Below are 227,688 nucleotides of genomic sequence, written 5' to 3'. Positions count from 1 at the left end.
CTTGCGGAATGGGCCAACGGCAATCGCGCCTTCATCGAGGACATTCACAATGAGGTGAAGACGCGCGGCCCGATCCCGGCGTCCGACATCGAAGGCCACAAGGGCAAGGGCGGCTGGTGGGGCTGGAGCGACGCCAAGGCGGCCTTCGAATGGCTGTTCTGGGCTGGCCTCATCACCACCCATTCGCGGCGCGGCTTCGAGCGCTACTACGACCTGCCCGAGCGGGTCCTGCCGAAATCCGTCCTCGACCTGCCGGTGCCATCGGCGCGCGACGCCCATCGCGAACTGCTCGCCATGTCCGCCCGCGCCCATGGCGTCGCCACCTATGCCTGCCTGCGCGACTATTTCCGCCTCGCCCCCGAGGAGACGAAGACGGCCCTGGACGAACTGGTCGAGGACGGCACGCTCAAGCCGGTGCGCGTCGAAGGCTGGAACAAGCCCGCCTTCCTGCACAAGGACGCGCGCACGCCGCGCCGCATCGAAGCGCGCACTTTGCTCGCCCCCTTCGATCCCGTCGTCTTCGAGCGCGCCCGCGCGGAGGCGCTGTTCGGCTTCCGCTACCGCATCGAGATCTACACGCCGGCCGAGAAGCGCCAGTACGGCTATTACGTGCTGCCCTTCCTGCTCGGCGACCGGATCGTTGCCCGCGTCGACCTGCGCGCCGACCGTCCGGCAAGCGTGCTGCGTGTCCACGCCGCCTACGCGGAAGAGGCCGCGCCCGCCGATACGGCTGCCCACCTGTTCGAGGAGTTGCTGCGCATGCAAGGCTGGCTGGCCCTCGAACGGCTGGACATCACGCCTGCCGGCGATCTTGGCCCGGCATTGCTGGATCTGGCCCGACAACCCGTCGCCAAAAGGGCCTGACTGTTGTCATCGGGCGCCTGAACCTGTACGCGCTGCGTTTGCCCGCCGGCACATTGTGCCGCCACCATTCCGATCCACATAGATCGCGATGCAGGACGACAGACCAGAGCAGCGCTGGCTTTCAGGATTTGCCTTGCCCGTTTCGGCCGGGCTGCATCTCGTCATCCTCGCATTGCTGATTTTCGGACTGCCGCACTCCCTCCTGAAGCCGGAAAAGGACCAGTCGGTCAGCGTCGATCTCGTTCCCCCGCCCGAACAGCCCCCCAAGCCCAAGACGGAGCCTCCCGCACCGAGGCCGGATGCCGAAAAGCCACCTGAAAAGAAAGCCGAACCGCCGCCGCCTCCCGCAAAGGAAACGCCGGCATCTCCAAGCCCGGTCCCCAGCTTCAATCCTGTCGTCCAATACGGCGAAAAGGACAGCGGTCCCAAAAAATCACTCGAAGGAAACAGCGCCGAGCAAGAAGCGAAGCCTTCGGATACGCAACAACTGCCGGACGAGCAGACCGAGGCCGAAAAGGAAGACACAGAGGCCGACGACTCGGAATCCGAGCTTGCACTGCCGGATGCGGCCGCAACGCCGACCGCGAGGCCAACGGAGACGGCGCGACCGAAAGAGACCGCCAAAAAGCCGGGCGCCCCAAAGCTCAGGCAGGCGAAAAAGCTGTTCTCGCCGTCGGCGACCGGCAATGCATTGGCGACGACCGCGATAGGCGGTCTGCCGCGCAGCGCGCGGGGAGCCACGCTGTGCGTGTCGGAACTGCGCGAGCAGTTACTGCGCAACGTCCCGCCTTACTTTGCCGACCTCCTGCCGTCCTCCCGGCTGGAATCCGGCAACGTGATCAACGTTCCGGGCGTGGCCTTCCGCGCCAACGGCCAATGGCGGGACCTGAGCTACCGTTGCGAGGTCGACGCCGACGCGACGAAGGTGGTGTCCTTCGCCTTCCGGATCGGAGAACCGATCCCGCCCGGCGAATGGCAGCGGCGCGGCCTGCCCTCGCGATGAGAGCCGTCCACGCCGATGAAGCCGACATTGACAGTCAGCTTGCCCACGGCCTAAATCCGCATCGGATGGTCTTCTTCCCCAACAGGAAGAAGCTAAGAGGGAATGCGGTGCGGGATCGCAAGGTTCCAAAGCCGCGGCTGTCCCCGCAACTGTGAGCGACGAGCCCGCGCCGAAAGCCACTGGAATTGTCCGGGAAGGCGGCAAGGGCGGCGACCCGCGAGCCAGGAGACCTGCCGTCCGAATGCAGAATCCGACCGTCCGGCGGGTGTCCCGGACAAGGAGCCCGATTTGGATCGCGACGGCATCTTCCCGGCTGAACCGGCGGACCCTGTGTCCGAAAGCGAGCGCGACGCCCCCGTGCTAGGCAGCGTCACCATCCTCGTCTGCGCGACCTGCCGCGACGAAACCGGTTCCGACGCCCATCCGCGCGCCGGCAGTCTTCTGGCGCAGGATGCACGGCGTGCCGCAAGCAACGACGCCATAAGCGTGCGCACCGTCGAATGCCTCGGCAACTGCAAGCGCCGGCTGTCGGCCGCGCTGCTGCGCGACGGTTGCTGGAGCTACGTCTTCGGCGACCTCGCGCCCGACAGCGGCGCCGATCTCGTCGCCGGCGCCCGGCTTTTCTCGACATCCACGGACGGTCTGATCCCCTGGCGCGGCCGCCCCGATTCGCTCAAGCGCGGTCTCGTCGCGCGCATTCCTCCCCTTGCTTTCACGAAGGACGTCCCATGACCGCTACCGCCGCCCGCGTTCCCTGCACTGTCGTTACCGGCTTCCTCGGCGCCGGCAAGACGACGCTGATCCGCCACCTGCTCGAAACCGCCAAGGGCAAGCGGCTGGCGCTGATCGTCAACGAGTTCGGCGATGTCGGCGTCGACGGCGAAATCCTGAAAGGCTGCGGCATCGACACCTGCCCGGAGGAAAACATCGTCGAACTGTCCAACGGTTGTATCTGCTGCACCGTCGCCGACGACTTCGTCCCGGCATTGGACCAGATTCTCGCGCGCACACCGAAGGTCGACCATATCCTCATCGAAACGTCCGGCCTCGCTTTGCCCAAGCCGCTGGTGCAGGCCTTCCAGTGGCCCAGCGTGAAGAGCCGCGTCACCGTCGACGGCGTCGTCGCCGTGGTCGACGGCCCGGCGCTCGCCGCCGGCCAGGTCGCCTCCGACATGGAGGCGCTGGCCGCCCAGCGCGCCGCCGACGACAGCCTCGACCACGACGACCCGGTGGAGGAAGTGTTCGAGGATCAGGTCGCCTGCGCCGATCTCATCATCCTGTCCAAGAGCGACCTGATGGACGGTACGGCATCCGCCAAGGCCAACGCCATCCTGGGCGACCATGTGAAGCCGGCGGTGAAAATCGTGCCGACTTCGCAGGGCAAGGTCGATCCCTCGGTGCTGCTCGGCCTCGCGCTGGCGGTCGAGGACGACATCGAGAACCGCAAGAGCCATCACGACGGGCTGGGCGACCACGAGCACGACGACTTCGACACCTTCGTGGTCGAAATCCCCTCGATCGTCGACCCGGACGAGTTGGCAAAGCGTGTCGCGGCGGCCGCCGAAGCCGAGAACGTGCTGCGCCTGAAGGGTTTCGTCGACGTCGCCGGCAAGCCGATGCGGCTTCTGGTGCAGGCCGTCGGCCCGCGCGTCAACCACTACTACGACCGCGCCTGGGCGCCCAGCGAGGACAGACGCTCGCGGCTGGTGGTCATCGGGTTGAAGGGCCTGAACCAACCGGCCATCGAGAAGATACTGGTGGGGTGATGGCGGCAGCCCCCCTCTCCGTCTTGCTTCGCAAGCCACCTCTCCCCCGTTCCGGGGGCGAGGAACTTGGCGGCTTTCCTCGCCCCCGCAGCGCGGGGGAGAGGTGTCGAGGCGAAGCCGAGACGGAGAGGGGCCGACGCCCTTCCGACAAAATGGTCAGGCGCTCATGCACATCCTGACTACCACCTCGGCCTCGCTCGACGATATTGCCGAACCGGTCGATCTGCGCCAGCAGCCGGCCGACATGGTGGCGCTGTCCTTCACCGACAGCGACCTTTCGGGGTTGGCGGCAGCATGGAAGGAGGACGCCAATGCCCTGCCCTCGATGCGGCTGACGGCATTACGCGACCTGCGCCATCCGATGTCGGTCGATCTCTGGCTGGACAGCGTGGCGGCGCACGCGAAAATCATCCTCGTGCGCATCCTCGGCGGCTACGACTGGTGGCGCTACGGCTGCGACCGGCTGGCCGCACTGGCGCGGGAGAAAGGCATCAGGCTCGCCCTGCTTCCCGGCGAGGACCGTGACGCCGACGCCCGCCTCGCCGAAGCTTCCACCTTGCCGGCCGACGAACTCGCCGGCCTCCTCGGCTATTTCCGGCAAGGCGGCCCCGACAACATGCGCGCACTGGTGCGCCGCATGGCGGCGCTCGCCGGACAGGATATCGAGACGAGTCCACCCGTGGAGGTGCCGAAGGCCGGATACTACGAGCCGGGCGAGGGCGTGCTTCCCCTCCCCTTTGAGGGGGTAAGAGCCCGGTTCGCCGAAGGCGAATTGAAAGCTCCAGCGGAGCTTTCAAAGGGCTCGAACGCCCGAGGCCATAGCCGAGGGCTGGATGTGCCGAGCGGAGCGAGGCGGGAGGGGTCGCCTGCCATAGGGCGAGGGCTTTCGTTTACTCGCCCCTCGGCAGTTCTCAGGACCCCCTCCGCCGCCTTCGGCGGCACCTCCCCCTCAAGGGGGGAGGAAAACCCCACCGTCCCCATCCTGTTCTATCGCTCGATGCTTCTGGCAGCGGACGCCGCCCCCGTCGACGCATTGACCCACGCCCTGCGCCACAAGGGCATGGCGCCAGTGCCCATCTTCGTCTCCAGCCTGAAGGACCCCGCCTCGCTCGCTTTCGTAGAGGCCGCGTTCGCCGAACTGAAGCCCTCGGCCATAGTCACCGCTACGGCTTTCGCTTCCGGTGCAGAACCCGGCGCCGAAACACTGTTCGACCGCGCCGGCGTGCCGGTCTTCCAGGTCATCGTCGCCACAACCAAGCGCGAGGCTTGGCAGACCAACCAGCGCGGCCTCGCCCCCGCCGACCTCGCCATGCACGTCGTCCTGCCGGAACTGGACGGCCGCATCCTCGCCGGTGCGATTTCCTTCAAGGCCGAGGGCGAGGCCGACCCCGCACTCGGCTTCCGCGCCGTCGCCAACCGAGCCGAACCCGACCGCGTCGAACAGGTCGCCGGCCGCATCGCCGCCTTCCTGCGCCTGCAGCGCACGCCGCGCGAGGATCGCCGCGTCGCCGTCCTGATCCCGGACTATCCCAGTGCGCCCGGCCGTACCGGCTATGCCGTCGGGTTGGACGTGCCCGCTTCCGTGCTCGCCATGCTGCACGACCTGAAGGAGGCCGGCTATGCCGTTGAAGGGATTCCGGAATCGCCGCGCGACCTGCTGGATTTTCTGGAGCGGGGCGAGGAGGGCATGGATATTGCCGACTATGCCGCCCATTTCAGCGATTTGCCTGCCGCCGCACGCGAATCCGTCGAGCAGGCCTGGGGTAATATCGACGCTTTGTGCGGCCCCTCATCCGCTGCCGGACCTTCTCCCCGTCGGGAACGGGGAGAAGGAGGAAACTCCAATGCCGGCGCCCCCCTCTCCCCGTCATTACGGGGAGAGGGTAAGGGTGAGGGGCAATCGCACTTCCCCTTCCGCGCCGCCCCTTTCGGCAACATCACCGTAGCCCTTGCCCCCGACCGTGGCCGCTCGCAGGACCGCCGTGCCGACTACCACGACCCGACGCTTCCTCCCAGGCACGAACTGGTCGCCTTCGGCCTGTGGCTCCGGAAAAAGCTCGACGTTCACGCCATCGTCCATGTCGGCGCCCACGGCACACTGGAATGGCTGCCCGGCAAGACCGTAGCACTCGGCCAAAGCTGTTTTCCGGAAATCGTCACCGGGTCCCTGCCGGTCATCTATCCCTTCATCGTCTCCAATCCGGGCGAGGCCGCCCAGGCCAAGCGCCGCATCAGTGCCGTCACCCTCGGCCACCTGCCGCCGCCATTGGCGAGCGCTGGCTTGGACGAGAACCAGCAGAGGCTGGAGCGGCTGGTCGACGAATATGCACAGGCCGACGGCCTCGACCGCCGCCGCCGCGACAGGCTGGCGAAATTGATCGTCGAGACGGCGCAGGCCACCGGCCTGTCCGCCGAGGCCGGCGTGGCGAGAACAGACGCGCCCGACGAAGCCTTGCGCCGCATCGACGCCTGGCTGTGCGATCTGAAGGATTTCGCCATCAAGGACGGGCTGCACGTCTACGGCCGTCAGGGTGACGGCGAATCTGACCCGCTACGCCTCGCCAGCGCCGCCGGCGAAAAGCAAAACCTGCTCGCCGCGCTCGACGGAAAACACATTCCCGCTGGACCGTCCGGCGCGCCCGCGCGCGGCCGTAGCGACGTGCTACCTACAGGCCGCAACCTCTTCACCGCCGATCCGCGTACCATGCCGACGCCCACAGCCTTCGACCTCGGCAGGGCCGCCGCAGACGAGATCGTCACCTCATACCTGCAATCCCACGGCGACTGGCCGCGCGCGCTGGTCATCGATCTGTGGGGCTCGGCCTCGCTGCGCACCGGCGGCGAGGAAATCGCGCAGGGGCTGGCGCTGATGGGTTGCCGGCCGCAGTGGGATGCCGCCACCGGCCGCGTCACCGGCATCGAGGTGCTGCCGCCGGCAGCCCTCGGGCGCCCGCGCATCGATGTCACCTGGCGCATTTCCGGCCTGTTCCGCGACATGTTTCCGACCCAGATCGCACTGATCGACGCAGCCGCCCGCGCCGTCGCCGAACGCGACGAGGACGATTCGGAAAACCCGCTGGCCGCCGCGCGCCGCGCCACCGGCAAAGTCGAACCGCGCATCTTCGGCTCGTCCCCCGGCACCTACGGCGCCGGGCTGGAAAGCCTGCTTGCCGGTGGAAACTGGGACCAACGCGAAGACCTCGGCCGCGCCTATCTCGACGCCGCCTCGCACGCCTATGGCGGCAGCGAGGGTGAAGGAACAGCGGCGCCCGACGCCTTTGCCGGCCGCATCGCCGAGGCCGACCTGCTCGTTCACAGCGGCGACGATCCCGGCCGTGATATCCTCGAAGGGTCGGCCGACGTCGCCTTCATCGGGGGTTTTTCGGCTGCGGTCGCAGCCCTCGGCGGCAAGGCCGATGTCATCGTGCTCGACACCACCGACCCGCTAAAGCCGAAGCCGCGCTCGGTGGCCGAAGCGGTCGGCCGGGTGGTGCGGGCACGCGCCGTCAACAAGCGCTTCATCGACGGCCAGATGCGGCACGGCCCGCGCGGCGCCGCCGAATTCGCCGAGACGGTGGACCGGCTGGTCGGCTTTGCCGAGACGACCCACGCCATTCCGGGCGCTCTCATCGAGGCCATCCACGACGCCTATATCGGCGACGAACAGGTCCGTGATTTCCTGCTGAGGGAAAACCCGGCGGCCGCCAAGGTCATCGCCGAACGGTTCCTGTCGGCGCGACGGCGCGGCCTGTGGCATCCGCTGCGCAATTCGATAGACGACGATCTCGCCTCGCTGATCGCGGAGGCTGAAACCGCGCAGTCGGCGGAATCACCCCCACCCCTAACCCCTCCCCTCAAGGGGGAGGGGGACTTGGCAGGCGGCAGCTTCCCCTCCCCCTTGCGGGGGTCCGAAGGACGGGCGAGACCCATGGCTCGCCCCGGCAAGGTTAGGGGTGGGGGTCCTCAAGAAGAGTCTTCTTCCGCAGTCTCGACTGCCAACTCCTCCGAGGCTGCCGAATGACCGGCCTTGCGCAAAGGCGCGGCGCCTGTCCTGCGCTGTCCGCACCCATGCAGACGGGCGACGGCCTGCTGGTGCGCCTCAATCCGGTCGCGGCTGGTCTTCCCACCGCTGCTTTGATCGGGCTTTGCGAATCCGCTGCCCGCCACGGCAACGGCATCATGGAAATTACCCAGCGCGGCTCGATCCAGATTCGCGGGTTGACGTCGGAAAGCGCCAGCCTGCTGGCCGACGACGTGAATGCGCTGGGCATTTCCGTGCGCACCGGCGTGCCGGTCGAGACCAGCCCGCTGGCAGGCATCGATCCGGATGAAACCGCCGATCCGCACCCGCTGGCGGAAGCGATCCGTACTGCCGTGGAAAGCGCGGGCCTGCCGCGCCGGCTCGGCCCCAAGATTTCCGTGGTCGTCGATGGCGGCGGCCGCATCGGCATGGGCGCGCTTCTGGCCGATATACGGCTGACGGCCGTTCGGCGTGAGCAGGAAACATATTGGCATCTGGCCGTCGGCGGCACCGCCGATACAGCAAGGCCAGTCGGCCTGTTTGCCAAGGCGGATGCCGTCGCAACGACCCTCGAAACGCTCGAAGCCATTGCGGCCCTTGGGCGCGAGGGGCGTGGAAGGAATATCGTCGCCGGGCATACCCCCACCCCTAACCCCTCCCCGCAAGGGGGAGGAGAATCCCACGACAGCCAAGCTGCCCCGGATGGCCGAAACGATGGCGCAGACCTGTCCCCCTCCCCCTTGTTGGGAGGGGTGGCGCGACTGCCGCCGCTCGACTCCGCCTCTCCCCTGGGCACCGTCCTCCTCGCCAATGCCACCCACGCCCTCGGCATCGCTCTGCCCTTCGGCTCGATGCCTGCGGAAACGCTTGCGGCACTGGCACGAGCCGCCGCCGATCTCGGCGCGACCGAAATTCGCGCCGCACCCGGCCGCATGCTGCTCCTGCTCAGCCTCACCGCCGAAGCCGCCGCAACCCTTCAAGCCAAGGCCGCCGCACTCGACTTCGTCACCGACGCCGCCGATCCGCGCCTCTTCATCGCCGCCTGTCCCGGTGCTCCGGCCTGCACTTCGGCGCACATGGGGACGCGTCCGCTGGCCGGGCAGATTGCGCAGCAGGACGCCGACCTGCTCGACGGCTCTTTCACGCTGCACGTCTCCGGCTGCGCCAAGGGCTGCGCCCATCCCGGCACAGCGGCCCTGACGCTCGTCGGCGGCGAGAACGGCGCCGGACTTGTCGTCAACGGAACGGCGAAAACCCTTCCGGCCGGCTACGCCTCACGCTATGACGCCGCGCGCGGCATCGGCCGGCTGGCAGCGCTGGTCGATACCGGGCGTCGCCCGGACGAGACCGCCGCCGCCTGCCTCGCCCGTCTCGGCGCGGCGGCAATCGCAACCGACTTCGCTGAAGGATGACATGACCGCCTACGACTATATCCGCGACGGCAATGCGATCTACGAGCGCTCCTTCGCCATCATCCGCGCCGAGGCCGACATCGCGCGCTTTTCCGAAACCGAGGCCGACGTCGCCATCCGCATGATCCATGCCTGCGGGCAGGTCGAAGCGGCGAAGAATTTCGCCTTCTCGCCCGATTTCGTCGTAGCGGCACGTGCAGCCCTCGCCGCCGGCGCGCCGATCTTCTGCGACGCGGAGATGGTGGCGCATGGCGTCACCCGCGCGCGCCTGCCGGCCGGCAACGAGGTGATCTGCACGCTGCGCGACCCGCGCACCGCCGAAATCGCCAAGGCGATCGGCAACACCCGCTCCGCCGCGGCGATCGACCTGTGGGGCGAGCGCATGAAGGGCGCGGTCGTCGCCATCGGCAACGCGCCGACCGCTTTGTTCTACCTCCTGGAAAAACTGCGCGACGGCGCACCCAAGCCTGCCGCCATCATCGGCATGCCCGTCGGCTTCGTCGGCGCCGCCGAATCCAAGGATGCGCTGGCAGAGAATTCCTACGGCGTGCCATGGGCCATCGTGCGCGGCCGCCTCGGCGGCTCGGCCATGACCGCAGCCGCCCTCAATTCACTGGCGAGGCCGGGTCTGTGAGCGCGCTGCCTGCATCCGGCCGCCTGATCGGCGTCGGCACCGGCCCCGGCGATCCCGAATTGCTGACACTGAAGGCGGTGCGCGCGCTCGGCGACGCCGACGTCGTCGCCCATTTCGCCAAGCGCAACGCCAACGGCAACGCCCGCGCCATCGTCGCGGCCCACATGAAGCCCGGCATGACGGAACTGCCGCTGCATTATCCGGTCACCACCGAGATCGCCAAGGACCACGCCGACTACAAGGCCCAGATCCTCGCCTTCTACGAGGCGTCGGCTGCGAAGGTCGCCGCGCATCTGGAAGCCGGCCGCACCGTGGCGGTACTTTCGGAAGGCGACCCGCTGTTCTACGGCTCCTACATGCACCTGCATGTGCGCCTCGCCCATCGTTTCCCAACCGAAGTGATCCCCGGCGTCACCGCCATGTCGGGCTGCTGGTCGACCACCGGACAGCCGATCGTGCAGGGGGACGACGTGCTCACCGTCCTGCCCGGCACCATGCCGGAAGCCGAGCTGACCCGCCGGCTTGAAGACACCGACGCCGCCGTCATCATGAAGGTCGGCCGCAACCTGCCGAAAATCCGGCGTGCGCTGGCCGCTACGGCCAAGCTCGAACGCGCCGTCTATGTCGAGCGCGGCACCATGGCGAACGGCGCCTCCACACGGCTTGCCGACAAGGCCGACGACAACGCGCCCTATTTCTCCATCGTGCTGGTCGCAGGTTGGCTCGACCGGCCCGGCTCCGCGTCGGCCTCGGGAGCGGTGCTGTGAGCGGCCGGCTGACCGTCATCGGCCTCGGCCCCGGCAGCGCCGAGCAGGTCACGCCGGAAGCGAGCCGCGCCGTCGCCGAGGCGGCATTCTTCTATGGCTACAAGCCCTATGTCGACCGGCTCGATCTCGGCGCCCACCAGACCCGCATAGCCTCCGACAACCGCGAGGAACTGGCGCGCGCCAAGGAAGCACTGGAAAAGGCAGCCGAGGGTCACAGCGTCGCCGTCGTCTCCGGCGGCGATCCGGGCGTCTTCGCCATGGCCGCCGCCGTCTGCGAGGCGATCGAGGCCGGGCCGGTAGAGTGGCGCGCCATCGAACTCGGCATCGTACCCGGCGTCACCGCCATGCTGGCGGTCGCCGCCCGCGCCGGCGCGCCGCTCGGCCACGATTTCTGCGCCATCTCGCTGTCGGACAATCTCAAGCCCTGGGATCTGATAGAGCTTCGCCTGCTGGCCGCCGCCGGCGCCGGCTTCGTCATCGCCCTCTATAACCCGATCTCAAAGGCGCGCCCCTGGCAACTCGGCCGCGCCTTCGAATGCCTGGCCGCCGTGTTGCCCGGCACCACGCCGGTGATCTTCGGCCGCGCCGCAGGGCGCCCGGACGAGCGCATAGAGGTACTGCCGCTGGCGCTTGCCGATCCCGGCAAGGCCGACATGGCCACCTGCGTCATCATCGGCTCGCCCGAAACCCGCATCATCAAGCGCGACGGCCGCTCGACGCTGGTCTACACGCCGCGTTCTGCCACAGGTCCGAGCATATGAGTGGCCATGGAAACCAGATCATGGACCGTCGGCGCCGAAGGCACGTCGGGCAAGCGCGGCCGGCGCACCATGACGATCTCGATGCCGAGCGCCCGCGCGGCGGCGATCTTGCCGTAGGTGGCCGCCCCGCCGCTGTTCTTGGACACCACCGCATCGATGCCGTTTCGCTCCAGCAACGCCAGTTCGTCCGCCGTCTCGAATGGCCCGCGTGCCAAGATGTATTGGGCATCCGGCACAGCGAGCGGCGGGGCGACCGGATCAACGGAGCGGACCAGATAGTGATGCTGCGGCGCCGCTTCGAAAGCGTTGACCTCCTGCCGACCGAGGGTAAGGAATACATGGCGCGGCACGGCGCCCAGCGCGGTCACGGCGGCCGGCACGTCGTCGACCTCGCTCCAGCGATCGCCCTCGACACGCTCCCAGCCGGGCCGGCGCAGCGCCACTATGGTCACGCCCGCCTCGCCGGCCGCACGCGCGGCGTTGGTGGATATTTGCGCAGCATAGGGATGCGTAGCGTCGACCAGCAGGCCGATGGCGTTTTCTTTCAAGTAAGCCGCCAGCCCTTCGGCCCCGCCGAATCCTCCGACCCGCACCGGCACGCCCTGCCCGACGGGATTTTCGGTGCGCCCGGCCAGAGAAAGCACCACCGCGCAATCGCCGCGCGCGGCGAGCGCTGCCGCGATCTGCCGCGCTTCGGCCGTTCCGCCGAGGATGAGGATTTTGTGGGTCATTTGTCGCCACCATTTTGCGCTGAAAGAGCCCCTCACCCTTACCCTCTCCCCGTAAGGACGGGGAGAGGGGATCACCAGCGTCGCCGCTTGTCTCTTCTCCCCGTAACTCACGGGGAGAAGATGCCGGCAGGCAGATGAGGGGCAGCGCCAATGTCCCAAAATATCCAGCCCAATATCCACTGGCTCACCGTCGTCGGCATCGGCGAGGACGGTACCGCAGGGCTCGGCGAGAACGCCAGGCAGGCGATAGCCTCGGCCGAAATCGTCTTCGGCGGCGCGCGCCATCTGGCACTTTCGGCAAACATCATCACCGGCGAGGCGCGGCCTTGGCCGGTTCCCTTCGACAGCAGCATGCGCGACGTGCTTGCCATACGCGGCAAAAAGGTCTGCGTGCTCGCCTCGGGCGATCCTTTTTTCCATGGCGTCGGCGTCACGCTTGCACGGCTTGTGCCCCCGAACGAAATGCGGACCATCCCCGCGCCGTCGTCCCTTTCGCTCGCCGCCTCCCGCCTCGGCTGGACCTTGCAGGACATAGAAACGGTTTCGCTGCACGGCCGTCCCATCGATCTGATCCGCCCTCTGCTGCATGCGAAGGCGCGCATTCTGGCGCTGACCTCCGACGGCAAGGCGCCGGCGGAAATCGCCGACCTTCTCTCTACGCTCTGCTTCGGCCCCTCGCGGCTCACCGTGCTGGAGGCGCTGGGCGGACCCGACGAGCGCGTCCGGACCGCCCGCGCCGATGCCTTCGGCCTCGAAAACATCAATCCGCTCAACGTCCTGGCCATCGAAGTTGAATCCAGCCCGCAGGCCCGTGTCATCCCGCTGGCTGGCGGCAGAGCCGACGACCTGTTCCAGCACGACGGCCAGATCACCAAGCGCGAAGTTCGCGCCGTCACCCTTTCGGCGCTGGCGCCCCGGCAGGGCGAGCTCTTGTGGGACATTGGCGCCGGCTCCGGCTCCATCGCCATCGAATGGCTGCTGGCGCATCCCTCGCTCAAAGCCATCGCCATCGAGGCCGATCCGGAGCGCGCCGCCCGTATCCGCCGCAACGCTTTCGCCTTCGGCGTGCCCCACCTCCAGGTGGCCGAGGGGAAGGCGCCGGAAACCCTTACCGGCCTGCCGGCACCGTCCGTCGTCTTCATCGGCGGCGGCGGCACAGACGAAGGCGTACTCGACGCGACGGTCGCCGCCCTGCCCTCGCACGGCCGGCTGGTCGCCAACGCCGTGACGCTCGAAATGGAAGCGCTGCTCATCGCGACCCAGGCGAGGCTCGGCGGCGATCTGACGCGCATCGCCGTCTCGCGTGCGGGCGCCGTCGGCTCGATGCAGGCATGGCGCCCGGCCCTGCCGGTTACGCAATGGAGCTGGACGAAACCATGATGGTCGCGGGCATAGGCTGCCGCAAGGGCGTCGATCAGGGACAGGTTCTGGCTGCCGTGGAAGCGGCGCTCGCCACCCACGGCCTGTCCGCAGCGGCCCTGTCCGCGCTGGCGACGGCACATTTCAAGCATGCCGAGGATGCAATCGCCGCCACCGGAAAGACGTTGAAACTGCCTCTGCTTCTGGTCGACGACGCCGCCCTGCGCGCCGTTTCGCTGCGCGCGCTGACCCGCTCCGTGCCGTCGTTGCAGGCGACCGGCACGCCCTCCATCTCCGAAACGGCGGCGCTTGCCGCCGCCGGACAGCACGCGACACTGCTCGGCCCGCGCATCGCCGTCGGCCCCGTCACCTGCGCCATCGCCGTTGCGGGAGACGTCGCATGACCGTGCATTTCATCGGCGCCGGACCGGGCGCGGCAGACCTCATCACGCTGCGCGGCGCGCGGCTGCTTTCCGAATGCCCCGTGTGCCTCTATGCGGGCTCCATCGTCGCACCGGATCTGTTGTCCCATTGCGGGCCGACTACCCGGCTGGTCGACACCGCGCCGCTGTCGCTGGACGAGATCGAGGCCGAATACGTCGCCGCCCACGCTGCCGGACAGGACGTGGCGCGGCTGCATTCGGGCGACCTTTCGGTGTGGAGCGCCGTGGCGGAACAGATCCGCAGGCTGGAGAAGCACGGCATCCCCTACACGCTGACCCCCGGCGTGCCTTCCTTCGCCGCCGCTGCTGCCGCACTGCGGCGCGAACTGACCATCCCCGAACTGGCGCAAAGCCTCGTTCTCACGCGCGTTTCCGGCCGCGCCTCGAAGATGCCGCCGGGCGAGACTCTCGCCAATTTCGGTCGCACCGGTGCCACGCTCGCCATCCACCTCGCCATCCATGCGCTGGAGCAGGTGGTGGAGGAGTTGACGCCGCATTACGGCGGTGACTGCCCCGTCGCGATCGTCTTCCGCGCCTCGTGGCCGGAGGAGCGCATCATTCGCGGAACGCTGGCAACGATCGCGAAACAATTTGCGAGCGAACCGGTGGAGCGCAGCGCCATCATTTTCGTCGGCCCCTCGTTGGCGGCGGAAGAGTTCACCGAAAGCGCGCTCTACGACGCCACTTACCAGCGCCGCTTCAGGGGGCGGGCATGACCCTTTCCGACACCGCCGCCAAACTCGTCGCCCACAAGCCGCGCCTCGAAGCCGGCCATGTCTGGCTGGCGGGCGCCGGGCCGGGCGATCCCGGCCTGCTGACGCTGGAGGTGCTGGCGGCGCTCGCGCAAGCCGACGCGCTGGTGCACGACGCGCTGGTCTCGGACGAAATCGTCGCGGTCGCCGCTCAGGCGGAGAAATTCTTCGTCGGCAAGCGCGGCGGCCGCCTGTCGATCCCGCAGGCCGACATCAACGGCTTGCTGGTCAGGCTGGCCAAGGAAGGCCGCAAGGTGGTGCGGCTGAAAGGCGGCCACCCGACCGTCTTCGCGCGCGGCGGCGAGGAGGCGGCCGCACTGGTCGAGCACGGCATTCCCTATCGCATCCTGCCCGGCGTCACATCGGCCTTCGGCGGGCTGGCTTCCGCCGGCATTCCGGTGACGATGCGCGGCGTCAACGGCGCGGTGATCCTCGCCACCGGTTTCGCCGCCGTCTCCGACGACCGGCCGGACTGGAAGGCTCTGGCCCGCACTGGCCACCCCATCGTCATCTATATGGGCCTGACGCATCTGGCCGAGACGGTGGCGGACCTTAGAGCCGGCGGCCTGGGCGACGACACGCCGGCGGCACTGATCGAGAACGCAACACTGCCGGAACAGCGCACCGTCGTTGCCACACTTGGGACGCTGACGGAAACCGCGGCGCGCGAAAACATCGTCTCACCGTCGCTCATCGTCGTCGGCGGCATCGTCGCGCTCCGCGACCGGATCAGGAGCCCGCAGTGACCGCCCGCGCGATCCTGGTCGCCGCGCCGCGCTCCGGCTCCGGCAAGACCAGCGTCACCATCGGCCTGCTCAGGGCTCTCGCCCGGCGCGGCGTGCGCGTGCGCGGCGCCAAGTCCGGGCCGGACTACATCGACCCCGGCTTCCACGAGGCGGCAACCGGCCTGCCCGGCGTCAACCTCGATTCCTGGGCGATGGCCCCTTCCCTGCTCAATGCGCTGGCCAAAGACGCCTCCGCCGACGCCGAGGTCATCATCGCCGAAAGCGCCATGGGCCTGTTTGACGGCATTCCGGCCGGACCGGGCCGCACCGGTTCCGGCGCCGATCTCGCCAGGCTTTACGGCATTCCGTCCCTTTTGGTGCTCGACGTGTCGGGCCAGTCGACCACGGCCGCCGCCGTCGCCAAGGGTTTTGCCACCTACGATCCGGCGGTGCGCATCGCCGGTGTCGTGCTGAACCGGCTGGGCAGCGAACGCCACCGGCGGCTCTGCGCCGAGGCGGTCGAAGCGCTCGGCCTGCCGGTGGTCGGCGCCATCCAGCGCAACCCCGACATCATCATGCCCGAGCGCCATCTCGGCCTGGTGCAGGCCTCCGAACATACAGGCCTCAATACCTTCATCGACAAGATGGCCGACATGGTGGAAAAATCGGTCGACCTTGAGGCGGTGATGGCGCTTGCCGAGCCGCTCGCGCCGCAGGCCGGCAACTTCGCCGCAGCCCTGCCGCCGCCCGGCCAACGCATCGCGCTGGCGCAGGATACCGCCTTCACCTTCGTCTATCCGCACGTCGCCGCTCGCTGGCGCGCCGCCGGCGCCGAGATCGTGCCCTTCTCACCGCTCGCCGACGAGGCGCCGCCGGCCGATTGCGACACCTGCTGGCTGCCGGGCGGCTATCCGGAACTGCATGCCGGCAGGCTCGCCGCCGCCGAAAATTTTCGCGACGGCATGGCGGCCTTCGCACGGCAGAAGCCGGTCCACGGCGAGTGCGGCGGCTTCATGGTTCTCGGCGAGGCACTGGAAGATGCTGACGGAACCACGCACCGCATGCTCGGCCTGCTCGGCCATTCCACCTCCTTCGCCAGGCGCAAGATGAACCTCGGCTACCGGCAGGCGCATTTGCTGGCCGATTGCCCGCTGGGACCGGCCGGCACGCGCGTGCGCGGCCACGAATTCCACTACGCCCGCATCACCGAGCCCGGCAACGACGCGCCGCTGGCCGACATGGCCGATGGCGAAGGCCGCCCGCTCGGCCCCGCCGGCGCCCGGCGCGGTCACGTCAGCGGTACCTTCTTCCATGCGATAGCGCGGGACGAAGCGGGATGAGCAACGGAAACAGGCCGATCCTCCGCGATATCGCGCTCTGCCTCGTCTTCTTCACGCGGCTGCCGTTGCCGGTCTTCGATTTCCGCGACCGAAAACTCGCGGACGCCATCTGGGCGGCACCTTTGGCCGGCCTTGCCGTTGCCATGATCGGCACCCTCACCTGCGCGATCGCCGTTTGGCTCGGCCTTGCCGCCGGCCCGGCCGCCGCGCTGGCACTGGCCGCCATGGTGCTCGCCACCGGCGCGCTGCATGAGGACGGCCTCTCAGACGTCGCCGACGGTTTTGGCGGCGGCCGGAACCGGGAGCGCAAGCTGGAGATCATGCGCGACAGCCGCATCGGCGCTTATGGCGCGGCGGCGCTTGCGCTGTCGCTGCTCGTCCGCTGGAGCGCTCTTGCTGAAATCCGTGACGGCTGGTCCGTGCTGGCCGCACTTGTGGCCGCGCATGGCGCCTCGCGCGGCCTGCTCGGCGCCTTCATGCATATCCTGCCGCCGGCGCGCAACGACGGCCTGTCGGCAGGAGCCGGCAGCGTTTCGCGGCAGACGGCCATGGCCGGAACGGTGCTCGGCGCCCTTGCCCTGCTACCGCTGGGATTGGATGGTTTTGTCACGGCGGCGATCCTGCTCGGCCTCGTCTTCGTCGCCTTCGCCGCGCTTTGTCGGCGCCAGATCGGGGGGCAGACCGGCGATACGGCCGGCGCGCTCCAGCAACTGGCCGAGATTGTCGTGCTTCTCACCGCATCCGTCGCCCTATCCTGATTCATTTCCGGAGAACTTCCGCCCATGCCATTCAAATCGCTCGAAGAGTTGCGTGCCGCCTGCCATGACCTGCCGGCCGGCGACGACGATGCAGCGGCCGCCGTCGCCGCGCGCCAGAACACACTGACCAAGCCGCAGGGCAGCCTCGGCCGGCTGGAGGCGACCGCCGCCTGGCTGGCGCGCTGGCAGGGCCGCGCCATGCCGAAGCTGGACCGGACAAAAATTTTCGTCTTCGCCGGCAACCACGGCGTCACCGCCAAGGGCGTCTCGGCCTTCCCCGCCGAGGTGACGGTGCAGATGGTGGCGAACTTTTCCCACGGCGGCGCCGCCATCAACCAGTTGGCGCGCGTCGCAGGCGCCGAACTGGAGGTGATCGCGCTCGACCTAGACCATCCGACCGGCGATTTCACCGAAACCGCCGCAATGGACGAGGCTGCCTTCCTCGCCGCCGTATCGACCGGCTACGACGCGGTGGGCGAGGACATCGACCTCGTCTGCTTCGGCGAAATGGGTATCGGCAACACCACGCCGGCAGCGGCGATCTCGGCCGCCCTGTTCGGCGGCGGCGCCGAGAAATGGACCGGGCGCGGCACCGGCGTCGACGATCAGGGCCTGAGGCGCAAGGTGGAGGTGATCGAGGCAGGGCTGGCGCGCCATGCCGCAGCGCTGTCCGATCCGCTGGCGATCGCAGCATGCCTCGGCGGGCGCGAACTGGCGGCGATCCTCGGCGGCGTGCTGGCCGCGCGCCACCGCAACGTGCCGGTGCTGCTGGACGGCTTCGTCTGCACGGCGGCGGCGGCTCCGCTGGGGCGGCTTCATCCGCAGGGCCTCGCCCACACAATCGCGGCGCACGTCTCGGCCGAGGCCGGTCATCGCAGCCTGCTGGAAGCGCTCGGCCTGCCGCCGCTGCTCGATCTCGGCATGCGGCTCGGCGAAGGCTCGGGCGCGGCCGTTGCCGTCAACATCGTGCGCGCCGCGCTCGAATGCCACGCGCGCATGGCGAGCTTCGCCGAGGCGGGCGTCTCCGACAAATAGATTCCGGCACGCTTCAACCGAACCGGTCCAGCCGCTCGTCACCCGGCGGCACCGGCGCATCGGAGCGGACATTTTTCCGTTTCCGCCTTCCCGGCTTCAAGGCCGCCTTGAGGTGGGACGGCGACAGCAACTCGCCCGTCACCGTTGCCAGCCTCCAGGCGGCGAACCACAGCCAGCCGCCCGCCAGCCGGGCCAGCCGCCGCTTCAGGTCTCCGGGCTCATGCCGCCCGTCTGCATCGAGTTGAAACATCCGCATCTCGCTTTCACCCGCCATGCGAAGACGAGCAAGGAGCGCGCCAACGGGGCGACTTGCGGCCACTCTCCAGCCGGGATTCGCCCCCGATGGCTAACCAAAGGTAAAGAGCGTCCCTCGCGTTGCTTGCGAACCCGTTGGCCGACATTCCAATGAGGACAGCTTTCGGCCCGGTCGCCGCTTTGGCCACGCCGTCCTTCGCCGGCAGCGCGCGGTATGAGGAGCGGCAGCCCCGCAGGATCGGCACATTTGCGCCGGCGACGATCTCGGCGAATGGCTGTTCGCGGCCCCATTGCTACGACCGGCAGACGATCATCACCAGGGCAGGCGCCAGCGCCTGCCATCGCTTCGGCCATGACGGGAACGCCGGTCAACGACCACCCTTCTCGTTTTCCAGACGGGTATCACAGGATTTGTCGGCGAAATGCCGGCACAGGACTGGACACGGTGAAAAGTGACGGCTATATGCCCGCCCAAGCTGGTTTTACCGGCCGTGTGGGTGTGTAGCTCAGTTGGTAGAGCAGCTGACTCTTAATCAGCGGGTCCACAGTTCGATCCTGTGCACACCCACCATTTTCTTCCGCCGATCAATCTCTTGAGCTCGCAAGCTCATGCTCTGGGTGTTCGGCGTAGGTCGCCGTGCCGCCTCTAGGCAAGCAGGACGCCCTCCGTCACCTTGATCGCCTGCCCACCGATGCGCGCGGCGGCGAGCTTGCCGCTTTCGACATCCAGTTCCAGCCTGATTCGCGATGGTCGTCCCATCTCCAGCCCCTGCTCGATCCACAGGCGCGACAGGCCGTCTCCCGGCCGGTCGAAGTGCATGATCGCGCCGGCGAAGGCGGCGGCGGCCGAGCCGGTCGCTGGGTCCTCGTAGGATGGAGTTCCCGGCACGATCATGCGCACGTGGAAGGCATTGTCGCGCCGCACCGTCTCGCGGCAGTAGACATAGGGGCTGGCGAAGGCCCACTCGCTCTTCTTCGGCGCCAGTTCCGACCAGGCCTGGTTGTCGAGCCGCACCTTGGCCGCCGCGCCGAGGTCCTTCACCGGAATGGTCACATAGGGTACGCCTGCCGACCAGAACGAGACGCGGTGGTTCTCGAAGCCGATCTCGTGCGGGCCAAGTCCCAGGGCCGCGCCGATCGCCTCGGGATCCGCCGCCAGGTCCAGCCGCTCCGGCAGCTTTGCCAGGTCGAACTCGGCGAAGGTGGCGCCCTGCCCGCCTCTGACCGCACAGCGCACCGGACCGATGTTTTCCTCCAGCACGAAGAGGCCGTCGCTCGCCTCGCCACTCGCTTCCGCCAGCGCGACGGCCGTGCCGACCGTCGGGTGACCGGCGAAGGGCATTTCGTAGTCCGGCGTGAAGATGCGGACGCGCGCCCGGTGCTTGGGGTTTTCCGGCGGTAGCACGAACACCGATTCGGACAGGTTGAACTCGCGCGCGATGCTTTGCATGGCGGCGAGGTCGAGGCCTTCGCAGTCGAGCACGATGGCCAGCGGATTGCCCGCCAGCCGCTCGGCTGTGAAGACGTCGTAGACGCAATATCTGCGGCCCTGCACGGCTGTATTTCCCTTCGTTTCGGCCCGGGGGACTGCTGCCCCAATCCCGACATGAGCGAAAATTAATTTGAATTTCGAACCATAAGGCCCGATGTGGTCAGCTATAGGGACGTCACAGGCATCATAGGGGTCCGCCGTGGACCAGATTGTCAATCTGCCAGAGGCGCAATCCGCCGAGGCAATAGAGACGGCCCTCGGGCGCGACGCAAAAGGCAAGCGCAAGCATCGCCGCCGCTGGCTGTGGCGCGGCCTGCTGGCGCTGGTCGTCGTCGCGGCCGGGCTTATCTTCTACCAGTGGTATGCCGGTTCCGCGCCCAAGGTCAGCTACACCACCCAGCCCGCCACGCTGTCGGACCTGACCGTCGAGGTCGCCGCCACCGGCACCTTGCAGCCCCTCACCCAGGTCGACATCTCCAGCGAGCTTTCCGGCGTCGTGCGCTCTGTCGCCGTGGACGAGAACCAGCAGGTCAGGCAGGGCGACGTGCTGGCCAGGCTCGACACCTCCAAGCTGGAGGCGCAGATCGAGCGCGCCAAGGCCTCCGCCAAGGCGGCTTCCGCCAGCGTCGAGACCGCGCAGGTCACGCTGAAGGAGAACGAGCAGGCACTTGTCCGTGCCAGCGAACTTGCGAAGAAAGGCATGGCGACGCAGCAGGCGCTGGACGCAGCCACCGCCGAGCGCGACCGCGCCAAGGCGGCCCTCGACAGCGCCGAAGCCAATCTCGCCATCGCCAATGCCGACTTGAAACTGCAGCAGGCGGACCTTGCCAAGAGCACCATCTATGCGCCGATCGACGGTATCGTGCTCACCCGCTCGGTCGATCCGGGCCAGACCGTCGCCTCCTCGCTGCAGGCGCCGGTGCTGTTCGTCATCGCCGCCGACCTGAGGAAGATGGAGTTGAAGGCCGCCATCGACGAGGCCGACATCGGCGCGGTCAAGGCTGGGCAGAACGCCCGCTTTACCGTCGATGCCTTCCCGGACCGGCCCTTCAACGCTGCAATCCGCGACATCTCCTATGCCTCCGTCACCACCGACGGCGTCGTCACCTATGACGCCAGGCTGGACGTCGACAACGGCGAACTGCTGCTGCGGCCCGGCATGACGGCGACGGTTTCCGTCGTCACCAAGCAGGCCAAGGGCGCGCTCACCGTCCCGTCCTCGGCCTTCCGCTACCGGCCGGCGGAGACGCGCGAGCGCGGCTTCAGCCTGCTGTCGATGTTCACCGGCCGCGGCGGGCGCGGCGGTCGCTGGCGCGACCGCCAGCAGGACAAGCCGGCCGAAGGGCTGCGCACGCTTTACGTGCTGGAAGACGGCCAGCCGCGCCGCGTCGACGTCAAGGTCGGCGCCACCGACGGCGACGTCACCGAGGTGCTCTCCGGCCTGAAGGAGGGCGACAAGGTCATCACCGCATCCCGGCAGGGAAGCTGAATCATGGCGCCACTCATCACCTTCGACCGGGTCTGGAAGACCTATGGCCAGGGCGAAGCCAGGGTGCACGCCCTGGCCGGCGTCGACCTCGCCATCCGCCAGGGCGAGTTCGTCGCCATCATGGGGCCGTCCGGCTCCGGCAAATCGACGTCGATGAACATCATCGGCTGTCTCGACACCCCGACGGCCGGCACCTACCGGTTCAAGGGCGTCGATGCCGGCCGCCTCGACCGCAACCGCCGCGCCCTCCTGCGCAATCTCTACATCGGCTTCGTCTTCCAGGGCTACAACCTGCTGGCGCGCACGACGGCGGCTGAGAACGTCGAACTGCCGCTGATCTATCGCGGCGTGGCGGCAGCCGAGCGGCGGGAACTGGCGATGCGCGCCCTGGCCGAGGTCGGCCTGACCGGCCGCGAGCATCACACTCCGGCCGAGCTGTCCGGCGGCCAGCAGCAGCGCGTCGCGATTGCCCGCGCCATCGTCAGCCGCCCTACTCTGCTGGTCGCCGACGAGCCCACCGGCAACCTCGACACCGCCCGCACGCACGAGATCATGGACCTCATCACCCGGCTCAATCGCGAGTTCGGGCTGACCATCGTCATGGTCACGCACGAGGCGGATGTGGCCGCCTATGCCCAGCGCACCATCCGCTTCCTCGACGGTCATGTGGCATCGGACGCGATGAATGCGGAGATGGCGCAATGATCTGGGAAACCGTCCGCCTCGCGCTCCGGTCGGTGCGGCGCAACGCGTTGCGCTCCTTCCTCACCCTGCTCGGCATCGTCATCGGCGTCGCCGCCGTCATCGCCATGCTGACCATCGGTGCCGGCACCACCGAGAAGGTGAAGGCCGACATCTCCAAGCTCGGCTCCAACCTGCTGGTCGTGCGCGCCGGCCATGCGGCGGGCCGCGGCGGCCCCGACCAGACCATCCGCCCGTTGCAGGACAAGGACCTCGCAGCGCTCCGCGCGCATCTGGAAGGCGCCCGCGCCATCTCGCCGGCGGCGCAGAAACAGGTGCGCGTCATCTACGGCACCGAGAACATCACCGCCGGCGTCACCGGCACCGACAGCGCCTTCCTCGACGCGCGCGACTGGACGCTCGCTTCGGGCCGCGCCTTCTCCGATTCGGAGGTGCGCTCGGGTGCCGGCGTCTGCCTGATCGGCGAGACGGTGCGCCAGCAGTTCTTCGGCGCCGGCGATCCCGACGGCGAGATCATCCGCGTCAACCGCTCGTCCTGCAAGGTGATCGGCCTCCTGGCGCCGAAGGGCTATACCGGCTTCGGCCAGGACCAGGACAACGTCGTGCTGATGCCGCTCGCCGCCTTCCAGCGCCGCATCGCCGGCAACCGCGACATCGACAACATCTATGTCGCCGCCGACGACCGCACGCCCACCAGCGAGCTTCTGCCGCGCGTGCAGGACATTTTGCGCGACGCCCGCCGCGTGCCGCAGGACAAGGACGACGACTTCGACATCCGCGACATGACGCAGATCGCCGACACCATGACCTCGGCGACCTCGACCATGACCGGCATGCTCTCGGCTGTCGCGGCCGTGTCGCTGCTGGTCGGCGGCATCGGCATCATGAACATCATGCTGGTGTCGGTGACGGAGCGCACGCGCGAGATCGGCATCAGGCTGGCCATCGGCGCGCACGAGAAGCACATCCTCGTGCAGTTTCTCGTCGAGGCGACGGTGCTGTCGCTGCTCGGCGGCATCATCGGCATCCTGATCGGGCTTTCGCTGGCCGGCATCGCCTCGCTGACGCTTGCCATACCGTTCGCGCCAAGCCCGGCAGTCATCCTGCTCGCCGTCGGCTTCTCGGCGCTGATCGGCATGGTGTTCGGCTTCTTCCCGGCGCTGCGCGGCGCCCGCCTCGATCCCATCGACGCGTTGAGGCACGAATAGGGCACGAACGGGCAGCCGCCGTCAGTGGCGCTGCTGGCTGAAATGCCACTCGATCAGCGGCGGCATGTGCGGCAACAGGTCGTCCGGCTGGTCGGCGGCGCTATGGATGACGACGGGGCCGGAAATCTCCGGATCCGTCTCGGCGGCGACGAAGGCGTTCACCCGGCTGACGATCTCATTGGCCGAAAGCGGCATCCAGTAGCGGCGGAAGATGACCGTCCCGCGCTCCGTCGACAGCACGTAGGCGAGCACGCCGCGTTCGGCGACGGCGAGATCGAGGCCGGTCTCCTCCTTCACCTCGCGGCGCATGTTGTAGTCGATATCGACGACGCCGTTGCGGAAATCGTTCGGCTCGAAGGAGCCGGCGGCGAAATAGATACGGCCCGCATTGACCGTATGCGGCGCCATGCGGATCGCAACCAGAGCATTGTCGGAAGAGACGAGCATGGCATGCGCATAGAAATGGCCGGTGCCGGGCACGTCGCGATGGCGGCGCCAGTAGAGGAACGTCGCATAGCGCGCCGCATGGCAGTGGCCGGTAAGCCGCCCGTCCTCATAGGACATTTCGGACACCAGCACGACCGTGCCGTTGAACAGCCGCGGATTGGAGGCGATCTCCCGTTCCCAGTTGGCGGCGATCTCGGCCTTGTGGCTGATTTCCAGCGGATGCGGCTCCGGATCGAGCCTCACGTCGATGACCTCGACGGGCAGGACGACATCGCGGGGCAGGTCGACGCTCATGGTTGCTCCTCAAACCAGATCGAGTGACACGGCGACCGGACAGTGGTCGGACGCCTTGGGCCGGTCCCAGCCGGCACGGGGGAAGCGTTCCACCTCCTGCCCGGCCGGAAACGGCGTGCGGAAGGGCTGGCCGTTGCGCACGATATCGGGCACGGCCGTACCGTTACGCTTGGCCAGCGCCGGCGAAAGCAGGATGTAGTCGAGCTGACAAAGGTGGCGTTCCTGCGGCCCGCGCGTGTGATAAAGCGTCCAGCGGTCCATTTCGGGCCGCCGCTCCACCACGTTCTCGCAAAAGCCGTCCGCGGTGAGCACGTCGAGGCAGGATTGCGTCTCGCTCACCGGCTCGAAGCGATAACCGGCATAGACGTCGCCGGTAATCACCAGCCGCTCGCGATAATCGTTGAAGTCGCCGCAGATCGCCCAGCGTTTGGACGCGGCGTGATCCTTGCCGAACCGCTCCTCGATGATGCGCCGCACCGCCTTCGCCTCGGCGATGCGCAGCGGCATCGTCGCCTGGCGCCCGTCGAGGCCGTTGCGCGGCGAGCCCATCGACTTGAAATGCACCAGGTAGAGCGTCAAAGGCGCGCCGCCGACCTTCAGGTCCACCTCCAGGCAGTCCCGGCGGAAGATGCGCTCAGACGGCTCATGGCCGAACGACGCCAGCTCCGGCGTGTGCAGGCCGAACTCCTCGAAAGTCACGTAGGCGTGGCTCGTCATGCGCACGAATTCGATCGGCTGGCCGTGCGCGGTTTCCTCGCGCATCATCAACGCCACGTCGATGCCGCGCGTATCATTGCCGGTGGAGGTGTATTTCTGCCGATAGCCCTCGCCGATCATCTTGAACAGGTAGCCGTATTCGAAGGCTTTCAGCGCCTCGACGTTATCGACCTCCTGCAGGCAGATGATGTCGGCGCGGGTCGCGGCGATCGCCAGCGCCGTCAGCTGGCGCGTATCGTCGGAATGGGCGATGACACGCGCCTGCTCCAGCAGCCGGTATTCAGCCTCGGTGCGGATGTCGAACAGCGCCAGCGTGCGGTCCTCGTGCAACTGGTTGCGGAAACCGGAAAAATCGAACCTGTTCATCAGGTTTTCGACGTTGAAGGTGGCAAGGCGCAAGGACATGGAAGCGACCTTTGCCCGCAACCGCCCGCCAAGACAAGAGCCAGCGTCAACATGGTTGACGCAACCTTTCCATTCATGGCGCGTTCATCTGTCCGGCGCCAAAGTGTGTAAAGGGACAGCGCGTGGGGCCACAGCTTTTGGAGTGTAGGATGAAAACGCTCTTTTCTCGTTCGCTTGCCTATGGACTGGTCGCCTTCGGCCTGATCGCCGGCGCCGCCACGCCCCTGCAAGCCGGACCGTTGCCGTCGCCGCAGCTTCAGGCTCCTGCGACGGCAAATACGATAACGCAGATAAACGATAGCTCGTATGGCGGCGGCACCAGCGGAGACATGCGGTGGCGCTGGCGCAACAATCGCCATTGGCGCGGAGACGACGGCTGGCATCAGAACCGCCACTGGCGCGGCGATTGGCAGCGCCCGCGCTGGCGCAATGACGATTGGCGCTGGCGGCGCCATCATCGCCGCGAATATTACGGCCTGGGCGGCTTCGGCCTCGGTCTTGGACTGGGGCTCGCCGCCCCGCGCTACTACGACAACTATTACGTGGCGCCGCGGCGTGTCTATCGCGGCCTGTCGCCGGCGCATGTCAGGTGGTGCTCCGCCCGCTACCGGACCTATCGCGCCTGGGACAACACTTACGTTCCGCGCGTCGGCTACCGCGCGGTCTGCCGCTCGCCGTTCGGCTGAGCGAGCGACAGGCGACACCGCCCGGCGGTGTCGCCTTTTTTCACGTCATTGGGCTCACACGAATTCCACGCCGACCAGCGTCGGCGTGCGCCAGCGCACGCGCGCCGGTCGCGCCCGGTCGCTGCCGTTGAGCGTCAGTTCGAAAATCGCCGGCACGGCGGACGTCTCGCCGAACACGAGCAGCGCGCCCGATTCCGATTCGTTGCGCGCGACGCACTCGAGCGCCCCGTAGCCCCGGTTGAAGGACAGTTTCGCGCCCTTCAGCACGCGCCGGCGCTGCGCCGCGCGGCGTTCGGCGAAAACCTTGCCGTCCAGCCCAATCGATTTTCGAGTGATCGCATCCATCGTTCCGCTCCTGTGGCCGATGCGATCGCCAAGCCAGAAACGTGCCAGCCCGCCTGTTCCGCAATGGCACAGGCGGGCTGGTGGGCGCGCACAACTTTCCCGACACCGTGAGGGCGACGACGGCGGAAGTCCGAAGCCAATTCGCCCCGCCGAGTCATATGGCGCGGATTTCGAGAACCGGAGCGGAGCGTACATAAAAGTACGTGAGCACCGGAAGCGCGGAAAGCCGCGTCAGATGGCCGGCGAGGTGAGTTGGAACGGGCTTCCTAGTTCTTGGCCTTGTCGACCAGCTTGTTCTTCGAGATCCAAGGCATCATGGCGCGCAGCTTGGCGCCGACTTCCTCGATCTGGTGGGCGTCGTTGTTGCGGCGGATGCCCTTGAAGCGCGACAGGCCGGCCCGGTATTCCTGCATCCACTCGGAGGTGAACTTGCCGGTCTGGATGTCCTTCAGCACGCGCTTCATCTCGGCCTTGGTGTCGGCGGTGATGATGCGCGGACCCGACACGTACTCGCCCCACTCGGCGGTGTTCGAGATCGAGTAGTTCATGTTGGCGATGCCACCCTCGTAGATCAGGTCGACGATCAGCTTCACCTCGTGCAGGCACTCGAAATAGGCCATTTCGGGTGCATAGCCGGCTTCCACCAGCGTCTCGAAACCGGCGCGGATCAGCTCGACCAGGCCGCCGCACAGCACGACCTGCTCGCCGAACAGGTCGGTCTCGCACTCTTCCTTGAAGTTCGTCTCGATGACGCCCGAACGGCCGCCGCCGACGCCGCAGGCATAGGACAACGCCAGATCGTGCGCGTTGCCCGACGCGTCGTGGTTGACGGCGACCAGGCACGGCACGCCGCCGCCCTTCTGGTATTCGCCGCGCACCGTGTGGCCGGGGCCCTTCGGCGCGATCATGACGACGTCGACCGTGTCCTTCGGCTCGATCAGTCCGAAATGCACGTTGAGGCCGTGGGCGAAGGCGATCGCCGCGCCGTCACGGATGTTGGGGGCGATTTCGTTCTTGTAGATGTCGGCCTGAAGCTCGTCGGGCGTTGCCATCATCATCAGGTCCGCCCACTTGGCGAGGTCCGCCACCGACATGACCTTGAGGCCGTCGGCCTCGACCTTCTTGGCGGTCGCCGAACCCGGCTTGAGGCCGATGGCCACTTCCTTGACGCCGGAATCCTTCAGGTTGAGCGCATGCGCCCGCCCCTGGGAGCCGTAGCCGACGATGCCGACCTTCTTGCCCTTGATGAGATTGAGATCGGCGTCGCGATCGTAATAGACACGCATTGTCTTTTCCTTCCCGTGTTTAGAAACGCAATCCTATTGCTCTTTCCTTGCCCCGTAGAGGGCGAGAAACTGTCTGGTGGCGCGCGCCGCGTCCTCGGCGATGGCCGCTTCCGTCAGGCCCGGCCAATCGCCGAGCAGCAGGCGGATCTGGACGTCGCGCCCGACCAGCCCGAAAAAGGTGCGGAACGCCGTCTCGGCGTCCTCGAAGGCGAGGTGGCCGGCCTTCTTGCCGGCATCGAGCACCGGCTTCAGCCGCTTGGCCAACGCGAAACGGCCGTTTTCCAGCACGATGGCGCCGAGATTGTCCTTGCCCGAGCCGGCGTGGCTGACGGCGACGCGGTTCAGCGCGATGGAGGTGTCGCTGGCGATCACCTTCAGCCAGTCGCGCGCATAGCCTTCAAGGCTCTCGGCCAGCGAGGCCAGGTCGACCTTGCCGGGATCGACCGGCACGACCCGCACCTTCGAGGCCTGCCACTGGACCGTAGCGGTCAACAGCCCGTCGCGGTCGCCGAACCACTTGTAGAGCGTTTCCTTCGAGCAGCTCGCGCGCCGCGCAACGCCCGCCATGGTCAGGTTGTCGCCCTCCTCGACCATCAGGCGCAAAGCGGCGTCCAGCACGTCGCGCTGGCGCGCCGTCCAGTCTTCGCTCGCCTTGGCCTCGCCTGCCTTGGGCTCGCCCGTTTTCGCTTCGTTCATCAAGCGCCGATCCGCCTTCCGACACCCGGTTCCGCCGAACAGACTAGGATAAGTCATCCGGCAAGGAACGTACCGTACGTTACGGTTCGGCTTATTGCCCAGACGGCCCGCCGACGCAAGAGGGAATCGACCGCCAGTCCGCTTCCGTCAGGCCGATCGGCCCGAACGGATCGACGATCGTTCCCGCCACCATCGCCGCCAGCACCTGGGGCGCGGGAAAGATCTTCGCCGCCGTTGCCACCAGCCGGTCGCGGATGAAGGGCAGAACCACCGAATCCGACTGGTAGAACGGCGTGAACGCCCGCGACAGCGCCTGGAAGGCGCGCACATGCAGCCGCCGCGAGCGGACATAGCGGGCAAGCGCCGCCTCGATATCGGGGTTGTGGCCAGAGCATGCGCAAGGGCGGCCGCATCGAGCAGCGCCATGTTGGCGCCCTGCCCGAGCTGCGGGCTGGTCGAATGTGCGGCATCGCCGATCACCGCCAGCCGCCGTCCCGCCGGCAACGCCAGCGTATGATGGCCGTAGCGCGCCAGCGTCAACTGATCGAAGGACCCAATCTGGTCGAGATAGGCCCGGCAGTCCGGCCACAGGCCGGCCACCCTCGCCTTCCAGGCATCGAGCCCCGCCGCCCTCACGTTCTCGGCGTCGTCCGGCTTCAGGCTCCAGAAGAACGCCGCCATCGGCGGCGCCTGCGGGGCTGGCCGGCCGATGGGCAGCACGCCGATCATCACGCTAGCGCGGTCATAGCGCTGGGTGAGCGCATGCGCGTGAAAACCTTCGCCGCGCCAGTCGAGCGAGGCCCAGAACGCCCCGTAGGCCAGCGGCACCGGCTCGCAAGGCCGGATCGCGTGCCGCTTGAGTTTCGAGCGCGCGCCGCTGGCGTCGACGACAAGGTCGAACGGTCCGAGCCTCCGCCCGTCGCGGCAAAGCAGCGTCGGCCGCGCGCCGGCTTCCAGCCCGTCCAGTTCGACGCCCGTCTCGATGGCGATCCCTTCCCTCAGAACCGCCTCGTGCAGCACCGAGAAAAGGGCGGCGCGATGCACCGCCAGACCGAAACGACCGCCACGGAGCGCATCGTAGCGCACGTCGAGCACCGTGCGTCCCGTCGCGGCGTCCGCACCGTAGAGCCGGTCGATGCGGCTGCCCAGCGCAGCGATGGCGTCAAGCAGCCCGTCCGTGCAGCACCGACAGCCCGGTCGGTTGCAGGATCAGCCCCGAACCGACCGGCGCGGGCCTGTCGAAACGCTCGAACAGCGTGACGCGATGGCCGGCACGCTTCAGGAAAAGCGCTGCCGCAAGGCCCGCCGACCCAGCTCCGGCGATCGCAATGTCCAGTCCTGCCCGCAATCCCGTCCCCGCACAATGCCTCGACAACATTCCCCAAGCATCGAGATCAAATCAAGGATGGTGCGGGCGCAATTCGTCGCGGAAGCCGGCGGCGCGCAGGCGCCGAAACAACGCATTCGAGGCAACGAAGGCCTCCCGAAGAGCCATTCGACGCTCAACACCGCCAACGTTCGGACAGCAACCCGTCTGGACACGGCTTACGGCCGGGTGCCGCAGACACCCGGCCGCCCCGCCTGCCCGTCTACTTCACCACGATGGCGACGCTTCCGGACTGGTACATGTGGCCTTCCGTGCCGGACGCGATGCCCGTGCCGTTCACGGCGCGGGTCGGCACGCGCTTGCCGCAATCGCGGCTGACGCGGCTCGACAGACCACCGTCGGAGTATTTTACGACAGAGGACTTCGGCAGCCTGCTCTCGATGGCGGCGAAGCTCGGCGCCGACGCACCGCAGCCGTTGGCGCGATAGGCAGTGATGTGCCTCGTTTGGCCGACCTGCATCTCGACCGTCTTGTCGGCATTGCCCGGCGTGACGCAGCCCGCCAACAGCAACGCGGCCGCACCGGCGGCAGCAGCAAAAACCAGTGAATTTCGCATCTGGGAAGCCCCTCTCCTGAGCCTAAAACGCCGATCGTCGCCACGGCTCGTTCAGCGACGTCCCTTTCGACGTGCCAAATCCGCCCGCATCGCCAAACAGAAAAGTCGGGCAATCGACGGAAAAACCGGAAAAACGGGGATCAAGTTGATTGCTATCTCCATGAATCCATTTTCTATTCTACGGTGAACGATACGGGGTACTTGAGGCGTGCTGGAACAGGATTGGGACCGGTTCGAGCGGTGGCATCGGTTGCTTGACGAACTCTGCAACCGCCGCGGACATATCGACAACGCCTTGCTGGCAAGCCAGCTCTGCCGCCGCCAGGGCAGGAACGGGCAGGACGAATTCAATGCCGCCGGCAAGAGCCTGCGCAACTGGCGCCTCGGCCGTCACGTCCCGCTGCGCCGCAATTTCATGCTGCTGTCCGAACTGCTTGACGTTCCGGCTGACCCGGAGCTCAGCCGGCACTGGAACCGTCTCTACGCCACCGCGCGCGGTCACGTTCCGCTGGAAGACAGCGAAGGGCCAGCCGTGGACCCGACCGCTCCTTTGCCGGCACGAAGCGCGCGCGGCCGACTGGTATGGGCGGCAGCCGCGCTTGTCGCGGTGCTCGTCGCCGCCGGCTTGCGCTGGCTTATGGTCGATCCGCACAAGGACCTGCCGATGATAGGGTATCAGGCCCGCGTGGACATGCTGGTCGGCGAAACCCGATTGATCCACGGCGATCGCGGGAACTGCGACGGAACGATGGTGCCCGGCTGGAACAAGACGGCGCCGCGGGTGCCGGAAAGTCGCCTCGGCAGCTTTTCCGATGGCGGGCTGGCCCGCAAGATGAGCAATTTCTGCAATGCGGTGGTGCCTGTGCGGGCCGTCAAGTTCACTGCCAGGGAGCCGGGTGCCGAAGAGGTGATGCTGCTGGAAGACTTCATGAAAATCGTCGTGCGCGACTATCAGGGCAGCAGGCTCGAATAACGATAACGGGGGAAGCCATGGAGGACGGCAACTGGCGGCACTACGCTCACTGGCACCAACTGTTCGACGAATTGTGCAACGGTGCGGGCTACTACGACACGGCGGCGCTCGCTTCCGCCTATTGTGCGCTGACGGCCAGCAAAGGCGAACGCCAGTTCGACACGGCCGTCCGCAATCTCAACAACTGGCGCTCCGGCCGGCACCTTCCTCGCACGAAGAACCTGCGGCTGTTGGCACGGCTGCTGAAGGTGAGCGAAAACCCCGACCTGCAACGGCACTGGAACACGCTCTACAAGCAAGCCGGCGAGATCGAGCCAGCAGAAACCGCAGGCGGGCTGCCGTCAGTCGTGGTTCCCCGCGCGATTGACACGGACCATGACATGGCAAGGCGCGTGGCGCGGGGTCCCGTCCTGCCGTGGCAACCCTACCCGTCCGCACCGGCGCGCAAACGCTTTTCAGCGCTCGAAATGGCGGCGGGCGGCGCGGCCATGCTCATTGTCGGGGCAGTCGTCGGCTCATTGGTCACCGCCTCCGGCTGGCGTCCCTGGGCAGGGCCGGCCGACAATGCGCCCATCGTTCCCTTCAAGCCGAAGGTGACGATGAAGGTGGGCGAGACGCGGCCGATCTATGCCGAGCGCGGCGACTGCGGAAAGCTGCCGCGCGAATGGCTGCTTGTCGAAGCCGACCTGCCTGACGTGCGAACGGGCACGTTCTCGGACGGAGGGCTGGCGCGCCGCCACAGCAAGTTCTGCCAGGGGCTCACGCCGGCCCGCGCCATCGTCTTCACCGCGACGCAAACCGGCGTCGAGGAGTTCGAGATACAGGGCGACTTCTTCCAGATGACGGTGACGGAATAACGCCCGCCGTCAGATTGCCACCTGGGTGCCGATCTCGACCACCCGCCCGGTCGGAATCTGGAAATATTCGGTGGCGTCGGCGGCGGTGCGGGCAAGGCCGATGAACAGCTTGTCCTGCCACAGCGGCATGCCCGAATTGGGCGAGGTCTTGAGCGAGCGCCGCGACAGGAAGAACGACGTCGTCATGATGTCGAACTTCCAGCCCTGCTTGCGGCAGATTGCCAGCGCGCGCGGAATGTTGGGCTGCTCCATATAGCCGAAGGTCAGCTTCACGCGCATGAACAGGTCGTTGATGACCTCCATTTTGACCCGCTCGCTGTCCGGCACCGTCGGCTGCGGCGCGGTGACCACCGACAGGATGACGTTCTGCTCGTGCAGCACCTTGTAGTGCTTGAGGCTGTGCATCAGCGCCGTCGGCGCGCTCAGCGGATCGCTGGTCAGGAAGATCGCCGTGCCGGCCACCACCTGCGGCTTCTTCTTCAAAAGGTTGGCGGCGAGGAAATCGAGCGGCACCTCGTTGCGGCGCGTCTTTTCGAACAGGTAGCGGCTGCCGCGGATCCAGGTCCACATGACGAGGCCCATCAGGCAGGCGACGCTGATCGACACCCAGCCGCCTTCGAAGAACTTGACCACGTTGGCGCTGAAGAAGCCGGCGTCGATGACGCCGAACAGCACGGCGAGCGCCAGCGCGCCGGCGAGTTGCCATTTCCACAGCCAGCGCATGACGACGAACAAAAGCACCGTCGTCATCAGCATTTCGCCGGTGACCGAGATGCCGTAGGCCGAGGCCAGCGAGCTGGACGAGCCGAAGCCGACCACCAGAAGCATGACCGCGAGCGCGAGCAGCAGGTTGACGCGCGGCATGTAGATCTGGCCCGACTGCATTTCGGAGGTGTGCTGCACCTCGATGCGCGGCAGAAGGTTGAGCTGCACCGCCTGCCGGGTCAGCGAGAAGGCGCCGGAAATCACCGCCTGGCTGGCGATGACGGTGGCGGCGGTGGCCAGCGCCACCATCGGCACCAGCGCCCATTCCGGCATCATCTGGAAGAACGGGTTGTGCGGCTTGCCGCCATGCGAGATGACAAAGGCGCCCTGCCCGAAATAGCACAGGAGCAGGCAGGGAAAGACGATCCAGAACCAGGCGAGCACGATGGGCCGGCGGCCGAAATGGCCGAGATCGACATAAAGCGCTTCGGCGCCCGTCACCGCCAGGAACACCGCGCCCACCGTGACGAACGCGCCGGTGGGCGTCGTCGCCAGGTAGTAGAGCGCATAATAGGGATTGATCGCCAGGAGCACGGACGGATCGTCCAGAAGGTGAACCAGCCCGGTCGCACCGAGCGACAGGAACCAGACGGCCATGATCGGCCCGAAGACCACCGCCACCCGGCCCGAGCCGAAGCGCTGCACGGCGAACAGCATCGCCAGGATGACCAGCGTGATGGGCACGACGTAGGGGGTGAAGGCCGGCGTCACCACTTCGAGGCCCTCGACCGCCGACAGCACCGAAACCGCCGGCGTGATGATCGAATCGCCGAAGAACAGCGAAGCGCCGCACAGGCCGATTGCGAGGATGTATTTCGAACCTTTCGGATACGCGCTGCGCGCCAGCGCCATCAGGGACAGCGTGCCGCCCTCACCCTTGTTGTCGGCCCGGATGACGAAGGCGACGTATTTGATGGTGACGATGATCGTCAGCGCCCAGACGATCAGCGACAGCACGCCGAGCACGTCCGACCGCGACACCGCCTCGCCGGAGGCGTGCAGGGCTTCGCGGAAGGCGTAGATCGGGCTGGTGCCGATGTCACCGTAGACCACCCCCAGCGCGCCGAGCATGAGCACCTTCGTGCCGTGCTGCTCGACTTCGGGCTGGCTCGTCTGTTGATCGGCTTCCGCCTCACCATCCTTGTCGGCAAGGGCCATCGACGATACTCCGTTTAGGCGCGCGGTGCTCTACGCTTGCTGCAACGCAATATCAAGTACCGCTGCGTCAGGCCACCCCGGAGCGGCCGATCCGCACTACCAGCCACAGGCTTTGAGATAGCGACCGACCGTACCGGCCATGCCGTGCTCCAGCGCATCCGCCGTCAGGCCGTGGCCGATCGAGACCTCGGCAAGGTCGGGAATGCGCCGCATCAGCGCCGGCAGGTTGGCGACGGTCAGATCATGGCCGGCGTTTACGCCGAGCCCTGCCGCACGCGCCGCCTCGGCCGTTTTCTCCAATCTTTCCAGTTCCCTGCCGGCCTTTGCGGAATCGGAATGGCAACTACCGTAGGGCCCTGTATAGAGTTCGATGCGATCCGCGCCGGTGTCGCGCGCAGCTTTCACCGCCGTGGGATCGGGATCGGCGAACAGCGAAACCCGGAACCCTCCCTTCTTCAGGCGCTTGACGATCGGCGTGAGGAACGCCGCCTGCGCGGCAAAGTTCCAGCCGTGGTCTGACGTGGCCTGCGCCGGGTCGTCGGGCACCAGCGTCACCTGCTCGGGCTGGTGCTTCTCCACCAGTTGCAGGAAATCCTCGCCCGGATAGCCCTCGATGTTGAATTCGGCCCGGGGAAATTCGTCGTCGATCAATGCGCGAATTTCCGGCAGGTCGGAAAAGCGGATATGCCGCTGGTCGGGGCGCGGATGCACGGTCAGCCCGTGCGCGCCGGCGGCGAGCGCGATGCGGCCGAGCCCCGTAACGCTCGGCCACGGCAGGTCGCGGCGGTTGCGCAGCATGGCGACGGCGTTGAGGTTGACGGAGAGCTTGGCGGGCACGGCTGGCCTCCCGATACGGTGTGCGCGGCATCTATACTGCCTTTGCCGGGAACAGACAGCTGATTTGTGTGTTCCAGATCGGTCAGCGGCCGAACGAAAGGACCGTCCGTGAACTTTCTCGAAGATGTGCCGGTCGTGCGCCGGATCGACACGAACCGCGACGACCTGTTCGCCGTAGAGCTTGTCGGTCACGTCCGCGCGCCCGATGTCGAAAACCTGTTCGGCCTGTTCGAGGCGGCCTGCGCGCAGCATTCCCGGATCGACGTGCTGGTGCGCCTTGTCGACCATGACGGCGTCGACTGGGCCGATATCGCGGCCGATACGCTCAAGCAGGGCAGCGCCGAGGCGGCGAACCATGTCGGCCGTTGCGCCTTAATCGGAGAATCAAGCTGGAGCAACCGGATGCAAGGCTGGCTCGCCGCCCCCTCGACCGTCGAAATCCGCCACTTCCCGGCCACCGGCGAGGCCGACGCCTGGGCATGGCTCGACGCGCACGAAAAGCCGGCGGACGTATAGCGCGAATGTGACAGGAAGGCACGAGCGCTTCAGCGCACCACCGTCAGCCGTTCCGCCGCTCTTGTGATCGCGGTGTAGAGCCAGCGCTGGCGCGTATCCTTGAAGGCGAAGCTTTCGTCGAACAGCACCACCTCGTTCCATTGCGAACCCTGTGCCTTATGCACGGTCAGCGCATAGCCATAGTCGAAGTCGTCGAAGCGCTTCTTCTGCTGCCAGGGCACTTCCTCGTCCGGATTCTCGAAAGCGGCCTTGAGCAGCTTGATCTTGGCGACGCCCCGGTCCGGATCGTCCTCTTCCGGCGAGACGAGCAGGTTGATGCCGGGCTTCACCGTCTCGCGGGAAGAAGTCATCACCTTCCACAGCGAGCCGTTGAGCAGGCCCTTGGCTGGATCGTTGCGCAGGCACACCAGCTTGTCGCCGGCCTGCGGGTAGTCGGCGGAAAAACCCTTCAGTTCGCGCAGACGCTGGTTGTAGCGCCGCCGCGTCCGGTTGGTGCCGACCAGCACCTGGTCGGCCCGCAGGACAAGATCCTGGTTGACGTCCTCGCGGCCAATGACCTGCGCGGTACCATAGTCGCCGCGCATGAACTCTCGCCCCTCGCGCACGTCGAGCGCCAACCGGATGATCGGATTGTCGCGCGCCTGGCGGTGGATTTCGGTCAACAGGTAGTCCGGCTCGTGCTCTGTGAAGAAGCCGCCGCCCGAGATCGGCGGCAGCTGCGCCGGATCGCCCAGCACCAGGATCGGCGTGCCGAAGCTCAGCAGGTCTCGCCCAAGCTGCTCGTCCACCATCGAGCATTCGTCGATGACGACCAGCGCCGCGCGGCTGATGGGGCTCTGGCGGTTGAGCGAGAAGGTCGGATTGATCGAGGTCTTGCCGGTCGTCTCGTCCTCGACTGCCTCCTCGCCGCGCGGCCGGTAGATCAGCGAATGGATGGTGCGGGCGTTGAGCGCGCCCTTGGAACGCAGCACCTGTGCCGCCTTGCCGGTGAAGGCGGCGAACTGCACCTGGCCGTCGACATGTTCGGCGAAGTGACGCGCCAGCGTCGTCTTGCCGGTGCCGGCATAGCCGAACAGGCGAAAGACCTGCGGCCGCCCCTCCTTCAGCCAGCGTCCGACCGCCTTGAGCGCTTCATCCTGTTGCGGGGAAAAATCCATGGAACCGTGAGATCGGATTCGGTCGGCGAAGGCAAGATAGAAGCGAAACACCGCGTCGACTCAGGGAATAGACCCAAGCGACACAGGTAGAACATATAGAGAACAATAAGGTGCCGGCAACCAGAGTCAACGGCCGCCGGCATGGTTTGCCTATTTCTGTTTGTTCTTCTCGATGAACGCCTTGAACGCCTTGCCGAAGGCCACCAGGAATTCTTCGGTGCTGTCGTTGGTGATCTGCCCGGTCCCGTCGAACAGGCTGCCGGTGTTGCCGACATAGGCTTCCGGCTGCGCCATTACCGGCATGTTGAGGAAGGCGAGCGACTGGCGCAGGTGATGGTTGGCGCCGAAGCCGCCGATGGCGCCGATGGAGGTCGAGATGACCGCCGCCGGCTTGCCCATCAGCGCGCCCTGCCCGTAGGGTCGCGAGGCGACGTCGAGCGCGTTCTTCAGCACGCCCGGAACCGAACGGTTGTATTCGGCGGTCACGAACAGCACCGCGTCGGCTGCCTTGATGCGGTCGCGGAGCGCGGTCCAGTCGGAAGGCGGATTGGCCTCCAGGTCCTGGTTGAAATAGGAAACGCCGCCGATATCGAGAAAGTCGAACGTCAGGTCCGGCGTCAGCTTGGCGATGGCGTTCGCCACCTTTCGGCTGAAGGATTCCTTGCGCAGGCTGCCGACGAGAACGGCTACTGTGGTCATGAAACGAACTCCTTGCTTGGGGGATGAAGGGGCTGGACGAAATTCAGAGGGAATGCCGCTTTTCCGGCAAGCCGGCGTCCGGATCGTTCTCCAGCAGGATCGGCTTGCCGTGCGGCGTCGCGTGCGCGGCGCGCTGCCAGGCGGCCGCAAGCGTATCGACATCGGATGGTAGGGCGGCCCCCTTCGCCGCGAGCAGCTTTTCCAGCGCCGTCAGCCACCGTTCGTAATAGTCGTGCCCGTCGGCAGCCGCGTCCGGACGCTTCACTTCCGCCGACAGCGCCTCGGCCCACTCGCCCCATGAAAACAGCCCGGCTTCGTGCAGCGATACCGTCATGGCGAAGGCCTGCGCCTGCCACGGCTCGGCGAAGGCGGGCTCGTCCATCCCCGGTGCCAGCGGCAGGCCGCCGTGCTTACGCGCGCTCAAGATAGCTCTCCCACGCATCGATGGAGACGGTCAGCGTCGGGTCCGCCCCCTCGCCCCACACCTCGCTTCCGTCGAAGACGACGGTGTAAAGCCGCTCAGGGTTCTCCCCCCTTCCATGCGCATTGCTGTCGGGAAGGACGAAGCCGTCATGCACCGCCTCGACCGTACCGATCTTCCCGCGCGCGTAGCGCGGCAGGCGCGTGTGGCCGGTCGGATTGAAATTCTTGGTGCGAACCCGTTCCCCCGCCCGGAAACGCGCCGGCGCGGCGAGCGGCCGGTCGCACGGCCCGCCTTTCGCAAGCACGGCCGGCACGTCGGCCGCCTTCAGCACGCGCTTCGGGGTGGCGGCATCGTCGACGGCTTCCCCGGCGGCGAGATCGGCTTCGCTGAGGAAACCATGGCGCGTCAGCAGCACCTCCAGCGCTCTGGTCCATATCTCGTAATAGGTCGCCGCATAATAGACCGCCGGATGCAGCGATTCGCGCGCGTGCCGGCTCTCGTCCAGGTTCCATGCGCCGAAGGCGCCGGCGGCCAGCGTCACGCCGAGCGCACGCTTTTCCCAGTCCGCGTGAAAGAGCGGCTCCTCCTTTTCGGGCGCGACAGGGCCGAACCCCATCTGGCCGCCGAGGTCCTGCGGTCCGTTCATGTCGGCACCTTGGCTGGCATGCTGGCAAGGCCGGTGCCGATCATGGAATCGCGCGTCACCAGATCGGCAAGCGCCTCCTCGTCCAGCCCCTGGCTGCCTTCGGGCCGCATCGGCACCACCAGATAGCGCAACTCGGCCGTCGAATCCCAGACGCGGACCTTCGTCGCGGCCGGCAGCGTCAACCCGAATTCCTCCAGCACGCCGCGCGGATCGATGACAGCGCGCGAGCGATAGGGGGGCGCCTTGTACCAGACCGGCGGCAAACCGAGCACCGACCACGGATAACAGGAACACAGGGTGCAGACGACGAGGTTATGCGTCTCGGGCGTGTTGAACACCGCCTGCATGTGCTCGCCCTGCCGGCCGGTGAATCCCAGCGAGGCAATCGCCGTCGTTGCGTCGCGCCTCAGCCACTCGGCATAACCGGTGTCGCTCCACGCCTTCGCCACCACTTTCGCGCCATTCCGTGGCCCGACCTTGGTCTCGTAGGTCTCGACGATGGCGTCGATCGCCGCCGGATCGATCAGGCCCTTTTGCGTCAGGATCGTTTCCAGTGCCCGCACGCGTGCGGCCATGGGATCGAGATGGTTGTCGTGATGATGGTCGTCGTGATCGTGGCTCATAAGGCCAAGCTATGGCGGTGAAGGCGCCGCTTCAAGCGCCAACACTCAGCGCAGCATCGGCCACAGCGTCGCCGCCAGCAGGATGCCCATGGCGATGTTGAACCATTTCAGCCGCACCGGATCGGACAGGAAGCCGCGCAGCGCCATGCCGAAGCCGGCCCAGGTCGAGACGCTGGGCAGGTTGACGACACCGAAAATCAGCCCGATCAGCAGGATCGACAGGAATGGCGTCGCCGGATTGGAATAGACCGCCATGGCGGTCACAGCCATCACCCATGCCTTCGGATTCACCCATTGAAAGGCGGCGGCCTCGAGAAAAGTCATCGGCCGCGTCCGCGCCTCGCCGCCGTCGTCGAACGACCGCGCCATGGCGATCTTCCAAGACAGATACAGGAGATAGACGCCGCCGGCGACCTTCAGCGCCGTGTGCAGGACCGGAAACGCGGTCAGCACGGCCCCCAGTCCCAGCCCAACAGCCATGAGCAAAACCACGAAGCCAATGCCGATGCCCAGCATGTGCGGGATCGTGCGGGTGAAGCCGAAGTTCACGCCTGAGGTCAAAAGCATGAGATTGTTCGGCCCCGGCGTGATCGAGGTCACGAAGGCATAGGCCAACAGGGCGAGCAGCGTGTCGGTGGACATTCGCCTATCCGGAAGAGGTTGGATTGTTTTTCCCGGCCGGAAGCCGGCTTGGCGGCGGGCTTTCTACATGCCCTGAGAGCCGCGATTCATCGCCGCCACGCCGGTGCGGCAGATCTCGATCAGGCCGAGAGGGCGCATGATGGCGATGAACTGGTCGATCTTGGAGCTCTTGCCTGTGATCTGGAAGATGAAGTGCTCGGTGTTGGCGTCCACCACATGGGCGCGGAAGGCGTCGGCAAGCCGGAGCGCCTCGACGCGGTGGTCGCCGGTGCCGGCGACCTTCACCAGCGCAAGCTCGCGCTCCAGCGGCCGCTCCTGGCCAAGTTCGTGCGCCCTGACGGTCAGGTCGACCACCCGGTGCACCGGCACGATGCGCTCGAGCTGGTGCTTGATCTGCTCCAGCACATGCGGCGTGCCGCGCGTCACGATGGTGATGCGCGACAGCTTCTGCTCGTGCTCCGTCTCGGAGACGGTAAGGCTCTCGATGTTATAGCCTCGACCGGAGAACAGGCCGATGACGCGCGCCAGCACGCCCGGCTCGTTGTCGACCAGCACGGAGAGCGTATGCGTTTCCGGCTTCTCCGTTTCCTTGGCGATGAAATAGGCCGAACCGGTGGGCTGCTGATGGGCGTTCATTGTTTTCTTTCAAGTTCCTTGCCGTGTTTCGGGATTGGGGGGCGTCGGACCGGTGGTACTGAGGTTGCCCGCTTCGCCTTGCGAATAAACGGATCGTCAAACGTGTAGAAAACCTCGCATCCATCAGAGGAATGCAGATGGAGCGCGTCGGCAAAGTCGAGCCCGCGCCTGCAAGATGCCACCGCGTTCTCGACGGTATTGTCATCCTGGATGGTGATAGAGGTCACCCCCAGGACACGCTCGAAAGCGTCGCATATTTGGTCACGCTTGAAACCGAAGTTGCTGCGTAGCACCCATTCACTTTCAAGCATCACGCTCACCGGAACGAACACCTGCCCGTCGGCAAACACTCGGCGGGCGAGAGCAACATGCTTGCTTCCGTCGTCGACGAGAAACCGCACAAAGATGTTTGTATCAACTGCGCGCGGCATTCCATTTCCGCCTGGCTTCTTCCTCTATCGCGCGTTCCATATCCTTAAGCGTCACCGGAGGACCTTCATATTTGAGGAATCCGGCAGCCTCGTCGAGCGTATAGGTGTTGCGCGTTTTCTTCGGCGATGGCCTGAGAAGGATGACATCGCCGGCGCTCTCGACCTCAACTTCCGAGCCGGCATCAAGACCGTACGCATCTCGCACTGCCTTCGGCAGAACCAGTTGCCCCTTGCTTGAAATCTTTGCCCGCACATTCATTGTCGCGCTCCTGGTAAGACGAAGTAAGACATATACGCCTTACCGCGCCTTACTTCAAATCACACCAGCTCCCGGCCCTTGGCATCGATGGCGTTGGCCACCGCCTCGTCGGTCGCCTCGTCGGGCAGGAGCATCTCGTTGTGCGCCTTGCCGGACGGGATCATCGGGAAGCAGTTGGCGAGGTTCGCCACGCGGCAGTCGAACAGAACGGGCTTCTTCACCGCAATCATCTCCTTGATCGCGTCGTCGAGCTCGTCCGGCTTCTCGCAGCGGATGCCGTGGCCGCCATAGGCCTCCGCCAGCTTGACGAAGTCCGGCATCGCTTCGGTGTAGGAATGCGACAGCCGGTTGCCGTGCAGCAGTTGCTGCCACTGGCGCACCATGCCCATGTACTGGTTGTTGAGGATGAAGATCTTGATCGGCGCGCCGTACTGCACCGCGGCCGACATCTCCTGCATGGTCATCTGCACCGAGGCGTCGCCGGCGATGTCGATGACCAGCGCGTTCGGATGGGCGATCTGCGCTCCGAGCGCCGCCGGCAGGCCGTAGCCCATCGTGCCGAGGCCGCCGGAGGTCATCCAGCGGTTCGGCTTGTCGAAATGGAAGTGCTGCGCCGCCCACATCTGATGCTGGCCGACCTCGGTGGTGATGTAGGTATCGTGGTCCTTCGTCAGCGCGAACAGCCGCTGGATGGCATATTGCGGCATGATGACGTCGGGGTTCGGCTTGTAGGCGAACGAGTCGCGCGCGCGCCACTTGGCGATCTGCTCCCACCACGGATAGAGCGCCTTCTTGTCGGCCTTGGCGGTCGCCCGCCACAGCCGCACCATGTCCTCCAGCACATGGCCGACATCGCCCAAAATGCCGATATCGACGCGCACGTTCTTGTTGATCGAGGACGGGTCGATGTCGATGTGGATCTTCTTCGAATTCGGCGAGAAGGCGTCCAGCCGGCCGGTGATGCGGTCGTCGAAACGCGCGCCGATGCACACCATCACGTCGCAGTCGTGCATGGCCATGTTGGCTTCGTAGGCGCCGTGCATGCCGAGCATGCCGAGCCAGTTCTTGCCGGAAGCCGGATAGGCGCCCAGCCCCATCAGCGTCGAGGTGATGGGAAAGCCGGAGAGTTCGACTAGTTCGCGCAGCAGATGGCAGGCCTCCGGCCCGGAATTGACGACGCCGCCGCCGGAATAGATGACCGGCTTCTTCGCGCCGGCCATCAGTTCGACCGCCGCCTTGATCTTGTCGAGGTCGCCCTGGACCTTGGGCTGGTAGCTGGTGCGCGGCGCCGTCTGCGGCGGCTCGTAGAGGCCGGTGGCGAACTGCACGTCCTTCGGAATGTCGACCACGACCGGGCCGGGCCGGCCGGTGGTGGCGACGTGGAAAGCTTCATGAATGGTGCGGGCGAGATCGTTGACGTCCTGAACCAGCCAATTGTGCTTGGTGCAGGGCCGCGTGATGCCGACCGTGTCGCACTCCTGGAAAGCGTCGGAGCCGATCAGGGACGTCGGCACCTGGCCGGTCAGGCAGACCAGAGGGATGGAATCCATCAGCGCGTCCTGCAGCGGCGTCACCGCATTGGTGGCGCCGGGGCCGGAGGTGACCAGCATGACGCCGGCCTTACCGGTCGAGCGCGCATAGCCTTCAGCCGCATGGCCGGCGCCCTGCTCGTGGCGCACAAGGATGTGCTTGACGTCGTCCTGCTGGAAAAGCTCGTCGTAGATCGGCAACACGGCGCCGCCCGGATAGCCGAAAATGTGCTCGACGCCGTTGTCCTTCAGCGCCTGCACCACCATCTCGGCGCCCGTCATCTCGCGCCGCTCGCTTTGTCCGTTGCTCATCGATCCGTTCCGTCTTCTGTCGCTTTTCCAAGCGTTTGGTGGTCGTTTAGTCCTGTTTCGGGCAATAAAAAAGGCCCCCGGAGGGAGCCTGTGTGTCGCGCATGGGGTGCTGTCGCCCGGCGGTTACACCGCCTTGCCCACGCGCCTTCCTACGAGAATGAGTGCCGTCTTCATGGGCGCGGACAATAAGGGCGCGGATACCCCCGCGTCAATGGCCGATTTTCGTTTCTGCGAAAACCGGGCCTGTAACGCGTGAAAGCGCCGAAAATCCGGCCCGATCCAACTAACCCATTGAAAACAGGCCTAACTTTTTGGGGGCGTGACGCCGCGATTTTTGCCCCGATACTGCTTGGCGCCGATCGGTCGAGGAGCCGATCGCCGATCAAGCCAAGACAACCGGGAGGAACTGATGCTCGACAAGGCGCCGAACAAGAAACTCTCCGATCTGCTCGACACGTTCGGCGCAGCCCTTGCCGCCGGCGACATCGACAAGGCGGTCGCCTGCTTCCAGGACGATTGCTACTGGCGCGATCTGGTGACCTTCACCTGGAACCTGAAGACGATGGAGGGCAAGGACCAGGTTCGCGCCATGCTGGAAAGCCAGATCGCCGGGACGAAACCTTCGCATTGGCGCATCGCCGAGGGCGAGGACGCCACCGAAAGCGACGGCCTCGTCGAAGGCTGGATCAGCTTCGAGACGCAGGTGGCGCGCGGCTTCGGCCACATCCGGCTGAAGAACGGCAAGATCTGGACACTGCTCACCACCATGGCCGAGCTGAAGGGCTACGAGGAGAAATCCGGCTTCACCCGCCCGCTCGGCGCCAAGCACGGCCACGGCAAGGACCGCAAGAGCTGGAGAGAGGAGCGCGAGGACGAAGTCGCCGAACTCGGTTTCTCCAGGCAGCCCTACGCGCTCATCATCGGCGGCGGCCAGGGCGGCATCGCGCTCGGCGCGCGGCTGAGGCAACTCGGTGTACCGACAATCATCATCGAGAAGAACGAGCGGCCCGGCGATTCCTGGCGCAAGCGCTACAAGTCGCTCTGCCTGCACGATCCGGTCTGGTACGACCACCTGCCCTATATCGACTTCCCGAAGAACTGGCCGGTCTTCGCGCCGAAGGACAAGATCGGCGACTGGCTGGAAATGTACACCAAGGTGATGGAGCTGAACTACTGGTCCTCCACCACCGCCAAATCCGCGAAATACGACGAGAAGGCCGGCGAATGGACCGTCGTCGTCGAGCGTGACGGCAAGGAAATCACCTTGAAGCCGAAGCAGCTGGTGCTGGCCACCGGCATGTCCGGGAAGGCGAACTGGCCCAAATACAAGGGACAGGACATCTTCAAGGGCGAGCAGCAGCATTCCTCGACCCATCCCGGCCCGGAGAACTATCGCGGCAAGAAGGTCGTCGTCATCGGCTCCAACAACTCCGCCCACGACATTTGCGCGGCCCTCTGGGAAGGCGGCGCCGACGTCACAATGGTGCAGCGCTCGTCCACTCACATCGTGCGCTCCAACACGCTGATGGATATCGGCCTCGGCGCCCTCTATTCCGAGCAGGCCGTGCAGAACGGCATGACGACGCGCAAGGCGGACCTGATTTTCGCCTCCCTGCCCTACAGGATCATGCACGAGTTCCAGATCCCGCTCTACGAGCAGATGCGCGAGCGCGACAAGGACTTCTACGACGCGCTCGAAAAAGTCGGCTTCATGCACGACTGGGGCGACGACGGCTCGGGCCTGTTCATGAAGTACCTGCGGCGCGGTTCGGGCTACTACATCGACGTCGGCGCCTGCGACCTCGTCATCGACGGTTCGATCAAGCTCAAGACCGGCAAGGGCGCGGCGGTGCAGGAACTGACCGAAACCGGCGTGAAATTCGTCGACGGCACCGAACTGCCGGCCGATCTCGTCGTCTACGCCACCGGCTACGGCTCGATGAACGGCTGGGCCGCCGACCTGATCTCGCAGGAAGTCGCCGACAAGGTAGGCAAGGTGTGGGGCCTCGGCTCGAACACCACCAAGGACCCCGGCCCGTGGGAAGGCGAGCAGCGCAACATGTGGAAGCCGACGCAGCAGCCCGCGCTCTGGTTCCACGGCGGCAACCTGCACCAGTCCAGGCACTATTCGCAGTACCTTTCACTGCAATTGAAGGCCCGGCAGGAAGGCATCGCGACGCCGGTCTACGGCCTGCAGGAAGTCCACCACAAGGCCTAGCGGCTCGCGTCTCCGAGGCGGCGTGGCGTCGCCTCGGGCCGTTTGCATCGCATTTTCCTTATCGCGTTAACGGCATCTGAACCACGCCGCCACACGCGGGCTTAACCCCGTGCGGTCTACAGTCGGATCGGTGGGGTAAGGGAAAATACGGTCCATGTTCGTCGAACGTGAAGCTTCCGGCGGCGAGACGACATCGCAGGAACGGCGCGATGCCGGCCAGAGCGACAAGCGCATCCTCGGCAACGTCGTGCGCTGTGACGGCGCGCGCGCCACGATCGCCGCCTTCGCCGACGACGCCGAAGGCGCGGTGACGGCTCAGTGGAAAGTGGGCCGCATGATCTCCATCAACCTCGGCTCCACCCGCACCGTCGGACTGGTCTACGCCATCGGCAAGTCGGACCTGGCCTGGAACGCCGAAAGCCAGAACCCGATCGAGGTGTCGGTCGAACTCATCGGCGAGGTGCGCGACGCGACCGAACCGGGCGGCAAGCCGGTGTTCGACCGCGGCATCACCAACTATCCCCATATCGGCGCCATCGCCCACTATATCCGCAACCGCGATCTTCAGGCCGTCTACGATCTCGCCGGCCGGCGTTCCATCACCGTCGGCTCGCTGTCGCAGGATGAAGCGGTCGACGCCAACATCGCCATCGACGACACGCTGGCGCGCCATTTCGCCGTCGTCGGCACCACCGGTGTCGGCAAGTCGACCGCCGTCTCGCTGCTGTTGCGCAAGACGCTCGCCGCGCGGCCGGACCTGAGGGTCCTGATCCTCGATCCGCACAACGAGTTCGCCGCCTCCCTGTCCGAACACTGCGTCAGGGTGGATACCGCAAGCCTCGACCTGCCGTTCTGGCTGTTCAGGCTGGAAGAATTCACCGAGGTGCTTTTCCGCGGCCGTGAGGCCGTGCCGGAGGAAGTCGATCTCCTGCGCGACCTCATCCCGGTGGCCAAGAACCTCTATCGCAATCCCAATGCCGGCATGTTCCTCAAGCGCGGCGTCGATGCGCTGACTGCCGACACGCCGGTGCCTTACCGGATTGCCGACCTCGTCCGACAGATCGACGAGCGTATCGGCATGCTCGAAAGCAAGAACGACCGCCCCGCGCTCAAGGCGCTCAAGACGCGCATAGAGCAGGCGTCCGCCGATCCGCGCTACCGCTTCATGTTCAATTCGAGGCTGATCGAGGACACCATCCACGAAACGATCGGTAACATCTTCCGCGTGCCGCATCACGGCCGCCCCGTCACCTGCTTCGAGATGGCGGGCATGCCCTCCGAGGTGGTCAATTCCGTCTGCTCGGTGCTGGCGCGGCTCGCCTTCGACCTGGCGCTGTGGAGCAGCGGGCGGCTGAAACTCCTGCTGCTTTGCGAGGAAGCGCATCGCTATATGCCGGCCGACAGCAAGCTGGGTTTCGCTCCCACACGCCATGCGCTCTCGCGCATTGCCAAGGAAGGCCGCAAATACGGCTGCTATCTCGGCATCGTCACCCAGCGCCCCGGCGAACTCGACCCGACGATCCTGTCGCAATGCTCTACGGTCTTCGCCATGCGGCTGGCCAACGAGCAGGACCAGGCCATCATCCGCTCGGCCATCGCCGACTCGTCCGCCTCGACCCTGTCCTTCCTCTCCTCGATGGGCCAGCGCGAAGCGATCGCCTTCGGCGAGGGCGTCGCCACCACCATGCGGCTGAAGTTCGAGAAGCTCGACCCCGCCCTGATCCCCGGATCAGTGAAATATGCTGGCGACGTTCCGGCCGATCCGTCTGGCGGCGACGTCGATCTGGCGGCGATCGTCGGCCGCTTGCGCAATGCGCCGAAGCCGCAGCCGGCCACCACCTTCACCGAGATGGCCGACACCGACCGCCAGGCCGGCGATCCCGGCTATCGTAAGCCGGCCGCGCCGGGCATCCAGCCGAGCGACGACTTCGACCTGCGCTACGGCCTGAAGCCCGCCACCTTCGGCATGCGCCCGCAGAACGAATAACGGTAGTCCGCAACCCTCCTTCTCCCCGTTCACGGGGAGAAGGTGCCCGAAGGGCGGATGAGGGGCAGAGCCGACCTCGACAAGCAGGCGCCGCCCCTCACCTGCCTGCCGGCATCCTCTCCCCGCAGGCGGGGCGAGGAAAGAAGCTTCAACGGGATTTCAGGCGCTGATGCGGTTGCGGCCCTGCCGCTTGGCCTCATAGAGATGACGGTCGGCGCGGCGGTAGAATTCGTCGGCCGTTTCCTTGCGATTCCATACGGCGAGCCCGACGCTGGCGGTGACAGCCAGTCGTACATTGCCCGAGAGCACCGCCATGCCGGCGATCGCCTTGCGGATGCGCTCGGCGAACCTTGCCAGTTGCTCGGCATCCATGTTGGGTGCCACCACGGCGAACTCCTCGCCGCCCAGCCGCGCCACCACGTCGTGATAGCGCGTCATGTCCATGAGGCACCGGGCCACCGCCTTGAGCACCTCGTCGCCGATGTCATGGCCATGCGTGTCGTTGATCTGCTTGAAATGATCGAGGTCGAGGATCATCAGGCCCATCGGCTTGCCGATGCGGCGGAACTCCTCGAGGTATTCCTTCAGCGCATCGTCGAAATAACGGCGGTTCTGCATGCCCGTCAGGCCGTCGGTCAGCGCGGCCTGCTCCAGCGTCTCCGAACGCGCCGAGAGCGATTCGGTCATGACGCGCAGCTTCGCCTCCTCCTTCACCTGCCGGCGGATCAGCGGATAGATGAAGAAGACGCCGAAGAAAAACGCTGTGGCGATCAGCACGCCGATCGCGAACAGCAGCTTCGAAAGATAGGCGATGTCGGTGTCATGCGACGGCCCGAAGTCGCCCGCCGCGGTCTGCATGAAGTCGAAAGCATGCAGCGTCACCAGGCCGGCGGCCAGGATCACGAAGATGAACACGAAGAAGGCCGACTCGGCCTGGTGGAAACGCATCTGCCGCCCGCGAGAAGGAATGCCAAGCCCTTATGACACCAAGGGGCTTACGAGGTCCTTAATTCCGGCAACTTGAACGCGAAATTTTCCCAAAGCGCAACATGCAGCCGGTTGTATCCACAGCGACGCGTCAGATCGTGGTTTCCATATCGTCACCGGGCCTGAGGCGCCGCCACTCGCTGCCGAGCTGATGCCGGAACCAGGTCGCCTGCCGCTTGGCATATTGCCGCGTGGCGATCTTGGCGCGCTCGATCGCAGCCGCAGCGCTCATTGTGCCGGCCAATGCCGCCTGGAGCTCGCGCACGCCGATCGCCTTCATAGCCGGCAGCGCCGGGTCGAGGCCGAGTGCCGCCAGTTGGCGTACCTCCTCCAGCGCTCCGCCGGCGATCATCGCGTCGAAGCGCCGTTCGATCCGGCCGGCAAGTGCCGCGCGATCCGGCTCGATGACGAGGAAACGGGCGCTGGCGCGGTCGATCAGCGGCGCCGCGCTATCCTTCTGCCACGCCAGGATGGAACGGCCCGACGCCTCCAGCACTTCCAGCGCGCGCACGATACGCTGTCCGTCGGAGGCCCTGAGCTGCCGCGCCGCGTCGGCGTCCAGCCGCAACAGGATTTCATGGAGGGCCGGCGCCCCGCGCTCGTTCATCTCGCGGCGCCAATGCTGCCGGATCGCCGCTGGAATATCCGGCATCTGCGGTATGCCTTCGGCTAGGGCGCGAAAATAAAGGCCCGTGCCGCCGACGAAGATCGCCCGCCGCCCGGCGAGCCGGTCCTCCTCGATCAGGCCAGTCACATCGCGCAGCCACGCGCCGGTGGAATAGGCTATAGAAGGGTGCACATGGCCGTAAAGCAGATGCGGCGCGCGCGACAATTCCGCTCGCCCCGGCCGTGCCGTCAGCACGTCGAGGATCGCGTAACCCTGCATGGAATCGGTGTTGACGATGACGCCGCCGGTCCGTTCGGCCAGATCGAGCGCCAGCGCCGACTTGCCGCTGGCGGTCGGGCCCGCTATCAGGATCGCGTCTTTCACGCGGCCTTTGCCGGCCTGCCCCACCGGATCGTCCATGCCGCTCGTCGCCACGCTCATTGTCCATCCTTCACGCCCGGCGCTCGATGCCGGCCTTGCGAATATGGCGGCGGCCACCGTCGGCGCAAGAGCGATGCGCTGGCTGGACGAAGGCATCGCCTGCGATCTCGAGCTCCCCGCCGGCATCGATGCCGCCTCGGCCACCGCCGCGCTGCGGAAAGCGCTTGCCGGCTCGCCGGTGGACGTCGTCGTCCAACACCAGGAGAATCGGCGCAAGAAGATCCTCATTGCCGACATGGATTCGACCATGATAGACCAGGAGTGCATCGACGAACTGGCGGACGAGGTCGGCCTGAAGGAGCACGTCGCCGCCATCACTGCCCGCTCGATGAACGGCGAGATCGCCTTCGAACCCGCCCTACGGGAACGTGTCGCGTTGCTGAAAGGCCTCGATGCGACGGTGATCGAGCGCATCATCGCAAAGCGCCTGACGCTGGCTTCCGGCGGCGCGGCGTTGGTCGCCACCATGCGCGCCAACGGCGCCTATACCGCGCTCGTCTCGGGAGGTTTCGATGTCTTCACCCGTCGCATCGCCGCCATGCTGGGCTTCCATGAGAACCGCGCCAACCATCTGCTCGAGGCTGACGGGCGCCTTGCCGGCGAAGTCTCCGAGCCGATCCTCGGCCGCGACGCCAAGGCCGCGGCGCTCAGGGAGATCGCCGCACGGCTCGGCCTGACGCCGGCGGATGCCATTGCCGTCGGCGACGGCGCCAACGATCTCGACATGCTGCGGCTGGCCGGCACCGGCGTCGCGCTCCACGCCAAGCCGGCGGTGGCCGCCGAGGCGAAGGTGCGCATCGACCATGCTGACCTGACGGCGCTGCTCTACCTGCAAGGCTACGCTCGCGAGGATTTCGCTACATGAAGCCGATCCGCACGGAACGCCTGATCCTGCGCAACTGGCGCGACGACGACCGGCCGCTGTTCCACCGCATCAACAGCGACGAGCGGGTGATGGAGTTCTTCCCCTTCCGCCGCAGCCGCGCCGAGGCCGACGCCAAGCTCGACGCATTCCGCGCCGAGATCGAGCACGACGGCTTCGGCTGGACCGCCGCCGAGGTTGCGCAGACCGGCGAGTGCATCGGTTTCGTCGGATTGCATAGCGCGGAGAACAAGCCGGCGCCCGCCACAGGCGCGGTCGAGATCGGCTGGCGCCTGGCGCCGGAATATTGGGGCAAGGGCTACGTCAGCGAGGCCGCCCGCGCCTGGCTCGCCTTCGGCTTCGAGACGCTGAACCTCGACGAGATCGTCTCCTTCGCGGTCTGGAACAACACCCGCTCGACCGCCGTCATGGAGCGCATCGGCATGCGCCGCGATCCCGCGCGCGACTTCGACCATCCGGGCGTGCCGGACAGCCACCCGCATCTCAAGCGGCATATCTTTTACGCAATATCCCGTGATGACTGGTTTCAATCGCTGAAACAGAACCCGCCGCTTTCGTGATTCAGCCGGTCCGGATACCGCCATGGCCAACCCGATACCCGTTTTCGTCATCAATCTCGACAGGTCGCCGGACCGGCTGCGCGCCATTCGCGAAAATGCAGGAAAATACGGCATCGAACTGACCCGGATCCCGGCGGTCGACGGCGCCAAGCTGCCTCCCGACCAGCCCCTGCCCGTCGACGGGAAGACGTTCGAACGCATACACGGCAAGCGTATCCTGCCGGCCGAGATCGGCTGTTATCTCAGTCATCTCAACGTGCTGGAGACGATTGCGAAGGGCGACGCGCCCCATGCGGTGATCGTCGAGGACGATGTCGGTTTCAACGCCGACTTCGTTCCCTTCCTGGAGAGATTGCGCACCTTCGAAGGCTGGGATGCGGTGAAGCTGGTCAACCATCGGACGCGCGGCTTCGTCGCGCACGCGCGGATCGATGATTCCGTCCGCATAGGCCGCTGCGCGCACGGGCCGTGCGGAAGTTCGGCTGCCTATGTGGTGACGAAGGCCGGCGCTGCGCGCCTGCTTGAGGCGTTGAGCCCGATGTGCCTGCCATATGACGTCGCCCTGGAAAGAGGTTGGGCCGGCAAGGGCTATGCGATATTCTCCACCGACAAGGCCCAGGTCGCCCTCGGTCCCGCCGAAGCAAGCACGATCGCGGCGACGGCCGGCGTCTACAAAAAAGCCGCCTTTCCGGCGCACAGGCGGATAGGGACGCTGATCTTCCGGATTAGCGATTATCTTCGGCGTATAGTCTTCGCACTCCAGCGGAAAGATCTTCATCACATCCAATGAACGTAACCAGGAACTTTCTTCTTCGGCGTCGTATCGACCACTGGGTCTTGTTCGGCGGCGCCGTGGCTCAGGCTGTTCGCAACGGTTTCTCCGCCCTGGCGACCTTTGCGTTCTCCTGCATCGGTTTCTACCTGTGGGCAGGACGGCACAGATCGGTCCGCCCTCTGTGTAGCCCCTATCACTGGCTTGCGCTTTGCTACGTCGCCTGGTCCTGCGGCCTGATCCTGCTGCGCAGCGAACATCCGCTCCACGATCGGCAAATGAGCTATTCGCTGCTTTGCGGTTTCTTTGCCTTTTGCGGAGCCGGGATGGTGCTGATCGCCGACCCTTTGCGAAGCTTCGTGCTCGGATCACGGGTGGGAGTCGTCGTCGCCTTCGCCATCGGCTTGGGCTATGCGCTCTTCGAGCCGATAAGGCAGGGGATGGGCGGGAACGAAGCCGTCTTCGCCTTCACGGCGGCCATATCGACGCTCACCGCCGCCATTCCCCTCAAGGCGCCGCCACGCTGGGCGCCGAACGGCCCCTACTATCTGATAGCAGGCTCCCTTGCCGTTCTGTTTTCTGAAACCAGGGCGGTCTTCGTTCCCTTGCTGCTTGCCGCATTCGTCGAAATCGGATGGACGTTCCTGACCCGTCCGGGACGCTTCAAGTCTATAGCGCTGCTGGCGACGGCCGCAGGAATAGCCGTTCTGGTGGTGGCCATGCCCGTGATGAGAGATAGTCTGTACGCCCGTCTCTATCCGCTAATCGACTACACGCTGCCTGACCAGGCGACCGCCGACCAGAATGTCCTTTCGCAATCCGACATGGTCAGGGCCTACCTCTGGAGCGGAGCGGTAAAGGTCATCGCCGCACATCCGATTGTCGGGGTCGGGTCCGAAGCGAAGATGCGGGAGATCATAGCGGCACAACCATCACCCGCGGAACGGCCGATTCTGGAAGCCTTCATCCACACCCACAATGCCGTCCTGGACGAATTGCTGAACGATGGCGCCGTCGGGCTGATCATCATGATCGGCCTGTTCGGGTCGATCGCGAAGTATCTTTGGGCGGGTTGCGCAAACAACGCGGAAAGAAGGAACCTTCTCTACTTCCTCCTGATCTCCCTATCCTACGGGATGTTTCACAACCCGCTTCTGCATGAAATGACGATCGCGACGATCTTCCTCTACCTTGGCGTGTTGCATGCCACTGCCGCGCGACGGCGCCGCAGACGGCGAATTGGCCTTCCGGTTTCAACGGCCGAAACCTCACCCCTGCCGGCATAGGCCACACGGTTCCCGTTTCCACGCCAACGTGAAGCGCGCCGACCGGAACCGTTATTCCCCGGTCCGGTCGACGGTGAGGCTCAATCCATCCGGATCGTCACGAAGCGCAGCTCGCCGGTCTTCGACGCCAGCATCAGCAGCGCGTTCTTGCGGCCCTGCTCCTTGAGCGCGCCGATGCGGTCCATGACATCCTTCGGCGTCTTGACCGATTCCTGCGCGATCTCGGTGATGACCTCGCCAGGCTGGATGCCGCGTTCGGCGGCCGCCGAATCCTTGGCAACGTCGGTGACGACGACGCCGGAGATATCGGGCGCGATGCCGAACTTGCTGCGCGCATCGTCGTTCAGTTCGCCGATCGTCATGCCGAGCACGGAAGCGGTGGCGACCTCGGCGCCGTTGTCGCTGCCATTGTCCTCGCCGGCCGCGCCCTCCTCGCTGCCGGCCAGCTTCTCGCCGTCCTCGAGGCGGCCGAGCGTGACCTGAACGGTCATTTCCTTGCCCTTGCGCACCAGCTCCACGTCGACGGCCTTGCCGACGGGGCTTTCGGCCACCACGCGCGGCAGATCGCGCATCTCGTCGATCTCCTTGCCGTCGAATTTGGTGATGACGTCGCCCGGCTGGATCTGGCCGTTGTCGACCGGCCCGCCTTTGATGATGCCGGCCACCAGCGCGCCCTTGGCTTCCTTCATGCCGAGGCTTTCGGCGATGTCGTCGGTCACCGGCTGGATGCGCACGCCGAGCCAGCCGCGCCGCGTCTCGCCATACTGGCGAAGCTGGTCGACCACGCCGACGGCAAGCTGCGAGGGGATCGAGAAGCCGATGCCGATCGAACCGCCCGAGGGCGAGATGATGGCAGTGTTGATGCCGATGACCTCGCCGTTCATGTTGAACAGCGGCCCGCCGGAATTGCCGCGATTGATGGCGGCGTCCGTCTGGATGAAGTCGTCATACGGCCCGGAATTGATGTCGCGGTTGCGGGCCGAGATGATGCCGACGGTGACCGTGCCGCCGAGGCCGAACGGGTTGCCGATCGCCATCACCCAGTCGCCGATGCGCATCGTGTTGGAATCGCCGAACTTCACCGCCGTCAGCTTGTGGCCCTTGGGATCGACCTTGAGCACGGCGATGTCGGTCTTGGTGTCGGTGCCGACCAGCGTCGCCTTCAGCGTCACGCCGTCGGAGAAATTGACCTCGATATCGTCGGCGTCGGCAATGACGTGGTTGTTGGTCACCACGATGCCCTGCTCGGCGTCGATGACGAAGCCGGAGCCGAGCGATTGAACCTTCTGGCTGCCGCCGTCGTTGTCGCCGCCGCGCTTGTTGAAGAAGTCGTCGAAGAAATCCTGGAAGGGCGAGCCTTCGGGAAGCTGCGGCATCGGCACCGCACCCGGCCCCTCGGTGCCCTTCACCGTCTGCGAGGTGGAGATGTTGACCACCGCGCCGAGCAGCTTCTGGGCGAGATCGGCGACCGAGGCCGGCCCGTTGGTCGGCGGCGTCGCCTGGGCGAAGACGGGTGCGACGCTGGTTGCGAGCATTGCCGCGGTCGCGGCCGCGACGACGGTGCGCCTCGCTGCGCGCACAAGGGTTTTGTTCGTCATCGCAGGCCTCCCGGCAGTTTCGAGAAAAGATTCGCTACGCCCAAGATGGCGCGTTGCGTCATGTTGGCAAGAAATGCGGCGCGTTTGCGGCTGCAAGGTCGACGCACCGACAAAATGCAGCCGTATCCGGCCTCATCCGCGCACCAGCCAGACGATGCCGACGCCGACGGCGACCGCAACCAAGCCGGCGACCCGCAGCGCGCCTTCCGGCATCGCCAGAACCTCGCTGGCGAGCTTGCGGGCGAGATTGGGAAAGCCGCCATAGACGACGCCCTCGATGACGAGAACGAGGCCCATGGCGGCCCAGAAATCCTGCACCGGGTCTATTGTCCGGTGGCAGGTTGGGCAGGCGCCAGCGTGGCTGCGCCCGGCTTGGAGCCGGCGGCTGCGGTGCCCTGCGAATCGCGGAAGAAGCGGAAGAACTCCGAATTCGGCGACAAAAGCATCGTCGTGCCGGTGTTGTCGAGCGCCGTGCCATAGGCGCTCATCGAGCGGTAGAACTCGAAGAAGCCCGGATCGCGGTTATAGGCGTTGGCATAGGTGGCGCTGCGCTGGGCATCGCCCTCGCCGCGCAGGATCTCGGCTTCCTTCTGCGCCTCGGCGACGATCTCGATGACCTCGCGGTCGGCGCGCGCGCGGATACGCTGGGCCGCCTCGTTGCCGCGTGCCCTCAGCCTTTCGGCCTCAGCCAGACGCTCCGCCTTCATGCGGTCGTAGGTCTGCTGCGAGACCTCGGCCGTGAGATCGGTACGGCGGATGCGCACGTCGTCGATCTCGAGGCCCAGCGAAGCGGCGTCGGGCCTGAGCTGGTCGCGCACCTCGCGCATCATGTCTGCGCGTTCTTCCGAAAGGGCGGCCTCGAAGCCGCGCAGGCCGTAGACCCGGCGCAGCGCCGCGTCGAGACGCGTCTTCAACCGCTGCTCGCCCAGTTCGATCGAGCCGGACACGGCGGAGCGGAAGACGCGCGGATCGGAAACGCGATAGGCGATGAAAGCGTCGACCTCGTAGAACTTGCCGCCCGAGACCTGGACGCGGATGTTGTCGAGGTCGAAGCGCATCACGCGCTTCTCGATCATCTGCACGTTGTCCGCCTCGAACATGGAAAACGGCAGCTTGAAATAGATGCCGGGCTCGGTCTTGACGTCGACGATCTCGCCGAAACGCAGCACTATGGCCTGCTGGCGGGCGTTGACGACGAAGATCGACGAATAGGCGAGGAACAGCACGATCGCCACAAGGACGGCGATAAAGGGCAGACGGTTGGCCATCACGGCGTCCCTCCGGCGTTCGCATTCGGTGCCTTCGGCGCCACTTCGGGCAGCGGCAGATAGGGCAGCACGCCCTGCGTGTTGCCTTCGCCGAGGATAACCTTGTTGGAATCCTTCAGGACCTTCTCCATCGTCTCGAGATAAATGCGCTTGCGGGTCACGTCCGGCGCCTTGGCATATTCGTCGTAGACCGAGATGAAGCGCTGCGCCTCACCCTCGGCTTCCTGCACGACGCGGTTCTTGTAGGCGGCCGCCTCTTCGCGCACCTGCGCGGCTTGGCCGCGGGCGGCACCCAGCTTCTGGTTGGAATACTGGTTCGCCTGCTCGACGAACTTGTCCTCGTCCTGCTCGGCGCGCTGCACTTCGTCGAAGGCATCGGCCACTTCGCGCGGGGGGGCCGCGTCCTCGATGGAGACGGCGTTGATGTTCAGGCCCGCCTTGTAGCCGTCCAGCGTGGTCTGGATGATCTGGCGCACCGATTCGGCAATGCCTTCACGGTCGTCGCGGAAGATGTCCTGTGCCGGACGCCGGCCGACGGCCTCGCGCATGGCGCTCTCGGCCACCTGCCTCAGCATGCCGTCGGGATCGGAAACGTCGAACAGATACTGTTTCGGGTCGGACACCTGGTAGGCGACGGAGAACTGCACGTTGACGATGTTCTGGTCGCCCGACAGCATCAGGCCGGACGTGCCGGACGAGCGCGCGGCGTCGCCGATGTTGACCAGCTGTTCGGAAATCTTGGCGGTTTCGACCCTGTCGATCGGCCACCAGTGGAAGTGCAGGCCAGGCTCCGAAAGCTCGGCCTTGGGCTTGCCGAAGCGCAGTTCCACCGCCACTTCGTCCGGCTGCACCGTATAGATCGCCTTGAACGCCCACAGCGCCAGAAGCACCAGCACGATCAGGCCGATCAGCGCCGGCGAGGCGCCGCCGCCACCCGGAAGCGCCTGGCGCAGCCGGTCCTGTCCGCGTCGGATGATGTCTTCAAGATCGGGCGGTGTTCCCTGCGGTCCGTTCGGTCCGCGCGGCCCCTGACCCCATGGCCCCTGATTGTTGCCGCCGCCACCCCACGGGCCGCCGCCTCCGCTCTTGTCGTTCCAGGGCATGATGTCCTTTCGCTGGGTTCCCTCTGGGCGCCGGGACGCAACGCCCCGGAACACAACTCCACTGTCCTTCTATAGGGACGCCGCCACGCGCTTTCAACGTGAAGCCTGCCGCTTCGAACCGTTTGAAATGCCGCACCCTGCCGATTGCTGCGGACTGCGGGGCGCTCAGGCGGGTTTCCGCCTGCGTTCGTAGACGACATGGCGCGTCGGATGGCTGTCCTTTTCGCCGGCCGGCACGTCCTCGGCGCTGACGATGCGCCAGGTCTCTGGATCGATCGGCGGGAAGCGCGTATCGCCGTCGACCGCCGCCTTCACATGGGTGATGGAGAGCCGGTCGGCCAGGGGCAGCGCCTGCGCATAAATCTCGCCGCCGCCGATGACGCAGATCTCGTCGACGCCGGCCATGCAGCGCCCCCTCGCCCGCGCCAGCGTCAGCGCATCCGGCAGCGAATGCACCACCTCCGCACCCTCCGCCCGATAGGCGGGATCGCGCGTCACGATGATGTTGAGGCGGCCCGGCAACGGCCGCTTGGGGAAACTTTCCCAGGTCTTGCGGCCCATGACGATCGGCCGGCCCATCGTCTCGGCCTTGAAGCGCTTGAGATCGGTCGAAAGCCGCCACGGCAGGCCGCCGTCACGGCCGATGACGCCGTTCTCGGCGATAGCGACATGAATCACGACGTCCATCAGCCGCCCTTCCCGCTATCCAGATCCTGCGGCCGGTCGAGGAACAGGATATCGATGTCGCGTTCGGGGTCGAAGTCCTTCGCCGTCATCTGAAAGGTCGTCGGGCCGGTCTTCTTCACGCCCTTGCCGCAGAAGGAAACGAGGCTGGCCGGATAGCCCTTGTCCACCGTCAGCTTGAACTTGCCGATGGTGCCGCCGGCCCAGTTACCGCCAGTCGTGAGAATATAGGCCAGCCGGCTCTCGTAACGCGGCGAATTGCCTTCGGGACCGGGTGCGGCCATGGCCTTGCGCACCGCCTTTTCGAAATCGGCATCCATGCAATAGCGCTTCTTGTAGGCGTCGTATTCGCCGTCGAACTTGCCGTCGCCATAGAAGTTCAGCCCGACGGTGCCGCCGAGGCTCGGCTTGTAGCGGTGCGAAACGCGTACCGGCTTGCCCGCCGGGAAGGTGGCGCGCCACCAATAAGTCGACCGCAATTGCCAGTACGGCCGGCGCACCGTCTTCCAGCCCGAACCGTCGTCGAACTCGTCGAGGACGATAATGCCGCGCGCAAGCCAGTCGTCGGCGATAGACTGCGGCAGCTTCGCCAGCGCATCGCTCACGGCATCCCCGAACGGATAGAACGGCACCTTCTGCGCCTTCAGGTCGGCGCTGACGTCGAGGCCGGCGGCGAACGCCCGCTGCTCCAGTTGCGGCGTCAGCGGCTTGCCGTCCATCGTCGCCTCGAAATCGAGGAAATTGTCTCTGTCGTCGGGGATGGAGGGAACCTCGTTCGGGTTGCCCTCGATGTCCGGCATCGGGAAAGCGACGATGGTGTCGATGGCCTTGTCGGTGCCGTTGCGGAACACGTAGTCCACCGTCACCCTGTCGCGCGACAGGAAAAGATCCTCGCTCTCCATGGAAATGGAATCGGAGCGCGCCAGCACAAGGCCGCCCGTTCCCAATTCAGCCACCGAATCGTTGGCCAGCGCCGGTGTGCCCGTCACCACGATCGCCGCCACAGTCAGGAATCTGCGCATCACACCCCTCATGCCGTCAAACCTACCTGCTTGGCTGCCCTTCGCAAGCCTTGTCGGCCAAGTGCGGCGGCATCAAGTCCGCCCACTGGACACTTTCGCCGCCTTCGGGCAGGACAACGCCATGCGAAAAATCCTCGTCGTCGGCATCGGCGCCGGCAATCCCGAGCACCTGACCGTCCAGGCCGTCAACGCGCTGAACCGCGCGGACGTGCTGTTCATCCCCGACAAGGGCGAGCGGAAAAGCGAACTGGCCGAACTCAGGCGCGAAATCTGCGACCGCTTCGTCACCAACCCGGCATCGCGCCGGGTCGAGTTCGCCGTGCCGGTGCGCGCCAGGCCGACCGGTTCCTATCGCCAGACGGTCGACGACTGGCACGCCGCGATCGCCGAAATCTACGAGCGGCTGATCCTGGGCGAGATCGGCGAGGACGGCTGCGGCGCCTTCCTGATCTGGGGCGATCCCTCCCTCTACGACAGCGCGCTGCGTATCCTCGAGCGCGTCACGCGGCGCGGCAACGTCGAGTTCGCGCTGGAGGTCATCCCCGGCATCACCGCCATCCAGGCGCTCGCGGCGGGTCATAAAATGGCGCTGAACCGCATCGGCGATCCGTTCCTCGTCACCACCGGGCGGCGGCTGACCGAGGACGGCATGCCGGACAATGCCGGCACGGCCATCGTGCTGCTCGATGGCCAGCAGGCATTCCTGTCCGTCGCCGACAAGAGTGCCACGATCCACTGGGGTGCCTATCTCGGCACGCCGGACGAGATTCTCCTGTCCGGCCGGCTGGGCGACGTGGAGGAAGAGATCGTGCGGACGAGGGAAGAGGCGCGCTGGCGCCATGGCTGGATCATGGATACGTATCTCTTGAGGAAAGCCGGCAACTAATTTCCACCCACCGCGCCACCCCTCACCTGGCTGCCGCCATCCTCTCCCCGTAAACGGGGAGAGGGGTCTTGGCCGCAACGTCTCGCTATTCGCGAAACGCTGGCGATTAGCGAAACCAGCAGAGCGCGCACCTCGCCCCGTTTACGGGGAGAGGATGGCGGCAGCCAGGTGAGGGGCTGCGCGGTGGGTGGAAATTAGCCAGCAGCTCCGCTGACCTTCACCCCGCCTCGATCTCCGCCTGCAACGCCTCCATATGCGCCGCGGCCGCGGATGCGGCCGCCCGCTCTATCGCCCTGTAGCGGCTGACGACGGCGAGCCCCACCGGCGTTAGCTGCGCGCCGCCGCCCTTACGGCCGCCGGTCTGGGCGGCCACCAGCGGCTTGCCGAACACCCGGTTCATGTCCTCGACCAGATCCCAGGCATGCTTGTAGGACATCTCCATGCCGCGTGCCGCGGCCGAGATCGAGCCGAAGGCGGCGATCTGCTCCAGAAGCTCGATCTTGCCGGGACCGATGCGGCCGTCCGGGTCGAGATTGATGCGCAGGCTCAGCGACGGCATGACGGTCTCCTCGCCTCAGCATAGCGGCCTTCACCGACAGCCGCTATTCCAAATCCGCATAACGCACGACGGCCGCTCATGCATCGATCTCCACACGCAAGCCCGCCGCGGTGTTGGCACGGTCGAAGCTCAGCGTCTTGACCACGGCGAACACCTCCCGCCCCGGTTCCAGCCCCAGCGCCTGTCTTGACTGGCGGGTAATGCGCGAAACGATCGTCGCACCATTGCAATCCATGCGCACGTCCACCGAAGCGTCATCCTCCGGCTCGATCGAAACGACGCGTCCCGCCAGCACGTTGAGCGCCGACAGCCCGTGCGGCCGCTCGGTGGCGATCATCACGTCGCGGGCGCGGATGCGCACCCGGACCGGCGCACCGACGGCAAGGTCGAGGCGCGGCACCCGGATCTCGCCGGCCGCCGAGGCCAGCACCGTCATGGCGAATTCCGCGTCATGACGCGCCACGACCGTCTCCAGCAGCGCGCCGCCCTCGCCGCGTTCCTCGTCGGGCAAAAGGTCGAGCCGTTGCAGGATCGCCGCCGCCGGGCCTGCCGCCGTGACCTTGCCGGCGGAAAGCACGACGACCTCGCTCGCCAGCCGCGCCACCTCGGCGACGGAATGGCTGACATAGACGATGGGAATCTTCGTCTCGTCGCGCAGCCGCTCGATATAGGGCATGATCTCGGCCTTGCGCGCCTCGTCCAGCGAGGCCAGCGGCTCGTCCATCAGGAGCAGCCTCGGGCTGGCGAGCAGCGCCCGGCCGATCGCCACGCGCTGCTTCTCGCCGCCGGAAAGGCCGGAGGGGCGGCGGTCCAGCAGGGCGCCGATGCCCAGCAGGTCCACCACCGCGTCCATCCCGGCATAGCGTTCCGCCGCCGGCGTGAAGAAGCGGCCATAGCGCAAGTTCGCCGAAACGCTCATATGCGGGAACAGCCGCGCATCCTGGAACACCAGGCCGACGCGCCGCTTGTGCCTCGGCACGAAGAGACGCCTTTCGGTGTCGACCAGCACGCGCCCGTCCACCGCCACGCGCCCGCGCTCGGGCCTCGCCAGCCCGGCGATGATGTTGATGAGCGAGGATTTCCCCGAGCCGGACGGGCCGAACAGCGCCGTCAGCCGCCCGGCGCTCTCGAAGCGGGTTTCGAGCATGAAATTGCCCTGCCGGCGGGCGATGTCGATGGCGAGCGTCATGTCAGTTCCAGCCTGCGGCCGACGCGCCGTGCCAGCACTTCCGACACCACCAGTGCCGCCATGGAGATGATGATGGAGATCAGGGTCAGCCTCAGCGCCCCCTCGTCGCCGCCCGGCACCTGCGTGAAGGTGTAGATCGCCGACGGCAGCGTCTGCGTTTCGCCCGGAATGTTGGAGACGAAGGTAATGGTGGCGCCGAACTCGCCCATCGCCTTGGCGAAGGACAGGATCATGCCGGCGATGATGCCGGGCAGGATCAGCGGCAGGGTGACGGTGGCGAACACCCATCCGACACTGGCGCCGAGCGTGCCGGCCGCCGCTTCAAGCCTGCGGTCCACCGCCTCGATGGACAGGCGGATGGCGCGAACCATCAGCGGAAAGCCCATCACCGCGCAGGCAAGTGCGGCACCCGTCCAGCGGAAGGAAAAGACGATGCCGAAATGCTCGGCGAGAAACGCGCCGGCCGGCCCGCGCTTTCCGAAAGCCAGCAGCAGCAGATAGCCGGTGACGACCGGCGGCAGCACCAGCGGCAGGTGGACGACGCCGTTGAGCAGCGTCTTGCCCCAGAACCGGCCCCGCGCCAGAAGCAGTGCGATCAGGATGCCCGGCGGCAGGCTCGCCAGCATCGCCACCGTCGCCACCTTGATCGACAACCTGACCGCGTTCCATTCGTCGGGAGTAAGGTCGGTCAGCCAGTTCATGCGCGGTCCGGAAATTGGTCAGGGCGGCTGCATACCACATCCCCGCTCCGGCTTGCTTGGCAAACCACCTCTCCCCTGTCGAACGGGGGAGAGGTGCCGAGCAGAGCGAGGCGGAGTGGGGGTCGAATTCACACGCCATCGTCCCAACAGCCCGGCCTCGCCGCCTCAGTTGCTCGGGGCGAGCACGGTAAAGCCCTGCCCCTTGAAGATCTCGGCCGCCTTGGCGGATTGCAGACACTTCAGGAATGCCGGCGTCTCGGCGTCCTTGGAATCGGTCGTCTGCGCCACAGGATAGACGATCGGCTTGTGCGAATCCTCGGGGAAGGTGCCGATCACCTTGACGCCGGGCTCGGCCACAGCGTCTGTGGCATAAACGATGCCTGCCGCCGCCTCGCCGGTCGCCACCAGCTTCAATGCCGCGCGCACGTTCTCCGCCTGCGCCAGCTTGCCCTCGACGGCGCCCCACATGCCGAGCTTTTCCAGCGCTTCCTTGCCGTACTTGCCGGCCGGCACCGATTTCACCTCGCCTATGGCGAGCCTGCCGTCGCCGAGCAGGCCGGCGAGGTCGAAGCCCTTCTCAAGCTTGGCCTCGGCCGTCGAATCCTTCGGCGCCACCAGCACGATGGCGTTGCCGAGCAGCTTCACCTCCGTGTCCGGCCTCACCAGCTTCTTGTCGGAGAGGTACTTCATCCAGTCGAGGTCGGCCGAGACGAAGACGTCGGCCGGCGCGCCGGCCTCGATCTGCTTGGCCAGGGCCGAGCTTGCCGCGTAGGAGATCGCCGCCGCCTCGCCGACTTCCGGCTCGCACGCCGCGTTCACCGCATCGAGCGCGTTCTTCATGCTGGCGGCCGCGAAGACCGTCACCTTGCTGTCGTCCGCGCGCGCGGCCGACAGGCCCGCCGCCAGCGCCATCGCCACGCCGCCGGCTAGCAGACCCGCCACCGAAACCCTGCTCACGTTCATCGAACCTCTCCCTGCCAATTGAAGGCCATGCAGCCGAAAATCTCCAAGGCGATATATTCACATGAACATAACAATGAAAAGCCTCCTTGCCGTTTTCTACGCCAAAAGCGTTGAACTGGCCAGCCGGAACGCCATACGATCGATCCCGCTGGAAAGAACGAATCCTCGGGAGATCGACTGTGAAGATCAGCGCGCGCAACACGCTCAAGGGCAGGATCGTCGAGATCACCAAGGGCGCCACCACCTCGCATGTCAGGATCGACATCGGCGGCGCCACCGTCACCGCCTCGATCACCAACGAGGCGGTGGACGAACTGCAGCTCGCCGTCGGCAGGCAAGCCTATGCAGTCATCAAGGTATCGGACGTGATGGTGGGGGTGGAGTGAAGGGCAATCCTTCGTTCACGACAGGGCGCTTCACCGGCGCAATCCCCCTATCCGTCGCGCTACGCGCGCCACCTCTTCCCCCGTTCCGGGTGCAGAGGATAGGCCGGTCGCAAGGCTTGGCTCTCATCCTCTCCCCTCACGAAGTGGGAGAGGTGGCGCGCCCGCAGGGCGCGACGGAGAGGGGGCAGTGCCACTGGGGCGAGCCCTCTAAACCGCGATCGGCGCCTTGATCGAGGCGTCGGCGACGTAGTTGTCCAGCCTGAAATCCTCGAAGCGGAAGGAAAACAGGTCCTTCACGTCCGGGTTGATCCACAGCGTCGGCAGTTGCTTCGGCGTGCGCTGAAGCTGCTCGCGCGCCTGCGCAAAGTGGTTCGAATAGAGGTGCGCGTCGCCCAGCGTGTGGACGAAGTCGCCCGCCTTCAGCCCCGTCACCTGCGCGATCATCATGGTGAGCAGCGCATAGGAAGCGATGTTGAAGGGCACGCCGAGGAAGATGTCGGCCGAGCGCTGGTAGAGCTGGCAGGAAAGCCGCCCGTCGGCGACGTAGAACTGGAACAGGCAGTGGCACGGCGGCAGCGCCATCTCGTCCACCTCAGCCGGGTTCCAGGCCGAGACGATCAGCCGCCGCGATTGAGGATTCTGCCGTATCTCATTCAGAAGATTCGCGATCTGGTCGATGGTGCCGCCATGCCCGTCGGGCCAGCTGCGCCATTGCTTGCCGTAGACCGGGCCAAGTTCGCCCTTCTCGTCCGCCCACTCGTCCCAGATGGTGACGCCGTGGTCGTTGAGATACTTGATGTTGGTGTCGCCGGCGAGGAACCAGAGCAGTTCGTGGATGATCGACTTCAAGTGCAGCTTCTTGGTGGTCAGCACCGGGAAGCCGCGGCCGAGATCGAAGCGCATCTGGTGGCCGAACACCGAGCGCGTACCCGTGCCGGTGCGATCGCCACGGTCGGTGCCGTAGTCGAGCACATGCTGGAGAAGATCGAGATACTGGCGCAACAGGCGGCTCCGATTCGGGATCGGCCCATTATAGCGCAACAACGACCGACTGCCCATCGAAGGCAGCCGTAGACCTAGCGATACCCGCTATCCACAGGCGGGCCAGCCGCTCAGCCATTATCCCGGCCGCGGCCGCGGCGAGGGCCGGGATAATGTCTGATTTTTAGGACCCGGCTCTCTCAGAGAGTGCCGAGCTTGCCCAGTTCCTTGGCGACCAGATAGTAGAAGGTCACGCGGCCCTTGGAGTTGTCGCCGGCCATCGCCTTGGCGACCTTGGCAACGGCGGCTTCCGCCTTGGCGGCGTCGACGCCGAGCTTCTTCACGCCCCAGTTGTCGCGCACGCGGTCGAGTTCCTTCTGGTCGGTCGCCGAAACCAGCGAGGAGTCGCGGTTCCTCAGCGCGATGCCCAGGTGCTTGACGATCTTGTCCACCACGGCGGCGTCGGCGCCGGCATCGTATTTCTTCACGTCTGCGAGATAGTCGGCCATCGGAAACTTCCCCTCGTCGGAGCCATGTTGACTGCCGGAGACCGGCCGGCGGCTCAGAGCCGGAACGGAATCTCCACACGGGCGGAGATTCCGGCGAGAGCGCGCGCGAGTCAACCCTGCGTGGCATTTTTGCCATGCGCCGCCACCGCCGCCTTTGCGGCCTTCCCTTTTGCCCGGCCGGTCCCTATATTCGGTGTGTCGGCTCGTCCGACTATGGCGATAAACAGGCGATGCAATAAACCGTTCGGACCCGGGGGCGGTACCCGGCGCCTCCACCAAAAGCCGCCGCTTCATTCGGCGGCTTCTGCTGGGGGCGAAACAGGATCGACGAAGGTGTAAAGATCGTTCTTTTGCCCGGCATTGTACCACCGTTATCGGGCTAAACTTATAGTTGCCAACGACAACTATGCGGAAGCTCGTCTCGCTGCGTAATGCGGCGCGAACGCTTCAAATCAAGTCCTAGCGGTTCGCACTTCTAGGCGGGGTCCGGAGGCACCTGGCAACAGAAGCCTCCACTTCTCTCCCCTCCCGATCGCTCTCGCCGCAACGCGTCACTAACCTGTGGCGCGAGTTTCATCGCAATGAAGGTCTTTGACATGGATTCCGACCGCTTCTTCGTGCTCACCGGCGGGCCGGGCGCCGGCAAGACGACGCTGGTCGAGGCCCTGCGCGCCAGGGGATTCGCCGCCACCGAGGAGGCCGGACGGGGCGTCATCCGCGAGGAGATGGAGACCGGCGGCGATGCCCTGCCCTGGATCGACCGCCAGCGTTTCGCCGAGCGCATGTTCGAATGGGAATTGTCCTCCTACCGGCAGGCGGAACGGGAAGCCGGCGCCGTCTTCTTCGACCGCGGCCTGCCGGACACGCTCGGCTACCTCACCCTCGAAGGCCTGCCCGTGCCGCCCTGGATGGAAGAAGAGGCATGGCGGCTGCGCTACCATGCCCGCGTCTTCGCCGCCCCGCCGTGGAAGGAAATCTATGGCGTGGACGAGGAACGACGGCAAAGCTGGCAGGTCGCCGTGCGTACCTATGAGGTCATGGTTCGCACCTATACGGACTTCGGCTACGACCTTGTCGAACTGCCCCGTGCTGCGGTCGAACAAAGGCTCGCCTTCGTGCTGAAGGAAGCCGGACTGGCCGAATGAGAACAGATAAGGGAATAGGGGAATAGGGCAGTAAGGCAGTAGGAAAGAGAGAACGGCTTCTTCTCCCTTATTGCCTTATTGCCTTACTCCCCTATTCCCTTACTCCGCCGGCACTTCAGCCGGCCGGCGCGTGCTGCCCAGCGTCAAGTGCGCCAGCGTGAAGGAAATCACCGCGCACAGCGCGATGGCGGCCACCATCGGCAGCGGCGTGCCGTCGGCGAACACGCCCGCCACCGCCATCGCCACCGCGCCGATGCCGAGCTGCAGGGTGCCGAGCAGCGCCGACGCCGTACCGGCGATCTCGCCATGCTCGTCCATCGCCAGCACCGAAGTGGAGGGGATGACGAGGCCGACGAAGCCGTAGCCGAAGAACAGCAGCGTCGCCAGCACGCCGAGGCTGTCGAAGCCCGACGCCATCAGCGCGAACAACAGCACCATCACGCTGGCATAGCCGGTCACCGCATAGCGCACGACCCGGCTGAGTCCGAAGCGGTCGGCGAGCTTGCCGGTCAGCTGCGACATGGCGAAGAACGACACCGCGTTGATCGAGAAGAACAGGCTGTAGACGCGCGGCGTCAGCCCGTAATGGTCGATCAGCAGGAACGACGAGTTCGACAGGTAGACGAAGAAGGACGAGATCGCGAACGAACCGATCGCCGTCAGGCCGAGGAAATAGCGGTCGCGCAGCAGGAAGCGGTAGGCCCGGAGCGCCTCGCCGAACGAACTGCCGATGCGCTCCTCCGGCGGCCGCGTTTCCTTGAGCGAGGTCGCCAGAAGCACGACGGCGACCAGCACCGCCACCGTCACCGCCCAGAACACGCCGCGCCAGCCGAAGCTCTCGCTGATGAAGGAGCCCGTCAGCGGCGCCAGGATCGGCGACACCGAGAAAACCAGCATCAAGAGCGACATCAGCTTGGCCGCCTCGTTGCCGGTATAGAGGTCGCGCACGATGGCGCGCGGCACCACCAGCCCGGCGGTCGCGCCGATGCCTTGCAGGAAGCGGAACGCCACCAGCCATTCAATCGTCGGCGCCAGCGCGGCGCCCACGCTGCCGACCAGAAACAGCGCTAGCCCGACATAGAGCGGCCCCTTGCGGCCGTAGATGTCGGCGATCGGGCCGACGGCGAGCTGGCCGATGCCCATGGAGATAAAGAAGGCGAGCAGGCTCATCTGCACGCCCACCGGCCCGGCATGCAGGTCGCTGCCGATCGAGGGCATCGCCGGCAGGTACATGTCGATGGCGAACGGGCCGATGGCGGAAAGCAGGCCGAGGACGACCGCGAGGCCGAAAAATCTGGAATTCATGACGATGCTCTTTCGAATCCGGTTCGTCGCCGCATGCTGTTCCACACGACACGATCAAGGACGCTTCAACCGGCAAGGCGCCGACTCTTCGACGCTGCCCTTGTTACTCCAAAAAATTAGACATCCTTGTCCAAATTGTCAAACAGGTTTATATGGATTTCATGACGACAGCTATCGTTCCTGACACGCTCCCGCCACCCGTTTCGCTCCCGCGCGGCCACGAGGCCAAGCGCGCTTCCATCCTCGACGCGGCCGGCTCCGTCTTCTGCCGCGAGGGTTTTGCCGGCGCCAACATCGACCTGATCGCGGCCGAGGCCGGCGTCTCGCGCCAGACCGTCTACAACCACCATGGCGACAAGCAGACGCTGTTCCAGGCGGTGGTGCGCGACCTGACGGAACGCTCCAATGCCGGCGTCTTCGCCACGCTCGCCACTTTCCCCGACCAGCCGAAGGACATCGAGGCCGATCTCATCGCCTTCTGCATGCGGCTGAACCGCAACTGCGTGTGCAACCGCGAGGGCAAGTTCCTGCGCAAGCTGATGCAGGCCGAGAGTGAGCGCTATCCGGAGCTGTTTTCCGAATGGCGCGACCATGGCCCGGCGAAGACCTGGTCGGCGCTGGCCGCACGGCTGGCCCGGCTGGCGCATGCCGGCTATCTCGACATCGACGATCCCGACGTCGCCGCCCGCCAATTCCTGGCGCTGGCCAATGCCGACCTGCACATGACCTTCCTGCTCGGCGGCACGCCGAGCGAGGCGGAGGTGCTTTCCTCCGCCACCAACGGCATGCGCGCCTTCCTGCGCGCCTACGGCACGGCGCGTTGCGTGGCCGAAAAGCCGCAGCCGGCCGCCGTCTGACACACTTTCTTCGTCATTCCCCTCGTCGTCGCGCGCCGGCTTTCCATATTCGGTTTACGCAGCCGCCAAGCTTGATTACAGCTAGACTGACGATTCAAGGGAAGCCCGGCGCCACATGGCAGACGACCACATCCGCTATGACATTCTCGCCCAGGAGGCCCTGCGCGGCGTCATGCGCAAGGTGCTGGCGGAGGTCGCGCGCACCGGCCTGCCCGGCAACCATCATTTCTTCATCACTTTCCTGACCGGCGCGCCCGGCGTGCGCGTCTCCAGCCGCCTGCGCGAGCGCTATCCCGAGCAGATGACCATCGTCATCCAGTTCCAGTATTGGGATCTGAAGGTCACCGACACCGGCTTCGAGGTCGGCCTGTCCTTCTCCGACGTGCCGGAGAAGCTGGAAGTGCCCTTCTCGGCCGTGCGCGGTTTCTACGATCCGTCGGTCAACTTCGAACTGGAATTCGACGTCCGCACCGAAGGCGAGGCCGAGGGCGAGCCTGCCGCCGAGCCGGTGGCGCTGGTGCCGGAAAAGAAGGCCGAGCCGAAGAAGAAGCAGGCCGAGAAGCAAAAGCCCGCCGCCGAGTCCGAGCCCGCCGCCGGCAAGGGCGCCGACGTCGTCTCCCTCGACGCCTTCCGCAAGAAGTAGCGGCCGGAGCCATGGCCGAGATCGTCAATCTTCGCCAGGCCCGCAAGCAGAAAGCGCGGGCGGATAAGGAACGCACGGCCGCCGGGAACCGCGCCGCTTACGGCCGCACGAAGGACGAGCGTGAGCGGCAGCGCCGCCTCGACGAGCAGGCCGGCCGCTTCATCGACGGCCATCTCCGCGAGCCGGCGCCGGACGAGACGTGAGCCGCGTCGAGAAGCGCTCGGTCAGCATCCGCGGCCACCGCACCAGCTATTCGCTGGAAAAACCCTTCCACGACGAACTCTCGGCAATCGCCGCCGCCCGCTCCCTGCCGCTCGCCGCGCTCATTGCCGAAATCGACCAGAACCGCTCGCGCGAGACGAACCTGTCTTCGGCGCTGCGGCTGTATGTGCTGGAGTGGGTGAAGGGGCGGGGAAGCGCCGGCGCCCCCTGAGCTTACCTCATAGCTTTGCGCCAATTACCCCTCTCCGTCGCGCTTCGCGCGCCACCTCTCCCCTAAAAGGGGCGAGGAACCGAAACCCGCAACCGCCGCATTTTGAAAAGGGAAGGCCATCAAAAAGTCGAAAGCGGTGACTCGGCAGAACTTGGGTTCCTCGCCCCTTTGGGGTTGAGTAACGGTCCGCGCAGCGGACGAAAAGTCAATTGCTTGGCTTTTCGAGTGACGAACGTGGCGCGCGAAGCGCGACGGAGAGGGATGCGCCAGCGGTGCAGCCGTTTGGCGCTGTAAAGCCAGGCCCTCCCTATTGCAGCGTGTCGAAGAAATCTTCCATCGTCGACGGCGACAGCCGGACCGGAGGCGGCCTGGCCTGCTGCGGCGCTGGCCGCGTCTGCGGCAGCGGAGCCTGCTCGATCTGCTCCAGCTGCTGTTCTCTCGCCTTGCGCTCGGCATCCTGACGCGCCTTTTCCGCCTCGGCGGCGCGCTTCGCCGCATCGGCCTTTGCCTTGGCCTCGGCTTGCGCCCTTGCTTCGGCCTCGGCCTGTGCCCTGGCGGCGGCCTCCGCTTCCGCCTGTGCCTTTGCTTCCGCGGCCGCCTGCGCCTCGGCCTTGGCCGCTTCTTCCTGCCTCAGCCGTTCTTCTTCCTGCCTCTGCCGCTCAGCCTCGGCGGCGCGGGCGCGTGCATCCTCAAGGGCGGCGTAGTAGCGCACCTCGCGCCTGAGCCGCTGCTTTTCCAAAAGTGCCGCCTGCATCGCCTCGACGCGCCGCTGCTCCGTCTCCAGCGCCCGCTGGGTGAGGAACTGCGCCAGCGGCTGGCTGTCGAAGCGCCGTACGGTGGCCCCGAACGATCCCTCGACGGTGAAGTTCACGGCCGGCTCCGAGCCGACAAGGTCCTCGTCGCCGGGCTTGTAGGCGACGGTGCCTCTGGCAGAGACCGTGCCGGCGCCGAGATCGGCCGACAGGTCGGCCGTCAGCGTCGACGCCGGACTGGCGAGCGTGACCGGCGGCGCCCGCACGATCCCCGCCGCGACGGTGAAGGCGAGATCGGCCTGCCCCGCGGCGAAGCTGCCGCTGCCGGTAATGCGCGGCGCGAAGCCCGCCACCTTGCCGGCGTCGATGTCGCGGCCGATCCGGTCCGCCTCGGCGAGGAAGGCCGGCAAGGCATCCGGGTTGAGGTTGGCGACGGTCAGGCCGGCCAGCAAAGCGGTGCCGGAACCCGCCAGCGCCGAAATCATCGCGTCGACCGACTTGCCGCTGCTCGACAGCGCGGCCGAAAAGGTGCCGGAGCCGCCAAGCCCCGTATCCGGCAGCGCCTTGGCGAGATCGGCGCCCGCCAGTTCCATCTGGCCATTGAACAGGCCGGTGCCGCCATTGTTCCTGAGGTCGAACAGGCCCGTCAGCGTGCCGCCGAACAGCTTGGCCTTCAGGTCCGACACGCCGAGCCCGTCCGGGGAAAGCCTGAGCGACAGCGAGGCGTCGTAGGCGGTCGCCAGCGGCCCGGCCACGACCGAGCCGGCCGAAAGGTCCAGATCCGCGCTGAAGGGCGCGACAGAGCGCTCGGCGAAGGCCGTCGATGGCCAGCCGGCATCTGCACTGGCGAAAGCCGCGTCGCCGAACAGCATGGCGGCCAGCGTGCCGAAATCCAGTTCGTCCAGCGCCAGCGCGCCGGTCAGGTGCGGCTGCCCGTCCTTCATCTCGACATTAACGTCGCCCGACACCGCCGCCTCGTTGACGGCGCCGTCGAGGCCCGACAGCACCAGCAACCCGCTTGCATAGTCGGCGTCGGCCGACAGCGAGGCGGCCGTGCCGGTGCCCATGCCCGGCAGGCCGAAACCGGTCGTCATCAGCCAGGGCTCGATGTCGGCCGCGTCGATCGCCGCCTTGCCCTTGGCCGAAAGCCCTTCGGCCGTCTCCGAGACGGTGCCGTCGAAGGTCGCCTTGAAATCGGCGCCGGTCAGGTTGAGCGCCGTCTCAAGCCCGCCGGCCAGCGTGCCCTTGGCCGAAAGGTCGGTGCTCGCCTCCCCGACCATGCCGAGCGGCAGCGCCGGCAGGCCGTAGAGCGCCAGAAGCGCCGTGCCGTCGCCGTTGCGGGCGCTGAAGGTCGCCGTCAGCGGCGCGTCGAGCGGCCTGTCGGCCGCCCCCTGCCCCGACAGCGAAGCCGAAAAAGCCGAGCCGCCGGCCGTGCCCTTGGCCGACAGTGCCACGCCGGTCGTGCCGTCGCCGTTTTCGGCCGCACTCGCCACGAGATCGACCTGCGCGTCCGAGAAAAGGCCCGGATAGGCCTTCGCCCGCGCCGAAAGTCCCGCCAGCAGCGTATTGTCGGGATAGCGCGCGGCTGCCACGTCAAGCAGCGGCGCCAGATCCACCGCCACCACCGAGGCGTCGAGGTCGCCGGTCGGGCTGTCGGGAAAATCCTTGATGCGTCCCGTCGCGCTGATTTCGGCGCCCGCCAGCCCGCCAACCGACAGCCGGTCGATCTCCAGCGTGCCGGCCCGAAGCCTGAGTGCGGTGTCGACCGTATCGGCGCTGAGGCCGGCGACGCTCACCGGCCCGGCCTTGACCGCAATGTCGAGGTCGCGGTCGGAAAAGCGGTTGGCGCCCTTGTCGGAAACGAACAGCGAGGCGAAGGCGGCCAGTCCGCCGACGTCCAGTTCCCCGCCTTCCAGCTTCATGGCGACGGAGGGGCGCTGGCCGTCCGGCTCGGCCGCCTCGACGCTGCCGTGGAACTTCGCCTTGCCGAGGATCAGTTCGAGATCGGAAAACGCCTGCCGCGCATCGGTCAGGTCGACATTCGCCTTGAAACCGGCGGCCGGCAGGCGGCGGATCGCCTCGTCGACGTCCTTCGACAGCCAGGCAGCGAAGCCGGACGGCTGCGCGATCGCCAGCAGCAGCGAGCCGGTGAAGCCGAGATGGTCCCGCGTGGCGAGCAGCCCCTGCGCTTCGAGCGTCGCGCGGCCGGGCAGCGTGGCCGACAGCGACTTTACCGACCAGCCCTCGGCGGCGGGCTCGGCCGACAGGGCGACGTCGCGGATCGTCGTGTCGCCGGCGACGACGGCCGGCAATTTCACCTCGACGGTGCCCGGAATGGCCGGCTTCGGCAGGGCGGCAAGGGCCGTCTCCAGCGCCGCGACGCGCCGCGCGAGCGTCAGCCCGCCGCCGGACTTGTCACCCCCCTGCTCGCCGGCCACCGCCTCGTCGAACTGCACCTGCGCACCGCTCGCCTCGATGGCGAAGCGCGGCTGTTGCCCGAGATCGATAGAGGCCTTGCCATCGGCGGTGTAAGGATTGTCGGCAGGCCCCGTCTCGAAGCGGAACTCGTTGACGGCAAGCTGGCGATGGTCGAGCCGGAAGGTGCCGTCGAGCCGGTACGCCGGCTCGGCCTTGCCGGCGCTCACCTTCACCGCTTCGCCGTCACTGCCGCGCAAGGTGGCGCTGTTACGGTCCTCGCCGGCGATGCGCAGGCGGCCCTCGTAGCTCAGGGCGCCCTTGTCGATGCCGGCGGTGCCGTCCGTCTCGATGGCGAGCGGATAGGCATCCGGGTCGAGCTTGAGCCGCAGGCCGATCCTGCCGTCCGGGCCGGCCTTGCCGGTCGAAGCGGCGAGCCGCGTGCGCAAGCCGTCCAGCCTCAGCGCCCCGTCGAGACGCCACGGACCGGCCAGCGACTTGGCCGACAGCGTGGCGTCGATTTCGGAAAGCACGTGGCTGCGGCCGCCGGCGGCATGCGCCAACACGATTTCGCCGTCGCTTACCGTCAGTTTCTCGATCGACACCTGGGCGGGATCGAAGGGCGACGACGGCCGGACCGCCCAGTCAACCGTGCCGTCGGCGGCCACCCCGATCACCGCCTTCGGCCGCACCAGCCGCATGTCGAAGATCAAAACCTCGCCGCGCATGAACGGCGCGAGCTCGGCATCCATGGAGAATGTCTCGACGGTCATCGCCGGCTGGCCGCCGGGACCGCCGGCGACGGAAACGTCGGAGAAGGTCACCGAGGGGAAAGGCAGCAGCCGGGCGCTGGCAGCGCCGTGCACGGTGACCTTGCGGCCGAGGACGACGCTAGCCTCGCGCTCGAAATCGGCCTTGTAGTTCGTCCAGTCGACGAACGGCGGCACCACCAGCGCCGCAAGCAGCACCAGCACGACGAAACCGCCGACAATGACGAACAGGCGAGAAAGCATAAGCCCCTGTCGATCCGTTTAGATCGTCTTGCACCCGGTCGGACGCATAAAGGACGATCTGACACTTTGAATGAGCATCGGAACAAGCCGGAAAGCGGATTCCGCCTTCGGTCCGATGCTCTGGTTGCGGCACTCTACCTGCATCGCCGTGTCGATAAAGAGGCAAATGGCCATGCCGGCGATGCGCCGCGCCGTGGCCTACCTCGTTTGGCTAAACTACCGCCGACAGGGGCGATCGTGGTACAATTTCCGGTCGGGATCATGTCCCGGCGAGAACCCAGGGAGGGTCAGATGGCGTCCGCGAACTGGAGACTGGAAGGTGAGTGGATAAAGAACTGCAATTGCGCTTTCGGTTGCCCCTGTGACTTCAATGCAAGGCCGACCCAAGGCTATTGCCAGGGCCTTGTGGCGATGCATATCACGAAAGGCCACTTCAACGAGACGAAACTGGACGGATTGTGCTTCGCCGTGACCGTTCATTTCCCCGGCGCCCTGCATGAAGGCAACGGACAGGCGCAGCCCATTCTCGACGAGCGCGCGAGTCCGCAGCAGCGCGAGGCGCTGGGTGCGATCCTGTCCGGCGAGAATTCGGACGAAGGCACGCTTTTCAACATCTTCAGCCTGATCGTCACCACGATGCACGATCCCGTCGTGGCGCCGTTCGAATTCCGCTTCGACAAGAAGGGCCGCACCGCGCACCTCGTCATTCCCGGTGTGTTGGAAACCGACGTCGAGCCGATCAGGAACCCGGTGACAGGCGCACCGCACAGCATCCAGGTGGTCATGCCCGAAGGCTTCGAGCACAGGGGTGCGGAGGTCGCGTCCGCCGACATCCGCAGCCTCGGCGCGATCAAGTTCCAGACCAAGGCGACGCACAGCTCGCTCGCCCATGTCGTCCAGACGCCGCAAGGCGTGGCGGCCTGACGGTCCAGGCCGATGAGCCTGCTAGCCAATCTGCACCGGCATGACCGGTCGATCGTCGTTGCTCTCCTGCTCGGCGTGACGCTGGTCTGCTGGCTTTATCTTCTGGTCGGGGTCGAGATGCCGATGCCCGAAATGGCCGGCATGGCGATGCCGATGGCAACGCCCGGCTGGACCGTCGGCCACTTTTTCCTGATGCTCGTCATGTGGTCGGCGATGATGGCGGCGATGATGCTGCCGAGCGCGGTGCCGATGCTATTGTTCTACGATGCCGTCGCGCAGAAGCGCGGCGGCCCCGCCATCGGCCTGACCCTGCTGTTCGCGCTCGGCTATCTCGTGGTCTGGTTTTGCTTCAGCCTCGGTGCCGTCATCCTGCAATACGCCCTCGACCAGGCCACGTTGCTGTCGCCGTCGATACGCACCACCAGCGCCGTGCTTGCGGGCATCATCCTGATCGCCGCAGGCCTCTATCAATGGACCCCGCTGAAACAGGCATGCCTGCGCCGCTGCCGCTCGCCGCTGGATTTCGTCATGACCGAGTGGCGCAGCGGCAGTCGCGGCGCCCTGTCAATGGGCCTTCGCCACGGCGTATTCTGCCTCGGCTGCTGCTGGATGCTGATGCTGCTGCTGTTTGTCGGCGGGGTGATGAATTTCGCCTGGATTGCCGGCATCGCCCTCTTCATCCTGGTCGAAAAGCTGGTCCCGGCCGGCCATTGGGTCGGCAAGGCCGCCGGCCTGGTCCTGATCGGCTGGGGCGGCTGGGTGCTTGCTTCCCTCACCCCGATGACCTGAGCGCCGAACGATTAGATCGTTTCATCGTTTCATGGAAACCGTGAAACGATCTATCTCATTGTTTTAGCCGCATTTGTGCGACGCCAGACGATTCCGTCTGGCTGCAAAATGCTCAGGCCGGCAGCGTCTTTCCCGGATTGAGGATGCCGAGCGGGTCGAGCGCCTGCTTGATCTGTCGCATGACATCGACGCCGTGGCCATGCTCGGCACGCATAAAGCCGGCCTTGCCCTGGCCGATGCCGTGCTCGCCGGTGCAGGTGCCGTCCATGCGGATAGCGCGCTCGTTGAGCCGGGCCACGAACGTCTCCACCTTGGCGATCTCCGCCGGATCGTCGGGGTCCATCAGGCACAGCGTGTGGAAATTGCCGTCGCCCGCATGGCCGACGATCGGCGCGATCAGGCCCATTTCCGCGATGTCGGCCTCCGTCTCGGCCACGCATTCGGCCAGCCGCGAGATCGGCACGCACACGTCCGTCGAAAGTCCCTTGGCGCCGGGGCGCAGCGTCAGCGAAGCCCAGTAGGCGTCGTGGCGCGCTTTCCAGAGCTTGCTGCGCTCCTCCGCCACGCTGGTCCACAGGAACGGCCCGCCGCCGTTCTCCTCGGCGATCATGCCGAAGGTCTCAGCCTGTTCGGCCACGCCCGCGTCCGAGCCGTGGAACTCGACGAAAAGGCACGGGCTCTCGGGAAAATCGAGCTTGGAATAGGTCTTCATCGCCCGCATCTGCAGGGCGTTGACCAGTTCGATGCGCGCCACCGGGATACCCATCTGGATGGTGGCGATCACCGCCTGCGAGGCAGCCTCCAGCGTCGGGAACGGGCAGACCCCGCCCGAGATCGCCTGCGGGATGCCCTGCAGGCGCAGCGTCAGCGCGGTGATGATGCCGAGCGTGCCTTCGGACCCGACGATCAGGCGCGTGAGATCGTAGCCGGCAGCGCTTTTCTTCGCCCGCTTGCCGGTCGTCACCGCCTCGCCGTCGGCCATTACCGCGGTCAGCGACAGCACCGCCTCGCGCATCGTGCCGTAGCGCACCGCGTTGGTGCCGGAAGCCCGCGTCGCCGCCATGCCACCGAGCGAGGCGTTGGCGCCCGGATCGATGGGAAAAAAGAGGCCGGTGTCGCGCAGATACGTGTTCAGCTCCTCGCGCGTCACGCCCGGCTCCACCGTGCAGTCGAGGTCTTCGGCATTGACGGCAAGGATGCGGTTCATGCGGCTGGTATCGACCGAGATGCCGCCGCCCGGCGCGTTGACATGGCCTTCCAGCGAGGACCCGACGCCGAAGGCGATCACCGGCACGCGATGCGCCGCACAGGCGCGCACGATCTCCTGCACCTCCGCCGTCGATTCGGGAAAGGCGACGCCGTCCGGCGGCTGGGTGGGAAGATAGGTGGTGGTGTGGGCGTGCTGCTCGCGGATCGCCTGCCCGGTCTGGAAGCGCTCGCCAAAGCGCTGCTTGAGGATGCCGAGCACGGCGGCGATGCCTTCCTCGTTGCGTTCCACCGGCCGAAGGTCGCTCAGCGCCATTGATTCCTCCGCGAATGGGCCAGCGTGGCCCTTGTCGCCGTCCTATAGCTGGGTAGTCTCACCGGCCGCACCTGTCCAGCAAGACCTGAAAGGTATCCATGTCCATACCCGCGCCCTTCCTGTCCAGCCCCATGACGATCGAGAAGGACTGGATCGACTATAACGGCCACCTCAACATGGCCTACTACAACGTGCTGTTCGACCGCTGCTCGGACGAGGCGTTCGAGGCGATGGGGCTCGGGCCGAATTATGCGAAGGAGCGGCGGCTGACCATCTACACGGCGGAAGTGCATGTCTGCTACGTGCAGGAAATCCATCTCGACCATCGCTTGTCGGTGTCCTTCCAGCTCATCGACCATGACGACAAGCGGCTGCGCTTCTACCAGGAGATCCGCCATGCCGAGGAAGGCTGGCTGGCCGCCACCTCCGAGCAGCTTGCGCTGCATGTCGACATGGCCGGACCCAAGGTCGCCCCCTTCCCGCCCGATATCCTCGCCAGGGTCGAGGCGATGCGCACCGCTCATGCCGGCCTGCCGATGCCCGAGCGCGCCGGCCGCGCCATCGGCATTCGCCGCAAGAGTAGCTGATAAGCCGCACCGTTAACCTTAATTGCCCGTAAACGGGCAAAGCCTGTGGGTTGGCCCAATTGGCAGGTTGATCGAATCGGCGCTTGCCTGAAAAACGGATGAGGGCTGCGGCGCTTAAACGATTGGCAGGGCAAGCGAGCCGGTTTGGAATGACCACGCGGATCGACATCGAGGCGACATCGGACAGGCTGGCGGCCGACGAGCGCATCAGCGACTACGAGTTCTGGCGTTCGCTGAAGAACCTCAACAACGAGATTTTCGAGATCGCCAACAGCAATGAGCCCATCCCCTTCGAGATGGTCCGCTGGCGCGCCATCCTCAAGCAGGCCCGCTCCAAGCGCGGCCGCGTTTAGACGGCGGCCGGCGCCGAAAACGATTCAGAAAACGTAGGACAGCGTCGACGCGACCGCCATGATCGCCGCGACGCCGACCAGCACGGCATAGGTCCGCGGCAGGTCGAACAGCATCATGTGCCCGGCGATCCAGGCCGCGAAGCCGGACCCGAGCGCGAACAGGAAGCCGTTGCGGTCGCCGACAACCAGGTTCGCAGCCATCAGCCCGCCGACGATGAGCGCGCCGAAAACGATGATGACGGCAATGGCTGCCTTGTCGAAATTGTCGTCCATTCTTCAATCCCTGCGGTCCGCATCGATGTACGCACCATCCCGTCCCCGGATGTCGAGGCCGTCCGGCGCGCCGCCCGACAGACTTAATCCCTCACGCTGGACGGGCAAGGCCAAACCGGGGATGTGAACGACAAGATTCTCGCAAGTGTGGATTTCGGGAAACGCTTCCGCCCGGAATCCCGCCTTGCCATCCTACTCCTCCCGCAGGGCCGCCGCCAGCGGCGAGCGCGGCTTGACCGGCGAGGACTGGATGATGGCCGTGTTGGTCATGGCGAAGCGAATGATGCGGTCGATCACCTGTTCCAGTTCGGCCATCGAGGCCACATGCACCAGCGCGATGAAGCAATCCTCGCCGGTGACGCGATCGCATTGGGCGATATGCGGCAGGGCGCGGATGATGTCGGCGACGCGGACCAATTCGCCCGGAACCGGCCGGATGCGCAGCCAGGCCGACAGCGGCAGGCCGAGCGCCTTGGCATCGAGGCGCGTTTCATAGGCCTGGATCACGCCGTTCTCCTGCAGGCGGCGCAGGCGCTCGGCCACGCTCGGCGCCGAAAGCCCGACGAAGCGCGCCAGCTCGGCGATAGTGGCGCGGGCATCCCCTTCGAGCCGACGCAGCAGCCTGACGTCCGTGGCGTCCAGGTCGCTGTTTTCATTTCGCAGGAAAGACAAGATAAAAGCCTTTCTTAAGATGGAAAATAGCCGACTTCATCAGGGAAAATCCATCCAACGCGAGTAGCGAGCCTGCGATACTGCGCCGATGGAAAAAACCGCGCAAGCCCCGGCGCCATCGCCACAGGGCGCCCTCCCCATCGTGGCGGCCGCCGCCATCCCGCCGCATGCCTGGTTCGCCGTCAGCGCCGTGTTCCACTATCTCGGGCCGGCTTTCGCGGTGCTGTTGTTCGACCAGGTGGGTGTGCTCGGCATGGCGTGGCTGCGCATCGCCACGGCGGCTCTGGTCTTTGCGCCGCTCGCCCGCCCGTGGCGCATCTTCGCGCGCGCCGACCGGCAGACCCTTCACCTGCTTCTCGCCTTCGGCGCCTGCCTGGCGGTGATGAACTGCAGCTTCTACCTGGCGCTCGAACGCCTGCCCATTTCGCTCGTCGCGGCCATCGAGTTCGTCGGCACTGTCGCCGTCGCGCTGGCGGGCCTGCGGAGCCTCCGCAACCTCGCCTCCCTCGGCATGGCCGTCGCCGGCGCGCTGCTCCTGATCGACGTCCGCTGGTCGAGCGATCCCGTGGGCCTTGCCTGGGCGTTCCTGAACGGGGCGTTTTTCGTCGCCTATGTCGTGATCGGCCATCGTGTGTCGCGCACAACAGCCGGCGGCATCGCCGGTCTCGGCGCGGCCATGGCCGTCGCCTTCGCGGTGGTGCTGCCGATCGGCCTGCGCGATGCGCTGCCGGCCTTCGGCTCGCCGCAACTGCTGTTGGCCGCCGCCGGCGTCGGCATCTGCTCCTCGGTCATCCCCTACATCTGCGACCAGTTCGCGATGAGCCGCCTGCCCCGCGCCAGCTTCGCGCTGATGCTGTCGCTGTTGCCGCTGACGGCCACGCTGATCGGCGCACTGGTGCTGCGGCAGATTCCGGGCGTCTGCGACCTCGCCGGCATCGCGCTGGTAATGGCGGGCGTCGCCCTCCATCGCTCGGCGAACCGTTGACCGGCCCCGAAAGTCAGCGCATTCAAGGCGCTCTCGGCATTTCCGGACTCTTTCTCTCAAGGCTGGCCGCCCTGTTCAGGCGAGCTTCTCCTTCAGGAAAGCGATGGTGCGCCCCCAGGCAAGATCGGCGGCCGCCTTGTCGTAGCGGGCGGCGGAGGTGTCGTTGTTGAAGGCATGGTTGACGCCGTCATAGACGTAGACCGTGTATTGTTTGTGGTTCGCGTCCAGCGCCTTCCTGTAGGCCTCGATGCCGGCATTGATGCGCTCGTCCAATCCCGCATAGTGCAAGAGCAGCGGCGCGTGGATCTTCGCAATCGCCGCCTCGTCCTTCGGCTGGGCGCCGTAATAGGCGACCCCGGCGTCGAGGTCGGCCGCGTTGACGGCCAGCATGTTGACCTGCCCGCCGCCCCAGCAGAAGCCGATCGCGCCGACCTTGCCGTTGCCGCCCTCGATCGTCTTCAGGTAGGCGACGGTGGCGACGCCGTCGGCGATCGGCTGGGCCGGATCGAGCCCGGAGATCATCTCGCGCGCCTTGTCTTCGTTCGCCGGCGTGCCGCCTTCGGAAGACAGGAGGTCCGGCGCCAGGGCGATGAAACCTTCCAGCGCCACCCGCCGGGCCACGTCGCGGATGTGCTCGTTGAGGCCGCGGTTCTCGTGGATGACGATGACCGCGCCGAGCTTGCCGGAGCTTTCTGCCGGACGCACCAGATAGCCCTTTATCTCGCCCTTGCCGCCCTTGAAGGTGGCGTCCTCGCCCTTGATGCGCTTGTCGTCAGCCGCCACCTGGGCCGCACTGGCGGAATTGGCCGCCAGCAGCGGCGCGATCGCGGCGGCGGCGGCGCCCGAGCCGGCAAGCCTGGTCAGCCTGTCCATGAAGCCGCGCCGGTCGAGCGTCAGGTGGGTGTATTCGTCATAGGCGTCGATCATCGCCTGGGTGATCAGCGGCTTGTCCATGCGCATCCTCCTTCGCCAAAGGAGGAAGGATAGGCGCCGGGCGCCGCCCTTCCAATCACGACGAAGTGAATGGCGTCGCCGCCGTTGCAGGCCGACGTTCAAGCCATGCTATAAGCCCGCGATCAGGGCGTTCGGCCGGCTGCGCCAGAGAGGAACGATCATGGACGTGCAGGACATCATCTACACCATCTCCAACAAGGTCGACATCGACCCGACGACCATGGAGAAGGTGGTCGGAACCATCCTGTCCGTGCTCCAGCACGAAATGGAGGGCACCAGCGCCGAAGCGCTGTTCGACAAGCTGCCCGGCTCGCTGCAATTGGCTGAGAAATACGACGTCATGGCCGCGGGCGCCACTTCCGGCGGTGGCGGCGGCGGCCTGCTCGGCTCGCTCACCTCGGCGCTCGGCGGCGCGCTGGGCGAGAAGACAGGCGCGCTGGTCAACGGCTTTTCGCAGCTCCAGGCATCCGGCCTGTCGCTCGACGAAATCCAGAAGGCCGGCATGGAACTCATCGAGCAGGCGAGGAAAGCCGCCGGCCCCAAGGCGGTCGACCAGGCGCTGGCGCAGGTGCCGAGCCTGAAGAGCCAGTTGGGACTGTAGCGGCGAAGAATCTGTCCGTAGGGCGAGACAAGGCTTTCGACCCGAAGCGGACCCCAGAGAAAGGGCGAAGAATTGCCCTTGACTTAGAGTGTGCTCTAAGAAGTAGTCCTCTTGCATCGTGATGAGAAGCAGGTGCGATGAAGATTGGCGAGCTGGCGAGGCGTTCGGGTTTGTCGACCCATACGATCCGCTATTACGAGCAGATCGGGCTGCTGCCCTATGCCGATCGCAATCAATCCAGGCACCGCGACTACGATGCATCGATCCTCGTCTGGATCGAGTTTCTCGACCGACTGAAGACGACCGGAATGCCGATCCGTGACATGCTGCGCTATGCGGCCTTGCGCGCAGAGGGAGCCGGTACGGAAGCGGCGCGTCGGGAATTGTTGGTAGCCCACCGCGAGCACGTACGCGCTCACGTGGCCGAACTCAACGCCTGCCTTCTCGTCCTCGATGCCAAGATCGACGGCTATGTCGATACCGAGAAGAGGACCGAGATATATGACGCAGCATTCCATCGACACCAACGAGAGCCGGCTGGAGCGCGGAAAGCGCGCGCTGGCTGAAATCGACGGCCAGGCGGGGCAGAACGTGATTGCCGCGCTGGCCGATATCGCCCCCGACTTCGCGACCTATGTGTTCGAATTTCCGTTTGGCGACATCTACACCCGGGCGGGCCTCGGCCTGCGCGAGCGGGAGATCGCGACGATCGCGGCGCTGGCGGCATTGGGCAACGCGACACCGCAACTCAAGGTCCATATCGAGGCCGGCCTGAATGTCGGGCTCGACGAGAAGGAAGTCGTCGAAATCCTCATCCAGATGGCAGTCTATGCCGGCTTTCCTGCCGCGCTGAACGGCCTGTTTGCCGCGAAGGAAGTGTTCCAGGCCCGCAAATCCGCCGCGTAGCTTCGGGCCTCTATGGGAAGCCGCGCCGGGACCTGTTTCCACCCCGGCGTGGCGCGCTTCAGGCGTCCCCTACTTCCCTAGCGTCCACGCCATCACGTAGTCGCCGGCCTTGGTGCCGACCGAGCCGTGGCCGCCGGCGACGATCAGCACGAACTGCCGCCCGTCCTGCGTCGTATAGGTCATCGGCGTCGCCTGCCCGCCCGCCGGCAGCCGCGCCCGCCACAGCTGCCGGCCTGTGGTCAGGTCGTAGGCGCGCAGGTAGTCGTCGACGGCCGCGCCCAGGAAGACGACGCCGCCGGCCGTGATCATCGGCCCGCCGATGCCGGGCACGCCGACCTTGAAGGGCAGCGGCAGCGGCGTCATGTCCATCACCGTGCCGTTGCGGTGCTTGTAGACGACCTTGCCGGTCTTCAAATCAGCCCCTGCGACATAGCCCCATGGCGGGGCCTGGCAAGGAATGCCGAGCGGCGACAGGAACGGCCCCATGATGACCGCGTAGGGAGCGCCCTCGTTGCGGTTCAGCCCCTGCTCCGAGCCGCGCCCCTCGTCGTCCGGTGGCGGCACCTGGTCGCGCGGGACCAGCTGCGACTTGAAGGCGAGATAGGTCGGCATGCCGAACATGACCTGGCGCACCGGATCGACCGCCACGCCGCCCCAGTTGAAGGTGCCGAAATTGCCGGGATAGACCAGCGTGCCCTGCAAGGAAGGCGGCGTGTAGCGGCCCTCGTAGCGCAGTCCGCGGAACTCGATGCGGCAGGCGAGCTGGTCGAACATGGTGATGCCCCACATGTTCGCGCCCGTCAGCGGTTTCGGGTTGAAGGAGAGCGCCGATTCCGGTTGCGTCGGCGCGGCGTGATCCTCCGGGATCGTCCCGCCCGGCGCGGGCACTTCCTTCACCGGCACGATCGGCTCGCCGGTCTCACGGTTCAGCACGTAAATGTCGCCCTGCTTGGTCGGCCCGACCAGCGCCGGCACCACGCCACTGTCGGTGGTGATATCGACCAGCGACGGCTGCGCCGGCACATCCATGTCCCATAGGTCGTGGTGCACCGTCTGGCGCACCCAGCGCAGCTTGCCGGTGTTCAAATCCAGCGCGACGATGGAGGAGGAAAACTTCTCGACATTCTCGCTGCGGCCCATGCCGAGTTGGTCCGGCGTCTGGTTGCCGAGTGGGATGTAGACCAGCCCGAGCTTCTCGTCGGCGCTCGCCGTCGACCACATGTTGGGCGAGTTGTGGGTGTATTCCTGCCCCGCCGGCAGCGGCGCCGTCTCGTCCGGATTGCCGGAATCCCAGTTCCAGACAAGCTGGCCCGTCTCGACGTTGAAGGCGCGAATGACACCGGACGGCTCCTGCGTTGAATAGTTGTCGTTGACCGCGCCGCCGACGATGATCTTGCCGCCGGCGATCAGCGGCGCCGAGGTCGAATAGTAATAGCCCGCCTTCGGATAGGGCATGTTGGCCATCAGGTTCAGCGTGCCGTTCTCCGCGAAGCTTTCGCACACCTGCCCGTTCGCGGCATCCAGCGCGATCAGCCGCGCATCCGAGGTCGGCAGATAGACGCGCTCGGCGCAGGGCTGGCCGGCGGCGACCTTGGCGTCATGGTAATAGGCGACGCCGCGACAGGTCTGGTGCTGGCGCGCCGCCTCCATGCCGACCTTGGCGTCGAAGCGCCACTTCTCCTTGCCCGTGGCGGCGTCGAGCGCGATGGCCAGGTTGTGCGGCGTGCAGAGGTAAAGCGTGTCGCCCACCTTCAGCGGCGTCACCTGATAGGTCGTCTCCGTCACGTCGTCGGGCCGGCGCAGGTCTCCGGTGCGGTAGGTCCATGCCGGCTCCAGCTTGGCGACATTGTCCACGGTGATCTGGTTCAGCGGCGAATAGCGCTGGCCGAACTGGGTGCGGCCGTAGAAATGCCATTCGCCGGGCGGTGCGTCACCGCCGAGGTTCGGCGCTTCAGCCACCTTCTCGACCGGCAGCGAACCGGCAAGGTCGTAGGGATCGTCCGACATCGAATAGCCGGCCACGGCGATGGAGGCGAGCACGGCGAAGATCAGCGGCGCGCGGCCGTCGCGGCCGGTGAGCCTGCCGCGCACCCACGGCGTCAAAAGCCATAGGCCGACCAGCACGATGACGCCGCCGCGCGGCCCGAGCGACCACCAGTCGAAACCCGCTTCCCAGATCGCCCAGACGATGGTGGCGATGATGATGCCGGCATAGAGCCAGAGCGCCGTCGTGCTGCGCCGCCACACCAGAAACGCGGTGACGAGGAAGGCGAGGCCGGCGATCAGATAGTACCAGCTTCCGCCCAGCGCGATCAGCCAGCCGCCGCCGATGCCGAGATAAAGTCCGATGAGAGCGAGGATGAGGGTGGTGAAGAGGATGGCCAAGACAAGCCTCCTTTGCTGCGGATGCGGCGGTGCGGATGGGCTATCAATGCCCGCCCGCTGTTTCCGTTCCTGTCCGGCGCAGCTTTTTCCCCTCGGCCGGCGCTGTCAAGCGTGGCGCCGCCCTCCGCTCACCGTGCCGTCAGAAGCAGGCTGTTGGGCACCTTCCACAGGCCGGTCACCTCCAGGCCGATGCCGCCGGCCAGAACCGAGATCTGGCTGGACGGCCCGCCGTCGAGATTGATCGCCCGCTCGCAACCGAGGCCGCCGCCGGCGTCGGGCGAAGACAGCATCTCGCCCACCTCGTAGAGGCTCAGGCCCCCGGACACCTGTACGATCACCGGTCGTCCGTCGCCCTGGATGCAGACGACGCTGCGGTTCTGGCGGTCGAAATTGTTGCGGTAGATGCCGTTCCTGCCACCCGGATCGACCACCAGCGGCCCGGTCTGCACCGCCGCCTCGAAACGCTCGTCCGGCCGGTACTGGGAGGCCGGCATGATGCCGAGCTTGCCGTCGCGGCGGTAGAGAATGCCGGTCAGCGGGTTCTTCGCCTTGGCGGCGTCGAAGGCGTTGATCTCGCGCCCGCCGACGACCAGCATGCCGACCGGCGAAAGCCGCGATTCCATGTCGAGGTCGAAGAAACTGGCGTTGATGGCGAGCAGCGCGCCGGTTCGCTCGCGCAGTTCCCCCACCGTCTCACCATGCACAGTGGAGGCTCTCGCCACGTCGAAGGCGACGGACGCTTCGTCGAAGCGCCAGGCAAGCACGGTAACGCCATAGTCCTCGGCCTCGATGCGGCGGAATTCGAGGCCGGGCGAAAGCACACTCCACGGCGCATTCGCGCCGGCCGCGCGCAGCGCCGGCACCGGGTCGCCCATCTGCTGCTCGTCGAACAGGTTGAGCGAGGGATAGTCTGCGTCGATGGCCGCCGCCTCCTTCAGGTAGCCGTCCACCTCGTCGGCGCCGGCACCCAGCCGCGCCGCGATCTGGCCGCGCGCGGCATAGGCGGAGGCGAAATCCGGGTCGGTCTCGATCGCCTTGTCGAGCAGTGCGGCCGCATCCTCGAATTGCCGGCGCGACGCCTTCTGCCGCGCCGCGAGGAAGAAGGCGTAGGCCTCGCCCACCTCGGTCGGCCGGTTGGCCGAATGCAGCGGTTCCAGCGTCCTCAGCGACACGTCGAGCATGTACTGCACGATCTGCGGCAGGAATTTGTAGTTGTGTACGTAGAAGGCGCGCTCGCCGCCGAAGCTGGCGGTCGAAACCGTCTTGCCGTCGCGCCCGGTCAGGTCGATATCCACCTGCACGCTGTCGCCGAAAGCCGTCACCTTCGTGTGCAGGCGGTGCGTGGGCGGCCGTGCCGGCTCGCGACCGGTCAGTTCACTGGACACGTAGAGCCTGTTGTTGACGTAGTATTCGACGAGGTTGCGTGCCAGCTTGTCGGCGATCAGGCCCGCTTCGGGATTGTCGCGCGCCACCTGCACCGGCTCGATGCGCAGTTCCGGCACGTCCTCCGCCACCGCAGGTTCGAGCGGCGAAAGTCCAACGGGCGCGGCGACCTCGGCCGGTCCCTCCTGCGAAGCGAAGCTGACGGGAAAGACGAAGTCGCCGCGGTCCAGCCCAACGACGTTGGAGGTCGAATAGATCGGGTTCTGCCGCCCGCCGGTCTTGCGGCTGATCTCCTCGGCGAGATAGGCGCCGAGCCGCGAGCCGGTCAGGTAGCCGTCGGAGCTTAGCGCCCGGCGATCCTTGCCGGTCAGCGCCGCGATGAAGGCCTGGCGGAAGCTGCCGTCGTCCAGCGCCACTTCGCCGGCACTTCCCGAAGCGATGAACTGGCGCGCAAGCTGCGTCGTCGCCTTGGAAACGGCCGCCGGCACGCTGGCGCGGCTGGCATTGAAGACGGAACCGGAAAAGCAGGAATCGAAGACGGCGATGACGTGCCTCGCCTTCACCTCGTTCATATAGCGCCCGAAAGCGGCAAGCGGCATGGCGGATGCCTGAAAGGCCGCCTCACTGGCCGGCGTCTCGCCCGGCAGCGGCGCATCCTTCGGCACCAGATAGCCCTCGCCGCCGATCGTGTGGCCGTGGCCGGCGAACCAGATCAGGAGCCGCGCGTCGGGATCGGCGCCCTTGCCGTAGATGAAGGCCTTGATGGTGCGCTCCAGTTCCGCCTCGCCGAGGTCGAGCTTCAGATCGACGTCGTCGAAGCCGCTCGCCTTCAGCGCCGCCGCCACCTGCCGCGCGTCCTCGGCCGCCATGCCGAGCGGCTTCCAGCCATGGTCGTAGCCGTCGATACCGATGACCAGCGCATGCGAGGCCGAGAACGGCTTGCCGGGCGCCGGCGCCGGCACCAGCGTGCGCACGCCACGCGTCTCGGCATGCGCCACTGCCGACGCGGCGAAAAGAAGGATCGTCACGAACCAGCGGAGCATTCTTGGCGCCAGTGTTGCCCTGGAGTGGGTATTGCCCGGAGTCGGACCGGCAACCTATCGCGAGACGGCGAGCCAAGGCAATCGGCGCGGTCGCGGATCAAAATCCCGTCAGGGGGTATGATCCCGTATGACGGCCGGCTAGAATGAAGCCGATGCGGCTTTGCGTGACTTTGACGGCGTTGGAATTCCTGCTGGTGGCGATCGCCGCCGGCATGTGGCCGTCATGGGCTCTGGCCTCGTCCCTGCCCGCGCCGCACCCGGACGTCACGGTCGAGGCATCGGCTGCCGCCATCGGCAAGCTCGCTTTCAAGCCCTGCTACAGCGCCGTGAGGACAGCCAGCGTGTCCTGCTTTCCGCAGCTTGGACTGCCGCAGGCCGCCGCGACCCGCACGCCCGCCGGCCGGCATTGCGTCGAGGCGACGGAGGCCTATGCCATGAAGGTCGCCGCATGCGAGGCCGAGTTCAGGCCACCCCGGTCCGCCGGTTTCGCCTGAATTTCAATACCGCGAAGCGAACAGCCGCTGCGCGCCCCCTTTCCCATCAGGGCGGCCATGCCGCTCCAGAGGTCATCACCATGCACAACGAAATCCCGATCGGCCGCCGGCGCTTCCTGCTCGGCGCCTCCACCCTGGCGGCAGGCGTCCTGCTGCTGCAAGCCGGCCCTGCCCTGTCGCAGGAAGACCTGACGCCGCAGCAGGTCCTCAACGATCCCGACATGCCCTCCATCGGCCTCAAGAATGCCGACATCACAATCGCGGAGTTCATGGACTACAACTGCCCCTACTGCCGCAAGAGCCATCCGGAACTGAAGAAGCTCTTGAAAAGCGACGGCAAGGTCCGCATCGTTTACAAGGACTGGCCTGTCTTCGGCCCGGTTTCCGAATATGCCGCGCGCATGGCGCTCGCGGCCAAATGGCAGGCCGGCTATGAAGCCGCGCACGATGCGCTGATGACGTCCCCCCGGCGCTTTCAGCGCGACAGGCAAGTGCGCGCCGCGCTGCAAAAGGCAGGCCTCGACATGGCGCAGCTCGACAGGGACGCCAAGGCGCACAAGGCCGACATCGACAGGCTCCTGGCACGCACCAGCCTGCAAGCCGAGACGATCGGCCTGCAAGGCACGCCGTCATGGCTGGTGGAATCCTTCATCGTCTTCGGCGGCCTAGACCACGAGCAACTGACTGAAGCCGTGGCGGAAGCGCGCCGCAGGAAGAAAGAAGGCGCCGCCGGCAAATAGGCCGCCCGGTTCGCACCGGGGCTGCCGCGCCGGCCCGCGCGGCAGCCCCGGCATTCAGCCGAGAACGACCGGAACCGAATTCAGGCATTGCCGCTTGCGACGGAACAAAACGGCGACAACACTGGCCTTTCGGGGGCGAATCACTACATTCGGGGTCAAATGCCAGGCTTTCCCGACGATATGCCCTTCTTCGACGAGGACGACGCGCCACACGGCGTGCCCTCGCGCCCGGCCGCGCCTGCCGCCGGAGCCTCCAGTGGCGGTTCGGGCATCGCCGCGCGCGCCATGGCCGCCCGACAGGGCAGCGGCAGCGCGCCCGACTATCTCAGCGGCCTGAACCCCGAGCAGCGGTTGGCGGTGGAGACGACCGAAGGCCCGGTTCTGGTGCTGGCCGGCGCCGGCACCGGCAAGACGCGCGTGCTCACCACCCGCATCGCCCACATCCTCGCGACCGGCAGAGCGTGGCCGAGCCAGATCCTCGCCGTCACCTTCACCAACAAGGCCGCGCGCGAGATGAAGAGCCGCATCGGCCACCTCGTCGGCGAGGCGATCGAGGGCATGCCGTGGCTCGGCACCTTCCACTCGATCGGCGTGAAGCTCCTGCGCCGCCATGCCGAGCTCGCCGGCCTGCGCTCCGACTTCACCATCCTCGACACCGACGACGTCACCCGCCTGATCCGCCAGCTGATCCAGGCCGAGGGGCTGGACGACAAGCGCTGGGCGCCGCGCACCTTCGCCCAGATGATCGACGGCTGGAAGAACAAGGGCCTCGGCCCGGCCGAAATCCCCGAAGGCGACGCCCGCGCCTTCGCCAACGGCAAGGGCCGCGAACTCTACGCCGCCTACCAGGAGCGGCTGAAGACGCTGAACGCCTGCGACTTCGGCGACCTGCTCCTGCACCCCATCCGCATCTTCCGCCAGCATCACGACGTGCTGGCCGAATATCATAAAAAATTCAAATACATACTGGTGGACGAATACCAGGACACCAACACCGCCCAATATATGTGGCTGCGCCTGCTGGCGCAGCGGCCGAAAACATCGAGCGCCGTGCAAGCGGCCGAAGGCCGAGCGCGCGACCGCGCGCCGGGCGACTTTTCGCCCGCCCCCGCAGCCGTGACGCGCAGCGAAGCGGAGCGCACAAACCAGGAAACTGCCCAGCCGCCGCAGGCGGCGGAACGGCCCGCGAGCGAAAACAAACCCACGCAGCAGATAAATATCTGCTGCGTGGGTGACGACGACCAGTCCATCTACGGTTGGCGCGGGGCGGAGGTGGACAACATCCTGCGCTTCGAGAAGGATTTTCCCGGCGCCACCGTCATCCGCCTCGAGCGCAACTACCGCTCGACAGCCCATATCCTCGGTGCTGCCTCCCACCTCATTGCCCACAACGAGGGACGGCTGGGCAAGACGCTGTTCACCGACCGGCCCGACGCCGACGACGCCAAGGTCAACGTCCACGCCGCCTGGGATTCCGACGAGGAAGCGCGCGCCGTCGGCGAGGAGATCGAATCCCTTCAGCGCAAGGGCCATGCGCTCAACGACATGGCGATCCTCGTGCGCGCGTCCTTCCAGATGCGCTCCTTCGAGGACCGTTTCATCGAGATCGGCCTGAACTACCGCGTCATCGGCGGCCCGCGCTTCTACGAGCGGCAGGAAATTCGCGACGCGCTGGCCTACCTGCGCGTCGTCGCGCAAGGCGCCGACGACCTCGCCTTCGAGCGCATCGTCAACGTGCCGAAGCGCGGCCTCGGCGAAGCCACCATCAGCCAGATCCACGCCACCGCCCGCGCGCTGGGTTCGCCGATGCTGGAGGCGGCGGCCAACCTTGCCGAGAGCGACGAGCTGAAGCCGAAGCCGCGCGCGGCACTGCGCGAAATCGCCGCCAACTTCGCCCGCTGGCAAGGCCTGATCGACACCACCCCGCATGCCGAGCTCGCCGAGACGATTTTGGAGGAGAGCGGCTACACCGACATGTGGAAGAACGACCGCAGCGCCGAGGCGCCCGGCCGGCTGGAGAACCTGAAGGAACTCATCCGCTCCATGGAGGAGTACGAATCGCTGCGCTCCTTCCTCGAGCACGTCGCGCTGGTGATGGACGCCGAGCAGAACGAGGGCATGGACGCCGTCTCCATCATGACGCTGCATTCGGCCAAGGGGCTGGAGTTCGAGACGGTGTTTCTCCCCGGCTGGGAGGAAGGCCTGTTCCCGCACCAGCGCGCGCTGGACGAAGGCGGCCGCTCCGGGCTGGAGGAGGAACGGCGGCTCGCCTATGTCGGGCTGACCCGCGCCAAGAAGAACCTGCACCTGTGGTTCGTCTCCAACCGCCGCATCCACGGCCTGTGGCAATCGACCATCCCGTCGCGCTTCCTCGACGAACTGCCGGAAGCGCATGTCGAGGTGGCCGAGGGCGGCAACAGCTACGGCGGCTACGGCAACCCCTATGGCGGCTCAAGCTTCGCCTCCGGGCGCGGCGGCTTCTCCGCCGGCCGCCAGAACCCCTACGGCGCCTCGCGCTTCGACAGCGTCGGCTCGCCGTCAGGAGCCCGCGCCGCGCGCGGGGATCAATCCGGCTCCGGCGGCGGCGCCTTCTCCAACACCTACGCCACCCCCGGCTGGCAGCGCGCGCAGCAGAACCGCACCGAGGCGACGAGCCGCAACTGGGGCACGCGCAGCGGCCATCAGGTGGAGCGTATCGGCTACGGCGAGGTGGATTCCGGCTACGGCGCCGGCCGCGGCTCGGTGAAGGGCCGCGTCATCGACGGCGAACTGGTGGCGAAATCCGTAGCCGACACCCCCTCCCCCTTCGCCGTGGGCGACCGCGTCTTCCACCAGAAATTCGGCAACGGCAATATCGCCGCGATCGAGGGCAACAAGCTGACGATCGATTTCGATCGCGCCGGGCAGAAGAAGGTGCTGGACGGGTTTGTGACGGGGGTTTAGCTTTCTTCGGATTCTTCGAGAAACATATCAGCCGTTTCCGTATCGCGCTTTTTTGAAAGCCCGTCACCGCGATAGAAACAAGCATGTTTTACATTACGTAGGCCGCCATCGGCCTCAAAATGTCCCCAGCCGCCATTCGGCATCCTCCTGCTCTGGGTAATTGTACCGCAACTGGGGCATGGTGCGGTTACTATGCCCAACTTAGATGTCTTTGATGTATCGTAGGGCACCCACGTTTCAGGAATCCAAGTGGATTTTCCACCGCCAATGTTTCGCGGATGTGCCTTTCGCCTTACCCATTTAACTGGCAACGCTAATCTTCCTCATCCCGCGGGGATAACTGGGGCCTCTGGCTTATGCGGACCGGGCACATGCCCTGCTGGAACAACGGCCGAAGCGCCCAATACATGCTTCTCTTGATCATCGAAGAAAATGTGAGCACCAAAAGCTTTTAGAATTGGTGCTTTCTCTCGAACGCCAACAAAATGGGCTTCATCTGCCGGGGTGCCCCAGGCTCTCAAAGTATGAATCACTCGAGCGTGAGCGGGAGCATTTCTGGCGGTCACTATAGCAATCCTGACTTTGGAGAACCCTTCGTCATTCATGTAGACGTTTCTCAGCACAGATAGTTTCTTCAAGAATTCGCCGAATGGCCCACCCGCCATAGGTTTGGTGGCATTGTCTGCCTCATGACGCAGAAATGCGGACAGACCATTATTTTTGTAAACTTCATCCGATTCAGGACTAAAAACGACTGCATCACCGTCGAATGCAATCCTAACTTCATCATCTCGCAGCTCCTGACGCTCTTTCGGCGCAACACCTAGCCTTGCAGCCGCCGCGCCGGCGGAGATCGCAGCCTGCACATCGCTCGCTTCGTTTGAAAGGAAGAGATCAATACCCCAAGCCGGTATGAACGGCGCAAGGGGTCGCCCACTGGTGAAGCTTCCAGTTTTTATATTCAATTTATATTCTTTAATAGAATTGAAGGCTCTAAGGGACAAATCTGGAGAATTTTGTGACAATATCATGACTTCAACAAACGTCTCGTTCGGCTTGTTCAGCTTTAGAAGCCGATCGATGACTTCGAATCCGCAGCCTTTGCCGATTATGTTATTTTCACGCTCTAGTTGAAGCGCGGCGTATGCCTTTACACCTTTCTTTAGAAAAATTTCATGCTCCTCCTCAAGATCAAAAAGCGCTCGGGTTGAAACTCCAATCCTTAGAGGCGCCGTTTGCGATGTGGGTTGCCCATTAAGAATATCGCCGCTCATAGCCCCCCCAAAACACCACAAGAAATCATCTATTTTATACAGTCACAGTAGCAAACTTGGCAGAAGCTAAGAAGGTTGCGCGCAACCTACTAGTTCTGCAATTACCTGACGCCGCCCTTTCCATCACACTGAAGAAGTAACGAGGCGTTAGCGCTCCGGCCAGCACCCCTCATCCGACCTCGCTTCGCGAGGCCACCTTCCCCCACACGGAGAGAAAGGAGGGCGGCCAATTTTCTCACCCCGCCATGTCGGCCCCCCTCCTTCCGGAACGTCCTATGCCTAGCCGTCGTTCAGGACGTGCAGTTTGAACAGCGAGGAGTTCCGCCCATGCCTGCCCCGAAAAACCAGATATGCCTGTGGTACGACAAGGACGCCGAGGCCGCGGCGCGGTTCTATGCGAACGTCTTCCCGGACTCCCATGTCGGTTCGATCTGGCGCTCGCCCAGCGACAATCCGGGCAACAAGGAAGGTGACGTGCTGGTCGTCGAGTTCACCGTCTGCGGCATCCCCTGCATCGGCCTCAACGGCGGACCGCAGTTCCCGCAAAGCGAGGCCTTCTCCTTCCAGATCGCCACCGACGACCAGGAAGAAACCGACCGCTACTGGAACGCCATCGTCGGCAACGGCGGCCGGGAGAGCGAGTGCGGCTGGTGCAAGGACCGCTGGGGCCTCAACTGGCAGATCACGCCGCGCACGCTGACCGAGGCCATGGCCGCCGGCGGCGCCGAGGCCAAGCGCGCCTTCGACGCGATGATGACAATGCAGAAGATCGACGTCGCCGCCATCGATGCCGCCCGGCGAGGGTGAGAAGCCGGTTGCCGCGAAGCGGCAAGCCGATGATCCTGTGAATCATCGGCAGGCTTCGAACGGGCGGGAGCTGCGAAGCAGCGGGTCCCGTCCATTGCCCGGTTCGCCGAATGCGGATTGAAAGGTCCGGCGGACCTTTCAAAGCCTCGAACGTCCGAGGTCGGAGCCGAGGGCTGGAGGCCAGCGTTCGGCATCCAGGCATCCTGACAGTCACGAGCGGAGCGCGCCTGGCGAACACAAGCGCGTTCGTCATCCTATGGCGAAGCAGGCCGAAGGCCGTGCGAAGACCATAGGATCCATGCCTGAACGACATGGTCGCATGAGGCGGCGCTGAAGGGGTCTCCGTCTGCACCACCTCACGTTTCATCGATGGTCAGGCATGGATCCCCGGGTCGCGCTCCGCTTCGCTCCACTTGCCCGAGGATGACGAAGTGAAGTGGCCTTCACAAAAAATCTTCCCGAAATCTATTCCCGCTCTTCGGACCCGCCTCATACTCCCCGTCAGTTCCTTCCATGGGAACACCGGTCGCGACGGTGATTGCGTGGGAAGGAACCGGCGCCTCCGTCCTGTTGCTAACGTGGCGACAGGACCGGGGAGGTTCCGTCCAAGGGTTCCCCTACGGGTATTACGGCCCGTGTGCGCTGGACGAGCGCTGCAAGCCATCGGCCGGTGTCGGCGCAAATGCCGGCACCGTGAGCTGCGGTGAAGCGGAACGGACGGGAACAGAAATCGCCGGGCGGCGGTCTTCGGATCGCAGTTTTATAAAATTCGGCAGCGTTCCGACGACCGCCGTCTTCCCGACCTCAACTCACCGAGGTCCGCTCTTTAACAATGGCCAGACGGATGAAAATCCGGGCGTGGCGGCGATAGCTTTTGCCCGCCCGCATCTTGCCTCATCTGTTCAGGTTTTAACGATCTTCTGCGACGGGAGCGCGCAAGAACTTGCATTTCCTTGACTTTCCCGGCAAAACCGGGCAGCAGAACCTCAGGAAACGGCGATTTTGCCGTTTTCCGATCGATGAGGCGGCAACGCCCGCACGGGCACATGCCAAAAAATGAAGGGGACCGGCAAAGGGTTGGTTAACCATCTTTGTCCATCTTGAAAGTCAATCGGCAACAAACGACGGGCGCGGGGGCGCGCTGAGGGGTCGTTCCTGACATTCGCAGCGGCAAGCGTCGCAGGCTGGAAGGCCGATTGAGAAAAGATTGGTTTGGCATGGCGTTCTTGCGTATCGACACCGCTCACCGTGAGCCCTCCGGCCGCACCGGCCGTTCCTTCATCAAGCCCGAGGCGCTGCTGCGCTGGGTCGCCGTGCCCGGCGCGATTGCAGGCCTTGCGCTGTGGTCGCTGACCACGCTGTCCAGCGCCTATACGGCGACGGCGCCGGCCGCTTCCACCACCTCCTTCATGCCGCACCTGCCGCCCGGCGCCATCGTCGCGCAGAACGGCGCCGCCGTGCAGCAAGGCAAGGCCGGGCGCGTCGCGCCGATCCAGGTAGCCTCGGCTGCGGCCATGAACGTCTCGATCTTCCCCCGCCGCAAGCTGAACGAGCGTTTCGAGAAGGTGGCCTCCGCCGCCGACCTGTCGCCGAAGAAGCTGGCGAAACTGTTCGCCGGCGCCGGCCTGTCGCGCGCCAAAGCCGCGCACACCCCGCCGGCGCGCGAGCGCTTCGAGGCCACCCATGCGGTGGCGGAAGCCGGCCATGCCGCGCCGGTGTCCAACCGCTTCGGCCCCGGTCCGGCCGAAACCGTGCGCGCCTCGCGTCTTGCGCTGGCGCTCTCCGGTTCGTCCGACATCCAGCTTGCCTATGCCGATCCTTCGCCGGCGTCGGCCGCCTCGGCGGCCTTCGACGCGGTGCTGGTCGCGCCGCAGGATGACGCGCTGCAAGCCGATACGAGCGAGGACAGGCCGCTGTTCAGCGAACTGCCGGACAGCATCGCCCCGCCGATGGCCCGTCCCCGGATCGCCAAGCCGGAGGCGCAGGCGCCCGAAAGGGCCGTCGCCGAAAAGCCTGCCGAAGCGGCAAAACCTTCGGTGGCAGAGGATACGAAACCGGCCAAGCGCAGCAAGTCGCAGCAGATGCTGGCCTTCGCCAAGCCCGACAACCCGACCGAGCGCGGCGGGCTGGCCGGCGCCTTCTCCAACCTGTTCTCGCCCAAGCCGAAGCGCCCGCGCGCCGGCGTCGCCATCTACGACATCAGCGCCGCCAAGGTCTACATGCCGGACGGCTCGGTGCTGGAGGCGCATTCGGGCATCGGCAAGATGGCCGACAACCCGCGCTACGCCAACCAGAAGATGCGCGGGCCGACGCCGCCCGACACCTACAACCTGTCGATGCGCGAATCGCTGTTCCACGGCGTCCAGGCGCTGCGCATGACGCCGACGGACGGCAAGGTCGAATTCGGCCGCAGCGGCATCCTCGCCCATTCCTACCTGCTGCGCGGCGGCCGGGCGGAATCGCATGGCTGCGTCGCCTTCAAGAATTACGACAAGTTCCTGAACGCCTTCAAGCGGGGTCACATCAAGCAACTCGTCGTCGTGCCCGGCTCGCGCGGCCGCAAGGCGCCCGCCACGACCGTGGCGCAGAACGGCCGCGGCGCCTGAATGCAGCCGGGCTGACAAGGCGCCGCGAAGGGCAGGATGGGCAAGGGACGGGTCGAAGCCTTCACCGATGGCGTCGTCGCCATCATCATCACCATCATGGTGCTGGAACTGAAGGTTCCGCATGGCGAGGACTTTTCGGCCCTGCTGCCGCTCTGGCCTGTCTTTTCCAGCTATGTCCTGTCCTTCATCTTCGTCGGCATCTACTGGAACAATCTGCACAACATGTTCCATGCCGTGCAGCGGGTCGACGGCCGCGTCCTGTGGGCGAACCTGCATCTGCTGTTCTGGCTTTCGCTGATGCCGGTCTCCACCGCTTTCATGGGCGAGAACCATTTCGCGCCCGCGCCCGTCGCCATCTATGGCATCGACCTGACCCTCTGCGCCGCCGCCTACTGGGTGCTGGCGACGCAGCTGCACCGGCTGCATGCCGAAGACACCGCTTTCGCCAAAGCCTTGGGAGACGACCGCAAAGGCAAGTTTTCCCTCGTCTTGTGCGTCGTGGGCGTGCTGCTGAGCTTCGTCAGCCCGTGGCTGGGGTTGGCCTGCTACGTGGCGGTGGCCGCGATCTGGCTGGTTCCCGACCGGCGGTTCGAAAACCAGTTGGAATAGGCGCCGGAATATCCTTCGACGGGCGACCGGTGCCGCGTAAGCCGGATCAGAGCATCGCCTTCAGCTTCTCGGCGACGACGGCGGCAAGGTCGGCATAGCGCTCCTCCAACCGCTCGGCGGCCTCGATGACGGGAAAGTCGTGGCCGGACGTTTCCAGCGCCATGCGCAGCTTCTCGGCGAAATCGGCCTGCGTCTCCAGCGCAGAGAACAGCGTGCGGACCTGCCGTTCGCTGATATCGGGATTGCCCAGCATATCGGGAACTTCGCGGGCCATCGTCTCGCCCGTCGCGGTCTGTTCTTCCAGGATCGCCAGCCAGTCCGTCATCGTCACCTCACACGAGGGAACAATGGGCAGCCCCGCCGTCGCGGTCAACCCGGCGAGCTATCGGAGCATTCAGGCGCGGGTCCGTTTGCGGGATCCGCCTTCCTCCTTCAGCACCTCGTGCGCGGTCTCCTTCGCCACCTGCTTTTCATGCCGCTTCACGGCATTCTCGCAGGTCCGGCGGATGTCCTCGACTTCGCTCTCGGTCAGGTGCTCGATGCCGATGAAGTGGTTGTGGCCTTTGCTGACGCGGATCAATTCGTCCAGCTTGGCCTGCATCGCGGCGCCGTCGCGGTTCTGGGTGTTCTGGATCAGGAACACCATCAGGAAGGTGACGATGGTGGTGCCGGTGTTGATGATGAGCTGCCAGGTGTCGGAAAAGCCGAATACCGGTCCGCTCATCGCCCATACCAGCACGATCAGGCAGCAGCAGGCAAAGGTGACCGGCAAACCGGCGAGATGCGCGACCTGATTGGCGATGCGGGTAAATGTTCTCTCGATCATGGATGTCCTCGGCCACGCCAAGAACACGCAGGACCGGCATCCGGTTCCCATGACGTAGACACAACTCGATACAACCGGAAAATGCATCCGATACAACCTGCGCCTTAAAGGCGATATGCGAGAGTGATCTCGCAGGCAAGAAGCCTGCTCCTTCCGCCCAAGAGCGGTACCTCCGGCCCCTTCCGCCTCGCCACCCCCGCACGGCGGAAGGGGCTCATACCCCCGGGAGAGGAACGATGGGTTCGGGACGGCAAGCATCGAGGCTTCGGACGAAGTGCCTGCCTGCCCTCCCCCTGACAGCGCTCGGCCTCGCCTTTTCCTGCTCGATGATTGGCCCCGCCTTTGCAGACGCCGAGCCGTCCGCCAGCTTCACCGGCTCACTCGAGCGCCACTACACCACCAATGCGCAGGACAGCGATCGCGCCGTGGGTGACTGGTACACGCTGCTGCGCGGCTCGCTTCGGCACGAGTTCGGCGAGGCCGACGCCAATGCCACCCTCGGTGCCGATTTCGAGGCCACGCGCCACGATACCGTCTCCATCGAGGACGACAGGGCGCTCGGCCTGTCGCTCACCGCTTTCCGGCGGCTGGAGACGGGGCTGGAGCTGAAAGGCACGCTGAGCTACCGCGTCACCAGCGACGGCGACGACCTCCCGATCGGGCCGGTTACGCTCGGCATGCGCACGCTCAAGCAGGTCGTCACCGGTCATGGCCAGATCGGCATCGACCTCGGCAACGCCACGGCACTGATCCTCGAAGCGGGCGACAGCCTGGAAAGAGCCGGGCCGACGCGTTTCGAACACGACCTGCTTCCCGAAAGCCGGCTCGATCCCAACACCAACAGGTTCCAGCTTGCCGCCCGGATCACGCGCACATTCGGCCACCTCGCGCTCGGCGCTTCCGCCTCCGCGCTCCTGACGACGGTCGAGCGGCTGGGCTCCCCGCCGGTCGGCGTGTCGTTCGAGCAATATGGCGCCCGCTTGGAAGCGGCCTATACGGCCGCCGACGGCACGACGCTCGGCGCCGCCCTTGGCGCCGAACTGCTAGACGCTGCCGACGGGCTCTATCGCCGGGTCCGTCCGGCATGGCAACTGACCTTCGCCAAGCCGCTCCCCCATGGCTTCGACCTGCGGGGAACCTATTTCGGCCGCTACGAGAGCACCGACAGCGACGATCCGCTGGCCTCGTGGCTGCAACGCGCCGAACTGGAAGGCAGCCTGCAGATACGGCCGGATTGGACCCTGGCGGCCGGCCTGTTTTGCGAAGTGAAGGAAAACCTGCTGTTCGAGAACAAGGAGCGTAGCCGCGGCTTCTACGCCGAAGCGACCTATCGGGTGACGCCTTCCACGTCGCTCGTTCTGCGGCTGGACGCCTCGCGGACCGAGAAGACTGTCATCGACGTCCGCGAAAGCACCGTCGACACGTTCGTCGGCCTGCGCGCGAAGCTTTGAACGTCCTCTCCACAACGTGAAAGGCAGGGGGCTTGCAAGGCCCCCTGCCCTTTCGATCCGGGTCTGCTCACCCGGAACGAGCGCTCAGTGCCGGCGACCCAGCTTGTAGGAGTGGTTGCCCTGCGACACGGCGTTGCCGACCGTACCGAGGATACCGCTCAGCACATTGGTGTTGTTCCCGTTCAGGATGCCCGACACGGTGTTGCCGCTGAGGATGGCATTGCCGCTCAGCACGTTGTTGAGCGCCGTGACATCGCCGAGGCCGATCGACGGCGAAATGTTGATCAGCCCGCTCGAAACGCCGGTGTTGCCTCCCGAACGGAACATGTTGGTGCTGCCTTTATGGCCGAAACCGCCGGCATAGGCACCCGCTGCCGAGAAGGAACAAACGGCGACGGTCAGTGCAAAAGCGTACTTCTTCATGACTACTCTCCTGTGTTGCCAATGTTTCCTTCCGTCCTTTGCAAGTATCTCCGCCCTCTGTACTGCCAGTTCGATTTTGATATTTCAACCGAAAATTGAACATAAAGACACATACAACCAGCTTTCACATTTTTAACGCTAATGCTTTACCTTAAGCGGAATGGTTACCGCGACACCGGGTCAGATCGGCGGATCGATGCCAAAGACCGTTGCGGCTGCGGCAGCGCTCCCCGCTTTGACAGGCCTTCGCCAAGCAGATATCGAGGCCGCCAACCTGCATTCGCGGCGAACCGGATGACGCGCTACAGAAACCTTGCCCTCCTGCTGATCGGCTTCACCCTGGCGATCGTCGTCGCGGAGGCGATCCTGCGTCTCGCCGACGCGCCGATCTCGGTCACCGATCGCAAGGGACCGGGAGAGATGATCGTCTTCCTCATCGCCCTGCCCATGCTGGTCTGGTTCTCGGTGGCTGTCGGCGGCGTCAATCCGCTAATCTGGTTCGGCGGCTACCTGCGCGATTGGCCCCGCATGCTGCGCGGCTTCCTGACCATGTTCCTGGTCGCGACGGCGACGATGATCGTCATCTATCTGGTGCTCGGCCTGACGGGGAAGGTGCAGTGGTCCGAGGAGGCCTGGCAGAATCTGACGCCGAAGATATGGTGGCGCACTGTCGTTTCCCTGCTGGTGGTCGTGGTGCTGGCGACGACGGAAGAAACGATCTTTCGCGCCTTCATCCTGCGTTACCTGCGCTGGAAAGCGACGCTTGCCGTAACCGTGTCGGCGCTGCTCGTCTCGTCCGTGATCTTTTCCTTGTCGCACCTCATCGCATTGCTCGGTTCGGTGAACCAGCCGGACTATCTGCCGCTGCTGTTCGGCCTGTTCCTGTTCGGCTTCCTGATGGGCACCGTGTACCTCGTCACCGGTTCGCTCTCATGCTCGATTGGCCTGCACGCCGGCCTGCTCGGATTCAAGGTCTTCCTGCGGCGCACCGAGCTTCTCATCCAGCATGAAAGCTGGCTGACCGGTGGCTCCGACCTGCGCACCGGACCGGCCATGTGGGGATTGCTCCTGCTTGCGGCGCTTATCGTCTTTCTCTGCCGCAACTGGCTGTGGTCGCGCCTGTGGATCGAGAACGTCGTTTCCACCCGTCAGGATTCGCCCGAAGGACTCGGTTTCCGGCTGGGATCGAAGCGCTAGCCTCGTCCCTCCCAACGGTCGAGGAAATCCTCTATCCGCAGGCTCTGCATGTCGGGGATCGCCTCGGCGAGCCGCTCGAACGGCCAGTCCCACCAGGCGAGCGCCTCGATGCGGCGGGCGATATCTGCCGGGAAACGCTGTTTTAGAGGTTTAGCCGGCACGCCGGCGACGATACTAAAAGGCGCCACGTCACGCGTCACCACCGCATTCGCCCCGATGACGGCGCCGTTGCCCACCGTCACACCCGGCAGGATGACGGCGCCATGGCCGATCCAGACGTCGTGCCCGATCGTCACCGGCCTGCCGCGTCGCCGCTCCAGAAAACCTGAATCGACACCGAGCCCGCGAAAATACTCGTTCGGCCGATAGCTGACCTTGTGTGTGGTGAGACGCTCGACCGGATGCTCCAGCGCATTCAGGCGCGTGTTGGCGGCAATCGAGCAGAACTTGCCGATGCTGGTGTAGGCCGCCTCGGCGTGCCTTTCGAAATAGGAGAAATCTCCCACCGTCACCTCGCGCAGGATGACCCGCTCGCCGACGGCGGCATAGCGGCCGAGCCGGCAGCCCTTCAGCTCCGCCGTCGGATGGATGCGGGGTTCGGGTTGCCTAAGAAGCAGATGCGGGTCCATGGGCGGGCTTTACGACGCTTGACGAGGGCCAGCAAGAAGGCGTCGATTTTCAGAAATCTGAAGACACAGGATGTGCCGAAATTCAGGTCAGGCCGAGTCGAAAATGGTGGGTTTCGAGAACCGGAGCGGAGCGTACTTGTAGTACGTGAGCACCGGAAGCGGAGAAAGCCGCTATTTGCAGGCCCGGCCTCACCTGAATTATGGCACATCCTACTGCGGCTTGCCCTTCGTCCACGTCACCTGCTGCCCGTAGAGCGGCACGCTGGTCAGCGCCATCTTGGCCGAGCCGTCCTGCACCTGCCGCGAATGGGAGAGATAGATCAGCGTGTCGTTGGCCTTGTCGTAGATGCGGTTCACCACCTGCTTCTTCCAGATCAGGCTGATGCCTTGCTTGAACACCTCCTCGCCACCTTTGCCGAGGTCGATATCGCCGATGGTGATCGGCCCGGTCTGCTGGCAGGAAATGGCGGAGTCGGACGGGTCCTCGAACCAGTTGCCCTTGCGCAGCCGGTCGATCACGCCGCGGTCGAAATAGGAGACGTGGCAGGTCACGCCCTCCACCTTGGGGTCCTTGATCGCTTCCACGATGATGTCGTTGCCGGTCCAGTCGACGCCGACCTTGCCGATCTCCTGCGCCAGTGCCGTACCGGCGCAAAGGACCAATGACGCCGCCGCCAGCCAGCCGATTCGTTTCAGCAATGGAGCCTCCTGTGGACGTGGGTGCTGGCGTCAGGTGGGTGGGCGGCCGGGCTTTTGCAAGCCGCCGTCTGCGACAATGGCTGCATGGTCCCCTCCTTTGCGCGGCGTGCCCGAACGGATAAGATCGCATCATGAAACCCGACCCGCTGTCTCGGCCAGTCCCATCGTCATTCGCCCGCCGGCCCCTTTGAGGCTGGCTAAGCGCGAAGCCCAACCGGATATTGTTCCATGATGCGCTCCATCCTGATCGGCATACTCGTGCTCATGGCCGCCGGCATCGGCTGGCTCACCTTCGACTGGTATCGCGGCCACTATGGCGGCGAGCCGTTCGGCGCGCCCTTCGCGCTGACCGACCAGAAGGGCCAGCCGATCACCGAGGCCGCCTTCCGCGGCCACCCGAGCGCGGTCTTCTTCGGCTTCACCCACTGCCCGGAAGTCTGCCCGACGACGCTGTTCGAGCTTGCCGGCTGGCTCAAGACCATCGGCGACGAGGGCAAGGACATCCATGCCTACTTCGTCTCCATCGACCCGGCACGCGACACGCCGGACGTGATGAACACCTATGTCAGCAACTTCTCCGATCGCATCGTCGGCATCTCCGGTGACCCGGACAAGGTCTACGCCATGGCCAAATCCTTCGGCATCTACTGGAAGAAGGTGGACACCGGCGATGGCGACTATACGATGGACCATACGGCCTCCGTCCTGCTGCTCAACAGCAAGGGCGATTTCGCCGGCACCATCGCCTATGGCGAGAATGCCGACACGGCCATGACCAAGCTGAAGAACCTTGCCGCCAAGGGATAACGGATCGCTCCGATGGGACAGACCCGCCTTTACCTGACCGGCTCGAAGGCCGAGACCGACCGCATCTATGCCGCGCTCGACCTCGCCTTCGAGGACGACGGACTGCCGCTTGCCGTCATCGAGATCGACGAGGACGGCGACGTGCACGAAGTCTCGCTCTACGCCGAGGAGGACGTCGAGACGGTCGAAAACCGCATCCGCGACGTGCTGGCGGGGCTTTCGCTGTCACGCGCCGTGCAGCGCGAGGAGCTGCCCGACATCGACTGGGTGGCGAAGTCGCTCGAAGGGCTGCAGCCGGTTCGCGCCGGCGGTTTCTTCGTCCACGGCGCACACGACCGCGACAGGATCGAGGAAACCGATATCCCGATCGAGATCGAGGCAGGGCTCGCCTTCGGCACCGGCCATCACGGGACCACCGCCGGCTGCCTGGAAACCATCGCCCGCGTCGTGGCCGAGGAAAAGCCGGCCAATGCGCTCGATCTCGGCGCCGGCAGCGCAGTGCTCGCCATCGCACTCGCCAAGCTGGCCCGCATCCCCGTGCTGGCGACCGACATCGACCCGGTGGCGACGGACGTAGCCGAGGCGAACGTGCGGCTGAACGGTGTCGGTGACTTTGTGGAGACCGTCACCGCAACCGGCTTCGACCATCCCGTTTTCGCCGGGCGCGGCCCGTTCGCCCTCGTCGTCGCCAACATCCTCGCCGGACCGCTGATGGAACTGGCGCCCGCCATGGCCCGCAACGTTGCGCCGGGCGGTTCGCTGGTGCTCTCGGGCATCCTCGACCGGCAGGAAGATGGTGTTCTGGCCGCCTACACCGCGCAAGGCTTCCGCCACATCGACACACTGCACCGCGAAGGCTGGGTGACGATCCGCATGAAGCGGTGACCCGCTGGCCCAGCGCCGCCCGATTGTCAGCCGCTGCGCCTGCCGCTACGGTCGCGGCCCGTCAACCAGCGAGGCAAGCGGCAGCCATGTTCCAGACCTTCGATTCGGCCGGCGATCCGTCCGTCGGCAAGCCGCGCGTGGCGAAGCTGCGCGAATGGCTGGCGGCGCACGACCTCGACGGCTTCATCGTGCCGCGCGCCGACGAGCACCAGGGCGAATATGTCCCGCCCCACGCAGCACGGCTCAGATGGCTGACCGGCTTTTCCGGCTCGGCGGGTGCGGCCGTCGTGCTGAAGGACCGCGCCGTCATGTTCGTCGACGGCCGCTACCAGTTGCAGGTGCGGCAGGAAACCGACCAGACTGTATTCACCGTCGAGAGCCTGATCGACAACCCGCCCTCCGCCTGGCTCAAGGACAATATCGGCAAGGGCGCGCGTATCGGCTTCAACCCGTGGCTGCATACCGTCGGCGAGGTCAAGGCGCTCAGGGTTTCGGCCGGCAAGGCGGGCGCCGAGCTGGTGCCAGTGACGGAAAACCCCGTCGACGCGATCTGGGACGACCAGCCGGCACCGCCGCTGGAACCGGTCGAGATCCATCCCATCGCCTTCGCCGGCGAACTCGCCAAGGACAAGCTGGCCAGGCTCGCGGCAGCGATCGAAAAAGACGGCGCCACCCACACGATCCTGACCGATCCGTCCTCCATCGCATGGGCCTTCAACATCCGCGGCAACGACGTGCCGCACACGCCGCTGGCGCTCGGCTTCGCCATCCTGGCCGCTGACGGCAAGCACCAGCTTTTCATGACCGGTAAGAAATTCTCGCGCACGGTCGCCGCCTATCTCACCCAGCTTGCCGACCTGCACGAACCGGCCGACTTCGAGCCCGCCGTGGCGGCACTGGCCAAGGTCGGCGCGAGGATCGCGCTCGATCCTGCGCTGGCGGCGGAGAAATTGCGGGCGCTGATCGCCGACAATGGCGGCACGGTCGTCGAGGCTCCCGATCCCGCCCGCATCCCGCGCGCGGTGAAGAACGCAGCCGAGATCGCCGGCAGCCGCGCTGCCCATCGCCGCGACGGCGCGGCCATGGCTAAGCTCCTCGCCTGGCTCGACCGCCAGGAGCCCGGCACCACCGACGAGATCGCCGTGGTGACGAAGCTTGAGGAATGCCGGCGCCGGACCGGCGAAGAAACCCAGATGCCGCTGCGCGACGTTTCCTTCGACACCATTTCCGGCGCCGGGCCGAACGGTGCCGTCATCCACTACCGCGTCTCGCACGCCACGAACCGGCCGCTCGCCGACGGCGAGCTGTTCCTGCTCGATTCCGGCGCGCAGTATCAGGACGGCACCACCGACATCACCCGCACCGTGCCCGTCGGCCGGCCGAGCGAGGAGATGCGCGAGCGTTGCACGCTGGTACTGAAGGGCCTGATCGCCCTTTCGATGCTACGCTTTCCCGCCGGCACGCGCGGTTCCGAGATCGACGCCATGGCGCGCATGGCATTGTGGAGACACGGCCTCGACTATGCCCACGGCACCGGCCACGGCGTCGGATCCTATCTCGCCGTGCACGAAGGCCCGCAGCGCATCGCCAAGACTGGCACGGAAAAGCTGCTGGAAGGCATGATGCTCTCCAACGAGCCCGGCTACTACAAGGAAGGCGCCTACGGCATTCGGCTGGAGAACCTCATCCTCGTCACCCCGGCAGAGCCTGTCGAGGGCGGCGACATCGCCATGCACGCCTTCGAGACGCTGACGCTGGCGCCCTTCGACCGCCGGCTTGTGAAAGCCCATCTCCTGACGCGCGACGAACTGCACTGGCTCGACCAGTACCACGCCCGCGTGCTGGCCGAGATCGGCCCGATGTTGGACGGCGAGACGCTCGCCTGGCTGGAAGCCGCCTGCACGCCATTCCCGCAGGAGGCGAAGGGGTGATGCCCGAATTCGTCGGTGCGTCCTTCGAGGCTCGCTCCGCTCGCACCTCAGGATGAGGGAGGCAGGGTGCCAACGCAATCTACGAAGGTCGGCACCAAACGGTCCTCATCCTAAGGTGCGAGCGGAGCGAGCCTCGAAGGACGCACCGGAATCACCCCACGAACTGCCTCAGCGCGATCAGCACGACCGCACCCGCCAGGAACATCGACATCAGCCCGCCGCGCAGCGAAACCAGCGCCGCGACGACGATGGCTGCCCATTCGGCCGGTCCGGCATCCAGCATGGCCGGCGCCACCAGCGTCGTCAGCACGGCCGCCGGCACGGCGTTCAGCCCGGCCTCGACGCGCGGATGGATATTCTCGAAGCGCGAAATGACGAGATGGCCGCCTATGCGCGTCAGGTAGGTCGCCACCGCGGCAGCAATCGTGATCCAGAAAATCGTGCTCACGGCCGCGCCTCCCGCTTGCCCGAGGATGGCATCAGCGCGGCAAAGACCACGCCGACAAACGCACCGACGGTGACGTGCCAGGGCGAACCGATGGTCTTGTAGGCGAGGATCGAAGCAGCGGCGCTGGCCAGCACGACGGGTAGCCACAGCGGCCGCTTGCGAAAGCCCATCACCAGACCGAGGAAATAGATCGGCAGCAGGAAATCGATGCCGAGCGCATGCGTGTCGGGGATCATCTGGCCGAAGAACGCGCCGAGCGCCGTCAGGATATTCCACGACACATAGACCGGCAGCGCGGCTCCCATATAGAAGGCGAAGCCGACCTTGCGCCCGCTCTCGGCCTTGCTCTCGGCGATGGCGTATTGCGGATCCGTCAGGATGAAATAGCCTACCGCCTGCTGAAGCAGCGGCCAATGCGCCAGATGGCGGCCGATGGCGGCCGAATAGAGCACGTGGCGGAAGTTGACGGCGAAGATCGACAGCACGATCAGCCACGGCGCCACATGCTGGCCGAACAGTTCGATGCCGACCATCTGGCTGGCGCCGCCGAACACCGCAGCGCTCATGAGGAAGGCCTCGAAGACGGTGAAGCCGTTGCCCACGGCCAGCGCGCCGAACAGCATGGCGAAGGGGCCGGACGCCACCACGACGGGGATGCTCAGCCTGAAGCCTTCCCAGAAGTCGCCTGTGGCCGGCGAGCGTTCGGCAGTAGCCTGCGATGACATTGGATCTCTTCCTTTGGGAGCGCCGTATGTAGGGACGGCGGCCGGCCGTGTCACACGAATTCGCTTGAGCCAAACGATCAGCGGAAGTGATGCCGTGTCAGGAGCGGCGTCAGGATCGGGCCACCCTGCCCTCGATCGCCCGCCCCCAGTCGAGCAGCGGCCGCGCGCGCCGGACGAAATCGAACAGCTCGTCGGCAAGCGCCGGCGAATGGATGCGCCCCGGCTCGATCTCATGGCGCACGACGAAATGGCGGTTGCGCACCGCCGCCGCCAGATCCGGCTCGGTCACCGCCTCGAAACCGCGCGGCGCCCGCTTCAGCTGCCCCTCGGCGCCGATCTTCAGCCCGTTCTTCTTGAGCGCCGAGACCATCGCGCGAAAGACCTTCGGCTTTTCCACGATCGCCATGCGCATGGCTTGTAGAAGCGGCGGTGCCGGCTGCCACCATGCCACGGCCGCGAAACAGCGTTCCAGCCCGACATGGACGAAGAAGACGCCCTGCTCCATCTTGGTGCCGTCCGGCGACAGGATCGCCGACACGTGGTCGGTGTAGGGCCGCTTGTCCTTGGAAAAGCGCACGTCGCGGTTGATGCGGAATTGCGACTTCTTGCGATCGCCTTTGAGGGCAATCCCGGTCTCGCCGAAACGCTCGCTCAGAACGTCGATCAGGTCGCCCAGCGGCTCGCGCAGGTCCTGCTCGAACAAAGCGCGGTTTTCCTGGAACCACTCCCGGCTCTGGTGGAAATTCAGCGCCTTGAGGAAGGGAAGCGCCTTCTCGCCGAAACCGTTGAATTGAGCGGCCATCAACTGCGTCCAACCCGCTCGAGCCACGCATCCTCGTCGATCACCTCAATGCCGAGTTCCGTGGCCTGCTTCAGCTTGGAGCCGGCGCCCGGCCCAGCCACCACCAGGTCGGTCTTGGCCGACACCGAGCCTGCCACCTTGGCGCCCAGCCGCTCGGCCATGGCTTTTGCTTCCGAGCGCGTCATCTTCTCCAGCGAGCCGGTGAACACCACCGTCTTGCCGGCGACGACGCTTTCAGCCGAGACCGTAACGACGTAGGGCTTCGGCCGGACCTCGGCCAGCAGCGCGTCCAGCACCGCGTCGTTGCGCTCGTTGCCGAAGAAATCGCGCAGCGCCCCGATCACCGTGTCGCCGATGCCGTTGACGGAGGGGAACACCGTATGCGGGTCCTCGGCCGCCGCCGTCTCCTTGCCGACGCGAATCCATTCCTCGACGGTCGAGAAGGTGCGGGCGAGCATCGCCGCCGTCGTCTCGCCGATGTGGCGGATGCCGAGGGCGAAGATGAAGCGGTCGAGTTCCGGCTCGCGGCGCGCGTCGATGGCGGAAAACAGCTTGTCGAGGCCCTCGAAATTGCGCTGGTCGGCGCTGCGCACGTTCTTGCGCTCCTTGCCCGACGCCGCCTCGCGCAGCCTTGCCTGCTCTTCGCGGCGCGTGGCCAGCGCCTGCTGTGCCTCGGCGCGCCGGTTCTTGAGCGTAAAGATATCGGCGGCAGTCCTGATCAGGCCCGCATTGAAGAACAGGTCGATGTTCTCCGCCCCCAGCCCTTCGATATCAAAAGCGCCGCGCGACACGAAATGGCGCAGCCGCTCCACCGCCTGCGCCGCGCAGATCAATTCGCCAGTGCAGCGGCGGCGGGAATCCTCCTTGCCCGTCTTCTCGTTGATCTCGCGCGTCGCCGGCGAGCCGCAGACCGGGCAGGTGTGCCGCATCCGATATGGCTCTGCCGTCGCCGGGCGCTTGTCGAGCAGGACATCGACGATCTGCGGAATGACGTCGCCGGCGCGCTGGATAACCACCGTATCGCCGATGCGGATATCCTTGCCGTCGCGGATCGGCTGGCCGGTGGAATCGATGCCGGCGATGTAGTCTTCGTTGTGCAGCGTGACGTTCTCGACCGTGACGCCGCCCACCGTCACCGGGTCCAGCCGTGCGACGGGGGCGAGTGTGCCTGTGCGGCCGACCTGGATGTCGATCTCCCTCAACGTCGTCGTCGCCCGCTCGGCCGGAAACTTGTGGGCGATGGCCCAGCGCGGTTCGCCGGTGACGAAGCCCCAGCGCCGCTGCAATTCCAGCTGGTCGACCTTGTAGACGACGCCGTCGATGTCGTAGCCGAGCGACGAGCGCTGTTCCTCGATTTGCCTGTACTGGGCGATCAGCTCGTCCACCGATTTCGCCCGCACCATCAACGGGTTGACCCTGAAACCCCAGTCGCCGAACTTCTGCACCGCCTCGTATTGCGTCGGCGCCGGGTCCTGGGTGGTAAAGCCCCAGGCATAGGCGAAGAATTTCAGGTTGCGGCTGGCGGTGACGGAGGCATCCTTCTGCCGCAGCGAGCCGGCCGCCGTGTTGCGCGGATTGACATAGTCCTGCCCGCCGGCCGCCGCCGAGCGCGCCTTCAGTGCCTCGAACTCGGCATAGGTCATGTAGACTTCGCCGCGGATTTCGATCACGTCCGGCCAGCCGACCCCTTTCAGCCGGTGCGGAATGTCGGCGATGGTCTTCAGGTTCGCGGTGATATCCTCGCCGACGGCTCCGTCGCCGCGCGTCGCGCCCTGCACGAACACGCCGTTCTCGTAGCGCAGCGAGGCCGACAGGCCGTCGATCTTAGGCTCGGCGGTGAAGGCGATGTCGAAATCCTTGTCGCGCTCGAAGAAGCGCTTGGCGCGCTCCAGGAAATCGACGACGTCCTGGTCCGTATAGGCCTTGGCGAGGCTGAGCATCGGCACCGCATGGCGCACCTTCGCAAAGCCTTCCGCCGGCGGCGCGCCAACCTTCTGCGACGGCGAATCCTCGCGCACGAGATGGGGAAACCGATCCTCGATGGCATCGTTGCGACGGCGCAGCGCATCGTATTCCGCGTCCGAAATCGTCGGCGCATCCTCCATATGATAGCGCCGGTCGTGCTCGGCGATCTCCGTGGCGAGCCGCTCCAGTTCGGCCGCGGCTTCGCTTTCGCTGAGGTCTTCGACGGGCTTTTCGGACATTGCTCTGCTTCCTCGGATATCGGACGCCACCATAGAGCAGGATCAATCGGCGCGGGAGCCGGAATTAGGGAAGATGCCACGCAAACAGCAGGATGGCCCCGCTTGCTGACTCACGCTGACAGGGACCGTTTGGCGGCAAAATCGTCAGGATACCGCCGTGTTTTCCCTCAGCAGGCGCTCGGCGGCGGCGCGGGCTTCTTCGGTGATGGTGGCGCCGGCAAGCATGCGGGCGATTTCCTCCTGCCGCGCGGCGCGATCCATCTCGGCGATGCCCGTCGCCACCCGGTCAGCGCCGCCAGCCTTGGAAATGAGGAAATGCGTGGCCGCACGCGCCGCCACCTGCGGCGCATGAGTGACGGAAAGCACCTGCACCCGGCCCGCCAGCCGGGCCAGCCGCTGGCCGATGGCGTCCGCCACCGCGCCGCCGACGCCGGTGTCGATCTCGTCGAAGACCAGCGTCGGCGCCGAGCCGCGATCGGCCAGCGCCACCTTGAGCGCCAGCAGGAAGCGCGAAAGCTCGCCGCCGGACGCCACCTTCATCATCGGTCCCGGCCGCGTGCCGGGATTGGTGCGCACCCAGAACTCGACCTGGTCGATGCCCTCTTCCATGCGGCTGTCGGCCTCGCTGGAAAGCTCGACGATGAATTCGGCGCGCTCCAGCTTGAGCGCCGGCAGCTCGGCCATCACCGCCCTGGCAAGGCCGGTCGCGGCGCCATGGCGCTGCGCCGAAAGCTGGGCGGCCGCTTCGTCATAGGCCTGCCGCGCAGCGGCGGCCTGCTTTTCCAGCCCATGCAGCTTTTCCTCGCCGGCATCGAGGTCGGCGAGATCGGCGGCCATGGCGTCGCGCAACTGCGCCAGGTCGTCGACGGCGACATTGTGCTTGCGGCCGGCGGCGCGCAGCGCGAACAGCCGCTCCTCCGTCCTCTCCAACTTCTCGGGGTCGTATTCGGTGGCGCGCAGTGCCGCCTCGACGCCCGATTGCGCGGCGTCGAGCGAGATCATCGCCTCGTCCAGCGACTTCACCACCTCGTCGAGCAGGCCGGGCACCTCGCCCGCCTTGCGCTGCAGCCGGCGCAGCAGCGCCGCGAGCTGCGGCAGCGGCGACGCCGGGCCGGACAGCACGTCCTCGGCGTCCTTGATCTCGGCGGCGATCTTTTCCGAGCGCATCATGACGGCGCGCTGTTCGGCGAGGTCGGTTTCCTCGCCAGGCTCGGGATCGAGCTGGGCAAGCTCGGCCACCGCCGCGCGCAGGTAGTCGGCCTCGCGCGCCGCCGCTTCCACCCTCGCTCTGTGGCGGGCAAGCTCGCTCTCGCAGGAACGCCAGTGGCGCCACGCCTCGCCAACGGCGCGCACCGAGCCGAAATGGCCGCCGAAGGCGTCCAGCAGGTCGCGATGCGCGGCCGGGTCGACCAGCGCGCGCTCGTCATGCTGGCCGTGGATCTCGACCAGTGCATGGCCGACGGCGCGCATCAGCGCGACGCTGGCCGGCTGGTCGTTGACGAAGACGCGCGTGCGCCCGTCCGCCGTCTGCACGCGGCGCAGGATGATGTCGCCGTCGTCCTCGATGGCGTTGTCGGCGAGGATGGCGCGGGCCGGATGGTTGCGCGGCACGTCGAAGACGGCGATCACCTGGCCCTGGGTGGCGCCGTGGCGCACCAGCGAGGCGTCGCCGCGCGCGCCGAGCGCCAAGGACAGGGCGTCGAGCAGGATGGACTTGCCCGCGCCCGTCTCGCCCGTCAGCACCGACAGGCCGGACGAGAAATCGATGTCCAGCTTCTCAATCAGGACGATATCGCGAATCGACAGTCTGGAGAGCATCGGCGCTCTATACCATCATACGCCGCCGGCGTGATGCCGCCGACGCCTTCGGATCAGGCGTCGCCGCCGATGATGAGCTTGCCGGCCTTGGATATCCACGAGCCGGCGTTCTCGCGCGGCTGCAAGCCCTTGCTCTGCAACAGCTTGTAGGAATCCTTGTACCACTGGCTGTCCGGATAGTTGGTGCCGAGCACCGCCGCCGCCGTCTGCGCCTCGTCGGTCAGGCCCATCGCGTAATAGGCTTCCGTCAGGCGCGCCAGCGCTTCCTCGATGTGGCGCGTGTTGGAGTAATTCTCGACGACGGTGCGGAACCGCTTGATGGCGGCGATGTATTCGCGCCGTTCCAGGTAATAGCGGCCGATCTGCATCTCCTTGCCGGCGAGCTGGTCGTTGGCGAAGCGGATCTTCGCCTTGGCGTCCTCGACATATTCGGAATCGGGCCAGCGCTGCACCAGGTCCTGCATCGCCTGGATCGTCTGGCGCGCTTCCTTCTGGTCCTGGGTGACATCCTTGATCTGCCGGTAGTAGGACAGCCCGATGATGTATTCCGCGTAGGCCGCGTCCTCGGTCGACGGATAGAGCGTCAGATACCGTTTGGCCGAGGAAATGGCGTCGTCGTAATTGCCCTGGCGGTAGTTGGCGAAGGCGCCCATGACCATGGATTTGCGGGCGGCTTCCGAATAGGGGTGCTGGCGGTCGACCGCCGCGAACTTCTTGCTCGCCTCGTTCAGCCTTCCGGCGTTCATGTTGGCGAGGCCCTGATTGTAGAGCACGTCGGCCGGTTCCGTCTGGTCGACATAGGTGGAGAGGTCGACGTCCTTCTCCGACATGCAGCCGGACAGCAGCAGTGGCGCGGTCGCGGCCAAGGCAAGGACCAGAGACTTTGCCGGCGCGGTCGTCTTGTCGGCTTTGTTGAACAGCATAATCGGTTCTCGCCCTCTACCGAATGTCTCCCGAAAGTGGCCCCTGTCCCGGGAAAGACATACGTAAAATCAAAAAGCTAAAGCGTACCGGGCGATTCTGAAAGATCGCGACACGCTTTAGGCGCCTTGTCGATCGTCGGCGCGCAGCCATAGACCATAACCGCATCGCGCGGCAACGCCATGACCCGGCAATCGCACATTTTTATGGCTTTTTGCAAAGCGCACGCCTTCGCGCCATTTCCTCGGCCGGTGATGCAACGGGGCAACAGCCCGGCCGGAGATAGATGCGAAGCGGGAGATCAGAGTATCCAGGGCGCATGCAGCGGCGCGCTGACCGCTTTCATCTCGGCGCCGCGGCCGCGTTCGCGCCGGGTCGTCTCGACGATCTCGAACGCCGAGCGGTCGGACAGCAGACGCCGCAAGGCGGCGGCGTTGAGCCGGTGACCGCCGCGATAGGAGCGGAAGCAGCCGATGAAGCAGGCGCCCGCCAGCGCAAGGTCGCCCATGGCGTCGAGCGTCTTGTGGCGCGCGAATTCGTTCGGGAAACGCAGGCCGCCCATGTTGATGACCTTGTGGTCGTCGCCGATGACCAGCGAGTTCTCCAAGGAGGAACCGAGCGCATAGCCGGCGGCCCACAGCCGCTCGACGTCCTTCATGAAACCGAAGGTGCGGGCGCGCGCGATATCGTGGCGGAAGACGTCGGCATTGATGTCGGAAGCGAATTTCTGCCGGCCGATGGCCGGGCTCTCGAAATCGATCTCGACCTCGAAACGCGTGCCGTCGTAAGGCCGGAACTCGGCCCAGGAGGCACCGTTCTCGATGCGCACCGGCTTGACGATGCGGATGAAGCGGCGCTTGACCGCCTGGGTTTCGATGCCGGCAAGGTCGATGGCCTCAACGAAGGGCATGGAACTGCCGTCAAGGATCGGCACTTCGTTGCCGTCGATTTCGATGACCAGATTGTCGATGCCGAGCCCGAACACCGTCGCCATGAGATGCTCGACGGTGGCGACATGAGGACCGTCCGGATTGCCGAGCATCGTGCACAGGTCGGTCGCGCCGACTTCCGAAACCAGAGCACGCAGCTCACGCACCTGGCCATCTTTGCCGGCGAGATGGAAGACGATCCCGGTATCGGCGTCGGCGGGAAGAAAATGGATCGAAACGGGCTTGCCGCTATGGACTCCGGTGCCGGAAAGAGTCGCGCGCGTTTTCAGGGTCGTCTGATAGTCGTTCAAAATGATCCCCATATGCCCGCGCGCTTCGGTCGGCCATGCCGACTCCCGGTCGTAATCTGCGATCGAAGCTGTTCGTCTGTTGGTACCGCGCCAGACCTCCACCCCAAGAGAAAATCCGCGCCGCTTATAAGATGCCGCGAAGATAAGCACGCCGCAGGCATCCTCCAAATCACGCTTTCTTACTTTTTGTAACGACGAAGCCGATTACGCCCCGCATCATAAGCAATTGTTTTAAAACGACAATAAAAGAAAGCGGGCAAACGGTCTCCCGTTTGCCCGCTTACGATTGTCGCAATGCGCTTTCGATCAGTTGGCCTGGCGGCGCAGGAAGGCCGGAATCTCCAGCTGATCGTCCTCGTGAGTCGCGCGCGGCTGTGCGGCGATGCGGCCATGATCGTCGAGCTGGCCACGGCGCGGCGCGTAGAGCTGCGCGTCCTGCGGCGCGAGACGGCGCACTTCCGGAGCTGCCTGGCGCAGCTTCGGCTCGCGCGGCTGCGCGGGCTGCAGGCGGGCCGGCTCTTCCTCGCGGCGGGTCAGGCCGGTCGTCAGGCGCTTGAGAAGCCCCATCGGCCCGCGATCCTCATGATCGATCGGGTTGGTCTTGGCCTCGACCTCGGCCTTCACCACCGGCGGGAAATCCTCGACGCGCGGCATGCGCTGCGGTGCCGCGGCAACCGGCTGCGGAGCGGGCTCCAGGCGCGGCTGGTGGACAGGCGCGGCCATCGGCTGCGGCTGCATCTGCGGCTGGGCCGGCGGCGCCTGGAAGATGCGGTTCTGCGGATGGATGTCGTCGGCCGGCTGGTGCGCCGGAGCCGGGCGGGCCTGCGCCATCGCGGCGGCGTTGGCTTCGGCCTGCTGGATCGCTTCGGCCACCGGATCGGCGGCGCGTGGCTGCTGCACCGCCGGCTGCGCCGCGGCCGGACGCTCATCGGTTACCGGCCGACCGGCCGGCTTCGGCTGCGCCGGACGGATGGCGATCGGCGCGGCGGCGATCTGCTCGGCCGTCTTGTCGATGCCGGTGGCGACGACCGACACGCGGATGACGCCTTCCAGTTCCTCGTCGAAGGTGGCGCCCAGGATGATGTTGGCGTCCTGGTCGACCTCCTCGCGGATGCGGGTCGCGGCTTCGTCCACCTCGAACAGGGTGAGGTCGCGGCCACCGGTGATGGAGATCAGCAGGCCCTTGGCGCCCTTCATCGAGGTTTCGTCGAGCAGCGGGTTGGCGATCGCGGCCTCGGCCGCGGCCATTGCCCTGCCCTCGCCGGAAGCCTCGCCGGTGCCCATCATGGCCTTGCCCATCTCGCGCATGACCGAACGCACGTCGGCGAAGTCGAGATTGATGAGGCCTTCCTTGACCATCAGGTCGGTGATGCAGGCCACGCCCGAATAGAGCACCTGGTCGGCCATGGCGAAGGCGTCGGCGAAGGTGGTCTTGTCGTTGGCCAGCCGGAACAGGTTCTGGTTCGGGATGACGATGAGGGTGTCGACGCACTTCTGCAGTTCCTCGATGCCGAGGTCCGCCGTCTTCATGCGGCGCTGGCCTTCGAAGTGGAACGGCTTGGTCACCACGCCGACGGTCAGGATGCCCTTCTCGCGGGCGGCGCGGGCGACGACGGGAGCGGCACCCGTGCCGGTGCCGCCGCCCATGCCGGCGGTGACGAAGCACATATGGGTGTTGGACAGGTGGTCGATGATCTCGTCGATGCACTCCTCGGCGGCGGCGCGGCCGACTTCAGGCTGGGAGCCGGCGCCGAGCCCTTCGGTGACATGCGCGCCGAGCTGGATCAGCCGCTCGGATTTCGACATGGTCAACGCCTGGGCATCGGTGTTGGCCACCACGAATTCGACCCCGCGCAAACCGGCGGTGATCATGTTGTTGACCGCGTTGCCGCCGCCGCCGCCGACACCGAAAACGGTGATGCGGGGCTTCAGCTCGGTGATGTCCGGCTTTTGCAGATTGATGGTCATTGTTCCTCGTCCTTTGTCTTTCCCGCCGCTTCGCCGCTGCGGCCGCCTATGGGGCTGTCCCCGTCAAACTTAAAAACTGTCTCTCAACCACTGACTTACGCGCTGTAACCGCCCCCCGGTTCCCGTCATCCTGAAGCGGAAACCGCCGAAAGCCGCCTGGCTTTCGAAACTCGCCATCTGCTGCGGATAGATGAGCAGGCCGACCGCCGTGGAAAAAGCCGGCCCCTTAGCCGCTTCCGGCAGGCCGGCAACGCCGAGCGGGCGGCCGACGCGCACGTTGCGGCCGAGCACGCGCCGCGCGGCTTCCGGCAGGCCGGCAAGCTGGCTGGCGCCGCCCGTCAGCACGACGCGCTTGCCGACCGCGTTGCCGAAGCCGGACTTGTTGATGCGCTCGCGCAGGATCTCCAGCGTCTCGTCGACGCGGGCGCGGATGATGCGCGTCATCACCGCGCGCGGAATCTGCAACGGCGCCTCGCCGTCCTCGCCGATCGGCTGGATGGAGATGACGTCGCGGTCGTCGGCGATGCCGGGCAGCGCCGAGCCGTGCATGACCTTGAGCCGCTCCGCGGCTTCCAGCGACGTGGACAGGCCCTTGGCTAGGTCCAGCGTGACGTGGTTGCCGCCGACGGGAACCGAGTCGCCATGGACGAACTTGCCCTCGGCGAAGATCGAGATCGTGGTGGTGCCGCCGCCCATGTCGATGCAGGCAGCCCCCATTTCCAGCTCGTCGTCCACCAGCGAGGCCAGGCCGCTTGCATAGGGCGTCGCCACCATGCGCTCGACCGAAAGATGAGAGCGGTTGATCGCGAGTTCGATGTTGCGCAAGGGCGCAGCATCACCCGTCACGACATGCATGTCCACACCAAGCGTCTCGCCGACCATGCCGCGCGGATCGCGCACGCCGCGCTCGGCGTCGAGCGAGAAGGCCACCGGCAGCGAATGGATCACCTCGCGCTCGGCCTTGAGCGCCTGCTTGGCGCCGGCGGCCAGCACGCGGCCGATGTCGGCTTCGTCGACCTCGTGGCCGCCGAGATTGATGGTGGCGGCGAAGGTGTCGCTACGGAGGCGGCCGGCCGTCATGTTGACGATCAGCGAATCCACCGTCAGCCCGGCCATGCGCTCGGCCGCATCGACGGCCAGCCGGATCGCATGCTCGGCGCGGTCGAGATCGACCACGACGCCCGACTTCACGCCCTGCGACTTCTGATGGCCGATGCCGATCACGCGGGCGCGATGCGAGCGGCCGCGCAGCAGATTGCCGTCGTCGCACGGCTTCAACTGCGCCACCACACAGCAGACCTTGCTAGAGCCGACATCCAGCACCGTCAGAACGCCGGAGCGGCGCGCGGCGGCATCGCCATGGGAGCCGAGCCAGTTCATATCTTGCGCTCCAGCTTGCGCGTCACCGCCTTGGGCTTGTTCTTCAGCGCCGCGACGCGCGCCTCGGCGGCATCGGGCGACAGCTGCACGACCAGCCGGTCGGCGATGCGCATGTCGACGGCGACGATGTCGCGCGACAGAAGACCCTTGTCGTGGTCCAGCCGGACCAGTTCGGCGATCGCCTGGTCCTCGCCGCTTTCCGGCAGCTTGACGGTGACGCCGTTGTCCAGCCTCAGATCCCAGCGCCGTTCGCCGACGCGAATATAGCCCTTCACCCGAGCCGCCAGTTCGGGATAGCGACCGATCCTGGCCATCAGGTCCGGCGCATTTTGCGGCGCGCCGACACCGACCAGCAGCGGCAGCTCCGCCTGCTTGCCGCCCGAATAGGGCGCGATGATGCGGCCGTCCTTCTCGATGACGGAAAGCTCGCGGCCCTGCTGCCAGATGGCAAAGGCCTGGCGCTCGTCGACGCGGACTTCCAGCGTGTGCGGATAGACCTTGCGCACCGCCGCCTGCTCGACCCAGGGCAGCGAGGCGATGCGCTCGCGCGCGGCCTCGGCATCGAAGCCGATCAGCGACGTCCAGCCGTCCAACCCGAGCTTGTCCAGCACGTCGATCTCGGACGTCTGGCGGTTGCCCACCACCTTGATCTGGTCGACGGCGAAACCGGTACGTGCCGTCACACCCTGCACGAAGCCGTCGAGATGGCCGCCGAGATAGCCGCCATAGGTGGCGCTCGAAGCCAGGAGCACGGCGGAAAGGACAGCCGCCGAGAACGGCGGCGCGGAGAAATCGTCCTCGCCGAGACGCGCGATGAGGCGCACCGGCCGGCGCAGCCAGCGCGGCAACACGAAACGCTCGAACGAGGGGAACGCACCGAAGGCCGGGCGACGGCCCGCGCCCTTCCTGCTTTCCTGTCCCCACCTCAACGCAGGCACGAAGCGTCCTCCACCATCCAACTCAACAGATCGCCGAACGAATGTCCCGCATGCGCGGCGATTTCAGGCACCAGAGACGTCGGCGTCATGCCCGGCTGGGTATTGATCTCCAGCCACACGACCTCGCCATTTTCCGAATGGCGGTCGTCGTAGCGGAAGTCCGACCGGGAGACGCCCCGGCATCCCATAGCTTGATGAGCCTTGAGCGCCAGTGTCAGTATTTTTTGGTAAATATTCGGTGAAACTTTCGCGGGGCATTCGTGTTTTGAGCCGCCCGCGACATATTTCGAGTCGTAATCGTAGAAGGCGTGGCCGGTCGGGATGATCTCGGTGACGCCCAGCGCCACATCGCCCATCACCGCGCAGGTCAGCTCGCGTCCGTGCACGTAGCGCTCGACCATGACGGCGGCGCCGTATTTCCATTCAGCCGAGGAGATGACCTGCGGCGGATGCGACTGCCCCTCCTTGACGATGACGACACCGAAGCTCGAGCCCTCGTTCACCGGCTTGACCACATAGGGCGGCTTCATCGGATGCTCGCCGCCGATGGAGAAACGATCCATGATCTTCGATTCGGCGACCGGGATTCCCGCCGCCTTGGCGATCTTCTTGGCCTGCCCCTTGTTCATCGCCAGCGCCGAGGCCAGCACGCCCGAATGCGTATAGGGGATGGCGAGATATTCGAGGATGCCCTGGATGGTGCCGTCCTCGCCGAAGGGCCCATGCAGCGCATTGAAGGCGACGTCCGGCTTGAGGCCCGCCAACACCGAGCCGACATCGCGGCCGGCATCGATGCGGGTCACCCGATAGCCTTCCGCCTCCAGCGCATCCGCGCAAGCCGTGCCGGATGACAGCGACACCGGGCGTTCGGAAGAAAACCCTCCCATGAGGACAGCGACATGCTTCTTCATACGCCGGTGATCCCCTCTCGCGGCGGCCTACACTCCTGTTTCCCGATTCAGAGTCCGAGTCTTCCGGCAGGTGCCCTCCTCCAGACGGAAAACGCGCCGTACGCGACGCACGACTCAAATCAGGAAACGCTTCAGGGCAGAGAATCAGAGAGTTGATTCCGTGGCAAGTCCTTAAGATTCCGAGAGATTCACTTTCTGAAAAAACTTTGAATAAAATTGTCCGCGCGGACCCTCAGAGCAACTGGCCGAGGAACTCCTGCACTTCGCGTTCCGGCCGGAAAGCGCCGATGCGCTTGATCTCCCAGTGCAGCCTTATGCCGGAGTTTTCCAGCACCCGCGCGCGCACGGTTTCACCCAGGAATTCAAGGTCGTAGCCGGTGGCGTTGCCGGTATTGATCATGAAGTTGCAGTGCATGGGCGACATCTGCGCGCCGCCGACCATCAGGCCACGGCAGCCGGCCTCGTCGATCACTTTCCAGGCCGAATGGCCTTCCGGGTTCTTGAAGGTCGAACCGCCGGTCTTCTCGCGGATCGGCTGCACCGTCTCGCGATGATGCTGGACGGCGTCCATCGCCGCCCTGATGGCGTCTTTGTCTTCCGGGTAGCCCTCGAACACGGCTGACGTGAAGATCAGACCGGCCGGAGCCGAGGAATGCCGGTAGGCGTAGCCCATATCGGCATTGGACAGGACATGCAGGTTGCCCTGCCGGTCCAGCGCACGCACCTCGACGACGCGCTCGCGCGTCTCAACGCCGTTGGCGCCGGCGTTCATCCTGAGCGCCCCGCCGAGGGCGCCCGGAATGCCGTGATAGAAGTGGAAGCCGCCGATGCCGGCCTCAAGTGCGGCCGCCGCCAGCCGCTTGTCGGGAAGCGCGGCACCAGCGCGGATGCGCGTCGGCGAAATCGTCTCCGCCTCACCGAAGCCCTTCGCCGACAGCCTGACGACGAAACCCTCGATGCCGCCGTCGCGCACCAGAAGGTTGGAGCCGATGCCGACGATGGTAAGCGGGATGTCTTCTGGCACCGCCTTCAGGAAGGCGGCGAGATCGTCCTCGTCGGCCGGCTGGAACAGCGCGTCCGCCAGCCCGCCGGCGCGGAACCAGGTGATCTTGTCCATCTCGGCGTTTGGCGTGACACGGCCGCGCAAGGCCGCAAGCCGGTCGCCCAGCGAGGCAAGGAGCTTGTCGCCGCGCGTCATGAGGCCTCTGCCCCCGCCAGCTCCTTCGGCAGCGCGTAGGCCCATTGGGTGATGTTGCCGGCGCCGAGGAAGACGACGAAGTCGCCGGGTTTTGCGATCTCGCGCACGATCGGCGCGATCGCCGCCGGGCCCTCGATGTAGCGCGCGTCGCGATGGCCGCCGGCGCGGATGCGCGCCACCAGCGCTTCGCCGGTCACGCCCTCGATCGAGTCTTCGCCGGCCGTGTAGACCGGCGCCACCATCACCGTATCGGCGTCGTTGAAGCACGCGGCGAATTCGTCGAACAGGTCGTGCAGGCGGGTGAAGCGATGCGGCTGGGCGATCGCGATGATGCGCCCCTTGGTGGCGTCGCGCGCCGCCTTCAGCACCGCCTTGATCTCGACCGGATGGTGGCCGTAGTCGTCGAACACCTCGACGCCGTTCCACGAGCCGGTGTGGGTGAAGCGCCGCTTGACGCCGCCGAAGGACGACAGGCCCTTGCGGATGTCCTGCTCCGAAATGCCGAGTTCGTTGGCGACCGCGATGGCAGCCGTGGCGTTGGAGACGTTGTGGCGACCCGGCATCGGCAGGCGCAGGCCGGCGATGGTCTTGTCCGCACCGCTCTTGCGGTTGCGGATCGTCACGTCGAACAGCGAGGCCGCGCCATCCATGCGGTGGTTGACGAAGCGCACGTCGGCCTGCGCGTTGCCGCCATAGGTGACGACGCGGCGGTCGCCGATGCGCGAGACCAGCGCCTGCACCTCCGGGTGGTCGGTGCACATGACGCCGAAGCCGTAGAACGGCACGTTCTCGACGAACTGGCGGAACGCCTCGCGCACCGCATCGAACGAGCCGTAGTGGTCGAGGTGCTCGGGGTCGATGTTGGTGACGACGGCGATGTCGGCCGGCAGCTTGAGGAAGGTGCCGTCGCTCTCGTCGGCCTCCACCACCATCCAGTCGCCGTCGCCCATGCGCGCATTGGTGCCGTAGGCGTTGATGATGCCGCCGTTGATGACGGTGGGGTCGAGCCCGCCGGCTTCGAGCAGCGTCGCCACCATGGAGGTCGTCGTCGTCTTGCCGTGCGTGCCGCCGATGGCGACGGCATTGCCGAAACGCATCAGTTCGGCCAGCATTTCGGCCCGGCGCACCACCGGCAGAAGCTTTTCGCGCGCGGCGGCGAGTTCCGGGTTGGACTTCTTGATCGCCGTCGAAACCACCACGACCTCGGCATCGCCGAGGTTCTCAGCCCTGTGGCCGACGAAGCACTCGATGCCCTTTTCGCGCAGGCGCTGCACGTTGGCGCCGTCGGCCTGGTCCGAACCCTGCACCTTGTAGCCGAGGTTGTGCAGTGCCTCGGCGATACCGCTCATGCCGATGCCGCCGATGCCGATGAAATGCACGAGGCCGATGGTCTGCGGCATCTTCATGCGCGCTCTTCCTTCCTGAACGTCTCTACGGATTTGCGCGCTGCAATAGCCTCTGCGAGGTCGGCAAGCAACCGCGTGGCGTCGGGCTTGCCGGCGGACTTCGCCGCCGCGGCCATTTTCGCCAGGCGCGCCGGATCGTTCATCAGCGCGCCGATCAGTTCGGCGATGCGCCCGGGCGCCAGCGTCGATTGCGGGTGCACCTCGGCCCCGCCCGCCGCCGCAAGCGCCGCCGCATTGGCCGCCTGGTCATGGTCGAGCGCATGCGGATAAGGCACCAGCAGCGCCGGCCGGCCGACGACGGCGATCTCCGAGACGGTGGAAGCGCCGGAGCGCGACAGCACCAGATGCGACGCCGCCATGCGGGCGGCCATGTCGGTGAAGAAGGGAGAAACTTCGGCCGTGACGCCGAGTTCGGCATAGGCGGCCTTCACCCGTTCCGCGTCGTCGGCGCGTGCCTGCTGGGTGACGACCAGCCGCGCGCGCTCGGCCGGCGAAAGCATCCTGATCGCGGCGGGCACGGCATCGGAAAAGAACTGTGCGCCCTGGCTGCCGCCGAATACCAGCAGCCGGAACGGCATTCCGGAGCCGGAAGGCGCATAAGGTGTCCCCGCCGCTTCGATCACGGCAGGGCGAACCGGGTTTCCGGTGGCCACTGTCTTTGCCGCGAAAGCCCCGCCACTCGGCGGCAGGAAACCGCCGGCGATGGCGTCGACGCGCGCGGCCAGCGCCCGGTTGGCGCGGCCCATCACCGCGTTCTGCTCGTGGATCAGGCTCGGCACCTTGCGGCGCGTCGCGGCATAGACGGGCGGCAGCGTCGGATAGCCGCCGAAGCCGACGACCGCCGCCGGCTTTGTCCGCGCGATGACGGCCGAAGCCTGCCTGACGCCGCGCCAGATCGCCCACAGCGCGCGCGCCAGCGCCAGTGGATTCTTCGAGCCGATGGTGGCCGAGCCGACCGTGTGCACGGCGTCCGCCGGAAAGCTGCCGGTGAAGCGCCCGACCCGCTCGTCGGTGACGAGGTGCACGCTCCAGCCGCGCGCCTTCAGTTCATGCGCCAGCGCCTCCGCCGGGAACAGGTGGCCGCCGGTGCCCCCGGCGGCGAGAAGGATGGGACCCTTTGCCATCGTGTCTCATTCTGCCGGCAGGGTGCGCCGGACGAAATCGGTGAAGCCGACCTGCTTGCGCCGTTCCGGCTTGCGCCGCGTCAGCGCCAGCACCATGCCCATCGAGATGGCGATGGCGATCTGCGAGGAGCCGCCATAGGAGATGAAGGGCAGCGTCATGCCCTTGGCCGGCATCAGCTGCAGGTTGACGCACATGTTGATCATCGATTGCAGACCGAACACCGTCACCAGCCCGCCGATGGCATAGCGGGTGAAATCGTCGTGCTCCTTCAGCGCCGTGTTAAGGCCGCGCAGCACGATGAAGGCGAAGATCGCCATGATGAAGAAACACATGATGAGACCGTATTCCTCGCCGGCCACGGCGAAGACAAAGTCGGCGTGGCTGTCGGGAATGACGCGCTTGATCGTGCCCTCGCCCGGCCCGAGCCCGAACCAGCCGCCATTGATGAGCGCTTCCTTGCCCATGTCGACCTGGAAGGTATCGCCCTCGCCGGTGAGGAACTTGTCGATACGCAGCGCGACGTGCGGGAAGACCGAATAGGCGGCGAAGATGCCGCCGACGCCCGCCGCCCCCAGAACCACGATCCACAGCCACGACAGGCCGGCCATGAAGAACATGACGCCCCAGGTGCCGGTCACCAGCATGGTTTGGCCGAGGTCGGGCTGCGCCACCAAAAGCGCCAGCACGAGGCCGAGCAGGATCATGGCGAGCACGTTGCCGGGGATGTCGGGCTGGCGCTTCTGTTCGGAAAACAGCCAGGCACAGATGACGACGAAGGCCGGCTTGAGGAATTCGGACGGCTGGATCGACATGCCGGCGAGCGACACCCAGCGCCGCGCGCCCTTCACCTCAATGCCGATGTAGAGGACCGCCACCATCAAGACCAGCATGACGACGAGCATGAGGATCGCCATGCGCCGGATCTGGCGCGCGTCGAGGAAGGAGACGGCGAGCATGGCGCCGAGCGCCAGTACGGTGAAGACGATCTGGCGGGTGGCGAAGTGGAACGGATCGAGGCCGATGCGCAGCGCCACCGCCGGGCTCGCCGCGAAGGACAGCACGATGCCCAGCCCCATCAGCGACAGGAAGGCGGCGAGGAACCAGCGGTCGATCGTCCACCACCAGGTGGCGACGGGGCTCGTGTCGAGACGGCTTGCAACGGCCATTATCGTGACCCTCCGATAGCTTCTATGCCCTCGATAGCATTCACGGCTTGCCTGAAGGCTTCGCCGCGCACCTCGAAATTGCGGAACTGGTCGAAGCTGGCGCAGGCCGGCGACAACAGCACCACCGCCTCGCCGCCGTCGTCTCTGGCCGCATCGGCCGCCGCATGTTCGACAGCCGCCGCCAGCGTGCCGGAAATCTCGTAGGGCACGGCGTCGCCCAGCGTCGCCGAAAAGGCGGGGGCCGCCTCGCCGATCAGGTAGGCCTTGGCAATGCGGGGGAAGAAACCGCGCAGCGAGGTGATGCCACCTTCCTTGGGCAGGCCGCCGGCGATCCAGTAGATGCGCGGGAAGGACGACAGCGCGGGCGCTGCCGCATCCGCGTTGGTCGCCTTGGAATCGTTGACGAACAGAACGCGGCCCTTCTTGCCCACCTGCTCCATGCGGTGCGCAAGGCCCGGAAAGCTTTCCAGCCCCGACTGGATCTCGCCGAGGTCGAGACCGACTTTCAGGCATGCAGCCACGGCGGCGAGCGCGTTCTGCGCATTGTGCTGGCCGCGCAGCGAGCCGATACCCTCGAGGAAGCCGACGCGCTCGTAGCGGCCGTGCACGGCCTCCATCAGGTCCGTGCCGTCGGCGAAATAGCCGTCGGTCAGCGGCAGCCGCTTGGAGATGCGTACGACCTGCCTTCCGGCCTGTTCCAGCCGGTCGGCGATCTGCGCGCAATAGCTGTCGTCGACGCCGACGACGGCCGTGTCGCTGCCAGCCACCAGCCGTTCCTTGATGTCGGCGTAGTGCTGCATGGTGCCGTGGCGGTCGAGATGGTCGGGCGTCAGATTGAGCAGCACGCCGGCGGTCGGATTGATCGAGGGCGCGAGGTCGATCTGGTAGGACGAGCATTCGACCACGTAGAAGCGGTCCGGCGACGGCTCGTCGAGCGTCATCACCGCACGGCCGATATTGCCGCCCATCTGCGCGTCGCGCCCGGACGCCTTGATGATGTGGGCCGTCAGCGCCGTCGTGGTCGACTTGCCGTTGGTGCCGGTGATGGCGATGAAGGGCGCACCCGGCGCGCGCCGGTTGCGCTCGCGCACGAACAGCTCGACGTCGCCGATCACCTCGACGCCGGCGGCCCTGGCAAGCTCGACGGTCCAGTGCGGCTTCGGATGCGTCAGCGGCACGCCGGGCGACAGCACGAAGGAGGCGAAGCCGCTCCAGTCGACGCCGCGCAGGTCCGCCGTGGCGATGCCTTCCGCCTCCGCCCGGGCGACACTTTCGGGATTGTCGTCCCAGGCGAGCACTTCGGCGCCGCCTTCGGCCAACGCGCGCGCGGTCGCCAGCCCAGAGCCGCCGAGCCCGAACAGCGCGACCTTTCTGCCTGCGAAGGATGTGGCGGGGATCACGGACGACCCTATCTCAGCTTGAGGGTGGAAAGGCCGATCAGGGCCAGCATCACGGCGACGATCCAGAAGCGGATCACCACCTGGCTTTCGGTCCAGCCGAGCTTTTCGAAATGGTGATGGATCGGCGCCATCAGGAAGACCCGCTTGCCGGTCATCTTGAAGTAGCCGACCTGGATGATGACGGAGAAGATCTCGACCACGAACAGGCCGCCGATAATGGCCATGACGATCTCGTGCTTGGTCGCCACCGCGACCGTGCCGATCAGGCCGCCCAGCGCCAGCGAGCCGGTGTCGCCCATGAAGATGGCGGCCGGCGGCGCGTTGAACCACAGGAAGCCGAGGCCGGCGCCGATGACCGCGCCGAGGATGACGGCAAGCTCGCCGGTGCCGGGCACGAAATGGATCTGCAGGTATTCCGCGAACACCGCGTTGCCCGACAGGTAGGAGATGACGCCGAAGGAAGCGGCCGCGATCATGATCGGTACGATCGCCAGCCCATCCAGCCCGTCCGTCAGGTTCACCGCGTTGCCGGCGCCCACCATGACGAAGGCGGCGAAGGGAATGAAGAACCAGCCGAGGTTGATGATCAGTTCCTTGGCGAAGGGAAAGGCCAGCGACGAGGAGAACGGCTCCAGCCCCGCGCGCATGATGACGAAGGAAGCAATGCCGGCGATGACGAACTCCAGCGCCAGCCGCGCCTTGCCGGAAAAGCCGAGATGCGACTGCTTGGTCACCTTCAGGTAGTCGTCATAGAAGCCGATGCCGCCGAAGCCGATCATGACGAACATCACCACCCAGACATAGACGCTGGTGAGGTTCGCCCACAAAAGCGAGGAGCCGATGATGCCGGTGAGGATCATCAACCCGCCCATCGTCGGCGTGCCGGCCTTCTTGAAATGCGTCTGCGGGCCGTCGGCGCGGATCGGCTGGCCCTTGCCCTGGCGGATGCGCAGCGAATTGATGATGGCCGGGCCGAAGATGAAGACGATCAGCGCCGAGGTGATCAGCGCGCCGCCGGTGCGGAAGGTGATGTAGCGAAAGACGTTGAACACCGTGTGGTGCTCGGCGAAATCGACGAGAAGCGTCAGCATGCGATTCAATATCCCCCGATCGCCTCAGGCCCGCTTCTGGGCCTGGGCGGGAAATCTGTTGAGCAAAGCGTCCACCAGCCTGGCGAGGCCGATGCCCTTCGACGATTTGACCATCACCACGTCGCCCGGCTTCAGCGCCTGCATGAGCACGGGCTTCAAGTCCTCGGCCGAGGCCTTCAGCGTGACGGCGATCCCTTCCGGCAGCGCCGCGGCGAGGTTCTGCATCTCGGCTCCGGCGAGCAGGACGACATTGGCGCCGGCATCCACCACCGGCTCGGCCAGAGCGGCATGCAGCTTCTGCGACTGCGCGCCGAGTTCCAGCATGTCGCCCAGCACCGCCACGCGCCGTCCACCCTCGGGAACCGGCGTTGCCTTGAGCAGCGCAAGGGCCGCCCGCATGGAGACGGGATTGGCGTTGTAGCTCTCGTCGATCAGCGTGATCGGCCCCTTGGGGTGCGGCAACACATGCCGGCGGCCCCTGCCCGGCTCGGCCGCAAGATCGGCGAGCGCCAGCGCCGCTCTGGCGACGTCGGCGCCGACCAGATGCGCCGCGCCCAAAACGGCGACCGCGTTCTGCACCATGTGGCGGCCCGGCGCGCCGACGCGCGCGACGATCTCCTTGCCGCCGATCTTGGCGTTGACGGTGGAATGGTCGGCCTCCAGCGTGAAATCGACCAGCCGGTAGGTCGAGCGCGCATTCTCGCCGAAGCCGTAGACATGCTCGACGCCGGCCGTGCGCGCCATCTTCTCAAGCAGTTTCCAGCGCGGGTCGTCGCGGTTGAGCAGCGCCGCGCCGCCGGGCTCCAGCCCCTCGAAGATCTCGGCCTTGGCGGCGGCGATCTCGTCCAGGCTGCGGAAGAAGCCGAGATGGGCGGCGGCGATGTTGGTGATGACGGCGATGTGCGGGCACACCATCCTGACCAGCGGACGGATCTCGTTCGGATGGTTCATGCCGATCTCGAACACGGCATAATCGCAGTCGGCCGGCATGCGCGCCAGCGTCAGCGGCACGCCCCAATGATTGTTGAAGGACGCCGCCGAGGCATGCACCTTGCCGACGCTGGCAAGGACGTGGCGCAGCGCTTCCTTGGTCGAGGTCTTGCCGACCGAACCGGTGACGGCGACGATCTTCGCCTGGCTGCGCGCGCGGGACGCCAGCCCCAGCCGCTCCATGGCGGCCAGCACGTCCGGCACCACGATCATCGGCGCGGTCAGCCGGCCGAGCGCCGGCAGTTTGCCCTCGGCCACCACCAGCACGGCGGCGCCCGCCTTGACAGCGGCGGTGGCGAAGTCATGGCCGTCCATCGCGTCGCCCTTGATGGCGAAGAAGGCCTCGCCGGGCTTGAGGGTGCGGCTGTCGATGGAGATGCCCGAAATGCCCTCCGGCATCGGCCCGAGCGGCCTGCCGCCCATTGCCTCCACCATCGCCCCGGATGTCCACAGATGGCTCATGCGGCGCGCTCCGTCAGCGCCGCGCGCACTTCCGCATGGTCGGAAAACGGCAGGGTCTGGGTCCCGACCGTCTGGCCTTCCTCATGACCCTTGCCGGCGACGATGAGGGTATCGCCTGCGGCCAGCATCGCCACCGCCTCGTGGATCGCCTTGCGGCGATCGCCGATCTCGATGGCGCCGGGCGCGGCGGCCAGGATCGCGGCGCGGATTTCTTCCGGCACTTCCGAGCGCGGATTGTCGTCGGTGACGATGACGACATCGGCGAGCCGCGTGGCGATCTCGCCCATGATCGGCCGCTTGCCCCGGTCGCGGTCGCCGCCACAGCCGAAGACGACGACGACGCGGCCGGTGGTGAAGGGACGCACCGAGGCCAGAACGTTCTCCAGCGCATCGGGCTTGTGCGCGTAATCGACATAGACCGGCGCGCCGGCGGCCGTGGTGCCGACGAGGTCGAGCCGGCCGGGCGCGCCCTTGAGCTTTTCCAGCGCGGCAAGCGTGGTGCCGGCCGGCGTGCCGGTGGCGATCGCCAGCCCGGCGGCGACAAGCGCGTTGGATATCTGGAAATCGCCGGCCAGCGGCAGGTCGATCTCGGAAATCAGGCCGTCATGCTCGATCTCGGCGCGTTGGCGGTGGCGCTCGTGCTCGACGCGTTTCAAGGTCAGAAAGGTACCGTGGCGGCCGACGGTCAGCACGGCCAGCCTCGCAGCCTTGGCCGCCGCGACCGTCGGCGCCGACCACGGATCGTCGGCGAAGATCACCGCCGGCGCGCCCTTCGGCAGTAGATCCTTGAACAGGCGCAGCTTGGCGCGGTGATAGTCCTCCACCGTCGGGTGGTAGTCCATGTGGTCGCGGCCGAGATTGGTGAAGGCGGCTGCGGCGAGTCGCACGCCGTCCAGCCGGCGCTGGTCGAGACCGTGGCTGGAGGCTTCCATCGAAGCGTGCGTGACGCCGGCCCCGGCAAGCTCGGCCAAAAGCCGGTGCAGCGCCACCGGATCGAGCGTCGTCAGCGAGCCGTATTCGTTGCGGCCGGGCGCCACCACGCCGGTGGTGCCGATGGAGGCGGCGGAAAACCCGGCCTGCTCCCAGATCTGGCGCGTGAAGGCAGCCACGGAAGTCTTGCCGCTGGTGCCGGTCACAGCCACCATCGTCTCGGGTTGGCGGCCGAAGAAGCGCGCCGCCGCCAGCGCCAGCGCAAGGCGCGGGTCGTCGACCGCGATGACGGGGACGGTCAGGCCGCCCGGCGCCGCTCCCTGAGCCACGACAACCGCGGACGCGCCGCGCCGCGCCGCATCGGCGGCATAGGCCGTGCCGTCGGCCTTCGTTCCATGCAGCGCGAAGAACAGGTTGCCGGCTTCGACATGGCGGGAATCCGACGACAGCCCGGTGACCGCGATGTCGGAGAGCCTCTCGACAGGCAGGATACCGGCTAGGTCTTTCAGCTTCATAGAGATCGCAAACTCACAAATTCGTTTGAACAAGGCGCCGGTTGCCCCCCGGCGCCCGCATTCAAGAGCTAAGAATCACTCATCCAATGAAACCAGCGTTGCGCCGTTTTCATGGCTGAAATCTGGCTTCACGCCAAGCATGGCGGCCGAGCGGGCGATAATGTTGTGGGCCATGATGCCGGCGTTGGAAGCGGCCGTGGCGCCCATGCCCGGCTTTTCCGGCTTCGGCTCGTCGGCGATGGTCAAGACGATGTATTGCGGATCGTCCATCGGGAACGCCGCGACGAAGGCGTTGAAGTTCTTGTCCTTGGAATAGCGGCCGTTGACGACCTTCTCGGCCGTGCCGGTCTTGCCGCCGACGCGGTAGCCGGGGACGCGCGCATTGCGGCCGGACCCCTTCTCGGCGTTGAGGGCATAGACGTAACGCATGGCGGCGACGGTGCTGTCCTTCACGACGCGCTTGGCCGTCTCCATCGCCTCCTGCTCGGTACGCTTGAGGAAGGTCGGCTCCATCAGGAAGCCGTTCATCAGCGCCGCGCAGCCCACCGCCGTCTGCAACGGGGTGGTGGAAACGCCATGGCCGAAGGCGATGGTGATGGAGTTCACCTGCTTCCATACCCGTGGCTCGGTCGGCCGCGCCACTTCCGGCAGTTCCGTGTTCATCCGCTCCAGGATGCCCAGCCGGTGCAGGAACGCGCGGTGCCCGTCGATGCCGACGGCCAGCGCCTCGCGCGCCGAACCGATGTTGGAGGAGTAGATGAACACCTCCGGCAGCGTCAGCACCCTGCCCTTGCCGTGGAAATCGTGGATCGTCTGGCGACCGACCCTGAGCGGGTGGGACGCGTCGAAGCGACTGTTGAGCGTCGCGTCGCCGTCGTCGAGCACCATGGCGGTGGTGAAGCTCTTGAAGGTCGAGCCCATCTCGTAGAGGCCGGCCGACATGCGGTTCAGCCGGTTCTTGTCCTGGGCGTTATAGGGGTTGTTGGGATCGAAGTCTGGCACCGAGGCCATCGCCACCACTTCGCCCGTCTTGATGTTGAAGACGACAGCGCCGGCGGCGATCGCATGGAAGCGTTCCATGCCGGTGGTGATCTCGTCATGCACGACATGCTGGACGCGCAGGTCGACCGACAACTTGACCGGCTTCAGGTCCTTCGGGTCGGCGAGGCCCGACTGCTGGAGCGCGGTCAGCCCCTGCTGGTCGATATACTTCTCCATTCCGGAGATGCCCTGGTTGTCGATGTTGGTCAGGCCGACGATGTAGGCCGCCGTCGAGCCGGCCGGATAGAAGCGCCGCTTTTCGGTGCGGAAGCCGATGCCGGGAATGCCGAGCTGAAGGATTTCGGCCTGCTGCTTCGGCGTGAGCTGACGTTGCAGCCAGACGAAGCCGGCGCCGCTCTTGAGCTTGTGGTAGGTCTGCTCGTAGTCGATTTCCGGCAGCACGGTGGCGAGCTTCTCGATGGCCTCGTCGGCATCGACGATGTGGCGCGGCTCGGCATAGAGCGAGGCCGTCTTGATGTCGGTCGCCAGCACCTCGCCGTTGCGGTCGACGATATCAGGACGCGAAGCCGTCACGCGACTGGCCGGCGGGCCGGAATTGTCGGGCTCCTGGAAGCCCAGCCAGACGAGACGGCCGGCGATCGCCGCATAGATGCCGAGGAAGACCGCCATCGTCATGACGACGCGCGTGCGGGTGCGCCCGCCCGTCGCCTTGCGCGCACCGTCGACGACGATGGTATTCGCGTCGGCCGTGCCGGACTTGCGCCGGAATGGCAGGGCGAGCCCAGCCGGCAGCCTGACCTTGAATTTGGGCAGCGAACCGATCATCGCACCGCTCCAGTGATCGTCTGGTCGGGCTGGGCGTCCGCCGCGCCGCCGGAACCGTCGGCGGTCAGTTCCTCAATGGTGACCGGCCGCGCCGGCAGATCGTCGAGCGTCACGAACTGATGCCCGTCCACCGGTTCCAGGTTGAGCTGGGCCTTGTAGATGTCGGCCAATTTCTGCAACCGCGCCGGCTGGGTCAAAAGGCTCCAGTCGGCCTTCAGGAGGTCGATCGTGTCCTCTTCCGTGCGGATCTGCGCTTGCAGATAGTGCACTTGGGCGCGCTGCTCCTCCGCCTCGCGCTTGATCTTGTAGGTCATGGCGGCAGCCGAGACCATGACGGCAATCAGCACTATGTCACTCGTACGGAACACGCTGTCTCACCTCTCTCCCGGCAAGGCGGCGCCGGGCAATCTGGGAAGGCCGAAGGCCGAAAGGTCGTCCTGGCGGGCAGGCGCCGCGGTGCGCACGGCGGCACGCAGCCGCGCGGAGCGGGCGCGCGGATTGCCGGCGAGTTCGGCCTCGCCCGCCGTCACCGCGCGGGCGGGCTTCTCGAACGTCGCTTCCCGCGTCTTTGTCTCGGGCATGTGGCGCGAGCCGGCCGACGCCGTCGCCCGCTCGGCGATGAAGCGCTTGACGATGCGGTCTTCGAGCGAATGGAACGTCACCACGGCGAGCCGCCCGCCGGGCTTCAGCACGCGCTCGGCCGCCATCAGCGCCTTCGCCAGTTCGCCGAGTTCATCGTTGACGTAGATGCGCAGCGCCTGGAACACGCGCGTCGCCGGATGGATCTTGTCGCCCGGCTTGCGGCCGACATGCGTCTCGATGGCGTCGGCAAGGTCCAGCGTGCGCTCGAACGGGCGCTTGGCCCGCCGCTGCTCGATCATGCGGGCGATGCGCCCGGCATGCCGCTCCTCGCCCAGCAGGCCGAAAATGCGGGCGAGGTCGTTCGCCTTGAAGCTGTTGACCACGTCGGCCGCGCTCATGCCCGCTTGCGCCATGCGCATGTCGAGCGGCCCGTCGGCGCGGAAGGAGAAGCCGCGCTCGGCCTGGTCGAGCTGCATGGAGGAGACGCCGATGTCGAGCACCACGCCGTCGGCGCTCTCCAGCGCCTGGTCGAGCGTCGAGAACGGCGCCTGCACGAGCTTCAGGCGTCCCGCCGCTTCCTGCTCCAGCACCCGGCCGGCCTCGATGGCGTCGGGGTCGCGGTCGATGGCCACAACAGAGGCGCCTGCATCGAGAATTGCCCTCGTATAGCCGCCGGCGCCGAACGTGCCGTCGACGATCGTCTCGCCGGGCTTCGGGGCAAGTGCGGCGAGCACCTCGGCAAGGAGGACCGGAATGTGGCGAGCCGGTCCGCCAACGGCGTGGAGGTCATCGCCGTGGCCCGCCATCATTCCGGCCGCTCCCCGGGCTTCGTCCCCTGCCGAAGCTGCAACAGCCGTGCCCTCACCTCGGCGCCATAGGCGGCGAGCCGGGAAGGCTCCCAGATCTGGAAGAAATTGCCGCGCCCCACGAAAGCCACCTCCGAGGAGATGCCCGTGTGTTCGCGGATGAAGTCGGAAACCGTGATGCGCCCGTCCTGGTCGAGCTTCAGGAACATGCCGTCGCCATGGCAGAAGAAGGACATGTCGTCCGCCGTCCGCAGGAACGGATCCTCCTGCGCGATGCGCTGCTCGTAACGGTCGAGCAGATCGAGCCCGCCGACGTCCAGCGCCGGAATATCCAGGCAACGCAGCGCATAGAGTTCCGAATAGCCGCGCTTCTGCACCACCGCGCGGAAATGCGCCGGCACCGACACCCGCCCCTTGGCGTCGATCCTGTTCACCGCGCTCGACAGGAAACGGTCCATCCGATGCTCCGGCAGCCCACCCTTGCAGCGCATCCGCGCCGCCCGAGGCCAAGGCCGCCGTACCCCTTTCCATTGTTGCGTCCGCGCCGCCGCAGCGCGGCCCCTTCCCAGCTTTTCCGTCGCCCGCACAGGCTGAAGCCGACAAACGGACAGCCGCCGCGACGGCCCATCTGGCGTACGCTTCACCCTGACACGGAACGAAGGCTTGATTGTCGAAATGGGATACCATGGGGCACTATGGGCGTCAACGGGAACAAGCTTCACGACGATGGGCTGAAGGCCGCTTCGGGCGACTTTCCGGGGCATCGCCTGTTTATCCTCCATTAAGCCTAATGAAGTGTTTAAGCCGCCCGCTCAGCGCATCCGGCTCTTGCCGTGCCGGGCCGGCAGTTCTAGGACCGAACCGGCATCCCGAAGAAAGGCCTCTCCATGTCCCTGTCGTCCAAGGATCGGTCCTCCCCGAATCGATCGTCCAAGGCACGCGCCGCCGGTCTCGCCCATCTGCACGACAAGGGCCTGAAGCGCGGCGACGCGATCCCGCTGCCGCTGACGATGGCCTCGATCTTCCATTCGCCCGGCGATTCCACCGGCTTCCACCAGTACGGCCGCTTCTCCAATCCGACATGGACGGCGGTGGAGGACATGCTGGGGCATCTGGAGGACGCGCCCTGCGTCGGCTTCCCCTCCGGCATGGCGGCGATCTCGGCCGTGCTGTTCGGGCTGGTGAAGGCCGGCGATCGCATCCTTCTGTCGTCGGACGGTTACCCCACCACCCGCCTCGTCGCCGAGCGCCTGCGCACCTTCGGCGTCGATTTCGATGTGCGACCGACCGCGTCCTTCCTCGACGGCGGTTTCGACGGCTACCGGCTGGTCTATGCCGAGACTCCGGCCAATCCCGGCCTGGACATCTGCGACATCGCCGCCGTGGCGAAGGCGGTGCATGTGGCCGGCGGCCTTTTCGTCGTCGACAACACGACCATGACGCCCTTCGGCCAGCGCCCGCTCGACCTTGGCGCCGACATCGTGCTCGCCGCCGACACCAAGGCGCCGAACGGCCATTCCGACGTGCTGTTCGGCCATGTCGCCAGCCGCGACCCGGAGATCGTCACCGCCATCCAGGACTGGCGCAAGACGACGGGTTCGATCCCCAGCCCTTTCGACGCATGGCTGCTGCATCGCGGACTGGAAACGCTGGAACTGCGCTTCGAGCGCATGTGCGACAATGCCGAACTGATCGCCCCGCGCCTGAAGGCGCATCCAGCCGTCCGCTCGATCCGCTTCCCCGGCCTGCCGGACGATCCCTCCCACAACCTCGCCCGTGTCCAGATGGAACGCTTCGGCTTCCTCATCAGCTTCGTGCTGGATTCGGAGGAAAAGGCGGAAGATTTTATCCAGGGCTGCGCGCTGATCCACTCGGCCACCTCCTTCGGCGGCGTCCACACCTGCGCGGAGCGGCGCACCAAACGCGGCGACGCCGTGCCGCCGGGCTTCGTGCGGCTTGCCGTCGGCTGCGAGCCGGGAGAGGAACTGTGGCAGGCCATCGAGGCGGCGCTGGACGATCTGGGCGGCTGAGGCCGGCTATTCCTCAAGGTTTTCCGCCGCCAGGTCGCGCCTGCCGTGCAGGACGCGCGGGATCAGGATGTCGTCGCCTTCCACGCGGTATAAGAGCAGGTAGTTGCCGACGACGACCTGTCGTATCTCCCTGCCAAGATCGTCCCGCGCGACACCCGAAAGAGGCTGCGTCGCCAGCAACCGGATGCGCCGCTCGAATCAATCCAGCAACCGGTCGGCCGCATCAGGATTTTCCGTTGCGACATACAGCCAGATCTCGATCAGGTCGTCTTCGGCAAGGGCGGAGTGCCGGACTTTCATGCAGGCTGCCTACCGTTCACCGGCGATATGCCGCCGTCGCGCCTCGGCCTTGATTTCGTCCATCGAGGCGAAGCGACCCGGCCCGCTGGCGATCCCTTCATCCCAAAGCACCCTGAGTTCCTCCACCGTATAGCCGAGCAGGTCGCGGCGCTCCTTCCACAGCCTCAGCGCATCGCGCACGACCTCGCTGGCCGAGGCGTATTCGCCGGTCGCGACGGCCTCGTCCACCGCCGTCGCCAGTTCGGACGAGAGGGTGATGCTGCGCTTGTCGATCTGGCCCATGGTCGTGCCTCCATTTCAGATGCGAAATGGTAGGATTAAATCGTACCAGCTTCAAGCCGGAGCGCGGCCGCTTAGCCAATCTTGTTTCATCGCGTCAGGATCATGACTCGAAACGGCAGCAGGCCGCTGCAAGCCTTTGGGATGACGGCGATTTCGCCGAAAGGAGGACGAGACCACCATACCCGAGAGGGAAAAATGCCAGCCGGCCTGTAAGCCGGGTTCTGTATGGCCCCTGCCCTTGCAGACAGGAGCGTGGCGGCCATTCATCTTGGACGCGCATTGCTGCGCGCCTCACGCAACCTACCCGGACGGCTGGGCCGGAAACAGCCCCGAGGGTTTCCCCTCGCACCGCCCCTATTCGGTTTTGCTCCCGGTGGGGTTTGCCGTGCCGCTCCCGTTGCCGGTCGCGCGGTGGGCTCTTACCCCACCCTTTCACCCTTGCCACGCGTCGCCCCGAAGGACGGGCATGGCGGTTTGCTTTCTGTGGCACTTTCCCTGGGGTCGCCCCCGCCGGCCGTTAGCCGGCACCGTGTCTCCATGGAGCCCGGACTTTCCTCATCCGCAGCCTTTCGGCTGTCGCGGATGCGGCCGCCCGGCCGGCTGGCAGGGCGTATAAAGGGGTTCGCGCGGCAAAACGCAAATGAAAAAGCCGGCATGGGATGCCGGCTTTCTTATCTCATAAGAAAAATCAGGCGGGCGAGCCGGCCGAGGCCATCTGGACCTTCACCTTGCGGCAATAGGCCGACGACACCGGATTCATCCGCGTCGCCGCATGGCCGGCATTGTATTTCAGGATCGTGCCGCAGGTCGTGCCGCCGCCAAGGTCGCGCGCCATGGCGAGATATTTCATGCCGAACCTGATGTTGGTTTCGGGATCGTAGAGACCCTTGACCGAACCGGTATAGCCCAGCATGCGCGCCGTGGCCGGCTTGATCTGCATCAGGCCGACCTCACCGGCGCTGCCGGTCGTGTGCGGCCGGTAGTTGCTCTCGATGCTGATGACGGCCTTCGCCAGCGACACCGGCACGCCGTAGCTGGCGGCATAGCGGGCGATGATCGCGCCATAGGGTCCGGCACCCGTCGAGGTGGACGGCGCGATTGATCCCGTCCGCACCGGATCGACGGCCGAAGCACGTGCCGCTGCCGTGTGCCGGCCCTTCTTCTTCTTCACAGACCGGGATTTCGTTGCCTTCTTCGCAACGTGCGCGGATTTGCTCGTTTTCGCGCCGGCGGCGGCTTTCGCCTTGGCCGGACAGCCGAAAAGATAAGGGCACGGTTCTTCGCTCTTTGCCGCCTTCGCGGCGGCAGCGGATTTACGGGCGGGCTTGGCGACCGTCGCGGCGGCGGTCGCGTTGCGTCCGGCCGTCAGGCTCTTGGCCGCTCCGGCATCCGTGCTGATGGCAAAACTTGTCAATGCGACAGCGAAGGCTGTCGCCAAAAGGGTCGGGGTTTTCATGCAGTCCTGTCGTGTATGGCCGGCGAAAAATGTTCGCGCGGCCCTTGTCTCGGTTGGATGCCGGGTGGGGGGATCAGCCGGCATCGGCGGGGAAGCCGGCACTTGCAGGGCGAATGAGCGCCAAAAATGGCCGCTCAAGTCACTTTGCGTGACAGAATGTAATCCAGAACTAATACAGCGATTGCTTGAAGGCCACTACGCGGCAGCTGTAGCGACCGCACGGCGAAGCGTCCGCAGCGTGGAGCCGTCGGCGACGCCGTCGACGCGGCGGGGGCGGAAATGCCGCTGGAATGCCTCCACCACCACCCGCGTGCGGTCATCGAAGACGGCGGTGATGTCGACGCCGTAGCCGTAGAGCGAAAGCAGCGTCTGGAGTTCTTCGACCGCACCGCCGGCATCGCCTTCGGACAACACAACACTCTGCCGGATCGGCGAGGCCGGCACGAAAAGCCCGACGCCGGCCGCGGCAAGCCGCCGCCAGGGAAACTTCTCGCCCGGATCGGCCTTGCGCCCCGGCGCGACGTCGGAATGCGCCAGCACCCGCTCGGGCCGGATGCCGTGGCGTTCGCAAATGCCGGCGCTGAGTGCGATCACCGCCTCCACCTGCCGCTTCGGGAAAGCGCTGTAGCCCAGCACATGGCCCGGATTGACGATCTCGATGCCGACCGAGCAGGAGTTGATGTCGGTGACGCCCTGCCAGAAGCTCTTGCCGGCATGCCAGGCGCGGTCGGCCTCGCGCACCATCTGCACGATGCGGCCGTCCTCATGCACGAGATAGTGCGAGGACACCTCGCTCGCCGGATCGCACAGCCAATCCTCGGCCGCCCGTCCGGTCACCATGCCCGTATAGTGGAGGATCAGCATGTCCGGCGCCGACGGCCCCCGCCGCGCCCCGAAATTCGGCGACGGTCGCGCCTCGGCGCCCGGCTGGTCGGCGGCGAAGCCGCTCATGCGGGCGCCAGGTCCCGCTCGATCATCTCGTAGGCGGCGTTGATCGCCGCCAGGCGTGTCGTCGCGATCCGGATGAATTCCTGCGGCAGGCCGCGCGCGATCAGCCGGTCGGGATGGTTTGCGGCGACGAGTTGGCGGTAGCGCGTCTTGATCTCGGCGAACGGCTTGCCCCGCTCTATCCCCAGCACGACGTAAGGATCGCCCTCGCCAAGATGGACATGCCGGGCCATGATGGTCTGGTAGTGGTTTTCCTCGATCTCGAAAATCTCGGCTACATGATGCAGGAAGCGCCCTTCCCGCTCGTGCAGCACGCCGTCGGCGGTCGCGATATGGAACAGGCCGTCGAGGATGTCTTCCAGCATCATGCAGTTGCGGTGGCCGGACCCGCACAACCGCGCCAGTTGCGCCGCATAGGCCTCGTAGCCGGCGACGTCGCGCTTGGCGAGATCGTAGAGACGCGCCACGTTGCGCGCTTCCTCGGGCGGGACCTCGAAAATCTCGCGGAAGGCGCGGATCTCGTCCTGCGTGACGATGCCGTCGGCCTTCGCCATCTTGGCCGACAGCGCGATCATCGCCACCGAGAAGGCGACACGCCGCCTGAGTTCGGCATCGCCAGCAAAGACCGTACGCACGGCCTCCACCATCTCGGCGATCCCCGACGAGGCGGAAGACGACAGGCGGGCGATGAAATCGCCGATACGGCCCCAAATCGACATGCGCGCCCTTTTAGGGCCACGGCATGCGCCTATCAAGCAGGACGTTTTTGCAGACCGGTTCCGCTCGTCACGATGCAGTGAACGCGCAGGGGCGATACGGCAACGCTCCCGGCAAAGAAGAAGGCCGGCGCGAGGCCGGCCTTCCCGATCGGATCAGGGCATCCGCGTTCAGTTCGCCGGGGCGGGCGAACTGGGCGCCGGCTGCGGCTGCATCGTGTTGTCGGCCGGCGGGGTCGCCTCGGGCGTCGCCGGGGCCGGCTGCTCGGTCGCAGGCGGCGTGGTGCTCTGGGTGGTTGTGCTGTCCGACCCGCTGCCGCTATCGCTGCACGCAGCAACGGCCAGCAGGGCCAACGCCGAAACCGACGCGAAAATGAGCTTCCTCATATCTCTCTCCTTCGCAAACAACGCCCGGTCAGTCATTTAACGGGCGGTCGACACCAAAATGCGGCCGCCGCCGTTCGGTTTCGTCACATTGCGTTTCGCGCTGTAACAGCATTCACGAACTTGTGATCCGCGGCAGGAGATCGTGCGACTGTCCCGCCCGCTACTTCAGCGCCTGCATCAGCGCCAGCACGAGCGTCTGCGGGCGATAACGGAGCTTGGACGGCGTCAGCCCTATGCGCACCACGACAAGCTGCTCGGACGGAATGACGGCGACGGTCTGCCCGTCATGCCCCTCCAGCCAGAAGGTATCGGCCGGCAGGCCGCCTGCAACGCCGGCGCCGGGCTTGTCCTCGTCGCCCGGCGCTTCGATCCACACCTGTCCCTTGCCATAGGCTTTCGAAGCCGCCGCCGGCTCGTGCATCCAGCCGACGAAGCCGTCCGGCAGGATGCGGTTGCCGTTCCACACGCCGTCCTGAAGCAGGAACTGGCCGAAGCGCGCCCAGTCATGCGCGGTGGCGTACAGGTAGGAGGAACCGACGAAGGTGCCGTGCTCGTCCGTTTCCAGCACGGCCGAACGCATGCCGAGCGGATCGAACAGCGCCTGCCTGGGCCACGCCAGCGCCTTCGCCGGATCGCCGACGGCGTCCTGCCATAGCCGCGACAGCATGTTGGCGGTGCCGCTGGAGTAGTTGAAAACCGTGCCCGGCTTCTCCGCCAGCGGCTTGGCGGCGGCGAAGCCCGCCATGTCGGTCTCCAGATAGAGCATGCGGGTGACGTCCGTGACGTCGCCGTAGTCCTCGTTGAAGGCAAGCCCGCTCGACATCGCCATCAGGTCGGCGAGGCTGATTTCCGCGCGCCCGTCCGCCTTCCAGGCCGGAAAGAGACCTTTCGCATCGAGGCTCATGCGCCCGTCCTTCACCAGCGTGCCGATGATGGCGGCATTCACCGTCTTGGTCATCGACCAGCCGAGCAGCGGCGTGGCCGCCGAAAAGCCTTCGCCGTAGCGCTCGCCGACGATGCGGCCGTTCTTGACCGCCACGATGGCGCGCATCCCCTCGCCCGCCAGCGCCGCGTCGTCGAGGATCGCTGCCAGCACCGGATCCTGCGAGGCATCCACCCGCTCGCCCTCGGGCCACACCGCCTCGGTCTCCGGCGCGGCCGCCGGCGGCACGGTGGCGCCCAGCGCCTTCACCGTCTCGACATTGCCGTCCGGTGCGTTTGTGCAGCCGAAGCCCTCGCGCGCCACCGCGACGCTTCTGCCGAGGATCCACAACAGCCCGGCCGAGACGGCGCCTGCCTCGCGGTCGACATTCACCTTCATCAGCTTCAGCAGCGGATGCCCCGGCGCCTGCACGTCGACCGCCAGCACCTCACCGGGGTCGCGCCCGGCGAGGAAGACATTGGAGCAGACGATCTTGGCGCTGTAGCCGGAACCGACGCGGATCAGGTCCGGCGGCGCGAGATAGAGCCAGACGAACAGGCCGACGACGGCGACCACCACCAGCCGCACAAGCCATTTCAGCCCCGTCAGCGCAATGCTCATGTCGCCTCCCCGCAGATCGATTCCGCCATCGATTTGCCGCCATTGCTCCCGCAAATCGGCTGGCATGTCGAGCGCCATCAACTGAAAATCAACCATGATGGCCGATGACGCTGGGAGACAGGACGGCGTGCGTGGGGCTGCCGTTCGCGGGGGATCGCAGGATCACCACAGGATTGAACCCACCAGCGGCCGGCTGGCACCGGCCTTGGACACGTCTGGGGTTGGGAGAGGTCATGCGCCGTTTCGCGGCATTGATAGCGCTGGTCACGCTCGCCGCCTGTTCGACAGCGGGCGGGCTGGCCGACCTGGCACCGTCCGGGTCGGAGACGCCGACGGTGGCGGTGCGCGCGCCGCGATTCGCCGACGCCGACCCGCATGAATGGGAAAGCGGCGCGCCCTGGACCTACGCCGTCCACGGCACCGACGTCGCCAAATACCAGACCAACATCGATTGGAGCGCCGCGAAAGCCAGCGGCATCTCCTTCGCCTTCGTCAAGGCGACGGAGGGCGGCGACCGCTACGACGAGAATTTCGAGCGCCACTGGGCCGGCACGCGCGCGGCCGGCATTCCGCGCGGCGCCTACCATTTCTTCTATTTCTGCCGGCCGGCAAGCGAGCAAGCCCAGTGGTTCATCGACCATGTGCCGAGGGAGCGCGGCGCCCTGCCGCCCGTGCTCGACATGGAATGGAACCCGCATTCACCGACCTGCAAGACAAGGCCGCCGGCGGCGACCGTGCGTGCAGAGATGAAAACTTTCCTGACCATGGTGGAACGCCACTACGGCAAGAAACCGATCATCTACACCTCGGTCGACTTCTTCGACGACAACGATCTTTCCACCTTCGGCGGCTATCCCTACTGGCTGCGCTCGGTCGCCGGCCACCCGCGCGAGAAATACGGCAGCCACCCCTTCACCTTCTGGCAGTACACCGGCACCGGCCTCGTTCCCGGCATGCCCGGCCAGTCGGACATCAACGTTTTCAACGGCTCCGAGTCCGCCTGGCGCACATGGCTGCGGCAGAACACCCGTTGACAGGGACCCAGCCGCCTGCTTTTCGGAGCGCGGGATCGCAGCCCGATCCTTGAAGAAGCGATGCAGGCTGACTGTTGCCTCCATCGGCTCGACAGGTTCGGAAGGAAAGCGATGTCCCAGCGCATCACGTTGAGGTGCCACCGGCTGGCTTTGGCGCTGCTTCTGGCGGGCACCGCCTGCACCACGGCGACCACCGCCTTCGCCCAGGAGGCTCCCGCTGCGGCGGCGCCCGTCGCCTGCGGCGGCGATTTCGAGGCATGGAAACAGGGCGTCGTCGCCGAGGCCAAGGCTGCCGGCGTCGGCCAGGCCGGGCTCGATGCGCTGGAAGCGGCGACCATCGACGAGAAGGTGCTTGCCCGCGACCGCGCGCAGGGCGTCTTCACGCAGACCTTCATCCAGTTCTCCGGCCGCATGATCTCCGCCTACAGGCTGAAGCAGGGCGCGGCCAACCTGAAGAAATACGCCGATGTCTTCGCCCGCGCCGAGGCCGAGTTCGGCGTGCCGCCGGCCATCGTCACCGCCTTCTGGGCGCTGGAGACGGATTTTGGCGCCGTGCAGGGCGATTTCCACACGCTGAACGCGCTGGTGACGCTGGCGCATGACTGCCGCCGCCCGCAGGTGTTCCGGCCGCAGCTCGTGCCGCTGCTGACCCTGATCGACCGCGGCACCGTGCCGGCCGACGTGAAAGGCGCCTGGGCCGGCGAGATCGGCCAGACGCAGATGCTGCCGATCGACTATCTGGCCGACGGCGTCGACGGCGACGGCGACGGCAAGGTCGACCTGCGCAACAGCGTGCCCGACGTCATCATGACGACCGCCAAGAAAGTGGAGATGAAGGGCTGGAAACGGGGCGAGCCGTGGATCGAGGAAGTGCGCGTGCCCGAAGTCATGGACTGGAGCCAGACCGGCCGCACCAACAAGCTGTCGCTTTCGCAATGGGCCGAATGGGGCGTGACGCGGCCCGACGGCTCCCCTCTCCGGGACAACGGCCTGAAGGCCGGCATCGTGCTGCCGATGGGCCACAAGGGTCCGGCCTTCCTCACCTATGACAACTACGACGTCTATATCGAGTGGAACCAGTCGGCCACCTATGCGCTGACAGCGGCCGTGCTCGCCTCGCGCTTTGCCGGTGCGCCGGCCTACAACCCCCGCAGTCCCGATCCGGGCCTCGACCAGGCCGGCATGAAGGCATTGCAGACGAAGCTCGAAGCGCGCGGCTACGACGTCGGTACCGTCGACGGCATCCTCGGCACCAACACCCGCGAGGCCGTGCGTCAGGAACAGATACGGCTTGGCCTGCCCGTCGACGGCTGGCCGACAGCGGAATTGCTGGGAAAGTTTTAAAGAGAGGGCAGTAAGGCAGTAGGGAAATAAGGCAGTAGAAGCGGGCGAACATACTGCCCTATTGCCATATTCCCTTATTCCCCTAATCCGCCATCGTCTCCAAACTCGCGAATCCCTGCGGCGCGTCGCCCTCGTCGAAGGGCGTGGCGATCTCGACGAAGGTGTCGGGATAGAAGCCGTTGAAGCGCGTTCTCAAGGACAGCGAATAGGCGCCGATATGGCCGATCTCGATCCAGTCGCCGGTATCCACCGTTTCCGGCAGCCAGAAGGGACGTGACAGGATATCGACGGAATCGCAGGTCGCGCCGCACACCTTGAACGGCACGATATTCTTTTCCGAGCCGTTGCGGTTGCGGATCGCCGGATCGGGAATGAAACGCGCCGGCAGCGTGATCTTGCCGGTCCACGAATCCGACAGCGAAGCCCAGATGCCGTCGTTGATGTAGAGCCGCCTGCCCTTGCGCATGAGCACGCGCACGATCAGCGACAGGCAGCGCGCCACGATCACCCGGCCGGGCTCGGCCACCAGCGGCATGTCGGCGAAGCCGTATTCCGTAAGGTCGCCCGACAGCCGCGACATGATCTGGCCGAGCGACGGCATCTCGACCGCCTTGCGGTTCGGATCGTGGCCGTATTCGGCCGGAAAGCCGCCGCCGACGTCGAGTCCGGCCAGGTCGAAGGTCAGCCGGTTGCGCACCCAGTCCGCGGAGGCCAGTGCCCGCTCGTAGGTATCGGGGTCTTCGATCTGGCTGCCGACATGGAAGCAAAGCCCGACCTTGTAGCCCGTCCGGTTGAGCCGTTCGGCCAGTTCCACAGCGTTCGCCGGCCCGGCGCCGAACTTCTTCGACAGTTCGTAGGCGGCATGGCCCTTGGTCTGCACGCGCACGAACACGGTGATGGCGCCGGGATCGATGTCGAGCGCGCGCACCACGCGCGTCAGCTTGGTGATCTCGTCCTCGTGGTCGATGGCGACGACGCGGATGCCGTATTCCTCGAGTGCCAGCCTTATGTGCGACTGCGCCTTGACCGGATGCATGTAGAGCATTTCGGCATTCGGCGAGACGGCCCGCACGGCAGCGAATTCGCCGGGCGAAGCGACGTCGAAGACGGTGACGCCGGCCTCGGCCAGCGCCTTCAGCACGATCGGCTCGCCGTTGGTCTTGACCGCATAGGCTGTTCTGCCGGGAAACATCTCCATGAAACGCCGGGCGTCCGTCTTCAGCACCTGCGGCCGGAAGCAGTAGACGGGATCGTCGGGGCGAAGCGCCAGCGCCGCCTCGCGGGCATTGTCGAATCGTTGCATGGACGTTTCCTCGGACGATGGAGCGGCAATCTAGGGCAAGCGGCGGACGAGGAAAACCGTCTGCCGTCACTTCCCGATCATTCGCTTCCATAGAACGATCAAAGTGATATAATGAATTGGATCGATGTTTCGGAATGAGCGACAGCATGGCTGAAAACAAACGGACTGTCAGCCATGAACGCTTATACGCCACCTCCCGCAGCACGTCGCCTGCCGGACGAGACCCTTCACGCGCCGCAGGCCGCCGGGCCGGGCCGGGCAAGTCTCGCCCGGGATCTGCTGCTCGGCTTGGCGTTGACGGCGACGATCGCGCTGGCCGCCTTTGCGCTGCGGCTGGTGCCGGGCGCCTCGGCGCTGAGCCCGATGATCCTGGCGATCCTGATCGGGCTGGTCTTCCACAATCTCGTCGGCACGCCGGCATGGGCGAAGCCCGGCGTGCGGTTCGCCTTGCGGCCGGTGCTGCGGTTGGCCATCGTGCTGCTCGGCCTGCAACTGACGGCGGCGCAGGTCGCCGAAGTGGGAGTGCGCGGCCTCGCCGTCATCGCGGCGACGCTTTGCGCCACCTTCCTGTTCACGATCTGCCTCGGCAGGGCGATGGGCGTGGAACGCAAGCTCGCCCAGTTGATCGCCGCCGGCACCTCGATCTGCGGCGCATCGGCGGTGATCGCCGCCAGTTCCGTAACCCGCGCCGCAGACGAGGACGTCGCCTATGCGGTCGCCTGCGTGACGGTCTTCGGCTCCATCGCCATGTTCGCCTATCCGCTGCTTCCGGCGGCGCTCGGCCTTTCCCCGCATGCTTACGGCCTGTGGGCCGGCGCCTCGATCCACGAGATCGCCCAGGTGGTCGCCGCTGCCTTCCAGGGCGGCCAGACGGCCGGCGAGTTCGGCACCGTCGCCAAGCTCAGCCGCGTCATGCTGCTGGCACCGGTGGTGCTCTGCCTCGGCTTCGCCGAAGCCCGCCGCGCCGGCAGGACCGGCGACCGCGCCGAGACCGCCAGGACGCCCATTCCGTGGTTCGTGCTCGGCTTCATCGCCGTCGTGGCGCTGAACAGCGTCCTGTCGCTTCCGCCTGCCGCGACGGCCGTCGCCTCGACCGTCACGACCTTCCTGCTCAGCACAGCACTTGCCGCCATGGGCCTGGAAACCGACATCCGCAAGCTGAAGGCCAAGGGCCTGCGTCCGCTGCTGCTGGGCCTCGCAGCCTTCCTGTTCATCGCCGGCTTCAGCCTGTCGCTGATCCTGGCGATGGGTTGAACCGCATCCGTGCTCCCGGCACGACCTATGCCGGGAGCCTGCCATGACACTCGAACAGCTGCGCATCTTCGTCGCCGTGGCCGAGCAGGAGCATCTGACTCGCGCCGCCCGCGACCTCAACCTGACCCAATCGGCCACCAGTGCCGCCATCGCGGCGCTCGAGGCGCGGCACGCGACACGGTTCTTCAACCGCGTCGGCCGCCGCATCGAGCTGAACGAGACCGGCAGCCTGTTCCTGGCGGAGGCGCGAGCGGTGCTGGCGCGCGCCGCTTCCGCCGAGGCCGTGCTGGCCGATCTCGCCGGCCTGAAGCGCGGCTCGCTGCACCTCATCGCCAGCCAGACCATCTCCAACTACTGGCTACCGGGCGTCATGCACCGCTACCGGACCCGCTTTCCCGCCATTGCGATGCGGCTGACCATCGGCAACACCGAGCAGGTGGCGGCTGCCATCCATGACGGGCTGGCCGACCTCGGCTTCGTCGAGAGCGGCATAGACGACCCTGCCCTGTCGATCCTGCCGGCGGCGGACGACGAGATGGTGCTGGTGGTGGGTGCCGGCCACGCCTGGGCCGGCCGAACAACCATCGCCGCCGCCGAACTGACGGCGACGCGCTGGGTGCTGCGCGAGCGCGGTTCCGGCACGCGCGCCGTGTTCGAGGAGGCGCTGCGCAGCTTCGGCCTGGAGCCGGCGCGGCTCGACGTCGCCTTCGAGTTGCCGTCGAACGAGGCCGTGCGCAGCGCCGTCATCGCCGGCGCCGGCGCCACTGTGCTGTCGCGCGTCGTCACCGACGCCGCCGTGGCGGCCGGACATCTCGTCCAGATCCCGCTCGCCTTGCCGCCCCGGCAGTTCCTCGCCATCCGCCACAAGGAACGGCACCTGACCCGCGCGCAGAAGGAGTTCCTGGCTTTGATGCGAGAGCATGGGACAGGAACGGCGCCAGTCGGGAAAAAACGCCGATAAACCGCCGCTGCGACAGCTACGCCTCGCCGAAAAGCTGGTTTCGGGTGGCGCCCCACCGTCAGGCCCTTATGGCTTCCCACGAAGGCGCAAGCCGGACCACAGGAGGTTCGTGAAATGGCCGTGACCGATCATGTAGCACAACGAGGTCCCATGAGGCTCGCCGATTGGAGCCAGCTCATCCTGCTCGGCGCCATTTGGGGCGGCTCGTTCTTCTTCGCCCGCGTCGCCGTGGCGGAAATGCACCCGCTGGTGCTGGTGCTGTTTCGCGTGGCGATCGCGGCGGCGGCGCTGCAAATCTACCTTGCCCTGCGCGGCCCCTCCTTCCGGCTGGCGCTGCCGCACATCGGCCTGTTCTTTCTTCTGGCGCTGACCAACAATGTCATCCCCTTCTCGCTGATCTTCGCCGGACAGACCGAGCTCGGCGCGGGCATTGCCGCGATCCTCAACGCGACGACGCCGTTCTGGACGCTGATCGTCGCCAACGCGATGACCGCCGACGAGAAACTCTCCTGGAACAAGCTCGCCGGCATCGGGCTCGGCATCGCCGGCACCGCCGTCATGGTCGGCCCCGGCGTGCTTGCCGGCCTCGGCGGACCCGCCTGGCCGAAATTCGCACTGATCGGCGCCTCGCTGTCCTACGCCTTTGCCCTGATGGTGGCGCGGCGCCTGAAAAGCGTGCCGCCGCCGGTGCTGGCGACCGGACAACTCACCGCCTCGACCGTCATCATGGTCCCGGTGATTCTCCTGACCACCGGCCCCGCCGGCCTGTTCTCGGCCAGCGTGCCGGTATGGGCCGCGGTGCTGGGGCTGGCGCTGCTCTCCACCGCCTTCGCCTACATCCTCTATTTCAATCTCGTCGCCTCGGCCGGCGCCACCAACGCCTCGCTGGTGACGCTGATCGTGCCGGTCAGCGCCATCCTGCTCGGCATCGCCTTCCTCGGCGAACATATCGAGATGTTCGAACTCCTCGGCATGGTGCTGATCGCGCTCGGCCTCGTCACCATCGACGGACGGTTGCTGATACGAAAATAAGGCGGTTCGTCACAATTTTTGCACAAGTCGATAGCCGGCGATTAATCAGGATTTTCAATGAGCAACCGGGTACCGCTGGTCGGAAATTCCACAATGCTGTCGCATTGCAGCACATTTTATCCTTGCCTGTGGCCCAAATGCCCCTAGACTCCTGCCATAGCTTTATCAGAGGAGGCTATCCATGGGACTGACCAAGCCACTTAACGCTCTGATGATTTGTTTTGCGTTTGCATTCATCGGTGCCCTTATCGTGGGGGTTCTTCCATAACCCGCCAGTAGGAAGACAACCTGGACGGCACACTCCAAATCACTGAAAAGGCCGGGTTTTTACCCGGCCTTTTTGATTCTCGGCCGAGCGCCGCCTACGCTGCGGCCGACCCCGCCGCCGCCCCGATCCCACGCTCCGAAGGCTGCGAGCGGATGCCGATCATGTGGCAGATGGCGAAGGCGAGATCGGCGCGATTCATCGTGTAGAAATGGAAGTCGCTGACGCCGCGCTCGACAAGGTCGAGCACCTGTTCAGCGGCCACCGCCGAGGCCACCAGCGCATGCGTCTGCGGGTCGTCGTCCAGCCCCTCGAACCGTTCGGAAAGCCATGGCGGCACATGGGCGCCGGCGCGGGCTGAAAAATTCGCCACCTGCCTTATGTTGTGGACCGGCAGGATGCCCGGCACTATCGGGATATAGATGCCGGCCCGCCGCACCCGCTCGACGTAGCGCTCGTAGATGTCGTTGTCGAAGAAGAACTGGGTGATGGCGCGCGTCGCGCCATTGTCCACCTTGCGCTTCAGCATCTCGATATCGGTGGCGAAGTCCGGGCTTTCGGGATGCTTTTCCGGATAGGCGGAAACCGAAATATCGAAATCGCCGTGCCGCTTCAGCGCCGCCACCATGTCGGCGCCATTGGCGTAGCCGCCCGGATGCGGTTGGTAGCGCGTGCCGACGCCGGCCGCCGGATCGCCGCGCAGCGCCACGAAGCGGGTGACGCCGAGATCGACGAACTGGCGGATCACCTGGTCGACGCTATCCTTGTCGGCGTCGATGCAGGTCAGGTGCGCGGCCGGCGGCAAGGCCGACTGGTCGAGGATGCGCTTGACCGTGCGGGCGGTGCGCTCGCGCGTCGAGCCGCCGGCGCCGTAGGTGACGGAGACGAAATTCGGCTTGAGCGGCTCGAGCCGCGTCACCGTCTCCCAAAGCCTGGCCTCCATCTCGTCGGTCTTCGGCGGGAAGAATTCGAAGGAAACGCGGATCTTGTCGCCGATGTCGGGCCGGCGCGAAAAGCGGAACTGGTTCATCAGGCGACTTCCCCTATGGGACGCAGGGCGGCTTGGGTATCGTTGGACGGATCGGCGATCAGCATGCGGCGGTCGCGGCCGAGCCAGAGCTTGACGGTGAGCTTCGCGCCGGTGCCGGGGCGCGGCTCGAAATCTTCCTTCTGCTCCAGCTCCAGTCCCGCCTCGGCGAACCAGTCGGCGATCTGCCGGTCGGAGAAGCCGAGCCGCTGGTGGGCATGGTCGTTGCGCAGGAATTCCAGTGCGTGCGGCGCGAAATCGACGATGACGAGCCGCCCGGACGGGCGCAGCAGCCGCGCTGCCTCGGCGATCGCCCGGCCCGGGTCGTCCAGGTAGTGCAGCACCTGATGGATGGTGACGAGGTCGAAGGCGTCGCGCTCCACCGGCGGTGAAAAAATATCGCCCTGCCGAACCTGCGCGTTGGCGACACCCGCCTTGTCGAGATTGGCGCGCGCCACCGAAAGCATCTCGCGCGACATGTCGATGCCAACGCCGCGCCGGTAGAGCGGCGAAAAGATCTCGAGGATGCGCCCGGTCCCGGTGCCGAGGTCGATCATGGAGTGGAACGGCCGTTTGCCGACCAGCTTCAGCAGTGCTGCCTCCACCGCCTTGTCGGGCGCGTGCAGCGAACGCAGTTCATCCCAGCTCGCCGCGTTGTCGGAGAAGTACTCGGCGGCGCGCTCCTGCCGACGACGCTTGACGGCGGCCAGCCGCTCGAAGTCGCGCTCCACCTGCGGGTCGGTGGCGCGGATGTCGGCGACCAGCCTGAGCACGAATTCGCGCGCCCAGTCGGCATCCGACAGGCGGAAGAACGCCCACGATCCCTCCTGGTAGCGGCCGATCAGTTCCGCCTCCAGCAACAGCTTGAGATGGCGCGACACGCGCGGCTGCGATTGGCCGAGGATTTCGGTGAGGTCGGAGACGGTGAGGTCCCCTCGCGACAGAAGCACGAGGATGCGCAACCGGCTGGATTCGGCCGCCGCCTTCAATATATCTACCATCGTGTCGAGCGCGACGTGCATGCGATAGTCTCCGAAAAGATATAAACATATCTTTATGTCGATTTCGTCAACGATGCAATCACCAATGTCGCAGCCGGACAGGAAAACGGCGCTGGCGTGCGATGGAAAAGGGGCCGGGAGGGCGCGATGTTTGAGAACCGCGAAGGCGAACGGCAACTCGAAACCGATCCGGCGACGATGCCGGCGGATGCTCATGTCGTCTTCATCGGCCGCATCGCCTCGCCGTGGACGCGCCGCGAGGACTGCCCGAAGAACATGCGCGCCGCGCGCGAGACCGGCCTTTCGGCGACCTTGACGGTCGATGCGCCCTACCGCGCCGGCCTTGCCGGACTGGAAGGCGTCAGCCATGTCGCCATCCTCACATGGCTGCATCACGCACCGCGCAACCTGATTGTCCAGAAACCGCGCCATGCCACTCATGCGAAAGGCGTTTTCGCCCTGCGCTCGCCCGTCAGACCGAACCCCGTCGGGCTGCACGTCGTGCGCCTGATCGGCATCGACATGGAAGCCGGACGGCTCGATCTGGAAGCCATCGACGTGCTGGACGGCACGCCGGTCGTCGACATCAAGCCCTATTTCGCCTCCGTCGATTCGGTGCCGGACGCCGTCGTCGAGCGAGCGGAGAGATGAGCGCGCCGACCGGTCGCCGCCGTGCGCTCGCCAAGGCGCTGACGCTGCTCTTGCCGATGGCGCCCTATGCCGACATCGAAAAGATCCGCGCCGATGCCGGTGCCGTCCATATGAAGGCGCTGCCGCCCTCCGTCTCCCCCTGGCTGGCGACCGTCGCCCATGTCCGCCACGCCCACACCGACTACGAGACGCTGCTCGAGGAAGGCTACGACCGCGACGCCGCCCGCTTCTTCGTCATCGACCGCATCAACGCGGTGCTCACCTCCTGGCGCGCCACCCGCCTGCTCGATCCGGACGACGAGGACGTGTGAACCGGCATGGCTCATAGGATAGCGGCATCTGCCGCTTGGCCCCGCCCCCATAACCGCCCACCCTTCGCGAAAGAAAAGTACGAGCAAAAGGAGAGAGGCATGGATCAGCCCGTCACGCCCTCGAGGCCACTGCCCCGCCTTGCCGAGCGCCACACCGATCCGCATGCCTATCCCGAGGGTGTCGCCTTCCTCGACGGACAGTTCGTGCCGGTGTCGCAGGCCAAGGTCTCGGTCCTCGACTACGGTTTCCTGCATTCCGACGCGACCTACGACACGGCGCATGTGTGGAACGGCCGCTTCTTCCGGCTGGACCTGCATATCGAGCGGTTCTTCGGCGGACTCAAGCTGTTGCGCATGAGCATCCCGTTCGACCGCGAGGCCGTGGCCGGCATCCTGCACGACTGCGTGGCGCTTTCCGGCCATCGCAGCGCCTATGTCGAAATGCTGTGCACACGCGGCGCTTCGCCGACCTTCAGTCGCGACCCGCGCGACGCGGTGAACCGCTTCATGGCCTTCGCTGTCCCCTTCGGCTCCGTCGCCAATGCCGAGCAGATGGAACGAGGCCTGCACGTCGCCATCAGCGATCGCGTACGCATCCCGCCGGCGTCGGTCGACCCGGCGATCAAGAACTACCACTGGCTGGATCTGGTGCGCGGCCTCTACGACGCCTACGACCGCGGCGCCGAGACCGCGCTGCTCCTCGATTTCGACGGCAATGTCGCCGAAGGCCCGGGCTTCAACGTCTTCGCCGTCAAGGATGGCGCGCTGACGACGCCGGCCGTGGGCGTGCTGCCCGGCATCACCCGCCGGACCGTCTTCGACCTTAGCTCCGAGATCGGCCTGCCGGCCAGCGCTGCCGCCCTTTCCGTGCCCGCCCTCAAAGGCGCGGACGAGGTGTTCATCACCTCGACGGCCGGCGGCATCATGCCGGTGACGCGGATCGACGGCGCGCCCGTCGCCGGCGGCACGGTCGGCGCCGTCACCGCGAGACTGAAGGCGCTCTACTGGGAACGGCACGACGACCCCGCCTGGTCGACGGCGGTGCGCTACCCCTGAAACCGCCGGTTCTCAGCCGCGATAGATCCACTGCTCGGGAATGCGGACGGAAACGGCCTCGCCGGCCCTGACCGTGCCCGGTTTCTCCACCCAGGCGACCAGCCCACGCAGGCGTTTGGCCAGCTTGGCGAAGGCGAGCGCGCCGGCTTCCGGATCGGCCATGCCGGCGCGCTCCGCCACCAGACGGCCGGCGTAACGGCAGGGATGGTTCTGCGCATCGACTTTCAGCGTCGCGCCGCCCTTGAAGAACAAAAGTGTTCCGGCCGGCAGCATGGACAGGTTCGGCACGCCCTCGACCACGAGGTTGGCGCCGACCCATTCCGGCTCGATGGCCGCGATGCCCATGCGCCCGGCCACCACCACCATCTCGTCCGCCGAGACGATGGAAATCTGGCGCGCGTTGCGCATCTCGGTGCCGCGCGGATACCAAGGCTCGCGACCGCCAGCGCGGCGCGTGATGCCGGCATGGAAATCGCCCTCGATGCCGTCGTAACCCAGCACCAGCTCGCCGGCCGCATGTGTTTCGAAATGGTCGCCCGTCGCGCTGAACACGCCGGCGACGCGTGCCGAGAGCTTGCGCACCGGAACGATCTCGGCCTCCCTGTCCGCCGGCGGCAGATCGAACATCGCGGCCCGCCCGGTCACATCATCCTCAGCAGCGCGCCGCCGATGGAATAGCCGGCGCCGAAGGCGCATAGCAGGCCGAAATCGCCTTGTCTCAGGTCTGCATGGTTCTCCGCCAGGGCGACGACCGCGCCGGCGCCCGCCGTGTTGCCCAGCCGGTCAAGCACCATCGGCGCGCGGTCGTGGCCGACCTCATGGCCGAAGGCGAGTTTCAGGATCATGGCGTTCATGCGCGCATTGGCCTGATGCAGCCAGAAACGGCGGATGCCTTCCGGCGTCAGCCCGTGCTCGGCCAGGAAATCGACGATGAAGCGATGGCCGGCGATGGTGACTTCCTTGAACACCTTGTTGCCGACCTGCCTGATCATGTGGCCTTCGAGATCGATGACCCAGGGATTGTCGAGGCCGGTGCGCGTCAGGTAGCCGAGATTGGTGCGGATGTTGCTCGACATCTGCGTCCAGGTGCGCGTGTCGAGCACCTCGAAGCGGCCGGGCCGCGTCTCGCCCTCGCCGATCGCCTCCACCACCATGGAAACGGCTGCGTCGCCGAAAATGAAATGCGTCTGCCGGTCGCGGAAGTTGAGATGGCCGGTGATGATCTCCGGCACCACGACCAGCACGCGCTTCTGCGCGCCGGTGCGCACGAGGTTGACGGCGACGTGAAGTGCGGCCGCCGCCGAGGAACAGCCGAGCCCCATGTCGAAGCCCGCTCCCCTGGTGCCGAGCGCCTGCTGCATCTCGATGGCGATGGCCGGATAGGGCCGCTGCAGGTGCGAGGACGAGCAGATCACCATATCGACGTCGGCCGGGTCGACGCCGGCGTTCGCCAGCGCCTTGCGCGCCGCCGCCATCCCGAATTCGGCCTGCAGGGAAAGCGCCTCGTCCGGCCGGGGCGCAATGCGCGGCGCCATGCGCGCCGGATCGAGGATGCCTTCGCGCTCGATGACATGGCGCTGGCGCACGCCCGAGGCGTGGACGATGAAAGCGGCATCCGACTTCTGCAGCGGCGGTTCGCCGCGCGCTTCGCGCTTCGGGTTCTCGGCGTCCACCCAGGCGTTGAAGGAGGCGACAAGCTCCTCGTTGGTGATGACCGGCTCCGGAATCTCGACGCCGATACCGCTGATGATGGTGCGATTCATGTCCGGTCCCGTCTGCACTGGGCCTGTCGCGCCGCATGATGGCGCACCGACCGTTTACGCCAAGTCAGGACGAGCCGCCACCGTTTCCGGTATCTACCAGGCGCAGACCCTGGTGTTGGTTTCCGGATTGTTCCAGCAGGCGCCGTCGTCGCGGCTGCGCACATACTGGCCGGGCAGCGGAACGTTGCGCCCGCCGAGATTGATGAACCCGAAGGCGAAACCCGGCTGGTCGACTTCCAGCGTGATCGTCGGGTAGCCGGGCGCCGAGAGGCGGAAGCTGCCGACATCGTCCAGCCCCCTGAAATTGCACTGGTAATAGCCGTCGTCCGTGGTGAAGCAGCGCGCCCGCTTGGCCTCCGCGCCGGACGACAAAGCCAGCATGGTCGCAACGCACAAGCCTCCACCGAGAAGAATCCTGCCTGAAATCATCCGAACCCCCGTTCCGAACGCCGCCTCCATCCGGGCGGCCGCGCCTTGCTGACACGGACATGACGGCAAAATTGGGTCAAGCCCTATGAAGCCGACCGAGGATCGCGACTCAATCCGCGCCGCGAATCGCCACGATGAACAGGCGCGGGAACTTCAACAGCACCTTGCCGTCGGCCGCCGGCGGATAGGCCTCAGCGATCCGCGCCAGGTAGCGGTCGAGGAACAGGCGCCGTTCGTCTTCGTCCAACGGGTCGATGAAGGGTTTCAGCCCGGTCGACTTCAGCCACTCCACGATGGCCGTTGGACCGGCGAGCGGGTGGTAGTAATGCGTGTGCCAGATATCGAGCCGCGCCGAGAGCGGCTTGAGCAAGTCGTAGTAGAACGACACCGGCGGCAGCGGCGCCCGCGCCGCCCCTTTCAGCCTGTCCGCGAAGGGCGCCTCCGCCGCCACCGCGCGCATCAGGCTGTGCGACGGCTCCGACAGATTGTCCGGCATCTGCACGGCGAGCGCCCCGCCCGGCGCCAGCAGCCCCATCAGCCGCTTGAACACAGCCGGATGCTGCGGCAGCCACTGGAAAACGGCATTGGCGAAGATGACGTCGACCGGCTCCTCGGGCGTCCAGCCTTCGGCATCCGCAAGCTCGAAGGAAACGTCCGGGAGGCGCACCCTCGCCTTCTCGATCATGTCCGGCGAGGTGTCGAACCCGCTCACCTTCGCCTCAGACCATCGCTCGACCAGCAACTCGGTCGAATTGCCCGGCCCGCAGCCGATATCGACCACGCGTTTCGGCTTCGCCACCGGCACCTGAGCCAGCAGATCGCGAGCCGGCCGCGTGCGCTCGTCTTCGAATTTCAGATACTGCGCGGCGGACCAGTCGGCCATTGGCATGCTCCTTTAAACAAAACGCCCCGCTCGGGTGGCGGGGCGTCTTCAAATCAGCGGGTCAACCTCTTGTGCGTCATGCGGTGCGGGGTAAGCGCTTCCGGTCCCAGCCGCCGCACCTTGTCCTTCTCGTAGTCCTCGAAGTTGCCTTCGAACCACTCGACATGCGCGTCGCCCTCGAAGGCCAGCATGTGGGTGGCGAGGCGATCGAGGAACATGCGGTCGTGGCTGATGATGACGGCGCAGCCGGCGTAGGCTTCCAGCGCGTCCTCAAGCGCGGCAAGCGTCTCGGTATCGAGGTCGTTGGTCGGTTCGTCGAGGAGGAGAACGTTGCCGCCGTTCTTCAGCATCTTGGCCAGGTGCACGCGGTTGCGCTGGCCGCCCGAAAGCGAGCCGACTTTCTGCTGCTGGTCGCCACCGCGGAAGTTGAAGGACGAGCAGTAGGCGCGGCTATTCACCTCGTGCTTGCCGAGTTTGATGACCTCGGCGCCGCCGGAGATTTCCTCCCAAACGGTCTTGTTCGGGTCGAGAGCGTCGCGGCTCTGGTCGACATAGCCGAGCCTGACCGTCTCGCCCTTGCGGATGGAACCGTCGTCCGGCTGCTCCTGGCCGGTGATCATCTTGAACAGAGTCGTCTTGCCGGCGCCGTTCGGGCCGATGATGCCGACGATGCCGCCCGGCGGCAGCCGGAACGACAGGTCCTCGATCAGCACCTCATCGCCAAAGCCCTTCTTCAGCCCCTCGACCTCGATGACGACGTTGCCCAGCCGCTCGCTGGTCGGGATGACGATCTGCGTGTCGGTCGGCTTGCGGTTGTTGGCCTGTTCCAGCAGGTCCTCATAGGCACTGATGCGCGCCTTGGACTTGGTCTGGCGCGCCTTGGGCGAGGACGCGATCCACTCGCGCTCGCGCCAGATCGCCTTCTGGCGGGCGTCATCCTCGCGGCCTTCCTGGATCAGGCGCTTGGCCTTGGCATCGAGATACTTGGTGTAGTTGCCCTCGTAGGGAATGCCGCGGCCGCGATCGAGCTCGAGAATCCAGCCCGTGACGTTGTCGAGGAAGTAGCGGTCGTGGGTGATGATGAGCACGGCGCCCGGATAGTCGCGCAGATGCTTCTCCAGCCACTGCGTCGTCTCGGCGTCGAGATGGTTGGTCGGCTCATCGAGCAGCAGCAGGTCGGGCTGTTCGAGCAGCAGCCGGCACAGCGCCACACGGCGGCGCTCGCCGCCCGAAAGCGTGGTGACGTCGGCGTCCTTGGGCGGACAGGCCAGCGCCTCCATCGCCATCTCGACCTGCTGTTCGAGGTCCCACAGGTTGAGCCGGTCCATCTCGTCCTGCAACTGCGCGGACTCGTCAGCCGTCTCGTCGGAGTAATTCATCATCAGTTCGTTGTAGCGCTCGGTGATGGCGGTCTTCTTCTTGACCCCGTCCATGACGTTCTCGAACACGGTCTTGTTCGGGTCGAGCTGCGGCTCCTGCGCGAGGTAGCCGACGGTCGCCCCTTCGGCCAGCCAGGCTTCGCCCTGGAACTCCTTGTCCATCCCGGCCATGATCTTGAGGATGGTCGACTTGCCGGCGCCGTTGGGGCCGAGGATGCCGATCTTGGCGTCCGGGTAGAAGGACAGATGGACGTTGTCGAGCACCTTCTTGGTGCCGTAGGCCTTGGAGAGGCCGGACATGTGATAGATGAACTGGCGTGCCACGCTTGGCGTTTCCCTGATCGATCTTTGTGGATTTGCCGGATAGCCGGAGTTGGCCGCTATGTAGGCGATAGGCGCCGAAACGGCAATCGCCTTTCGGTCGCGGCCGGCTGGCGCGATGATCCGCGCAGGGCAGCCCCCGGGCCTACTGATGCCCGGCGGCGTCCACCAGCCCCTTCGGACAGCCGGCATTGCCGGTCGCCGCCGACGCCAGCAGCATGTCGGCAAGCTTGCCGTCGCTCCCCGGCACTCCCGCCAGCCCCAGCGTGATCTCGCCGATCATGCGTCGGCCATTCGACGGGTCCTTGACGCAGGACACCCTGACCCGGTCGCCCGCACCCTGGCCGAATGCCGCGTCGAAGGCGCCGCGGATCTGGTCGGAGGTCAGGTCGTGGCCGACATTCTGCACGAAAAGGTCACGCACAGGCGAAGCATTGACGGTCCGCGCCAGCGCCAGCGCCGCCGAGAAATAGGCCTGCTGGTCCATGCCAGAGCAGGTGCCGTGCTTGATCCACTCGTGCCGCTCCAGCGCCGATTGCGTGCCGGGCATGACTGTGTCCAGTTCCTGCCGGGTCGCTGCATCGAGCGTCACCGCCGGCAGGTCGTTCCAGCGGTCGGGCTTGTCGTTGGCCCGGTCGGAGGCCTTGACCCCGCAGTAGAAATTGCCGTTCGGCTGCGGCCACAACCCGTGCAGGGTGAAATGCGCGGCATCGAACCTTTCCGCCGTCTGGGCGCGACACTCCGGCTTCTTCGATTTCGTCTCGCAGAAGGCCGGCTGCCAGCTCAGCGCCAGCACATATTCCGGCTTGCCGCCTGCGGACGCGGCAGCCTTGCCTGCATCCTTGTCAGGCACGGCAGCCGGCGCCTCGGTGGCCTGACCACCGGCCAGATGGCCGCACGTCACCTTGACCCAGCGCCGGTCGGGATCGGCACCGGGAACCTCGATCAGGTAGTGCGTCGGCATCGCCTTGTTGCCGGCGAGAAGATCGTAGGTCTTCCCGGCTTCGGTCGCGACGTTGCCCGGATTCTTTGCCGTCTTGATCGACTGGGTTGCCGCGCAGACGCGGGTTGCGACGAAGGAGCCGCTCAGCTTTACCTCGGCATGTGCGGGGTCGCCGAGAAACAATCCCGTCGCTACTGCCAGGAGGACCCAATTTTTTCGCATGGCGCTTTCCTTGCCGACCCCGATGCAGCCCGACATTGCCACGGGCACCGCGCCAGAATTGCAGCGAGGCGCACGGACAGGCAAGCCGCAATGTGGAAAATTGCCATCATCCGGCACCGCTTTTCATTGCCACTCGATACTGAACAAACAGTTCTTGACGCCGCGCCGCACCGTGCTCATCAGTTGGCGGACCATGCCGTTCGACAACAGTACGACACTCGCCTCGCCTACGGGCGCAGCACTTAACCTCTACACGAAACGCGCGGTCGCCCCAGCCCGCGCCGTCGTGCAGATCAATCACGGGCTGGCCGAGCACGCGGCGCGCTATGCGCGCTTCGCCGATTTTCTCAGCGAACGCGGTTTTCATACCTACGCCCACGACCACCGTGGCCACGGCCACACGAAGGCGCCTGACGCCCCGCCCGGGCGCTTTGCCGAAGCCGGCGGCGGCGACAAGGTGCTGGCCGACGTCGCCGCCGTTCACGGCCTGATCGCCAAGGAAAACCCTGGCCTGCCGGTGATCCTGTTCGGCCATTCCATGGGCGGGCTGATCGCCCTGAATTTCCTGCTGCGACATTCGACGCGCGTCCATGCCGCCGCCGTCTGGAACGTCAATTTCACCGCCGGCCTCGCCGGGCGCGCCGCACTCGCCATCCTGGCATGGGAGCGGTTCCGTCTCGGCTCCGACGTGCCATCGCGCTTGCTGCCGAAGCTGACGTTCCAGGCATGGGGCAAGGCGGTGCCGAACCATCGCACGCCATTCGACTGGCTGTCGCGGGACGCGGCCGAGGTCGACGCTTACATCGCCGATCCGCTGTGCGGCTGGGATGCCTCTGTGTCGCTGTGGCGCGACCTGTTCGGCTTCATCTTCGCCGGCGCCGACGACGCCAACTTCGCCGCCATGCGCCGCGACCTGCCCGTCCTGCTCGTCGGCGGGGAAAAGGACCCGGCGACCGACGGCGGCAGGGCTGTCACGCACCTGGCGGGCCGCATGCGGCGGATGGGTTTTTCGAATCTGGTTTCAACGATTTATCCGGAAACCCGGCACGAAAGCCTCAACGAGGTGAATCGAAACGTTATCATGGCGGATTTCGTCGCCTGGGCGGACGGCGCGCTGCGCCGTTCTGGCCCATCGCAAGGCCAGTGACAGACGGCGGCGGGCTTGATAGAGCCTCCCCATCCGACCATTTCCCGGTGATCCATGGCTGAACCACCGCTTAAAGGCATCCGCGTCATCGAGCTTGCCCGCATCCTCGCCGGCCCGTGGGCCGGGCAGTTGCTGGCCGACCTCGGCGCCGACGTCATCAAGGTCGAAAACCCGGACGGCGGCGACGACACCCGCAAATGGGGGCCGCCCTTCGTCACCGGCCATGACGGCGGGAACCTGTCGGCGGCCTACTATCACGCCTGCAATCGCGGCAAGCGCTCGGTCGCGATCGATTTCTCCAAGCCGGAAGGCGCGGAGACCGTGCGCCGCCTCGTCACCACCGCCGACGTGCTGATCGAGAACTTCAAGCTTGGCGGCCTGAAGAAATACGGCCTCGACTACGAGAGCCTGAAGGCGATCAACCCGCGCCTCGTCTATTGTTCCATCACCGGCTTCGGCCAGGATGGTCCTTATGCGGCCCGCGCGGGCTACGATTTCATCGTGCAGGGCATGTCCGGCCTGATGTCGATCACCGGCCCGGCCGGCGGCGAGCCGCAGAAGGTGGGCGTCGCCGTCACCGACATCTTCACGGGCCTCTATTCGGTCGTCGCCATCCAGGCCGCGTTGCGCCATGCCGAGGCGACCGGACAGGGCCAGCACATCGACATGGCGCTGTTCGATTCCCAGGTCTCGGTGCTCGCCAACCAGAACCTGAACTATCTGGTGTCCGGCAACTCGCCGGTGCAGATGGGCAACGCGCACCCCAACATCGCGCCTTACGAGGTGCTGCCGGTGAAGGACGGGCATTTCATCCTTGCCGTCGGCAATGACGGCCAGTTCGCAAAGTTCTGCGGCGTCGTCGGCCTCGACGCGCTGGTGAAGAATCCCGATTTCGCCACCAATTCCGCCCGCGTCGCCAACCGCGCGGCGCTTCGCGGCCATATGGTGGCCGCTCTTGCCGTCTTCACCCGCGAAGCTCTTTTGCCGAAGCTGGAGGCCGCCGGCGTGCCGGCCAGCCCCATCAACACAATCGGCCAGATGTTCGCCGACCCGCAGGTGGCCGCGCGCGGCATGCGCATGGACCTCGACGACGGCCACGGCAATGCGCTGCCTTCGGTGCGCGCGCCGATGGTCATGAGCGAAACACCGCTTAACTATTCCCGTCCCTCGCCCCGGCTCGGCGAGCACACGGACGAAATCCTCGCCGAACTGGAGAAACGCAAACCATGAAGACGGGCGGACAACTGATCGTCGAGGCGCTGGAAGCGAACGCGGTCGAGCGCATCTTCTGCGTTCCCGGTGAAAGCTACCTCGCCGTGCTCGACGCGCTGCACGATTCCTCGATCAAGACCGTCGTCTGCCGCCAGGAAGGCGGCGCGGCCATGATGGCCGACTGCGAAGGCCGCCTGACCGGCCGCCCCGGCATCTGCTTCGTCACGCGCGGCCCCGGCGCCACCAACGCTTCCGCCGGCATCCACATCGCCATGCAGGATTCCGTTCCGATGATCCTGTTCATCGGCCAGATCGCCGCGCACGCGAAACACCGCGAGGCGTTCCAGGAGGTCGACTACAAGGCCTTCTTCGGCGACATCGCCAAATGGGTGGTCGAGATCGAGGACGCCGCCCGCATTCCCGAGCTCGTCACCCGCGCCTTTGCGGTGGCCACCTCCGGCCGCCCCGGCCCGGTGATCGTCTCGCTGCCGGAAGACATGCTGACCGACGAGGTCGAAGCGCCTTCCGCCCTGCCCTTCACGCCGGTCGAGACCCGGCCGGGCGAGGCCGAGCTGGCGGAACTGGAAACGCTGCTCAATGCGGCGAAGAAGCCGTTCGTCATCCTCGGCGGCACCCGCTGGGGCGAACAGGCCGTCGCCGACATGCGGCAGATCGCGGAGAACTGGGCGCTGCCGGTCGGCGTCTCCTTCCGCCGCCAGATGCTGTTCGATCACCTGCACGAAAACTATGCCGGCGACGTCGGCATCGGCCTGAACCCGAAGCTCGCCCAGCGAGTCAAGGAGGCCGACCTGATCCTGCTGGTCGGCGGCCGTTTCGGCGAGATGCCGTCCTCCGACTACACGCTGATGAAAAGCCCGTACCCGGACCAGAAGCTGGTCCATGTCCATGCCGACGCCAACGAGCTCGGCCGCGTCTATCGCCCGACACTGGCGATCAACGCCTCGCCCGCCGCCTTCGTGGAAGCCTTCGCGAAGCGCAAGGGTCCGGCCTCGCCGAACTGGGCCGCCGAGACAAAGCAGGCGCACGCCGACTACCTCGCCTGGTCGACGCCGCCGAAGACCGGCCCCGGCGCGGTCCATATGGGCCCGATCGTGGAGTATCTGGAAGGCGCGCTGCCGGAAAACGCCATCATCTGCAATGGCGCCGGCAATTTCGCCACCTGGATGCACCGCTTCCACCGCTTCCGCCGCTACAACACGCAGGCCGCCCCCACCTCCGGCTCGATGGGCTACGGCCTGCCGGCCGGCGTCGGCGCGAAAAGCGTGTTCCCGGACAGGGAGGTGATCGTATGGGCCGGCGACGGCGACTTCCTCATGCACGGGCAGGAATTCTCGACCGCCGTCCAGTACGACCTGCCCATCATCGTCGTGATCCTGAACAACGGCATCTACGGCACCATCCGCATGCACCAGGAGCGCGAATATCCCGGTCGCGTTTCCGGCACCATGTTGCGCAATCCCGATTTCGCCGCCTACGCCCGCGCCTTCGGCGGTCATGGCGAGACGGTTGAGAAGACCGAGGATTTCGCCCCGGCCTTCGAGCGCGCGCGCGCAAGCGGCAAGCCGGCCATCATCGAGGTCAAGCTCGACCCCGAGGCGATCACGCCGACCCGCACGCTGAGCGACATCCGCGACAAGCGCTGAGGTCGCACGGGCCTTCGTCCGACAATAGGTTTTTCGTACACATTTATTCTTGACCTCCGGGAATTTTTGTGTGCGAATAATCTATGGAAATAGTCTGGGATGAGCGAAAGCGGCAACGCAACATCGCTAAGCACGGCTTGGATTTCGCTGACCTCTCCCTAGATTTCTTGATGACCGCCCGCGTTCTGCCGGCAATGCACGATCGCCTTTCGGCGATAGGAGAATTTCAAGGCCGGCTGATCATTGCGGTGGTGTTCCGCCCGCTGGGAACAGAGGCGCTTGCGGTGATTTCCATGCGGCCGGCAAGTCGAAAAGAACGGAGGCAGATCGATGACTAGAAAATGGCCGGCCTTCGTCACTAAGGACCTTGGCGACTCCGAAGCAGATGTCGCCGAAATGGACCGGCGTTGGAAGGAGTACGACCGCCAGATGAAGGCGTTGATCGCAGCCGGTGGCGTCCATCAGGACGCGGACGGCTGGTGGGTGGACGACGCGACCGGCGAACTGATCGGCCCCGACCCCGAGATCGAGCGACCGCTCACGGCGGAGGAACTTGCCCGGGCCAAACCGCTTAAGGAAGCCTTGCCGGAGCTTTACGAAAGCATCCAGCGTTCGCGCGGCCGGCCGCGGATCGACAGTCCCAAGGAAGCGGTGACGCTTCGACTTGATCCGTCGACCTTGGCCCGTTTCAAGGCAACCGGAAAAGATTGGCGCGCGAAGATGGCAGCGGCTCTCGACAAGGCCGCGCCGTAAGATCGAGGAGGTCGCAGGCCGCTATCACGCCGAGGCCACGATGACGTGCGCCTGGATCTTGGCGGCAATCGCGCCGTGTCCATGCCTGTCTGCAAGTGCGGCTTCGGCACGGTCGGTTGCTGCTTCCAGGTTGCCCGCCCTGGCTTCGATTTCGTCGCGAACCGGGGTGCCCTGGCAATAGGCGAGCGCCGCGAAACGCGGCGAGGGAGCGCGGCTTTGCTCGGCTTTCGTCTCGATCGTCACGCGGGAGAAACCGGCGGCTTCGACATCGCTGCGGATCAATGCCGTATCGTGGTAGCCGTGCGGCGTCCGCGCCATGAAGCGTGGCGGGTCGTCCGGAAACATCTGCGCCAGCGCCTTCGTCACGTCGTCGGCAAAGACGTTTTCCTCGATGCGGTCCCATACGCTGAACAGGAAATGGCCTCCGGGCTTCAGCACCCGCCTCGCCTCGCGATGGCCGGCGACGCGGTCGGGAAAGAACATCGCGCCGAACTGGCAACAGACGACGTCGAAGGAAGCATCCTCGAAAGGCAATGCCAGAGCGTCCGCCCTCAGCCATTGGATGCGGCTGTCAGCAGGCTGCCGTGACGCGGCATGGTCGAGCATCGGCCGGCTGAGGTCGGTCACGACATAGATCGCATCGGACGACAGCGCCGGCGCCAGTGCCCGCGTGACGGCCCCGGTGCCCGCGGCGATTTCGAGAATGGCGGCCGGCGACAGCAACGCCACGCGCCGCGCGAGATCGGCGGCATACGGCTCGAAAATCAACGGCACCATGTAGCGGTCGTAATTTTCCGGGACCGAGCCGGCAAACGCCTTGTCCGCTTCCAGCATGGGTGTCACCTGCAGCCTGTGCGACGACGCTCGAATATTAGCACTCTCTGAAGCCGCGTTCCACGAAGCGCCCGACGACGCCTGTCATCATTTCGGTTGATGGCAACGGAGCTCAGGCCGCCGCCAGCGCCTGTGCGAGATCGGCGACGAGATCGTCGGGATGCTCGACGCCGATCGATAGCCGGATGGTGGTTTCCAGCACGCCGATCTTCTGTCGCACCTCGAACGGCACGCCCGAATGCGTCATCGCCGCCGGGTGGCTGGCAAGCGATTCCGTGCCGCCGAGGCTCACCGCCAGCTTGAACACCTGCAATGCGTTGAGGAAGGCGAAGGCCGCCGCCTCGCCGCCCTTGATGTCGAACGAAAAGGTCGAGCCGGCGCCGCTGCACTGCGCGGAAAACACCTTCGCCGCCGGCGACCCCGCAGGCAGGAAGGGCGGATAGTGGACGCGGGTGACCTTGGCGTGGTCCCGCAGGAATTCGGCCACCGCGCGCGCATTCTCGTTGGCCTTGTGCATGCGGATCGACAGCGTCTCCAGCGAACGGCCGAGCATCCAGCACGAATGCGGATCGAGCTGCGTGCCGATGGCGCCGCGCAGCGCCTTGATTGGCTTCGTCGCCGCCTTGGAGCCCATCACCGCGCCGGCGATGAGGTCCGAATGGCCGCCGACATATTTGGTCAGCGAATAGACCGACAGGTCCGCCCCATGCTCGATGGGCCGCTGGAAGACCGGGCCGAGCAAGGTGTTGTCGCAGGCGACCACCGGCCGCGAGCCCTGCTTTTCGCCGATCTCGTCGGCGATCCTCTTCATCAGCGCGATATCGACCAGCGTGTTGGTCGGGTTGGAGGGCGTCTCGATCAGGATGACGGCGACGCGCCCCTTGGCCGCCGCCTCGTCCGCCGCCGCGCGCACCGCCTGTTCGTCGACACCGTCGGCGAAGCCCACGGCCGCGATGCCGAAGCCGGCCAGCGTACGCGTCAAAAGCGTCTCCGTGCCACCGTAGAGCGGCTGCGAATGCAGGACGACGTCGCCCGGCCGCGCCAGCGCAAGCAGCGTGGTGGCGATCGCCGACATGCCCGAGGAAAACAGGATGCAGGCTTCCGTTCCCTCGTAGACGGCCAGCCGGTCCTCGACGATCTCGCTGTTGGGATGGTTGAAGCGCGAATAGACGAGCCCGGCGGCGGTGCCGCTCGGCGGCTCCTTGCGACCGGCCGTGTAGTCGAAGAAATCGCGCCCCTCCTCCGCCGTCTTGAACACGAAGGTCGAGGTCAGGAACACCGGCGGCTTCACCGCGCCCTCGGAGAGCAGCGGGTCGAAGCCGTAGCCGAGCATCAGCGTTTCGGGATGGAGCTTGTGGTTGCCGATATGGGTCTTGGAGGGACGCGGAGCGGTCATGATGATCCTCGGGATTTGCGGCTATGCAGCCTTCATGGCCGCCAGCCTACACCCCGCCCCATCGGCTCGTCATCGCCGCGCAAACAAAAAGGGGCGGTCGCCCGCCCCTTTCGCGCTCGAAGCGTCCGATGACGACTACTGCGAAGCCTTGTCGGTGATCGCCGTGGTGTAGGCGCCGGTCGGCTCCTTGGTGATGATCTTCTGGTCGAGCAGCGCCTTGGCGGTGCGCTCATAGGCTTCCGGGATGAGCTTGCCGTCGGCGTTGTCGATCAGCTTGGCCACCTCGCCCATCATGAACTTCTGGTGGTTCTCGTCCTGGCCGCCATTGTCGACGACGATGCCGGCGGCTTCGTCGACATGCTCGGTGGCGTATTTCCAGCCCTTCATCGAGGCACGCACGAAGCGCACCATCTTGTCCTCGAAGGCCGGGTCCTTGAGCTTGTCCTCCATCGCGTAGAGGCCGTCCTCAAGCAGGTCGTTGCCCATGGCCGTGTAGTTGAAGACGATCAGGTCTTCCGGCTTGTAGCCGGCGTCGAGCACTTGGCCGTATTCGTTGTAGGTCATGACCGAGATGCAGTCCGCCTGCTTCTGGATCAGCGGCTGCACGTCGAAGCTCTGCTTGAGCACGGTCACGCCGTCCGGGCCGCCGTCGGTCGACAGGCCGATCTTGTGCATCCAGGCGTAGAACGGGTACTCGTTGCCGAAGAACCAGACGCCGAGCGTATGGCCCTTGAAGTCGGCTTCGGTCTTGATCGGCCCGTCCTTCGGGCACACCAGTTCCATGCCCGCCTTCTTGTAGGGCTGGGCGATGTTGACGAGGTTGACGCCCTTGTCGCGCGCCGCAAGGGCCGCCGCCATCCAGGTGACGATGACGTCGGCGCCGCCGCCGGCGATCACCTGCTCGGGCGCGATATCCGGGCCGCCGGGCTTGATGTCGACGTCAAGGCCTTCCTCCTCGTAGAAACCCTTGTCCTTGGCCACATAGTAGCCGGCGAACTGCGCCTGCGTGACCCACTTGAGCTGCAGCGTCACCTTGTCGGCGGCGATCGCCTGGAAAGCGGCCAGCGACATTGCTCCCGCCAACATAGAAACGATAAGCTTTTTCATGCCGTTACCCTCTGGTTCTGGTTGGTTGTCATGCCTGCCTGAAACCGTCCTATCCCCCGCGGATAGACGGATGCCAAAACGTGGCTGCTCTCTCCAACAGCGCGACCACGCCATAAAAGACCGAACCCGCAAGGGCTGCAACCGCGATTTCGGCCCATACCATGTCGATGTTCATGCGCCCGACTTCCGTGGAGATGCGGAAGCCCATGCCGACCACCGGCGTGCCGAAGAATTCGGCCACGATGGCGCCGATCAGCGCCAGCGTCGAATTGATCTTCAGCGCGTTGAAGATGAAAGGGCCCGCCGCCGGCAGCCTGAGCTTGAACAGCGTCTGCCAGTAGCTCGACGCATAGGTGCGCATCAGGTCGCGCTCCATGTGGCTGGACGCCGCCAGCCCCGCCACCGTGTTCACCAGCATCGGAAAGAAGGTCATGATGATGACGACGGCGGCCTTGGACTGCCAATCGAAGCCGAACCACATGACCATGATCGGCGCCACGCCGATGATCGGCAGCGCCGAGACGAGGTTGCCGATCGGAATCAGTCCGCGCCGCAGGAACAGGAAGCGGTCCGCTAGGATGGCGACGACGAAACCGGCGGCGCAGCCGACGACATAGCCGACCAGCACTGCCTTGAAGATGGTCTGGCGCACGTCCTCGCCGAGAATCGGCAAGGAGTTGACGATGCGCGCGCCGATGGCGCTCGGCGGCGGCAGGAGGATGAAGGGGATGCCGGCGCCGCGCACGACCGCTTCCCACAGGATCAGCAGCCAGGCGCCGAACAGCGCCGGAACGACAAGGTTCAGTGCCAGCCGCTCCCAGCGTTCGGCCGGTCGCATGGAAGACAGCACGGCCACGCAGCGCCAGCCGAGCAGCCACGCGGCTGTCAGCGCGCAATAATAAGGCGCCTTCGCCGTTCCCTCGAAACCGCCGATGCCGGCAAGCAGCAGCCACGCGGCTCCATGCGCGCCGACGAACAGCACCAGCGCCTCGGCGAGCGGCCGCAGGCGCAGCATCGAGCCCAGCGCCGCAAGGCCGATCAGGCCGAGGATCACGCTTTTGGTGCCGAGATAGGGATAGGCGACGCCGGCCGCCGGACTGGCAAAGGCATCGGCTTCCGGCTGCGTCATGGCGCCGAGGACGAGGGCGATCACGACCAGCAACAGGGCAAGCGCCGCCTGCCATGAGGGCTTGAGCCGCGCCGTCATGCCGGCCTCCCGCCCATGGCACGCTCGACGATGCGGCTGGCCAACCCGACCGCCGCCACCAGAAGCGCTGCCACCACCGAACCGGCGACCAGCGCCGCCCAGATGTCGATGGTCTGGCTGTAATAAGCGCCGGCGAGCAGCTTGGCGCCGATGCCCGCAACGGCACCCGTCGGCAGTTCGCCGACGATGGCGCCGACGAGGCTGGCGGCGACCGCGACCTTCATCGAGGCGAACAGGAACGGCACCGAGGCCGGCACGCGCAGCTTCCAGAAGATCTGCGCGCGGCTGGCATTATAGGTGTGCATCAGGTCGAGATGCATGAGTTCGGGCGAGCGCAGCCCCTTCACCATGCCGACGGCGACGGGGAAAAAGGAGAGATACGTCGAGATCAGCGCCTTGGGGATCAGCCCGGTGATGCCGACGGCGGCCAGTACCACGATGATCATCGGCGCCACCGCCAGGATGGGGATCGTCTGCGAGGCGATGATCCATGGCATCAGGCTCTTGTCGAGCGTCGTCACATGGACGATGCCGACAGCGATGACGATGCCGAGGATCGTGCCGAAGGTAAAGCCGAGCAGCGTCGACGACAGCGTCGCCCACGAATGGTAGACGAGGCTGCGGGCGCTGGTGACCTTGCGCAGGAAAGTGTTCTCGAAGAAATTCTGCGCCACTTGGTGCGGCGCCGGAAGCGTCGGCTTCTTCTGCGCCAGCGTCCTGACGACGAATTCCATCGTCGTCGGCGTCTCGCCCGCGCGCCGGTCGAGATCGCGCTGGAACGGCGCGTTGAGCACCACGGCGAAGACGTACCAGAGCACCACGATGCCGGCCAGGATGGTGGAAACGGGAACGATCTTGGAGCGGAGAGAGTCCATGTCAGGCGCCAACCGGCGAAAATATTTGCGGTGCGTCCTTCGAGGCTCGCTGCGCTCGCACCTCAGGATGAGGACCGTTTGTGCCAGTCTCTCCTGACAGGTGAGCGCCAGCCTCCCTCATCCTGAGGTGCGAGCGCAGCGAGCCTCGAAGGACGTACCACAATTTTCCAATATCAATCCTCATAGCTGTGCCCTGCCCTGAGGCCGTCGCGGACGCGGGCGGCGATGGCGAGGAATTCCGGCGTCTCGCGGATATCGAGCGGCCGTTCCCTGGGCAGCGTCGATTCGATCACGTCGGTGACGCGGCCCGGCCGCGGCGACATCACCACGATGCGCGTCGACAGATACACCGCCTCCGGGATCGAATGGGTGACGAAGCAGATCGTCTTGGAGGTCCGCCCCCACAGGTCGAGCAACTGCTCGTTGAGGTGGTCGCGCACGATCTCGTCCAGCGCCCCGAACGGCTCGTCCATCAGGAGCAGGTCGGCATCGAAGGCGAGCGCGCGGGCGATGGAGGCGCGCTGCTGCATGCCGCCAGAAAGCTGCCACGGATATTTCTTCTCGAACCCCTTCAGGTTGACCAGGTCCAGCGTGCGGGCGATGCGTTGCGCCTGCTCCGCCCGCGGCAATCCCATGACCTCCAGCGGCAGCGCCACGTTGCGTTCGATGGTGCGCCATGGAAACAGCGCCGCCGCTTGGAAGACGTAGCCGTAGGCGCGCGCCTCGCGCGCCTGCTCGGCGCTCATGCCGTTGATCGAGATCGAGCCGGAGGTCGGCTTTTCCAGATCGGCGATGACGCGCAGCAGCGTGGTCTTGCCGCAGCCGGACGGGCCGATGAACGACACGAACTCGCCCTTGCCGATGGTGAGGTCGACATTCGACAGCGCCTGCACAGGGCCGTCGTTGGTCTGGAAGGTGAGGCCGAGGTTCTTGGCCGATACGACTTGCCGGGCGGTTTCGGCGGTGGCTGGCTTGGTGCTGGCTGGCTGGTTCATGGGCGGGTTCTTGCCGTCCGGCTGGGCGATGCGATGCAGAGCAAGCTCACACCCCCGTCGCCGGAATGCCGGTGCGTTCCACCTTGCGTGGCGCGGTGATCTCCTTCCAGGTCGACAGCGCGCGGTTGACCGCCTGATAGGGTTCGCGGGCGACGAATTCGCCGTGGCCAGGCCTGGTTTCGACCTTGCCGTCGTCGATCGCCAGTTCCCCGCGCGTGAAGACGAAACGCGGCACGCCCGTCACCTCGACGCCCTCGAAGACGTTGTAGTCGATGACCGACTGCTGGCCCTTGGCCGAAATCGTCTTCTTCTTCTTCGGGTCCCACACCACGATGTCGGCGTCCGCCCCTTCGAGGATGGCGCCCTTTCTCGGATACATGTTGAGGATCTTGGCGATGTTCGTGGACGTCACCGCGACGAATTCGTTCATCGTCAGCCGGCCGGTGTTGACGCCGCGCGTCCACAACACCGGCATGCGGTCCTCGAGACCGCCGGTGCCGTTGGGGATCTTGGTGAAGTCGCCGACGCCGAAGCGCTTCTGCTCCGTGGTGAAGGCGCAATGATCGGTCGCCACCGTTTGCAGAGAACCCGCCTGCAGGCCCGCCCACAGCGAATCCTGGTGCAGCTTGTTGCGGAAGGGCGGGCTCATGACGCGGCGCGCGGCATGGTCCCAGTCCTTGTCGAAATACTCGCTCTCGTCCAGCGTCAGGTGCTGGATCAGCGGCTCGCCATAGACGCGCATGCCCTTCTGGCGGGCACGGCGGATCGCCTCGTGGCTCTGCTCGCAGGAAACGTGCACGACATAGAGCGGCACGCCCGCCATGTCGGCGATCATGATGGCGCGGTTGGTCGCCTCCCCCTCCACTTCCGGCGGACGCGAGAAGGCGTGGCCTTCCGGCCCATTATTGCCTTCGGCCAGCAGCTTCTGTGAAAGCGCCGCCACCACGTCGCCGTTCTCGGCATGGACGAGAGGCAGCGCGCCGAGGGCTGCGCAACGCTGGAACGAGGCGTACATCTCGTCGTCGTCCACCATCAGCGCGCCCTTGTAGGCCATGAAGTGCTTGAACGATGGGATGCCCTTGTCGACGACGGTCGCCATCTCGTCGAACACCTGCTTGCCCCACCAGGTGATCGCCATGTGGAAGGAGTAGTCGCACGACGCCTTCGAGGTCTTGTTGTCCCACATCTGCAGGGCTTCGAGCAGCGATTGCTGCGGCGCCGGCAGGCAGAAATCGACCACCATGGTGGTGCCGCCGGCAAGGGCGGCGCGGGTGCCGGATTCAAAATCGTCGGACGAATAGGTGCCCATGAAGGGCATTTCGAGATGGGTGTGCGGATCGATGCCGCCCGGCATCAAGTAGCAGCCGGTGGCGTCGAATTCATGGTCGCCGTGCAGGTCCGGCCCGATGGCAACGATCTTGCCGTGCTGGACAAGTACGTCGGCCTTGTAGGTACGGTCGGCGGTCACGACGGTGCCGTTGCGGATAACTCTGGTCATGTTCCCGTTCCTTTGTTCGTTCGCGCTTCTGGTGAGCTGCGTTCGCAGATGTCTTCAGGTCATTCGACGATCCCCGCCGTCTCGACGACAGCATGGAACAGCACGTCGGCGCCGGCGGCGGCCCATTCCTTGGAAATGTCCTCGGCCTCGTTGTGCGACAGGCCGTCGACACAGGGGCACATGATCATCGTCGCCGGCGCGACCTTCGCCGCCCAACAGGCGTCGTGGCCGGCGCCCGAAATGATGTTCATATGGCTGTAGCCGAGCCTTTCGGCGGCCGCGCGCACACGCCCGACCAGCACGGAATCGAAGGTGACGGGATCGAAATGGCCGACCGCCTCGACCGCGCAGCCGACGCCCAGCTTGGCGCAGATCGCGGCGGCCTCCTTCTCGATGCGCGCCCGCATGCCGTCGAGCTTCGCCTGGTCGGGCGAGCGAATGTCGACGGTGAAAACCACCGTGCCCGGCAGCACGTTGCGGGAATTGGGCGAGAATTTCATCTGGCCGACGCCGCCGACGCAGCCCGGCTGGTTGGCAAGAGCAACCTCCTGCACCATCTCCAGAATGCGGGCCATGGCAAGCCCTGCATTGACGCGCATCGCCATGGGCGTAGAGCCGGTATGCGCCTCCTTGCCGGTCAGCGTGAATTCCAACCACCACAGGCCCTGCCCGTGGGTGACGACGCCGATCTGCTTGCTCTCGGCCTCGAGGATCGGCCCCTGCTCGATGTGGTATTCGAAGTAGGCGTGCATCTTGCGCGCGCCGACCTCCTCGTCGCCGACCCAGCCGATGCGCTTCAACTCGTCGCCGAAGCTCTTGCCGTCCATGTCGGTCCGGCCATAGGCGTAGTCGAGCGGGATCACGCCGGCGAACACGCCCGACGCCAGCATGGCCGGGGCGAAGCGGGCGCCCTCCTCGTTCGTCCAGTTGGTGACGACGATGGGATGCTTCGTCCTGATGCCGAGATCGTCCAGCGTGCGCACGACTTCCAGGCCGGAAAGCACGCCGAGCACGCCGTCATACTTGCCGCCGGTCGGCTGCGTATCGAGATGGGAACCGACATAGACCGGCAGCGCGTCCGGGTCGGTGCCGGGCCGCGTCATGAACATGGTGCCCATCCTGTCAACGCCCATGGCGAGTCCGGATGCATCGCACCAGCGCTTGAACAGGTCGCGGCCTTCCTTGTCGGAATCGGTCAGCGTCTGGCGGTTGTTGCCTCCCGCGATGCCCGGACCGATCTTCGCCATCTCCATCAGCGAATCCCACAAACGGTCTGGATTGATTCGCAGATTCTCGCTTGGCGCAGCCATTCACATTCCTCTCATTCCAAAGACGCATGGGCGGCGGTTCCCGACGCCGCCCATGCCGATAGGCACAAGGTCAGTCGACCATACGCAGCACCTCGCGGACATGATCGATCAGCTCGTTGATCTGTCCCTTGGTGATGATGAGCGGCGGCGACAGCGCGATGATATCGCCGGTGGTGCGGATCAGTGCGCCGCGCTCGAACGCCTTGACGAAGGCCTGGAAGGCACGCTTGGTCGGGGCGCCGGCGATCGGCTCCAGCTCGATTGCGCCGATCAGGCCGATGTTGCGGATGTCGATGACGTGCGGCTCGCCCTTCAGCGAATGCAGCGCGTCGGCCCAGTAGTCTTCGAGTTCGGCGCCGCGCGTCAAAAGGCCCTCTTCCTTGTAGGTGTCGAGCGTGGCGAGAGCCGCGGCCGAGGCGATCGGGTTACCCGAATAGGTGTAGCCGTGGAAGAACTCGATCATGTGCTCCGGGCCGTTCATGAAGGCGTCGTGGATTTCCTTCTTTACGAACACAGCGCCCATCGGGATGACGCCGTTGGAGACGCCCTTGGCGGTGGTGATGATGTCAGGCGTGACGCCGAAATAGTCGGCCGCGAACGGCGTGCCGAGACGGCCGAAACCGGTGATGACCTCGTCGAAGATCAAGAGAATGCCGTGCTTGTCGCAGATTTCGCGCAGGCGCTTGAGATAGCCCTTCGGCGGCAGGATGACGCCGGTGGAGCCGGCCACCGGCTCGACGATGACGGCCGCGATGGTCGAAGCGTCATGCAGCGCAACGATGCGCTCCAGCTCGTTGGCGATGTCGCCGCCGTGCTCCGGAACGCCGCGCGAGAAGGCGTTCCTGTCGGGGAAATGGGTGTGCGGCATGTGGTCGACGCCGGTGAGCAGCGTGCCGAACATCTTGCGGTTGGAGACGATGCCGCCGACCGAGATGCCGCCGAAATTGACGCCGTGGTAGCCGCGCTCGCGGCCGATCAGCCGCGTACGGCTGCCCTCGCCGCGCACCCGCTGGTAGGCGAGCGCGATCTTCAGCGCGGTGTCGACCGATTCCGAGCCGGAATTGGTGAAGAAGACATGGTCCATGCCCTTCGGCGCGATGTCGACCAGGCGGTTGGCCAGTTCGAAGACGATCGGATGGCCCATCTGGAAGGCTGGCGCGTAATCGAGCTCGGCGGCCTGCTGCTGGATCGCCTCGGTGATCTTCGGGCGGCAGTGGCCGGCGTTGACGCACCACAGACCGGCGGTGCCGTCGAGGATCTTGCGCCCGTCGCTGGTGGTGTAGTGCATGTCCTTGGCGGCGACCAGCATGCGCGGCGCCTGCTTGAACTGCCTGTTTGCCGTGAAGGGCATCCAGAATGCGCTGAGATCGTTCGGCGTTACATTGAGCCGGTTGGACATGACCAAGCCTTCCTTTCGTAATCGTGTTTCGCTGCGGCCAACGCTTGGTCTTCGGCGCGCTTTCGTGCTACGCAAATTTTGACCGGATGGACAAACGTTAGCACCGCCCCACGGGCGGTCAAGGGATTACTAGCGGAAATGCGGCAGGCTCGGCGCGCTCCACAGCTTCGCAAAAAACTGGTCCAGACAATTGGTCCAGAAAGCGGCGAAGCCATTGGGGAAAAAGGATGAGCGCCGACGTCCAGGCCCCTGCCCCGCGTCGCCGCACCCGCATCCAGAGGGAAAAGCGGGACCTGATCCTGGAAGCCGCACTCGAAGTCTTCTCCGCGCACGGCTTCCGCGGCGCCACCATCGACCAGATCGCCGAGGCGGCCGGCATGTCGAAGCCGAACCTGCTCTACTATTTCCGCCGCAAGGAAGACATCCACGAGACGCTGATGCAGCGCCTGCTCGACACCTGGCTGGCGCCGCTGCGCGAGCTGGACGATGTCGGCGACCCGTTGACGGAACTCAGAAGCTATATCCACCGCAAGCTGGAGATGGCGCGCGATTTTCCGCGCGAAAGCCGTCTGTTCGCCAACGAGATCCTGCAGGGCGCGCCGCGCATCATGCCGCTGCTGGAGGGCGAATTGAAGACGCTGGTGGACGACAAGGCCGCCGTCATAGACGGCTGGATGCGCGCCGGAAAAATCGCCCGCACCGACCCTCGCCACCTGATCTTCTCGATCTGGGCGACGACCCAGCACTATGCCGACTTCGACGTGCAGGTGCGCGCCGTGCTCGGCCCCGGCCGCGGCGACGAACACCGCTTCGAGGATGCGGCACGGTTTCTGGAAAACCTTTTCATGGACGGATTGCGGCCGAGGGCAAGATGATCGGACTTGACGTCCTTAAAATGCCGCCAATCGAAGCAACCGATATTTGAATGCCCGCATCTATCCTCGCCAAACTGAAATCTTAAGCGAGCGAAACACATGCAGATTCTCGCACTACTCATCGACGGCGAGAATATATCCGCCAAGCTCTTGCCGGAACTGGAACAGCATATCGTCGGGTTGGGAGAACCAGTCGTTAAATGCGTGTTCGGCGACTTTACTGAAAACCGCTTGTCGGATTGGGTCGGCGCCGCGCGCGATCATGGCCTTGAGTTGGTCTTCCAGGTTTCTGGCGGCAAGGGCAAGAACAGCACGGACATAGCCCTGACGATCCGCGCCATGGAGCTTCTTCACGCAAATCTGGTGGAAGGGTTTTGTTTGGTTTCGAACGACCGGGATTTCCTTCCCCTGACGACGAAGCTCCGACAGCGCGGCAAGAAGATCTACGGGTTCGGCGACGCCAGGATCGATGGTGCCCTGCGAAAGAACTTTACCCAGTTCTTCCTTCTCGGGACCGCCCCCAGCAAACCAGCGGTCGCACCTTTGGCAAAGACCACCGACGCGGCGAAGCCGACCGGCACGGCGAAGGCCGGCACCCCGCTTCCTTCAAAAGTCGTCGACTTGCTGCGTGATTTGAGCGGTGCCGATCCCGTAGGCTCGATTCATCTGTCGGTTCTTGCCGCGACCATGCGCCGGGAAGTCCCCGACCTTGCCGCCCAGATTTGCGGCAAGGGCAAATTCCTCAAAAATCTGAAGCAGACGGGCCAAATCGAACAGGTCGGCAAGGGAGGTTCCGTTCGGGTGCGGCTGCGGCATGGTCACCGAGCCGCCACGGCTTGAGGCAGCGGTACGCATCCAAAAGCCGCGGCAGCACGCCACTCCTCGATCACGCCGCCTTGGCGCGCTCGACCGGATGGATGGCGTGGAACGGCACGCACAGGCGGTTCCAGACGTTGATCATGCCGATCGCCACGCTGAGCTTGACCAGTTCCTCTTCGGAAAAATGCTTCAGGGTCGCCTCGTAGAGCGCATCCGGAACGCCGTCCTTGGAAATCAGCGTCACCGCTTCGGTATAGGCAAGTGCGGCGCGTTCACGCTCGGAAAACAGCGGCGATTCCTTCCATGCCGCCACCAGGATGACGCGCTGCAGCGTATCGCCGTCGCGCAACGCTTCCTTGCTGTGCATGTCGACGCAGAAGGAACAGCCGTTGATCTGTGAGGCGCGCAGCTTGATGAGATGCAGCAGGCCTATTTCCAGTCCGCATTCCTCGACCGCCTGGTTGAGCGCCTGCACCTGCTTCAACAGGGCTGGGGCGACGTTGAAGAACTGGAGTCTCGGTTTCATGGTCTTTCCTTTCTTACTGCTTGGGGGAACTGGATTTCTGTGGCCGCTGATGCCGCTCGGCAAAGGCACAGGCGGCGGCGACTGAGCGCGGATCGGCATCGCTCATGAAGTCGGCGACGATGTCGGAGAGTTTTTCTTCCGCCAGCGCCGCCCGATAGGCCCGCTCGGCCCTCAGCATCGCCACCTTGATACCGCACGGCTTCACATAGGCGTCAGTCGGCAGCTTGACCGGGCCGTTGCGCCGGATCTCGCCGCAGCGGAACGCCGGTTGCGGCCCTTCCACCGCCAGCACGATATCGAGCAGGGAAATGCGATCCGGCGCACGCGCCAGCCGGTAGCCGCCGGCGGGACCGGGAACGGATTCCAGGATGCCGGCGGCGGTCAGCGCCTGCAAATGCTTGAGCAGGTAGCTGCCGGACAGGCCGAACTGCTCGGCCAGCGCGGCGCCCGGCATCGTCGCCCCGCCCTCGACGCCGGCGAGCGTCGCGGCACAATGGATCGCAGCCTCGACACCCTCGCTCAGTTTCATCGCATCAGCCTCTCAATCATGGATACAATATATCATCGATAATTATTGTCGTCAATAGACACAAAGAAAAACTCCGCCCCGCAGGCGAAACCGTCGATACGCAACGCGACGGCCTCGCCTGCTCCGGGAGGAGTTTTATTCCGCGGCCTGACGGGCCATCGGATTGTTGGGATGCGTCGTCCAGTTGGCGTAGTCCGGCGACACCGTCTTGCCGGTGCGCTGGTCGAGCGCGCCGACTTCCAGCGGCACCATGGTGATGCAGCCTTCGACCGGGCAGACGTTGACGCACAGGTTGCAGCCGACGCACTCGTCTTCCATCACCTCGAAATGCCGCGCGCCGTCCACCATGGATGTGATCGCCTGGTGCGAGGTGTCCTCGCAGGCGATGTGGCAACGGCCGCACTTGATGCAGGCGTCCTGGTCGATATGCGCCTTGGCGATGTAGTTGAGGTTGAGGTACTGCCAGTCGGTGACGTTGGGCGTGGCCCGGCCGATGATGTCGTCCAGCGAGCGATGGCCCTTCTCGTCCATCCAATTCGACAGGCCCGAGATCATCTCCTGCACGACCTTGAAACCGTACGTCATGGCTGCCGTGCACACCTGAACGTTGCCGGCGCCGAGCGCCAGGAACTCGGCAGCGTCGCGCCAGGTGGTGACGCCGCCGATGCCCGAGATCGGCAGGCCGGCCGTCTGCGGATCGCGGGCGATCTCGGCCACCATATTGAGCGCGATCGGCTTCACCGCCGGGCCGCAATAACCGCCATGGCTACCCTTGCCGTCGATCGACGGCTCCGGCGAGAAGCTGTCCAGATTGACCGAGGTGATGGAGGAGATGGTGTTGATGAGCGACACCGCGTCCGCGCCGCCCTTCTTCGCCGCGCGCGCCGGATAGCGGATGTCGGTGATGTTCGGCGTCAGCTTCACGATGACGGGCATGCGCGTATACTGCTTGCACCAGCGCGCCACCATCTCGATGTATTCCGGCACCTGGCCGACAGCCGAACCCATGCCGCGCTCGCTCATGCCGTGCGGACAGCCGAAGTTCAGCTCGATGCCGTCGCATTCGGTTTCTTCCACCGCCGGCAGGATCGCCTTCCAGCTTTCCTCGACACAGGGCACCATGATGGAGGCGACCAGCGCCCGATCCGGCCAGTTCTTCTTGACCTGCTTCATCTCCTGCAGGTTGAGCTGAAGCTGGCGATCGGTGATCAGCTCGATGTTGTTCAGGCCCAGCAGACGCCGGTCCGCGCCCCAGATCGCACCGTAGCGCGGTCCGTTGACGTTGACGACCGGCGGGCCTTCCTCGCCCAGCGTCTTCCACACCACGCCGCCCCAGCCCGCCTTGTAGGCGCGCTCGACGTTGTAGGCCTTGTCGGTCGGCGGCGCCGAGGCCAGCCAGAACGGGTTTGGCGACTTGATGCCGACGAAATTGTTGCGGATGTCTGCCATGGGTCTTGTCCTTTGGCTTGGCGGTCGCCCGCCGGCTATTCACAACGCTTGTAATTCAGGCATCCGCTGCCTTCGGCGGACAGGTTGGACCGGATGGCCAGCCGGCGCCACGTCATGGACGCTTCTCTGGCATTTTGTCGAAGGCGGGAATGCCGTCGGGGATCAGGTGGAAGACGGCTTTTTCCTCGCAAAAAATCGCGAAGTCCGGCCGCACATAGGCGTTCGGATCATCCAGAGTCCCAGCCTTGACGATCGGGTGCGCCATGTCTGGGCGACGTGTCAGGATCTGCGTTCCGCAAGTGCCGCAGAATTCGCGGGTGCGCGGGCTTTCGAGGTCAGGCCGGCGGAAAGCCTTCGGCTCGCCCCTGGTATAGGCAAAGCCCTCGGCTGGGATCACCATGAAATAGTTGGGACCGCCGCCGGACACATGCTGGCACGGGCGGCAATGGCACTGTCCCTTGCGAAGGGGCTCGGCCGTGATCCGGTAGCGCAAGGCCCCGCAGTAGCATCCGCCGTCCAGTTCGATGCCCATAGCGCGCCTACCCCATCAACACCCGATGGATGCTTTCAGCCGCGTCGCGGCCGGCCGCCACGGCCGAAACCGTAAGGTCCTCGCGACCGTCGATCACGCAGTCGCCGCCGGCCCAGACCTTGGCCATCGAGGTGCGGCCCTCGCCGTCCACCTTGATGCGGCCGCCTTCCAGTTCGATCGCAGCGCCCGAGCCATTGAGCGCCGCCGGCACGAAGGACTGGCCGATGGCCTTGAACACCTGGTCGGCGGCCAGCGTCAGCGTCTCCCCGGTGCCCTTGAGCCTTTCGCCGTCGAGCACGGTGTATTCCAGTTCGATGCCGCTCACCTTGCCGCCCTCGGCGATCACCCGCTTCGGCTGCATCCAGTGGCGGATGGTGACACCGTTGGCACTGGCCAGATCCTGCTCGAACTCAGAGGCATTCATATGCTCCTGCCCGCGCCGGTAGCAGATCGTCACCTCCTCGGCGCCGAGCAGCTTGGACTGCACGGCGGCGTCGATAGCGGTCATGCCGCCGCCGATGACGACGACGCGCCGCCCGACCGGCAACCCGGCGAGATCGCTCGCCTGCCTGAGTTCGGAAATGAAATCGACGGCATTGGCGACGCCGTCCGCGTCCTCGCCGTCGGCGCGCAGCGCATTGACGCCGCCGAGCCCCATGCCGAGGAACACCGCGTCATAGGCCTTCACCAGGTCGGCGAGTTGGTAGTCGCGGCCGAGCGCCTTGCCGTTCTCTATCGTGATGCCGCCTATGGCGGTCACGTAGTCGACCTCGGACTGCGCGAATGCGTCGGTGCTCTTGTAGGCGGCGATGCCGTATTCGTTGAGACCGCCGGACTTCGGCCGCGCTTCCAACACCGTCACGTCGTGACCGTAGCGCGCCAGACGGTGCGCCGCCGCAAGGCCTGCCGGCCCCGCCCCGACTACCGCGATCTTACGGCCGGTCGACGCGGCGCGGCTGTAGAACTGCTTGCCCTCTTCCATCGCCACGTCCGTGGCGTAGCGCTGCAGGCGGCCGATCTGCACCGGCTTGCCTTCCGCCGTCTCGCGCACGCAGGCCTCCTCGCACAGCGTCTCGGTCGGGCAGACGCGCGCGCACATGCCGCCGAGGATGTTCTGGTCGAAGATGGTCTTGGCCGAGCCCAGCGGATTGCCAGTGGCGATCTCGCGGATGAACATGGGAATGTCGATCGCCGTCGGACAGGCGTTCATGCACGGCGCGTCGTAGCAAAAATAGCAGCGGTCGGCCTCGACCAATGCCTCATGATGGTCCAGCGGCGGATGCAGGTCGGAAAAATTCTCGGCATACTGCTCGGACGACAGCCGGCCGCCGGCAATGCCTTCCTTGTAGAGACTGAGTGCCATCAGGATTCCCGCTCTTGATTGTTATGATTTTCAAGCAGGCTAGCACGTTCTGATTTTTTATCAATCGGTCAAATTTCTATCCAAGGCATTGAAACCATTCATCAAAATCATGAGAAAAATAGTCATGATTTTGGCGACAAATTATTTGCGGGCCTGTCGGTTTCCCTGGCTTGTCCGCGTCCTATGTTTGCCCCCGAGCGGGCGCACGAGAGGAGCCAGCCATGCCCAGAACCCCTTCCTTCTTTTGGTACGAACTGCTGACGACCGACACCGAGGCCGCCAGGGATTTTTACGCCGGCGTGATCGGCTGGCGGCCCGAGGTCTGGGGCGGATCGGACATGTCCGGCAAGCCCTATATCGTCATGAATGCCGGCGACCGCGGCGTCGGCGGCATCATGAATCAGCCCGAGCAGATGAAGGCGATGGGCGGGCCGCCCGCCTGGGTCGGTTACATCTACGCCGCCGACGTCGACGCCGCGACGAAATCGGTGAAGGCCGCTGGCGGCTCGGTCTTCTGCGAGCCGACGGACATTCCCGATGTCGGCCGTTTCTCGGTGGTTACCGATCCGCAGGGCGCCCCTTTCCAGATGCTGCAGCCCGACGGCCCCGACCAGCCGCCGGTCGCGCCTGGCACGGTCGGCCATGTCGGTTGGCACGAGCTCTACACCAGCGACTGGAAGGCGGCGATGGCCTTTTATTCCGGCCAGTTCGGCTGGAAGAAGGATAGCGAGTTCGACATGGGCGAGATGGGCATCTATGCGCTGTTTTCCGTCGACGGCCAGCAGGTCGGCGGCATGATGAACCGGCCGCCACAGATGCCGATGTCGGTCTGGCAGTTCTATTTCACCGTCGACGCCATCGACGCGGCAGCCAAACGCGTGACCGACGGGGGCGGCAATATCCTCATGGGTCCGATGGAGGTTCCCGGCGGCAGCTGGGTCGTCCAGTGTCAGGACCCGCAAGGCGCGCACTTCGCGCTGACGGCGCCCCATCGCTAGGGACAACGGATCGGTCCGCTGCCGCATGGTGGCCACAGACCCGCGCCGGCTCCGGCCGGCGCACCGTCTCGACGTTTTCAGGCCGCCGGACCGAACCGTTAACGAAGCGCGAAAGGTTCCTTTCACGCTTTTTGATTAAAAGGCAGCGCATGTATGCGTTGCGTTTCAATCGGGTTCTGGCGGTTGCTCCACTGCTGGCGCTGACGGCCTGCGCCACGGCACCCAGCCACATCAACAACATCTGTTCGGTTTTCGACCAGCGCGACGGCTGGTTCAACAACTGGCAGTCGGCCGCCTACCGCACCGAGCGCAAATACGGCGTGCCGGTGCCGGTGCTGATGGCGACGGTGCGCAAGGAGTCCGGCTTCAAGGGCAATGCGCGGCCGCCGCGTACGAAGCTGCTGGGCTTCATCCCGTGGAAGCGCCAGTCCAGCGCCTACGGCTATTCGCAGGCACTCGACGGCACCTGGACGCAGTACAAGATGGAAAGCGGCAACTGGGGCGCGCGGCGTTCCAGTTTCGCCGATGCGGTGGATTTCGTCGGCTGGTACCATTCCAAGACCGCCGATACCTACGGCGTCGCCAAGAACGACACCTACCGCCTCTACCTCGCCTATTATCTCGGCTGGAACGGCTTCAAGCGCGGCAACTGGCCCGCCAGCGTGCAGAGCTACGCCAAGGCCACCGACGACATGGCGCGCAAATACGCCGGCCAGTTGCAGGGCTGCGGAGGATAAGGTCCGGTCACAGACGATTGCTGTCGGTCAGCAGAACCTGCTGCTCGCCACCGCCGGTCGTATCAACCTCGCCCAACAGCTCTCCGCCCTGCTGGCCATAGTCGCCGACCGACCAGCGGACGCGCGAAAAGATGTACCATCGCGCTCGGGGTATTCCCGCAAACCTGAAATTACCCTGAGCGTCGCAGGTGGCGATGCGGGCGACTTCCTTGAAGCGCGGATCTGCCGAATCGCCAAGCACGGGCTGGACATGCTGCCGCGCGAGGGCCACCACCTTCTCGAACGACGCGGTGTGCGGAAACAGAACCACCGGCTCGCCGGCACAGACCACCACGCCCCCGCCCTGCTGCCGCAAGAACGCCTGACCATAGACAGTTGCGGCGCCTTTACCCTTGTAGGCGTCGAACTCCGCGGCAGTGTAGTTCATCTGAACGGGTTGCTGGGGTGCGGCGACACAACCGGCAAGAACCGCCAACACAGCGGCAGCCCAAACAGCCCGGGCGATCCGAGCCGAGTTCCCGATTGTTGCCGACATATCCTCCCCCCAAGAGAACACCGCCCTGTTCGAGATCGTGCGGCGGCGGAATCTCCCCTGTCCTCCCACCGAAACGCGCTACCGCCGCAGGCGGCCAGCTTGCCTCGGGCCGTCGCGCTCCTTCCGCCTATTTCTTCGGCTTCCCACGCTTTCCCGAGCCGAACGGCGACGGCGCCTTGGCGTCGTCGGATTGTCCGCCCCAACCCACTTGCACAGAGCGGCTCCTCGGCTTGCGGGCAGCGCCCTCGCTGCGCCCCATCCGCGCGCCTCCATCGGCTTCCTCTGCATCGTCGGCGTCGTCCGACAGGTCGGCGGTGCCGGTCTTGCCGTGCGGCCGCCGCGGCACTTCCCCGGTGAAGCCCGGCCCCGTGCGGCGCGGCGCATCGTCCGGCACGCCTTCATGTTCGGCATGCTTCTCGTCGAAGCTGATGACGGGATCCATCTTCGCCAGCACCTCGTCGGACAGCCAGCACAGGCTCTTGTGGCCGTTGCCGAGATCTTTCACCGGGGGCACCTGTTTCTCGCACAGGCCGTCCGGCACCAGATGCTTATAGCGGCAGCGCGTCTGGAACGGGCAGCCGCTCGGCGGGTTCATCGCCGAGGGGATGTCGCCTTCCAGCACGATGTGCTTCTTCACCACCGACGTATCGGCGATCGGGATCGCCGACAGAAGCGCCTCGGTATAAGGGTGATAGGGCGGCGCGAAGATCTGGTCCGTCGTGCCCTGCTCGACGATGTAGCCGAGATACATGACGACGACGCGGTCGGCGATGTAACGCACCACCGACAGGTCGTGGCTGATGAACAGCATCGTCGTGCCGTTCTTGCGCTGGATGTCCATCAGAAGCTCGGTGACGGCCGCCTGCACCGACACGTCCAGCGCCGAAACCGGCTCGTCGGCCACCACCACCTTGGCGGCGCCCGCGAAGGCGCGCGCCACGCCGATGCGCTGCTTCTGCCCGCCGGACAGCTGGCGCGGCTTGCGCTCGGCGAACTGGCGCGGCAGCTTGACCAGGTCGAGCAGTTCCAGCATCCGCTGCCTGCGTTCCGCCACCGTCTTGCCGACGCCGAATTTCTCCAGCGTGCGGATGATCTGCGAGCCGATCGTGTGGCTGGGATTGAGCGTGTCGAACGGGTTCTGGAACACCATCTGGATCGACGACACCGTCTCGACGTCGCGCTTCTCCACATGCGTGTCCTGGATCGGTGCGTTGCCGAGCAGCACCTTGCCGGAGCTGGCCGTCTCCAGCCCGAGCAGCACCTTGGCCAGCGTGGACTTGCCGCAGCCGCTCTCGCCGACGATGGCGACGGTTTCGCTCTCGCGCGCCTCGAAGCTGATCGTCTCGTTGGCCTTGACGGTACGGCCCGGCCCGCCGCCGAACACGCCGCCCGAACCGATGTGGTAATATTTCTTGAGGTCGTCGACCTTGAGCACCGGTGCCCCGGGCTTCACCGGCTCGCTCGCTTCCTTGGCACCGGGCGGCATCTCGGCCCAGTCGATCTCGTTGAAGCGCACGCAGCGCGAGAAGTGCCCTTCGTGCCCTTCGACGGGGATCATCGGGATTTCGGCGGCGTTGCACACGCCCTCGACGAAATGGTGGCAGCGCGGCCCGAAATTGCAACCCTTCGGCCGTTCCTGCGGCAGCGGCAACTGGCCGGGAATGGCGATCAATGGCCGCGCGTTCTTGTCCGCGCCGGGCAGCGGGATCGAGCGGAACAGCCCCTGCGTGTAGGGGTGGCGCATGCGGTCGAAGACGTCCTCGATCTTGCCCGTCTCGACCGCCTCGCCCGAATACATCACCGTGATGCGGTCGCAGGTCTCCAGGATGAGACCGAGATTGTGCGACACGAAGATCATCGACGTGCCGAACTCCTTGCCGAGCCCCTTGACCAGCTCGACGATGCCGGCCTCGACGGTCACGTCCAGCGCCGTCGTCGGCTCGTCCAGAAGCAGCAGGGCCGGTTTCGATAGGAGCGCCATGGCGATGACGATGCGCTGCTGCTGACCGCCGGAAAGCTGGTGCGGATAGCTGCGCATCATGCGCTCGGGGTCTGGCAGCTTGACGGCGCGAACCGTTTCCAGCGCGCGCTTGTAGGCCTCTTCCTTCGACACCTTGTCGTGCAGGATCGGCACTTCCATCAACTGCTGGCCGATCTTCATGGCCGGGTTCAGCGAGGCCATCGGCTCCTGGTAGATCATGGCGATCTCGTTGCCGCGGATGGAGCGCAGCTCCTCCTCCGACATCTCGCCCATGTCCTTGCCCTTGAAGACGATGCGGCCGCCGACGATCTTTCCGATGTTGGAGAGGTCGCGCATGATGCCGAGCGACACTGTGGACTTGCCGCAACCCGACTCGCCGACGATGCCCATCGCCTCGCCCGGCATGACCTCGCAGGAAAAGTCCATCACCGCTGGAATCTCACCCTTGCGGGTGAAGAAGGAGATCGACAGGTTCTCGATCTCGATGATGGGTTCGGCGGGATTTCGAACTGCCTCGTTCATCGGTCGTTCCAATCCTTGATCTGGTCGTCGGTTCCGCCGAGGGCCGGGCCCACGCGCGGGTCGTTCAATCCTTCAGCGACTGTTCGCGCAGCGAGTCGGCAAGCAGGTTCAGGCCGAGCACGAAGGACATCAGCGCGATCGTCGGCGGCAACGCCGGGTGGATGGTCTGGCGCAGAAGCCGGCTGGCGTCCTTGATCGCCGTGCCCCAGTCCGGGCTTTCGGGCGCCAGGCCGAGGCCGAAATAGCCCAGCGTGCCGAGCAGGATCGTCGTGTAGCCGATCCGCAGGCAGGTATCGACGATCAGCGGCCCGCGCGCGTTGGGCAGGATCTCCCACAGCATGATGTACCAGGGCGTCTCGCCGCGGGTCTGCGCCGCCGCCACATAGTCGCGCGTCTTGATGTCCATGGTAAGGCCGCGCACGATGCGGAACACGCCGGGCGATGAGGCGAACACCACCGCCACGAAGATGTTGAGCTGGTTGGGATCGATATGGACGATCCTGAGCGGGTCTTTGTCGAAGACGAGGCCGACATAGATCCAGCCGCCGATGACCAGCGTCAGCCCAAGCAGCAGGTAGAGCCGGTCGGGCCGGTTCTTGTAGCGCGTCCAGAACAGCACGCAAAAGAAGATGATCGGGAAGATGAAGAACAGGCCCGCCATGCCGTAGGGAATGGGCGTGTCCATGATGCCCGGCGTCACCAGCAGGTAGAACAAAAGGATGACCGGGAAAGCCAGCACCAAGTTGGCCAGGAAAGACAGCACCGTGTCGATCTTGCCGCCGTAGTAGCCGGCCGGCAGGCCGAGCGTGATGCCGACCATCAGCGCGAAGCCGGTCGCCGCCGGCGCGATGATGAGCACGATCTGGCTGCCGTAGACCATGCGCGAGAACACGTCGCGCGCCAGCTTGTCGCCGCCGAACAGGAATATCTTGTGCGTTTCCGGCTCGATGGCGCCCGGCAGCGCGTCCTTCATCACCACGATCTGCTGAAGCGGATTGAACGGCGAGATGGTGGAGGCGAATACGGCGGTGAACAGCCAGAACAGGCAGATGATGACGCCGGCGATGCCGACATAGCTGTCGAAGAGCTGGCCGTAGAGACCGAGCCGCTTCTTGTAGGTGAAGCTTGCCGCAAGCACGAGCGCGAGCGCTAGCCATACCGGCCAGAAACGCACAAGCACCCCGGTGACGACGCCCAATGGACCTACGAATTCGGAAACCATCGCCGCCCCTTCCTACTGCACGCGGATGCGCGGGTTGAGATACGCATAGCCCACGTCGGAGATGAGCTGGGTGATCAGCACGATGAAGACAGACGCCAGCGAGCAGCCGAGCAAAAGGTCGATGTCGTTGTTGCCTGCCGCCTCGACCAGAATGTAGCCGAAGCCCTGGTAGCGGAACATCACCTCGACGATGACGACGCCGGTCAGCAGCCAGGGGAACTGCAGCATGATGACGGTGAACGGCGCGATCAGCGCGTTACGCAGCGCGTGCTTGATGACCACGGTGGAAAAGGACAGGCCCTTCAGCCGCGCCGTTCGGATATATTGCTGGGTCATCACCTCGACCATCGACGCGCGCGTCATGCGCGCGATGTAGCCGATGCCGTAGATGGCCAGCGTCATCACCGGCAGGGTGAAATTATAGAAGGTGATGCCCTGGCTGGCGGATGCGGCCGAGCCGTTCAGCCAGCCAAGCCACGAGGCGAAGATGACGGTGAAGATGACGCCCGAAACGTATTCGGGCGTCGCCGTCGTGGCGATCGAGGCGACCGACAGCGTGCGGTCGGTCCGCGATCCCTCCCGCATGCCGGCCAGGATGCCGATCAGCAGCGAGATCGGGATCATCACCACCAGCACCCAGAACATCAGGATGCCGGTGGCGCCGAGCGCCGGAAACAGCCTCTTCGCCGCCGTGGTCTTGAACTTGGTCGAACAGCCGAAGTCGCCTTGCAGCACGCCCGAATAGACCGGTTCGACCGGATCGTTACAGAAGGAGAAGCGCTGTTCGGCCTTGCCGGTCTCGGGATTGATGATCGGCGCCTTCTTGATCACGCCGAGCCACTGGCCGTAGCGGACGAAGAAGTTCTGCCGGTAGCCGTGATTGACCAGCCATTGCTCGAGCTGCTCGGCGCTGGTGTGCATTTCGGTCTGGCTGATCGCGAGCTTCTTCAGGTTCGGCTCGAGATTGACCAGAAAGAAGACGACCAGTGTGAGGCACACCATGGTGAGCAGCATCGTGCCCAGCCGTCTCAGAATGAAGAAAAGCATGTTGCCCCCCTGCCGGTCGGGTTGGGGTCAGATGCAGTCAACCCTGTCGCATTGAAAGGATGCAGCCGGAGCGGCCGCCGTCAACCGAAAACCGCCCGCCCTGGCGTCTGCTCGCAATTCCGGACTGAAAATCGTTTCCGCCTGGAATCGCGCTGAAGGCGAGCGTGGAGGGGGAGGGGCTGAGCCCCTCCCCCGGCGCAGAAGGATCGATCACGCCTGATCCAGCCAGACCTTGCCGAATTCGTATTCGTAGGTCGGGTGCATGGCGTGATTCTTCACCTCGGGCTTGATGTTGATGTAGAGCTTGCGCCAGTACGGCTGGATGATGATGCCGGACTCCTGCAGCATCTGCTCGATGTCCTTCATCGGCACCTTGCGCTTCTCCGCATCGGCAATGCCAAGCGCCTCGTTGACCTTCTTGTCGAACTCGGGATTGGCATAAGCCGTCTCGTTCCAGGCTTCGCCCGTGCGATAGGCGATGGCGATGACCTGGATGCCCAGCGGACGCATGTTCCAGTTGGTTTCCGAGAACGGATACTTGGTCCAGTCGTTCCAGAAGGTCGAGCCCGGCAGCACCGTGCGCTTCACCTTGATGCCGGCGTCACGCAGCTGGGCCGCGATCGCGTCGGTGGTGTTCTTGTGGTAGTCCTCGTCGTTGGAGATCAGCTCGTGCTCGTGGTCGGCGACGCCGGCCTCCTTGAGCATCTCCAGCGCCTTGGCGGGATCGCGCTTGAGCGGCGGCAGCTGCACGTATTCGGGATGGATCGGCGCGACATGGTGGTTTTCCGCCACCGTGCCGGCATTGCCGTAACCAAGCTGCAGCACCACCGCATTGTCGACGGCCAGGCACATGGCCTGGCGGACCTTCTGATCGTCGTAGGGCTTGTTGTTGACGTTGAAGCGCGAGCACACGGTGGCCGACGTCACCGATTCCGACGCAGGCGCACCGACATCGGCGATGATCTGGACGTAGTCCGCCGTCGTCTCGTGGTTGGTCTGAACTTCGCCGGATTCGAAGGCCGAGACGAGCGCGGCCGGATCGGTGCCGTAGTCGATGAACTCGACGCCGTCGAGATAGACGTCGCCCATCCACCACTTGCCGGTCTCGCGGCGCTTGAAGACCACCTTCTGGCCGACGTCGTAGGACACCAGTTCGAAGGCGCCTGTGCCGATCGGGCAGTTCTTGAAGTTGGCGCCCTTCTCGTCGAAGGTCTTGTGCACGACCAGCGCCGGGTAGTCGGTCAGGTTGGCGATGATGGCGATGTCGGGCGACGTCAGCTTGAGCTTGATCGTCATGTCGTCGACCTTCTCGATCGACCCTTCGCGCAGCTTGCCGGTCTTCTCGTCCACCAGGCTGCCGAGACGGCCCGGCATCGAGTTGCCTTCGGCCTTCTTGTCGGCCCAGCGGGTGAAATTGTAGATCACGTCGTCGGCGGTGAACTTGTCGCCGTTGTTCCACTCGACGCCCGGGCGCACATGCAGCGTGTATTCGGTGGCGTCGTCGTTGATTTCCCAGCTTTCGATCAGATAAGGCTCGAACGTGTATTCGCGCGTGTACTTCACCAGCGGCTCAAGCGCCTGGCGCTGGGCATTGGAAATCTCGGACCAGTCGGCCGTGCGCGGGTCCTTCGGATCCTTGATCGACATGGCGACTTTCAGCACGCCGCCCGTCTTGGGTGTCTCGTCCGCCGCTTTCGCCGGCGTCGGCGCGGCAAGGCCAAGCATGCCGTAGGCCATGGCGGTGGAAGCGCCGAAGATGCTCGCCATCGCCAGGAATTCGCGACGGTCGACTTCACCGGACCTGGCCTGCTCCGCCATCTTGACGATGTGGCCAGGAACGTGATCGCCGTTGCTCTTATAGGTTACCATTCTTTTCTCCCATTTCTGGCTTTGCGCCTTTTAACATTCCGCATCCGCCCCCTGATGTCAAAGAAAGCGGGCGCGGAACCCCGGATGAAATGTGCAACTTTGCAAGGAAGGCAGTCCGCGCGATTGCGACAGAGTTGACGCAAAATTGCTAATTCTGTCGCTTTCCGGTCAGGCTGCATCCCTTGGTGCCCAACAAGGACAGCAGCATTGACTCTTCGCTCGATGCAGCGCGGCCAGCACGCTGCCGGCTCCGTCGAAAACCATTCGAATATATGTTGTGAAGAACGGCCGGCGGCAGCGGTCAGGTCCGGAACAGGCTACCGCAAACCCTCGATATGGGAATCGGGCGGTTCGCTGTAGCTTTTGTTTTCGCATCGCTTTTGCCGAAAACCGGTATCCACTTTTCGGCGCGATACCCTAATATTCTTTTTCGTAGAAGATGCCGCCCTTGGCCTCGCCGGCATCCGACGCCTCGCCGCGCAGCTTCAGCCCGCGGCCGACATCGAGGTCGATTCGCGCCTTGCCGGAGCCGGGCTTTTCGCCCTTCTGGATGGTCACATAGGTGCGGTCGTTGAGGTATTTTCCCGCCGACACCGATGTTCCGCCCTTCTCGTCGGTGGTGACGTCGAGATCGTCGATGCCGAGGCTGTTTTGCAGCTTCTGCAACAGCGAGCTGGACCCGCCGGCGCCGGTGAGTTGCGCCACCGCGTCGGCGAGCTGGGCGATCTGCAGGGGCGACAGGTTAGACATCGAGCGGCCGAAGATCAGCCACGCCAGCACCTCGTCCTCCGGCAGGGCCGGAACGGAGGTGAAGGCGAATTTCGGATTGGTCGCCTCGCCGGTGATGGAGATGGTCACCGTCGCGTCGGTGGCCGTCGTCTCGGCCGCCAGCGAGATGTAGGGGATCACCGATCCCGAGAACGTCATCGTGCCTTGCGTGAAGGTCAGCCGCTTGCCAAGGATGCCGAGGCGCCCGCGCAACAGGTTGAACTGGCCGACGGCCTGAGGTGCCGAAGCCGGGCCGGTCAGCCGGATCGAGCCGCCGAGCTCGGCATCCAGCCCCCTGCCCTGCACGAAGATCTGGTTGGGCGCGTTGACAGCGATGTCGAGCGTCGGCCCGCCCCCGCTGCCGCCGCCTCCGCCGCCGGTATCGGCCGGCCGCATCGCCTTGTCCTGCGCGCGCACGTCGGCCGGCGCGTTCTTGCGCTTGACGTCGAGCGCCGAGATCGAGCCAGGCAGCCGGTCGGGAACGGTGACGACGGTGCGGCCGAGATTGACCGTGCCCGAAATCACCGGCGCCAGCGCCAGCTGTCCCTTCACCGCCAGATCGCCGGAGAAATTGGCCGTAACCAGCCGCCCGTCGCTGTAGCGCCCGTTGGCGAGCTTGATGGTGAGGTCGGCCGGGAAGCCGCCGGCCGGATCGATGCCGACCGATCCGCTGACCGAAAGCGCTCCGCCGGTCGACAGGTTGCCGGTCAGCCGCTCGATGTTGGCGCGCTTGCCGCCGAAGGTGACGCGCGCGCCGATGTCGTTGATGGCGATGCCGGAGCCGGCATGGATGAAGCGCGCACCGGCCGTTGTGACCGAGCCGGTTATGTCCGGTGCGGTGGCCGGCCCGCGCACGCCGAGCGCCACGTCGGCCGATCCGCTGAGCGAAAGGCCCTGCTGGGCGAGCTTGGCGGAGAGGAAGCCGAACGGCACGCGCCCGGAAATGTCGAGCGCCAGCGCCGGCGTGCCGGCGACCGTCACCGTGCCGCCAGCCTTCAGGCCGATACCTGAGCCTTCGTTGGCGGTCGCGTTGAAGGTCAGCTTGTTGGCGGCGAAGGTGCCGGCCGAGGCAATGCCGATACCGCCGAGCCCGGCGCCGCGCGACTGCGCGGCCTGGATGCCGGTGCCCTTGATGTCATAGGTGACGGACGGGTTGGCGGCTTGTCCGGTCACCTTCACCGTGCCGGACAGCGAGCCTGCCGCATCCAGCCCGGCGACAAAATTGTTCGCCACCGCCACCGGTATGGCCGACAGCGTCACGGCCAGATCGAGCGCCGTGCCGGCGGAGCCGGTGATGATCGCACTGCCCGAGCCGATGCCGATGGTGAGCTTGTCCAGCCGCGTTACGCCGTCCTTGACGACGATGGTGGTCGGCTTGGAGACGGCCGCCTTGGCGCCGCGGAAATTCGCCTGCGCCGAGGCAAGCTCCAGCGTGGTGGTGCCATCGGCGACCTTGACGCGGCCGGCGGCCTTCGACGGAATGTCCTTCACCGTCGCGCCGCCGGAGAATGCGGTCCATTCACCGTCGCGTTTCAGGTCTATGGCGATGTCGCTGACGGTGGTGCCGCCCGAGACGACCCCGCCGGCCTTGACCGTGCCGGAAATGGCCGGCGCGGCGGTATAGTCGGCCACCAGCGCGTCGATGGCGACCTTCGCCACCGACAGGCTGTCGCGCACGATCCGTCCCGCATTGGCCTTCACCGCGACCTGCGACTTGCCGTCCTCGCTGGAGAAACGCACCGTCGCCTTGAGGTCGCCGTCCACCTTCTGGGCGGCGAGCGCCGCCAGCGGGCCGATCTCCGGCAGGTCGATATCGAGCGTCCCGACAGGCAGGAACTTGTCGTCGAGCACAAGGTTACCGCCGATGCGGCCGGGACCGAGCGTCAGCGCCAGCCCCTTGATCTCGCGGCGGCCGTCCACGGTGCGCAGCGTCGCCGTGCCGTTGAGCGGCTGGCCCGACACGTTGCCTTTCAGCTTCACGTCGGCGGCGGGGTTGGCGACGTCGGCCTTGCCCGCCGCCGTCAGCTCCAGTCCGGTGATCTGGTGGCCGGCGACCGTCAGGCCGGCGCTGTTGAGCGTGAACGACACATTCGGCGCCGTCGCCTCGCCCTCGGCCTTGATTGCGAAGCCAATGGCGCCGGCCACCTGCTCGGACAGCACCGAGAGGTCGCCGAAGTCGCCTGTCACGTCGGCCGTCATCTTGCCGTCGGTGGTCGCCATCGTGGCCTTGAGGTTGAGCGGCTTGCCCTCGACCGAGCCGGTCAGCGACACGTCGGCCGTGGGGGCCGCGATATCAGCCTTGCCGGAAGCGCTAAGCGACAGGCCGGTCACAGTCTTGCCCGATGCGACCAGTTTGTCGCTGCTGGCGGTGATGGAAAAGTCCGGCGCGGTGCGCGCGCCGCCCGCCTTGAGCGCGAAGTCGACGCCGCCGGCAAGGTCGGTGCGCGCGAGCCCCGATAACGGAGAAATATCGCCGAGACTGCCTTTCAGGTCGGCGCTAATTTCGGTGCCGGATGCGCTCGCCGTGCCGCTGGCCTTGAGCGACCCCGAGGTCAGCTCGATGGTGTTGGCCGCGAACGAGCCCTGCGGATCGCGTGTCGCGGTGGCGGAGAACTGCACCCGCTCGCCCAGCACCGGCTTGAGTTGCGGCGGCAGCGCGCTGGAAACGGCGTCGGCCTTCATGCCGAGCGTCATGGCGAGATCGGCGACGTTGAGCGTGGCATTGACCGAAGCGTTGAGCGCGTCCGAGGTCAAGGTGCCCTCGTCCAGCTTGATCTGGTCGGGACTGACGGCACCTGCAAGGTTGACCGTGACGCGGCCCGCCGCCAGCGGCGCCAGCGTTGCAACGTCGGTCTTGAGTGTGTCGGCCACCAGCGCGATCTTCACCGGACCGCTGCGGTTCTGCACGTCGAAGCCGTCGGAATGGATCTGCGCGGTAAGATCATGCACTTCCGTCCCGCCGGTGACGATGGACACGAAGTTGCCGGCGACGTCGACCATCGGCTCCTTGCCGTCGCCGAAGGCGCGCGCCGTCAGGCCCTTGACGGCGACCGTCACCGGCGCGCCGCCGGTCGGCAGGCTGAGCACCACCGGCGCATCGCGGGCCGCAAGCTCAACGGAGATGTCGGTCGCCGACTGCGGATCATACGTGCCCTTCGCGGTAAGATGGATGGCATCGCTTTCGACGTTCGCGCGCTCCACGGCGACGCCGCCACCCGGCATGGCGGTGCCGGCAATGTCGAAATCGGCCGTACCGGCCAGCAGCGGCTTCAGCATTTCCGGCAGGAAGCGCTCAAACGCGCCCTGCCCTTTGGCCTCGACGCGATGGCCCTGGTCGGTCAACTGATGGCGGCCGGACAACTGCGCCACGGTCTGACCGTCGACGTTGAAGCTTCCGCTTCCCTGCCAATCCGCCAGCGGACCGTTGCCCGACACCACGACGTCGACGGCCGGCGTGCCCGGCAGCTTGAGCAGGTTGGCGATGATGCCGCCCGCCGGCTCGGACGCCTTCACGTCGAGGTCGAGCTTGTTGTCCCGCGGCGCGAAGTTGACCTTGGCGATCACCGTCCCCTGCTGGCCGTCGCGGCGCGCGATCGTGAGGTCGCCGGCAACCGAAAGCGGGTTTGCATCGGCCTTCGCCGATCCCTTGGCCGAAAGCTCGGCGACACCGGCGCCGGCAAGCTCCTTCCCAAGCGCGATATCGGGCAGGTCGATCTGCGCGATGTCCACCGATACCGGCAGGCCCGAGCCGCCGCCCGCCTCCTTCTGCTCGCTGCCGGCAACCGGCAGCCGCGCCACCTCGATACGGCCGGCGGCGATGCGCTCGGCGCGGAAGGTCTTGGAAAGCAGCGCCAGCGGCGACCAGTCCACGGCCACGTCGCGCACCACCAGCCAGGGGCCGTTGCGGTCCTCGACCACGACATGCCCGACCCTCAGCGCACCCGACCAGATACCGTCGAGCCCGGCGATCGTCACCTTGCTGTCGGCCGACGAGGCGAGGTTGGAGACGATGCCGGCGAGGTTGTCGCGGCCGCGCTCGGTCGTCGTCAGCACCACCAGCGCGCCGACGGCAGCGGCGATCACGATGGCTACCGCGTAGAAGAAATAGCGCAGGATGCTGCTAAAGACCTTCATCGGCCGGATTGCCGGCGGAAAGAACTGAAACGGCTCTCGCCCATCGGGGACGGAGCTGTCCCACGAGGCGCAGTACCCCCACCCCTAACCCCTCCCCTCAAGGGGGAGGGGGACTCTTGGCGTGCGGCAGCTCCCCCTCCCCCTTGAGGGGAGGGGTTAGGGGTGGGGGTCGAATAACGTCGCGAAGCGTCCATTGCGACTTCCATCAGAACGCCTGCCCGATACCCGCATAGATGCCGTAGTCGGGATCGCCGGGATCGGGATTGAGCGGCACCGCGACATCGACCCTGAGCGGACCGAAAGGCGTCAGATAGCGCAGGCCGATACCGGCGCCCACCTTGAGGTCGGAAAAATCGGGGAAGGTCTTGGTGGAAACGGTGCCGGCATCGACGAAGGGCACGATGCCGATCGTGTCGGTGACGGCCACGCGCATCTCCGCCGAGGTCTCGAACCAGGACAGGCCGCCGATCGGCTGGCCATCGGCGGCCTTCGGGCCGATGCCCTGATAGGCGTAGCCGCGCACCGAGCCGCCGCCGCCGGCATAGAAGCGCCGGTCGGCCGGCACGTCCTGCAACGAGGCGCCGACGATGGAGCCGAGGCTGGCGCGGCCGGCCATGACGAACTTGCCGCCCGAATCGATCGCCTGGTAGACCGACCCCTCGCCCTTCAGCTTGACGAAGGCGGCGCCATTCAGGAGGTCGTAGCTCGGCTCGGCATAGGCCAGCAGCCGGAAGCCGCGCGTCGGGTTCAGCCGGTTGTCGCGGTTGTCGTAGACATATTGCAGCGGCACCGAGGCGATCAGGTAGTCGTGCTTGCCGAAGCTGTCAGTGATCTTGGAATAGTCGAGCGCGAACTCGGCCGACACCGTCTGCTTCTTCGTCAGTTCGTAGGACAGGCCGACGTCGCCGCGCACGGAGAAGCGGTCGTAGGCGTCGGGATGCTCATAGACCGTCTTCAGGTGGCTGTAGAACTTCGAGGCCGGTCCGAGCACGCCCGGCTTCTCGAACAGGATGCCGGCATTGTAGTTGAGCTTGGAGATGTCGTTGGCGCCGATGCCGCTAATCGAGCCGTCGATGCGCAGCTTCTCGGCGCGGCCGAACAGGTTGCGGTGTCCCCAATAGCCTTCCAGTCCCAGCCCCTCGGTGTTCGAGGCCGTGGCGCCGAGGCCGAAATAACGGAACTTGCGCTCGCTCACCTCGACGTCGATGGGAATGTTGCCCTCGGCGTCCAGCGCCTCGCCTTCCTTGAGGGTGACGCTGTTGAACACCTCCAGCCCGAGCAGCCGTTCGCGCGCCTCGTCGATCTCCTCCGGTGAATACTGGCGGCCGCGCTTCAGGCCGGTCATGTATTCGGTGAAGTCGCGGTCCACCGCCTCGGTTCCCTCGACGATGGTGTCGCCGTAGCCGGCGACCGGGCCAGCGGCGACCGTCAGCGTGACGTCAAGGGTGGCGGTCTTGTGATCGGCGACGATCTCGCGCCCGGTCACCTTGGCGAGCGGCCTTCCCTCTTCCTTCAGGGCGCGCACGATGGACGCCTCGGCCTTAAGGATCGCGCCCGAGCCTGCATCGCCGCCGGCGATCAGGCCGAAATCGGCGCTCGCCAATTGCGCGGCGTCGCCTTCGAGGCGGATGTTGCCGAGGGTGAACTTCGGACCGGCCTGCACCGTGACCGTGACCGGGATCGGCTGCGCCCCGGTGAACTCGGCGTCCGGCGGCAGGTCGTCAATGGAACGGCCCTGGATGGCGACGGTGACGACGCCCTCGTAGCGGGCGTCCTGATAGAGCGCGGCGACCAGTTGCTCGCGCTCGGCACGCGCCTTGGTGAGCAGGCCGAGCGAACCGGACACCGGGCGCTCCTCGTCCGCCTTCAGCGTCGAGGCGCTTTCCAACCTGTCCTTGAGGTCGCTATCGGCATCGGGCGCCTCGATCGTGACCGCATAACGCAGCGGATCGACGATCTCGGCGTCTTCCTTGTCGGACGCCGATTCCCACAACTTGATGCCGAACAGTTCGAAGGCGGCGGCCGGCCGGTTCACGCCGACCATGGCGGTGGCGCACAGGAGCCCGCCCGCGAGGACGCGCGAAAGCACGCGCCCCGGCGCAAACCGCTCCGTACTCCGTGTCCACCGTACCGTCACACCTGACCTTATCGCGCAAAACCTAAAATTGCAGTGAACTTCTGAAGCGCTCGTAAAGCAGCCACAATCCAATTGTCTCAATTGGCCCGGGCTTGGAACTCACACCTTTTATGCTTCGGCAAGAAAGTGTGATCCGCAGCCTGTGAACACACGCTGAACGGCGCCGGTGATGGGCTGGCGACGGCTTTCGGCCGGGTGCTCTCGACGGGCTTTGCCGGGTCCTCGCATTGACAAGCGCAACCCAAGCTTGAACATGCCGGGCATACGGGAAGCAACAAGACTTTAGAAAAGCAACGTCCTGGAGGGGTGTCATGGCATTGCGTGCGGCGCGCTTTTTCTCTGTCCTCGTCCTTCTGTTGATGGCCGCCGTAGCGGCACAGGCCGCCGAAGCCCGGCGCGTCGTCACCACCGACAATTCCGACTATTTCGGCTTCGACCTGCGCTCCGCGCAGAATGTCACGCTCGACCAGTGCAAGACGACGTGCCTCGGCGATTCGGCCTGCCGCGCCTTCACATACAACACCAAGGCCAAGTGGTGCTTCCTGAAGTCCGACTTCAACACCATCAAGCCCTTCGTCGGCGCCGTCGCCGGCAAGGTCGTGCCGGTGGACGGCGATCCCGACATCGGCGCGCCGCCGGAACTCGCCTTCTTCCCTTCCTGGATGGCCGACCAGGCTCAGCAGTACCGCAACTTCATCCTCGGCCCCGGCTTCACCAGGCCGACCGACGGCCTGAACGCGCTGATCGACGCCGCCGAAGAAGCATCGCGCAGCGGCAGCCACCGCACCGCCATGCAGAAATACGAGCAGGCGGTATCGATTCTGCCCGACGACGGCCAGTTCTGGTTGAAGGTGGCGCACGAGGCGCTTGGCGTGGATACTGCCACCGGCGGCGAAGCCGCGACCCTGCAAGCCAACGCCACCTCGGCCGCCTTCAACGGCTACAAGCTCGTGCGCACCGCCGCCTTGCGGGCCGAGGCCCTTGCCCTGCTCGCCGCGGGGCTCGACCGCCGCGACCTCTATCGCCCGGCCCTGCAGGCCTATGAGGCGAGCCTTGCGCTGGTCAACTCCGCCGCCGTGCAGGCCGCCTACGAGGACCTGAAGGCGCGCAAGGGCTTTCGCGTCGTCGATCACTCGGTCGATGCCGACACCAGCGCGCCGCGCATCTGCGCGCAGTTTTCCGAAGAACTGGTCAAGACCGGCATCGATTACGCCCAGTTCGTCACCGTCGACGGCCATGCGCCGAAAGGCGTCGAGGCCAAGGACAAGCAGATCTGCGTCGAGGGGCTGGAGCATGGCCAGCACTATGACGTGACCTTCCGGCCCGGCCTGCCGGCAGCCATCGGCGAGGTGATCTCCACGCCGATCGTGCTGTCCGTCTACGTGCAGGACCGCGCGCCGTCCGCCCGCTTCACCGGCGACAGCTTCGTGCTGCCGGCCGGCGCCCGCCGCGGCATTCCGGTCGTCACCGTCAACATGGACGCCGCTGCGATGAAGCTCTACCGCATCGGCGACCGCTCGCTGGCGCAGCTTCTGTCGGGCTGGCAGTTCCTGCGCCAGCTCGACGGCTACGACGTCTCCAACATCTCCGACCAGATGGGCGAGCCCGTATGGGAAGGCCGCATGGAGATCGCCAACGCGCTGAACAAGGAGGTGACCACCTCCTTCCCGGTCGACGAGGCGCTGCCCGAGCGCAAGCCCGGCGTCTATATCCTGACCGCCCAGGCGGTCGACGACCACAGCGAGGAATACGATTCGCGCGCCACCCAGTGGTTCGTCGTCTCCGACATCGGGCTTTCCACCTATACCGGCCAGGACGGGCTTTCGGTCTTCGCCCGCTCGCTCGGCACCGCCAAGCCGATCCAGGGCGCCGAGCTCACGCTGCTCGCCCGCAACAACGAGATACTCGGCACCGCCACCACCGACGCCGAAGGCAAAGCGGTGTTCAATCCCGGCCTGACGCGCGGCGAAGGCGGCATGGTGCCGGCCGTGCTGATGGCCAAGCAGAGCGACCAGGACTTCGTCTTCCTCGACATGACCAAGGCCGGCTTCGACCTTTCCGATCGTGGCGTGGAAGGCCGGCCAGCACCCGGCGCGCTCGACCTCTATGCCTGGACCGAGCGCGGCATCTACCGCGCCGGCGAGGTGGTGCATGTCGCCGCCCTTGCCCGCGACGATTCGGCCAAGGCGGTCGAGAACCTGCCGCTGACCTTCATCTTCACACGGCCTGACGGTGTGGAAGCGCGGCGCGTCGTAGTCGACACGCCTTCGGCCGGCGGCTATGCCGTCGACCTGCCGCTCGAGCCCAACGCTATGCGCGGCACCTGGACGGTGGCGATCCACACCGATCCCAAGCAGGCGGCGGTGACCAGCCATATGTTCCTGGTCGAGGATTTCGTCCCCGATCGCATCGAATTCGACCTGTCCGCCGACAGGACCGAGATCGCCCGGGGCGAGACGGCCAACGTCACCGTCGACGGCCGCTTCCTCTATGGCGCGCCGGCCGCCGGCTTGGCGCTGGAAGGCGAGACGACGTTGTCGGCGACCCGCGACTGGGACCGCTTCAAGGGCTTTTCCTTCGGCCTCGCCGACGAGCAGACGGCCGAACCCTCCGTGACGCCGCTGGCCGACCTGCCGCTGGTCGGCGACGACGGCAAGGCTACCTTCCCGGTGACGGTGGATCAGCTCCCCTCCACCACCAAGCTGGTCAAGGCCAAGGTGACGGTGCGCATGCGCGAGACGGGCGGCCGCGCAGTCGAGCGCTCGCTTGACATCGGCGTGCGCCCGCAGGGCCAGATGATCGGCGTCCGTCCCGATTTCGCCAATGACGAGGTGCCGCAGGGCGGCACCGCCAAATTCTCCGTCATCGCCGTCGATGCCGACGGCAAGCGCGAGGCGCTGAAAGGCGCGCTGTGGTCGCTGGTCAAGGTCGAGCGCAACTACCAGTGGTATCGCAACGGCAGCTCGTGGAACTACGAGCCTGTCGAATTCACCAAGTCGGTCGCCAACGGCACCCTCGATGTCGCCGCCGACGGCGAGGCGACCGTCTCGGTTCCGATCGACTGGGGCCGCTACCGCCTGCAGGTCGAGACGACCGATCCGGAAGGGCCGGCCACCAGCTACGAGTTCTACGGCGGCTGGTACGTCGACGTCTCCTCGACCGAGACGCCGGACGCGCTGGAGATCGCGCTGGACAAGGACAAGTACGCCGCCGGCGAAGTCGCCAAGCTGAAGGTTTCGCCGCACTATGCCGGCGAACTGCTGGTGACCATCGGCGCCGACAAGCTGCTTAAGACGGTTTCCGCCTCGATCCCCGCCGACGGCGGTACGGTCGACATCCCGGTTGGCGAGGACTGGGGCGCCGGCGCCTATGTCACCGCTACGCTGTTCAGGCCCGGCGACGGGCAGGAAACGCGCATGCCCGCCCGCGCCATCGGCGTGAAATGGCTGGCCGTCGATCCCGGCTCGAAGAAGCTTGCCGTGACGCTGACGCCGCCGGAAAAAATGGAGCCGCGCCGCACGCTCTCCGTCCCCGTCGCGGTGGCGGGCGCCGAAGCCGGCGATCAAGCCTATGTCACGGTGGCTGCCGTCGATGTCGGCATCCTCAACCTCACCAACTACAAGGCGCCCGATCCTGACGGCTGGTATTTCGGCCAGCGCATGATGGGGCTGGAACTGCGCGACCTCTACGGCCGCCTCATCGACGGCTCGCTCGGCGCGACCGGCAGGTTGCGTACCGGCGGCGACGGTGCGGCCATGCAGAGCCAAGGCAATCCGCCGACCGAAAAGCTGGTCGCCTTCTTCTCCGGTATCGTCGAGCTCGATGCCGACGGCAAGGCGACGGTCGATTTCGACCTGCCGCAGTTCAACGGCACCGTGCGCGTCATGGCCGTCGCCTGGACGAAGGAGGCGGTCGGCCATGCCCAGACGGACGTGATCGTGCGCGATCCGGTCGTGCTCACCGCCGGCCTGCCACGCTTCCTGGCGCCGGGCGATTCGGCCGCCATGCGCCTTGACGTCACCAACACCGACGGCCCCGACGGCGATTACGCCGTGGCGATCGAATCCACCGGCGGCCTGTCGATCGGCACCGACGGCGTGCCCGAAAAACTGACGCTGGCTTCGGGCAAGCGCCAGACCTTCACGGTGCCGCTGACGGCCGTCACCGCCGGCGATTCCTCGATCACGGTGCGGCTCTCGCATGAGGGCGGCCCGGAGGTCGAGCAGACGCTGTTCCTGCCGATCCGGCCCTCGCAACTGCCGGTCACCACCCGCCTCGTGGTGGACCTGAAGGCCGGCGGCTCGCTGCGCGTCGACCGCGAATTGCTGGCCGCGAGCCTGCTGGAAGGCGCTTCGGTCAGCGTCGGCGTCTCGCAGGCGGCCGCCTTCGACGTGCCCTCGCTGCTGCTCTCTCTCGACCAGTATCCCTATGGCTGCGCCGAGCAGACGACCAGCCGGGCGCTTCCGCTGCTCTATATGTCGGAGATGGCGAAGCCCTACGGCATCGCCGAGGACCCGGAGTTGCATGAGCGTGTGCAGCAGGCGATCTACCGCGTCCTCAGCTACCAGGCCTCCGCCGGCTCCTTCGGCCTGTGGGCGCCGGGCTCGGGTGACCTGTGGCTGGACGCCTACGTCACCGACTTCCTCACCCGCGCGCGGGAAGCGAAGTACGACGTGCCGGCGCTCGCCGTAAACCAGGCGCTGGCGAACCTGCAGAACGGGCTCGGCTACGACCAGAACGTGCAGGATCGCGGCAGCGAGATCGCCTATGCGCTCTACGTGCTGGCGCGCAACAAGAAGGCCTCGGTCGGCGACCTGCGCTACTATGCCGATACACAACTGGAGGCCTTCTCCAGCCCGATGGCGGTGGCGCAGCTCGGTGCGGCCCTTGCCCTCTACGGCGACGCCCAGCGCTCGGAAGCGACCTTCCAGGCCGCCCTCCAGCTCGCCAACGCGACGCCGAACTACGACTGGTACCGCTCCGACTACGGCTCGAAGCTGCGCGACGGCGCCGCCATGCTCGCGCTCGCCGCCGAATCGAAGCCCGTGCCGTCCATCGTGCCGGAACTGGTCAGGATGGTGACGAGGGATCGCGCCCTGAAGACCTGGACCAGCACGCAGGATGAAGCCTGGATGCTGCTCGCCGCCCGTGCGCTGAAGGAGGGCAACAATTCCATCCAGCTCTCCATCGACAGCCAGCCGCACAGCGGCGCCTGGGCGACCACCGTCAGCGGCGACGATCTTCAGGCCAGCCCCATCACGGTCGCCAACACCGGCAAGGACGCCTTGCAGGCGGTGGTGACGACCGTCGCGGCGCCGGCTCAGCCGCTGCCCGCCGGCGGCGACGGCTTCACGATCGAGCGCACCTACTACCGGCTCGACGGGACCGAAGCCAACGTCACCGAGGTGAACCAGAACGAACGCTTCGTCGTCGTGCTCAAGGTGCACGAGAACAACGACTGGCAGCAGCGGGTTCTCATCACCGACCTGTTGCCCGGCGGCTTCGAGATAGACAATCCGGGCCTCGTCTCCAGCGCCCAGCTGTCGAACTTCTCGTGGCTGGCGCAGACCGACGCGGCGCATCTGGAATTCCGCGACGACCGTTTCGTCGCCGCCTTCAACCCGAGCCAGGACAGCCGCGACATGACGCTCGCCTATGTCGTGCGCGCGGTGACGCCCGGCGTCTACGCCCACCCCGCGGCCAGCGTGGAGGATATGTACCGGCCGCAATACTCGGCCCGCACCGCCACCGGCATGATGGAAGTGAAGGCGCCGTAGTCCGGCGCTTTCAGAGAGCAACTGCCGATGGCATTGCGTATTACCCCCACCCCTAACCCCTCCCCGCAAGGGGGAGGGGAACACGGCCGCCCTTCCCCACGCCGTAGCGATCAACCCTGGACGTGGGGCGGCCGCGCTGACGAGTCCCCCTCCCCCTTGCGGGGAGGGGCTAGGGGTGGGGGTTTGCCGCCATATGCGATCGCCCTGCCGTTTACAGGCAGAGGGTGAGGGGCGGCGCCATGCTTTCCCGAAAAATTCTTCGCCGCATCGCCTGGAGCACCGGCGCCTTCGCCGCCCTCCTCGCCATCTCGGCCATCGCCCTGTGGCAGTTCGACCGCATCTACCCCCCGCCGCTCGACAGCCAGTCGGCGACCTCGGCCGAGGTGCTCGACCGCGACGGCCAGTTGCTGCGCGCCTTCGCCACGCCGGACGGCTACTGGCGGCTGGCCACCAGCCTCGACAAGGTGGACCGGAACTTCGTCGACATGCTGGTCGCCTACGAAGACAAACGCTTCTGGAACCACCCCGGCATCGACCTTCTGGCGATCGGCCGCGCGGCGCTGCAACTCGTCACCAACGGCCGCATCGTCTCCGGCGGCTCGACGCTTTCCATGCAGCTCGCCCGGCTGATCGAGCCGCGCGACAGCCGCTCGGTCGCCTCCAAGGTGAAGCAGGTGTTGCGCGCGCTCCAGATCGAGCGGCGGTTGACCAAGCGCGAGATCCTGGAACGCTACCTGACGCTGGCGCCCTACGGCGGCAACCTAGAAGGCGTGCGTGCCGCTTCGCTCGCCTATTTCGGCAAGGAACCGGCGCGACTGACCGTTTCGGAGTCCGCCCTTCTGGTCGCGTTGCCGCAACTGCCGGAGAAGCGCCGGCCGGACCGCAACGCGCTGATCGCCCAGGCCGCGCGCGACCGCGTGCTGCAGCGCATGGTGTCGGCCGGCCGGCTCTCCGAGCGCGAGGCCGCGCGCGCCGCTGTCGACCCGGTGCCGGACCTGCGCCGTCCTCTGCCCGCACTCGCCGCCCATGCCGCCTATTCGGCGCTGAAAAGGATCGAGCCCGGCAAGCCGCTGCAACTGACCGTCAAGAAGAGCGTGCAGGCGGGGCTGGAAGCCGTCGCCCGCGATGCCGCCAAGCGCCTCGGGCCGAAGCTCTCCGTCGCCATGGTCATGGCCGATTCCCGCACCGGCGAGATTCTGGGCGAAGTCGGCTCGGCCGACTTCTTCAACGCCGGCCGCTCCGGCTGGATCGACATGACGCGCGTGCTGCGCTCGCCAGGCTCCACCCTGAAACCCTTCATCTACGGCCTCGCCTTCGAGCAGGGCATGGTCGCGCAGGAGACGATGATCGAGGACAGCCCGGCCGATTTCGGCGGCTACCGGCCGAAGAACTTCGACATGGGCTACCAGGGCGACGTCACCATCCGCCAGGCCTTACAACTGTCGCTCAACGTGCCGGCGGTCCGCGTGCTCGACGGGGTCGGCCCGGCGCGGCTGCTGGCGCGCTTCCGGCAGGCCGGCGTCAACCCGACCCTGCCGATCAACGAAGCGCCCGGCCTCGCCATCGGGCTCGGCGGCGTCGGCATCAGCCTGCGCGACCTGGTGCAGCTCTATACGGGCCTCGCCAATGGCGGCAAGGTGCATGCGTTGCGCGACGGCACCGAGGCGACGCCCGTCGACAACACGGCCGCCACGATCCTCGACGATCAGGCCGCCTGGCAGATCGCCGATATCCTGCGCGGCGTGAAGCCGCCGCAGGGCGCCCTGCCCCGCGGCATCGCCTACAAGACCGGCACTTCCTACGGCTACCGCGACGCCTGGTCCGTCGGCTTCGACGGCCGCTACGTGCTGGGCGTGTGGGTCGGCTGTGCCGATGCAAGCGCCGTGCCGGGCCTCTCCGGCTACGTCTCGGCCGCCCCCATCCTGTTCGAGGGCTTCGTCCGCTCCGGCTTGCCGGCCATGCCGCTGCCGTCGCGTCCGGCCGGCGTCTTCAGCCCGAAACGCGAGGAGTTGCCGGTGACGCTCGTCCGCTTCGGCCCGGCATCCGACGGCCGCTCAGTGGCGGGGCCGTCCGAGCCGGCGCCGCGCATCGTCTTCCCGCCCGACGGCGCCCGCGTCGACCTGGCGCCCGCCACGGCGCAGGCGACGCCGCTGGTGCTGAAATTGCAGGGCGGCCGTGCGCCGTTCCGCTGGCTGGCGAACGGCAGGCCCCTCGCCGGGGTGGACCGCACCCGCACCGCCACCTGGCTGCCGGACGGCGCCGGTTATTCGACGCTGACCGTCATCGACGCGGCCGGCCGCGCCGCCAGCGTCAAGGTGTTCGTGGAATAGACGGCCGCCTTGTAGAGTCGGTGGATCGCGCCGCGCCGCCACTTGCCGGAAGGCGCCGCCTCTCTAATTGACGCTCTCGGCATACGGCCGGGCGCCACTGCCAAGCGAAATCATTTTCAAAAGGAGGAGCAAAAGACCCGAAATTTTCCGCGATGGATCGAAAAAGGCAACATTGAGTGCATTCAAATTCTACCAAATCGATAGAGTAGAAATGTGTTCAACGGAGGCTGAAATGACCCATCCTCATTTCAACAACCTGCTCGTGAAATCTCTCCTCGGCGCGCTCGTCGCCGGTTCCGTCCAGTTCGGCACGCTCGGTTTCGCGTTCGCCGACACGACGATCCTCAACGTTTCCTATGACCCGACACGTGAACTCTACAAAGCCTATGACGACCTGTTCGCCAGGCATTGGAAGGACCAGACCGGCGAAACTGTCACCATCCAGCAATCGCACGGCGGTTCCGGCGCGCAGGCGCGTGCCGTCATCGACGGCCTCGACGCCGACGTAGTGACGCTGGCCCTCGAAAGCGACATCGACGCCATCGCCAGCAAGACCAAGAAGATCCCACCGGACTGGCGCGGCAAGTTCGAAAACAACTCCGCTCCATACACGTCGACCATCATCTTCCTGGTGCGCAAGGGCAATCCCAAGGGCATCCACGACTGGAACGACCTCGTCAAGGACGGCGTTCAGGTCATCACCCCCAACCCCAAGACCTCCGGCGGCGCGCGCTGGAACTACCTCGCCGCCTGGGCCTATGCCAACGCGCAGGACGGCAGAGACGAGACCAAGACCAAGGAATTCATCGGCAATCTCTACTCACACGTTCCCGTGCTCGACACCGGCGCGCGCGGCTCGACCGTGACCTTCGCCCAGAAGGGCCTCGGCGACGTGCTTTTGGCCTGGGAGAACGAGGCCTTCCTCGCGCTGGACGAGTTCGGAGCCGAGAATTTCGACATCGTCTATCCGTCGTCGTCCATCCTGGCCGAGCCGCCGGTGGCGGTCGTCGACGGCAATGTCGACGCCAAGGGCACGCGCAAGGTGGCGGAGGAATACCTGAAATACCTCTATTCCAAGGAAGCCCAGGCGATCATCGCGAAGAACCACTACCGGCCGAGCAAACCCGACCTTGTCGATAAGGCCGACCTGGCCTGGCAGAAGGACATCAAGCTCGTCACCATCGACGACCCGCAGTTCGGTGGCTGGAAGAAAGCACAGCCCTATCACTTCGGCGACGGGGGCATCTTCGATCAGGTCTACAAGCCGGCGCAATAGGAGACGGTGCGCCAAAGGGGCACTGAGCCGGGAAAAGCCGCAGGAACGGCTTTCCCGCCCCAAGCGCCGCCGTTATAGCGAACAACCGCGGTTGATCAGGAAGGGACGATCGACAACGACATGAGCAACGCAACCACCCGCACGGGGTGGCGGTTCAGGCAGCCGAGTGTCATTCCCGGTTTCGGGTTGACGCTCGGCTTCTCGCTTGCCTACCTCACCCTCATCATCCTGATCCCGCTGTCCGGCCTTGCATGGCGCTCGGCCGCCCTCGGCTGGGCCGATTTCTGGCGCATCGCGCTCGACCGGCGCACCCTTCACGCCCTTGAAATCAGCTTCGGCACCGCGCTGATCGCCGCCGCCGTCAACGTCGTCTTCGGCACCATCGTCGCCTGGGTGCTGGTCCGCTACCAGTTTCCCGGCCGGCGCATCGTCGACGCCATGGTCGACCTGCCCTTCGCGCTGCCGACGGCGGTGGCTGGCATCGCGCTGACCACGCTCTACGCACCCAACGGCTGGCTGGGAAAGCCGCTGATGGCGCTCGGCATCAAGGTCGCCTATTCGCCGCTCGGCATCGTCATGGCGCTGATCTTCATCGGCCTGCCTTTCGTCGTGCGCACGGTGCAGCCGATCATCGAGGAGATCGACAAGGAAGTGGAGGAGGCGGCCGCGACGCTCGGCGCCAGCCGCTTCCAGACTATCACCCGTGTGCTGGCGCCGGGGCTGCTGCCGGCCGTCGTCACCGGCTTCGCGCTGGCCTTCGCACGCGGCGTCGGCGAATACGGCTCCGTCATCTTCATCGCCGGCAACCTGCCCAACATCTCCGAGATCGCGCCGCTGCTCATCGTCATCCGGCTGGAGGAGTATAACTACGCCGCAGCCACCGCCATCGCAGCGGTCATGCTGGCGCTGTCCTTCCTGATGCTGTTCGTCATCAACCTCCTCCAGTCGTGGAGCCGCAAGCGCTATGGCTGACCCGCACATCGAGACCTACGATCCCGAGCACGAGGCGACGTCGGCGGCAATCACTGAAAGCCGCCCGGCGCGCGCGGTGTTGATGGCGATCGCCTTCGTCTTCCTGGCTCTGTTCCTCGTCCTGCCGCTCGTCGTCGTCTTCAACCAGGCCTTCGCCAAGGGCCTGGAAACCTACCTCACCTCGCTCAACGACGGCGACACGCTGTCGGCGATCAGGCTGACTCTGATCGTGGCGGCGATCTCGGTGCCGCTGAACCTCGTCTTCGGCCTCGCCGCTTCCTGGGCGATCGCCAAGTTCGAGTTCAAGGGCAAGGCCTTCCTCACCACGCTGATCGACCTGCCGTTTTCGGTGTCGCCGGTCATTTCCGGCCTCGTCTACGTGCTCCTGTTCGGTGCCCAGTCGGCGCTCGGCCCGTTCCTGAAGGCGCATGGCATCGAGATTCTGTTCGCCGTGCCGGGCATCGTGCTCGCCACCGTCTTCGTCACCTTCCCCTTCGTCGCGCGCGAGCTGATCCCGCTGATGCAGGAACAGGGCACCGGCGACGAGGAGGCCGCCCTTTCGCTCGGCGCCAGCGGTTGGCAGACCTTCTGGTACGTCACCTTGCCCAACATCAAATGGGGACTGCTCTACGGCGTGCTCCTGTGCAACGCCCGCGCCATGGGCGAGTTCGGCGCCGTCTCGGTGGTGTCGGGCCACATACGCGGCCAGACCAACACCATGCCGCTGCATGTCGAGATACTCTACAACGAATACAACGCCGTCGGCGCCTTTGCCGTCGCCTCGCTGCTGGCCGGGCTGGCGCTGGTGACGCTGGTGCTGAAGACCGTGCTTGAAATGCGCTACGGCGCCGAGATCGCCGCAACGCGCGGACACTGAGGGATTCAATCGATGGAAGTTCGCGTAGCCAACGTGCGCAAGGAGTTCGACCGGTTTCCGGCGCTGCACGACGTGTCGCTCGACATCAGGTCGGGCGAATTGATCGCGCTGCTGGGGCCGTCCGGCTCCGGCAAGACGACGCTTCTGCGCCTCATCGCCGGACTGGAACGCCCGACACGCGGAAAGATCTTCTTCGGCGAGGAGGACGCATCGCTGAAATCGATCCAGGAGCGCAACGTCGGTTTCGTCTTCCAGCACTACGCCCTGTTCCGCCACATGACGGTGGCCGACAACATCGGCTTCGGCCTCAAGGTGCGCCCCGGCGCCACCCGCCCGCCGGCGGAGGAAATCCGCCGCCGCGCCTCCGAACTGCTGGATTTCGTCCAGCTCTCCGGCCTGGAGAAGCGCTATCCGGCGCAACTGTCCGGCGGCCAGCGCCAGCGCGTGGCGCTCGCCCGCGCCATGGCGATCGAGCCGGCCGTGCTCTTGCTCGACGAGCCTTTCGGCGCGCTCGATGCGCAGGTGCGGCGCGAACTGCGCCGCTGGCTGCGCGACATTCACGACACCACCGGCCACACGACGATCTTCGTCACCCACGACCAGGAGGAGGCGCTGGAACTGGCCGACCGCGTTGTCGTCATGAGCCAGGGCCGCATCGAGCAGGTCGGCACGGCCGACGAGGTCTACGACACGCCCAACTCGCCCTTCGTCTACGGCTTCATCGGCGATTCCAGCTCCCTGCCGGCAAGGGTCGAGGACGGCCAGGTATGGCTTGCCGAAAGGCCGATCGGCCTGTCTGCGCCCGACGTGCCGGCCGGCGCCGCGACGCTTTTCTTCCGGCCGCACGACGTCGAACTGCTCGACGGCTGCGGCGGCTGCATCGCCGGCACCGTCGTCAACAGCCGCCGCGTCGCCGAGACGCGGCGCGTCGAGTTGGAGGTCGGCGGCGACCGGCAGCGGGTCGAGATCGAACTGCCCATCGACCATGCCGCGGCGAACAAGAGCCGCATCGCCTTCCGCCCGCGCAAATGGAAGCTGTTTCCGCGCGCGGACTGAGGAAGCCAAATGCCGCCGATCGCATCCCGCGATCGTTGGAATATCATTCCTCGTGGATGCCTAAATATGGGATGATATCCTAAGGCGTCTTCACCATGGAAACCGCGGTTTCTCGTTTTCGGATGGGCGTCGGCTATGGTTCCGGCAGATTTCTCGCATCCCACGGAGCCTTCATGAAACGCCTTCTTCTCGCCGGCGCAGCCGTCGCCTCCCTGCTGTTCGCCAGCACCTCGGCCTTCGCCGCCGACAAGCTCTTGAACGCCTCCTACGATGTCGGCCGCGAACTGTTCGTGGCCATCAACAAGGCGTTCGTCGAGGAACACCCCGGCGTCACCGTCGACCAGTCGCATGCCGGCACCTCCAAGCAGGCGCGCTCGATCGTTGAGGGGCTCGGCGCCGATGTCGTCACCTTCAACCAGGTTCCCGACATCGACTTCCTGGTGAAGAACGGCTACGTCGCCGCCGATTGGCAGAAGGCGCTGCCGAACAACGCCTCGCCCTTCTATTCGCTGCCGTCCTTCCTGGTGCGTGCCGGCAACCCGAAGAACATCAGGGACTGGGACGATCTCGTGCGCGACGACGTGCAGGTCATCTTCCCCAACCCCAAGACCTCGGGCAATGCGCGCTACACCTACCTGGCAGCCACGGCCTACGCCAAGGAGAAGTTCAACAACGACGAGGCCAAGGTGAAGGACTTCGTCGGCAAGATCTTCGCGCACGTCCCGGTGTTCGACACCGGCGGGCGCGGCGCCACCACCACCTTTGCCGAGCGCGGCATCGGCGACGTGCTGATCACCTTCGAGTCCGAGACGCAAGGCATTGCCCGTGAATACGGCACCGACAACTATCAGCCGGTGACGCCGTCGGTCAGCCTGCTGGCCGAGTTCCCCGTCGCCATCGTCGACAAGGTGGCGAAGGAGCATGGCAGCGAAGACCTCGCCAAGACCTATCTCGATTTCCTCTACACGCCGAAGGCGCAGGAGATCGAGGCCGAGTACAGCCTGCGCGTCCACGACGAGGCCGTGGCGGCCAAGTTCAAGGACAAGTTCCCGCAAGTCCGCCTCGTCACCGTCGAGGACGTCTTCGGCGGCTGGGAGAAGGTGCAGGCCGAGCACTTCGCCGAGGGTGGGCTGCTCGACCAGATCTACGGCAACCGCTGACCGACCGATCATGAACGACGAAAGGCCGGCGACACGCCGGCCTTTTGCGTTTGCGGCTTGTGGAAACCGCCCTCACTCCGTCGACACGGCGCGGTCAGGAACCGTCAACGTCTTTGGAATACTATACCAAGTCGCTGGAATTTGTTTAAACCACCCTGCGCCCGCCGCGATCTGCGCAAGAACGGCTGGTACACAGGACGGACCGGAACAAGGCGGATCATCGCGGGCATGCTCACCAAGAAAGGCAAATACGGGCTGAAGGCGCTGGTGCATCTGTCGCGGCTGCCGGACGGTCAGTTGGCCTTCGTCCACGACATCGCCGACACCAACCACATTCCGAAGAAATTCCTGGACGCCATCCTCGGCGAACTGCGCAACGCCGGCTTCGTGCAGAGCCGCAAGGGCAAGGAAGGCGGCTACCGTCTCGCCCGCCCGGCCGCCGACATCAAGATCGGCCACGTCATCCGCGTCCTCGACGGCCCGCTGGCGCCGATCTCCTGCGCCAGCCGAACCCGCTACGAGCGCTGCGAGGACTGCGACGAGGAGACCTGCGCGGTGCGCCACATGATGCTGGAGGTGCGCCAGGCCATCGCCGACGTGCTCGACAACCGCAGCCTCGCCGCCATGCGCGACACCGACAACGACGATTTTCCGATGGAACTGGCCACGCACCAGTAGCGGAACGTCGGTCTCACGAGCGAGCGGGCAGAGCCCGCCGCGCCGACCAGAAGACAAGCACCATGGCGGTTACGTTCAGAAGGTTCCAGGCGATGCCGTTCAGGAACGCTGCGCTGTAGGAGCCGGTCAGGTCGTAGATCCAGCCCGACATCCAGCCGCCGATCGCCATGCCGAGAATGGTCGCCATGATGACGATGCCGACGCGCTGTCCCGCCTCCGCCGCCGGCATGTATTCGCGCACGATTACCGCATAGCAAGGCACGATGCCGCCCTGCGACAGGCCGAAGATCAGCGACACCACGTAGAGCGAAGCAAGCCCGTCGAACGGGACGTAGAATAACAGCGCCAGCCCCTGCAGCACCGAACCGGCGAGCAGGGTCCTGATGCCGCCGATGCGGTCGGCAATGAACCCCGACGCCACCCGGCTGACGATGCCGGCCGCCATCATGATCGACAGCATGTCCGCGCCGCGCGCCACGCCGTAGCCGAGGTCCATGCAATAGGCGACGATGTGGACCTGCGGCATCGACATCGCCACGCAGCAGCCGAGACCGGCCACGACAAGCAGCGCCTGCAACCCCGCGGGCGACAACGCTATCGGCAGGACCGGCCTGCCGCCGTTCCCGCCGCCGGCTTCCGCATGCGGCGGCTTGGCGCGCAGCATCAGCGTCAGCGGCACCATCGTCACGAGACAGATGATGCCGATGACGACATAGGCGGTGCGCCAGCCTTCCGTTCCCGCGACACTGGGGATGACCGCCGGCCAGAGCGTGCCGGCAAGGTAGCTGCCGGTCGCGGCGGCGGAGACCGCCACGCCGCGGCGCCGGTCGAACCAGTGCGAAAGGTCGGCGATCAGCGGGCCGAAGGTGGAGGCGGTCCCCACCCCGATCAGGAGGCCGTGGACCAGCGAGAACTGCAGCACGGACGTCGTCAACGATGCCGCGATAAAGCCAAGGCCGAGCAGGATCGACGTCACGAGCGCCGGAATCCAATAGCCGATCCGGTCGATCGCACGCCCGATCACGACGTTGCCGACGGCAAAGCCCAGCATGGTCGCCGTATAGGGCAGCGACGCGTCCGCCCGGTCGACGCCGAATTCCGCCTGCACCGCCGGCAGCACGACGATGACAGCCCACATGCCGACGCCGCCGATGGTGCCCAGGGCCAGGGAGACGACGAGGCGCATCCAGGCCTGCGGTCCGTCGATCGGCGAGGCCGGCGCGGGCACTCCATTTGCAGAAAGCATGACAAGCTCCGTCGCGGCCGGAATCCGCGTCCCGGCGCACTATTTAGCCATCTGAAGCCGGACGGCAGCGCCAGCACCATGGAAGCGGTCGCTCCAGCGGCTGGAACCCCTTCCCGCTCCATCCATTGAAAACACGGAAAGGAGACGATGATGGCTACCGCCCACAAGGAAAAATGGTCTGCCGAGGTTACCGAGCACAGCGACGCCCTCGATCTCGAGGAACACGTCTTCGAGCAGCACGACCCGAAGGCAATCGCCGCCTCGCTGAAGCGCTCGGCCGAGCGCAGCGACCGCCGCAAGGCCGAACCGTTCCGCTCGGCCATGTCGATGCTGACCTTCTACATCAACCGCGCCGGCAAGAACCTGCCGGACAGGCAGAAGAAGGTGCTGGAGGACGCCAAGGATGAGCTGCGCGCCGCCTTTGGTCGCGAAAAAGAGGATTGAGGCTGTCTTAGCTCTCTCTCAGGGCCGCGACACCAACCCGTCCTTGGTGATGAACATATTGGTCAGCGTGCGGTCGGCATGGCTGAGGCGCCAGTCCAGCATCTTCTGTGCATAGGCAAGCACCGTCGCCGCCATCTCCGGCCGGTCGGCGAGGTTCTGTGTCTCGTGCGGATCGTTGACCATGTCGAACAGCAGCGGCGGCAGGGCCGCGAAGTGGACGTATTTGTAGCGCCGGTCGCGCACCGCCGCATAGCTGCACTGGTCGGAGGAGATGCCGAGTGTCGTCTCCGCTTTCTGCGTCGCCACGGTGCGGAAATCGTGCTCGAAGAACACCGCCTCGCGCCAGTCCGGCGGGGTCCCGCCCTCGATCAACGGCAGCAGCGAGCGGCCATCGCAGGCGCGCGGCACCGGGCGCCCCAGCCAGTCAAGGATCGTCGGCATGATGTCGACCGCCTCGGTGAAGGCGTCGACGCGCGATCCGCGCGCCGCGTCTGCCTGACGCCGTGGGTCGCGGATGACCAGCGGCAGGTGGAAGGCCTGATCGAAATAGATTTCCTTGCCCCAGGCGTGGTGCTCGCCCAGCATCTCGGCATGGTCGCTGGTGACCACGATCAGCGTGCGGTCGTATTCGCCGGTCGCCTTCAGGTTCTCGACGATACGGCCGAGATGGTGGTCGACCTCCGAAATCAGCCCGTAATAGGTTGCCCGCATCTGGCGGATTTCGAGATCGTCCGCCGAAATCGGATCGAACGGGCTGTGCTCGTCATAGCGGCCGGGCTCGCTCATCCGCTCCAGTTCGTAGGCCAACATCGGATGCTGGCGCTTTTCCGCCTCCAGCGAGGCCGCGCGCGCCGGCATAGCGACATCGGCGGGATCGACCATGGCGTTGTAGGGCTCCGGCGCGATCAGCGGCGGATGCGGCCTGAGAAAGACGAAATGCGCGAACCATGGGCTGTCGCGTCGTGCCGAAAGCCATTTCAGGAAAGCGTCGGTGAGAAAGGCCGCTTCGCTATGCTCGGCCGGATAGACGGTCGGGATATAGCGGAAGCCGCGATCCGCCGGTCTGTCGAAACCGGGCTTCGGCTTGAACACGTCGTGGCGTCCGCCGGACAGGTCGTAGCCCTTGGCGAGAAGGTCGGCGATCCATTCCTCCATCTCGTCGGGCAGGTGAAGAGCCGCCTCGAAGCCCGGCATGACGCTCTCGTAGGTCGTCAGCGCAGGGTCGTTGGCGTCGAGATCGCGCGGGTCGGCGCTGGTGTCGGTATAGCCGAACAGTGCCGGCCGATAGCCGGCCTTGCGCGCCTCCAGCGCAACGTTTGTGTGGCGGGCGTCGAGCGGCGTGCCGTTGCGCCCGGAGCGATGGTTCATCAGGTAGAGGCCGGTCAGCAGGCTGGTGCGCGAAGGCCCGCACGGCGTGCACTGGCCGAAATGATTGGTGAACAGCACGCCGTCGGCGGCCAGCGCGTCGAGGTTCGGCGTCTTCACGTTGGGATGACCGAGTGCGGAAATGCAATCGCCGCGCCACTGATCGGCGCAGATGAGCAACACGTTGGGCCGTTGCGCGGTCATTCGTTCGCCTCGTCGGTTGGCGGTGTCAGTCAGTGGATTCGCCCGGATAGGGGCCGATGATCTTGTCGGTGTTGGCGAGCAGGCGCCGCACCGCGTTGCGCGCCGCATCCGGGCGGCGCAGGCGGATATTGCGCTCGATCGCCTCGTGCAGCTTCTGCGCATGGTCGAGGTCGTCGCCCTCGCGCGTCACATAGCGGAAAAGATGGTCGAAGGCCGTCTCGATCAGCACGCCGAGCGGCACCAAAAGGTCGTTGCCGGCGGCGCGCAGGATGGCGAGATGGAAGCGCGTGTCGGCATGCGTGCGCTCCTCCAGCGAGGTCGCCGCCGCCATGGCGCGGCAGGCGCCGCTGATCTCCTCCATCTGCTCGTCGCTGCGCCTCAGCGCGGCAAAGGCCGTGGCCTCCGGCTCGATGATATAGCGGAATTCCTGCACGGTGCGCATGAAGGTGTCGCGCCCCGGCGAGGTCGCGTACCAGGCCAGAACGTCGCGGTCGAGCAGATTCCAGCGCTCGCGCGGCTCCACCCGACTGCCGACCTTCGGGCGGGAGGCGAGCAGGCTCTTGGCCATCAGCATCTTGATCGCCTCGCGCACCGCCGAGCGGCTGACGTCGAAGGTCTGCGACCACTGCGCCTCGTTGGGCAGGATGGAACCCGGCGGATAGTCGCCGCGCACGATGCGCGAGCCGATCTCGTCGGCCAGCGCGGCGTGCACGCTGCCGCTCCTGCGCGCGGCACCCGCAGCCGTCCGGCTTCCCGCCGGCCCCTTCCTGGGCTTGTCCTGGCTCATCCCTGCCTCTTCCTCATCGGCCGACACGCTATACGCGCACACGCCCGAAAGCGACAGGTCAAAGGCGATCGCCTCACGCCTGGAAATGGCCGATGAACTGCCGGAAGGCCGGAGAAGCCCCGGCACCGAACATCTCCTGCGGCGATCCCATCGAATCGACCAGCCCCTCGCGCATGAAGGCGACGCGGTTGGAGACGTTGCGGGCGAAACCCATCTCGTGCGTGACGACCAGCATCGTCGTGCCCTCCTCGGCCAGCGCGCGCATGACGCGCAGCACCTCGCCCACCAGTTCGGGATCGAGCGCCGAGGTCGGCTCGTCGAACAGCATCAGCTTGGGCTTCATGGCGAGCGCCCGCGCGATCGCCGCGCGCTGCTGCTGGCCGCCCGACAGATGCGCCGGATAGGCGTTCGCCTTGTCGCCGATGCCGACCTTCTTCAGCAGCGCATGCGCTTCCTCCACGCATTCGGCGCGCGGGCGTTTGAGCACATGCACCGGCCCCTCGATGACGTTCTGCAGGATGGTCATGTGCGACCACAGATTGAACGACTGGAACACCATGCCGAGTTCGGCGCGGATGTGGTCGACCTGCTTCTGGCTCGCCGGGCGGTTCCGGCCTCCCTTCTGCACCATGCGGATCTGCTCGCCGTCTACCCATACCTCGCCGCTGTCTGCGACCTCCAGCAGGTTGATGCAGCGCAGGAAGGTGGATTTGCCGGAACCTGAAGCGCCGAGCACCGAGATCACGTCGCCGTCGCGGGCCTCCAGCGAGATGCCGCGCAACACTTCATGGGCGCCGAAGCTCTTGCGGATGTCGCGGACCGAAAGGCGGGGGACTTCGGGCATGAACGCTCCGTTACGCTTTCGCCGCCGGCGGCGCGGCGCGCAGGTGGCGTGAGAGGAAATGTTCGAGCAGCGCCATGGCCTGCAGGACGATGAAATTCAGCACCAGGTAGATGATCGCCGCGCACAGGAACACCTCCATGGTGCGGTAAGTGTGCGAGATCAGCCGCTGCGCCACGCCGGTCACCTCCCAGACGGTGACGAGGCTGGCCAGCGAGGTCGATTTCATCATCAGCACCACCTCGGTCGAATAGGCCGGCAGTGCGAAGCGCAGCGCGATCGGCGCGATGATGCGGCGCACCAGCAAAAAGCCCGACATGCCGATGGCGCGCGCCGCCTCGATCTCGCGCGGCGGCACGGAGCGGATGCCGCCGCGAAAAATCTCGGCCGAATAGCCGGCCGTGCACAGCGCCAGCGACAGGACCGCGCAGACGAACGGCTCGCGCAGCAGCGGCCACAACGGCCCGTTGCGGATGAAGTCGAACTGCGCCAGCCCGTAGAAGACGAGGAACATCTGGATCAGCAGCGGCGAGCCGCGAAAGACGAAGATGTAGCCCTTGGCGAAACCGGCGAGGTAGCGGTTGCCGCCGACGCGCATCCACACGATGACCAGCGCCAGCACGCAGCCGATCGACACCGAAAGCGCGAACAGCGCCAGTGTCACCGGCAGCGCCTTGAGCAGCGTCACCATGGTCGAGGAAAGGAACTCGATATCCATGGCGCTCACACCTGTCCCATCGCTGACGGCATGGACCGGTTGGCCCGCCGCTCGGCCCGGTTGAACACCTGGTCGGACAAGCTGGTAAGGATCAAGTAAAGCGCGCCGCCGACGATGAAGAACAGGAAATACTGCCGCGTCGAGCCGGCGGCCACTTGGCTGGTGCGCATCAGTTCGGCCAGCCCCGTCACCGAGATCAGCGCCGAATCCTTCAGGCTCAGCTGCCAGACATTGCCGAAGCCGGGCAGCGCATAGCGCAGCACCTGCGGCATGATGATGCGCCGGAAACGCAGGCCACGGCTCATGCCGATGGCAGAGGCCGCCTCCAGTTCGCCCCTGGCGACGGCGAGGTAGGCGCCGCGAAAAACTTCCGCCTGGTAGGAGCCGGAAATGATGCCGACGGCCAGCGCGCCGGCGGCGAAGGACGGCAGACCGAGAAAGCCCTCGTAGCCCATCGCCTGGCCGATGGCGGTGACGGCCGAGGAACCGCCGAAATAGATGAGATAGATGATGAGCAGTTCCGGCACGCCGCGAAAGATGGTGGTGTAGACGCTGCCCAGGAAAACCAGCACGCGGTTGCCGGACAGCTTCGCCGCCGCAACGATGGCGCCGAGCACGGCGCCGATCAGCAGCGCCACCGCCGTCACCGCCAGCGTCACGCCGGCGGCGACGAGAAGCAGCGCGCCCCATCCCGTGGAGCCGAAGCCCAGCAGTTCCAGTGTCGAAATGGCAGCGCCCTCCCCTCTGCGGCCAGCCTTTGTGGCCGGCTTCTATACCCGGCCGTGCGGCTCACGCCCTCCGCATGAGCCGCACAAGCCGGTGGCAGACCTTACTTCGGCGAAACGTCGGTCTTGAACCACTTTTCCGACAGGGTCTTGACCGTGCCGTCTTCCAGCGCCGACTTGATCGCCGCGCTGAACATGTCGCGCAGGTCGGTGTCGGACTTGCGCACGCCGAGCCCCTCGCCCGCACCCCAGATCGGACCGACGATCTGCGGACCGGTGAAGGCAAGTTCGCCCTTGGCGGCGTCGAAGGCGCTCTGGAAATAGACGCTGTCGTCGAAGCCGAGGTCGATGCGGCCGTTCTGCAGGTCGATGTCGCGGTCGGCGCCGGTCTTGTATTCGCGCACCGTGGCGGTATCGCCGAAATTGTCATAGATGAACTTGGCGTAGACGGTCGCCGCCTGGATGCCGATGGTCTTGCCCTTGAAGGCTTCCTTCAGCGCGTCGACTTCCTTCACGCCGGTCTGGCCGACATCCATCCGCACTTCCGTGCCGGTGCCGGCGGCATTGGCCAGCGCGTTGTCCTTGGTGGTGGCGAAGGCGGCGGGCGTGGCGGCATAGGGGATGGTGAAGTCGATCACCTGCTTGCGCTCGTCGGTGATCGACAGCGCGTCCATGATGATGTCGAACTTGCCGGCGTTGAGCGCCGGGATCATGCCATCCCAGTCGGAAGCGACGAGCTTGCATTCGACCTTGGCGCGCTCGCACAGCACCTTGGCCAGTTCCGGCTCGAAGCCGCCCAGCGTGCCGTCCGGATTGGTCATGTTCCACGGCGCGTAGGCGCCTTCCAGCGTGATCGTCACGGTCTTCCACTCCTTGGCGGAGGCGGGACCGGCGAGGCCGGCGAGCGCAACGGCGCCGGCGACGATGAAGTTACGGAATTTCATGGAGTGTCTCCTCTGGGACCGGCCACAAGCCCGATGGCCGATTGGATACCCGGCGCCGGATATGGTTCCGGTCGTCGCGGCGGCCGTTGCCGCCGGGGTTTGGCAGGCACCTTATGAGAGGCGCTTTGTCCGGCGCAAGAGGCAGCGCGCGGCAACGAGCCTGTAGCCGTTCAGAATCCGCGCCGGGTGGACAGCGCCTCAGACGAAGAAATCCTCGATGCCGGCCGCCGTCTCCTGGAGCCGGGGCAGGAACAGGCGCTGCATCTCCGCCGCCGAATGGCGCGCCGACTGCGTCGAGGCATTGAGCGCGGCGACGATCCTGCCCGAGCGATCGCGCAGGGGGACGGCGAACGAGCGCAGGCCGACCTCCAGTTCCTCGTCCACCGCCGCATAGCCGTCGCGACGCACCCCGGCGACGATGTCGGCCAGCCTTTTGCGGTCGGTGACCGTCCTGTCCGTCCTCGGCAGGAGGCGGGCGCCGGCGAGGAAGCTGTCGAGTTCGCCCGCATCCATCGCCGAAAGCAGCACGCGACCCATGGCCGTGCAATGAGCCGGCAGCCGGGCGCCGACATGCAGGTCGAGGCTGACGATGCTCGGCCCCTGCACGCGGGCGACATAGACGATGTCCTCCCCGGCCAGCACCGCTGCCGAACACGATTCTCCCAGCGCCACCGCCGTCCGGCGCATGAACGGCTCGGCGAACGCCCACAGCGACGTGCCCTGCAGCCACGTCCGCGCCAGCGACAGCAGGCGCGGCGACAGGGTGAAGATGCGGCCGGTCTGCGTGGCGTAGCCGCTCGCCACCAGGGTCAGCAGGAAACGTCGTGCGCCGGCGCGCGTCAGCCCCGCCTTTTCGGCGGTTTCCGTCAGCGTCAGGCCGCCGGGATGGGCGGCGAGGATTTCCACGACGCCAAGCCCTCGTTGGAGCGAGCCCACATGATCCTTGGCAGCCGGCGTCTCGTGCATGGTCAGGTTCTCCGAACGGCACCGAACCCGTCCCGCCGAATTGACTCCGTGGGCGGCCTCATCCATTAATATCAGATATAATACATAAGTTCGCAATACGAACTTTTACGCGGAGGATCGGGAGTTGACCAGTTTCATGCCGCTGGAACGGGCGGTCGCCGAAAACCTGAAGGACGGCGATACAGTCGCCTTCGAGGGTTTCACCCATCTCATTCCGACAGCCGCCGCGCACGAAGCGATCCGCCAGGGCTTCAAGGACCTGACGCTGGTGCGCATGACGCCCGACCTGATCTACGACCAGATGATCGGCATGGGCATGGCGAAGAAGCTGGTCTTCTCCTATGCCGGCAATCCGGGCGTCGGCCTGCTGCGCCGGCTGCGCGACGCCGTCGAGAACGGCTATCCGCGCCCGCTGGAGATCGAGGAGCACAGCCACGCGGCCATGGCCAACGCCTACGAGGCGAGCGCCGCCGGCCTGCCCTGCGCGATCTTTCGCGGCTATCGCGGCGCCGGGCTCGCCGAGGTCAACCCCAACATCCGCTCGGTCGCCTGCCCCTTCACCGGCGAGACACTGGCGGCGGTGCCGGCGCTGCGGCCGGACGTCGCCTTCATCCATGCGCAGAAGGCGAACAGGCGCGGCGACGTGCTGGTCGAGGGCATCATCGGCATCCAGAAAGAGGTCGTGCTGGCGGCGAAGCGGGCCGTGGTGACAGTCGAGGAAGTGGTCGACGACTTCGCCGGCCTGCATCCCAACCTGACCGTCCTGCCGTCATGGACCGTCACCGCCATCGCCGTCGTGCCGGGCGGTTCGCATCCCTCCTACGCGCACGGCTACTACGACCGCGACAACGCCGCCTATCTGGAATGGGACCGCATCGCCGCCGACCGCGAGACCTTTCGCGCGTGGATGCAGGAAAACGTGCTGGAGAAAGGCGCCGACGCCTTCGCCGCCCGCGTCGCGCACTTGAGGAAAGCCGCATGAGCGCCTTCACCGCCAACGAGATGATGACGATTGCCGCCTCGCGCGCCCTGAAGGGCAGCGACGTCTGCTTCGTCGGCATCGGCGCGCCGTCGGCCGCCTGCAACGTCGCGCGCCTGACCCATGCGCCCGGCATCACACTGATCTACGAATCCGGCACCATCGGCACCGCGCCGGACGTGCTGCCGCTGTCCATCGGCGACGGCGAATTGTGCGAAACCGCCGTCACCACCGTCTCGGTGCCGGAAATGTTCCGCTACTGGCTGCAGGGCGGACGCATCACCATCGGCTTCCTGGGCGCCGCGCAGATCGACAGGTTCGGCAACATCAACACCACCGTCATCGGCGACTACGCCCGGCCGAAGACACGCCTTCCCGGCGGCGGCGGCGCGCCCGAAATCGCAACGTCGGCGCAGCAGATCTTCATCACCATGGCGCAGTCGAAGCGCGCCATGGTCGACCGGATCGACTTCTTCACCTCCTTCGGCCATGGCGAGGGCGGCGACCACCGCAAGCGCCTCGGCATCGACACGGCCGGCCCGACACTGCTCGTCACCGATCTTGCCGTGTGGAAACCCGACCCCGCGACGAAGGAATTCACCGTCGTCTCCTTGCATCCGGGCGTCACCCGTGAACAGGTGCAGGAGACATGCGGCTGGCCCGTCCGGTTCGCCGCCACGGTCGAGGAAACGCTGGCGCCGACGGCGCTGGAACTGCAAACGCTGCGCGACCTGAAGGCGCGCACAGAGGCGGCACACAAGGCCGGCGCCAGTGCCGGCAAGCGAGGCTCGAAGGATGGCTGAGGCTTTCATCTGCGACTATATCCGCACCCCCATCGGCCGCTTCGGCGGGGCGCTCTCGCCGGTCCGTACGGATGACCTCGCGGCCGTGCCGCTGCGGGCGCTGATGGAGCGCAATGCGGCGGTCGACTGGACCGCCGTCGACGACCTGGTCTACGGCTGCGCCAACCAGGCGGGCGAGGATAACCGCAATGTCGGCCGCATGGCGCTGCTGCTCGCCGGCCTGCCGCAGGAGGTTCCGGCGAGCACCGTCAACCGCTTGTGCGGTTCGGGCATGGATGCCGTGACCATCGCCGCCCGCGCCATCAAGGCCGGCGAGGCGGACCTCGTGATCGCCGGCGGCGTCGAATCGATGAGCCGCGCCCCCTTCGTCATGCCCAAGGCCGATGCCGCCTTTTCCCGCAAGGCCGAGATCCACGACACCACCATCGGCTGGCGCTTCGTCAACCCGCTGATGAAGCAGCAATACGGCATCGATTCCATGCCCGAGACGGCCGAGAACGTGGCCGAGGAATTTTCCGTCGGCCGCGCCGATCAGGACGCCTTCGCCGTGCGCAGCCAGGAGAAGGCCGTAGCCGCGCAAGCCAACGGCCGACTGGCGGAGGAGATCGTCGCCGTCACCATTCCGCAGCGCAAGGGCGAGCCCGTCGTCGTCGCGCAGGACGAGCACCCGCGCGCCGGCACCACCGTCGAGGCGCTGGCCAGGCTGCCGACGCCGTTTAAAAAGGAAGGCGGCACCGTCACCGCCGGCAATGCGTCGGGCGTCAACGACGGCGCCGCCGCGCTGATCGTCGCCTCCGAAGCCGCCGTCCGCAAATACGGGCTGACGCCGCTCGCCCGCGTCCTCGGCGGCGCGGTCGCCGGCGTAGCGCCGCGCATCATGGGTTACGGCCCGGTGCCGGCAACGAAAAAACTCTGCGCCCGGCTGGGATTGCAGGCCGCCGACTTCGACGTCATCGAACTGAACGAAGCCTTCGCCGCGCAGGGCATTGCCGTGCTGCGCGATCTCGGCATTCCGGAAGACGCCGAATACGTGAACCCGAACGGCGGCGCCATCGCGCTCGGCCATCCCCTCGGCATGTCGGGAGCCCGCATCGCCGGCACCGCGGCGCTGGAACTGCACAACCGGAGCGGCAAGTTGGCCCTCGCCACCATGTGCATCGGCGTCGGCCAGGGCATCTCGCTGGCTCTCGGCAAGGTCTGAGCGGCCGCCGGCTGGCCGCGCAGACCGGCCCCGACGTAGGCGTAAGCGAAGCGAGCGGCCGGCTTCGCGACCGGGTTGCGCCGACCTTGCCGAACCGCCATTGTTGCCGTTTCCCGCCCGCCGCAAAAACCGACCGAGGAGAAACTTATGCCGATCATCAACCGGATCGCGGATTTCCATGACGACGTCACCGGATGGCGGCGCGATATCCACGCCCACCCCGAACTCCAGTTCGAGGTGCATCGCACGGCGGCGCTGGTGGCTGAGAAGCTGAAGGAATTCGGCGTCGACGAGATCGTCACCGGCATCGGCCGCACCGGCGTGGTCGGCGTCATCAAAGGCCGCAAGAGCCAAAGCGGCAGGACTATCGGCCTGCGCGCCGACATGGACGCGCTGCCTATCCAGGAGGTCGTCGAGCGTCCCTACAGGTCGAAGACGGCGGGCGTCATGCACGCCTGTGGCCATGACGGCCACACCGCCATGCTGCTGGGTGCTGCGCGCTACCTCGCCGAGACGCGCAATTTCGACGGCACGGCGGTCGTCATCTTCCAGCCGGCGGAGGAAGGCGGCGGCGGCGGGCGCGAAATGGTCAACGACGGCATGATGGAGCGCTTCGCGATCGACGAGGTCTACGGCATGCACAACGCGCCGGGCATTCCCTTCGGCCAGTTCTCGATCCGGCCCGGCCCGATGATGGCCGCCGCCGACATGTTCATCATCGACATCGAGGGCAAGGGCGGCCACGCCGCCAGGCCACAGCGCGTCATCGACACGACTCTGGTTGGCGCCCACATCATGACGGCGCTGCAATCGGTGGTGTCGCGCAATGTCGATCCCGTCGAGGCGGCGGTGATCTCGGTCACCACCTTCAAGGCCGGCGACGCCTTCAACGTCATCCCGCAGACGGCGCGGCTGACCGGCACGGCGCGCACGCTGTCCTCCGAGGTGCAGGATATTCTGGAAGTCCGCATGCGCGAGGTGATCGAGCACACAGCCGCCGCCTTCGGCGCGAAAGCGACGCTGGACTACCAGCGCCACTATCCGGTGCTGTCGAACAATGCCGAGAAGACCGAGTTCGCCGGCAAGGTGGCGCGGCTGGTTTCGGACAGGGTCGACATGAACACGCCGCAGGTGATGGGCGGCGAGGATTTCTCCTTCATGCTCGACGCGCGGCCGGGCGCCTTCATCTATATCGGCCAGGGCGACACACAGTACCTCCACCACCCCGAATACGATTTCAACGACGAGATCATCCCGATCGGTGCGTCCTACTGGGCGAAGCTGGTGGAGACCGCTCTGCCGGCGAACTGAGGCGGCGGTCAGGGCGCGGATCGCGCGGTTCCCGCGTGGTCCGTTCCGTCGTAGAGGTGGCACAAAACCTTCGCATCGCCGACCGCATAGGACGGCGGCACGACGGTCCGGCATTGCGGCATGACGTGCGGGCAGCGCGGGTGGAAGTGGCAGCCCGACGGCGGATTGATCGGATTCGGGATTTCGCCGGCGATCGACGGGCGCTCTACGCCCTCCATGCCGATATCGGGTACGGCGTCGAGCAGCATCTTCGTATAAGGATGCTTCGGCGCCGCGAAGAGCTCGCGTGCGGGGGCCTCCTCGACCAGCCGGCCGAGGTAGAGCACGCCGACGCGGGTCGCCATATGGCGCACCACGGCGAGGTTGTGGCTGATGAACAGGTAGGTCAGGCCCAGCCGCTGCTGCAGGTCGCGCAAAAGGTTGAGCACCTGCGCCTGCACCGAGACGTCGAGCGCCGAGGTCGGCTCGTCGCAGACGATGAATTCTGGCTCGGAGGCGAGCGCGCGGGCGATCGCGATGCGCTGGCGCTGGCCGCCTGAGAATTCATGCGGGAACTTGGCCGAGTCGCGCGGGTCGAGGCCGACCAGCGACAGGAGTTCGCCCACCCGCGCCTCGCGGGCGGCTGCATCGGCCGCCAGGCCGAACGCCTTGATCGGCTCGGCCAGGATCGAGCCGACGCGCCAGCGCGGGTTCAGGCTGGCATAGGGATCCTGGAAGATCATCTGGATGCGGCGGTGCAACTGGCGCTGGCGCGCGAGGCCGCGCTCGGCCCAGATGTCGGCGCCGGCGATATGCACGCTGCCGCTGGTCGGCGGGAGCAAGCCCACCACCATCTTGGCGATGGTCGACTTGCCCGAGCCGGATTCGCCGACAAGCGCATAGGTTCCGCCGCGCTCGATCGACAGGCTGACGCCGTCCACCGCCGTCAGCATCACCTTGCCGCTGCCGTCGAGGACACGGTTGAGCCAGCGCTTGGACAGGTCGAAGACGCGGCCCAGCCCCTCGATCTCAACAAGCGGCGCGGTATCCGGCGGGGAGATGGCCGGCCGCGCGGTCCGGGTTTCGGCCGCGCTCATGCGTCCGCCCCTGTCGGCGCACCGGCGCGAACCTCGATGCCGGCGGCGCGTGCCGCCGCGGCCGTTTCGGGCGGCGGTGCCGCACCCGCCGCGTCGAGCAGAAAGCAGGAAGCCTCGCTGCGGGACGTCGGGTATGCCGCAGGTCGTTCGGCCCGGCAGCGTTCGAAACGGAAGCCGCAGCGCGGATTGAAGGCGCAGCCCTCGGGTATCGCGCCGAGGCGCGGCATCGATCCCGGTATCTGCTCCAGCCGGGCGTCCGGGTCGCCTTTCAGCGACGGAATCGCCGTCATCAGGCCATGCGTGTAAGGGTGCTGCGGGTGCTTGACGACATCGCGTACCTTGCCGATCTCCGCCAGGCGGCCGGCATAGAGGACACAGACGCGGTCGGCCGTTTCGGCGATGACGCCCATGTCATGGGTGATCAGCATGACGGAGGCACCCCTGTCCTTGCACAGCCGCTTGAGCAGCGAAATGACCTGCGCCTGCACCGAGACGTCGAGCGCCGTGGTCGGCTCGTCGGCGACGACCAGTTCAGGATCGGCCGCCAGCGCCAGCGCAATGACGACGCGCTGGCGCATGCCTCCGGAAAACTGATGAGGGTACGAGGAAAGCCGCGCCCCGGCGGCCGGGATGCCGACCTCCACCAGCAGGCGCTCGGCCTTGTCGAGCGCCGCCCTCGCCGTCATTTTTTCATGCGTAAGGATGGTCTGGGTAAGCTGGTCGCCGACACGGTAGAGCGGGTTGAGGCTGGTCAGCGGGTCCTGGAAGATCATGCCGATGCGCTTGCCCCGGACGCGCCGCATGGCCGGTGGCGCCAGGTTGTCGATACGCTCGCCGCCGAGCAGGATCTCGCCGCCGGCGATGCGGCCCGGCGGATCGAGCAGGCCGATGATCGCCGAACCGGTGATCGATTTGCCGGCGCCGGATTCACCGACGACGCCCAGCACTTCGCCCGGCGCGATGTCGAAGGAAAGATCGTCGATCGCCGTCAACACGCCGTGGCGCGTCGGTATCTCGACCCGGAGGTTCCTGACGGAGAGCGTAGCAGTCATCTGAGCTTCGGATTCAGCGCGTCGCGCAGCCAGTCGCCCAGAAGGTTGACCGCCAGCGCCAGAATGGCGAGCGTGATGCCGGGAAAGATCGTAACCCACCATTCGCCCGAGAACAGATAGTCGTTGCCGATGCGGATCAGCGTGCCGAGCGAAGGCTGGGTCGGCGGCACGCCGACGCCGAGGAAGGACAGCGTCGCCTCCGTGATGATGGCGAGCGCCAGGTTGATGGTGGCGATCACCAGCACCGGGCCGACCACGTTGGGCAACACATGGCGAAACATGATGGCGGACGAGCGCAGCCCGATCAGCCGCGCGGCCAGCACGTATTCCTTATTCGCCTCGACCAGCACCGAGCCACGCACCGTGCGCGCATACTGCACCCAGAAGGAGAGCCCGATCGACAGGACCAGGACGAAAAAGACGATTTCCTCATAGGCCTGCGGGCCGGCCAGCGCGCGCGCCACGCCGTCGATCAAGAGCGCCGTCAGGATCGCGGGAAAGGTCAGTTGCACGTCGGCGACGCGCATGATGATGGTGTCGGTGATACCGCCGACATAGCCGGCGATCAGCCCCAGCGTTACGCCGAGCGCCATGGCGAGAACAACGCTGGCGAAGCCGACGGCGAGCGAGATGCGCATGCCGTAGAGGATGGTGGAGAGCACGTCGCGGCCCTGGTCGTCGGTGCCGAGCAGGAAGCCGGCCTGGCCGTCGGCCGTCCATTGCGGCGGCAGGAGGCTGTTCATGATGTCGAGCGAGGCCGGGTCGAACGGATCGTGCGGCGCGATCCACGGCGCGAACAGTGCCGCCAGGATCAGCACCAGCGTCACGGCCGCCGAGATCACCGTAATGGGCGAGCGGCGGAACGAATAAAAAAGATCGCTGCGCAGAATGCGGCTGAGCACGCCCGGCTGTTCTTCCTTGACCCTGATCGCGTCGGTCACGCCCCGGCACCTCCGATGCGAATGCGCGGGTCGACGGCGACGTACAGCAGGTCGACGATGAAGTTGATGATCGTGAACAGGAACGCGATCAAGAGCAGGTAGGCGGCCATGATGGGGATATCGACGTTCTGCACCGCCTGCAGGAACAGAAGCCCCATGCCCGGCCACTGGAAGACCGTCTCGGTGATGATCGAGAAAGCGATGATCGAACCGATCTGCAGCCCGGTGATGGTGATGACCGGGACCAGCGTATTCTTCAGTGCATGGCCGAAATTGATCGCCCGGCTCGACAGGCCGCGGGCGCGCGCGAACTTTATGTAGTCGGTGCGCAGCACTTCGAGCATCTCGCCGCGCACCAGTCGCATGATCAGCGTCATCTGGAAGAGGCCCAGCGTGATTGCCGGCAAAATGAGAGAGCTTAGCCCCGAGCGAGTGAGCAGCCCTGTCGTCCAGAAGCCGCCGATGGTGACAACCTCGCCGCGCCCGAACGACGGCAGCCAGCCGAGATTGACCGAGAAGATGAAGATCAGGAGGATGCCGATCAGGAAGGTCGGCAGCGAAATGCCGGTGAGGCTCAGCGCCAGGAACAGGCGCGACAGCAGCGTCTGGGGATAGAGGCCGGTATAGACACCCATCGGCAGGCCGACCAGCAGCGCGAAGACCGCCGAGACCAGCGACAGTTCCAGCGTCGCCGGCAGGCGCGAGGCGATGAGGTCGGCAACGGGTTGCTTGATCTGATAGGAGATGCCGAAATCGAAGCGGGCGGCCTTGCCGACGAAGCGCCCGAACTGGGCATAGACCGGGTCGTTGAGGCCGAGGTCCTGACGCAGTTGCGCCCGCTGCTCGGGCGTGGTGTCGACGCCGACGAGTTGATTCACCGGATCGCCGACGAACCGGAACAGCAGGAACGAGATCAGCGCCACTACCAGCATGACGCCGACCGCCTGAATCAGGCGCCGGATGGCAAAAGCGAGCATCAAGAAACCCCGCTGACTGTGCCGCCCGGATCGGCCTTCGACCCGGGCGGGTGGCTTCCCATGGGGCTTAGTTCAGCTTCGCCCAGTAGAACAGCACCTGGTCGTCGGAGCGCTGGACGATGTCCAGGTTCTTGCGCTTGCCCCAGGCCAGCGACTGCTGGTGCAGCGGGATGTGCGAGGTGTCGTCCAGCAGGATCTTGTAGGCGTCGTGGATCATCTGGTTGCGCTTGTCCACATCCGTCTCGACCACGATCTGCTTGGCCAGTTCGTCGACTTTCGGATTGCAGTAGCCGCCCAGATTGAACGGGCCGCCCTTGCCGGTCGCGTCGCGGCAGGTCGCCAGGCTGACGAAGACGTTCCACGAATCGAAGGAACTGGGCGTCCAGCCGAGAAGCGAGAAGTCGTTGTCATAGCCGCCGGGCGCCAGAACCTTGGCAAAGTATTTCGCCTTCGGCTGGGCGTTGAGGTTCACCTTGACGCCGATCTTGGCGAGCATCGAAACCACGGCCTGACAGATCTGCTCGTCATTGACGTAGCGGTCGTTCGGGCAATCCATGCCGACTGTGAAGCCGTCGGGATAGCCGGCGTCGGTCAGCAGCTTCTTGGCCGCTTCCGGATCGTAGGGCCAGCGCTTGAGGTCCGGCGCGGAATAGAGCTGCGGCGCGATCAGCAGCGGGATCGGCGTCGCAAGGCCGCGCATGACGCGCTTGTCGATCGCTTCGATGTCGATCGCCTGGTAGAACGCCTTGCGCACGTTCGGATCCTTGAACGGGTTCTTGCCCTTGACGTTCGAGGTCGGAAGTTCGTCGCGGATCTGGTTCATGTTCAGGAAGATCGCGCGCAGTTCCGGCCCGGTCAGCGCCGCCGTGTTCGGGTCCTTGTTGACGCGATCGATATCCTGCACCGGGACCGGCTCGATCAGATCGACATCGCCGGAAAGCAGGGCCGCGACGCGGGTCGAATCGGAGGCGATCGGCGTGAAGACGACACTGTCGAGATTGGTGTCGATCAGCTTCTCGCCCCAGTAGCCGTCGCGACGCTTGAACACGGTCTTGACGCCGGGCTCATGGCTTTCGATCGTGAAGGGGCCGGTGCCGTTGGCCTTGTAGGCGGCGGGTCCGGGGTTGGTGTCCTTGGCCGATACCGGCTTGGTCGCGCCTTCCTTCTCGGCCCATTCCTTGTCCATGATGTACCAGGTGTCCCACTCGGCGAAGAGAATGGGATTGGGCGTCTTGAGGGTGACGTCGACCGTATAGTCGTCGACCTTCTTCCACTCCGAATCGGCAGGGATGCGCGTCTTCAGGTCTGAGCCGTCGGCGCGCACCCGTTCCGCCGAGAACAGCACGTCGTCGGCGTTGAAGGCGTCGCCGTTGGAGAACGTCACGTTTTTGCGCAGATGGAAGCGCCAGTGCAGCGGGTCGATCGTCTCCCAGCTTTCGGCAAGGCCGGGGATGATCTTCAGATCCTTGTCGCGCTTGGTCAGGCCCTCATAGACGTTGCCGAGCATGCCCAACGTGAAGGTCTCGTTCAGCGAATAGGGATCGAGCGCGTTGAGCGTGCCCTGGAAGGCGAAACGCAGCGTCTTGCCTTCGGCATGGGCGCCGAGCGTCGCGGCGGCCAGCGCGCCGGCGACCATGCCTGCGCGGATCGCTCCGCCCACGGCTCTGCCAAACAGGGATTGTCGGTACATGCTCCACCTCCTCATCATGATCTTGTTTTGGCTTTTTGTTGCATGGAAAGACACGTCGGGAAACCCCGGCAGGGCCGAACACCCAAGCCTGCGCTCCCCACAAGGGTCTGCACAATGCTATTGATCGTATCGTATGTCGATACAGTCGTTTTCTCGAAAGCGTGGATCGTTCAATCAACGGCAACCCGTTCGACGATTACGCCGTCGCGTTTTTCGGCGTGTTCGGCCCTGCGCTCGTCGGCTTGGGTGGCGAGCCGGCTCTCGGCCGGATGCCCGGACGGATCGACGGCTCCTGCTTCCATTTCAGGAGAAACTGCAATAGCTGTGACGAAACTGGAATTTCAGGAGCGGTGATGGCGCCGGCGCCGGACAGGTCTTTTCTCAGTCGCATCAGGGCTGCCCTTCCGTCGCTGCATCCCGCCGAGCGGCGGCTTGGCGAGTTCCTTTGCGATTTTCCAGGCGAACTCGCCAGCTACGATGCCCAGGAACTCGCCCGCCTCGCAAATGTATCCAAGGCGACTGTCTCGAGATTCGTGCGGCGGCTCGACTATACCAACTACGAGGAGGCACGCCGCCATGCCCGCCAGGAACAGCGTTCGGGCTCGCGCCTGTTCCTCAGCCATCCCGAAATGACCAGTGCGGAAGCTTCGCTGCTCGCGGCGGTGGAGCAAAGCAAATCCAACCTCGACCAGACCTTCAGTATGATCGTGCAGGCCGAGATCGACGCCCTTGCGCAGGCGATGCTGGCGGCGCGCAAGGTCTGGGTGGTGGGCTTTCGCGCCAGTCACCCTTTCGCCAATTATTTTCGCTGGCAACTGACGCAGGTGATCGAGGACGTCGTAGCCATACCCGGCGGCGGCGAAACGCTTGGCGAACATTTCGCCAGCATCGTCCCAAGCGATTGTGTCGTCGTGTTCGGCCTCCGTCGCCGGGTCGCGGCCACCGACGCGCTTCTCGACTGCGTCGCCTCGGCAAAGGCGACCCTTGCCTATGTCACCGACGAAGGCCTGGAGCCGGACCGCCGCGCGCGCTGGCATTTCCGGTGCCAGACAGCGTCGACGGGGCCGCTGTTCAATCATGTGTCCGTGATGGCGCTCTGTCACGTGCTGGTGATGCGCACGATCGAGCTGGCCGTCACCAAGGGGCGCGCAAGGCTGAGCCGCATCGAAGCCGCCAACGAGATCATCGGCGAGCTTTAGGTCACAGCAGTCCACGGCGACCAAGGAACTGGCCGTTTTTCGCGCCCGGTCGACTGCCGTGCATCTTTGCTGCGTATGAAATCTCAATTTCATTGATAAGCAGCAAGAAATCTGCTTCTCTTAGCAACCGATAGCGAGCGACCGGCGGCCCTAGGGGTCCGATCACGCTGAACGAGGGCATGCTGTTGATTTCCGCTGAGAGCTGACCCGGGATTTTCGCCGAGAAGTGACCCGCCTTCATGTATGGTTTGGGTCTTAGGTTTTGGTCAAGGGGCGGCTTTCTCCTTCTTGCTCGTTGCGGCCTGTGC

General features: G+C 66.0%; 210 protein-coding genes, 1 tRNA gene, 2 other RNA genes, 1 pseudogene and 1 riboswitch (1 of these 215 only partly in view). Of the genes and pseudogenes, 89 read left to right on the top strand and 125 right to left on the bottom strand.

Annotated elements, in window-relative coordinates:
• From E6C48_RS01070 to E6C48_RS01030, 9 genes are all read left to right on the top strand, one after another.
• Nucleotides 1–864: the 3' portion of a winged helix-turn-helix domain-containing protein gene (locus E6C48_RS01070; protein ID WP_136353103.1), read on the top strand. It extends 360 nt beyond the left edge of the window; 864 of the gene's 1,224 nt are visible here — the last part of the coding sequence; its start codon lies off the left edge, out of view; its stop codon occupies nt 862–864.
• 88 nt (nt 865–952) lie between these two features.
• A complete protein-coding gene (locus tag E6C48_RS01065) occupies nt 953–1,867 on the top strand; it encodes a DUF930 domain-containing protein (RefSeq protein ID WP_136353101.1) in 915 nt (304 codons plus the stop codon).
• A 50-nt stretch (nt 1,868–1,917) separates the two neighbouring features.
• Nucleotides 1,918–2,119, top strand: a riboswitch (cobalamin riboswitch).
• 36 nt (nt 2,120–2,155) lie between these two features.
• Complete coding sequence (locus tag E6C48_RS01060) at nt 2,156–2,599, top strand: DUF1636 family protein (protein WP_168734418.1); 444 nt, start codon at nt 2,156–2,158, stop codon at nt 2,597–2,599.
• A complete protein-coding gene (gene cobW, locus E6C48_RS01055) occupies nt 2,596–3,633 on the top strand; it encodes a cobalamin biosynthesis protein CobW (protein WP_136353099.1) in 1,038 nt (345 codons plus the stop codon). Before E6C48_RS01060 ends, cobW begins: the two co-directional genes overlap by 4 nt.
• Before the next feature lie 166 nt (nt 3,634–3,799).
• On the top strand, nt 3,800–7,654 hold the full coding sequence (gene cobN / locus E6C48_RS01050; RefSeq protein ID WP_136353097.1) for a cobaltochelatase subunit CobN: 3,855 nt from the start codon (nt 3,800–3,802) through the stop codon (nt 7,652–7,654).
• Nucleotides 7,651–9,066, top strand: coding sequence for a precorrin-3B synthase (gene cobG / locus E6C48_RS01045; RefSeq protein WP_136353095.1), 1,416 nt, complete (start codon nt 7,651–7,653; stop codon nt 9,064–9,066). Before cobN ends, cobG begins: the two co-directional genes overlap by 4 nt.
• Nucleotide 9,067: 1 nt before the next feature.
• A complete protein-coding gene (locus E6C48_RS01040) occupies nt 9,068–9,700 on the top strand; it encodes a precorrin-8X methylmutase (RefSeq protein ID WP_136353093.1) in 633 nt (210 codons plus the stop codon).
• Complete coding sequence (locus E6C48_RS01035) at nt 9,697–10,467, top strand: precorrin-2 C(20)-methyltransferase (protein WP_206086421.1); 771 nt, start codon at nt 9,697–9,699, stop codon at nt 10,465–10,467. Before E6C48_RS01040 ends, E6C48_RS01035 begins: the two co-directional genes overlap by 4 nt.
• Nucleotides 10,464–11,228, top strand: coding sequence for a precorrin-3B C(17)-methyltransferase (locus E6C48_RS01030; RefSeq protein WP_136353089.1), 765 nt, complete (start codon nt 10,464–10,466; stop codon nt 11,226–11,228). Before E6C48_RS01035 ends, E6C48_RS01030 begins: the two co-directional genes overlap by 4 nt.
• Here E6C48_RS01030 and E6C48_RS01025 read toward each other — a convergent pair.
• Nucleotides 11,192–11,959, bottom strand: coding sequence for a cobalt-precorrin-6A reductase (locus E6C48_RS01025; RefSeq protein WP_136353087.1), 768 nt, complete (start codon nt 11,957–11,959; stop codon nt 11,192–11,194). The two genes, E6C48_RS01030 and E6C48_RS01025, sit on opposite strands and share 37 nt — an antisense overlap.
• A 150-nt stretch (nt 11,960–12,109) precedes the next feature.
• Here E6C48_RS01025 and cbiE point away from each other — a divergent pair, with 150 nt between their 5' ends.
• The 7 genes from cbiE to cobT are packed head-to-tail and all read left to right on the top strand — an operon-like array spanning nt 12,110 to nt 18,371.
• On the top strand, nt 12,110–13,339 hold the full coding sequence (gene cbiE, locus E6C48_RS01020; protein WP_136353085.1) for a precorrin-6y C5,15-methyltransferase (decarboxylating) subunit CbiE: 1,230 nt from the start codon (nt 12,110–12,112) through the stop codon (nt 13,337–13,339).
• Nucleotides 13,318–13,722 (top strand): cobalamin biosynthesis protein, encoded by a 405-nt coding sequence (locus E6C48_RS01015; protein WP_330998542.1) that lies wholly within the window; start codon nt 13,318–13,320, stop codon nt 13,720–13,722. The genes cbiE and E6C48_RS01015 overlap by 22 nt, the downstream gene beginning before the upstream one ends.
• Nucleotides 13,719–14,477, top strand: a complete 759-nt coding sequence (cobM, locus tag E6C48_RS01010; RefSeq protein ID WP_136353083.1) for a precorrin-4 C(11)-methyltransferase — start codon at nt 13,719–13,721, stop codon at nt 14,475–14,477. Before E6C48_RS01015 ends, cobM begins: the two co-directional genes overlap by 4 nt.
• A complete protein-coding gene (gene cobA, locus E6C48_RS01005) occupies nt 14,474–15,259 on the top strand; it encodes a uroporphyrinogen-III C-methyltransferase (protein ID WP_136353082.1) in 786 nt (261 codons plus the stop codon). The genes cobM and cobA overlap by 4 nt, the downstream gene beginning before the upstream one ends.
• The gene (locus E6C48_RS01000; protein WP_136353080.1) at nt 15,256–16,578 is read left to right on the top strand and encodes a cobyrinate a,c-diamide synthase; all 1,323 of its coding nucleotides are present in this window, start codon (nt 15,256–15,258) and stop codon (nt 16,576–16,578) included. The genes cobA and E6C48_RS01000 overlap by 4 nt, the downstream gene beginning before the upstream one ends.
• The gene (gene cobS, locus E6C48_RS00995; protein ID WP_136353078.1) at nt 16,575–17,336 is read left to right on the top strand and encodes an adenosylcobinamide-GDP ribazoletransferase; all 762 of its coding nucleotides are present in this window, start codon (nt 16,575–16,577) and stop codon (nt 17,334–17,336) included. The genes E6C48_RS01000 and cobS overlap by 4 nt, the downstream gene beginning before the upstream one ends.
• A 24-nt stretch (nt 17,337–17,360) precedes the next feature.
• Nucleotides 17,361–18,371: a nicotinate-nucleotide--dimethylbenzimidazole phosphoribosyltransferase gene (gene cobT / locus E6C48_RS00990; protein ID WP_136353076.1), complete on the top strand. Its 1,011-nt coding sequence runs from the start codon at nt 17,361–17,363 to the stop codon at nt 18,369–18,371.
• Between the two features lie 13 nt (nt 18,372–18,384).
• Here cobT and E6C48_RS00985 read toward each other — a convergent pair whose 3' ends face one another.
• Nucleotides 18,385–18,621 (bottom strand): hypothetical protein, encoded by a 237-nt coding sequence (locus E6C48_RS00985; protein ID WP_136353074.1) that lies wholly within the window; start codon nt 18,619–18,621, stop codon nt 18,385–18,387.
• 500 nt (nt 18,622–19,121) lie between these two features.
• On the opposite strand from E6C48_RS00985, the gene E6C48_RS00980 reads away from it, so the two are divergent.
• A tRNA-Lys gene (locus E6C48_RS00980) sits at nt 19,122–19,197 on the top strand.
• 75 nt (nt 19,198–19,272) lie between these two features.
• On the opposite strand, the gene E6C48_RS00975 is transcribed toward E6C48_RS00980, so the two are convergent.
• Nucleotides 19,273–20,181, bottom strand: a complete 909-nt coding sequence (locus E6C48_RS00975; protein WP_136353072.1) for a PhzF family phenazine biosynthesis protein — start codon at nt 20,179–20,181, stop codon at nt 19,273–19,275.
• Between the two features lie 136 nt (nt 20,182–20,317).
• Here E6C48_RS00975 and E6C48_RS00970 point away from each other — a divergent pair, with 136 nt between their 5' ends.
• The 3 genes from E6C48_RS00970 to E6C48_RS00960 are packed head-to-tail and all read left to right on the top strand — an operon-like array spanning nt 20,318 to nt 23,517.
• Nucleotides 20,318–21,607 carry an efflux RND transporter periplasmic adaptor subunit gene (locus E6C48_RS00970; protein ID WP_136353070.1) on the top strand — a complete coding sequence of 430 codons (1,290 nt, stop codon included), beginning with the start codon at nt 20,318–20,320 and terminating at the stop codon, nt 21,605–21,607.
• A gap of 3 nt (nt 21,608–21,610) precedes the next feature.
• On the top strand, nt 21,611–22,312 hold the full coding sequence (locus E6C48_RS00965) for an ABC transporter ATP-binding protein (RefSeq protein WP_136353068.1): 702 nt from the start codon (nt 21,611–21,613) through the stop codon (nt 22,310–22,312).
• Nucleotides 22,309–23,517 (top strand): ABC transporter permease, encoded by a 1,209-nt coding sequence (locus tag E6C48_RS00960; RefSeq protein ID WP_136353066.1) that lies wholly within the window; start codon nt 22,309–22,311, stop codon nt 23,515–23,517. Before E6C48_RS00965 ends, E6C48_RS00960 begins: the two co-directional genes overlap by 4 nt.
• Before the next feature lie 21 nt (nt 23,518–23,538).
• Here the strand turns inward: E6C48_RS00960 and E6C48_RS00955 are convergent, their stop codons facing one another.
• Nucleotides 23,539–24,258: an NUDIX hydrolase gene (locus E6C48_RS00955; RefSeq protein WP_136353064.1), complete on the bottom strand. Its 720-nt coding sequence runs from the start codon at nt 24,256–24,258 to the stop codon at nt 23,539–23,541.
• 9 nt (nt 24,259–24,267) lie between these two features.
• Entirely contained in the window at nt 24,268–25,380 is a 1,113-nt protein-coding gene (locus E6C48_RS00950) for an endonuclease/exonuclease/phosphatase family protein (protein ID WP_136353062.1), read from the bottom strand.
• 149 nt (nt 25,381–25,529) lie between these two features.
• Here E6C48_RS00950 and E6C48_RS00945 point away from each other — a divergent pair, with 149 nt between their 5' ends.
• Nucleotides 25,530–26,066 (top strand): BA14K family protein, encoded by a 537-nt coding sequence (locus tag E6C48_RS00945; protein ID WP_136353060.1) that lies wholly within the window; start codon nt 25,530–25,532, stop codon nt 26,064–26,066.
• A gap of 54 nt (nt 26,067–26,120) precedes the next feature.
• On the opposite strand, the gene E6C48_RS22460 is transcribed toward E6C48_RS00945, so the two are convergent.
• From E6C48_RS22460 to E6C48_RS00920, 5 genes and pseudogenes are all read right to left on the bottom strand, one after another.
• Entirely contained in the window at nt 26,121–26,411 is a 291-nt protein-coding gene (locus tag E6C48_RS22460; protein WP_168734417.1) for a PilZ domain-containing protein, read from the bottom strand.
• 266 nt (nt 26,412–26,677) lie between these two features.
• Nucleotides 26,678–27,697, bottom strand: coding sequence for a ketol-acid reductoisomerase (ilvC, locus tag E6C48_RS00935; protein WP_136353056.1), 1,020 nt, complete (start codon nt 27,695–27,697; stop codon nt 26,678–26,680).
• A 33-nt stretch (nt 27,698–27,730) separates the two neighbouring features.
• On the bottom strand, nt 27,731–28,393 hold the full coding sequence (locus tag E6C48_RS00930; RefSeq protein ID WP_136353054.1) for a TetR/AcrR family transcriptional regulator: 663 nt from the start codon (nt 28,391–28,393) through the stop codon (nt 27,731–27,733).
• A gap of 91 nt (nt 28,394–28,484) precedes the next feature.
• A pseudogene (locus E6C48_RS00925) lies at nt 28,485–29,771 on the bottom strand (FAD-dependent oxidoreductase).
• A 211-nt stretch (nt 29,772–29,982) separates the two neighbouring features.
• Nucleotides 29,983–30,336 (bottom strand): hypothetical protein, encoded by a 354-nt coding sequence (locus tag E6C48_RS00920; RefSeq protein WP_136353052.1) that lies wholly within the window; start codon nt 30,334–30,336, stop codon nt 29,983–29,985.
• 208 nt (nt 30,337–30,544) lie between these two features.
• Between E6C48_RS00920 and E6C48_RS00915 the strand changes: the two genes are divergently transcribed.
• Together E6C48_RS00915 and E6C48_RS00910 are read left to right on the top strand one after the other, a co-directional pair.
• Nucleotides 30,545–31,309: a hypothetical protein gene (locus tag E6C48_RS00915; RefSeq protein WP_136353050.1), complete on the top strand. Its 765-nt coding sequence runs from the start codon at nt 30,545–30,547 to the stop codon at nt 31,307–31,309.
• 17 nt (nt 31,310–31,326) lie between these two features.
• The gene (locus E6C48_RS00910; protein ID WP_136353048.1) at nt 31,327–32,166 is read left to right on the top strand and encodes a hypothetical protein; all 840 of its coding nucleotides are present in this window, start codon (nt 31,327–31,329) and stop codon (nt 32,164–32,166) included.
• A gap of 9 nt (nt 32,167–32,175) precedes the next feature.
• Here the strand turns inward: E6C48_RS00910 and E6C48_RS00905 are convergent, their stop codons facing one another.
• Together E6C48_RS00905 and E6C48_RS00900 are read right to left on the bottom strand one after the other, a co-directional pair.
• On the bottom strand, nt 32,176–34,089 hold the full coding sequence (locus tag E6C48_RS00905) for a potassium transporter Kup (RefSeq protein WP_136353046.1): 1,914 nt from the start codon (nt 34,087–34,089) through the stop codon (nt 32,176–32,178).
• Nucleotides 34,090–34,185: 96 nt separating this feature from the next.
• Nucleotides 34,186–34,926 carry a pyridoxine 5'-phosphate synthase gene (locus E6C48_RS00900; protein WP_136353044.1) on the bottom strand — a complete coding sequence of 247 codons (741 nt, stop codon included), beginning with the start codon at nt 34,924–34,926 and terminating at the stop codon, nt 34,186–34,188.
• Between the two features lie 108 nt (nt 34,927–35,034).
• Between E6C48_RS00900 and E6C48_RS00895 the strand changes: the two genes are divergently transcribed.
• Nucleotides 35,035–35,442 carry a SpoIIAA family protein gene (locus tag E6C48_RS00895; RefSeq protein WP_136353042.1) on the top strand — a complete coding sequence of 136 codons (408 nt, stop codon included), beginning with the start codon at nt 35,035–35,037 and terminating at the stop codon, nt 35,440–35,442.
• 29 nt (nt 35,443–35,471) lie between these two features.
• Here the strand turns inward: E6C48_RS00895 and E6C48_RS00890 are convergent, their stop codons facing one another.
• From E6C48_RS00890 to E6C48_RS00845, 10 genes are all read right to left on the bottom strand, one after another.
• Nucleotides 35,472–36,599 carry an ATP-dependent DNA helicase gene (locus tag E6C48_RS00890; RefSeq protein WP_136353040.1) on the bottom strand — a complete coding sequence of 376 codons (1,128 nt, stop codon included), beginning with the start codon at nt 36,597–36,599 and terminating at the stop codon, nt 35,472–35,474.
• A 150-nt stretch (nt 36,600–36,749) separates the two neighbouring features.
• On the bottom strand, nt 36,750–37,298 hold the full coding sequence (locus E6C48_RS00885) for an NADPH-dependent FMN reductase (RefSeq protein WP_136353038.1): 549 nt from the start codon (nt 37,296–37,298) through the stop codon (nt 36,750–36,752).
• A gap of 43 nt (nt 37,299–37,341) precedes the next feature.
• Nucleotides 37,342–37,740, bottom strand: a complete 399-nt coding sequence (locus E6C48_RS00880) for a nitrile hydratase accessory protein (RefSeq protein ID WP_136353036.1) — start codon at nt 37,738–37,740, stop codon at nt 37,342–37,344.
• Nucleotides 37,709–38,368: a nitrile hydratase subunit beta gene (nthB, locus tag E6C48_RS00875; protein ID WP_136353034.1), complete on the bottom strand. Its 660-nt coding sequence runs from the start codon at nt 38,366–38,368 to the stop codon at nt 37,709–37,711. The genes E6C48_RS00880 and nthB overlap by 32 nt, the downstream gene beginning before the upstream one ends.
• Complete coding sequence (gene nthA, locus E6C48_RS00870) at nt 38,365–38,991, bottom strand: nitrile hydratase subunit alpha (RefSeq protein WP_136353032.1); 627 nt, start codon at nt 38,989–38,991, stop codon at nt 38,365–38,367. The genes nthB and nthA overlap by 4 nt, the downstream gene beginning before the upstream one ends.
• A gap of 45 nt (nt 38,992–39,036) precedes the next feature.
• Nucleotides 39,037–39,633, bottom strand: coding sequence for a LysE family translocator (locus E6C48_RS00865; RefSeq protein WP_136353030.1), 597 nt, complete (start codon nt 39,631–39,633; stop codon nt 39,037–39,039).
• A gap of 63 nt (nt 39,634–39,696) precedes the next feature.
• Entirely contained in the window at nt 39,697–40,269 is a 573-nt protein-coding gene (gene ilvN, locus E6C48_RS00860) for an acetolactate synthase small subunit (RefSeq protein ID WP_136353028.1), read from the bottom strand.
• Nucleotides 40,266–40,700, bottom strand: coding sequence for a type II toxin-antitoxin system VapC family toxin (locus tag E6C48_RS00855; protein ID WP_136353026.1), 435 nt, complete (start codon nt 40,698–40,700; stop codon nt 40,266–40,268). Before E6C48_RS00855 ends, ilvN begins: the two co-directional genes overlap by 4 nt.
• Nucleotides 40,684–40,959 carry an AbrB/MazE/SpoVT family DNA-binding domain-containing protein gene (locus E6C48_RS00850; protein ID WP_136353024.1) on the bottom strand — a complete coding sequence of 92 codons (276 nt, stop codon included), beginning with the start codon at nt 40,957–40,959 and terminating at the stop codon, nt 40,684–40,686. Before E6C48_RS00850 ends, E6C48_RS00855 begins: the two co-directional genes overlap by 17 nt.
• A gap of 59 nt (nt 40,960–41,018) precedes the next feature.
• Complete coding sequence (locus E6C48_RS00845) at nt 41,019–42,800, bottom strand: acetolactate synthase 3 large subunit (protein WP_136353022.1); 1,782 nt, start codon at nt 42,798–42,800, stop codon at nt 41,019–41,021.
• A 409-nt stretch (nt 42,801–43,209) separates the two neighbouring features.
• Between E6C48_RS00845 and E6C48_RS00840 the strand changes: the two genes are divergently transcribed.
• Entirely contained in the window at nt 43,210–45,018 is a 1,809-nt protein-coding gene (locus E6C48_RS00840; protein WP_136353020.1) for an NAD(P)/FAD-dependent oxidoreductase, read from the top strand.
• Nucleotides 45,019–45,172: 154 nt separating this feature from the next.
• Nucleotides 45,173–47,005 (top strand): ATP-binding protein, encoded by a 1,833-nt coding sequence (locus E6C48_RS00835; RefSeq protein WP_136353018.1) that lies wholly within the window; start codon nt 45,173–45,175, stop codon nt 47,003–47,005.
• A 159-nt stretch (nt 47,006–47,164) separates the two neighbouring features.
• Here E6C48_RS00835 and E6C48_RS00830 read toward each other — a convergent pair whose 3' ends face one another.
• Together E6C48_RS00830 and miaA are read right to left on the bottom strand one after the other, a co-directional pair.
• Nucleotides 47,165–47,953, bottom strand: a complete 789-nt coding sequence (locus tag E6C48_RS00830; RefSeq protein WP_136353016.1) for a GGDEF domain-containing protein — start codon at nt 47,951–47,953, stop codon at nt 47,165–47,167.
• 130 nt (nt 47,954–48,083) lie between these two features.
• A complete protein-coding gene (gene miaA, locus E6C48_RS00825) occupies nt 48,084–49,040 on the bottom strand; it encodes a tRNA (adenosine(37)-N6)-dimethylallyltransferase MiaA (protein WP_136353014.1) in 957 nt (318 codons plus the stop codon).
• Here miaA and serB point away from each other — a divergent pair.
• From serB to E6C48_RS00805, 4 genes are read left to right on the top strand one after another with little or no spacing between them, the layout of a single operon-like run.
• Nucleotides 49,018–49,905 carry a phosphoserine phosphatase SerB gene (gene serB / locus E6C48_RS00820; protein WP_136353012.1) on the top strand — a complete coding sequence of 296 codons (888 nt, stop codon included), beginning with the start codon at nt 49,018–49,020 and terminating at the stop codon, nt 49,903–49,905. The genes miaA and serB overlap by 23 nt on opposite strands.
• Entirely contained in the window at nt 49,902–50,483 is a 582-nt protein-coding gene (locus E6C48_RS00815; RefSeq protein WP_136353010.1) for a GNAT family N-acetyltransferase, read from the top strand. The genes serB and E6C48_RS00815 overlap by 4 nt, the downstream gene beginning before the upstream one ends.
• A 22-nt stretch (nt 50,484–50,505) precedes the next feature.
• On the top strand, nt 50,506–51,273 hold the full coding sequence (locus E6C48_RS00810; RefSeq protein WP_136353008.1) for a glycosyltransferase family 25 protein: 768 nt from the start codon (nt 50,506–50,508) through the stop codon (nt 51,271–51,273).
• Nucleotides 51,270–52,541, top strand: a complete 1,272-nt coding sequence (locus tag E6C48_RS00805; RefSeq protein ID WP_136353006.1) for an O-antigen ligase family protein — start codon at nt 51,270–51,272, stop codon at nt 52,539–52,541. The genes E6C48_RS00810 and E6C48_RS00805 overlap by 4 nt, the downstream gene beginning before the upstream one ends.
• Nucleotides 52,542–52,621: 80 nt before the next feature.
• On the opposite strand, the gene E6C48_RS00800 is transcribed toward E6C48_RS00805, so the two are convergent.
• From E6C48_RS00800 to E6C48_RS00775, 6 genes are all read right to left on the bottom strand, one after another.
• A complete protein-coding gene (locus E6C48_RS00800) occupies nt 52,622–54,139 on the bottom strand; it encodes a DegQ family serine endoprotease (protein ID WP_136353004.1) in 1,518 nt (505 codons plus the stop codon).
• A 132-nt stretch (nt 54,140–54,271) separates the two neighbouring features.
• Nucleotides 54,272–54,457 carry a DUF2065 domain-containing protein gene (locus tag E6C48_RS00795; protein ID WP_136353002.1) on the bottom strand — a complete coding sequence of 62 codons (186 nt, stop codon included), beginning with the start codon at nt 54,455–54,457 and terminating at the stop codon, nt 54,272–54,274.
• A gap of 5 nt (nt 54,458–54,462) precedes the next feature.
• Complete coding sequence (gene hflC, locus E6C48_RS00790) at nt 54,463–55,407, bottom strand: protease modulator HflC (RefSeq protein WP_136353949.1); 945 nt, start codon at nt 55,405–55,407, stop codon at nt 54,463–54,465.
• The gene (gene hflK / locus E6C48_RS00785; protein WP_136353000.1) at nt 55,407–56,510 is read right to left on the bottom strand and encodes an FtsH protease activity modulator HflK; all 1,104 of its coding nucleotides are present in this window, start codon (nt 56,508–56,510) and stop codon (nt 55,407–55,409) included. Before hflK ends, hflC begins: the two co-directional genes overlap by 1 nt.
• 165 nt (nt 56,511–56,675) lie before the next feature.
• Entirely contained in the window at nt 56,676–57,197 is a 522-nt protein-coding gene (locus tag E6C48_RS00780) for a dihydrofolate reductase (RefSeq protein ID WP_136352998.1), read from the bottom strand.
• Nucleotides 57,197–58,216, bottom strand: a complete 1,020-nt coding sequence (locus E6C48_RS00775) for a DUF4424 domain-containing protein (protein ID WP_136352996.1) — start codon at nt 58,214–58,216, stop codon at nt 57,197–57,199. The genes E6C48_RS00780 and E6C48_RS00775 overlap by 1 nt, the downstream gene beginning before the upstream one ends.
• 121 nt (nt 58,217–58,337) lie before the next feature.
• Here E6C48_RS00775 and cobF point away from each other — a divergent pair, with 121 nt between their 5' ends.
• The gene (cobF, locus tag E6C48_RS00770) at nt 58,338–59,102 is read left to right on the top strand and encodes a precorrin-6A synthase (deacetylating) (RefSeq protein WP_136352994.1); all 765 of its coding nucleotides are present in this window, start codon (nt 58,338–58,340) and stop codon (nt 59,100–59,102) included.
• Nucleotides 59,103–59,319: 217 nt separating this feature from the next.
• Here the strand turns inward: cobF and E6C48_RS00765 are convergent, their stop codons facing one another.
• The 4 genes from E6C48_RS00765 to modA all read right to left on the bottom strand — a co-directional run bounded on the left by E6C48_RS00765 (nt 59,320) and on the right by modA (nt 62,514).
• Nucleotides 59,320–59,661 carry a winged helix-turn-helix domain-containing protein gene (locus E6C48_RS00765; protein WP_136352992.1) on the bottom strand — a complete coding sequence of 114 codons (342 nt, stop codon included), beginning with the start codon at nt 59,659–59,661 and terminating at the stop codon, nt 59,320–59,322.
• Nucleotides 59,662–59,737: 76 nt separating this feature from the next.
• Nucleotides 59,738–60,850 carry a molybdenum ABC transporter ATP-binding protein gene (modC, locus tag E6C48_RS00760; protein WP_136352990.1) on the bottom strand — a complete coding sequence of 371 codons (1,113 nt, stop codon included), beginning with the start codon at nt 60,848–60,850 and terminating at the stop codon, nt 59,738–59,740.
• Nucleotides 60,847–61,551 carry a molybdate ABC transporter permease subunit gene (gene modB, locus E6C48_RS00755; protein ID WP_136352988.1) on the bottom strand — a complete coding sequence of 235 codons (705 nt, stop codon included), beginning with the start codon at nt 61,549–61,551 and terminating at the stop codon, nt 60,847–60,849. The genes modC and modB overlap by 4 nt, the downstream gene beginning before the upstream one ends.
• A 165-nt stretch (nt 61,552–61,716) precedes the next feature.
• Nucleotides 61,717–62,514, bottom strand: coding sequence for a molybdate ABC transporter substrate-binding protein (gene modA, locus E6C48_RS00750; RefSeq protein WP_136352987.1), 798 nt, complete (start codon nt 62,512–62,514; stop codon nt 61,717–61,719).
• A gap of 179 nt (nt 62,515–62,693) precedes the next feature.
• On the opposite strand from modA, the gene E6C48_RS00745 reads away from it, so the two are divergent.
• Nucleotides 62,694–62,900: a TOBE domain-containing protein gene (locus tag E6C48_RS00745; protein WP_136352985.1), complete on the top strand. Its 207-nt coding sequence runs from the start codon at nt 62,694–62,696 to the stop codon at nt 62,898–62,900.
• A gap of 207 nt (nt 62,901–63,107) precedes the next feature.
• Here the strand turns inward: E6C48_RS00745 and E6C48_RS00740 are convergent, their stop codons facing one another.
• Nucleotides 63,108–63,902, bottom strand: coding sequence for a thymidylate synthase (locus E6C48_RS00740; RefSeq protein WP_136352983.1), 795 nt, complete (start codon nt 63,900–63,902; stop codon nt 63,108–63,110).
• Nucleotides 63,903–64,081: 179 nt separating this feature from the next.
• Nucleotides 64,082–64,390 carry a DUF2853 family protein gene (locus tag E6C48_RS00735; protein WP_136352981.1) on the bottom strand — a complete coding sequence of 103 codons (309 nt, stop codon included), beginning with the start codon at nt 64,388–64,390 and terminating at the stop codon, nt 64,082–64,084.
• Between the two features lie 158 nt (nt 64,391–64,548).
• On the opposite strand from E6C48_RS00735, the gene ssrA reads away from it, so the two are divergent.
• Both ssrA and E6C48_RS00725 read left to right on the top strand, forming a co-directional pair.
• Nucleotides 64,549–64,907, top strand: a transfer-messenger RNA (tmRNA) gene (gene ssrA / locus E6C48_RS00730).
• 64 nt (nt 64,908–64,971) lie between these two features.
• Nucleotides 64,972–65,535 (top strand): AAA family ATPase, encoded by a 564-nt coding sequence (locus tag E6C48_RS00725; protein WP_136352979.1) that lies wholly within the window; start codon nt 64,972–64,974, stop codon nt 65,533–65,535.
• Between the two features lie 99 nt (nt 65,536–65,634).
• Here E6C48_RS00725 and E6C48_RS00720 read toward each other — a convergent pair whose 3' ends face one another.
• Entirely contained in the window at nt 65,635–66,840 is a 1,206-nt protein-coding gene (locus E6C48_RS00720) for a multidrug effflux MFS transporter (RefSeq protein ID WP_136352977.1), read from the bottom strand.
• Nucleotides 66,841–67,001: 161 nt separating this feature from the next.
• On the opposite strand from E6C48_RS00720, the gene E6C48_RS00715 reads away from it, so the two are divergent.
• The 4 genes from E6C48_RS00715 to E6C48_RS00700 all read left to right on the top strand — a co-directional run bounded on the left by E6C48_RS00715 (nt 67,002) and on the right by E6C48_RS00700 (nt 68,773).
• On the top strand, nt 67,002–67,697 hold the full coding sequence (locus E6C48_RS00715) for a TetR/AcrR family transcriptional regulator (RefSeq protein WP_136352975.1): 696 nt from the start codon (nt 67,002–67,004) through the stop codon (nt 67,695–67,697).
• A 115-nt stretch (nt 67,698–67,812) separates the two neighbouring features.
• Nucleotides 67,813–68,340 (top strand): SspB family protein, encoded by a 528-nt coding sequence (locus tag E6C48_RS00710; protein ID WP_136352973.1) that lies wholly within the window; start codon nt 67,813–67,815, stop codon nt 68,338–68,340.
• Nucleotides 68,341–68,351: 11 nt separating this feature from the next.
• A complete protein-coding gene (locus E6C48_RS00705; RefSeq protein WP_136352971.1) occupies nt 68,352–68,543 on the top strand; it encodes a DUF4169 family protein in 192 nt (63 codons plus the stop codon).
• Entirely contained in the window at nt 68,540–68,773 is a 234-nt protein-coding gene (locus E6C48_RS00700; RefSeq protein ID WP_136352969.1) for a ribbon-helix-helix domain-containing protein, read from the top strand. Before E6C48_RS00705 ends, E6C48_RS00700 begins: the two co-directional genes overlap by 4 nt.
• A gap of 307 nt (nt 68,774–69,080) precedes the next feature.
• Here E6C48_RS00700 and E6C48_RS00695 read toward each other — a convergent pair whose 3' ends face one another.
• Nucleotides 69,081–72,953, bottom strand: coding sequence for an AsmA family protein (locus E6C48_RS00695; protein ID WP_136352967.1), 3,873 nt, complete (start codon nt 72,951–72,953; stop codon nt 69,081–69,083).
• Between the two features lie 261 nt (nt 72,954–73,214).
• Between E6C48_RS00695 and E6C48_RS00690 the strand changes: the two genes are divergently transcribed.
• Both E6C48_RS00690 and E6C48_RS00685 read left to right on the top strand, forming a co-directional pair.
• Nucleotides 73,215–73,877 carry a DUF1326 domain-containing protein gene (locus tag E6C48_RS00690; RefSeq protein WP_330998551.1) on the top strand — a complete coding sequence of 221 codons (663 nt, stop codon included), beginning with the start codon at nt 73,215–73,217 and terminating at the stop codon, nt 73,875–73,877.
• Nucleotides 73,878–73,889: 12 nt separating this feature from the next.
• On the top strand, nt 73,890–74,666 hold the full coding sequence (locus E6C48_RS00685; RefSeq protein WP_136352963.1) for a DUF2182 domain-containing protein: 777 nt from the start codon (nt 73,890–73,892) through the stop codon (nt 74,664–74,666).
• A 112-nt stretch (nt 74,667–74,778) separates the two neighbouring features.
• Here E6C48_RS00685 and E6C48_RS00680 read toward each other — a convergent pair whose 3' ends face one another.
• Nucleotides 74,779–76,188, bottom strand: a complete 1,410-nt coding sequence (locus tag E6C48_RS00680; RefSeq protein ID WP_136352961.1) for an FAD-binding oxidoreductase — start codon at nt 76,186–76,188, stop codon at nt 74,779–74,781.
• A 98-nt stretch (nt 76,189–76,286) separates the two neighbouring features.
• Between E6C48_RS00680 and E6C48_RS00675 the strand changes: the two genes are divergently transcribed.
• Both E6C48_RS00675 and E6C48_RS00670 read left to right on the top strand, forming a co-directional pair.
• The gene (locus E6C48_RS00675) at nt 76,287–76,775 is read left to right on the top strand and encodes a thioesterase family protein (protein WP_136352959.1); all 489 of its coding nucleotides are present in this window, start codon (nt 76,287–76,289) and stop codon (nt 76,773–76,775) included.
• 149 nt (nt 76,776–76,924) lie between these two features.
• Nucleotides 76,925–77,128 (top strand): hypothetical protein, encoded by a 204-nt coding sequence (locus E6C48_RS00670; RefSeq protein ID WP_136352957.1) that lies wholly within the window; start codon nt 76,925–76,927, stop codon nt 77,126–77,128.
• 24 nt (nt 77,129–77,152) lie between these two features.
• Here the strand turns inward: E6C48_RS00670 and E6C48_RS00665 are convergent, their stop codons facing one another.
• Nucleotides 77,153–77,401: a hypothetical protein gene (locus E6C48_RS00665; protein ID WP_136352955.1), complete on the bottom strand. Its 249-nt coding sequence runs from the start codon at nt 77,399–77,401 to the stop codon at nt 77,153–77,155.
• A 192-nt stretch (nt 77,402–77,593) separates the two neighbouring features.
• Nucleotides 77,594–78,073, bottom strand: a complete 480-nt coding sequence (locus tag E6C48_RS00660) for an Lrp/AsnC family transcriptional regulator (protein ID WP_136352953.1) — start codon at nt 78,071–78,073, stop codon at nt 77,594–77,596.
• Between the two features lie 88 nt (nt 78,074–78,161).
• On the opposite strand from E6C48_RS00660, the gene E6C48_RS00655 reads away from it, so the two are divergent.
• Complete coding sequence (locus E6C48_RS00655; RefSeq protein ID WP_136352951.1) at nt 78,162–79,058, top strand: EamA family transporter; 897 nt, start codon at nt 78,162–78,164, stop codon at nt 79,056–79,058.
• A 75-nt stretch (nt 79,059–79,133) separates the two neighbouring features.
• On the opposite strand, the gene E6C48_RS00650 is transcribed toward E6C48_RS00655, so the two are convergent.
• On the bottom strand, nt 79,134–80,012 hold the full coding sequence (locus E6C48_RS00650; RefSeq protein ID WP_136352949.1) for a dienelactone hydrolase family protein: 879 nt from the start codon (nt 80,010–80,012) through the stop codon (nt 79,134–79,136).
• Between the two features lie 160 nt (nt 80,013–80,172).
• On the opposite strand from E6C48_RS00650, the gene E6C48_RS00645 reads away from it, so the two are divergent.
• The 3 genes from E6C48_RS00645 to E6C48_RS00635 all read left to right on the top strand — a co-directional run bounded on the left by E6C48_RS00645 (nt 80,173) and on the right by E6C48_RS00635 (nt 81,519).
• Nucleotides 80,173–80,613, top strand: a complete 441-nt coding sequence (locus E6C48_RS00645; protein ID WP_136352947.1) for a hypothetical protein — start codon at nt 80,173–80,175, stop codon at nt 80,611–80,613.
• A 137-nt stretch (nt 80,614–80,750) separates the two neighbouring features.
• The gene (locus E6C48_RS00640) at nt 80,751–81,179 is read left to right on the top strand and encodes a MerR family transcriptional regulator (protein WP_136352945.1); all 429 of its coding nucleotides are present in this window, start codon (nt 80,751–80,753) and stop codon (nt 81,177–81,179) included.
• Nucleotides 81,115–81,519, top strand: coding sequence for a carboxymuconolactone decarboxylase family protein (locus E6C48_RS00635; RefSeq protein ID WP_136352943.1), 405 nt, complete (start codon nt 81,115–81,117; stop codon nt 81,517–81,519). The genes E6C48_RS00640 and E6C48_RS00635 overlap by 65 nt, the downstream gene beginning before the upstream one ends.
• Nucleotides 81,520–81,588: 69 nt before the next feature.
• Here the strand turns inward: E6C48_RS00635 and E6C48_RS00630 are convergent, their stop codons facing one another.
• Both E6C48_RS00630 and E6C48_RS00625 read right to left on the bottom strand, forming a co-directional pair.
• On the bottom strand, nt 81,589–83,904 hold the full coding sequence (locus E6C48_RS00630; protein WP_136352941.1) for a glucose/quinate/shikimate family membrane-bound PQQ-dependent dehydrogenase: 2,316 nt from the start codon (nt 83,902–83,904) through the stop codon (nt 81,589–81,591).
• Nucleotides 83,905–84,032: 128 nt separating this feature from the next.
• The gene (locus E6C48_RS00625; protein WP_136352939.1) at nt 84,033–86,330 is read right to left on the bottom strand and encodes a phosphodiester glycosidase family protein; all 2,298 of its coding nucleotides are present in this window, start codon (nt 86,328–86,330) and stop codon (nt 84,033–84,035) included.
• Between the two features lie 152 nt (nt 86,331–86,482).
• On the opposite strand from E6C48_RS00625, the gene E6C48_RS22455 reads away from it, so the two are divergent.
• From E6C48_RS22455 to E6C48_RS00615, 3 genes are all read left to right on the top strand, one after another.
• Nucleotides 86,483–86,824, top strand: a complete 342-nt coding sequence (locus E6C48_RS22455) for a hypothetical protein (protein WP_168734416.1) — start codon at nt 86,483–86,485, stop codon at nt 86,822–86,824.
• 80 nt (nt 86,825–86,904) lie between these two features.
• A complete protein-coding gene (locus E6C48_RS00620) occupies nt 86,905–87,564 on the top strand; it encodes a DsbA family protein (RefSeq protein WP_168734415.1) in 660 nt (219 codons plus the stop codon).
• 159 nt (nt 87,565–87,723) lie between these two features.
• Nucleotides 87,724–90,507: an ATP-dependent helicase gene (locus tag E6C48_RS00615; RefSeq protein ID WP_136352935.1), complete on the top strand. Its 2,784-nt coding sequence runs from the start codon at nt 87,724–87,726 to the stop codon at nt 90,505–90,507.
• 323 nt (nt 90,508–90,830) lie between these two features.
• On the opposite strand, the gene E6C48_RS00610 is transcribed toward E6C48_RS00615, so the two are convergent.
• Nucleotides 90,831–91,781, bottom strand: a complete 951-nt coding sequence (locus E6C48_RS00610) for a 5'-nucleotidase (RefSeq protein ID WP_136352932.1) — start codon at nt 91,779–91,781, stop codon at nt 90,831–90,833.
• Nucleotides 91,782–92,108: 327 nt separating this feature from the next.
• Here E6C48_RS00610 and E6C48_RS00605 point away from each other — a divergent pair, with 327 nt between their 5' ends.
• The 3 genes from E6C48_RS00605 to E6C48_RS00595 all read left to right on the top strand — a co-directional run bounded on the left by E6C48_RS00605 (nt 92,109) and on the right by E6C48_RS00595 (nt 95,803).
• Entirely contained in the window at nt 92,109–92,588 is a 480-nt protein-coding gene (locus E6C48_RS00605; RefSeq protein WP_136352930.1) for a VOC family protein, read from the top strand.
• 1,217 nt (nt 92,589–93,805) lie between these two features.
• Entirely contained in the window at nt 93,806–95,194 is a 1,389-nt protein-coding gene (locus E6C48_RS00600; RefSeq protein WP_136352928.1) for a DUF2778 domain-containing protein, read from the top strand.
• A gap of 36 nt (nt 95,195–95,230) precedes the next feature.
• Nucleotides 95,231–95,803 carry a TMEM175 family protein gene (locus tag E6C48_RS00595; protein ID WP_136352926.1) on the top strand — a complete coding sequence of 191 codons (573 nt, stop codon included), beginning with the start codon at nt 95,231–95,233 and terminating at the stop codon, nt 95,801–95,803.
• A gap of 46 nt (nt 95,804–95,849) precedes the next feature.
• Here the strand turns inward: E6C48_RS00595 and E6C48_RS00590 are convergent, their stop codons facing one another.
• Nucleotides 95,850–96,128: a hypothetical protein gene (locus tag E6C48_RS00590; protein ID WP_136352924.1), complete on the bottom strand. Its 279-nt coding sequence runs from the start codon at nt 96,126–96,128 to the stop codon at nt 95,850–95,852.
• Nucleotides 96,129–96,197: 69 nt separating this feature from the next.
• A complete protein-coding gene (locus E6C48_RS00585; protein ID WP_136352922.1) occupies nt 96,198–96,629 on the bottom strand; it encodes a low affinity iron permease family protein in 432 nt (143 codons plus the stop codon).
• 236 nt (nt 96,630–96,865) lie between these two features.
• Here E6C48_RS00585 and E6C48_RS00580 point away from each other — a divergent pair, with 236 nt between their 5' ends.
• Entirely contained in the window at nt 96,866–98,080 is a 1,215-nt protein-coding gene (locus tag E6C48_RS00580) for a hypothetical protein (protein ID WP_230978630.1), read from the top strand.
• Between the two features lie 84 nt (nt 98,081–98,164).
• Here the strand turns inward: E6C48_RS00580 and E6C48_RS00575 are convergent, their stop codons facing one another.
• Nucleotides 98,165–98,503 carry a hypothetical protein gene (locus E6C48_RS00575; RefSeq protein WP_136352920.1) on the bottom strand — a complete coding sequence of 113 codons (339 nt, stop codon included), beginning with the start codon at nt 98,501–98,503 and terminating at the stop codon, nt 98,165–98,167.
• A 294-nt stretch (nt 98,504–98,797) separates the two neighbouring features.
• Between E6C48_RS00575 and E6C48_RS00570 the strand changes: the two genes are divergently transcribed.
• Nucleotides 98,798–99,700: a CPBP family intramembrane glutamic endopeptidase gene (locus E6C48_RS00570; protein ID WP_168734414.1), complete on the top strand. Its 903-nt coding sequence runs from the start codon at nt 98,798–98,800 to the stop codon at nt 99,698–99,700.
• Here the strand turns inward: E6C48_RS00570 and E6C48_RS00565 are convergent.
• Nucleotides 99,697–100,329 carry a DapH/DapD/GlmU-related protein gene (locus E6C48_RS00565; protein ID WP_136352916.1) on the bottom strand — a complete coding sequence of 211 codons (633 nt, stop codon included), beginning with the start codon at nt 100,327–100,329 and terminating at the stop codon, nt 99,697–99,699. The two genes, E6C48_RS00570 and E6C48_RS00565, sit on opposite strands and share 4 nt — an antisense overlap.
• 210 nt (nt 100,330–100,539) lie before the next feature.
• On the bottom strand, nt 100,540–101,028 hold the full coding sequence (locus E6C48_RS00560; RefSeq protein ID WP_136352914.1) for a CreA family protein: 489 nt from the start codon (nt 101,026–101,028) through the stop codon (nt 100,540–100,542).
• Between the two features lie 228 nt (nt 101,029–101,256).
• Between E6C48_RS00560 and E6C48_RS00555 the strand changes: the two genes are divergently transcribed.
• From E6C48_RS00555 to E6C48_RS00545, 3 genes are all read left to right on the top strand, one after another.
• A complete protein-coding gene (locus E6C48_RS00555; protein ID WP_136352912.1) occupies nt 101,257–101,835 on the top strand; it encodes an SCO family protein in 579 nt (192 codons plus the stop codon).
• 12 nt (nt 101,836–101,847) lie between these two features.
• Complete coding sequence (locus tag E6C48_RS00550) at nt 101,848–102,720, top strand: 50S ribosomal protein L11 methyltransferase (RefSeq protein ID WP_136352910.1); 873 nt, start codon at nt 101,848–101,850, stop codon at nt 102,718–102,720.
• Between the two features lie 86 nt (nt 102,721–102,806).
• The gene (locus E6C48_RS00545; protein ID WP_136352908.1) at nt 102,807–104,651 is read left to right on the top strand and encodes an aminopeptidase P family protein; all 1,845 of its coding nucleotides are present in this window, start codon (nt 102,807–102,809) and stop codon (nt 104,649–104,651) included.
• A 151-nt stretch (nt 104,652–104,802) separates the two neighbouring features.
• Here the strand turns inward: E6C48_RS00545 and E6C48_RS00540 are convergent, their stop codons facing one another.
• From E6C48_RS00540 to mraZ, 23 genes are all read right to left on the bottom strand, one after another.
• Nucleotides 104,803–105,099 carry an AzlD family protein gene (locus E6C48_RS00540; protein ID WP_136352906.1) on the bottom strand — a complete coding sequence of 99 codons (297 nt, stop codon included), beginning with the start codon at nt 105,097–105,099 and terminating at the stop codon, nt 104,803–104,805.
• Nucleotides 105,096–105,824 (bottom strand): AzlC family ABC transporter permease, encoded by a 729-nt coding sequence (locus E6C48_RS00535; RefSeq protein WP_136352904.1) that lies wholly within the window; start codon nt 105,822–105,824, stop codon nt 105,096–105,098. Before E6C48_RS00535 ends, E6C48_RS00540 begins: the two co-directional genes overlap by 4 nt.
• Before the next feature lie 109 nt (nt 105,825–105,933).
• Nucleotides 105,934–106,626: a DUF2461 domain-containing protein gene (locus tag E6C48_RS00530; RefSeq protein WP_136352902.1), complete on the bottom strand. Its 693-nt coding sequence runs from the start codon at nt 106,624–106,626 to the stop codon at nt 105,934–105,936.
• On the bottom strand, nt 106,626–108,830 hold the full coding sequence (gene ligA, locus E6C48_RS00525) for an NAD-dependent DNA ligase LigA (RefSeq protein WP_136352899.1): 2,205 nt from the start codon (nt 108,828–108,830) through the stop codon (nt 106,626–106,628). The genes E6C48_RS00530 and ligA overlap by 1 nt, the downstream gene beginning before the upstream one ends.
• A gap of 144 nt (nt 108,831–108,974) precedes the next feature.
• Complete coding sequence (gene recN / locus E6C48_RS00520) at nt 108,975–110,648, bottom strand: DNA repair protein RecN (protein ID WP_136352897.1); 1,674 nt, start codon at nt 110,646–110,648, stop codon at nt 108,975–108,977.
• A 53-nt stretch (nt 110,649–110,701) separates the two neighbouring features.
• Nucleotides 110,702–111,571, bottom strand: coding sequence for an outer membrane protein assembly factor BamD (locus tag E6C48_RS00515; RefSeq protein ID WP_136352895.1), 870 nt, complete (start codon nt 111,569–111,571; stop codon nt 110,702–110,704).
• A 299-nt stretch (nt 111,572–111,870) separates the two neighbouring features.
• Entirely contained in the window at nt 111,871–112,821 is a 951-nt protein-coding gene (gene lpxC / locus E6C48_RS00510) for a UDP-3-O-acyl-N-acetylglucosamine deacetylase (protein WP_136352893.1), read from the bottom strand.
• A gap of 294 nt (nt 112,822–113,115) precedes the next feature.
• Nucleotides 113,116–114,777 (bottom strand): cell division protein FtsZ, encoded by a 1,662-nt coding sequence (gene ftsZ, locus E6C48_RS00505; RefSeq protein WP_136352891.1) that lies wholly within the window; start codon nt 114,775–114,777, stop codon nt 113,116–113,118.
• Nucleotides 114,778–114,846: 69 nt separating this feature from the next.
• Nucleotides 114,847–116,157, bottom strand: a complete 1,311-nt coding sequence (gene ftsA / locus E6C48_RS00500; protein ID WP_136352889.1) for a cell division protein FtsA — start codon at nt 116,155–116,157, stop codon at nt 114,847–114,849.
• Complete coding sequence (locus E6C48_RS00495) at nt 116,154–117,095, bottom strand: cell division protein FtsQ/DivIB (RefSeq protein WP_136352887.1); 942 nt, start codon at nt 117,093–117,095, stop codon at nt 116,154–116,156. Before E6C48_RS00495 ends, ftsA begins: the two co-directional genes overlap by 4 nt.
• Nucleotides 117,083–118,006: a D-alanine--D-alanine ligase gene (locus E6C48_RS00490; RefSeq protein WP_136352885.1), complete on the bottom strand. Its 924-nt coding sequence runs from the start codon at nt 118,004–118,006 to the stop codon at nt 117,083–117,085. Before E6C48_RS00490 ends, E6C48_RS00495 begins: the two co-directional genes overlap by 13 nt.
• A gap of 232 nt (nt 118,007–118,238) precedes the next feature.
• Entirely contained in the window at nt 118,239–119,204 is a 966-nt protein-coding gene (murB, locus tag E6C48_RS00485; RefSeq protein WP_136352883.1) for a UDP-N-acetylmuramate dehydrogenase, read from the bottom strand.
• A complete protein-coding gene (gene murC, locus E6C48_RS00480; protein WP_136352881.1) occupies nt 119,201–120,610 on the bottom strand; it encodes a UDP-N-acetylmuramate--L-alanine ligase in 1,410 nt (469 codons plus the stop codon). Before murC ends, murB begins: the two co-directional genes overlap by 4 nt.
• Complete coding sequence (murG, locus tag E6C48_RS00475; RefSeq protein WP_136352879.1) at nt 120,607–121,734, bottom strand: undecaprenyldiphospho-muramoylpentapeptide beta-N-acetylglucosaminyltransferase; 1,128 nt, start codon at nt 121,732–121,734, stop codon at nt 120,607–120,609. The genes murC and murG overlap by 4 nt, the downstream gene beginning before the upstream one ends.
• 6 nt (nt 121,735–121,740) lie before the next feature.
• Nucleotides 121,741–122,901, bottom strand: a complete 1,161-nt coding sequence (gene ftsW / locus E6C48_RS00470; protein ID WP_136352877.1) for a putative lipid II flippase FtsW — start codon at nt 122,899–122,901, stop codon at nt 121,741–121,743.
• A complete protein-coding gene (murD, locus tag E6C48_RS00465) occupies nt 122,901–124,301 on the bottom strand; it encodes a UDP-N-acetylmuramoyl-L-alanine--D-glutamate ligase (protein WP_136352875.1) in 1,401 nt (466 codons plus the stop codon). The genes ftsW and murD overlap by 1 nt, the downstream gene beginning before the upstream one ends.
• Before the next feature lie 8 nt (nt 124,302–124,309).
• Nucleotides 124,310–125,392: a phospho-N-acetylmuramoyl-pentapeptide-transferase gene (gene mraY / locus E6C48_RS00460; RefSeq protein WP_136352873.1), complete on the bottom strand. Its 1,083-nt coding sequence runs from the start codon at nt 125,390–125,392 to the stop codon at nt 124,310–124,312.
• A gap of 24 nt (nt 125,393–125,416) precedes the next feature.
• A complete protein-coding gene (locus tag E6C48_RS00455; RefSeq protein ID WP_136352871.1) occupies nt 125,417–126,844 on the bottom strand; it encodes a UDP-N-acetylmuramoylalanyl-D-glutamyl-2,6-diaminopimelate--D-alanyl-D-alanine ligase in 1,428 nt (475 codons plus the stop codon).
• The gene (locus tag E6C48_RS00450; protein WP_136352869.1) at nt 126,841–128,289 is read right to left on the bottom strand and encodes a UDP-N-acetylmuramoyl-L-alanyl-D-glutamate--2,6-diaminopimelate ligase; all 1,449 of its coding nucleotides are present in this window, start codon (nt 128,287–128,289) and stop codon (nt 126,841–126,843) included. The genes E6C48_RS00455 and E6C48_RS00450 overlap by 4 nt, the downstream gene beginning before the upstream one ends.
• A 75-nt stretch (nt 128,290–128,364) precedes the next feature.
• Nucleotides 128,365–130,116 (bottom strand): peptidoglycan D,D-transpeptidase FtsI family protein, encoded by a 1,752-nt coding sequence (locus E6C48_RS00445; protein WP_136352867.1) that lies wholly within the window; start codon nt 130,114–130,116, stop codon nt 128,365–128,367.
• Nucleotides 130,113–130,484, bottom strand: a complete 372-nt coding sequence (gene ftsL, locus E6C48_RS00440) for a cell division protein FtsL (protein WP_136352865.1) — start codon at nt 130,482–130,484, stop codon at nt 130,113–130,115. Before ftsL ends, E6C48_RS00445 begins: the two co-directional genes overlap by 4 nt.
• Before the next feature lie 6 nt (nt 130,485–130,490).
• Nucleotides 130,491–131,507 (bottom strand): 16S rRNA (cytosine(1402)-N(4))-methyltransferase RsmH, encoded by a 1,017-nt coding sequence (gene rsmH, locus E6C48_RS00435; RefSeq protein ID WP_136352863.1) that lies wholly within the window; start codon nt 131,505–131,507, stop codon nt 130,491–130,493.
• Complete coding sequence (mraZ, locus tag E6C48_RS00430) at nt 131,504–131,962, bottom strand: division/cell wall cluster transcriptional repressor MraZ (RefSeq protein WP_136352861.1); 459 nt, start codon at nt 131,960–131,962, stop codon at nt 131,504–131,506. Before mraZ ends, rsmH begins: the two co-directional genes overlap by 4 nt.
• 429 nt (nt 131,963–132,391) lie before the next feature.
• Here mraZ and E6C48_RS00425 point away from each other — a divergent pair, with 429 nt between their 5' ends.
• Nucleotides 132,392–133,534 (top strand): cystathionine gamma-lyase, encoded by a 1,143-nt coding sequence (locus E6C48_RS00425; protein ID WP_136352859.1) that lies wholly within the window; start codon nt 132,392–132,394, stop codon nt 133,532–133,534.
• A 6-nt stretch (nt 133,535–133,540) separates the two neighbouring features.
• On the opposite strand, the gene E6C48_RS23085 is transcribed toward E6C48_RS00425, so the two are convergent.
• The 8 genes from E6C48_RS23085 to E6C48_RS00385 all read right to left on the bottom strand — a co-directional run bounded on the left by E6C48_RS23085 (nt 133,541) and on the right by E6C48_RS00385 (nt 139,166).
• Nucleotides 133,541–133,720: a type II toxin-antitoxin system RelE/ParE family toxin gene (locus E6C48_RS23085; protein ID WP_330998550.1), complete on the bottom strand. Its 180-nt coding sequence runs from the start codon at nt 133,718–133,720 to the stop codon at nt 133,541–133,543.
• Nucleotides 133,721–133,843: 123 nt separating this feature from the next.
• Nucleotides 133,844–134,116, bottom strand: coding sequence for a type II toxin-antitoxin system ParD family antitoxin (locus tag E6C48_RS00415; protein ID WP_136352857.1), 273 nt, complete (start codon nt 134,114–134,116; stop codon nt 133,844–133,846).
• Between the two features lie 194 nt (nt 134,117–134,310).
• Nucleotides 134,311–134,720: RNase P RNA component class A (gene rnpB, locus E6C48_RS00410), an RNA gene on the bottom strand.
• Nucleotides 134,721–134,804: 84 nt separating this feature from the next.
• Entirely contained in the window at nt 134,805–135,572 is a 768-nt protein-coding gene (locus E6C48_RS00405) for a lytic transglycosylase domain-containing protein (RefSeq protein ID WP_136352855.1), read from the bottom strand.
• Nucleotides 135,573–135,767: 195 nt separating this feature from the next.
• Nucleotides 135,768–136,523, bottom strand: a complete 756-nt coding sequence (locus E6C48_RS00400; RefSeq protein ID WP_136352853.1) for an N-acetylmuramoyl-L-alanine amidase — start codon at nt 136,521–136,523, stop codon at nt 135,768–135,770.
• A complete protein-coding gene (locus E6C48_RS00395) occupies nt 136,520–137,239 on the bottom strand; it encodes a J domain-containing protein (RefSeq protein ID WP_136352851.1) in 720 nt (239 codons plus the stop codon). The genes E6C48_RS00400 and E6C48_RS00395 overlap by 4 nt, the downstream gene beginning before the upstream one ends.
• Nucleotides 137,240–137,407: 168 nt before the next feature.
• Nucleotides 137,408–137,623: a hypothetical protein gene (locus E6C48_RS00390; RefSeq protein WP_136352848.1), complete on the bottom strand. Its 216-nt coding sequence runs from the start codon at nt 137,621–137,623 to the stop codon at nt 137,408–137,410.
• Between the two features lie 160 nt (nt 137,624–137,783).
• Nucleotides 137,784–139,166, bottom strand: coding sequence for a serine hydrolase domain-containing protein (locus E6C48_RS00385; protein ID WP_136352846.1), 1,383 nt, complete (start codon nt 139,164–139,166; stop codon nt 137,784–137,786).
• Between the two features lie 233 nt (nt 139,167–139,399).
• Between E6C48_RS00385 and E6C48_RS00380 the strand changes: the two genes are divergently transcribed.
• Both E6C48_RS00380 and E6C48_RS00375 read left to right on the top strand, forming a co-directional pair.
• The gene (locus E6C48_RS00380; protein ID WP_136352844.1) at nt 139,400–140,200 is read left to right on the top strand and encodes a glycoside hydrolase family 25 protein; all 801 of its coding nucleotides are present in this window, start codon (nt 139,400–139,402) and stop codon (nt 140,198–140,200) included.
• Between the two features lie 111 nt (nt 140,201–140,311).
• Entirely contained in the window at nt 140,312–141,544 is a 1,233-nt protein-coding gene (locus E6C48_RS00375) for a lytic murein transglycosylase (RefSeq protein ID WP_136352843.1), read from the top strand.
• An 82-nt stretch (nt 141,545–141,626) separates the two neighbouring features.
• Here E6C48_RS00375 and E6C48_RS00370 read toward each other — a convergent pair whose 3' ends face one another.
• On the bottom strand, nt 141,627–142,847 hold the full coding sequence (locus E6C48_RS00370; RefSeq protein WP_136352841.1) for an alanine racemase: 1,221 nt from the start codon (nt 142,845–142,847) through the stop codon (nt 141,627–141,629).
• A 174-nt stretch (nt 142,848–143,021) separates the two neighbouring features.
• On the opposite strand from E6C48_RS00370, the gene E6C48_RS00365 reads away from it, so the two are divergent.
• The 3 genes from E6C48_RS00365 (at nt 143,022) to E6C48_RS00355 (ending at nt 146,094) form a co-directional block, all read left to right on the top strand.
• Entirely contained in the window at nt 143,022–144,101 is a 1,080-nt protein-coding gene (locus tag E6C48_RS00365; protein ID WP_136352839.1) for a YeiH family protein, read from the top strand.
• A gap of 43 nt (nt 144,102–144,144) precedes the next feature.
• The gene (locus tag E6C48_RS00360; RefSeq protein WP_136352837.1) at nt 144,145–145,062 is read left to right on the top strand and encodes a LysR family transcriptional regulator; all 918 of its coding nucleotides are present in this window, start codon (nt 144,145–144,147) and stop codon (nt 145,060–145,062) included.
• A 150-nt stretch (nt 145,063–145,212) separates the two neighbouring features.
• Nucleotides 145,213–146,094, top strand: a complete 882-nt coding sequence (locus E6C48_RS00355) for a DMT family transporter (protein ID WP_230978629.1) — start codon at nt 145,213–145,215, stop codon at nt 146,092–146,094.
• 362 nt (nt 146,095–146,456) lie between these two features.
• Here the strand turns inward: E6C48_RS00355 and metF are convergent, their stop codons facing one another.
• Together metF and E6C48_RS00345 are read right to left on the bottom strand one after the other, a co-directional pair.
• On the bottom strand, nt 146,457–147,389 hold the full coding sequence (gene metF, locus E6C48_RS00350) for a methylenetetrahydrofolate reductase [NAD(P)H] (RefSeq protein WP_136352833.1): 933 nt from the start codon (nt 147,387–147,389) through the stop codon (nt 146,457–146,459).
• On the bottom strand, nt 147,389–148,408 hold the full coding sequence (locus tag E6C48_RS00345) for an ArsR/SmtB family transcription factor (RefSeq protein WP_136352831.1): 1,020 nt from the start codon (nt 148,406–148,408) through the stop codon (nt 147,389–147,391). Before E6C48_RS00345 ends, metF begins: the two co-directional genes overlap by 1 nt.
• A 126-nt stretch (nt 148,409–148,534) precedes the next feature.
• Between E6C48_RS00345 and tsaA the strand changes: the two genes are divergently transcribed.
• The 3 genes from tsaA (at nt 148,535) to E6C48_RS00330 (ending at nt 150,405) form a co-directional block, all read left to right on the top strand.
• Nucleotides 148,535–149,038 (top strand): tRNA (N6-threonylcarbamoyladenosine(37)-N6)-methyltransferase TrmO, encoded by a 504-nt coding sequence (gene tsaA, locus E6C48_RS00340; protein ID WP_136352829.1) that lies wholly within the window; start codon nt 148,535–148,537, stop codon nt 149,036–149,038.
• Nucleotides 149,035–149,349: a DUF2293 domain-containing protein gene (locus tag E6C48_RS00335; RefSeq protein ID WP_136352827.1), complete on the top strand. Its 315-nt coding sequence runs from the start codon at nt 149,035–149,037 to the stop codon at nt 149,347–149,349. Before tsaA ends, E6C48_RS00335 begins: the two co-directional genes overlap by 4 nt.
• Nucleotides 149,350–149,448: 99 nt before the next feature.
• Nucleotides 149,449–150,405, top strand: coding sequence for an aminotransferase class IV (locus E6C48_RS00330; RefSeq protein WP_136352825.1), 957 nt, complete (start codon nt 149,449–149,451; stop codon nt 150,403–150,405).
• A 12-nt stretch (nt 150,406–150,417) separates the two neighbouring features.
• On the opposite strand, the gene E6C48_RS00325 is transcribed toward E6C48_RS00330, so the two are convergent.
• The 6 genes from E6C48_RS00325 to E6C48_RS00300 form a co-directional block, all read right to left on the bottom strand.
• On the bottom strand, nt 150,418–151,032 hold the full coding sequence (locus tag E6C48_RS00325; protein WP_136352823.1) for an MOSC domain-containing protein: 615 nt from the start codon (nt 151,030–151,032) through the stop codon (nt 150,418–150,420).
• A 14-nt stretch (nt 151,033–151,046) separates the two neighbouring features.
• Nucleotides 151,047–152,168: a beta-ketoacyl-ACP synthase III gene (locus tag E6C48_RS00320; protein WP_136352821.1), complete on the bottom strand. Its 1,122-nt coding sequence runs from the start codon at nt 152,166–152,168 to the stop codon at nt 151,047–151,049.
• 93 nt (nt 152,169–152,261) lie between these two features.
• Nucleotides 152,262–152,564, bottom strand: coding sequence for a hypothetical protein (locus E6C48_RS00315; RefSeq protein WP_230978628.1), 303 nt, complete (start codon nt 152,562–152,564; stop codon nt 152,262–152,264).
• Between the two features lie 142 nt (nt 152,565–152,706).
• Nucleotides 152,707–153,480: a trans-aconitate 2-methyltransferase gene (gene tam, locus E6C48_RS00310; RefSeq protein WP_136352817.1), complete on the bottom strand. Its 774-nt coding sequence runs from the start codon at nt 153,478–153,480 to the stop codon at nt 152,707–152,709.
• A gap of 53 nt (nt 153,481–153,533) precedes the next feature.
• Nucleotides 153,534–155,183, bottom strand: a complete 1,650-nt coding sequence (ettA, locus tag E6C48_RS00305) for an energy-dependent translational throttle protein EttA (RefSeq protein WP_136352815.1) — start codon at nt 155,181–155,183, stop codon at nt 153,534–153,536.
• A 142-nt stretch (nt 155,184–155,325) separates the two neighbouring features.
• Complete coding sequence (locus tag E6C48_RS00300; RefSeq protein ID WP_407940931.1) at nt 155,326–156,144, bottom strand: ribonuclease T2 family protein; 819 nt, start codon at nt 156,142–156,144, stop codon at nt 155,326–155,328.
• Nucleotides 156,145–156,538: 394 nt separating this feature from the next.
• Between E6C48_RS00300 and E6C48_RS00295 the strand changes: the two genes are divergently transcribed.
• The 5 genes from E6C48_RS00295 to E6C48_RS00275 all read left to right on the top strand — a co-directional run bounded on the left by E6C48_RS00295 (nt 156,539) and on the right by E6C48_RS00275 (nt 161,121).
• Nucleotides 156,539–157,492 (top strand): alpha/beta fold hydrolase, encoded by a 954-nt coding sequence (locus tag E6C48_RS00295; RefSeq protein ID WP_136352811.1) that lies wholly within the window; start codon nt 156,539–156,541, stop codon nt 157,490–157,492.
• Nucleotides 157,493–157,546: 54 nt separating this feature from the next.
• Nucleotides 157,547–158,722 (top strand): CaiB/BaiF CoA transferase family protein, encoded by a 1,176-nt coding sequence (locus E6C48_RS00290; RefSeq protein WP_136352809.1) that lies wholly within the window; start codon nt 157,547–157,549, stop codon nt 158,720–158,722.
• The gene (locus E6C48_RS00285) at nt 158,719–160,368 is read left to right on the top strand and encodes a thiamine pyrophosphate-binding protein (protein ID WP_136352807.1); all 1,650 of its coding nucleotides are present in this window, start codon (nt 158,719–158,721) and stop codon (nt 160,366–160,368) included. The genes E6C48_RS00290 and E6C48_RS00285 overlap by 4 nt, the downstream gene beginning before the upstream one ends.
• Nucleotides 160,369–160,451: 83 nt before the next feature.
• A complete protein-coding gene (locus tag E6C48_RS00280) occupies nt 160,452–160,706 on the top strand; it encodes a BrnT family toxin (RefSeq protein WP_136352805.1) in 255 nt (84 codons plus the stop codon).
• A 91-nt stretch (nt 160,707–160,797) separates the two neighbouring features.
• Nucleotides 160,798–161,121, top strand: coding sequence for a BrnA antitoxin family protein (locus E6C48_RS00275; RefSeq protein WP_230978627.1), 324 nt, complete (start codon nt 160,798–160,800; stop codon nt 161,119–161,121).
• 24 nt (nt 161,122–161,145) lie between these two features.
• On the opposite strand, the gene E6C48_RS00270 is transcribed toward E6C48_RS00275, so the two are convergent.
• The 9 genes from E6C48_RS00270 to E6C48_RS00230 all read right to left on the bottom strand — a co-directional run bounded on the left by E6C48_RS00270 (nt 161,146) and on the right by E6C48_RS00230 (nt 171,742).
• On the bottom strand, nt 161,146–161,955 hold the full coding sequence (locus tag E6C48_RS00270) for a class I SAM-dependent methyltransferase (protein ID WP_136352801.1): 810 nt from the start codon (nt 161,953–161,955) through the stop codon (nt 161,146–161,148).
• Between the two features lie 112 nt (nt 161,956–162,067).
• Entirely contained in the window at nt 162,068–163,351 is a 1,284-nt protein-coding gene (locus E6C48_RS00265; protein WP_136352799.1) for a cystathionine gamma-synthase family protein, read from the bottom strand.
• A 135-nt stretch (nt 163,352–163,486) separates the two neighbouring features.
• Nucleotides 163,487–164,458, bottom strand: a complete 972-nt coding sequence (locus E6C48_RS00260; RefSeq protein ID WP_136352797.1) for an ABC transporter substrate-binding protein — start codon at nt 164,456–164,458, stop codon at nt 163,487–163,489.
• Nucleotides 164,459–164,507: 49 nt separating this feature from the next.
• Nucleotides 164,508–165,665, bottom strand: coding sequence for an ABC transporter permease (locus E6C48_RS00255; RefSeq protein ID WP_136352795.1), 1,158 nt, complete (start codon nt 165,663–165,665; stop codon nt 164,508–164,510).
• Entirely contained in the window at nt 165,662–166,540 is an 879-nt protein-coding gene (locus tag E6C48_RS00250; RefSeq protein ID WP_136352793.1) for an ABC transporter permease, read from the bottom strand. The genes E6C48_RS00255 and E6C48_RS00250 overlap by 4 nt, the downstream gene beginning before the upstream one ends.
• A gap of 173 nt (nt 166,541–166,713) precedes the next feature.
• On the bottom strand, nt 166,714–167,535 hold the full coding sequence (locus E6C48_RS00245) for an ABC transporter ATP-binding protein (protein WP_136352791.1): 822 nt from the start codon (nt 167,533–167,535) through the stop codon (nt 166,714–166,716).
• 46 nt (nt 167,536–167,581) lie between these two features.
• Nucleotides 167,582–169,033 (bottom strand): dihydropyrimidinase, encoded by a 1,452-nt coding sequence (gene hydA / locus E6C48_RS00240; RefSeq protein ID WP_136352789.1) that lies wholly within the window; start codon nt 169,031–169,033, stop codon nt 167,582–167,584.
• 59 nt (nt 169,034–169,092) lie between these two features.
• Complete coding sequence (locus E6C48_RS00235) at nt 169,093–170,343, bottom strand: Zn-dependent hydrolase (protein ID WP_136352787.1); 1,251 nt, start codon at nt 170,341–170,343, stop codon at nt 169,093–169,095.
• Nucleotides 170,344–170,413: 70 nt separating this feature from the next.
• A complete protein-coding gene (locus tag E6C48_RS00230; protein ID WP_136352785.1) occupies nt 170,414–171,742 on the bottom strand; it encodes an aspartate aminotransferase family protein in 1,329 nt (442 codons plus the stop codon).
• Nucleotides 171,743–171,969: 227 nt separating this feature from the next.
• Between E6C48_RS00230 and E6C48_RS00225 the strand changes: the two genes are divergently transcribed.
• Together E6C48_RS00225 and E6C48_RS00220 are read left to right on the top strand one after the other, a co-directional pair.
• A complete protein-coding gene (locus E6C48_RS00225; RefSeq protein ID WP_136352784.1) occupies nt 171,970–172,617 on the top strand; it encodes a TetR family transcriptional regulator C-terminal domain-containing protein in 648 nt (215 codons plus the stop codon).
• A gap of 99 nt (nt 172,618–172,716) precedes the next feature.
• Nucleotides 172,717–173,457 carry an NYN domain-containing protein gene (locus tag E6C48_RS00220; RefSeq protein ID WP_136352782.1) on the top strand — a complete coding sequence of 247 codons (741 nt, stop codon included), beginning with the start codon at nt 172,717–172,719 and terminating at the stop codon, nt 173,455–173,457.
• Between the two features lie 46 nt (nt 173,458–173,503).
• On the opposite strand, the gene E6C48_RS00215 is transcribed toward E6C48_RS00220, so the two are convergent.
• The 5 genes from E6C48_RS00215 to E6C48_RS00195 form a co-directional block, all read right to left on the bottom strand.
• Nucleotides 173,504–173,962, bottom strand: a complete 459-nt coding sequence (locus E6C48_RS00215) for a carboxymuconolactone decarboxylase family protein (RefSeq protein ID WP_136352780.1) — start codon at nt 173,960–173,962, stop codon at nt 173,504–173,506.
• A gap of 13 nt (nt 173,963–173,975) precedes the next feature.
• Nucleotides 173,976–174,491, bottom strand: coding sequence for an RrF2 family transcriptional regulator (locus E6C48_RS00210; protein WP_136352778.1), 516 nt, complete (start codon nt 174,489–174,491; stop codon nt 173,976–173,978).
• A 135-nt stretch (nt 174,492–174,626) separates the two neighbouring features.
• Entirely contained in the window at nt 174,627–175,940 is a 1,314-nt protein-coding gene (gene preA / locus E6C48_RS00205; protein WP_136352776.1) for an NAD-dependent dihydropyrimidine dehydrogenase subunit PreA, read from the bottom strand.
• A gap of 112 nt (nt 175,941–176,052) precedes the next feature.
• Nucleotides 176,053–176,472 (bottom strand): GFA family protein, encoded by a 420-nt coding sequence (locus tag E6C48_RS00200; RefSeq protein ID WP_230978626.1) that lies wholly within the window; start codon nt 176,470–176,472, stop codon nt 176,053–176,055.
• A 7-nt stretch (nt 176,473–176,479) separates the two neighbouring features.
• A complete protein-coding gene (locus E6C48_RS00195; RefSeq protein WP_136352774.1) occupies nt 176,480–177,835 on the bottom strand; it encodes an NAD(P)-dependent oxidoreductase in 1,356 nt (451 codons plus the stop codon).
• Nucleotides 177,836–178,056: 221 nt separating this feature from the next.
• Here E6C48_RS00195 and E6C48_RS00190 point away from each other — a divergent pair, with 221 nt between their 5' ends.
• On the top strand, nt 178,057–178,833 hold the full coding sequence (locus tag E6C48_RS00190) for a VOC family protein (RefSeq protein WP_136352772.1): 777 nt from the start codon (nt 178,057–178,059) through the stop codon (nt 178,831–178,833).
• A 149-nt stretch (nt 178,834–178,982) separates the two neighbouring features.
• Nucleotides 178,983–179,570, top strand: coding sequence for a transglycosylase SLT domain-containing protein (locus E6C48_RS00185; protein ID WP_136352770.1), 588 nt, complete (start codon nt 178,983–178,985; stop codon nt 179,568–179,570).
• Nucleotides 179,571–179,577: 7 nt separating this feature from the next.
• Here the strand turns inward: E6C48_RS00185 and E6C48_RS00180 are convergent, their stop codons facing one another.
• From E6C48_RS00180 to E6C48_RS00145, 7 genes are all read right to left on the bottom strand, one after another.
• Nucleotides 179,578–179,997 (bottom strand): hypothetical protein, encoded by a 420-nt coding sequence (locus tag E6C48_RS00180; RefSeq protein WP_136352768.1) that lies wholly within the window; start codon nt 179,995–179,997, stop codon nt 179,578–179,580.
• 235 nt (nt 179,998–180,232) lie between these two features.
• Entirely contained in the window at nt 180,233–182,608 is a 2,376-nt protein-coding gene (locus tag E6C48_RS00175; RefSeq protein WP_136352766.1) for a dipeptide ABC transporter ATP-binding protein, read from the bottom strand.
• Nucleotides 182,609–182,672: 64 nt separating this feature from the next.
• The gene (locus tag E6C48_RS00170; RefSeq protein ID WP_136352764.1) at nt 182,673–183,830 is read right to left on the bottom strand and encodes an ABC transporter permease; all 1,158 of its coding nucleotides are present in this window, start codon (nt 183,828–183,830) and stop codon (nt 182,673–182,675) included.
• Between the two features lie 12 nt (nt 183,831–183,842).
• The gene (locus tag E6C48_RS00165; protein ID WP_136352762.1) at nt 183,843–184,877 is read right to left on the bottom strand and encodes an ABC transporter permease; all 1,035 of its coding nucleotides are present in this window, start codon (nt 184,875–184,877) and stop codon (nt 183,843–183,845) included.
• A 210-nt stretch (nt 184,878–185,087) separates the two neighbouring features.
• The gene (locus tag E6C48_RS00160) at nt 185,088–186,746 is read right to left on the bottom strand and encodes an ABC transporter substrate-binding protein (protein ID WP_136352760.1); all 1,659 of its coding nucleotides are present in this window, start codon (nt 186,744–186,746) and stop codon (nt 185,088–185,090) included.
• A gap of 417 nt (nt 186,747–187,163) precedes the next feature.
• Entirely contained in the window at nt 187,164–191,648 is a 4,485-nt protein-coding gene (locus tag E6C48_RS00155; RefSeq protein WP_136352758.1) for a translocation/assembly module TamB domain-containing protein, read from the bottom strand.
• A 205-nt stretch (nt 191,649–191,853) separates the two neighbouring features.
• Entirely contained in the window at nt 191,854–193,692 is a 1,839-nt protein-coding gene (locus tag E6C48_RS00145; RefSeq protein ID WP_136353943.1) for an autotransporter assembly complex protein TamA, read from the bottom strand.
• A gap of 404 nt (nt 193,693–194,096) precedes the next feature.
• Between E6C48_RS00145 and E6C48_RS00140 the strand changes: the two genes are divergently transcribed.
• From E6C48_RS00140 to E6C48_RS00105, 8 genes are all read left to right on the top strand, one after another.
• Nucleotides 194,097–199,562, top strand: a complete 5,466-nt coding sequence (locus tag E6C48_RS00140; RefSeq protein WP_136352754.1) for an alpha-2-macroglobulin family protein — start codon at nt 194,097–194,099, stop codon at nt 199,560–199,562.
• Nucleotides 199,563–199,801: 239 nt separating this feature from the next.
• Entirely contained in the window at nt 199,802–201,892 is a 2,091-nt protein-coding gene (gene pbpC / locus E6C48_RS00135; RefSeq protein ID WP_136352752.1) for a penicillin-binding protein 1C, read from the top strand.
• 232 nt (nt 201,893–202,124) lie between these two features.
• Nucleotides 202,125–203,168, top strand: a complete 1,044-nt coding sequence (locus tag E6C48_RS00130; RefSeq protein ID WP_136352749.1) for a sulfate ABC transporter substrate-binding protein — start codon at nt 202,125–202,127, stop codon at nt 203,166–203,168.
• A 120-nt stretch (nt 203,169–203,288) separates the two neighbouring features.
• Nucleotides 203,289–204,140 (top strand): sulfate ABC transporter permease subunit CysT, encoded by an 852-nt coding sequence (cysT, locus tag E6C48_RS00125; RefSeq protein WP_136352747.1) that lies wholly within the window; start codon nt 203,289–203,291, stop codon nt 204,138–204,140.
• Nucleotides 204,133–205,017, top strand: a complete 885-nt coding sequence (cysW, locus tag E6C48_RS00120) for a sulfate ABC transporter permease subunit CysW (protein ID WP_136352745.1) — start codon at nt 204,133–204,135, stop codon at nt 205,015–205,017. Before cysT ends, cysW begins: the two co-directional genes overlap by 8 nt.
• A gap of 12 nt (nt 205,018–205,029) precedes the next feature.
• On the top strand, nt 205,030–206,073 hold the full coding sequence (locus tag E6C48_RS00115) for a sulfate/molybdate ABC transporter ATP-binding protein (RefSeq protein ID WP_136352743.1): 1,044 nt from the start codon (nt 205,030–205,032) through the stop codon (nt 206,071–206,073).
• A gap of 173 nt (nt 206,074–206,246) precedes the next feature.
• Nucleotides 206,247–207,233, top strand: coding sequence for a thiosulfate ABC transporter substrate-binding protein CysP (gene cysP / locus E6C48_RS00110; protein ID WP_136352741.1), 987 nt, complete (start codon nt 206,247–206,249; stop codon nt 207,231–207,233).
• A gap of 228 nt (nt 207,234–207,461) precedes the next feature.
• Nucleotides 207,462–207,911 (top strand): RrF2 family transcriptional regulator, encoded by a 450-nt coding sequence (locus E6C48_RS00105; RefSeq protein ID WP_136352739.1) that lies wholly within the window; start codon nt 207,462–207,464, stop codon nt 207,909–207,911.
• Nucleotides 207,912–207,924: 13 nt separating this feature from the next.
• Here E6C48_RS00105 and E6C48_RS00100 read toward each other — a convergent pair whose 3' ends face one another.
• A complete protein-coding gene (locus E6C48_RS00100; RefSeq protein WP_136352737.1) occupies nt 207,925–209,157 on the bottom strand; it encodes an MFS transporter in 1,233 nt (410 codons plus the stop codon).
• Between the two features lie 147 nt (nt 209,158–209,304).
• On the opposite strand from E6C48_RS00100, the gene E6C48_RS00095 reads away from it, so the two are divergent.
• Nucleotides 209,305–209,601 carry a DUF3175 domain-containing protein gene (locus E6C48_RS00095; RefSeq protein WP_136352735.1) on the top strand — a complete coding sequence of 99 codons (297 nt, stop codon included), beginning with the start codon at nt 209,305–209,307 and terminating at the stop codon, nt 209,599–209,601.
• 18 nt (nt 209,602–209,619) lie between these two features.
• Here the strand turns inward: E6C48_RS00095 and E6C48_RS00090 are convergent, their stop codons facing one another.
• The 7 genes from E6C48_RS00090 to E6C48_RS00060 form a co-directional block, all read right to left on the bottom strand.
• Nucleotides 209,620–211,170 (bottom strand): alkaline phosphatase family protein, encoded by a 1,551-nt coding sequence (locus tag E6C48_RS00090; protein ID WP_136352733.1) that lies wholly within the window; start codon nt 211,168–211,170, stop codon nt 209,620–209,622.
• 25 nt (nt 211,171–211,195) lie between these two features.
• Entirely contained in the window at nt 211,196–211,957 is a 762-nt protein-coding gene (locus tag E6C48_RS00085; RefSeq protein WP_136352731.1) for a FadR/GntR family transcriptional regulator, read from the bottom strand.
• 73 nt (nt 211,958–212,030) lie between these two features.
• The gene (locus tag E6C48_RS00080; protein WP_136352729.1) at nt 212,031–212,801 is read right to left on the bottom strand and encodes an ABC transporter ATP-binding protein; all 771 of its coding nucleotides are present in this window, start codon (nt 212,799–212,801) and stop codon (nt 212,031–212,033) included.
• Between the two features lie 10 nt (nt 212,802–212,811).
• On the bottom strand, nt 212,812–213,516 hold the full coding sequence (locus E6C48_RS00075) for an ABC transporter permease (protein ID WP_136352727.1): 705 nt from the start codon (nt 213,514–213,516) through the stop codon (nt 212,812–212,814).
• Between the two features lie 5 nt (nt 213,517–213,521).
• A complete protein-coding gene (locus tag E6C48_RS00070; RefSeq protein WP_136352725.1) occupies nt 213,522–214,244 on the bottom strand; it encodes an ABC transporter permease in 723 nt (240 codons plus the stop codon).
• 101 nt (nt 214,245–214,345) lie between these two features.
• On the bottom strand, nt 214,346–215,185 hold the full coding sequence (locus tag E6C48_RS00065) for a transporter substrate-binding domain-containing protein (protein ID WP_136352723.1): 840 nt from the start codon (nt 215,183–215,185) through the stop codon (nt 214,346–214,348).
• A gap of 198 nt (nt 215,186–215,383) precedes the next feature.
• Entirely contained in the window at nt 215,384–216,151 is a 768-nt protein-coding gene (locus E6C48_RS00060) for an IclR family transcriptional regulator domain-containing protein (protein WP_136352721.1), read from the bottom strand.
• Between the two features lie 124 nt (nt 216,152–216,275).
• On the opposite strand from E6C48_RS00060, the gene E6C48_RS00055 reads away from it, so the two are divergent.
• The 4 genes from E6C48_RS00055 (at nt 216,276) to E6C48_RS00040 (ending at nt 220,445) form a co-directional block, all read left to right on the top strand.
• Complete coding sequence (locus E6C48_RS00055; protein ID WP_136352719.1) at nt 216,276–217,133, top strand: CoA transferase subunit A; 858 nt, start codon at nt 216,276–216,278, stop codon at nt 217,131–217,133.
• Nucleotides 217,130–217,933 carry a CoA-transferase subunit beta gene (locus E6C48_RS00050; protein ID WP_136352717.1) on the top strand — a complete coding sequence of 268 codons (804 nt, stop codon included), beginning with the start codon at nt 217,130–217,132 and terminating at the stop codon, nt 217,931–217,933. Before E6C48_RS00055 ends, E6C48_RS00050 begins: the two co-directional genes overlap by 4 nt.
• Complete coding sequence (gene pcaF / locus E6C48_RS00045) at nt 217,926–219,134, top strand: 3-oxoadipyl-CoA thiolase (protein WP_136352715.1); 1,209 nt, start codon at nt 217,926–217,928, stop codon at nt 219,132–219,134. Before E6C48_RS00050 ends, pcaF begins: the two co-directional genes overlap by 8 nt.
• Nucleotides 219,135–219,281: 147 nt before the next feature.
• Entirely contained in the window at nt 219,282–220,445 is a 1,164-nt protein-coding gene (locus E6C48_RS00040) for a M20 aminoacylase family protein (protein WP_136352713.1), read from the top strand.
• Between the two features lie 8 nt (nt 220,446–220,453).
• Here the strand turns inward: E6C48_RS00040 and E6C48_RS00035 are convergent, their stop codons facing one another.
• The 5 genes from E6C48_RS00035 to E6C48_RS00015 all read right to left on the bottom strand — a co-directional run bounded on the left by E6C48_RS00035 (nt 220,454) and on the right by E6C48_RS00015 (nt 226,181).
• Nucleotides 220,454–221,521 (bottom strand): ABC transporter ATP-binding protein, encoded by a 1,068-nt coding sequence (locus tag E6C48_RS00035; protein WP_136352711.1) that lies wholly within the window; start codon nt 221,519–221,521, stop codon nt 220,454–220,456.
• A complete protein-coding gene (locus E6C48_RS00030) occupies nt 221,518–222,573 on the bottom strand; it encodes an ABC transporter ATP-binding protein (RefSeq protein WP_136352709.1) in 1,056 nt (351 codons plus the stop codon). The genes E6C48_RS00035 and E6C48_RS00030 overlap by 4 nt, the downstream gene beginning before the upstream one ends.
• The gene (locus E6C48_RS00025; protein ID WP_136352707.1) at nt 222,570–223,514 is read right to left on the bottom strand and encodes an ABC transporter permease; all 945 of its coding nucleotides are present in this window, start codon (nt 223,512–223,514) and stop codon (nt 222,570–222,572) included. The genes E6C48_RS00030 and E6C48_RS00025 overlap by 4 nt, the downstream gene beginning before the upstream one ends.
• Nucleotides 223,511–224,491, bottom strand: a complete 981-nt coding sequence (locus tag E6C48_RS00020; RefSeq protein WP_136352705.1) for an ABC transporter permease — start codon at nt 224,489–224,491, stop codon at nt 223,511–223,513. The genes E6C48_RS00025 and E6C48_RS00020 overlap by 4 nt, the downstream gene beginning before the upstream one ends.
• 67 nt (nt 224,492–224,558) lie before the next feature.
• Nucleotides 224,559–226,181: an ABC transporter substrate-binding protein gene (locus E6C48_RS00015; RefSeq protein WP_136352703.1), complete on the bottom strand. Its 1,623-nt coding sequence runs from the start codon at nt 226,179–226,181 to the stop codon at nt 224,559–224,561.
• Nucleotides 226,182–226,534: 353 nt separating this feature from the next.
• Here E6C48_RS00015 and E6C48_RS00010 point away from each other — a divergent pair, with 353 nt between their 5' ends.
• Nucleotides 226,535–227,380, top strand: coding sequence for a MurR/RpiR family transcriptional regulator (locus E6C48_RS00010; protein WP_136353941.1), 846 nt, complete (start codon nt 226,535–226,537; stop codon nt 227,378–227,380).
• Between the two features lies 1 nt (nt 227,381).
• Here the strand turns inward: E6C48_RS00010 and E6C48_RS00005 are convergent.
• On the bottom strand, nt 227,382–227,688 hold a 307-nt coding region (locus E6C48_RS00005; RefSeq protein ID WP_206086417.1), incomplete at its 5' end, for a hypothetical protein.

Source organism: Ollibium composti (assembly GCF_004801285.1).
Classification (GTDB): domain Bacteria; phylum Pseudomonadota; class Alphaproteobacteria; order Rhizobiales; family Rhizobiaceae; genus Mesorhizobium; species Mesorhizobium composti.
This window is presented reverse-complemented; position numbering and strand designations above follow the sequence as displayed.

Coding starts and splice junctions, on each gene's coding strand:
- E6C48_RS01065 (WP_136353101.1), top strand. CDS start 953: ATGCAGGACGACAGACCAGAGCAGCGCTGGCTTTCAGGATTTGCCTTG.
- cobW (WP_136353099.1), top strand. CDS start 2,596: ATGACCGCTACCGCCGCCCGCGTTCCCTGCACTGTCGTTACCGGCTTC.
- cobN (WP_136353097.1), top strand. CDS start 3,800: ATGCACATCCTGACTACCACCTCGGCCTCGCTCGACGATATTGCCGAA.
- cobG (WP_136353095.1), top strand. CDS start 7,651: ATGACCGGCCTTGCGCAAAGGCGCGGCGCCTGTCCTGCGCTGTCCGCA.
- E6C48_RS01040 (WP_136353093.1), top strand. CDS start 9,068: ATGACCGCCTACGACTATATCCGCGACGGCAATGCGATCTACGAGCGC.
- E6C48_RS01025 (WP_136353087.1), bottom strand. CDS start 11,959: ATGACCCACAAAATCCTCATCCTCGGCGGAACGGCCGAAGCGCGGCAG.
- cbiE (WP_136353085.1), top strand. CDS start 12,110: ATGTCCCAAAATATCCAGCCCAATATCCACTGGCTCACCGTCGTCGGC.
- E6C48_RS01015 (WP_330998542.1), top strand. CDS start 13,318: ATGGAGCTGGACGAAACCATGATGGTCGCGGGCATAGGCTGCCGCAAG.
- cobM (WP_136353083.1), top strand. CDS start 13,719: ATGACCGTGCATTTCATCGGCGCCGGACCGGGCGCGGCAGACCTCATC.
- cobA (WP_136353082.1), top strand. CDS start 14,474: ATGACCCTTTCCGACACCGCCGCCAAACTCGTCGCCCACAAGCCGCGC.
- cobS (WP_136353078.1), top strand. CDS start 16,575: ATGAGCAACGGAAACAGGCCGATCCTCCGCGATATCGCGCTCTGCCTC.
- cobT (WP_136353076.1), top strand. CDS start 17,361: ATGCCATTCAAATCGCTCGAAGAGTTGCGTGCCGCCTGCCATGACCTG.
- E6C48_RS00985 (WP_136353074.1), bottom strand. CDS start 18,621: ATGTTTCAACTCGATGCAGACGGGCGGCATGAGCCCGGAGACCTGAAG.
- E6C48_RS00965 (WP_136353068.1), top strand. CDS start 21,611: ATGGCGCCACTCATCACCTTCGACCGGGTCTGGAAGACCTATGGCCAG.
- E6C48_RS00960 (WP_136353066.1), top strand. CDS start 22,309: ATGATCTGGGAAACCGTCCGCCTCGCGCTCCGGTCGGTGCGGCGCAAC.
- E6C48_RS00955 (WP_136353064.1), bottom strand. CDS start 24,258: ATGAGCGTCGACCTGCCCCGCGATGTCGTCCTGCCCGTCGAGGTCATC.
- E6C48_RS00950 (WP_136353062.1), bottom strand. CDS start 25,380: ATGTCCTTGCGCCTTGCCACCTTCAACGTCGAAAACCTGATGAACAGG.
- E6C48_RS00945 (WP_136353060.1), top strand. CDS start 25,530: ATGAAAACGCTCTTTTCTCGTTCGCTTGCCTATGGACTGGTCGCCTTC.
- E6C48_RS22460 (WP_168734417.1), bottom strand. CDS start 26,411: ATGGATGCGATCACTCGAAAATCGATTGGGCTGGACGGCAAGGTTTTC.
- ilvC (WP_136353056.1), bottom strand. CDS start 27,697: ATGCGTGTCTATTACGATCGCGACGCCGATCTCAATCTCATCAAGGGC.
- E6C48_RS00930 (WP_136353054.1), bottom strand. CDS start 28,393: ATGAACGAAGCGAAAACGGGCGAGCCCAAGGCAGGCGAGGCCAAGGCG.
- E6C48_RS00920 (WP_136353052.1), bottom strand. CDS start 30,336: ATGCGAAATTCACTGGTTTTTGCTGCTGCCGCCGGTGCGGCCGCGTTG.
- E6C48_RS00910 (WP_136353048.1), top strand. CDS start 31,327: ATGGAGGACGGCAACTGGCGGCACTACGCTCACTGGCACCAACTGTTC.
- E6C48_RS00905 (WP_136353046.1), bottom strand. CDS start 34,089: ATGGCCCTTGCCGACAAGGATGGTGAGGCGGAAGCCGATCAACAGACG.
- E6C48_RS00890 (WP_136353040.1), bottom strand. CDS start 36,599: ATGGATTTTTCCCCGCAACAGGATGAAGCGCTCAAGGCGGTCGGACGC.
- E6C48_RS00885 (WP_136353038.1), bottom strand. CDS start 37,298: ATGACCACAGTAGCCGTTCTCGTCGGCAGCCTGCGCAAGGAATCCTTC.
- E6C48_RS00880 (WP_136353036.1), bottom strand. CDS start 37,740: ATGCGTGGGAGAGCTATCTTGAGCGCGCGTAAGCACGGCGGCCTGCCG.
- nthB (WP_136353034.1), bottom strand. CDS start 38,368: ATGAACGGACCGCAGGACCTCGGCGGCCAGATGGGGTTCGGCCCTGTC.
- nthA (WP_136353032.1), bottom strand. CDS start 38,991: ATGAGCCACGATCACGACGACCATCATCACGACAACCATCTCGATCCC.
- E6C48_RS00865 (WP_136353030.1), bottom strand. CDS start 39,633: ATGTCCACCGACACGCTGCTCGCCCTGTTGGCCTATGCCTTCGTGACC.
- ilvN (WP_136353028.1), bottom strand. CDS start 40,269: ATGAACGCCCATCAGCAGCCCACCGGTTCGGCCTATTTCATCGCCAAG.
- E6C48_RS00855 (WP_136353026.1), bottom strand. CDS start 40,700: ATGCCGCGCGCAGTTGATACAAACATCTTTGTGCGGTTTCTCGTCGAC.
- E6C48_RS00850 (WP_136353024.1), bottom strand. CDS start 40,959: ATGAATGTGCGGGCAAAGATTTCAAGCAAGGGGCAACTGGTTCTGCCG.
- E6C48_RS00845 (WP_136353022.1), bottom strand. CDS start 42,800: ATGAGCAACGGACAAAGCGAGCGGCGCGAGATGACGGGCGCCGAGATG.
- E6C48_RS00840 (WP_136353020.1), top strand. CDS start 43,210: ATGCTCGACAAGGCGCCGAACAAGAAACTCTCCGATCTGCTCGACACG.
- E6C48_RS00835 (WP_136353018.1), top strand. CDS start 45,173: ATGTTCGTCGAACGTGAAGCTTCCGGCGGCGAGACGACATCGCAGGAA.
- E6C48_RS00830 (WP_136353016.1), bottom strand. CDS start 47,953: ATGCGTTTCCACCAGGCCGAGTCGGCCTTCTTCGTGTTCATCTTCGTG.
- serB (WP_136353012.1), top strand. CDS start 49,018: ATGCCGCTCGTCGCCACGCTCATTGTCCATCCTTCACGCCCGGCGCTC.
- miaA (WP_136353014.1), bottom strand. CDS start 49,040: ATGAGCGTGGCGACGAGCGGCATGGACGATCCGGTGGGGCAGGCCGGC.
- E6C48_RS00815 (WP_136353010.1), top strand. CDS start 49,902: ATGAAGCCGATCCGCACGGAACGCCTGATCCTGCGCAACTGGCGCGAC.
- E6C48_RS00810 (WP_136353008.1), top strand. CDS start 50,506: ATGGCCAACCCGATACCCGTTTTCGTCATCAATCTCGACAGGTCGCCG.
- E6C48_RS00805 (WP_136353006.1), top strand. CDS start 51,270: ATGAACGTAACCAGGAACTTTCTTCTTCGGCGTCGTATCGACCACTGG.
- E6C48_RS00800 (WP_136353004.1), bottom strand. CDS start 54,139: ATGACGAACAAAACCCTTGTGCGCGCAGCGAGGCGCACCGTCGTCGCG.
- hflC (WP_136353949.1), bottom strand. CDS start 55,407: ATGGCCAACCGTCTGCCCTTTATCGCCGTCCTTGTGGCGATCGTGCTG.
- hflK (WP_136353000.1), bottom strand. CDS start 56,510: ATGCCCTGGAACGACAAGAGCGGAGGCGGCGGCCCGTGGGGTGGCGGC.
- E6C48_RS00780 (WP_136352998.1), bottom strand. CDS start 57,197: ATGGACGTCGTGATTCATGTCGCTATCGCCGAGAACGGCGTCATCGGC.
- E6C48_RS00775 (WP_136352996.1), bottom strand. CDS start 58,216: ATGCGCAGATTCCTGACTGTGGCGGCGATCGTGGTGACGGGCACACCG.
- cobF (WP_136352994.1), top strand. CDS start 58,338: ATGCGAAAAATCCTCGTCGTCGGCATCGGCGCCGGCAATCCCGAGCAC.
- E6C48_RS00765 (WP_136352992.1), bottom strand. CDS start 59,661: ATGCCGTCGCTGAGCCTGCGCATCAATCTCGACCCGGACGGCCGCATC.
- modC (WP_136352990.1), bottom strand. CDS start 60,850: ATGACGCTCGCCATCGACATCGCCCGCCGGCAGGGCAATTTCATGCTC.
- modB (WP_136352988.1), bottom strand. CDS start 61,551: ATGAACTGGCTGACCGACCTTACTCCCGACGAATGGAACGCGGTCAGG.
- modA (WP_136352987.1), bottom strand. CDS start 62,514: ATGAACGTGAGCAGGGTTTCGGTGGCGGGTCTGCTAGCCGGCGGCGTG.
- E6C48_RS00735 (WP_136352981.1), bottom strand. CDS start 64,390: ATGGCCGACTATCTCGCAGACGTGAAGAAATACGATGCCGGCGCCGAC.
- E6C48_RS00725 (WP_136352979.1), top strand. CDS start 64,972: ATGAAGGTCTTTGACATGGATTCCGACCGCTTCTTCGTGCTCACCGGC.
- E6C48_RS00720 (WP_136352977.1), bottom strand. CDS start 66,840: ATGAATTCCAGATTTTTCGGCCTCGCGGTCGTCCTCGGCCTGCTTTCC.
- E6C48_RS00715 (WP_136352975.1), top strand. CDS start 67,002: ATGACGACAGCTATCGTTCCTGACACGCTCCCGCCACCCGTTTCGCTC.
- E6C48_RS00710 (WP_136352973.1), top strand. CDS start 67,813: ATGGCAGACGACCACATCCGCTATGACATTCTCGCCCAGGAGGCCCTG.
- E6C48_RS00705 (WP_136352971.1), top strand. CDS start 68,352: ATGGCCGAGATCGTCAATCTTCGCCAGGCCCGCAAGCAGAAAGCGCGG.
- E6C48_RS00695 (WP_136352967.1), bottom strand. CDS start 72,953: ATGCTTTCTCGCCTGTTCGTCATTGTCGGCGGTTTCGTCGTGCTGGTG.
- E6C48_RS00690 (WP_330998551.1), top strand. CDS start 73,215: ATGTCCCGGCGAGAACCCAGGGAGGGTCAGATGGCGTCCGCGAACTGG.
- E6C48_RS00685 (WP_136352963.1), top strand. CDS start 73,890: ATGAGCCTGCTAGCCAATCTGCACCGGCATGACCGGTCGATCGTCGTT.
- E6C48_RS00680 (WP_136352961.1), bottom strand. CDS start 76,188: ATGGCGCTGAGCGACCTTCGGCCGGTGGAACGCAACGAGGAAGGCATC.
- E6C48_RS00675 (WP_136352959.1), top strand. CDS start 76,287: ATGTCCATACCCGCGCCCTTCCTGTCCAGCCCCATGACGATCGAGAAG.
- E6C48_RS00670 (WP_136352957.1), top strand. CDS start 76,925: ATGACCACGCGGATCGACATCGAGGCGACATCGGACAGGCTGGCGGCC.
- E6C48_RS00665 (WP_136352955.1), bottom strand. CDS start 77,401: ATGGACGACAATTTCGACAAGGCAGCCATTGCCGTCATCATCGTTTTC.
- E6C48_RS00655 (WP_136352951.1), top strand. CDS start 78,162: ATGGAAAAAACCGCGCAAGCCCCGGCGCCATCGCCACAGGGCGCCCTC.
- E6C48_RS00650 (WP_136352949.1), bottom strand. CDS start 80,012: ATGGACAAGCCGCTGATCACCCAGGCGATGATCGACGCCTATGACGAA.
- E6C48_RS00645 (WP_136352947.1), top strand. CDS start 80,173: ATGGACGTGCAGGACATCATCTACACCATCTCCAACAAGGTCGACATC.
- E6C48_RS00640 (WP_136352945.1), top strand. CDS start 80,751: ATGAAGATTGGCGAGCTGGCGAGGCGTTCGGGTTTGTCGACCCATACG.
- E6C48_RS00635 (WP_136352943.1), top strand. CDS start 81,115: ATGACGCAGCATTCCATCGACACCAACGAGAGCCGGCTGGAGCGCGGA.
- E6C48_RS00625 (WP_136352939.1), bottom strand. CDS start 86,330: ATGCTCCGCTGGTTCGTGACGATCCTTCTTTTCGCCGCGTCGGCAGTG.
- E6C48_RS22455 (WP_168734416.1), top strand. CDS start 86,483: ATGCGGCTTTGCGTGACTTTGACGGCGTTGGAATTCCTGCTGGTGGCG.
- E6C48_RS00620 (WP_168734415.1), top strand. CDS start 86,905: ATGCACAACGAAATCCCGATCGGCCGCCGGCGCTTCCTGCTCGGCGCC.
- E6C48_RS00615 (WP_136352935.1), top strand. CDS start 87,724: ATGCCAGGCTTTCCCGACGATATGCCCTTCTTCGACGAGGACGACGCG.
- E6C48_RS00610 (WP_136352932.1), bottom strand. CDS start 91,781: ATGAGCGGCGATATTCTTAATGGGCAACCCACATCGCAAACGGCGCCT.
- E6C48_RS00605 (WP_136352930.1), top strand. CDS start 92,109: ATGCCTGCCCCGAAAAACCAGATATGCCTGTGGTACGACAAGGACGCC.
- E6C48_RS00600 (WP_136352928.1), top strand. CDS start 93,806: ATGGCGTTCTTGCGTATCGACACCGCTCACCGTGAGCCCTCCGGCCGC.
- E6C48_RS00595 (WP_136352926.1), top strand. CDS start 95,231: ATGGGCAAGGGACGGGTCGAAGCCTTCACCGATGGCGTCGTCGCCATC.
- E6C48_RS00590 (WP_136352924.1), bottom strand. CDS start 96,128: ATGACGGACTGGCTGGCGATCCTGGAAGAACAGACCGCGACGGGCGAG.
- E6C48_RS00585 (WP_136352922.1), bottom strand. CDS start 96,629: ATGATCGAGAGAACATTTACCCGCATCGCCAATCAGGTCGCGCATCTC.
- E6C48_RS00580 (WP_230978630.1), top strand. CDS start 96,866: ATGGGTTCGGGACGGCAAGCATCGAGGCTTCGGACGAAGTGCCTGCCT.
- E6C48_RS00575 (WP_136352920.1), bottom strand. CDS start 98,503: ATGAAGAAGTACGCTTTTGCACTGACCGTCGCCGTTTGTTCCTTCTCG.
- E6C48_RS00570 (WP_168734414.1), top strand. CDS start 98,798: ATGACGCGCTACAGAAACCTTGCCCTCCTGCTGATCGGCTTCACCCTG.
- E6C48_RS00565 (WP_136352916.1), bottom strand. CDS start 100,329: ATGGACCCGCATCTGCTTCTTAGGCAACCCGAACCCCGCATCCATCCG.
- E6C48_RS00555 (WP_136352912.1), top strand. CDS start 101,257: ATGATGCGCTCCATCCTGATCGGCATACTCGTGCTCATGGCCGCCGGC.
- E6C48_RS00550 (WP_136352910.1), top strand. CDS start 101,848: ATGGGACAGACCCGCCTTTACCTGACCGGCTCGAAGGCCGAGACCGAC.
- E6C48_RS00545 (WP_136352908.1), top strand. CDS start 102,807: ATGTTCCAGACCTTCGATTCGGCCGGCGATCCGTCCGTCGGCAAGCCG.
- E6C48_RS00535 (WP_136352904.1), bottom strand. CDS start 105,824: ATGTCATCGCAGGCTACTGCCGAACGCTCGCCGGCCACAGGCGACTTC.
- E6C48_RS00530 (WP_136352902.1), bottom strand. CDS start 106,626: ATGGCCGCTCAATTCAACGGTTTCGGCGAGAAGGCGCTTCCCTTCCTC.
- ligA (WP_136352899.1), bottom strand. CDS start 108,830: ATGTCCGAAAAGCCCGTCGAAGACCTCAGCGAAAGCGAAGCCGCGGCC.
- recN (WP_136352897.1), bottom strand. CDS start 110,648: ATGCTCTCCAGACTGTCGATTCGCGATATCGTCCTGATTGAGAAGCTG.
- E6C48_RS00515 (WP_136352895.1), bottom strand. CDS start 111,571: ATGCTGTTCAACAAAGCCGACAAGACGACCGCGCCGGCAAAGTCTCTG.
- lpxC (WP_136352893.1), bottom strand. CDS start 112,821: ATGGGGATCATTTTGAACGACTATCAGACGACCCTGAAAACGCGCGCG.
- ftsZ (WP_136352891.1), bottom strand. CDS start 114,777: ATGACCATCAATCTGCAAAAGCCGGACATCACCGAGCTGAAGCCCCGC.
- ftsA (WP_136352889.1), bottom strand. CDS start 116,157: ATGAACTGGCTCGGCTCCCATGGCGATGCCGCCGCGCGCCGCTCCGGC.
- E6C48_RS00490 (WP_136352885.1), bottom strand. CDS start 118,006: ATGAAGAAGCATGTCGCTGTCCTCATGGGAGGGTTTTCTTCCGAACGC.
- murB (WP_136352883.1), bottom strand. CDS start 119,204: ATGACGCGCGGCGACAAGCTCCTTGCCTCGCTGGGCGACCGGCTTGCG.
- murC (WP_136352881.1), bottom strand. CDS start 120,610: ATGAAGATGCCGCAGACCATCGGCCTCGTGCATTTCATCGGCATCGGC.
- murG (WP_136352879.1), bottom strand. CDS start 121,734: ATGGCAAAGGGTCCCATCCTTCTCGCCGCCGGGGGCACCGGCGGCCAC.
- ftsW (WP_136352877.1), bottom strand. CDS start 122,901: ATGGCCGTTGCAAGCCGTCTCGACACGAGCCCCGTCGCCACCTGGTGG.
- mraY (WP_136352873.1), bottom strand. CDS start 125,392: ATGCTGACGCTTCTCGTCGATTTCGCCGAGCACCACACGGTGTTCAAC.
- E6C48_RS00455 (WP_136352871.1), bottom strand. CDS start 126,844: ATGAGCCATCTGTGGACATCCGGGGCGATGGTGGAGGCAATGGGCGGC.
- E6C48_RS00450 (WP_136352869.1), bottom strand. CDS start 128,289: ATGAAGCTGAAAGACCTAGCCGGTATCCTGCCTGTCGAGAGGCTCTCC.
- E6C48_RS00445 (WP_136352867.1), bottom strand. CDS start 130,116: ATGATCGGTTCGCTGCCCAAATTCAAGGTCAGGCTGCCGGCTGGGCTC.
- rsmH (WP_136352863.1), bottom strand. CDS start 131,507: ATGATGGCGGGCCACGGCGATGACCTCCACGCCGTTGGCGGACCGGCT.
- mraZ (WP_136352861.1), bottom strand. CDS start 131,962: ATGGACCGTTTCCTGTCGAGCGCGGTGAACAGGATCGACGCCAAGGGG.
- E6C48_RS00425 (WP_136352859.1), top strand. CDS start 132,392: ATGTCCCTGTCGTCCAAGGATCGGTCCTCCCCGAATCGATCGTCCAAG.
- E6C48_RS00415 (WP_136352857.1), bottom strand. CDS start 134,116: ATGGGCCAGATCGACAAGCGCAGCATCACCCTCTCGTCCGAACTGGCG.
- E6C48_RS00405 (WP_136352855.1), bottom strand. CDS start 135,572: ATGAAAACCCCGACCCTTTTGGCGACAGCCTTCGCTGTCGCATTGACA.
- E6C48_RS00400 (WP_136352853.1), bottom strand. CDS start 136,523: ATGAGCGGCTTCGCCGCCGACCAGCCGGGCGCCGAGGCGCGACCGTCG.
- E6C48_RS00395 (WP_136352851.1), bottom strand. CDS start 137,239: ATGTCGATTTGGGGCCGTATCGGCGATTTCATCGCCCGCCTGTCGTCT.
- E6C48_RS00390 (WP_136352848.1), bottom strand. CDS start 137,623: ATGAGGAAGCTCATTTTCGCGTCGGTTTCGGCGTTGGCCCTGCTGGCC.
- E6C48_RS00385 (WP_136352846.1), bottom strand. CDS start 139,166: ATGAGCATTGCGCTGACGGGGCTGAAATGGCTTGTGCGGCTGGTGGTG.
- E6C48_RS00380 (WP_136352844.1), top strand. CDS start 139,400: ATGCGCCGTTTCGCGGCATTGATAGCGCTGGTCACGCTCGCCGCCTGT.
- E6C48_RS00375 (WP_136352843.1), top strand. CDS start 140,312: ATGTCCCAGCGCATCACGTTGAGGTGCCACCGGCTGGCTTTGGCGCTG.
- E6C48_RS00370 (WP_136352841.1), bottom strand. CDS start 142,847: ATGCAACGATTCGACAATGCCCGCGAGGCGGCGCTGGCGCTTCGCCCC.
- E6C48_RS00365 (WP_136352839.1), top strand. CDS start 143,022: ATGAACGCTTATACGCCACCTCCCGCAGCACGTCGCCTGCCGGACGAG.
- E6C48_RS00360 (WP_136352837.1), top strand. CDS start 144,145: ATGACACTCGAACAGCTGCGCATCTTCGTCGCCGTGGCCGAGCAGGAG.
- E6C48_RS00355 (WP_230978629.1), top strand. CDS start 145,213: ATGAGGCTCGCCGATTGGAGCCAGCTCATCCTGCTCGGCGCCATTTGG.
- metF (WP_136352833.1), bottom strand. CDS start 147,389: ATGAACCAGTTCCGCTTTTCGCGCCGGCCCGACATCGGCGACAAGATC.
- E6C48_RS00345 (WP_136352831.1), bottom strand. CDS start 148,408: ATGCACGTCGCGCTCGACACGATGGTAGATATATTGAAGGCGGCGGCC.
- tsaA (WP_136352829.1), top strand. CDS start 148,535: ATGTTTGAGAACCGCGAAGGCGAACGGCAACTCGAAACCGATCCGGCG.
- E6C48_RS00335 (WP_136352827.1), top strand. CDS start 149,035: ATGAGCGCGCCGACCGGTCGCCGCCGTGCGCTCGCCAAGGCGCTGACG.
- E6C48_RS00330 (WP_136352825.1), top strand. CDS start 149,449: ATGGATCAGCCCGTCACGCCCTCGAGGCCACTGCCCCGCCTTGCCGAG.
- E6C48_RS00325 (WP_136352823.1), bottom strand. CDS start 151,032: ATGTTCGATCTGCCGCCGGCGGACAGGGAGGCCGAGATCGTTCCGGTG.
- E6C48_RS00320 (WP_136352821.1), bottom strand. CDS start 152,168: ATGAATCGCACCATCATCAGCGGTATCGGCGTCGAGATTCCGGAGCCG.
- tam (WP_136352817.1), bottom strand. CDS start 153,480: ATGGCCGACTGGTCCGCCGCGCAGTATCTGAAATTCGAAGACGAGCGC.
- E6C48_RS00300 (WP_407940931.1), bottom strand. CDS start 156,144: ATGCCGACGCACTACCTGATCGAGGTTCCCGGTGCCGATCCCGACCGG.
- E6C48_RS00295 (WP_136352811.1), top strand. CDS start 156,539: ATGCCGTTCGACAACAGTACGACACTCGCCTCGCCTACGGGCGCAGCA.
- E6C48_RS00290 (WP_136352809.1), top strand. CDS start 157,547: ATGGCTGAACCACCGCTTAAAGGCATCCGCGTCATCGAGCTTGCCCGC.
- E6C48_RS00285 (WP_136352807.1), top strand. CDS start 158,719: ATGAAGACGGGCGGACAACTGATCGTCGAGGCGCTGGAAGCGAACGCG.
- E6C48_RS00280 (WP_136352805.1), top strand. CDS start 160,452: ATGGAAATAGTCTGGGATGAGCGAAAGCGGCAACGCAACATCGCTAAG.
- E6C48_RS00275 (WP_230978627.1), top strand. CDS start 160,798: ATGAAGGCGTTGATCGCAGCCGGTGGCGTCCATCAGGACGCGGACGGC.
- E6C48_RS00270 (WP_136352801.1), bottom strand. CDS start 161,955: ATGCTGGAAGCGGACAAGGCGTTTGCCGGCTCGGTCCCGGAAAATTAC.
- E6C48_RS00265 (WP_136352799.1), bottom strand. CDS start 163,351: ATGACCGCTCCGCGTCCCTCCAAGACCCATATCGGCAACCACAAGCTC.
- E6C48_RS00260 (WP_136352797.1), bottom strand. CDS start 164,458: ATGAAAAAGCTTATCGTTTCTATGTTGGCGGGAGCAATGTCGCTGGCC.
- E6C48_RS00255 (WP_136352795.1), bottom strand. CDS start 165,665: ATGACGGCGCGGCTCAAGCCCTCATGGCAGGCGGCGCTTGCCCTGTTG.
- E6C48_RS00250 (WP_136352793.1), bottom strand. CDS start 166,540: ATGGACTCTCTCCGCTCCAAGATCGTTCCCGTTTCCACCATCCTGGCC.
- E6C48_RS00245 (WP_136352791.1), bottom strand. CDS start 167,535: ATGAACCAGCCAGCCAGCACCAAGCCAGCCACCGCCGAAACCGCCCGG.
- hydA (WP_136352789.1), bottom strand. CDS start 169,033: ATGACCAGAGTTATCCGCAACGGCACCGTCGTGACCGCCGACCGTACC.
- E6C48_RS00235 (WP_136352787.1), bottom strand. CDS start 170,343: ATGGCTGCGCCAAGCGAGAATCTGCGAATCAATCCAGACCGTTTGTGG.
- E6C48_RS00230 (WP_136352785.1), bottom strand. CDS start 171,742: ATGTCCAACCGGCTCAATGTAACGCCGAACGATCTCAGCGCATTCTGG.
- E6C48_RS00225 (WP_136352784.1), top strand. CDS start 171,970: ATGAGCGCCGACGTCCAGGCCCCTGCCCCGCGTCGCCGCACCCGCATC.
- E6C48_RS00220 (WP_136352782.1), top strand. CDS start 172,717: ATGCAGATTCTCGCACTACTCATCGACGGCGAGAATATATCCGCCAAG.
- E6C48_RS00215 (WP_136352780.1), bottom strand. CDS start 173,962: ATGAAACCGAGACTCCAGTTCTTCAACGTCGCCCCAGCCCTGTTGAAG.
- E6C48_RS00210 (WP_136352778.1), bottom strand. CDS start 174,491: ATGAAACTGAGCGAGGGTGTCGAGGCTGCGATCCATTGTGCCGCGACG.
- preA (WP_136352776.1), bottom strand. CDS start 175,940: ATGGCAGACATCCGCAACAATTTCGTCGGCATCAAGTCGCCAAACCCG.
- E6C48_RS00200 (WP_230978626.1), bottom strand. CDS start 176,472: ATGGGCATCGAACTGGACGGCGGATGCTACTGCGGGGCCTTGCGCTAC.
- E6C48_RS00195 (WP_136352774.1), bottom strand. CDS start 177,835: ATGGCACTCAGTCTCTACAAGGAAGGCATTGCCGGCGGCCGGCTGTCG.
- E6C48_RS00190 (WP_136352772.1), top strand. CDS start 178,057: ATGCCCAGAACCCCTTCCTTCTTTTGGTACGAACTGCTGACGACCGAC.
- E6C48_RS00185 (WP_136352770.1), top strand. CDS start 178,983: ATGTATGCGTTGCGTTTCAATCGGGTTCTGGCGGTTGCTCCACTGCTG.
- E6C48_RS00180 (WP_136352768.1), bottom strand. CDS start 179,997: ATGAACTACACTGCCGCGGAGTTCGACGCCTACAAGGGTAAAGGCGCC.
- E6C48_RS00175 (WP_136352766.1), bottom strand. CDS start 182,608: ATGAACGAGGCAGTTCGAAATCCCGCCGAACCCATCATCGAGATCGAG.
- E6C48_RS00170 (WP_136352764.1), bottom strand. CDS start 183,830: ATGGTTTCCGAATTCGTAGGTCCATTGGGCGTCGTCACCGGGGTGCTT.
- E6C48_RS00165 (WP_136352762.1), bottom strand. CDS start 184,877: ATGCTTTTCTTCATTCTGAGACGGCTGGGCACGATGCTGCTCACCATG.
- E6C48_RS00160 (WP_136352760.1), bottom strand. CDS start 186,746: ATGGTAACCTATAAGAGCAACGGCGATCACGTTCCTGGCCACATCGTC.
- E6C48_RS00155 (WP_136352758.1), bottom strand. CDS start 191,648: ATGAAGGTCTTTAGCAGCATCCTGCGCTATTTCTTCTACGCGGTAGCC.
- E6C48_RS00145 (WP_136353943.1), bottom strand. CDS start 193,692: ATGGTCGGCGTGAACCGGCCGGCCGCCGCCTTCGAACTGTTCGGCATC.
- E6C48_RS00140 (WP_136352754.1), top strand. CDS start 194,097: ATGGCATTGCGTGCGGCGCGCTTTTTCTCTGTCCTCGTCCTTCTGTTG.
- pbpC (WP_136352752.1), top strand. CDS start 199,802: ATGCTTTCCCGAAAAATTCTTCGCCGCATCGCCTGGAGCACCGGCGCC.
- E6C48_RS00130 (WP_136352749.1), top strand. CDS start 202,125: ATGACCCATCCTCATTTCAACAACCTGCTCGTGAAATCTCTCCTCGGC.
- cysT (WP_136352747.1), top strand. CDS start 203,289: ATGAGCAACGCAACCACCCGCACGGGGTGGCGGTTCAGGCAGCCGAGT.
- cysW (WP_136352745.1), top strand. CDS start 204,133: ATGGCTGACCCGCACATCGAGACCTACGATCCCGAGCACGAGGCGACG.
- E6C48_RS00115 (WP_136352743.1), top strand. CDS start 205,030: ATGGAAGTTCGCGTAGCCAACGTGCGCAAGGAGTTCGACCGGTTTCCG.
- cysP (WP_136352741.1), top strand. CDS start 206,247: ATGAAACGCCTTCTTCTCGCCGGCGCAGCCGTCGCCTCCCTGCTGTTC.
- E6C48_RS00105 (WP_136352739.1), top strand. CDS start 207,462: ATGCTCACCAAGAAAGGCAAATACGGGCTGAAGGCGCTGGTGCATCTG.
- E6C48_RS00100 (WP_136352737.1), bottom strand. CDS start 209,157: ATGCTTTCTGCAAATGGAGTGCCCGCGCCGGCCTCGCCGATCGACGGA.
- E6C48_RS00095 (WP_136352735.1), top strand. CDS start 209,305: ATGATGGCTACCGCCCACAAGGAAAAATGGTCTGCCGAGGTTACCGAG.
- E6C48_RS00090 (WP_136352733.1), bottom strand. CDS start 211,170: ATGACCGCGCAACGGCCCAACGTGTTGCTCATCTGCGCCGATCAGTGG.
- E6C48_RS00085 (WP_136352731.1), bottom strand. CDS start 211,957: ATGAGCCAGGACAAGCCCAGGAAGGGGCCGGCGGGAAGCCGGACGGCT.
- E6C48_RS00080 (WP_136352729.1), bottom strand. CDS start 212,801: ATGCCCGAAGTCCCCCGCCTTTCGGTCCGCGACATCCGCAAGAGCTTC.
- E6C48_RS00075 (WP_136352727.1), bottom strand. CDS start 213,516: ATGGATATCGAGTTCCTTTCCTCGACCATGGTGACGCTGCTCAAGGCG.
- E6C48_RS00065 (WP_136352723.1), bottom strand. CDS start 215,185: ATGAAATTCCGTAACTTCATCGTCGCCGGCGCCGTTGCGCTCGCCGGC.
- E6C48_RS00060 (WP_136352721.1), bottom strand. CDS start 216,151: ATGCACGAGACGCCGGCTGCCAAGGATCATGTGGGCTCGCTCCAACGA.
- E6C48_RS00050 (WP_136352717.1), top strand. CDS start 217,130: ATGAGCGCCTTCACCGCCAACGAGATGATGACGATTGCCGCCTCGCGC.
- pcaF (WP_136352715.1), top strand. CDS start 217,926: ATGGCTGAGGCTTTCATCTGCGACTATATCCGCACCCCCATCGGCCGC.
- E6C48_RS00040 (WP_136352713.1), top strand. CDS start 219,282: ATGCCGATCATCAACCGGATCGCGGATTTCCATGACGACGTCACCGGA.
- E6C48_RS00035 (WP_136352711.1), bottom strand. CDS start 221,521: ATGAGCGCGGCCGAAACCCGGACCGCGCGGCCGGCCATCTCCCCGCCG.
- E6C48_RS00030 (WP_136352709.1), bottom strand. CDS start 222,573: ATGACTGCTACGCTCTCCGTCAGGAACCTCCGGGTCGAGATACCGACG.
- E6C48_RS00020 (WP_136352705.1), bottom strand. CDS start 224,491: ATGCTCGCTTTTGCCATCCGGCGCCTGATTCAGGCGGTCGGCGTCATG.
- E6C48_RS00015 (WP_136352703.1), bottom strand. CDS start 226,181: ATGTACCGACAATCCCTGTTTGGCAGAGCCGTGGGCGGAGCGATCCGC.
- E6C48_RS00010 (WP_136353941.1), top strand. CDS start 226,535: ATGGCGCCGGCGCCGGACAGGTCTTTTCTCAGTCGCATCAGGGCTGCC.